The sequence below is a fragment of the Pseudomonas sp. NA-150 genome, assembly GCF_044336365.1.
Taxonomy (GTDB): Bacteria; Pseudomonadota; Gammaproteobacteria; order Pseudomonadales; family Pseudomonadaceae; genus Aquipseudomonas.
This window is the reverse complement of sequence record NZ_CP172305.1, coordinates 4,283,364-4,508,922: the sequence shown is the minus strand read 5'-3', so window position 1 is coordinate 4,508,922 and position 225,559 is coordinate 4,283,364. Positions and strand designations below refer to the sequence as shown.

At 58.6% G+C, this 225,559-nt stretch carries 210 protein-coding genes, 2 tRNA genes and 8 pseudogenes (1 of these 220 running past the window's edge); 133 read left to right on the top strand and 87 right to left on the bottom strand.

Translation table 11 applies throughout. The features are described from left to right. On the top strand, window positions 1-27 hold the 3' end of the coding sequence (locus tag ACF0H7_RS21355) for an HD domain-containing protein (RefSeq protein ID WP_397448850.1). Its footprint begins 615 nt before the window's first position; the window shows 27 of its 642 coding nt (coding positions 616-642); its start codon lies off the left edge, out of view; its stop codon occupies window positions 25-27. A 148-nt stretch (window positions 28-175) separates the two neighbouring features. Continuing rightward, on the top strand, window positions 176-1,327 hold the full coding sequence (locus tag ACF0H7_RS21350) for an MFS transporter (RefSeq protein WP_397448849.1): 1,152 nt from the start codon (window positions 176-178) through the stop codon (window positions 1,325-1,327). Window positions 1,328-1,417: 90 nt separating this feature from the next. Here ACF0H7_RS21350 and ACF0H7_RS21345 read toward each other — a convergent pair whose 3' ends face one another. After that, the gene (locus ACF0H7_RS21345; protein ID WP_397448848.1) at window positions 1,418-1,858 is read right to left on the bottom strand and encodes a carboxymuconolactone decarboxylase family protein; all 441 of its coding nucleotides are present in this window, start codon (window positions 1,856-1,858) and stop codon (window positions 1,418-1,420) included. A 204-nt stretch (window positions 1,859-2,062) separates the two neighbouring features. Between ACF0H7_RS21345 and ACF0H7_RS21340 the strand changes: the two genes are divergently transcribed. Further along, window positions 2,063-2,941 (top strand): alpha/beta fold hydrolase, encoded by an 879-nt coding sequence (locus tag ACF0H7_RS21340; RefSeq protein ID WP_397448847.1) that lies wholly within the window; start codon window positions 2,063-2,065, stop codon window positions 2,939-2,941. A gap of 986 nt (window positions 2,942-3,927) precedes the next feature. Here the strand turns inward: ACF0H7_RS21340 and ACF0H7_RS21335 are convergent. Beyond that, the gene (locus ACF0H7_RS21335; RefSeq protein ID WP_397453973.1) at window positions 3,928-4,668 is read right to left on the bottom strand and encodes a DUF899 domain-containing protein; all 741 of its coding nucleotides are present in this window, start codon (window positions 4,666-4,668) and stop codon (window positions 3,928-3,930) included. Between the two features lie 212 nt (window positions 4,669-4,880). On the opposite strand from ACF0H7_RS21335, the gene ACF0H7_RS21330 reads away from it, so the two are divergent. Further along, window positions 4,881-5,666, top strand: a complete 786-nt coding sequence (locus ACF0H7_RS21330) for a CatB-related O-acetyltransferase (RefSeq protein WP_397448846.1) — start codon at window positions 4,881-4,883, stop codon at window positions 5,664-5,666. On the opposite strand, the gene ACF0H7_RS21325 is transcribed toward ACF0H7_RS21330, so the two are convergent. From ACF0H7_RS21325 to msrB, 4 genes are all read right to left on the bottom strand, one after another. Further along, window positions 5,624-6,571: an alpha/beta hydrolase gene (locus ACF0H7_RS21325; protein WP_397448845.1), complete on the bottom strand. Its 948-nt coding sequence runs from the start codon at window positions 6,569-6,571 to the stop codon at window positions 5,624-5,626. The two genes, ACF0H7_RS21330 and ACF0H7_RS21325, sit on opposite strands and share 43 nt — an antisense overlap. Window positions 6,572-6,655: 84 nt before the next feature. Further along, window positions 6,656-7,309: a peptide-methionine (S)-S-oxide reductase MsrA gene (gene msrA, locus ACF0H7_RS21320; protein WP_397453971.1), complete on the bottom strand. Its 654-nt coding sequence runs from the start codon at window positions 7,307-7,309 to the stop codon at window positions 6,656-6,658. A gap of 98 nt (window positions 7,310-7,407) precedes the next feature. Next, the gene (locus tag ACF0H7_RS21315; RefSeq protein WP_397448844.1) at window positions 7,408-9,198 is read right to left on the bottom strand and encodes a cytochrome c biogenesis protein DipZ; all 1,791 of its coding nucleotides are present in this window, start codon (window positions 9,196-9,198) and stop codon (window positions 7,408-7,410) included. A gap of 40 nt (window positions 9,199-9,238) precedes the next feature. Then, complete coding sequence (msrB, locus tag ACF0H7_RS21310; protein ID WP_397448843.1) at window positions 9,239-9,784, bottom strand: peptide-methionine (R)-S-oxide reductase MsrB; 546 nt, start codon at window positions 9,782-9,784, stop codon at window positions 9,239-9,241. A gap of 183 nt (window positions 9,785-9,967) precedes the next feature. Between msrB and ACF0H7_RS21305 the strand changes: the two genes are divergently transcribed. Together ACF0H7_RS21305 and ACF0H7_RS21300 are read left to right on the top strand one after the other, a co-directional pair. Next, complete coding sequence (locus ACF0H7_RS21305; protein ID WP_397448842.1) at window positions 9,968-10,690, top strand: response regulator transcription factor; 723 nt, start codon at window positions 9,968-9,970, stop codon at window positions 10,688-10,690. Beyond that, window positions 10,687-12,141: an ATP-binding protein gene (locus ACF0H7_RS21300; protein ID WP_397448841.1), complete on the top strand. Its 1,455-nt coding sequence runs from the start codon at window positions 10,687-10,689 to the stop codon at window positions 12,139-12,141. Before ACF0H7_RS21305 ends, ACF0H7_RS21300 begins: the two co-directional genes overlap by 4 nt. On the opposite strand, the gene ACF0H7_RS21295 is transcribed toward ACF0H7_RS21300, so the two are convergent. Next, complete coding sequence (locus tag ACF0H7_RS21295) at window positions 12,134-13,063, bottom strand: LysR family transcriptional regulator (protein WP_397448840.1); 930 nt, start codon at window positions 13,061-13,063, stop codon at window positions 12,134-12,136. The genes ACF0H7_RS21300 and ACF0H7_RS21295 overlap by 8 nt on opposite strands. Window positions 13,064-13,233: 170 nt before the next feature. Here ACF0H7_RS21295 and ACF0H7_RS21290 point away from each other — a divergent pair, with 170 nt between their 5' ends. From ACF0H7_RS21290 to dctM, 8 genes are all read left to right on the top strand, one after another. Further along, a complete protein-coding gene (locus ACF0H7_RS21290) occupies window positions 13,234-14,061 on the top strand; it encodes a MaoC family dehydratase N-terminal domain-containing protein (protein WP_397448839.1) in 828 nt (275 codons plus the stop codon). 36 nt (window positions 14,062-14,097) lie between these two features. After that, window positions 14,098-15,261, top strand: a complete 1,164-nt coding sequence (locus ACF0H7_RS21285; RefSeq protein WP_397448838.1) for an acyl-CoA dehydrogenase family protein — start codon at window positions 14,098-14,100, stop codon at window positions 15,259-15,261. 10 nt (window positions 15,262-15,271) lie between these two features. Next, window positions 15,272-16,621, top strand: a complete 1,350-nt coding sequence (locus tag ACF0H7_RS21280; protein WP_397448837.1) for an MmgE/PrpD family protein — start codon at window positions 15,272-15,274, stop codon at window positions 16,619-16,621. Between the two features lie 141 nt (window positions 16,622-16,762). Continuing rightward, window positions 16,763-17,965, top strand: coding sequence for a CaiB/BaiF CoA transferase family protein (locus ACF0H7_RS21275; protein ID WP_397448836.1), 1,203 nt, complete (start codon window positions 16,763-16,765; stop codon window positions 17,963-17,965). 62 nt (window positions 17,966-18,027) lie between these two features. Next, complete coding sequence (locus ACF0H7_RS21270; RefSeq protein ID WP_397448835.1) at window positions 18,028-18,852, top strand: HpcH/HpaI aldolase/citrate lyase family protein; 825 nt, start codon at window positions 18,028-18,030, stop codon at window positions 18,850-18,852. A gap of 126 nt (window positions 18,853-18,978) precedes the next feature. After that, a complete protein-coding gene (locus tag ACF0H7_RS21265) occupies window positions 18,979-19,971 on the top strand; it encodes a TRAP transporter substrate-binding protein (protein ID WP_397448834.1) in 993 nt (330 codons plus the stop codon). 63 nt (window positions 19,972-20,034) lie between these two features. After that, complete coding sequence (locus ACF0H7_RS21260; RefSeq protein ID WP_397448833.1) at window positions 20,035-20,667, top strand: TRAP transporter small permease; 633 nt, start codon at window positions 20,035-20,037, stop codon at window positions 20,665-20,667. Then, window positions 20,667-21,950, top strand: coding sequence for a C4-dicarboxylate TRAP transporter large permease protein DctM (gene dctM / locus ACF0H7_RS21255; RefSeq protein ID WP_397448832.1), 1,284 nt, complete (start codon window positions 20,667-20,669; stop codon window positions 21,948-21,950). The genes ACF0H7_RS21260 and dctM overlap by 1 nt, the downstream gene beginning before the upstream one ends. Window positions 21,951-22,733: 783 nt before the next feature. On the opposite strand, the gene ACF0H7_RS21250 is transcribed toward dctM, so the two are convergent. Both ACF0H7_RS21250 and ACF0H7_RS21245 read right to left on the bottom strand, forming a co-directional pair. After that, on the bottom strand, window positions 22,734-23,498 hold the full coding sequence (locus ACF0H7_RS21250; protein WP_397448831.1) for an aldolase: 765 nt from the start codon (window positions 23,496-23,498) through the stop codon (window positions 22,734-22,736). Further along, the gene (locus ACF0H7_RS21245; protein WP_397448830.1) at window positions 23,488-24,213 is read right to left on the bottom strand and encodes a haloacid dehalogenase type II; all 726 of its coding nucleotides are present in this window, start codon (window positions 24,211-24,213) and stop codon (window positions 23,488-23,490) included. The genes ACF0H7_RS21250 and ACF0H7_RS21245 overlap by 11 nt, the downstream gene beginning before the upstream one ends. Before the next feature lie 100 nt (window positions 24,214-24,313). On the opposite strand from ACF0H7_RS21245, the gene ACF0H7_RS21240 reads away from it, so the two are divergent. Then, a complete protein-coding gene (locus tag ACF0H7_RS21240) occupies window positions 24,314-25,240 on the top strand; it encodes a LysR substrate-binding domain-containing protein (RefSeq protein ID WP_397448829.1) in 927 nt (308 codons plus the stop codon). Window positions 25,241-25,348: 108 nt separating this feature from the next. Here the strand turns inward: ACF0H7_RS21240 and ACF0H7_RS21235 are convergent, their stop codons facing one another. After that, window positions 25,349-26,284 (bottom strand): hypothetical protein, encoded by a 936-nt coding sequence (locus tag ACF0H7_RS21235; protein ID WP_397448828.1) that lies wholly within the window; start codon window positions 26,282-26,284, stop codon window positions 25,349-25,351. Window positions 26,285-26,629: 345 nt separating this feature from the next. Here ACF0H7_RS21235 and ACF0H7_RS21230 point away from each other — a divergent pair, with 345 nt between their 5' ends. Next, the gene (locus tag ACF0H7_RS21230) at window positions 26,630-27,121 is read left to right on the top strand and encodes a GNAT family N-acetyltransferase (RefSeq protein WP_397448827.1); all 492 of its coding nucleotides are present in this window, start codon (window positions 26,630-26,632) and stop codon (window positions 27,119-27,121) included. Window positions 27,122-27,448: 327 nt separating this feature from the next. Continuing rightward, window positions 27,449-27,715: a DUF1652 domain-containing protein gene (locus tag ACF0H7_RS21225; protein ID WP_397448826.1), complete on the top strand. Its 267-nt coding sequence runs from the start codon at window positions 27,449-27,451 to the stop codon at window positions 27,713-27,715. A gap of 131 nt (window positions 27,716-27,846) precedes the next feature. On the opposite strand, the gene ACF0H7_RS21220 is transcribed toward ACF0H7_RS21225, so the two are convergent. Then, window positions 27,847-28,749, bottom strand: a complete 903-nt coding sequence (locus ACF0H7_RS21220; RefSeq protein ID WP_397448825.1) for a LysR substrate-binding domain-containing protein — start codon at window positions 28,747-28,749, stop codon at window positions 27,847-27,849. Between the two features lie 154 nt (window positions 28,750-28,903). Between ACF0H7_RS21220 and hutH the strand changes: the two genes are divergently transcribed. From hutH to ACF0H7_RS21195, 5 genes are all read left to right on the top strand, one after another. Next, the gene (gene hutH / locus ACF0H7_RS21215) at window positions 28,904-30,421 is read left to right on the top strand and encodes a histidine ammonia-lyase (protein ID WP_397448824.1); all 1,518 of its coding nucleotides are present in this window, start codon (window positions 28,904-28,906) and stop codon (window positions 30,419-30,421) included. An 838-nt stretch (window positions 30,422-31,259) separates the two neighbouring features. Beyond that, window positions 31,260-32,687: a pyridine nucleotide-disulfide oxidoreductase gene (locus ACF0H7_RS21210; RefSeq protein ID WP_397448823.1), complete on the top strand. Its 1,428-nt coding sequence runs from the start codon at window positions 31,260-31,262 to the stop codon at window positions 32,685-32,687. 183 nt (window positions 32,688-32,870) lie between these two features. Next, complete coding sequence (locus ACF0H7_RS21205) at window positions 32,871-33,803, top strand: ketopantoate reductase family protein (protein ID WP_397448822.1); 933 nt, start codon at window positions 32,871-32,873, stop codon at window positions 33,801-33,803. Between the two features lie 113 nt (window positions 33,804-33,916). After that, window positions 33,917-34,501 carry a TetR/AcrR family transcriptional regulator gene (locus ACF0H7_RS21200; RefSeq protein ID WP_397448821.1) on the top strand — a complete coding sequence of 195 codons (585 nt, stop codon included), beginning with the start codon at window positions 33,917-33,919 and terminating at the stop codon, window positions 34,499-34,501. A 152-nt stretch (window positions 34,502-34,653) separates the two neighbouring features. Further along, window positions 34,654-34,896: a DUF465 domain-containing protein gene (locus tag ACF0H7_RS21195; protein WP_397448820.1), complete on the top strand. Its 243-nt coding sequence runs from the start codon at window positions 34,654-34,656 to the stop codon at window positions 34,894-34,896. A gap of 65 nt (window positions 34,897-34,961) precedes the next feature. On the opposite strand, the gene ACF0H7_RS21190 is transcribed toward ACF0H7_RS21195, so the two are convergent. Together ACF0H7_RS21190 and ACF0H7_RS21185 are read right to left on the bottom strand one after the other, a co-directional pair. After that, window positions 34,962-37,037: a pyridoxamine 5'-phosphate oxidase family protein gene (locus ACF0H7_RS21190; RefSeq protein WP_397448819.1), complete on the bottom strand. Its 2,076-nt coding sequence runs from the start codon at window positions 37,035-37,037 to the stop codon at window positions 34,962-34,964. A 32-nt stretch (window positions 37,038-37,069) separates the two neighbouring features. Continuing rightward, the gene (locus tag ACF0H7_RS21185; RefSeq protein ID WP_397448818.1) at window positions 37,070-37,690 is read right to left on the bottom strand and encodes a glutathione S-transferase family protein; all 621 of its coding nucleotides are present in this window, start codon (window positions 37,688-37,690) and stop codon (window positions 37,070-37,072) included. A 128-nt stretch (window positions 37,691-37,818) separates the two neighbouring features. Here ACF0H7_RS21185 and ACF0H7_RS21180 point away from each other — a divergent pair, with 128 nt between their 5' ends. Continuing rightward, a complete protein-coding gene (locus ACF0H7_RS21180) occupies window positions 37,819-38,739 on the top strand; it encodes a LysR substrate-binding domain-containing protein (protein ID WP_397448817.1) in 921 nt (306 codons plus the stop codon). Window positions 38,740-38,828: 89 nt separating this feature from the next. Here ACF0H7_RS21180 and csrA read toward each other — a convergent pair whose 3' ends face one another. The 3 genes from csrA to ACF0H7_RS21165 all read right to left on the bottom strand — a co-directional run bounded on the left by csrA (window position 38,829) and on the right by ACF0H7_RS21165 (window position 41,466). Continuing rightward, entirely contained in the window at window positions 38,829-39,017 is a 189-nt protein-coding gene (gene csrA / locus ACF0H7_RS21175) for a carbon storage regulator CsrA (RefSeq protein ID WP_274131873.1), read from the bottom strand. A 473-nt stretch (window positions 39,018-39,490) separates the two neighbouring features. Further along, window positions 39,491-40,843 (bottom strand): GntP family permease, encoded by a 1,353-nt coding sequence (locus tag ACF0H7_RS21170; RefSeq protein ID WP_397448816.1) that lies wholly within the window; start codon window positions 40,841-40,843, stop codon window positions 39,491-39,493. Between the two features lie 131 nt (window positions 40,844-40,974). After that, window positions 40,975-41,466, bottom strand: coding sequence for a gluconokinase (locus ACF0H7_RS21165; protein WP_397453970.1), 492 nt, complete (start codon window positions 41,464-41,466; stop codon window positions 40,975-40,977). A 269-nt stretch (window positions 41,467-41,735) separates the two neighbouring features. Between ACF0H7_RS21165 and ACF0H7_RS21160 the strand changes: the two genes are divergently transcribed. Beyond that, window positions 41,736-42,752, top strand: coding sequence for a LacI family DNA-binding transcriptional regulator (locus ACF0H7_RS21160; RefSeq protein ID WP_397448815.1), 1,017 nt, complete (start codon window positions 41,736-41,738; stop codon window positions 42,750-42,752). 108 nt (window positions 42,753-42,860) lie between these two features. Here the strand turns inward: ACF0H7_RS21160 and ACF0H7_RS21155 are convergent, their stop codons facing one another. The 5 genes from ACF0H7_RS21155 to glcD form a co-directional block, all read right to left on the bottom strand. Next, window positions 42,861-45,035, bottom strand: coding sequence for a malate synthase G (locus tag ACF0H7_RS21155; RefSeq protein WP_397448814.1), 2,175 nt, complete (start codon window positions 45,033-45,035; stop codon window positions 42,861-42,863). 144 nt (window positions 45,036-45,179) lie between these two features. After that, window positions 45,180-45,587, bottom strand: a complete 408-nt coding sequence (locus ACF0H7_RS21150; protein WP_397448813.1) for a heme-binding protein — start codon at window positions 45,585-45,587, stop codon at window positions 45,180-45,182. Between the two features lie 48 nt (window positions 45,588-45,635). After that, on the bottom strand, window positions 45,636-46,853 hold the full coding sequence (glcF, locus tag ACF0H7_RS21145; protein ID WP_397448812.1) for a glycolate oxidase subunit GlcF: 1,218 nt from the start codon (window positions 46,851-46,853) through the stop codon (window positions 45,636-45,638). Between the two features lie 3 nt (window positions 46,854-46,856). Further along, the gene (gene glcE, locus ACF0H7_RS21140; protein ID WP_397448811.1) at window positions 46,857-47,921 is read right to left on the bottom strand and encodes a glycolate oxidase subunit GlcE; all 1,065 of its coding nucleotides are present in this window, start codon (window positions 47,919-47,921) and stop codon (window positions 46,857-46,859) included. After that, window positions 47,921-49,420 (bottom strand): glycolate oxidase subunit GlcD, encoded by a 1,500-nt coding sequence (glcD, locus tag ACF0H7_RS21135; protein WP_397448810.1) that lies wholly within the window; start codon window positions 49,418-49,420, stop codon window positions 47,921-47,923. The genes glcE and glcD overlap by 1 nt, the downstream gene beginning before the upstream one ends. 234 nt (window positions 49,421-49,654) lie before the next feature. Here glcD and glcC point away from each other — a divergent pair, with 234 nt between their 5' ends. The 3 genes from glcC (at window position 49,655) to hppD (ending at window position 52,536) form a co-directional block, all read left to right on the top strand. Next, entirely contained in the window at window positions 49,655-50,422 is a 768-nt protein-coding gene (glcC, locus tag ACF0H7_RS21130) for a transcriptional regulator GlcC (RefSeq protein ID WP_397448809.1), read from the top strand. Between the two features lie 262 nt (window positions 50,423-50,684). Next, a complete protein-coding gene (gene maiA, locus ACF0H7_RS21125) occupies window positions 50,685-51,317 on the top strand; it encodes a maleylacetoacetate isomerase (RefSeq protein ID WP_397448808.1) in 633 nt (210 codons plus the stop codon). Window positions 51,318-51,459: 142 nt separating this feature from the next. After that, window positions 51,460-52,536 (top strand): 4-hydroxyphenylpyruvate dioxygenase, encoded by a 1,077-nt coding sequence (gene hppD, locus ACF0H7_RS21120; RefSeq protein ID WP_397448807.1) that lies wholly within the window; start codon window positions 51,460-51,462, stop codon window positions 52,534-52,536. A gap of 135 nt (window positions 52,537-52,671) precedes the next feature. Here hppD and ACF0H7_RS21115 read toward each other — a convergent pair whose 3' ends face one another. Continuing rightward, window positions 52,672-53,460 carry an IclR family transcriptional regulator gene (locus tag ACF0H7_RS21115; RefSeq protein WP_397448806.1) on the bottom strand — a complete coding sequence of 263 codons (789 nt, stop codon included), beginning with the start codon at window positions 53,458-53,460 and terminating at the stop codon, window positions 52,672-52,674. A gap of 122 nt (window positions 53,461-53,582) precedes the next feature. Between ACF0H7_RS21115 and hmgA the strand changes: the two are divergent. Continuing rightward, a pseudogene (gene hmgA / locus ACF0H7_RS21110) lies at window positions 53,583-54,891 on the top strand (homogentisate 1,2-dioxygenase). Beyond that, entirely contained in the window at window positions 54,888-56,189 is a 1,302-nt protein-coding gene (gene fahA, locus ACF0H7_RS21105) for a fumarylacetoacetase (RefSeq protein WP_397448805.1), read from the top strand. Before hmgA ends, fahA begins: the two are co-directional and overlap by 4 nt. 120 nt (window positions 56,190-56,309) lie before the next feature. Here the strand turns inward: fahA and ACF0H7_RS21100 are convergent, their stop codons facing one another. Beyond that, window positions 56,310-57,776, bottom strand: coding sequence for an amidohydrolase family protein (locus ACF0H7_RS21100; protein WP_397448804.1), 1,467 nt, complete (start codon window positions 57,774-57,776; stop codon window positions 56,310-56,312). A gap of 66 nt (window positions 57,777-57,842) precedes the next feature. Next, window positions 57,843-58,817, bottom strand: a complete 975-nt coding sequence (locus ACF0H7_RS21095) for a GlxA family transcriptional regulator (protein ID WP_397448803.1) — start codon at window positions 58,815-58,817, stop codon at window positions 57,843-57,845. Window positions 58,818-58,948: 131 nt separating this feature from the next. Between ACF0H7_RS21095 and ACF0H7_RS21090 the strand changes: the two genes are divergently transcribed. Beyond that, on the top strand, window positions 58,949-59,629 hold the full coding sequence (locus ACF0H7_RS21090) for a DJ-1/PfpI family protein (RefSeq protein ID WP_397448802.1): 681 nt from the start codon (window positions 58,949-58,951) through the stop codon (window positions 59,627-59,629). On the opposite strand, the gene ACF0H7_RS21085 is transcribed toward ACF0H7_RS21090, so the two are convergent. After that, window positions 59,620-60,378: an SDR family NAD(P)-dependent oxidoreductase gene (locus ACF0H7_RS21085; protein WP_397448801.1), complete on the bottom strand. Its 759-nt coding sequence runs from the start codon at window positions 60,376-60,378 to the stop codon at window positions 59,620-59,622. The two genes, ACF0H7_RS21090 and ACF0H7_RS21085, sit on opposite strands and share 10 nt — an antisense overlap. A gap of 120 nt (window positions 60,379-60,498) precedes the next feature. Between ACF0H7_RS21085 and ACF0H7_RS21080 the strand changes: the two genes are divergently transcribed. Next, window positions 60,499-61,404, top strand: coding sequence for a LysR family transcriptional regulator (locus ACF0H7_RS21080; protein ID WP_397448800.1), 906 nt, complete (start codon window positions 60,499-60,501; stop codon window positions 61,402-61,404). An 84-nt stretch (window positions 61,405-61,488) separates the two neighbouring features. Here ACF0H7_RS21080 and ACF0H7_RS21075 read toward each other — a convergent pair whose 3' ends face one another. After that, on the bottom strand, window positions 61,489-62,100 hold the full coding sequence (locus tag ACF0H7_RS21075; protein ID WP_397448799.1) for a TetR/AcrR family transcriptional regulator: 612 nt from the start codon (window positions 62,098-62,100) through the stop codon (window positions 61,489-61,491). A 177-nt stretch (window positions 62,101-62,277) separates the two neighbouring features. Between ACF0H7_RS21075 and ACF0H7_RS21070 the strand changes: the two genes are divergently transcribed. Then, the gene (locus tag ACF0H7_RS21070) at window positions 62,278-63,360 is read left to right on the top strand and encodes an MBL fold metallo-hydrolase (protein ID WP_397448798.1); all 1,083 of its coding nucleotides are present in this window, start codon (window positions 62,278-62,280) and stop codon (window positions 63,358-63,360) included. 129 nt (window positions 63,361-63,489) lie between these two features. On the opposite strand, the gene ACF0H7_RS21065 is transcribed toward ACF0H7_RS21070, so the two are convergent. Both ACF0H7_RS21065 and ACF0H7_RS21060 read right to left on the bottom strand, forming a co-directional pair. Next, window positions 63,490-65,025, bottom strand: coding sequence for an FAD-dependent oxidoreductase (locus ACF0H7_RS21065; protein ID WP_397448797.1), 1,536 nt, complete (start codon window positions 65,023-65,025; stop codon window positions 63,490-63,492). A gap of 64 nt (window positions 65,026-65,089) precedes the next feature. Further along, window positions 65,090-65,572, bottom strand: coding sequence for a GFA family protein (locus tag ACF0H7_RS21060; RefSeq protein WP_397448796.1), 483 nt, complete (start codon window positions 65,570-65,572; stop codon window positions 65,090-65,092). 81 nt (window positions 65,573-65,653) lie between these two features. Here ACF0H7_RS21060 and ACF0H7_RS21055 point away from each other — a divergent pair. The 3 genes and pseudogenes from ACF0H7_RS21055 to ACF0H7_RS21045 form a co-directional block, all read left to right on the top strand. Beyond that, window positions 65,654-66,562: pseudogene (locus tag ACF0H7_RS21055) on the top strand (MCP four helix bundle domain-containing protein); the annotation flags it as partial. Further along, window positions 66,554-67,417 carry a methyl-accepting chemotaxis protein gene (locus ACF0H7_RS21050; RefSeq protein WP_397453968.1) on the top strand — a complete coding sequence of 288 codons (864 nt, stop codon included), beginning with the start codon at window positions 66,554-66,556 and terminating at the stop codon, window positions 67,415-67,417. The pseudogene ACF0H7_RS21055 and the gene ACF0H7_RS21050, both read left to right, overlap by 9 nt. A gap of 210 nt (window positions 67,418-67,627) precedes the next feature. Further along, window positions 67,628-68,869 (top strand): AGE family epimerase/isomerase, encoded by a 1,242-nt coding sequence (locus ACF0H7_RS21045; protein WP_397448795.1) that lies wholly within the window; start codon window positions 67,628-67,630, stop codon window positions 68,867-68,869. A gap of 70 nt (window positions 68,870-68,939) precedes the next feature. Here the strand turns inward: ACF0H7_RS21045 and ACF0H7_RS21040 are convergent, their stop codons facing one another. Then, window positions 68,940-70,037, bottom strand: a complete 1,098-nt coding sequence (locus ACF0H7_RS21040; protein WP_397448794.1) for an AbrB family transcriptional regulator — start codon at window positions 70,035-70,037, stop codon at window positions 68,940-68,942. A 126-nt stretch (window positions 70,038-70,163) separates the two neighbouring features. On the opposite strand from ACF0H7_RS21040, the gene ACF0H7_RS21035 reads away from it, so the two are divergent. Then, entirely contained in the window at window positions 70,164-71,066 is a 903-nt protein-coding gene (locus tag ACF0H7_RS21035; protein WP_397448793.1) for a LysR family transcriptional regulator, read from the top strand. Between the two features lie 3 nt (window positions 71,067-71,069). Here ACF0H7_RS21035 and ACF0H7_RS21030 read toward each other — a convergent pair whose 3' ends face one another. The 3 genes from ACF0H7_RS21030 to ACF0H7_RS21020 all read right to left on the bottom strand — a co-directional run bounded on the left by ACF0H7_RS21030 (window position 71,070) and on the right by ACF0H7_RS21020 (window position 74,485). Further along, window positions 71,070-72,344, bottom strand: coding sequence for an MFS transporter (locus tag ACF0H7_RS21030; RefSeq protein WP_397448792.1), 1,275 nt, complete (start codon window positions 72,342-72,344; stop codon window positions 71,070-71,072). 49 nt (window positions 72,345-72,393) lie between these two features. Further along, complete coding sequence (locus ACF0H7_RS21025; RefSeq protein ID WP_397448791.1) at window positions 72,394-73,548, bottom strand: acyl-CoA dehydrogenase family protein; 1,155 nt, start codon at window positions 73,546-73,548, stop codon at window positions 72,394-72,396. A 70-nt stretch (window positions 73,549-73,618) separates the two neighbouring features. Continuing rightward, entirely contained in the window at window positions 73,619-74,485 is an 867-nt protein-coding gene (locus ACF0H7_RS21020; protein ID WP_397448790.1) for an IclR family transcriptional regulator, read from the bottom strand. 273 nt (window positions 74,486-74,758) lie between these two features. Here ACF0H7_RS21020 and ACF0H7_RS21015 point away from each other — a divergent pair, with 273 nt between their 5' ends. The 5 genes from ACF0H7_RS21015 to ACF0H7_RS20995 all read left to right on the top strand — a co-directional run bounded on the left by ACF0H7_RS21015 (window position 74,759) and on the right by ACF0H7_RS20995 (window position 80,517). Then, the gene (locus ACF0H7_RS21015) at window positions 74,759-75,547 is read left to right on the top strand and encodes an enoyl-CoA hydratase (protein ID WP_397453966.1); all 789 of its coding nucleotides are present in this window, start codon (window positions 74,759-74,761) and stop codon (window positions 75,545-75,547) included. A gap of 2 nt (window positions 75,548-75,549) precedes the next feature. Next, the gene (locus ACF0H7_RS21010; protein WP_397448789.1) at window positions 75,550-77,085 is read left to right on the top strand and encodes a 3-hydroxyacyl-CoA dehydrogenase; all 1,536 of its coding nucleotides are present in this window, start codon (window positions 75,550-75,552) and stop codon (window positions 77,083-77,085) included. A gap of 20 nt (window positions 77,086-77,105) precedes the next feature. Beyond that, entirely contained in the window at window positions 77,106-78,344 is a 1,239-nt protein-coding gene (locus ACF0H7_RS21005; protein WP_397448788.1) for a CaiB/BaiF CoA transferase family protein, read from the top strand. 137 nt (window positions 78,345-78,481) lie between these two features. Then, window positions 78,482-78,697 (top strand): hypothetical protein, encoded by a 216-nt coding sequence (locus ACF0H7_RS21000; RefSeq protein WP_397448787.1) that lies wholly within the window; start codon window positions 78,482-78,484, stop codon window positions 78,695-78,697. A gap of 155 nt (window positions 78,698-78,852) precedes the next feature. Further along, the gene (locus tag ACF0H7_RS20995) at window positions 78,853-80,517 is read left to right on the top strand and encodes a VRR-NUC domain-containing protein (protein WP_397448786.1); all 1,665 of its coding nucleotides are present in this window, start codon (window positions 78,853-78,855) and stop codon (window positions 80,515-80,517) included. Here the strand turns inward: ACF0H7_RS20995 and ACF0H7_RS20990 are convergent. Both ACF0H7_RS20990 and ACF0H7_RS20985 read right to left on the bottom strand, forming a co-directional pair. Continuing rightward, window positions 80,498-80,911: a cupin domain-containing protein gene (locus tag ACF0H7_RS20990; RefSeq protein WP_397448785.1), complete on the bottom strand. Its 414-nt coding sequence runs from the start codon at window positions 80,909-80,911 to the stop codon at window positions 80,498-80,500. The genes ACF0H7_RS20995 and ACF0H7_RS20990 overlap by 20 nt on opposite strands. A gap of 226 nt (window positions 80,912-81,137) precedes the next feature. After that, window positions 81,138-82,811: a sigma 54-interacting transcriptional regulator gene (locus tag ACF0H7_RS20985; protein ID WP_397448784.1), complete on the bottom strand. Its 1,674-nt coding sequence runs from the start codon at window positions 82,809-82,811 to the stop codon at window positions 81,138-81,140. A gap of 346 nt (window positions 82,812-83,157) precedes the next feature. Between ACF0H7_RS20985 and ACF0H7_RS20980 the strand changes: the two genes are divergently transcribed. From ACF0H7_RS20980 to ACF0H7_RS20950, 7 genes are all read left to right on the top strand, one after another. Further along, window positions 83,158-83,406 (top strand): phenol hydroxylase subunit, encoded by a 249-nt coding sequence (locus tag ACF0H7_RS20980; protein WP_397448783.1) that lies wholly within the window; start codon window positions 83,158-83,160, stop codon window positions 83,404-83,406. Window positions 83,407-83,502: 96 nt separating this feature from the next. Continuing rightward, complete coding sequence (locus ACF0H7_RS20975) at window positions 83,503-84,498, top strand: aromatic/alkene monooxygenase hydroxylase subunit beta (RefSeq protein ID WP_397448782.1); 996 nt, start codon at window positions 83,503-83,505, stop codon at window positions 84,496-84,498. Beyond that, on the top strand, window positions 84,495-84,767 hold the full coding sequence (locus ACF0H7_RS20970; RefSeq protein ID WP_397448781.1) for an MmoB/DmpM family protein: 273 nt from the start codon (window positions 84,495-84,497) through the stop codon (window positions 84,765-84,767). Before ACF0H7_RS20975 ends, ACF0H7_RS20970 begins: the two co-directional genes overlap by 4 nt. 35 nt (window positions 84,768-84,802) lie before the next feature. After that, complete coding sequence (locus ACF0H7_RS20965) at window positions 84,803-86,329, top strand: aromatic/alkene/methane monooxygenase hydroxylase/oxygenase subunit alpha (protein ID WP_397448780.1); 1,527 nt, start codon at window positions 84,803-84,805, stop codon at window positions 86,327-86,329. Between the two features lie 13 nt (window positions 86,330-86,342). Beyond that, window positions 86,343-86,702, top strand: a complete 360-nt coding sequence (locus ACF0H7_RS20960) for a phenol hydroxylase subunit P4 (RefSeq protein ID WP_397448779.1) — start codon at window positions 86,343-86,345, stop codon at window positions 86,700-86,702. Between the two features lie 10 nt (window positions 86,703-86,712). Then, complete coding sequence (locus ACF0H7_RS20955) at window positions 86,713-87,774, top strand: NADH:ubiquinone reductase (Na(+)-transporting) subunit F (RefSeq protein WP_397448778.1); 1,062 nt, start codon at window positions 86,713-86,715, stop codon at window positions 87,772-87,774. Window positions 87,775-87,878: 104 nt separating this feature from the next. Further along, complete coding sequence (locus ACF0H7_RS20950) at window positions 87,879-88,790, top strand: transporter (protein ID WP_397448777.1); 912 nt, start codon at window positions 87,879-87,881, stop codon at window positions 88,788-88,790. A gap of 174 nt (window positions 88,791-88,964) precedes the next feature. Here ACF0H7_RS20950 and ACF0H7_RS20945 read toward each other — a convergent pair whose 3' ends face one another. Continuing rightward, window positions 88,965-89,258, bottom strand: coding sequence for an antibiotic biosynthesis monooxygenase family protein (locus ACF0H7_RS20945; RefSeq protein WP_397448776.1), 294 nt, complete (start codon window positions 89,256-89,258; stop codon window positions 88,965-88,967). Window positions 89,259-89,402: 144 nt separating this feature from the next. Next, complete coding sequence (locus ACF0H7_RS20940) at window positions 89,403-90,836, bottom strand: PLP-dependent aminotransferase family protein (RefSeq protein WP_397448775.1); 1,434 nt, start codon at window positions 90,834-90,836, stop codon at window positions 89,403-89,405. Between the two features lie 203 nt (window positions 90,837-91,039). On the opposite strand from ACF0H7_RS20940, the gene ACF0H7_RS20935 reads away from it, so the two are divergent. Continuing rightward, window positions 91,040-91,480 (top strand): carboxymuconolactone decarboxylase family protein, encoded by a 441-nt coding sequence (locus ACF0H7_RS20935; RefSeq protein ID WP_397448774.1) that lies wholly within the window; start codon window positions 91,040-91,042, stop codon window positions 91,478-91,480. 90 nt (window positions 91,481-91,570) lie between these two features. Here ACF0H7_RS20935 and ACF0H7_RS20930 read toward each other — a convergent pair whose 3' ends face one another. Next, complete coding sequence (locus ACF0H7_RS20930) at window positions 91,571-92,470, bottom strand: LysR family transcriptional regulator (protein ID WP_397448773.1); 900 nt, start codon at window positions 92,468-92,470, stop codon at window positions 91,571-91,573. Window positions 92,471-92,646: 176 nt separating this feature from the next. Here ACF0H7_RS20930 and ACF0H7_RS20925 point away from each other — a divergent pair, with 176 nt between their 5' ends. Then, complete coding sequence (locus ACF0H7_RS20925) at window positions 92,647-93,081, top strand: DoxX family protein (RefSeq protein ID WP_397448772.1); 435 nt, start codon at window positions 92,647-92,649, stop codon at window positions 93,079-93,081. Window positions 93,082-93,197: 116 nt separating this feature from the next. Here ACF0H7_RS20925 and ACF0H7_RS20920 read toward each other — a convergent pair whose 3' ends face one another. Next, entirely contained in the window at window positions 93,198-93,521 is a 324-nt protein-coding gene (locus ACF0H7_RS20920) for a hypothetical protein (RefSeq protein ID WP_397448771.1), read from the bottom strand. A gap of 11 nt (window positions 93,522-93,532) precedes the next feature. Between ACF0H7_RS20920 and ACF0H7_RS20915 the strand changes: the two genes are divergently transcribed. The 5 genes from ACF0H7_RS20915 (at window position 93,533) to pstB (ending at window position 97,484) form a co-directional block, all read left to right on the top strand. Next, window positions 93,533-93,685: a hypothetical protein gene (locus ACF0H7_RS20915; protein ID WP_397448770.1), complete on the top strand. Its 153-nt coding sequence runs from the start codon at window positions 93,533-93,535 to the stop codon at window positions 93,683-93,685. A gap of 64 nt (window positions 93,686-93,749) precedes the next feature. Next, window positions 93,750-94,766, top strand: coding sequence for a phosphate ABC transporter substrate-binding protein PstS (gene pstS / locus ACF0H7_RS20910; RefSeq protein WP_397448769.1), 1,017 nt, complete (start codon window positions 93,750-93,752; stop codon window positions 94,764-94,766). Window positions 94,767-94,840: 74 nt separating this feature from the next. Beyond that, window positions 94,841-95,836, top strand: coding sequence for a phosphate ABC transporter permease subunit PstC (pstC, locus tag ACF0H7_RS20905; protein ID WP_397448768.1), 996 nt, complete (start codon window positions 94,841-94,843; stop codon window positions 95,834-95,836). Then, window positions 95,833-96,705, top strand: a complete 873-nt coding sequence (pstA, locus tag ACF0H7_RS20900) for a phosphate ABC transporter permease PstA (protein WP_397448767.1) — start codon at window positions 95,833-95,835, stop codon at window positions 96,703-96,705. The genes pstC and pstA overlap by 4 nt, the downstream gene beginning before the upstream one ends. After that, window positions 96,705-97,484 carry a phosphate ABC transporter ATP-binding protein PstB gene (gene pstB, locus ACF0H7_RS20895; protein WP_397448766.1) on the top strand — a complete coding sequence of 260 codons (780 nt, stop codon included), beginning with the start codon at window positions 96,705-96,707 and terminating at the stop codon, window positions 97,482-97,484. The genes pstA and pstB overlap by 1 nt, the downstream gene beginning before the upstream one ends. Here the strand turns inward: pstB and ACF0H7_RS20890 are convergent. From ACF0H7_RS20890 to ACF0H7_RS20880, 3 genes are all read right to left on the bottom strand, one after another. Beyond that, window positions 97,465-98,424 (bottom strand): LysR substrate-binding domain-containing protein, encoded by a 960-nt coding sequence (locus ACF0H7_RS20890; RefSeq protein ID WP_397448765.1) that lies wholly within the window; start codon window positions 98,422-98,424, stop codon window positions 97,465-97,467. The genes pstB and ACF0H7_RS20890 overlap by 20 nt on opposite strands. Before the next feature lie 273 nt (window positions 98,425-98,697). Next, on the bottom strand, window positions 98,698-99,888 hold the full coding sequence (locus ACF0H7_RS20885; protein ID WP_397448764.1) for an NnrS family protein: 1,191 nt from the start codon (window positions 99,886-99,888) through the stop codon (window positions 98,698-98,700). After that, entirely contained in the window at window positions 99,872-100,132 is a 261-nt protein-coding gene (locus ACF0H7_RS20880; RefSeq protein WP_397448763.1) for a transmembrane sensor/regulator PpyR, read from the bottom strand. The genes ACF0H7_RS20885 and ACF0H7_RS20880 overlap by 17 nt, the downstream gene beginning before the upstream one ends. Window positions 100,133-100,337: 205 nt before the next feature. Here ACF0H7_RS20880 and norR point away from each other — a divergent pair, with 205 nt between their 5' ends. Further along, complete coding sequence (gene norR, locus ACF0H7_RS20875) at window positions 100,338-101,888, top strand: nitric oxide reductase transcriptional regulator NorR (protein ID WP_397448762.1); 1,551 nt, start codon at window positions 100,338-100,340, stop codon at window positions 101,886-101,888. A 261-nt stretch (window positions 101,889-102,149) separates the two neighbouring features. Further along, a complete protein-coding gene (locus ACF0H7_RS20870; RefSeq protein ID WP_397448761.1) occupies window positions 102,150-102,374 on the top strand; it encodes a DUF6555 family protein in 225 nt (74 codons plus the stop codon). Here the strand turns inward: ACF0H7_RS20870 and ACF0H7_RS20865 are convergent. After that, window positions 102,371-103,810 carry an MFS transporter gene (locus tag ACF0H7_RS20865; RefSeq protein WP_397448760.1) on the bottom strand — a complete coding sequence of 480 codons (1,440 nt, stop codon included), beginning with the start codon at window positions 103,808-103,810 and terminating at the stop codon, window positions 102,371-102,373. The genes ACF0H7_RS20870 and ACF0H7_RS20865 overlap by 4 nt on opposite strands. A gap of 111 nt (window positions 103,811-103,921) precedes the next feature. Here ACF0H7_RS20865 and ACF0H7_RS20860 point away from each other — a divergent pair. The 6 genes and pseudogenes from ACF0H7_RS20860 to ACF0H7_RS20835 all read left to right on the top strand — a co-directional run bounded on the left by ACF0H7_RS20860 (window position 103,922) and on the right by ACF0H7_RS20835 (window position 109,691). After that, a pseudogene (locus ACF0H7_RS20860) lies at window positions 103,922-104,774 on the top strand (urea carboxylase-associated family protein). Between the two features lie 201 nt (window positions 104,775-104,975). Beyond that, complete coding sequence (locus ACF0H7_RS20855; protein ID WP_397448759.1) at window positions 104,976-105,587, top strand: paraquat-inducible protein A; 612 nt, start codon at window positions 104,976-104,978, stop codon at window positions 105,585-105,587. After that, a complete protein-coding gene (locus ACF0H7_RS20850) occupies window positions 105,584-106,198 on the top strand; it encodes a paraquat-inducible protein A (protein WP_397448758.1) in 615 nt (204 codons plus the stop codon). Before ACF0H7_RS20855 ends, ACF0H7_RS20850 begins: the two co-directional genes overlap by 4 nt. Next, complete coding sequence (locus ACF0H7_RS20845) at window positions 106,191-107,864, top strand: intermembrane transport protein PqiB (protein ID WP_397448757.1); 1,674 nt, start codon at window positions 106,191-106,193, stop codon at window positions 107,862-107,864. The genes ACF0H7_RS20850 and ACF0H7_RS20845 overlap by 8 nt, the downstream gene beginning before the upstream one ends. Before the next feature lie 5 nt (window positions 107,865-107,869). Further along, window positions 107,870-108,478 (top strand): membrane integrity-associated transporter subunit PqiC, encoded by a 609-nt coding sequence (locus ACF0H7_RS20840; RefSeq protein WP_397448756.1) that lies wholly within the window; start codon window positions 107,870-107,872, stop codon window positions 108,476-108,478. A gap of 340 nt (window positions 108,479-108,818) precedes the next feature. After that, window positions 108,819-109,691 carry a DNA/RNA non-specific endonuclease gene (locus tag ACF0H7_RS20835; protein WP_397448755.1) on the top strand — a complete coding sequence of 291 codons (873 nt, stop codon included), beginning with the start codon at window positions 108,819-108,821 and terminating at the stop codon, window positions 109,689-109,691. Between the two features lie 90 nt (window positions 109,692-109,781). Here the strand turns inward: ACF0H7_RS20835 and ACF0H7_RS20830 are convergent, their stop codons facing one another. Continuing rightward, window positions 109,782-110,981, bottom strand: a complete 1,200-nt coding sequence (locus ACF0H7_RS20830) for an MFS transporter (RefSeq protein WP_397453965.1) — start codon at window positions 110,979-110,981, stop codon at window positions 109,782-109,784. Between the two features lie 147 nt (window positions 110,982-111,128). Further along, window positions 111,129-112,751 carry a mechanosensitive ion channel family protein gene (locus ACF0H7_RS20825; protein ID WP_397448754.1) on the bottom strand — a complete coding sequence of 541 codons (1,623 nt, stop codon included), beginning with the start codon at window positions 112,749-112,751 and terminating at the stop codon, window positions 111,129-111,131. Window positions 112,752-112,983: 232 nt separating this feature from the next. Between ACF0H7_RS20825 and ACF0H7_RS20820 the strand changes: the two genes are divergently transcribed. Further along, window positions 112,984-113,640 (top strand): DsbA family oxidoreductase, encoded by a 657-nt coding sequence (locus ACF0H7_RS20820; protein ID WP_397448753.1) that lies wholly within the window; start codon window positions 112,984-112,986, stop codon window positions 113,638-113,640. A gap of 36 nt (window positions 113,641-113,676) precedes the next feature. Further along, window positions 113,677-114,744, top strand: a complete 1,068-nt coding sequence (locus tag ACF0H7_RS20815; RefSeq protein ID WP_397448752.1) for an NAD(P)H-dependent flavin oxidoreductase — start codon at window positions 113,677-113,679, stop codon at window positions 114,742-114,744. A 5-nt stretch (window positions 114,745-114,749) separates the two neighbouring features. Here the strand turns inward: ACF0H7_RS20815 and ACF0H7_RS20810 are convergent, their stop codons facing one another. Further along, window positions 114,750-116,069, bottom strand: a complete 1,320-nt coding sequence (locus ACF0H7_RS20810; protein ID WP_397448751.1) for an Nramp family divalent metal transporter — start codon at window positions 116,067-116,069, stop codon at window positions 114,750-114,752. 267 nt (window positions 116,070-116,336) lie between these two features. On the opposite strand from ACF0H7_RS20810, the gene ACF0H7_RS20805 reads away from it, so the two are divergent. Further along, window positions 116,337-117,035, top strand: coding sequence for a glutathione binding-like protein (locus tag ACF0H7_RS20805; protein WP_397448750.1), 699 nt, complete (start codon window positions 116,337-116,339; stop codon window positions 117,033-117,035). Here the strand turns inward: ACF0H7_RS20805 and ACF0H7_RS20800 are convergent, their stop codons facing one another. Then, window positions 117,036-117,989: a 2-hydroxyacid dehydrogenase gene (locus ACF0H7_RS20800; RefSeq protein WP_397448749.1), complete on the bottom strand. Its 954-nt coding sequence runs from the start codon at window positions 117,987-117,989 to the stop codon at window positions 117,036-117,038. A 53-nt stretch (window positions 117,990-118,042) separates the two neighbouring features. Then, the gene (locus tag ACF0H7_RS20795; protein WP_397448748.1) at window positions 118,043-119,443 is read right to left on the bottom strand and encodes a sodium:solute symporter family protein; all 1,401 of its coding nucleotides are present in this window, start codon (window positions 119,441-119,443) and stop codon (window positions 118,043-118,045) included. Between the two features lie 556 nt (window positions 119,444-119,999). On the opposite strand from ACF0H7_RS20795, the gene treS reads away from it, so the two are divergent. After that, window positions 120,000-122,078 (top strand): maltose alpha-D-glucosyltransferase, encoded by a 2,079-nt coding sequence (gene treS, locus ACF0H7_RS20790; protein WP_397448747.1) that lies wholly within the window; start codon window positions 120,000-120,002, stop codon window positions 122,076-122,078. A gap of 236 nt (window positions 122,079-122,314) precedes the next feature. Next, window positions 122,315-123,229 carry a LysR family transcriptional regulator gene (locus ACF0H7_RS20785; protein ID WP_397448746.1) on the top strand — a complete coding sequence of 305 codons (915 nt, stop codon included), beginning with the start codon at window positions 122,315-122,317 and terminating at the stop codon, window positions 123,227-123,229. Here ACF0H7_RS20785 and ACF0H7_RS20780 read toward each other — a convergent pair. Further along, window positions 123,215-123,991 (bottom strand): extracellular solute-binding protein, encoded by a 777-nt coding sequence (locus ACF0H7_RS20780; RefSeq protein ID WP_397448745.1) that lies wholly within the window; start codon window positions 123,989-123,991, stop codon window positions 123,215-123,217. The two genes, ACF0H7_RS20785 and ACF0H7_RS20780, sit on opposite strands and share 15 nt — an antisense overlap. A gap of 26 nt (window positions 123,992-124,017) precedes the next feature. Beyond that, a complete protein-coding gene (locus ACF0H7_RS20775; RefSeq protein ID WP_397448744.1) occupies window positions 124,018-125,316 on the bottom strand; it encodes an MFS transporter in 1,299 nt (432 codons plus the stop codon). A gap of 487 nt (window positions 125,317-125,803) precedes the next feature. Here ACF0H7_RS20775 and ACF0H7_RS20770 point away from each other — a divergent pair, with 487 nt between their 5' ends. Genes ACF0H7_RS20770 through ACF0H7_RS20745 form a run of 6 tightly spaced genes read left to right on the top strand, consistent with a single transcriptional unit; the run spans window position 125,804 to window position 131,231 of the window. Continuing rightward, complete coding sequence (locus ACF0H7_RS20770; RefSeq protein ID WP_397448743.1) at window positions 125,804-126,655, top strand: STAS domain-containing protein; 852 nt, start codon at window positions 125,804-125,806, stop codon at window positions 126,653-126,655. 4 nt (window positions 126,656-126,659) lie between these two features. Further along, window positions 126,660-127,022 (top strand): STAS domain-containing protein, encoded by a 363-nt coding sequence (locus tag ACF0H7_RS20765; protein WP_397448742.1) that lies wholly within the window; start codon window positions 126,660-126,662, stop codon window positions 127,020-127,022. Then, window positions 127,019-127,423 (top strand): anti-sigma regulatory factor, encoded by a 405-nt coding sequence (locus ACF0H7_RS20760; RefSeq protein ID WP_397448741.1) that lies wholly within the window; start codon window positions 127,019-127,021, stop codon window positions 127,421-127,423. The genes ACF0H7_RS20765 and ACF0H7_RS20760 overlap by 4 nt, the downstream gene beginning before the upstream one ends. Continuing rightward, on the top strand, window positions 127,414-128,430 hold the full coding sequence (locus ACF0H7_RS20755; RefSeq protein ID WP_397448740.1) for an ATP-binding protein: 1,017 nt from the start codon (window positions 127,414-127,416) through the stop codon (window positions 128,428-128,430). Before ACF0H7_RS20760 ends, ACF0H7_RS20755 begins: the two co-directional genes overlap by 10 nt. Beyond that, complete coding sequence (locus ACF0H7_RS20750; protein WP_397448739.1) at window positions 128,423-129,298, top strand: sensor histidine kinase; 876 nt, start codon at window positions 128,423-128,425, stop codon at window positions 129,296-129,298. Before ACF0H7_RS20755 ends, ACF0H7_RS20750 begins: the two co-directional genes overlap by 8 nt. Next, on the top strand, window positions 129,288-131,231 hold the full coding sequence (locus tag ACF0H7_RS20745; RefSeq protein ID WP_397448738.1) for a response regulator: 1,944 nt from the start codon (window positions 129,288-129,290) through the stop codon (window positions 131,229-131,231). Before ACF0H7_RS20750 ends, ACF0H7_RS20745 begins: the two co-directional genes overlap by 11 nt. 100 nt (window positions 131,232-131,331) lie before the next feature. Here the strand turns inward: ACF0H7_RS20745 and ACF0H7_RS20740 are convergent, their stop codons facing one another. Further along, the gene (locus tag ACF0H7_RS20740) at window positions 131,332-131,901 is read right to left on the bottom strand and encodes a GNAT family N-acetyltransferase (RefSeq protein WP_397448737.1); all 570 of its coding nucleotides are present in this window, start codon (window positions 131,899-131,901) and stop codon (window positions 131,332-131,334) included. Between the two features lie 754 nt (window positions 131,902-132,655). Here ACF0H7_RS20740 and ACF0H7_RS20735 point away from each other — a divergent pair. Together ACF0H7_RS20735 and ACF0H7_RS20730 are read left to right on the top strand one after the other, a co-directional pair. Continuing rightward, window positions 132,656-133,870, top strand: a complete 1,215-nt coding sequence (locus ACF0H7_RS20735) for an MFS transporter (protein WP_397448736.1) — start codon at window positions 132,656-132,658, stop codon at window positions 133,868-133,870. 28 nt (window positions 133,871-133,898) lie between these two features. Further along, window positions 133,899-134,294: a GFA family protein gene (locus tag ACF0H7_RS20730; RefSeq protein WP_397448735.1), complete on the top strand. Its 396-nt coding sequence runs from the start codon at window positions 133,899-133,901 to the stop codon at window positions 134,292-134,294. 2 nt (window positions 134,295-134,296) lie between these two features. Here the strand turns inward: ACF0H7_RS20730 and ACF0H7_RS20725 are convergent, their stop codons facing one another. After that, window positions 134,297-135,493 carry a DUF1501 domain-containing protein gene (locus ACF0H7_RS20725; RefSeq protein WP_397448734.1) on the bottom strand — a complete coding sequence of 399 codons (1,197 nt, stop codon included), beginning with the start codon at window positions 135,491-135,493 and terminating at the stop codon, window positions 134,297-134,299. Window positions 135,494-135,535: 42 nt separating this feature from the next. Continuing rightward, entirely contained in the window at window positions 135,536-137,074 is a 1,539-nt protein-coding gene (locus tag ACF0H7_RS20720; protein WP_397448733.1) for a DUF1800 domain-containing protein, read from the bottom strand. Window positions 137,075-137,321: 247 nt separating this feature from the next. Between ACF0H7_RS20720 and ACF0H7_RS20715 the strand changes: the two genes are divergently transcribed. Beyond that, window positions 137,322-137,669: a hypothetical protein gene (locus ACF0H7_RS20715; protein ID WP_397448732.1), complete on the top strand. Its 348-nt coding sequence runs from the start codon at window positions 137,322-137,324 to the stop codon at window positions 137,667-137,669. A gap of 39 nt (window positions 137,670-137,708) precedes the next feature. Here the strand turns inward: ACF0H7_RS20715 and ACF0H7_RS20710 are convergent, their stop codons facing one another. Then, entirely contained in the window at window positions 137,709-138,251 is a 543-nt protein-coding gene (locus ACF0H7_RS20710; RefSeq protein WP_397448731.1) for a GNAT family N-acetyltransferase, read from the bottom strand. Window positions 138,252-138,321: 70 nt separating this feature from the next. Here ACF0H7_RS20710 and ACF0H7_RS20705 point away from each other — a divergent pair, with 70 nt between their 5' ends. Continuing rightward, entirely contained in the window at window positions 138,322-139,242 is a 921-nt protein-coding gene (locus tag ACF0H7_RS20705) for a LysR family transcriptional regulator (RefSeq protein WP_397448730.1), read from the top strand. Window positions 139,243-139,521: 279 nt separating this feature from the next. Here the strand turns inward: ACF0H7_RS20705 and ACF0H7_RS20700 are convergent, their stop codons facing one another. Further along, the gene (locus ACF0H7_RS20700) at window positions 139,522-140,163 is read right to left on the bottom strand and encodes a DUF5666 domain-containing protein (protein ID WP_397448729.1); all 642 of its coding nucleotides are present in this window, start codon (window positions 140,161-140,163) and stop codon (window positions 139,522-139,524) included. A gap of 140 nt (window positions 140,164-140,303) precedes the next feature. Between ACF0H7_RS20700 and ACF0H7_RS20695 the strand changes: the two genes are divergently transcribed. Beyond that, on the top strand, window positions 140,304-141,764 hold the full coding sequence (locus ACF0H7_RS20695) for an MFS transporter (protein ID WP_397448728.1): 1,461 nt from the start codon (window positions 140,304-140,306) through the stop codon (window positions 141,762-141,764). Window positions 141,765-141,773: 9 nt separating this feature from the next. On the opposite strand, the gene ACF0H7_RS20690 is transcribed toward ACF0H7_RS20695, so the two are convergent. The 3 genes from ACF0H7_RS20690 to pbpG all read right to left on the bottom strand — a co-directional run bounded on the left by ACF0H7_RS20690 (window position 141,774) and on the right by pbpG (window position 143,953). Then, on the bottom strand, window positions 141,774-142,193 hold the full coding sequence (locus ACF0H7_RS20690; RefSeq protein ID WP_397448727.1) for a DUF3010 family protein: 420 nt from the start codon (window positions 142,191-142,193) through the stop codon (window positions 141,774-141,776). Between the two features lie 55 nt (window positions 142,194-142,248). Continuing rightward, window positions 142,249-142,707, bottom strand: coding sequence for a DUF2214 family protein (locus tag ACF0H7_RS20685; protein ID WP_397448726.1), 459 nt, complete (start codon window positions 142,705-142,707; stop codon window positions 142,249-142,251). Window positions 142,708-143,017: 310 nt separating this feature from the next. Continuing rightward, window positions 143,018-143,953, bottom strand: coding sequence for a D-alanyl-D-alanine endopeptidase (pbpG, locus tag ACF0H7_RS20680; RefSeq protein ID WP_397448725.1), 936 nt, complete (start codon window positions 143,951-143,953; stop codon window positions 143,018-143,020). A gap of 261 nt (window positions 143,954-144,214) precedes the next feature. Here pbpG and ACF0H7_RS20675 point away from each other — a divergent pair, with 261 nt between their 5' ends. Beyond that, complete coding sequence (locus ACF0H7_RS20675; protein WP_397448724.1) at window positions 144,215-144,775, top strand: hypothetical protein; 561 nt, start codon at window positions 144,215-144,217, stop codon at window positions 144,773-144,775. A 148-nt stretch (window positions 144,776-144,923) separates the two neighbouring features. On the opposite strand, the gene ACF0H7_RS20670 is transcribed toward ACF0H7_RS20675, so the two are convergent. From ACF0H7_RS20670 to ACF0H7_RS20655, 4 genes are all read right to left on the bottom strand, one after another. Next, on the bottom strand, window positions 144,924-145,106 hold the full coding sequence (locus ACF0H7_RS20670; protein ID WP_397448723.1) for a hypothetical protein: 183 nt from the start codon (window positions 145,104-145,106) through the stop codon (window positions 144,924-144,926). 121 nt (window positions 145,107-145,227) lie between these two features. Next, window positions 145,228-145,422: a hypothetical protein gene (locus ACF0H7_RS20665; RefSeq protein WP_397448722.1), complete on the bottom strand. Its 195-nt coding sequence runs from the start codon at window positions 145,420-145,422 to the stop codon at window positions 145,228-145,230. A 213-nt stretch (window positions 145,423-145,635) separates the two neighbouring features. After that, the gene (locus tag ACF0H7_RS20660; protein ID WP_397448721.1) at window positions 145,636-145,974 is read right to left on the bottom strand and encodes a hypothetical protein; all 339 of its coding nucleotides are present in this window, start codon (window positions 145,972-145,974) and stop codon (window positions 145,636-145,638) included. 206 nt (window positions 145,975-146,180) lie between these two features. Further along, window positions 146,181-146,840, bottom strand: a complete 660-nt coding sequence (locus ACF0H7_RS20655) for a YceH family protein (RefSeq protein WP_397448720.1) — start codon at window positions 146,838-146,840, stop codon at window positions 146,181-146,183. A 118-nt stretch (window positions 146,841-146,958) separates the two neighbouring features. Between ACF0H7_RS20655 and ACF0H7_RS20650 the strand changes: the two genes are divergently transcribed. Together ACF0H7_RS20650 and ACF0H7_RS20645 are read left to right on the top strand one after the other, a co-directional pair. After that, entirely contained in the window at window positions 146,959-147,468 is a 510-nt protein-coding gene (locus ACF0H7_RS20650) for a DUF1993 family protein (RefSeq protein ID WP_397448719.1), read from the top strand. 80 nt (window positions 147,469-147,548) lie between these two features. Further along, window positions 147,549-148,703 carry an MFS transporter gene (locus ACF0H7_RS20645; RefSeq protein WP_397448718.1) on the top strand — a complete coding sequence of 385 codons (1,155 nt, stop codon included), beginning with the start codon at window positions 147,549-147,551 and terminating at the stop codon, window positions 148,701-148,703. On the opposite strand, the gene nhaR is transcribed toward ACF0H7_RS20645, so the two are convergent. Next, entirely contained in the window at window positions 148,700-149,602 is a 903-nt protein-coding gene (nhaR, locus tag ACF0H7_RS20640) for a transcriptional activator NhaR (RefSeq protein ID WP_397448717.1), read from the bottom strand. The two genes, ACF0H7_RS20645 and nhaR, sit on opposite strands and share 4 nt — an antisense overlap. Before the next feature lie 132 nt (window positions 149,603-149,734). Between nhaR and ACF0H7_RS20635 the strand changes: the two genes are divergently transcribed. Both ACF0H7_RS20635 and ACF0H7_RS20630 read left to right on the top strand, forming a co-directional pair. After that, on the top strand, window positions 149,735-150,493 hold the full coding sequence (locus tag ACF0H7_RS20635; protein ID WP_397448716.1) for a TerC family protein: 759 nt from the start codon (window positions 149,735-149,737) through the stop codon (window positions 150,491-150,493). Between the two features lie 428 nt (window positions 150,494-150,921). Next, complete coding sequence (locus ACF0H7_RS20630) at window positions 150,922-151,611, top strand: peptidase C39 family protein (RefSeq protein ID WP_397448715.1); 690 nt, start codon at window positions 150,922-150,924, stop codon at window positions 151,609-151,611. A gap of 3 nt (window positions 151,612-151,614) precedes the next feature. Here ACF0H7_RS20630 and ACF0H7_RS20625 read toward each other — a convergent pair whose 3' ends face one another. After that, window positions 151,615-152,898, bottom strand: a complete 1,284-nt coding sequence (locus ACF0H7_RS20625) for an NAD(P)/FAD-dependent oxidoreductase (protein WP_397448714.1) — start codon at window positions 152,896-152,898, stop codon at window positions 151,615-151,617. 184 nt (window positions 152,899-153,082) lie between these two features. On the opposite strand from ACF0H7_RS20625, the gene ACF0H7_RS20620 reads away from it, so the two are divergent. Then, a tRNA-Val gene (locus ACF0H7_RS20620) sits at window positions 153,083-153,159 on the top strand. Between the two features lie 145 nt (window positions 153,160-153,304). Next, window positions 153,305-153,532, top strand: a complete 228-nt coding sequence (locus ACF0H7_RS20615) for a hypothetical protein (RefSeq protein ID WP_397448713.1) — start codon at window positions 153,305-153,307, stop codon at window positions 153,530-153,532. An 8-nt stretch (window positions 153,533-153,540) separates the two neighbouring features. Here the strand turns inward: ACF0H7_RS20615 and ACF0H7_RS20610 are convergent, their stop codons facing one another. After that, window positions 153,541-154,245, bottom strand: coding sequence for a YoaK family protein (locus ACF0H7_RS20610; RefSeq protein ID WP_397448712.1), 705 nt, complete (start codon window positions 154,243-154,245; stop codon window positions 153,541-153,543). A gap of 151 nt (window positions 154,246-154,396) precedes the next feature. On the opposite strand from ACF0H7_RS20610, the gene ACF0H7_RS20605 reads away from it, so the two are divergent. Beyond that, on the top strand, window positions 154,397-154,846 hold the full coding sequence (locus ACF0H7_RS20605; protein ID WP_397448711.1) for a hemerythrin domain-containing protein: 450 nt from the start codon (window positions 154,397-154,399) through the stop codon (window positions 154,844-154,846). 56 nt (window positions 154,847-154,902) lie between these two features. Here ACF0H7_RS20605 and ACF0H7_RS20600 read toward each other — a convergent pair whose 3' ends face one another. Next, entirely contained in the window at window positions 154,903-155,652 is a 750-nt protein-coding gene (locus tag ACF0H7_RS20600; RefSeq protein WP_397448710.1) for a carbonic anhydrase, read from the bottom strand. A gap of 296 nt (window positions 155,653-155,948) precedes the next feature. Between ACF0H7_RS20600 and ACF0H7_RS20595 the strand changes: the two genes are divergently transcribed. Continuing rightward, window positions 155,949-156,332, top strand: a complete 384-nt coding sequence (locus ACF0H7_RS20595) for a hypothetical protein (protein ID WP_397448709.1) — start codon at window positions 155,949-155,951, stop codon at window positions 156,330-156,332. Between the two features lie 79 nt (window positions 156,333-156,411). Here the strand turns inward: ACF0H7_RS20595 and ACF0H7_RS20590 are convergent, their stop codons facing one another. Continuing rightward, complete coding sequence (locus ACF0H7_RS20590) at window positions 156,412-156,750, bottom strand: zinc ribbon domain-containing protein YjdM (protein ID WP_397448708.1); 339 nt, start codon at window positions 156,748-156,750, stop codon at window positions 156,412-156,414. 167 nt (window positions 156,751-156,917) lie between these two features. After that, window positions 156,918-157,049 carry a hypothetical protein gene (locus ACF0H7_RS20585; RefSeq protein ID WP_397448707.1) on the bottom strand — a complete coding sequence of 44 codons (132 nt, stop codon included), beginning with the start codon at window positions 157,047-157,049 and terminating at the stop codon, window positions 156,918-156,920. Window positions 157,050-157,185: 136 nt separating this feature from the next. Here ACF0H7_RS20585 and ACF0H7_RS20580 point away from each other — a divergent pair, with 136 nt between their 5' ends. The 8 genes from ACF0H7_RS20580 (at window position 157,186) to map (ending at window position 162,746) form a co-directional block, all read left to right on the top strand. Continuing rightward, window positions 157,186-157,401, top strand: coding sequence for a hypothetical protein (locus tag ACF0H7_RS20580; RefSeq protein WP_397448706.1), 216 nt, complete (start codon window positions 157,186-157,188; stop codon window positions 157,399-157,401). 240 nt (window positions 157,402-157,641) lie between these two features. Beyond that, the gene (locus ACF0H7_RS20575) at window positions 157,642-157,770 is read left to right on the top strand and encodes a hypothetical protein (RefSeq protein ID WP_397448705.1); all 129 of its coding nucleotides are present in this window, start codon (window positions 157,642-157,644) and stop codon (window positions 157,768-157,770) included. Between the two features lie 359 nt (window positions 157,771-158,129). Continuing rightward, window positions 158,130-158,858 carry a metallophosphoesterase gene (locus ACF0H7_RS20570; protein WP_397448704.1) on the top strand — a complete coding sequence of 243 codons (729 nt, stop codon included), beginning with the start codon at window positions 158,130-158,132 and terminating at the stop codon, window positions 158,856-158,858. A gap of 65 nt (window positions 158,859-158,923) precedes the next feature. Then, complete coding sequence (locus ACF0H7_RS20565; RefSeq protein WP_397448703.1) at window positions 158,924-159,169, top strand: hypothetical protein; 246 nt, start codon at window positions 158,924-158,926, stop codon at window positions 159,167-159,169. Window positions 159,170-159,203: 34 nt separating this feature from the next. After that, window positions 159,204-159,800, top strand: a complete 597-nt coding sequence (locus tag ACF0H7_RS20560) for a hypothetical protein (RefSeq protein WP_397448702.1) — start codon at window positions 159,204-159,206, stop codon at window positions 159,798-159,800. A 245-nt stretch (window positions 159,801-160,045) separates the two neighbouring features. Further along, on the top strand, window positions 160,046-161,158 hold the full coding sequence (locus ACF0H7_RS20555) for an alkene reductase (RefSeq protein ID WP_397448701.1): 1,113 nt from the start codon (window positions 160,046-160,048) through the stop codon (window positions 161,156-161,158). A 369-nt stretch (window positions 161,159-161,527) separates the two neighbouring features. Next, window positions 161,528-161,857, top strand: coding sequence for a helix-turn-helix domain-containing protein (locus ACF0H7_RS20550; protein ID WP_397448700.1), 330 nt, complete (start codon window positions 161,528-161,530; stop codon window positions 161,855-161,857). A gap of 97 nt (window positions 161,858-161,954) precedes the next feature. Next, window positions 161,955-162,746, top strand: a complete 792-nt coding sequence (gene map / locus ACF0H7_RS20545) for a type I methionyl aminopeptidase (protein WP_397448699.1) — start codon at window positions 161,955-161,957, stop codon at window positions 162,744-162,746. Between the two features lie 170 nt (window positions 162,747-162,916). Here map and ACF0H7_RS20540 read toward each other — a convergent pair whose 3' ends face one another. Further along, window positions 162,917-163,144: a DUF6555 family protein gene (locus ACF0H7_RS20540; protein ID WP_397448698.1), complete on the bottom strand. Its 228-nt coding sequence runs from the start codon at window positions 163,142-163,144 to the stop codon at window positions 162,917-162,919. A gap of 336 nt (window positions 163,145-163,480) precedes the next feature. Here ACF0H7_RS20540 and ACF0H7_RS20535 point away from each other — a divergent pair, with 336 nt between their 5' ends. Further along, window positions 163,481-163,669 carry a hypothetical protein gene (locus tag ACF0H7_RS20535; RefSeq protein WP_397448697.1) on the top strand — a complete coding sequence of 63 codons (189 nt, stop codon included), beginning with the start codon at window positions 163,481-163,483 and terminating at the stop codon, window positions 163,667-163,669. A 69-nt stretch (window positions 163,670-163,738) separates the two neighbouring features. On the opposite strand, the gene ACF0H7_RS20530 is transcribed toward ACF0H7_RS20535, so the two are convergent. Together ACF0H7_RS20530 and ACF0H7_RS20525 are read right to left on the bottom strand one after the other, a co-directional pair. Beyond that, window positions 163,739-164,428, bottom strand: coding sequence for an endonuclease (locus tag ACF0H7_RS20530; protein ID WP_397448696.1), 690 nt, complete (start codon window positions 164,426-164,428; stop codon window positions 163,739-163,741). Window positions 164,429-164,432: 4 nt separating this feature from the next. After that, complete coding sequence (locus tag ACF0H7_RS20525; protein ID WP_397453964.1) at window positions 164,433-164,711, bottom strand: DUF1654 domain-containing protein; 279 nt, start codon at window positions 164,709-164,711, stop codon at window positions 164,433-164,435. Between the two features lie 250 nt (window positions 164,712-164,961). Here ACF0H7_RS20525 and ACF0H7_RS20520 point away from each other — a divergent pair, with 250 nt between their 5' ends. The 7 genes and pseudogenes from ACF0H7_RS20520 to ACF0H7_RS20490 form a co-directional block, all read left to right on the top strand. Further along, window positions 164,962-165,912: a sugar ABC transporter substrate-binding protein gene (locus tag ACF0H7_RS20520; protein ID WP_397448695.1), complete on the top strand. Its 951-nt coding sequence runs from the start codon at window positions 164,962-164,964 to the stop codon at window positions 165,910-165,912. Window positions 165,913-165,964: 52 nt separating this feature from the next. Continuing rightward, window positions 165,965-167,518 (top strand): sugar ABC transporter ATP-binding protein, encoded by a 1,554-nt coding sequence (locus ACF0H7_RS20515; RefSeq protein ID WP_397448694.1) that lies wholly within the window; start codon window positions 165,965-165,967, stop codon window positions 167,516-167,518. Beyond that, the gene (locus ACF0H7_RS20510; protein ID WP_397448693.1) at window positions 167,515-168,522 is read left to right on the top strand and encodes an ABC transporter permease; all 1,008 of its coding nucleotides are present in this window, start codon (window positions 167,515-167,517) and stop codon (window positions 168,520-168,522) included. Before ACF0H7_RS20515 ends, ACF0H7_RS20510 begins: the two co-directional genes overlap by 4 nt. 1 nt (window position 168,523) lies before the next feature. Then, window positions 168,524-169,543 carry a LacI family DNA-binding transcriptional regulator gene (locus ACF0H7_RS20505; protein WP_397448692.1) on the top strand — a complete coding sequence of 340 codons (1,020 nt, stop codon included), beginning with the start codon at window positions 168,524-168,526 and terminating at the stop codon, window positions 169,541-169,543. Window positions 169,544-169,566: 23 nt separating this feature from the next. Then, on the top strand, window positions 169,567-170,487 hold the full coding sequence (gene rbsK / locus ACF0H7_RS20500) for a ribokinase (RefSeq protein WP_397448691.1): 921 nt from the start codon (window positions 169,567-169,569) through the stop codon (window positions 170,485-170,487). Further along, entirely contained in the window at window positions 170,484-170,888 is a 405-nt protein-coding gene (rbsD, locus tag ACF0H7_RS20495; RefSeq protein WP_397448690.1) for a D-ribose pyranase, read from the top strand. The genes rbsK and rbsD overlap by 4 nt, the downstream gene beginning before the upstream one ends. A gap of 33 nt (window positions 170,889-170,921) precedes the next feature. Then, a pseudogene (locus tag ACF0H7_RS20490) lies at window positions 170,922-171,863 on the top strand (nucleoside hydrolase); the annotation flags it as partial. A gap of 50 nt (window positions 171,864-171,913) precedes the next feature. Here ACF0H7_RS20490 and ACF0H7_RS20485 read toward each other — a convergent pair. Continuing rightward, the gene (locus ACF0H7_RS20485; protein WP_397448689.1) at window positions 171,914-172,120 is read right to left on the bottom strand and encodes a hypothetical protein; all 207 of its coding nucleotides are present in this window, start codon (window positions 172,118-172,120) and stop codon (window positions 171,914-171,916) included. A gap of 316 nt (window positions 172,121-172,436) precedes the next feature. Here ACF0H7_RS20485 and ACF0H7_RS20480 point away from each other — a divergent pair. Then, window positions 172,437-172,753 (top strand): annotated as a pseudogene (locus tag ACF0H7_RS20480) (I78 family peptidase inhibitor). Window positions 172,754-172,824: 71 nt separating this feature from the next. On the opposite strand, the gene ACF0H7_RS20475 reads toward ACF0H7_RS20480, so the two are convergent. Both ACF0H7_RS20475 and ACF0H7_RS20470 read right to left on the bottom strand, forming a co-directional pair. Next, window positions 172,825-173,037 (bottom strand): cold-shock protein, encoded by a 213-nt coding sequence (locus tag ACF0H7_RS20475; protein ID WP_003179963.1) that lies wholly within the window; start codon window positions 173,035-173,037, stop codon window positions 172,825-172,827. Between the two features lie 283 nt (window positions 173,038-173,320). Next, a complete protein-coding gene (locus ACF0H7_RS20470) occupies window positions 173,321-173,641 on the bottom strand; it encodes a hypothetical protein (RefSeq protein ID WP_397448688.1) in 321 nt (106 codons plus the stop codon). 359 nt (window positions 173,642-174,000) lie between these two features. Here ACF0H7_RS20470 and thrS point away from each other — a divergent pair, with 359 nt between their 5' ends. From thrS to ACF0H7_RS20405, 13 genes are all read left to right on the top strand, one after another. Further along, window positions 174,001-175,923 (top strand): threonine--tRNA ligase, encoded by a 1,923-nt coding sequence (gene thrS / locus ACF0H7_RS20465; RefSeq protein ID WP_397448687.1) that lies wholly within the window; start codon window positions 174,001-174,003, stop codon window positions 175,921-175,923. Further along, window positions 175,923-176,474 (top strand): translation initiation factor IF-3, encoded by a 552-nt coding sequence (infC, locus tag ACF0H7_RS20460; protein WP_296251578.1) that lies wholly within the window; start codon window positions 175,923-175,925, stop codon window positions 176,472-176,474. Before thrS ends, infC begins: the two co-directional genes overlap by 1 nt. A gap of 60 nt (window positions 176,475-176,534) precedes the next feature. Beyond that, window positions 176,535-176,729 (top strand): 50S ribosomal protein L35, encoded by a 195-nt coding sequence (gene rpmI / locus ACF0H7_RS20455; RefSeq protein WP_003442181.1) that lies wholly within the window; start codon window positions 176,535-176,537, stop codon window positions 176,727-176,729. A gap of 28 nt (window positions 176,730-176,757) precedes the next feature. Beyond that, window positions 176,758-177,114, top strand: coding sequence for a 50S ribosomal protein L20 (gene rplT, locus ACF0H7_RS20450; protein ID WP_007905879.1), 357 nt, complete (start codon window positions 176,758-176,760; stop codon window positions 177,112-177,114). 105 nt (window positions 177,115-177,219) lie between these two features. Next, window positions 177,220-178,236 (top strand): phenylalanine--tRNA ligase subunit alpha, encoded by a 1,017-nt coding sequence (gene pheS / locus ACF0H7_RS20445; protein ID WP_397448686.1) that lies wholly within the window; start codon window positions 177,220-177,222, stop codon window positions 178,234-178,236. 28 nt (window positions 178,237-178,264) lie between these two features. Further along, complete coding sequence (gene pheT / locus ACF0H7_RS20440; protein WP_397448685.1) at window positions 178,265-180,643, top strand: phenylalanine--tRNA ligase subunit beta; 2,379 nt, start codon at window positions 178,265-178,267, stop codon at window positions 180,641-180,643. Window positions 180,644-180,646: 3 nt separating this feature from the next. After that, window positions 180,647-180,949: an integration host factor subunit alpha gene (gene ihfA, locus ACF0H7_RS20435; RefSeq protein WP_002553164.1), complete on the top strand. Its 303-nt coding sequence runs from the start codon at window positions 180,647-180,649 to the stop codon at window positions 180,947-180,949. Continuing rightward, entirely contained in the window at window positions 180,930-181,289 is a 360-nt protein-coding gene (locus ACF0H7_RS20430; protein WP_397448684.1) for a MerR family transcriptional regulator, read from the top strand. Before ihfA ends, ACF0H7_RS20430 begins: the two co-directional genes overlap by 20 nt. 86 nt (window positions 181,290-181,375) lie before the next feature. Then, window positions 181,376-181,452: transfer RNA gene (locus tag ACF0H7_RS20425), tRNA-Pro, on the top strand. A gap of 703 nt (window positions 181,453-182,155) precedes the next feature. Further along, window positions 182,156-182,461 (top strand): hypothetical protein, encoded by a 306-nt coding sequence (locus ACF0H7_RS20420; RefSeq protein ID WP_397448683.1) that lies wholly within the window; start codon window positions 182,156-182,158, stop codon window positions 182,459-182,461. 54 nt (window positions 182,462-182,515) lie between these two features. Next, on the top strand, window positions 182,516-183,586 hold the full coding sequence (locus tag ACF0H7_RS20415; RefSeq protein WP_397448682.1) for an ABC-three component system protein: 1,071 nt from the start codon (window positions 182,516-182,518) through the stop codon (window positions 183,584-183,586). After that, window positions 183,587-184,021, top strand: coding sequence for an ABC-three component system middle component 2 (locus ACF0H7_RS20410; RefSeq protein ID WP_397448681.1), 435 nt, complete (start codon window positions 183,587-183,589; stop codon window positions 184,019-184,021). After that, entirely contained in the window at window positions 184,021-185,838 is a 1,818-nt protein-coding gene (locus ACF0H7_RS20405; RefSeq protein ID WP_397448680.1) for an AAA family ATPase, read from the top strand. The genes ACF0H7_RS20410 and ACF0H7_RS20405 overlap by 1 nt, the downstream gene beginning before the upstream one ends. A gap of 303 nt (window positions 185,839-186,141) precedes the next feature. Here ACF0H7_RS20405 and ACF0H7_RS20400 read toward each other — a convergent pair whose 3' ends face one another. From ACF0H7_RS20400 to ACF0H7_RS20390, 3 genes are all read right to left on the bottom strand, one after another. Next, window positions 186,142-187,170 (bottom strand): hypothetical protein, encoded by a 1,029-nt coding sequence (locus ACF0H7_RS20400; protein ID WP_397448679.1) that lies wholly within the window; start codon window positions 187,168-187,170, stop codon window positions 186,142-186,144. 240 nt (window positions 187,171-187,410) lie between these two features. Next, window positions 187,411-188,787, bottom strand: coding sequence for a hypothetical protein (locus ACF0H7_RS20395; RefSeq protein ID WP_397448678.1), 1,377 nt, complete (start codon window positions 188,785-188,787; stop codon window positions 187,411-187,413). 37 nt (window positions 188,788-188,824) lie between these two features. After that, window positions 188,825-190,432, bottom strand: a complete 1,608-nt coding sequence (locus ACF0H7_RS20390; RefSeq protein ID WP_257102477.1) for a hypothetical protein — start codon at window positions 190,430-190,432, stop codon at window positions 188,825-188,827. Window positions 190,433-190,648: 216 nt separating this feature from the next. Here ACF0H7_RS20390 and ACF0H7_RS20385 point away from each other — a divergent pair. Further along, a pseudogene (locus ACF0H7_RS20385) lies at window positions 190,649-190,753 on the top strand (transcriptional regulator); the annotation flags it as partial. 220 nt (window positions 190,754-190,973) lie between these two features. On the opposite strand, the gene ACF0H7_RS20380 reads toward ACF0H7_RS20385, so the two are convergent. The 6 genes from ACF0H7_RS20380 to ACF0H7_RS20355 form a co-directional block, all read right to left on the bottom strand. Next, window positions 190,974-191,690: a hypothetical protein gene (locus tag ACF0H7_RS20380; RefSeq protein WP_397448677.1), complete on the bottom strand. Its 717-nt coding sequence runs from the start codon at window positions 191,688-191,690 to the stop codon at window positions 190,974-190,976. A 271-nt stretch (window positions 191,691-191,961) separates the two neighbouring features. After that, window positions 191,962-192,090, bottom strand: a complete 129-nt coding sequence (locus ACF0H7_RS20375) for a phage GP46 family protein (RefSeq protein ID WP_397453963.1) — start codon at window positions 192,088-192,090, stop codon at window positions 191,962-191,964. Between the two features lie 179 nt (window positions 192,091-192,269). Continuing rightward, window positions 192,270-193,007: a hypothetical protein gene (locus ACF0H7_RS20370; protein WP_397448676.1), complete on the bottom strand. Its 738-nt coding sequence runs from the start codon at window positions 193,005-193,007 to the stop codon at window positions 192,270-192,272. A 376-nt stretch (window positions 193,008-193,383) separates the two neighbouring features. Next, entirely contained in the window at window positions 193,384-194,139 is a 756-nt protein-coding gene (gene istB, locus ACF0H7_RS20365) for an IS21-like element ISPre4 family helper ATPase IstB (protein WP_397448675.1), read from the bottom strand. Between the two features lie 20 nt (window positions 194,140-194,159). Then, on the bottom strand, window positions 194,160-195,674 hold the full coding sequence (gene istA, locus ACF0H7_RS20360; protein ID WP_397448674.1) for an IS21 family transposase: 1,515 nt from the start codon (window positions 195,672-195,674) through the stop codon (window positions 194,160-194,162). A 307-nt stretch (window positions 195,675-195,981) separates the two neighbouring features. Next, entirely contained in the window at window positions 195,982-196,221 is a 240-nt protein-coding gene (locus ACF0H7_RS20355; RefSeq protein ID WP_397448673.1) for a hypothetical protein, read from the bottom strand. A gap of 66 nt (window positions 196,222-196,287) precedes the next feature. Between ACF0H7_RS20355 and ACF0H7_RS20350 the strand changes: the two genes are divergently transcribed. The 4 genes and pseudogenes from ACF0H7_RS20350 (at window position 196,288) to ACF0H7_RS20335 (ending at window position 200,338) form a co-directional block, all read left to right on the top strand. Next, window positions 196,288-196,449, top strand: a complete 162-nt coding sequence (locus tag ACF0H7_RS20350) for a DUF4011 domain-containing protein (protein WP_397448672.1) — start codon at window positions 196,288-196,290, stop codon at window positions 196,447-196,449. Further along, a pseudogene (locus ACF0H7_RS20345) lies at window positions 196,437-197,210 on the top strand (DEAD/DEAH box helicase); the annotation flags it as partial. The gene ACF0H7_RS20350 and the pseudogene ACF0H7_RS20345, both read left to right, overlap by 13 nt. Before the next feature lie 265 nt (window positions 197,211-197,475). Continuing rightward, window positions 197,476-199,305, top strand: coding sequence for a hypothetical protein (locus ACF0H7_RS20340; RefSeq protein WP_397448671.1), 1,830 nt, complete (start codon window positions 197,476-197,478; stop codon window positions 199,303-199,305). Window positions 199,306-199,321: 16 nt separating this feature from the next. Further along, complete coding sequence (locus ACF0H7_RS20335) at window positions 199,322-200,338, top strand: hypothetical protein (protein ID WP_397448670.1); 1,017 nt, start codon at window positions 199,322-199,324, stop codon at window positions 200,336-200,338. A gap of 916 nt (window positions 200,339-201,254) precedes the next feature. Here the strand turns inward: ACF0H7_RS20335 and ACF0H7_RS20330 are convergent. Then, complete coding sequence (locus tag ACF0H7_RS20330; RefSeq protein ID WP_397448669.1) at window positions 201,255-201,818, bottom strand: hypothetical protein; 564 nt, start codon at window positions 201,816-201,818, stop codon at window positions 201,255-201,257. Window positions 201,819-202,036: 218 nt separating this feature from the next. Here ACF0H7_RS20330 and ACF0H7_RS20325 point away from each other — a divergent pair, with 218 nt between their 5' ends. Further along, a complete protein-coding gene (locus ACF0H7_RS20325; protein ID WP_397448668.1) occupies window positions 202,037-202,702 on the top strand; it encodes a hypothetical protein in 666 nt (221 codons plus the stop codon). Between the two features lie 1,051 nt (window positions 202,703-203,753). Here ACF0H7_RS20325 and ACF0H7_RS20320 read toward each other — a convergent pair. Beyond that, complete coding sequence (locus ACF0H7_RS20320; protein ID WP_397448667.1) at window positions 203,754-205,208, bottom strand: tyrosine-type recombinase/integrase; 1,455 nt, start codon at window positions 205,206-205,208, stop codon at window positions 203,754-203,756. 369 nt (window positions 205,209-205,577) lie between these two features. After that, window positions 205,578-208,304, bottom strand: a complete 2,727-nt coding sequence (locus ACF0H7_RS20315) for an ankyrin repeat domain-containing protein (protein ID WP_397448666.1) — start codon at window positions 208,302-208,304, stop codon at window positions 205,578-205,580. A gap of 180 nt (window positions 208,305-208,484) precedes the next feature. Here ACF0H7_RS20315 and ACF0H7_RS20310 point away from each other — a divergent pair, with 180 nt between their 5' ends. Then, entirely contained in the window at window positions 208,485-208,634 is a 150-nt protein-coding gene (locus ACF0H7_RS20310) for a hypothetical protein (protein WP_397448665.1), read from the top strand. A gap of 215 nt (window positions 208,635-208,849) precedes the next feature. Here ACF0H7_RS20310 and ACF0H7_RS20305 read toward each other — a convergent pair whose 3' ends face one another. Then, the gene (locus ACF0H7_RS20305) at window positions 208,850-210,022 is read right to left on the bottom strand and encodes a hypothetical protein (protein WP_397448664.1); all 1,173 of its coding nucleotides are present in this window, start codon (window positions 210,020-210,022) and stop codon (window positions 208,850-208,852) included. A gap of 213 nt (window positions 210,023-210,235) precedes the next feature. Here ACF0H7_RS20305 and ACF0H7_RS20300 point away from each other — a divergent pair. The 8 genes and pseudogenes from ACF0H7_RS20300 to ACF0H7_RS20265 all read left to right on the top strand — a co-directional run. Beyond that, window positions 210,236-211,099, top strand: a pseudogene (locus ACF0H7_RS20300) (IS3 family transposase); the annotation flags it as partial. A 256-nt stretch (window positions 211,100-211,355) separates the two neighbouring features. Further along, entirely contained in the window at window positions 211,356-212,207 is an 852-nt protein-coding gene (locus ACF0H7_RS20295; protein ID WP_397448663.1) for a hypothetical protein, read from the top strand. Beyond that, complete coding sequence (locus ACF0H7_RS20290) at window positions 212,207-215,158, top strand: hypothetical protein (protein WP_397448662.1); 2,952 nt, start codon at window positions 212,207-212,209, stop codon at window positions 215,156-215,158. The genes ACF0H7_RS20295 and ACF0H7_RS20290 overlap by 1 nt, the downstream gene beginning before the upstream one ends. Then, entirely contained in the window at window positions 215,155-216,561 is a 1,407-nt protein-coding gene (locus ACF0H7_RS20285; protein WP_397448661.1) for a hypothetical protein, read from the top strand. Before ACF0H7_RS20290 ends, ACF0H7_RS20285 begins: the two co-directional genes overlap by 4 nt. Further along, window positions 216,545-217,108, top strand: coding sequence for a condensin complex protein MksE (locus tag ACF0H7_RS20280; RefSeq protein WP_024678242.1), 564 nt, complete (start codon window positions 216,545-216,547; stop codon window positions 217,106-217,108). Before ACF0H7_RS20285 ends, ACF0H7_RS20280 begins: the two co-directional genes overlap by 17 nt. 489 nt (window positions 217,109-217,597) lie before the next feature. Beyond that, window positions 217,598-218,806 carry a DUF6361 family protein gene (locus ACF0H7_RS20275; protein WP_397448660.1) on the top strand — a complete coding sequence of 403 codons (1,209 nt, stop codon included), beginning with the start codon at window positions 217,598-217,600 and terminating at the stop codon, window positions 218,804-218,806. Beyond that, window positions 218,800-220,578 (top strand): phospholipase D family protein, encoded by a 1,779-nt coding sequence (locus ACF0H7_RS20270; protein WP_397448659.1) that lies wholly within the window; start codon window positions 218,800-218,802, stop codon window positions 220,576-220,578. Before ACF0H7_RS20275 ends, ACF0H7_RS20270 begins: the two co-directional genes overlap by 7 nt. Then, the gene (locus ACF0H7_RS20265; RefSeq protein WP_397448658.1) at window positions 220,560-223,742 is read left to right on the top strand and encodes a helicase-related protein; all 3,183 of its coding nucleotides are present in this window, start codon (window positions 220,560-220,562) and stop codon (window positions 223,740-223,742) included. Before ACF0H7_RS20270 ends, ACF0H7_RS20265 begins: the two co-directional genes overlap by 19 nt. Window positions 223,743-224,026: 284 nt before the next feature. On the opposite strand, the gene ACF0H7_RS20260 is transcribed toward ACF0H7_RS20265, so the two are convergent. Beyond that, window positions 224,027-225,481, bottom strand: coding sequence for a tyrosine-type recombinase/integrase (locus ACF0H7_RS20260; RefSeq protein ID WP_397448657.1), 1,455 nt, complete (start codon window positions 225,479-225,481; stop codon window positions 224,027-224,029). Window positions 225,482-225,559: the final 78 nt, after the last annotated feature.

Sequence of the window (225,559 nt, the reverse complement as noted above, 5' to 3'; positions counted from 1 at the left end):
ATCCGCAAGTCGCCTTGGGTGGCGTGAGTTCATCTGGTCTGACATCTTCGGCGTCAGGGATGTCGCCTTCGCCAACTCGTTGGCGAAAGGTCCGTCATGGACGCGGAAGTTGTTCCATTGTTAGGCTACTTCGATCGTCAGGCCATCTGTGCCTGACATTGTCGAAGAGCATTGCATGACGTCCATCAACACCGATGCGCCGGTTATCCCGGGCCGACTGGAGCAGCTGTCCACGCGCATTGCCTTTTTCATCGCCGGATTCAGTGTCTCGGCCTGGGCGCCGCTGGTGCCTTATGCCAAGGCGCGTGTCGGCCTGAGCGACGGTACGCTCGGCTTGCTACTGCTGAGTCTGGGCATTGGCTCAATCATCACCATGCCACTGACCGGTGTGCTGTCGTCGCGCTTTGGCTGTCGTCGGGTGTTGGTGCTGTCGACGCTGGTGATCTGCCTGTGTTTGCCGTTGCTGGCGACGGTCTCCAGCCCGTGGTGGTTGATGGCGACGCTGTTGGTGTTTGGCGCCAGCATGGGCGCGCTGGATTGCACCATCAATATTCAGGCGGTGATCGTTGAGCGGGCCAGTGGCAAGACCATGATGTCCGGTTTTCACGGTTTGTTCAGTCTGGGCGGGATTGTCGGAGCGGCGGGGGTCAGCGGTTTGCTCAGCGTCGGTGCGTCGCCGGTGCTGGCGATGGCGGTCGTGGCGGCAATCATCATCGTCGTGCTGTTGCGTGCTGCGCCGCATTTTCTGGCGTATGGCAGTAAAAGTGATGGCCCGGCGTTCGTCGTGCCCCACGGTGTAGTGCTGTTCATCGGATTGCTGTGCGTCATCGTGTTTCTGGCCGAAGGCGCGATGCTGGACTGGAGCGCGGTGTTTCTCAGTTCCACGCGCCAGGTCGACGCCGCGTATGCGGGCATGGGCTATTCAGTGTTCGCGCTGACCATGACTTGCGGGCGGCTGTTGGGCGATGCCGTGGTGAGGAAGGTCGGCGCCAATCGGGTGATCATCCTCGGCGGTTTATGCGCGTCAGCCGGGTTTGCACTGGCGACGTGGATTCCCCTATGGCAGGCGGCGTTGCTCGGTTATGCACTGGTGGGCGTCGGCTGTTCGAACATCGTCCCGGTGCTGTACAGCGCCGCCGGGCGACAGACCGTGATGCCCGAGCAGATTGCCGTGCCGGCCATCAGCACGCTGGGCTATGCGGGGATTCTCGCGGGGCCGGCCTTGATCGGCTTTGTCGCGCAGATCAGCAGCTTGAACCTGGCCTTCATGATTATTGCCGTGTTGCTGCTGGGCGTGGCCGCGAGTGGCCGGGTGCTGAAAGTCTGACACCGCAAACACAAATTCCGGCAGCCTGGGGCAGGCTCGCCGGAATTCGGGTGTTAGCTCAAACGCACCAGGGCGCTCATGCCGCCATGATCAAGCCGGGAGCATCGCAAAGCCCACGCCGAAACGGTTCCAGGCGTTGATGGTGGCGATGGCCAGGGTGATGTTGGCCACGTCGGCTTCACTGAAGCCTTGTTCCAGCAGCGCTTCGTACTGGTGTTGCGGCGCGTGATGGATCGACAGCAGGGTCAGGCTTTCAACCCAGGCCAGCACGGCACGTTCACGCGGGGTGAAGAAGGTGGTTTCTTCCCAGACGACAACGGTCTGCAGGCGGGCTTCGGTTTCGCCAGCCTTGCGTGCGTCGTTGGTGTGCATATTGACGCAGTAAGCACAGCCGTTGATTTGCGAAGCGCGCAGACGAATCAATTCCAGCAACGAGTGATCCAGGCCGGATTCGCCCAGGGCTTTTTCCAGACCGCACATCGCCTGGAACGCTTTAGGTGAGGCTTTGGCCCATTCAATACGTTTGTTCATGGTGTTTTCTCCGAGAGTCATACCCCCTGCGGGCATGTCAGTACCTTACAGTCGCTGGTACGCAGATCGAATAGCCAATTCCAGGTGATTTATCGGGACCAATCGGCTCATGAACACAGTTCATGAACAAGGCCGCCACGCTTTGCGTCTTGCCGGAAATGCCTGAGCAACTAGCATGTGCGCACCACAATAAGGAGTGAAGACATGTTCGCCGGATTTGAAAAGCATCAGCGTCGGGTCAACGGCGTGGACATCGCCTACCGCATCGGCGGCTCTGGCCCGGGCCTGCTCTTGCTTCACGGCCACCCGCAAACCCACGTGATCTGGCACAAGGTCGCCGAAACCCTGGCCCGTAACTTTACTGTGGTCGCCGCTGACCTGCGCGGTTACGGCGACAGCAGCAAGCCGCCCGCCGATGACGAGCATCGCAACCACTCCAAACGTGAAATGGGCCGCGATAACGTCGAGTTGATGCGTGAACTGGGCTTCAGCAGCTTTTCAGTGCTGGCCCATGACCGCGGCGCCCGCGTGGCCCATCGGCTGGCGCTGGATCATCCGCACAGTGTCAAGCGCATGGTGCTGTTGGACATCGCGCCGACACTGGCGATGTACAGCCAGACCAACGAAGCCTTTGCCCGGGCCTACTGGCATTGGTTTTTCCTGATCCGTCCCGCACCGTTGCCGGAAACCCTGCTCGAGGCCGACCCGGAGCAGTTCCTGCGCAGTGTGATGGGCAGTCGCAGTGCCGGCATGGCACCCTTTACCGATGAAGCGTTCAGTGAATACCTGCGTTGCCTGAAACAGCCCGGTGCCGCGCGTGGCATCTGCGAAGATTACCGCGCCAGCGCCAGCATCGATCTGGAGCACGACCGTGCCGATGTGGCGGCGAGCAATCACCTGAGGTTGCCGTTGATGGTGCTGTGGGGCGCGGAAGGCATCGTCGGTCGTTGCTTCGATCCACTCAAGGAATGGCAGCACGTGGCCACGGATGTGCGCGGCAAAGCGCTGCCAGCCGGGCATTACATCGCCGAAGAGGCGCCTGAGTTATTGCTGAGTGAGGTGTTGCCCTTTCTGCTGGGGTAGTGGCTGAGGAGGAAGGCCTTGAGGCTATTCCTCCTTTTTCACGTGATGGGTGGTGCGCAGGAACTCGAAATAGAAGTTAACGGTCCCCAGCACGGCGATTGCGAACAAGGCCAACATGCAGATTTGAATGTGGCTCATGATGGGACTCCAGCTCAACTGAAAGCGATTGATAATAATTAATCCAAAATGGCTGGAAAGGGAACGAGCTTTACCCGAGCTTTACAGAAACCATCGCCAGGCGTTAAGCAGGTGAAACACTGTGCCGACGCCTGCGCAGCGGTGCGGCGATCCGACAAGCCTGCTTATCCCGATACCCCTGGGAGCAGGCTTGCCTGCGAATCAAGCAGCGCGGTCCCGCATTCACTCCGGTCTTTTCTCAAACGACCCCCGCCCTCACTTGTCCCGCTTGCCTTTTCCCGGCCGCAAAAAATCACGATAGAGGGTCACTGCGCCGAACAACACGATGCACGACACCGCCAACACGCCGATTTGCAGGTTAGTCATGGTCGACTCCAAGGCCTTGGTTATGAATGTAAGGGCACGATAGGACGCGGCATGCGTGGCGGGAATAGGGGTTTATGCAGTCTTTACGGGGATCTGGCGGTCTTGACGCAAAGCTTTCGAAAACCATGCGGGCGCAGTGCGCAGTTTAGTGTGACGACGGGGTGTTTGTCGGGCGCTGAGCGGCAGGGTTAAAGATTACAGGGTTGCTTTGATTTTTATGGGTATCTGGCAGGCCGCTTTCGCCAACACGTTGGCACACAGTGATTTGTGGTTGGACAAAAATCTACGGTTGGCCCCAATTGTGTAGGAGCTGCCGCAGGCTGCGATAAGGTCGGAACGACCTTCGCGATGGCTATTGTTCGCAGCCTGCGGCAGCTCCTACAGAGATTGTGTGTTGCCTGCGAACATAGAATCTCCCACAAGGTTTCGGGGGAACACAAATCCACTGTGGGAGCCCAGCGTGTTGGCGCCTCCACCTCTAGTTACTGATCGTCGCAGCAACTCGAGCCTTTGGCCGTTGCGTCATCGTAGCGGTCATGGTGGCGAATCCAGTCCATGGTGCCTTCCTCGTTGCGGCCCTTGGGGGTCATGTCGAGAAAGTTGTAGGTGCCGAGCAGGATGTCGAGTCCCCGGGCATAGGCTGAGTAGGTGTGAAAAATCTGACCCTGATCGTTCTTGTAGAACACACTCAGGCCAGGCATTTCCTCGCCAGCGTCGTTGCTGGGTTCGTAGTTGTACATCACCTTGCCAGCGTCGATGTCCTCACGGGTCGCCGAGACCCCGAAATCACGGTTGAAATCGGAACCGGCAGACGACACCCAGTTAAAGTGCCAGCCCATGCGTTGCTTGAACGCCTGGAACTCCTGCCACGGCGCATGGGAAACCGCGACCAGCGAAATGTCATGGTGGGTCAGGTGCAGGTTGGCGCCGTCGAAATGGTCTGCAAGGAACGAGCAGCCGTGGCAGCCTTCCTTCCAGCCCGCGCCGAACATGAAGTGGTAGATCACCAATTGGCTGTTGTCGCCGAACAGGTCGGCCAGGCTTGACCGGCCGTTCGCGCTTTCGAAGCGATAGTCTGTGTCGACCTTGACCCAGGGCAGGACGCGCCGCTCGGCGCTCAGCCGGTCACGCTCATAGGTAAAGTTTTTCTCCCGCAGCAGCAACTGCTTGCGCGCGGTCAGCCATTCTTCGCGTGAAACCACCTTTGGTGACACGGGGTTGATTTGCGTTGCAGAACTCACACTCATGACGTTCTCCTTCTGCCGGACAGGACATCTGTACCTTGTAGTCGTTTGACCGGAGAGCAGATCGACAGGTTGTCGTCACGAGCAAGAGCAGGCGACAAGTGGCTGTTGGTGCTTCAGCAAAATTAATAATGACTGTCGAACGAATATGACATTATCCCGCCACTCTCCATTCACTGAAAAATAATCAGATGAACTTCCTCAGTCGTGCGCTGTTGAACCAAACATTAAAAAAGGCGCTTTGGAAAAACCAATGCCGACTGGACAGCGGTATCCGGGGACTGCGCAGTGACACCGAACTGACACTGGAGGAAGGCGTCAGGTTGCATCAGGTCAAGGTGATGTCGCGCAAATTGACCATCGGCGCTCACACGGACATCGTCAGTGGTTCCGAACTGCATCACGTCTCCAGCATCGGCCGCTACTGTTCGGTCGCGCGCAACGTCACCATTGGCCAGAATCGCAAATCTCATCCGTTGAGCTGGCTCACCTCGCACACGGGGCTGGTCGGGCAGCGGCGGAAAGTCTCAGGCGTGTCGTCGCCTCACGCGGTCCCGGCGCAGGCCGTCATCGGTCACGACGTGTGGATCGGCATGGACGTGTTGATTCTGGAAGGTGTGACCATCGGCACCGGAGCGGTGATCGGCGCCCGGTCACTGGTGAGCAAAGACGTTCCACCCTATGCCATCGTCGCGGGTTCGCCCGCACAGGTGATTCGCTACCGCTTTGATCAGCCGACGATCGACGCCTTGCTGGCCAGTCAATGGTGGAATCTTTCGATTAGCGAACTCGCACAATTACCCATCGAAACACCCGAAGACGTGCTCCAGCACCTTCAAGGGCTCAGCGTGCCTGCCTCCAGGCCTGGTACTGTGTTGATTCGCAGCAAACCGTTCAGCGTGACGCTGACACCGGCCGGTTCAGACAATGACCGTCAGCCGGACGCCGCTGGTTTGCTGGTGGAAACGTCTGCGTGAATCATCGGTTTACCGGCATTGAACAGCGCTTTGATCGCCTGACGGTAGGCGTCATTTCCTAACGCCATGCTGTTGTTGTGTGTACCGCCAGGCACCAGCAGCAGGTGTTTCGGCTGTTGCGCCGCCTGGTACAACTCCTCGCTGAAACGCGGTGGTACGAACGGATCGGCGCTGCCGTGGACGATCAATACCGGCAGATGGATGTCGGCGATCTTGTCGATGGAGTCGAACTTCTGGGACAGCAGCCAGCGTATCGGCAGCCCGCGCACCGGCAGTCGGTTATCACTGACGGCGGCGGCGACGTCGGCCAGGGTGGTGAAGGTCGACTCAATGATCAGCCCGCGTGCCTGGGGCTTGCCGCTCACGGTGGCCAGATCCGCCGCCAGATCGATGGCCACCGCGCCGCCCAATGAATGGCCATAAATCAGGCGCCTGCTGGCGTCGGGTTGCAGGACTTTCAAGCGTTCCCAACCGACCCGGGCGTCTTCGTAAACGCTGGCTTCCGAGGGCAACGAGCCTTCGCTCTGGCCAAAGCCGCGGTAGTCGATGGCCAGCACCGAATAGCCCATCGCGTGCAATTGCTCGATACGAAAAAACTGCCCGGTGAGGTTCCAGCGCGTGCCATGCAGGTACAGCACCGCCGGCGCATCGGCCTGCGCGGCCGGCCACCACCAGGCATGAATGTTTTGCGTGTCGCCAAAGCTCGGCGCCTTGAGCACCAGGTCCTGCACCTCGGCGGGCACGCCACGGTACCAACTGGCCGTGCCGGGCTCGATCTGAAACAGCAACTCGCGCTCTTCATGCTTGAGTACGGCGCAGCTCGCTGGCAGACCGACGATGACCAAGGCCATGAGCCACAAGGTCAGGCGCCGGGTTTTGAAATAGGGGAAGAAGGGAATCGACATGGGGTTCTTTATACAAGCTCGCGGCGCAGAACGGAACAACGCGCCGGGAGCAAATGCCGATCAACGGGGAGGGAACACCGTGGTTCACTGCGGATTAGCCACCAACACCGGATCCGCCCGATACAACGTCGGCACCAGTTCCTTCAGGCTTTCAACCTTGGGCAAGTCATTGATCGCGATGTACGGCGCGGTCGGGTTGAGGGTCAGGTAGTTTTGGTGATAACCCTCGGCTGGATAGAAGTTTTTGTTGTCCTCGATGGTGGTGACGATCGGGGCGTGGAACACCTTGGCCTGGTCCAGTTGAGCAATGTAAGCCTTGGCGACTTTTTCCTGTGTTTCGTTTTGCGGGAAGATTGCCGAACGGTATTGCGTGCCATGGTCCGGGCCCTGGCGGTTCAGTTCGGTGGGGTTGTGGGCCACCGAGAAGAATACCTGCAGCAGTTTGCCGTAGCTGACCTGGGTTGGGTCATAGGTGACTTGCACCGACTCGGCATGCCCGGTATCGCCGTCGCTGACTTTTTCATACTCGGCGGTATTGGCCTGGCCACCGGCGTAACCGGAGAGGGCGTTTTCAACCCCGCGCACATGCTGGAACACCCCTTGCACGCCCCAGAAGCAGCCACCGGCAAACACCGCGACTTCTTTGTGCGAGGTGCCGGCAGGCTCATCCAGCGACGGCGGAGCGAGGGCCACTACCGGTTCGGCAGACACCGCCGATTGCAGCGACAGCCCCATCATCACGGCGACCACGCCCGCGCAGCTCAGGGCCAGGGTCATTTTACTTTTAGTCATGTCGTTCATCCTCGCGTTGCTCAAACAGGTCGTTAAGTGTTGGATCAACCGAAAGTGAAGGCATACGCCTGCACGCCAGGGTCCATGAATTCGATGGTGAAGGTGTGATCAGTCACCGGGCCGGCCTGACGCACCAGTTGGTAAAGGCGTTGTTCAGTGACCATGCCGCTGCCGTCCGCCGCGATGTCGCTGCCGTGGCTGTCGCCAGGGGCGGCGCCGTCGATGCTGACTTTGAAATGCACCGGTTTGCCTTCTGCGCCTGGGCCCAGTACCAGGTGCAGGTCGCGGGCATGGAAACGGTAGACGATGCGGCCGTTGGCCTGATCGAGGGTCACTTGCTCAGGTTTGGCGGTCCACTTGCCGTCCAGACCCCATTGGTTCAACTCGGGTTGTTTCGGCGGCTGATAGGCATGGCTCTTGTCGCTGATTTGATCGCCGGGCGAAGCGAAGTTCTCGGCACGGTCGTAACCCAGGTAGGTCTCAGGCGAGTTCATCTCGGCGTTGTCCGCGCTTTGCATCACGCCTTGGGCATTGGCCGTTACCACGTCTTTCGAAACGTTGGTGTTGCCCGCCTCAAGCAACAACTGCTGGATGACCTTTTCCGACTCGGCGTACTCGCCTTCGCCAAAGTGGTGGTGCCGGATCTGGCCCTTGGCGTCGATGAAGTAATGCGCTGGCCAGTACTGGTTGTTGAAGCCGCGCCAGATTGCGTAGTCGTTATCGAGCGCCACCGGGTAGTTGATACCCAGGTCATGCACGGCTTTCTGCACATTGTTGGCGTCGCGTTCGAAGGCAAATTCCGGGGCGTGAACCCCAATCACCACCAGACCCTGATCGTGGTATTTCTTCGACCAGGCGTTGACGTACGGCAGGGCACGCAGGCAGTTGATGCAGGAGTAGGTCCAGAAGTCGATGAGCACCACTTTACCTTTCAACTGTTCAGCGCTCAGCGGTGGCGAATTCAGCCATTTCACCGCGCCGGACAGGTCGGGCAACGTCCCCTCTACAGGCAACGACATCGGCTCGGCTGCCGAGCCTTTCAGCGCGGCCTTCATCATCGCACCGCCCGCTTCCGGAGCAGCCGCCACCACTGGAGTGTTCTGCGGTGCGGCTGGCGCCAGGGTATCCAGCAGCTTTTGTTCGATACCGGCGGTGGCGACGGTGGAGACTTTGGTCAGCAGCCCGGTATCCAGCCCCAGCGCAATGGCCGCGACACCGCAGAGCATCGCCGCGCCCAGACCGCGACGCACCCACTCACCGGCGCCCAGCGAACGCTTCATGGCGGTGAACAGTTTGCCGCCGACCAGCAGTGCCAAGGCCAGCGAAGTCGCGGCACCGGCGGCGTAGGCCAGCAATAACAACGTGGTGCCGACACTCGCGCCATGCAACGCCGCGCCCGTCAACACCAGGCCGAGGATCGGACCGGCGCAGGGTGCCCACAACAGGCCTGTGGCGATACCCAGCAGGAATGAAGATTTAACGCTGGAACTGCCCTCGGCCTCGCGGGCCGAGTTGGACAGGCGGTCACCCATCGACACCAGCGGCCGGGTCAAGCGATCGGCCAGGTGCGGGAACAACAAGGTCACACCAAAGAACGCCATCAACACAATCGCCACCCAGCGTCCGTATTGGTTGGCCTGGACCACCCAGCCACCGCCTACTGCGGCCAGTGTCGCAACACCGGCGAAGGTCAGTGCCATGCCCAACAACAGCGGCAAGCCACTGCGGCGGAACGGCTCGCTGGAGCGGGCGAAGACAAAGGGCAGTACCGGCAGGATGCACGGACTGAGAATCGTCAGCACGCCACCCAGGTAGGACAAGATGATCAATAACATGGTGGATAATCCTTTTTTAGTGGCCGTTCTTCAGTGGAGATCAGGCTTGTCCGGTGGCGAAGGTCATGGCGACCCCGTTCATGCAATAACGCAGGCCGGTAGGGTCCGGGCCGTCATCGAACACGTGGCCCAAATGCCCGCCACAGCGCCGGCAGTGCACTTCGGTGCGATCGACGCCAAACGAGGTGTCACGGTTTTCGGTGACTGCGTGCTCGAGGGGCGAGGTGAAGCTCGGCCAGCCAGTATGGCTTTCAAACTTGGTGCTGGACGAGAACAGCGGCAACTGGCATCCAGCGCAGGCGAAACGTCCAGCACGATGCTCACTGTTCAACGGGCTGCTGTAAGGACGCTCGGTCCCGGCGTTGCGCAGCACATCGAATTGGTCATCGGTCAACAGCTTGTGCCACTCGGCCGGGGTGTGCGTCACCTCAAAGGTTTCGCTGCCACGCGGCACGGTCGCCGGTAAAACTGCGGAGGTCGGGGCGTCGCCGGAAGATGCAGCAAGTGCGCGCCAGCTGAGCAGGCCGCTGGCAGCCAGGGCCACGCTGGCGCTGCCGTACACGAGAAACCAACGTCTGGATTGCATAGCGTTCACTTCGAATCAGTGGGTGTGCTGCTATTCTTGTGGTCAGCCGGTCGCCAAGTCCTCACGCAAAGTTAAATTAATTGTGAAGATTGAGTGTGTCGGAATCTTGCACAATGGTCGTGTATTCAACACCCAGTGCCGCATGTCCCGTGCGCCGAAGCAATTGACTCCCGAAGGTTGACCATGGATGTGCCCAAGCGCGTTTTGATCGTCGAAGATGACCTGCATATCGCCGGGCTGTTGCGTCTGCATTTGCAGGACGAAGGCTACGCCGTGACTCACTGTGCCGACGGCAATGCCGGGCTGGCGCAACTGGAACAGGGCGGCTGGGATGCATTGATTCTCGACCTGATGCTGCCCGGTGTCGATGGTCTGGAGATCTGCCGTCAGGCGCGTGCCATGGCCCGCTATACACCGATCATCATCACCAGCGCGCGTTCCAGCGAAATGCACCGCGTGCTCGGCCTTGAGCTGGGCGCCGACGATTACCTGGCCAAGCCGTTCTCGATGCTGGAACTGGGGGCGCGGGTCAAAGCCTTGCTGCGCAGGGTCGATGCGCTGGAAAAAAACCTCAGAACCGTCGCCGGCAAGATCGAGCTCAATGGCCTGTCCCTCGACCCGGTCACCCGTCAGGCGTTGGTCGACGGCAAGCCCATCGAGCTCACGCCACGCGAGTTCGACCTGCTGTATTTCTTCGTCAAAAACCCCGGCAAAGTCTTCTCGCGTATGGACCTGCTCAACCAGGTCTGGGGTTACAAACACGACGGTTACGAGCACACGGTCAACACGCACATCAATCGCTTGCGGGCCAAGGTGGAGGTCGATCCCACCGAGCCAACGCGCATTCTCACGGTGTGGGGCATGGGTTATCGCTTTTCGCCGGACCGCGTGAGGCCCGCTGAATGAACCTGACGCTGTTACAGCGCCTGTCCGTTGCGTTCGCGATCCTGCTGTTGGCCTGTTGTGGTGCGTCCGCCTGGTTGCAGATTCGCGCCAACGACCTGCATGAAAAAGAAGTGGTGCAGGGCCTGTCCCGTGGCCTGGCGGAAAGCATCGCCCGCGACAACAACATGATCGGCGCCAAGGCCGATGTGGTGCGCGGCTTGTTCAGCAAACTGATGAACGTCAATCCCAGCGTCGAAGTGTATTTGCTCGACGCCAGCGGTCACGTCACCGGCGACGACGCCCCCGCCGGCCATTTGAAACGCGACCACGTCGACCTCGGCCCCCTGCATCAAATGCTTGCCGGCCAGCCGCTGCCGATCCTCGGTGACGACCCGCGCAGCGTCGACGGCGAGAAAGTGTTCAGCGTTTCCGCGTTGCGTTCCGGCGATCAGGATCTGGGCTACATCTACGTGGTGCTATTGGGCGAGGCCCACGACCGGATCTCCGCGCAAGTGGCGGCCAGTTCGGTGCTGCGCACCACCTTGTGGTCGATGGCGTTGGTGTCGTTGCTCGGTCTGGCTGCGGGCTTGATGGCCTTCCGTTTGATCACCCGGCCCCTGCGCCGCCTGACCGACACCATGCGTGATTTCGATACCGAAGCCGAGCCGGTGGCGTTGCCAGTGGTGCCGCATTCGGTCAGTCGTCGTGATGAAATCGCTGTATTGGAGGCCAGCTTTGCGCAGATGGCCGCGCGCATCGCCGAGCAATGGCGGACCTTGACTCAGCTGGATCAGGAGCGCCGCGAAGTCGTCGCCAACATCTCCCATGACCTGCGCACGCCGCTGGCGTCGATGCACGGTTACCTGGAAATGCTCTCGTTCAAGGGCGAAAGCCTCAGCGAAGTCGAGCGTCAGCGTTACCTCGCGGTGGCCTTGGCGCAGAGCAATAAAGTCCGGCAATTGGCCCAGGCCTTGTTCGAACTGGCGCGACTGGAGCATGGCGGGGTGCAACTGCTGATCGAAGACTTCTCGCTCACCGACCTGATCCAGGACGTGTTCCAGAAATTCGCCCTGATGGCGGAAGAAAAACAATCGCGACTGGTGGCGGTATTGCCGCGTTCGTCGTCCATGGTCTCGGCCGACCTCGGCCTGATCGAGCGGGTGCTGACCAACCTGATCGACAACGCGATTCGCCATACGCCGTCGGGTGGGACCATTGAGGTTGAATTGCAGCATCAGGCCGAGCGGGTCAAGGTGATTGTCAGCGACACCGGCCCGGGGATTCCTGAAGAACTGCTGGAAAGCCTGTTCCGCCGTCCGTTCAGTCAGGCCGGGGACCGTCGTTCCGGTGGCTTGGGGCTGTTGATCGTGCGCCGGATTCTGCAACTGCATGACTGCGAGATTCATCTGGAAACGGTCCCCAGTCGGGGAGCGACCTTCTGTTTCTCGTTGCCGGCGACGCCGATCAAGTAGCGGGCGAGGGTGCCTCGGTGGCGTTGGTTTCTGCGGCGGTTTCCGGAATCAACGTTGCAATCAACGCGCGCACGGTGCCGGGCAGGGCGTCCAGTTCGCGGACCAGAATGCTGCGTTCGCGAATCGCCCAGGGTTCGTCCAGTTCGACCATCGCCAGCTGCATGGTGCGGCTGTGGCGCACGGCGGCGGACTCCGGGATGATGCCGATGCCGACTCCGGCTTCGACCATGCGGCAGATCGCTTCGAAACTCGACACCTGAATCCGCAGCGACAGGTGTTGCCCCAGGCGCTCGACGTGATCGCGCAGAAAGCTCAGCAGCGTGCTGCCGTCGTGCAGGCCGATGTGCTGGAAGGCCAGGGTCTGCTTCAAGGTCACCGGCTTTGGCCCGGCCAGCACATGGCCGACGGGCAATACCAGCAGCAGGCGGTCGGTGCTGAAGTGCATCACCTGCAACCCGGCGGCTTCTACCGGACCGGCGATGATGCCCATATCGGTGCTGCCGTCCAGCACACCGCGCACGATGTCCCGCGACAGACGCTCCTGCAGGTCGACGGTCACCCCCGGCCGTTTCGCCAAAAAGCCCGCCAGCACTTCCGGGAGAAACTCGGTCACCGCCGTGGTGTTGGCGAAGATGCGGATGTGCCCGGCGGAATCAGTGCCGTAACTGGTGAACTCGGACTTCAGGTAATCCACTTGACGCATGATCAACCGCGCGTGCTTGAGCAAGCGCTGGCCGGCGGGCGTCAGCTCCACGCCACGGCTGTCGCGATAAAGCAGGCGGGTGCCGAGCTGGCTTTCCAGGGCCTTGATCCGCGCGCTGGCGGCGGCCGGTGACAGAAACGCCCGGCGCGCGCCCTGGGTCAGGCTCGGCGACTCACCGATGTGAATGAACAGGCGCAGGTCGGCCAGATCGAAATGCATGGTTGCCTCTCATAGTATTCAAGTCAGGCACAAACCCCTGTAGGAGCCGTATTCACCGCTCGATGAGCGTTCGGCATTTATGAACGCTACCTTACGAAAATGCAAATTCTCAGAATGCCGGGTGCCTTGCATGATGGACCCCAGAACATAACCGGCAAGGGGTCACCTGCATGAGTGCTTCAGATTTCAGTGCCTGGCTTGGCCGTACCGAACAGGCCCAGGATCATCTGAGTCGCAACCTGATCAAACGCATCGCCGCCACGTTCGGTGAAGCGGTTCCTGCCGATGGCGATGCATTGCCGCCGCTGTGGCAATGGTGTTTTTTCCAGGAGCCAGTCGCCGAATCCTTGCTCGGCGGCGACGGTCATCCGGCACGCGGCGGCTTCCTGCCGCCGGCCGATGATCGCAATCGCATGTGGGCCGGCGGTCGTATCGAATTCATCGAGCCGCTGCGGGTCGGCGCCGAGGCTCAGCGCCTGTCGACCATCACCCACATCGAAGAAAAAGTCGGCCGCAGCGGTGCCCTGTTGTTCGTCACCGTGCGCCACGACTACTCGCAGAATGGCCGTCTGGCGATTCGCGAAGAGCAAGACATCGTCTACCGCGAGCCGACGCCACCCAAGCAAGGCAGCGGCGAGGCGCTGGAGGAGGGCGAATGGAGAGAAGCCATCGTGCCGACCCCGACCCTGCTGTTTCGCTACTCGGCCGTGACCTTCAACGGTCACCGCATCCACTACGACTACCCCTATGTCACTGGCACCGAGGGTTACGCCGGGCTGGTGGTGCACGGGCCGATGATCGCCACCTTCAGCCTGCGCGCGTTCTGCCGGGCCAACCCGCAAGCGCGGCTGCGGCATTTCGCCTATCGCGGCGTGCGGCCGTTGATCACCCCGCAACCGTTCAGCGTCGGCGGTCGGCTGCTGGAGCCAGGCAAGGCGCAGTTGTGGGCCGGTAACGAAGCGGGTGTCGCGCAAAGCGCTGAAGTGCTGTTCGACTGATTGTCGCGTGCGTTTTCAAGAATAGAGAGCAAATTGATGAACCCTAATAACAACGAAGAACTCAATGCTATCCGCGAAGGCGTGCGCGCCCTGTGCGCCGAATTCGATGCCGCTTACTGGCGCAAGATCGATGAAGAAAAAGGCTTCCCGGAAACCTTCGTCAAAGCCCTGACCGACGCCGGTTGGCTTTCGGCGATGATCCCTGAAGAATACGGCGGCTCCGGTCTGGGGCTGGCTGAAGCCTCGGTGATTCTCGAAGAAGTGAACCACTGCGGCGGCAACTCCGGCACCGTTCACGGCCAGATGTACAACATGTTCACCTTGCTGCGTCACGGCAGCGCAGCGCAGAAAAGCTACTACCTGCCCAAGCTCGCCAGCGGTGAACTGCGCCTGCAATCGATGGGCGTCACCGAGCCCAGCACCGGCACCGACACCACCAAAATCAAGACCACCGCCGTGCGGGTGGGCGACAAGTACGTGATCAACGGGCAGAAGGTCTGGATCTCGCGGATTCAGCATTCGGACCTGATGATCCTGCTGGCGCGCACCACACCGTTGGCCGAGGTGAAGAAGAAATCCGAAGGCATGTCGATCTTCCTGGTCGACCTGCGCGAGGCCATCGGCAACGGCATGACCGTGCAGCCGATTGCCAACATGGTCAACCACGAGACCAACGAACTGTTTTTTGACAACCTGGAATTGCCGGCCGACAGCCTGATCGGTGAAGAAGGCAAAGGCTTCAAGTACATCCTCGACGGCCTGAATGCCGAGCGCACGCTGATCGCGGCTGAATGCATCGGCGACGGTCGCTGGTTCATCGAGAAGGCCAGCGCCTACGCCCGTGATCGCGTGGTGTTCGGTCGGCCGATCGGGCAGAACCAGGGTGTGCAATTCCCCATCGCCGAAGCCCACATCGAAATCGAAGCGGCCGACCTGATGCGCTGGCGCGCCTGCGAGGAATACGACAGCGGGGTCAATGCCGGGGCCAGCGCCAACATGGCCAAGTACCTGGCGGCGAAGGCCTCGTGGGAAGCGGCCAACGCCTGCCTGCAAACCCACGGCGGCTTCGGTTTCGCCTGCGAATACGACGTCGAGCGCAAGTTCCGCGAAACCCGTCTGTACCAGGTGGCACCGATCTCCACCAACCTGATTCTTTCTTACGTCGCCGAGCACTTGCTCGAACTGCCACGCAGCTTCTAAGGAGCCGATCATGAGCCATACCCAAGCACTGGCCGGTTTTCTCGCCGAGCTGCACTACGAGCAGATTCCTGACGCGGTGCTCGACCGCACCGAAGACCTGTTCCTCGACTGGCTCGGCTCGGCATTGGCCAGTCAGGGCGCGCACCCGATCCCGTTGTTCGAGCGTTACGCGCAGCGCATGGGGCCCACCGAGGGGCCGGCGAAAATCCTGGTCAATGGTCGCGGCACCTCGCCGTACTTTGCCGCGCTGGTCAACGCCGCGTCCTCGCATTTGGTTGAGCAGGACGACCTGCACAACAGCTCGGTGTTGCACCCGGCGACCGTGGTATTTCCAGCCGTGTTGGCCGCCGCGCAGGACCTCGGAAAGTCCGGTCGTGAACTGCTGCTGGCCTCGGTGGCGGGTTACGAAGCGGGGATTCGCATCGGCGAATTCATGGGCCGTTCGCACTACAAAATCTTCCACACCACGGCCACGGTGGGCACCCTCGCGGCAGCGGTGGCGGTGGGTAAATTGATGGGCTTTGATCAGGAGCAATTCATCAATCTGTTCGGCAACGCCGGTACCCAGGCGGCCGGGTTGTGGGAGTTTCTGCGCGATGCCGCGGACTCGAAACAACTGCACACCGCCAAAGCCGCCGCCGATGGTTTGCTCGCCGCCTACATGACCCTCGATGGTCTGACCGGCGCGCGCAATATCCTCGAAGGCGATCAAGGCATGGCGGCGGGGATGTCCAGTGATTCGAACCCGAGCAAGCTGTCCGATCAGTTGGGCACGCGCTGGGCGCTGGCGGAAACCTCATTCAAATTCCATGCATCTTGCCGCCATACCCATCCGGCCGCCGATGCGTTGTTGCAGTTGATGCAGCGCGAGGGGCTGAGCCACGAGCAGATTGCCGAGGTGTCGACCCGCGTGCACCAGGCCGCCATTGATGTGCTGGGCCGGGTGGTGGTCCCGCAAACCGTGCACCAGGCGAAGTTCTCCATGGGCGCGGTGTTGGGCTTGATCGCGGTGCATGGCAGCGCGCAATTGATCGAGTTCGACAAACTGGCGCTGACCGACCCGGCGGTGGCGGCGTTCCGCGAGAAAGTCAGCATGCAGTTGGACCCGGAAGTCGACGGCGCCTACCCGGCGCGCTGGCTGGGGCGGGTCGAGGTCACCACCATCGACGGCCGTACCTTGAGTGCCGGCATCGATGAACCCAAGGGCGATCCGGGCAACACCCTGTCGCGGCCAGAGTTGGAAGACAAGTTCCAACGGCTGCTGGCGTTTTCCGGGGCACGTACCCCAGAGCAGGGCAGGGCGTTGATCGACAAGGTTTGGCAGTTGCGTGCTGCTGGGTCGTTGAACCAGTTGGTCTGAATACACACGTCCTGTAGGAGCTGCCGAAGGCTGCGATCGACGGGGAACCCGTCGTAAATTCAGCAACGCGAAGGTTCTTCGAACCTTATCGCAGCCTTCGGCAGCTCCTACAGGGACAGTTCGAATTTGAGGTACACAGGTATGACTCAACACTCTAATCCTCGTCCGTTGGACGGCATCACCGTCATCAGCCTCGAACACGCGATTGCCGCGCCGTTCTGCACCCGGCAACTGGCGGATCTTGGCGCCCGTGTGGTGAAGATCGAACGCCCTGGCAGCGGTGATTTTGCCCGTGCCTATGACGAGCGTGTACACGGCCTGGCGTCGCACTTCGTCTGGACCAATCGCTCCAAGGAAAGCCTGACCCTGGACCTCAAGCACGACGAGGCCGACGACATCCTGCACAGCCTGTTGGGCAAGGCCGACGTGCTGGTGCAGAACCTGGCACCGGGCGCGGCGGCGCGCATGGGCTTGTCGTTCGAGGCGCTGCAGGAGCGTTTCCCTCGGCTGATCGTCTGCGACATTTCCGGCTATGGCGAAGGCGGCCCGTACGAAAAGAAGAAAGCCTACGACCTGCTGATCCAGAGCGAGGGCGGGTTCCTGTCGGTGACCGGCGGGCCAGGTGAAGAGCAGATGGCCAAGGCCGGGTGTTCCATCGCCGACATCTCCGCCGGCATGTACGCCTACACCGGCATCCTCTCGGCGCTGTTGCTGCGGGACAAAACCGGTGTCGGCAGCCGCATCGACGTGAGCATGCTGGAAAGCCTGGTGGAGTGGATGGGGTACCCGATGTACTACGCCTTCGAAGGCGCACAACCGCCGGCGCGTGCTGGCGCGGCCCACGCCACCATCTACCCTTACGGCCCGTTCCCGACCCAGGGCGGCGGCACGGTAATGCTCGGTTTGCAGAATGAACGTGAATGGGCGCTGTTCTGCGAGAAGGTGCTGCTGGACGCTGCGCTGGCCACCGACGAGCGCTTCTCGGCGAACTTCAAACGATCGGAAAATCGCGAGGTGTTGCGGCAGATCATCGTCGACGGCTTTGCCCGATTGACGGTTGAAGAAGTGGTCGAGCGCCTGGAAGCAGCGCAGATCGCCAACGCGCGGGTCAATGACATGCAGGGCGTATGGGACCACCCGCAACTCAAGGCCCGTGACCGCTGGCGTGAAGTCGACAGCCCGGCCGGCAAGCTGCCGTCGTTGCTGCCACCGGGGCGTAATGCTGCGTTCACCCCACGTATGGACCCGGTACCGGGATTGGGTGAGCACACGGGTGGGATTCTTGGGGAGTTGGGGTATTCGGTGGAAGACCAGGCGAGGTTGCAGGCTGCGGGTGTGGTGTAGGTGTCCAGGCCGCCTTCGCAGGCACAAGGAATCTTCAACTGAACATGAAAGAGAAAACAGCCATGCCCCGATCCATCGTCCGCTCCGCCCTGTTCGTGCCCGGCAGCCGACCCGAACGCTTCGCCAAGGCGCTGGCCGCTGGCGCCGATGCCGTGATCGTCGACTTCGAAGACGCAGTGGAAGAGCCGCTCAAGCGCCAGGCTCGGGATAACCTCTCGGCCTTTTTGCACCGTACGCCCGACGCCTCAGTCTGGGTACGGGTCAATGCCCCAGAGCATACCGAACACCTCGCCGATCTGGCGTTCTGTCAAACCCACGCCGGGGTTGCCGGGGTGCTGCTGCCCAAAGTCGAAAACGCGACACAGGTCGCGGCAGTGGCGGCCACCGGCAAGCCGATCTGGCCAATTATCGAAAGCGCTGCCGGCTTGTTGGCGGTGGCGGAAATTGCCAAGGCGCCGGGTGTCGAGCGCCTGTCGTTTGGTGGCCTGGACATGGCCCTGGACCTGAACTTGAGCAGCGGTTCAACCGCCGCACAGTTCGTACTCGATCAGGCGCGCATGTCGCTGTTGCTGCATTCGCGAGCGGCCAACCTGCAACCACCGCTCGATGGTGTGCATCCGGCGATAAACGATCCCGAAGGCTTGCGCCGCTCGATTCGTCACGCCTACGAAATGGGTTTCGCTGGCGCCTTGTGCATCCACCCCAAGCAGGTCGCGGTGATCCATGAAGCGTTGGCGCCCAGCGCTGACGATCTGGCCTGGGCGCAACGCGTGGTGCACGCCAGCGCAGGTGCCAACGGGGCCGGGGCGTTCCAGCTGAACGGACAGATGATCGACGCGCCGGTGTTAATGCGGGCGCAACGATTACTCGGTTTAGCATTCGGCTGAGCCGAATGCTGGCTTATGAAAATGCAGATTCTCTAAACGCGTGGATGTGTGCATCGTGGGTGCCGTTTCAACAGCATCCAACAGCTCTGCTCAGAAGAATAATCACAACAATAAAAGGTGAAATCGATGTTGAAGCTGACCCAGGCGCTGCTCTGCGCCGCCGCATTGACCATGGCCAGCCTTGCGCAGGCCGCTGACCCCATCGTTATCAAATTTGCCCACGTGGTGGCTGAGAACACGCCGAAAGGCCAAGGTGCGCTGCTGTTCAAAAAGCTCGCCGAAGAACGTCTGCCGGGCCGGGTAAAAGTCGAGGTGTACGCCAACTCGTCGCTGTTCGGCGATGGCAAGGAAATGGAAGCGCTGCTGCTGGGTGACGTGCAATTGCTGGCGCCGTCGCTGGCCAAGTTCGAGCAGTACACCAAGCAAGTGCAGATCTTCGACCTGCCGTTCCTGTTCAACGACCTGGCCGCGGTCGACCGTTTCCAGCAAGGTCCTCAGGGCAAAGCGCTGCTGACCTCGATGGACGACAAGGGCATCCACGGTCTGGCGTATTGGCACAACGGTTTGAAGCAGCTCTCCGCCAACCAACCGATGCACGTGCCGAAAGACGCGCGCGGCCTGAAGTTCCGCGTGCAGGCCTCCAGTGTGCTCGAAGCACAGTTCACCGCGATCCACGCCAACCCGCGCAAGCTGAGCTTCGCCGAGGTCTATCAGGGGCTGCAGACCGGCACCGTCAACGGTACCGAGAACACCTGGTCGAACTACCAGAGCCAGAAGGTCAACGAAGTGCAGAAGTACTTCACCGAATCTGACCATGGCCTGATCGACTACATGGTGATCACCAACGTCAAATTCTGGAACGGCCTGCCACCGGACATCCGCACCGAGCTGGAAAAAATCATGGCCGAGGTCACCGTCGAGGTGAACAAGCAGGCCGAGGCGTTGAACCAGGAGGCCAAGCAAAAAATCGCCGACGCCAAGACCAGCGAAATCATCGAACTGACCCCCGAGCAACGTGCCGCCTGGCGCGAAGCCATGCGCCCGGTCTGGGACAAGTTCTCCGCCGAAATCGGGCCTGACCTGATCAAGGCCGCCGACGATTCGAACAAGAAGATTTAACTCGCGGCACGCGGTCGCTCTGTTCTGAGCGACCGTTTTTTCTACGCTGTTCGGAGACCCTTTATGCACGCGCTGACGCGACTCTGGGAGCACCTGGAGGAGGCTTTGATTGCCCTCCTGCTGGCCGCCATGACGTTGGTGACCTTCGCCTACGTGCTGTTCAACAACATCTACACCCTGTTCTACACCCTGAGTGACAAGTGGACGCTGACCAGCGCCCTGTTTTCAAACATCGGCGACCACCTGATGGGCGTTGCCCAGGGCATGACCTGGAGCGTGGCGCTGACCAAGGCGCTGTTCGGCTGGATGATCTTCTTCGGTATTTCCTTCGGCGTGCGCACGGCTGGCCACCTGGGCGTGGACTCGCTGGTCAAGCTCACGCGGCGCCCGATTCAGCGCCTGCTGGGGATGCTGGCGTGCACCTGTTGCCTGGCGTATGCCGGGCTGTTCGTGATCGCCAGTTACAAGTGGGTGGCGGCGCTGTTCGTGGCGAAAATCGGTGCCGAAGACCTCGATCAATTCGGCATTCAAGTGGGCTTCATCGCGGTGATCGTGCCTATCGGTTTCAGTCTGGTGTTCATTCGTTATCTGGAAATTTTCTGGCGCATCTTCACCCATCGCCAACTGGGCCTGGGGCTGGCCGACGAGGCGGCGGAAGCCAGCAAGCTGGCGGCGTCGAATGAGGAGCAACACTGATGACGGTTCTTTGTTTGTTCCTGTTGCTGTTCGTGTTCATGTTTTTGGGCGTGCCGATCGCGATTTCGTTGGGCTTGTCGGGCGCGGTTGCGATCTTGATATTCAGCCAGGATTCGTTGAGTTCGCTGGCGATCAAGTTGTTCGAAACCTCGGACAGCTACACCTTTCTGGCGATTCCGTTCTTCCTGTTGTCCGGCGCGTTCATGACCACCGGCGGCGTGGCCCAGCGCCTGATCGACTTCGCCAACGCCTGCGTCGGTCACATTCGTGGCGGGCTGGCGATTGCGGCGGTGTTGGCGTGCATGTTGTTCGCGGCGTTGTCTGGGTCCTCGCCGGCCACGGTGGCGGCCGTGGGTTCCATCGCGGTAGCGGGGATGGTGCGTTCGGGGTATCCGAAGGAGTTTGGCGCGGGGATTATTTGTAACGCCGGAACGCTGGGTATTCTGGTGCCGCCTTCGATCGTGATGGTGGTGTACGCGGCGGCGACTGAAACCTCGGTGGGCAAGTTATTTATCGCCGGCATCGTGCCTGGGATCCTGCTGGGCCTGGGGTTGATGGTGGCGATCTACATTGTCGCGCGGATCAAGAAATTGCCGGCCCAGCCTCGGGTCACTTTCCGTCAGTGGTTGCATACCGCACGCCGCGCGTTCTGGGGCCTGCTGTTGTTGGTGATCATCCTCGGCGGGATCTACAGCGGTATGTTCACCCCGACCGAAGCGGCGGCGGTGGCGGCGGTGTACTCGGCGTTCGTGGCGTTGTTTATCTACAAGGACATGCGCTTTCGCGATTGCCCGAAGGTGCTGATTGACTCGGCGCGGTTGTCGATCATGTTGATGTTCATCATTGCCAACGCGATGTTGTTCGCCCATGTGCTGACCACTGAGCAAATTCCGCAGCAGATCACCCAGTGGGTGGTGTCGGAAGGGCTGACGCCGATTGGCTTCTTGATCATGGTCAATATCGTGTTGCTGGTGGCGGGCAGTTTTATGGAGCCATCGGCGATTGTGTTGATCCTGGCACCGATCTTTTTCCCGATTGCGATGAAGCTGGGGATTGATCCGATTCACCTGGGGATTGTGATGGTGGTGAATATGGAGATTGGTCTGGTACACCCGCCGGTGGGGTTGAATCTGTTTGTGACGTCGGCGGTGACCGGGTTGACGTTGGCACAGACGATACGGGCGGCGTTGCCGTGGTTGTCGATTTTGTTGGCGTTTTTGATTTTGGTGACGTACGTGCCGTTTATTTCGATGGCGCTGCCGACCTGGTTGGGGATGCCATAGGGCTTACTGAGAGCTGTATTTTTGCCTCCTTTGTTGGGGGCATTTTTTTGGTGGGTCGTCGGTAGGTGTACATATCCGTTGTTTGCGTTTTGCTGTTAGTACGGTTCCGCTTTTACAGCGGGTCACTTTTTCAGACGCCAAAAAGTAACCAAAACGCTGTGCCCCGCCATCCGGGTCCTCGCTTAGGCTCGGACTGCCCTCACTCCGGTCCTGTTCCGGGGGGCACGCCGCGACCCGCCATCCCTGGCGGGGGTCGCGGCTTGCTCGACATCCATGTCGAGCATCCCCCGGAACAGGACCTGCGTTCGGCCTGCTGGGAACGGGGCGATAGTGGGTTTCGTCAGGGATATCGCCAAGATCAAAAGCAAACGCTCATCCCTGTAGGAGCTGCCGAAGGCTGCGATCGACCGGGCACCGGTCGCCGCGATTGAATGCCATTCGCAGCCTTCGGCAGCTCCTACAACGACCGTGTTCACAAGTAAACCTGAGTGCATTGAATCCCGAGGTCGGGAGAGGCCCCGTTGTCAGGAGGCTGAACGCAGGCGATGTTCCGGGGGACGCGAGGCATGGATGCCGAGCGAGCCACGACCCCCGCCAGGGATGGCGGGTCGTGGCGTGCCCCCGGAACAGCGCCGGAGTGAAGGTACCCCGAGCCTAAGCGAGGGGCCGTATGATGGGGCAAGCGTTTTGGTTCCTTTTTGGCGTTTGAAAAAGGGACCCGCTGTAAAAGCGGAACCGTAATTCCAGTTACACGCACAAACGGATATGTACTCGGTTTCCAAGTTAAAACCCCAACACCCGCCTCACACTCGCCAAATGCATCCGCGCACTCTGCGCATTCCCATCCCGCATCTGCCGGGCGGTCTTTTCCGCAATCGCTTTCGGCACCACCTTCAGCGGCCGGCCACTGCTCATCGCCTTGAGCTGCACCTCGGCTGCGCGCTCCAGGTAATAGAGGTCATCCCAGGCCTCGGCAATGCTGGGCGCGGTCACCATCACCCCATGGTTTTTCAAAAACACGATATCGGCATCGCCCATCGCCGCGGCGATCCGGTCGCCTTCAGAGTTATCCAGCGCCAGGCCGTTGAACTGTTCATCCACCGCCACCCGGCCGTAAAACTTCAGCGCCGTCTGCCCGGCCCAGGCCAATGGTTCGCCCTCGATCATCGCCAGTGCCGTGGCGTTTGGCATGTGCGTGTGAAACGCCGCCACCGCCGTAGGTTTGTGCAGGTGCAAGCGTGCATGGATGTAGAACGCCGTCGCTTCCGGCACACCCTCGCCGGCGATGACGTGCCCGTCGAAATCACATATCAGCAGGCTGGACGGGGTGATTTCCTCGAACGCCAGACCGTATGGATTGACCAGAAACAACCCTGGCTGGCCCGGCACCAGCGCCGAGAAGTGATTGCAGATGCCTTCGCTCAAGCCCAGCCGGGCCGCCATGCGCAGGCTGGCCGCGAGGTCGAGGCGGGCTTCGTTGATCTCGGGCGAGTCGAGCCCTGCGTAGTGGGTGGTGCAGCGAGTGGCTAAGCTCAGGTCATGCGCCATGGCCATTGTCCTCCTCATTGGCCCAACCCTGGGCTCGGATGAATGCCGGTACTTTTGCCAGGTCGGGCAAGACGGCGTCCGGGGTGTAGTCCGGCAAGGCCTTGCGCGCGCCACGGTCGATCCATACGCAGCGAAAGCCCATGTCACGCGCCACTGTAAGGTCCAGATGCGGGCTGGCGCAGATGTGCAGGACCTGGTCTTTGGTTACGCCCAACTGGCGATGCGCATGCTCGAACAGCCGGTGATCGGGCTTGTACGCCTGGGCCTGTTCGGCGGTGATCACTCGGTCGATCAGGCCGCCCAATTGCGCCACGTTGCCGGCGATGATCGCGTCGTCGGTGTTGGAGACGATGCACAGCTTGAAGCCTTGCCGCTTGAACCAGGTCAGCGTCGCCACGACTTCCGGGAACGGCGGCATCAGGCTGATGTGTCGGGTCAAGTCGTCGGCATCGCGTGCTTCAAACCCCAGCCCCAGTTGTTCCAGGGTCAATTGCATCGACTGCCGGGAAACGTCGGCGAAGGACCGGTGCGGCGGGGTTTGTTCGAGGCGGTGTTCGTGCACGTCGTAGACATGGATGAAGTGATCGGGGTCCAGGTCTGCGCTGCCTTTGCGAGCCAGCAGGGCGCGGACGTGGGCCAGTAAACCTTCGTCCCACTGGATCAAGGTGCCGTAGCAATCAAAAGTCAGCCACTGTGGGCGAGTGGGGGTGAACATGACGAGAACTCCTGCAAGGTGAAGCCTTACTGTAGGAGGGCTATGGATAATCGTAAAATTAAATTAATATGGAAAAATAATTCGATTAGTGAATGTTGCCATGTTCGATCTTGAGCTGTTGAGAACCTTCGTTTGTGTGGTCGATGCCGGCGGTTTCACCAAAGGTGGCGAGCGGGTCAATCGCACGCAGTCGACGGTCAGCCAGCAAATTCGCAAACTGGAAGAGCAACTGGGCCGGCCCTTGTTGCTACGGCAGCGAGCGGGTAAGCAAATCTATCTGACCGAGGACGGCGAGCGGTTGATCGGCTATGCGCGGCGTCTGGTGCAACTGGCGGCGGAAGCCCATAGCGTGGTGTGTGCCGGGGCGGAGGCGGGGCTGGTCAAGCTGGGTGTGCCTGAAGATTTCGACGTGCAGCAGTTGATGACCCTGCTGTCAGGATTTGCCCGGCAGCATGCCGAGGTGCGTCTGGACACGGTCAACGGATTAAGCGTTGACCTGCATGCGCGGTTGGAGGCCAAGGACATCGATCTGGCGTTGGTCAAGCGCGATGTCGGTCAGGAGCAAGGGGCACATCCGATATTGGCCCGTTGGCCGGAAGCGCTGTGTTGGGTGGCAGGTCGTGAGATGAAGACCATTGACGACCTGGTGCCATTGGCGGTGTTTGGGCAGGGCTGCATTTATCGCAACCGGATCATTCATGCCCTCGAGTCCGCAGGGCGCCCGTGGCGCATTGCGTTTTCCAGCCAAAGCCTGTCGGGAATTCAAGCAGCGGTGTCGGCCAACTTGGGAATCAGCCTTATTCCCGCATCGGCTGTATTACCCAGTCACCGATTACTGCAGGACGAAGAAGGATTTTTTCCGGTGCCTCCCAGCGAGTTGGCGTTAATAAGCGCCAGTCGTTTGATGCCCGAAGTTCAGCATAAAGTGGTGACGTATCTGGCCACTCATCTGGATCAATTGAAATCAATAAAAAAGGCCACCACCGCTATCAGCGACAGTGACCTTTCGTCTACGACACTGAACTAATCAATGCATAAACAACGCAATCAAAATAATCACTGGAATCGGTACACCGAGAAAAAATAACAGTAATGAGCGCATGGTGATTCTCCTGAGGAAGATTAAGCCAATTCGTTAACGAGCCGGTGGCAAGTTGCTGGCGGTGGTATAGGGCTCGCGTTCCAGGGTTGCGTCGTGCAAGTACACTGCGGCGTCCCGGCGGCGACCACCAAAGGTGGCGGCAAAGCTGGCGAAGAACGCACCACAGAGCAGGGCGACAAACATCCACAGGGTGGTCCAAGCGGCGGCTTTAGCGGCTTTGTCGGCGGCATTTTTTGCCGCGACCTTCGCGTCTTCTGCAGTTTTGCGGGCTTGAGCGTAGACCTGATCGATTCGGGCTTCGGCGTCGGCCTGGCTGATATTGGTGCGTGCCGCTATCAGCTGCGCCAAATAGGTACGGTCCTCTGCACTCAATTGGCCATCCTTGCTCAAGCTGCGGGCAAAGATCCTGAACACGGCGCTGCGTGCGGCTTCATCAGTGAGCGCCGCCGGGTGATCGTCGCGGAACAGGCTGTCGACGAAGTAGGCGTTGTCTTCATTGCTGGCGGCCTGGGTCACCGCGCTGGCGGCGCCCGAGGTCATGCTGGCGCCGGCCTGCAAACCACCACCGACGATGCTGCTCACCGAACCGACCACCAGCGTTGCGGTGACCAGTGTCGCTACTGCCCAGGCGAGGAAGCCATGGGCGGTGTCGCGAAAATACACCTCGTCGCCATGCAGGGTCGACCATTTCACGCGTAGCCGGCCGGCCAGGTAGCCGCCCAGCCCGGAGGCGACGATTTGGGTAAAAGCGAGCCAGACGATCGTGGAAATGCCCAGCCCTTTGGCGCTGACACCACTGTCTGACCAAGGGGATACCGCTGAAAAACCAAGGCCGAAGCCCAGCAGCACCAGGATTAACGACAGCGCGGCAGCGCCGGCAGCACCGGCAAAGATCGCGCCCCAGGAGACTCCGGCAATATTGGCTGTCTCTAGTAAGGCAGCCGGGTAGTTACGGTTGGATGAAGTCATTGTTGTTTTACTCCGCACTGAATTGAATGACGGCAGGTTGTGTTTCAACCTGTGCAGAGCTCGTGCCACCCGAAAGTCTTGATAATATCGTTATTTATCAATTGGTTATAATTTAAAGTCGATCAATGGATCGTGCATTTTGCAACGGTGGGGAGGATTTATACGGGTTTTATGCATGGGGTTTAGCCATTGTTTAATGGCTAGGCACGTTTTTTGAAGGCCGCTTGTTGAATTCATTCATACGCGATACGTCCGACTGAGTGCGAAGGGTTAACGCTGCTACCACCGTTCATCGCTATAGTGTCATCAGGCACTCAGTTCCTGTTTCTTAGAGGTTATTCATTTATGTTCCTGCACCGTCCCCTGGAAGAAAAAGACATCTCGGTCGTTTGCAGCTTTCCCCAGAGCGCGGAGGAACTGTTTTACATGTTTCCCAGGGCGACCTGGCCGCTGACGCCCGCGCAGTTGCATGACGCCATTGCCAGTCGCTCGGACTCCACGGTGATCGAGATGAATGGCGAAGTGGTGGGGTTCGCCAATTTTTCCCGTTGGGAGTTTCGCAGTCGCTGCTCGCTGGGGAACGTCATCATCGCGCCGGACGCGCGAGCACGCGGTGTTGGGCGTTACTTGATTGCCTTTATGATCGACATCGCCTTCGACAAGCACGAGGCCAGCGAGCTGACAGCCAGCTGTTTCAACCATAACGTCGCCGGCCTGCTGTTCTACCCGAAACTCGGCTTTCAGCCATACGCCGTCGAAGAGCGCCAGGACAAACACGGTGCCCGGGTGGCGCTGATTCATTTCCGGTTGCCAAAAGAGATCGCCGACCCCTCCTGAGCCGCGAGCCGACGGGCGGTCAGTAAGAATGTCTCAAGATTTTTCAGCTGACCGTTGGAAAATACCGTCGGATTGAAGGGTTCTCGTGCTTGCAATACGCGTTTTGACGCGGTTAAACGTTTCTTCGATCGTTTTTATACATTAACTAAGCCTGTTCGATTGATAAAGACCGCGTTCAGACTGCCGTTGTCACTTTGTGGTGCATGGTCTATAAAGTTGAAGTTCGTTCAACAAGCAGGGTTATTTGCTGGACGGGCTACGGAGCCGACCTTTGTTAATAAGGATAGTGCAAGCGTCCTCACGCGACTTGCCTCCAGGAGACTGCATATGATTGCGTACAGGCTTTCAACATTGGAACTTCGCGGCATTATTGAAAGTGCGTTTCTGCCTTCGCGCTGCACCTGTGTTGTTGCAGCGGATAATTCAATGACAGTGCAAATAGCCGACCCGCACACCGGTCGGGTCGATTTGTTGGTGACCGGTATTTCATTGGATAGACTCAATACCAGCAGGGATATATGTGATTTGGTCACTGAGTTGCGTTACGACCTGGCCAATAATGTTCCGCTGTATGGCCACGCCAAGGCCAGTTGAGCGGTAATATTTCATTCCTGAGCGCCACGGCAACTGCAGCTGACGCAGGTCCGACACGAGTATCGTGGTGGGCATCCTGTCACAGCGCAGGCCGCGGCTTTTTTATGGGTGCTCGCTTTATCGATATGGAGTCACTCGACGGCGGCCAGCAACCATTCCCGTAGCGTTCGTATCTTTGGCAATTGCGCCCGTGCTGGCGGGTAGATCAGGTAATAGCCGATGCCCTGATGCAGTTCTTGCTCGAACGGCGCCACCAACACACCATCGTTCAGGCTTTCGCGAACCAGGTTCAAGTCGCCCAAGGCGACGCCTTGACCACGGGTTGCCGCCGAGAGCGCCAGGTCCAATGTGTCGAAGGTTTGTCCTCGATGGGCCGCGACGTTACTGACGCCCGCTGCTTCCAGCCAACGACCCCAGCCGTGTACCGGGATGCAGTGCAGCAAGGGCAGGTTTTTCAGGTCCGAGGGTTGGCTCAGGCGTTTGGCCAGTTCCGGCGAGCACACGGGTGTCAATCGTTCGGCCATGAGCGCAATGGATTCCACCTCCTTCCAGTCGCCCCGACCATGAATGATCGCGGCATCGATGTCGCTGTCTTCAAAGCGCGGCTCCCAGGCGTCATAGGTGGTGACCCGAACGTCGACGTCCGGCATCACCAGACGCAGGCTGGGTAATAGCGGCAGAAACCAGCGTGTCGCCAAGGTCGGGGGCATGCGTAGGGTCAAGACCTGGCTGGCGCTGCGCAGGCTGTTGCACATGGTGGTCAGGCGCGAGAACGCATTATCGACGACGGGCAATAAGGCTTCGGCTTCCGGCGTCAGACGCAGCCCGGTTTTATGCCGGACAAACAACACCACACCCAAATGCTCTTCCAGCTGTTGGATCTGGCGGCTGACCGCGCTCTGGGTGATGAATAACTCCTTGGCTGCGCGACTGAAGGTGCCGTGGCGGGCCGCGGCGGCAAACACTTCCAGCGCCCGTAAAGGCGGCAAGCGCTGCTGAAAGCCAGGACTCTCCAATACATGATCTGGAAGCATGGATCGCATGAGAATTTACCGCGTTTACTCTTGAGTACAGGCAGCTTAACGTATTTTCAACGGTCAGGATCAGACGCTGTCACGCATGGATAACCAACGTCGTCATCGTGTGCCTTTGAGCTTGCTTATTTGAGTGTTACCCCGGAGAAACTGGATGAAGCGCATAACCCTGGATCAGCCACTGGTGTGGTCGCAAGTGGTGGAAGTGGCGGTGCAGGAGGTGTATTTCGATCTGTCGAGCGGCGCCAGGGCACGGGTCGAAGCGGCCAATGCCATCGTGCGTGCGGTGGTGCAGAAGAACATCCGTGCCTATGGGGTCAATACCGGGGTCGGTGCGCTGTCTGACACGGTGGTTCCGCCAGCGCTGCAAAGTGCCCTGTCACACAATATTTTGATGAGCCACGCGGTGGGGCTGGGGCGCCCGCTGTCGGTCACCGAAACCCGCGCCATCATGGTCTGCGCGGTGAATAACTTTGCCCACGGTTACTCCGGATTGCGCCTGCGGGTGGTGGAGCGTCTGGTCGAATTGCTTAACGCGCGCTGCACGCCAGAAGTGCCGCGCCAAGGGTCGGTGGGCTACCTCAGCCACATGGCGCACATCGGGCTGGTGGTGATTGGTCACGGCTACTGTCGCCTGGATGGCGAACGCTTGCCGGCCGCCGTGGCGTTGCAGCGATTGGGGCTGGAGCCCCTGGTGTTGGAAGCCAAAGAAGGTTTGTGCCTGGTCAACGGTTCACCTTGCGTCACGGGGCTTGCTTGCCTGTTGCTGGATCGCGGCCAACGGTTGATGGACTGGGCCGATGCCATCTCGGCAATGAGTTTTGAAACCCAGCGTTGTCAGATTCGCGCGGTGAATGGGTCAGCCATGGCCTTGCGTGCATCTCCGGGGTTGATGAAGGTTGCCCAACGGCTGACCGAGTTGCTGGCCGGTTCCGGCATTCTCGCGGCAGCCAATGGGCGTCAGACCCAGGATGCCTTGAGCCTGCGCAGCATTCCCCATGTGCACGGGGCCGTGCGTGATACCTGGGATCAGGTGGTGCAAGTGGTGGATCGCGAGTTGGCGAGTGTCACCGATAACCCGGTGGTGTGCGGCAGTCCCGAGGCCCCGGAGATCTATTCCCAGGCCCATGCGGTCGGCGCGGGGATTGGTCTGGCGATGGATCAGTTGGGGATTGCCATGGCGGAACTGGGGGCGATCTCCGAGCGGCGCATTGATCGCATGGTCAATCCGCTGGTGAATGGCTTGCCGGCGTTTCTGGCCGGGGCGAGCGGGGTGGAATCAGGCTTCATGATCGCGCAATACGCCGCAGTTTCCTTGGTGGCACACAATCGGCGCCTGGCCGCGCCGGCCAGTCTCGACGGCGGCATCACCTCAGGTTTGCAGGAGGACATTCTTTGCCATGCGACCCCAGGTGCACTTAAGGCGCAGGTGATTCTGGATAACCTGGAGAACATTTTCGCCATCGAATTATTGGCCGCGAGCCAGAGTTATGACCTGCTGGACCGCAGCCTGACGCCCGCGCCACGGACCGCCGCACTGCACCTTGCCGTGCGTGAGTTGATCACGCGCTACGCAGACGACCGTCCGCTGGGTGAAGACATTCTCGCAGCCGCGACGTTTATTCAACGCGCAACGCCTGATGGATTACTGGCACACGCTGATCTGAGTTGAACTACAGATCGTTCAATGGCCTGGCTGAAACTGATGAGCCCCTTGAGGTCTGTTCATCAGTTTCGTTAAAGCGTTTTTGCTCTGCCGCAAAGGGTTTAATCGCGAATAACGCAGGCAGACGTCTACTGAAGGCCATTATTTAAAATAAACTTTTGATGGTTGAGTGATGGCGCTTCGGCGTCAAAAAAATATCTTGATATTAATCAATGGATTGACAGATTTTTGTATTAAATTTCATTGTTTTACGAAAATTTGACACTGTGTAGTAATTTTGGAATTATCAATTTGAGTCTGTCGGTCAATAAGTCCAGCACTTAAACCGGGATACTTGCTGAACCCTGAGGCAGAGGCCTACACCAGGTCCGGCGGGAGAGGTCAGCAGACAGTTTGCTGATGCCGTCCTCAGGTCGCGAACCGCTGATATAGGGCAGCGGTTCGTTTTTTCGTAGTGCCCGCAACGGTTATTAGAAAGAGCCGCCCTGTTGGGTCATGCGGTAGCATTGTCTGCGTTCCTCGGCGCGGTGAATTGTTTTTTTCGCGATAGATCAAAGCTCAGACTATTGATGCGCTGGCTGTACGGTAGTTTTGCCTGAGTTCGGCAACTTACAATTCTGTTCCATCAGGCCAGTGAATCATTTCCCGCGCCGTTCTCGTGTCATCCATGAGTGTCTTATCTGTTTGCCTGGCGAATGGCTGGGCGCCGTCCGTTCCTGCCTGCGATTGCGTGTTCACCCTTCCTTAGAGGCCAACGGCTTCCCTGGCTCTCTGCGGCCTCCGTGGAGCAGCTTTATCACAAAAGATATAGAACAAGCCTCTATCCAATTGCGGAGTGGACATCATGTATGGAGATCAACTGCAAACCGCCTGCGGTTGCGTGGTGGGGGGGGCTGGGCCAGCGGGTATGGGGTTTATATTCAACGCCTTGAAGAACGGCGCCTTGCCTGAAATGGCCCGCGATGGGTTGATCATTGTCGATGCCAGCGCCAGTCCAGGCACGGGGCGGTTGGCCGAATACCAGATCACCGCGAACTCCGTGGGCGACGTGTTTCTCGATTGTCTGCGCAATCCGGCGCTCTACGAGGTGTTCGAGCCTTTACAGCACAGCGCCGCCTATTGGCGTATTCGCGACCAGGCATTTGTCGCGCCACCATTGGCCGAAGTAGGCGAGTTGTTGGCGGAGGCTTCGAAGCTGGTATTGGACCATATCGTCGAGCACTTTGCGGTGCAGGTCTGGAGCAGTACCACGATTACCGAAGTGGTCTGGGTCGACGATGAATATCAAGTGTGGGTCGAACACCAAGGCCGCTCGCAAGTGATTCGCTGCCGCTCGCTGGTGCTCAACCTTGGCGGCCAACAGGACCCTCGGCACTTGCTCAATGCGTTGGCGGATCAGGGGTTGGCGCTGTCACTGACGGCGCACATCGAAAGTGCCGACAGCCTGCTGCGCATGAGTGACGAACAACTGCGCGAGCATTTTGCCCCGACGCTGACGGCCGGCGGCAAGGTCACCGTGGTGGGCGGCTCGCACAGTGCTTTCTCCATGCTGGAGAACCTGGCCAAGGGTTTGCAAAGCGCGGGACTGGAAGAAATGACCCTGGTGCATCGTTCGCAGATTCGCCTGTTCTACGAGAGCGCCGAACTGGCAACCGCCAGCGGTTATGTGTTCGACCCGGTCAATGATGTGTGCCCGGTTTCTGGGCGGGTCAACCGCTCGGGGGGCTTGCGTTACAGCGCGCTGGAAGTCGGGCGAGACATCCTCGACCACGGGCGGATCGGCAAGTACGGCGTTCGGGTTCACTTGCTGCAAAGCGGCGAGGGAGCGGCGCAACAGTTTGAGCGGGCCAAGCAGGCGCTGGCTGAATCCAGCGTGGTGGTGCAATGCACGGGTTATCAGCCGCGTTTACCACCGCTGAAATACGTCGACGGCTCACCGGTTACCTTGCGTGAAGTCAAGGGCGGGCTGGATTCGGATCCTTCCGGCTGCCCCCTGGATTCGACCGGTCAGCGCCTGCACGGGTTGCACCTGTTTGGTCTCGGCTCGGGCCTGGGTATCGACCCACGTTTGGGCAGCGAGCCTTCGTTCGACGGGCGCATCTATGGCGTCTGGCAGTTTCACAACGATGCCAGTGGTGGCGCCATCGAGTCGGTGTCCGCCCGGGTAAAGTCCCCGCTTGCCGAGCGTGCCGTCCCCAGCCGACAGCACAGTGAGCGGGTCGACAACGAACAACCGTTTTTCTGGCCGGGGTTTCATGCCGCGAAAGTCTGAACGTCGATAATCCCTTATCCCGAGTGGCCGCGTGCTGCTCGGGTTTTTTTTGCCCTGGATTTGCCTGGAAGACGTCAGCGGCTTCTTTTAAATGATGCTGTTAATCTATTGATTGGGTAGAGTATTCATCCTCTACCCAAGCGGTTAGTGCAGCACTCAACGATTCAGCAAAGGACAACAACAATGCGCATTCTGATTGTGGGAGCCGGTGCCATCGGCGGTTACTTCGGGGGCCGGATGTTGCAGGCCGGGCGCGACGTGACATTTCTGGTCCGGGCTGGCCGAGCGCAGGAGCTCAACCGTGACGGCCTGATCGTGCGCAGCGCGCTGGGCAATATCGATTACCCGGCACCGCCGCACGTCGCCAGCCAGGCGCTGGGCGGCCGCTATGACCTGATCCTGCTCAGTTGCAAAGCCTACGATCTGGATGCGGCCATGGAGTCCTTCGCCGCAGCAGTTGGGCCTGACACCTTGATTTTGCCGTTGCTCAACGGCATGGCGCACCTGGATCGCCTGGAAGCACGCTTCAGCCGTGCCAACGTGTTGGGCGGACAATGCCTGATCTCGCTGGACCGTGATGCCTCCGGGGCCATCGTGCACCTGAACGACACCAATCTGTTGTCGTTCGGCGAGCTCGATGGCCAGTCCAGCGCCCGTATTCAGCGGGTGGCCGAGGCCTTGTCCGGTGCCGGTTTCGAGGCCAGCCTCAGTGCCGACATTCTTCAGGATATGTGGGAAAAGTGGTGCTTCATTGCCACCGGAGCGGGCATCACCGGTTCCATGCGGGCCAGTATTGGTGACGTGTTGGTCGCCGGTGGGGAAGGGCTGGTGGTGAAGTTGCTGGCAGAGTGTGCGGCAGTCGCGGCCAAGGCCAATCACCCGGTACGGCCACAGGTGTATGAGCGCTTCGTGAAGATGCTGACCACGCCAGGCTCGAAGATGACCGCTTCGATGCTGCGTGACGTCGAGCGTGGCGCGGCGATTGAAGTCGAGCAGGTACTGGGTGATCTGGTGAAGCGGCGCGATGCGGCCGGGCTGGCTCCGAATGATCTGTCGGTGTTGGACTTTGCCTATACCCAGCTCAAGGCCTATGAGGCGCGGCGCTTGCGTGGGTAAGCAATTGCATCCTGTAGGCGCTGCCGAACGGGAGCACCCTCTATTTATAATTGACATGCCTGACAAAAATGGAGTCCACTCTAAACCGTTGATACTCGGTAGAGGGTTTGTTTATGGCGGGTGTAAGGCAATTCGACGAAGAAAAAACCCTGGATCGGGCGTTGGAGGTGTTTTGGCGCAAGGGCCTGGGGGCAACGTCGATGCTGGATCTGGCGCAGGCCACCGGTGTTCAGCGCGGCTCGTTGTACAACGCCTACCAGAACAAGGAAGCGCTGTTCCTGCGGGTCTTCGATCGTTATAAATCGAAGATGTTGGCGGACATTCGCGCTTCTCTCGACCAGCCGTCAGTCGATACTGCGCTGCGCAATTTCTTCGATTTTACTATCGGCTCCATGACCTGGGGTGCGCCGACTCGGGGTTGCCTGACCACCAAGGCCGCCGTCGACGAAAACGCCGATCTGCAAGTGATACGCGGGGCGCTGCAAGGCATGCTCGATAACATGGAGCAGTTGCTGATCCAGCGTCTGCAAGCCGACGACGCCCATTCGCGCTTGACCCTGACGCCCGCGGAAGCGGCACGCCTGATCGTGACCTTTACCCGTGGCATCGTGGTGATCGAGCGCATCTACCCGGAGGTCGAGCGCTTGCGTGATACTGCCGGGCTGATCATCAAGGTATTGCTCGCTCCGCTGCCCTGAGATTGTTTGTGCCATCCCCTTCACAGGCGCCGCAAACTGCCGGAGTATGTAGTGTGTGAACTGGTTCCACGGTCGAGCGGATCGACCGAACCTTTTCCAGGATCCAGTCTCAGAACCTTACGACTAACCGCAGGTTAAAGAGAGGTGACGACATGCCGGTCAAACACGATTTGCTTCAGGATCTGAAAATATCCAAGGAAGAAATCACCCAGCGTAGAGGCACTGATGGCAGGCTCAGTCAGTTGCTCGATTCGTACAATTCGATCGACGCGGATGTAGTTCATGCAGAATCCGGATCTTCCGGCAACGTCACTGACGATCAGCTCAAGGTGCTCAAGGAAAAGCGCCTGTCGGTGAAGGACAAAATCGTCAAGCACCTCGCTTCCCCCACCTGACCGCAGCAATCTCTGACCCGGCGAGCGCGCTTGTGGCGGGGCGTTCTCGCTGGGCATCGAACCGTTCAAAGCGCCAGATGCAAGACCTGCTGGCCATCCTCGCTGGCGGCGGGCATCGCGCAGCAAATCAATGCTTCATTGTCATCGACGACGAAGTCCGGTGCTTGTGTATACGTCACCGCGCCTTTGAGAATGCGGGTACGACAGGTGCCGCAACTGCCGGTGCGACAACCATATTCCGGGGCCAGCCCGCGCTCCTCGGCGAGTTCCAGCAACGACCCGGCACCGGGCTCCCATCGCTCTTCTTTACCTGACTCGAGAAACATCACCGGCACCGAGGCACTGGCAATCGCGGGCAGCGCTTTGATCACCGCTCCTTGATCGGGCTGGCGTTGCAGCGACGCGGGACCGAAGCCTTCCGCGTGGATGCGCCGGTCGGCAACGTTCAGCCCGCGCAGCTCGTCATACAGCCCTTGCATGAAGGCGGACGGACCACACAGGTAGAAATCATAATCATCGAACGGCAGCGTGCTGCGCAGCAGGTCGATGCTGACGCGGCCTTGCGCCTCGTAATCTTCGCCAAGCACGGCGCCCTCGGTGTCGGTCAGGCTCCTGATGTATTTGACCGTGCCGAGGGACTGCTTGATCAGCGTCGACAGTTCGTGGTCGAAAGCCCGCTCCGCCAGTGAGCGGGCGCCATGGATCAACCAGGTCTTGCGCTTGTGCCGGGTTCGCGTGCCTTCGAAAACGATGTGCCGCAGCATGGCAATCATCGGCGTGATCCCGACCCCGGCGGCCAATAGCACGGCGGGGCGTTTCTCCGCGGCGTTGAGAGTGAAAGCGCCAGCCGGCGCGCGGGTGTCGATCAGGTCGCCGACCTGAAGATTCTCGTGCAGGTGCATCGACACCGGCCCCTGGCGCTTGACGCTGATTCGGTAAAAGCTGTCTGACGGCGCAGTGGACAGGGTATAGCTGCGGATCAGTGGCGTGCTGTGTCCGGGCAGGCTGACCCGGATCGGCAGGTGCTGCCCGGCAGCATGGGCGATCAGGCCGAGACCGTCTGCCGGCTCCAGTTCGAAGGAGCGAATCGAGCGGCTTTCGTCATGGATGCGGCGGACCCGCAGAGGGCGCCAGGTGTTGGCCAGCGCCGCCGCTTGCTGACGCTGCGCGACTTCCTCCCAACTGCCGGTCATCAACGAGTTGGGCGACGCGCCTTCGGCTTGCGGTGCCCAGCGCAGGGTCAGGGCATCGACTCGGCGCAAGATCCGCCTGGGCTTGAATTGCCACAGCCGCTCCGCACCCTGGAACGAGGCGATGTCCGGCGAATCGAGGATCACCTCGGCGTCGCCGGTCATTTGCAGCAGTTCGCCTGAAACGAAGTCGATGAACACCAGGCCGGCCTTGGGGTTGGCCAGCAAATTACCCAGCGTGTTGAAAAACAGGTTGCCGGAGAAGTCCGGGATCGTCATTGACCCGTCGTCGTTCAGCCGTACAAAGCCCGGTTTGCCGCCCCGGTGCGAGGCATCGACCTTGCGGCTGCCGTCGTCCAGGGCCACGTAAGATCCGACGAAGAACGTCGACGCACCTGCGATCAGCGCCCGCGCGGCGTCGTCGAGTTGATCCAGCCATTGCACCGGGTGTGAGGTCAGTGATTGCGCCGGGCGGCTGAAGCTGAACTGTTGCAGCTCAATGTAGCGCGGGCAATTGCCAAAGCTCTCACTGACCGCAATCTGCAAGGCGGACGCCTGGTCGCGCACGATGGTGCCGTTGAGCCGATTGCGCCGGCGGGTCATCAGGTCGATACCCAGCAAGCCGATGGCCTCGCCGTGTTGCAGGCCATCTTCAGCCGGATCGGCACTGTCGGGCGTGACCTGCAGCTGCAAATGCCCGGCGTCGATAGCGCTGGCAAAACCGGGTTCGCCGGTGCGCAGCGTGGCCCACACGTCGCCCGCCTGGTCCACTGTGGCCAGCGCCACGAACGGCAACAAGGGGTAGAACTGCTGATGCTGCTCGATCAAATGATCGCGCACATTGCGCAGACCCACCCCGTGCATCTGTTCGACCACGCCGACGCTCTGTTGAATCGCCAGTTCGCCGGCATGCCAAGGGGAGTCCGCAGTAGCATTCAGGTGGGTATTCATGGCGTTCTCCTTGGCAGGCAGCGATTGAAAACTCAGGCGTTGGCGAACAGGCCGACAGGGGTTCTCTGGAACGCCACGAAGCCTGGCAGTGCCTCGATGCGGGCCAGCCACGCCAGTACTTGCGGGTAGCCGGACAGGTCCACGTTACCTTCCGGAGCGCTGGAGATGTAGCTGTAGAGCGCTACGTCGGCCAGGGTCGGATGAGCACCCGCCACCAGCCAGTGCTGGCCTTGCAGCGTTTGCTCTACGAGTTTCAGGATGGTGTGGGCACGGGCGATCACGTCGGCGGCATCGAGCTTGGCGCCGAATACGGTAATCAAGCGCGCCGATGCCGGACCGCGCGCGATTTCACCCGCGGCCACTGACAGCCAGCGCTGTACTCGAGCCGCCGCTGCCGGTGCCTCAGGCAGCCAATCCGTTTTGCCGTACTTCTTGGCCAAGTACACCAGAATCGCCAGTGAGTCGCTGATCACCTCGCCCTCGTCGTCCAGCGCCGGCAATTGGCCGAACAGGTTCACTTTCAAAAACTCGGGCTCTTTCTGCGCTTTCACCGACAGATCGACATGAATCAGCGAATACTCGATACCCAGCAACGAGAGGAACAGGCGAACCCGATGAGAGTGGCCGGACAACGGGTACGAGTAGAGTTTCATGACGATTACCTTAGGCTGCAGGGTTTAAGGAAGTAGTGGTGATCACTCTAGTGAGGTTGGTGGCTTGAATAAATGCCGAAAAGGGAAGATCTTTACTCCGAAATATGGAGTAATCAGGGGGCGTGACGATGGATACGGTGCAGGCAATGCGAGTGGTGTTGGCCATCGTCGAGCAGGGCAGTCTGACCGCTGCTGCGGAGTTGCTCGGGGTTTCATTGCCGACTGTGGTCAGGGTCCTGGCATCGACCGAGCAGCATCTGGGCGTGCGGTTGTTCGAACGCACCACGCGGCAGGTGAGGATCACCGAAGAGGGGCGGTTGTACGCCGAAGTCTGTCGCACGGTGACCCGGGAAATCGGCGATATCGAAGATGTGTTTCGTGACAAGGAAAGCGAGCCCAGTGGCAATCTGACGATCACCGCGCCGATCTTGTTCGGCAGCCTGCACGTAGCGCCGGTGCTCAGCGGTTTCCTGGTGCGCTACCCGAACGTGTCGGTGACCCTGAATCTGATCGACCGGGTTGCTGACTTGCTGGAGGAGGGCATCGATATTGCGGTGCGCATCGGCCATGTCACGGCTCAGGACCTGGTGGTGTCGCGGGTGGGCCAGGTGCGGCGCTATTTGTGCGCCAGCCCGGCACTGCTGGCTCAACTGAAAACCATCAACACCCCGGAGGCCCTTGGCAGTGCGCCCTTCATTCGCTTGGGCGGCCTGGTGCTTGGCATGCAGTTGATGCTGCAGGACAAGGGTAAACCGCTGCCGGTGAAGATGAGTAATGTGCGCATGACCACCAATAACGGCGATGCGGCGATCACCGCGTGCCTCGCTGGCGTGGGCATCGGCTTTTTTCTGTCGTATCAGGTTCAGGACTTGATCGACGAAGGCAAGCTGCAACGGGTGTTGATCGATTACCAGCCCGAGCCGCTGCCGGTTTCACTGGTGTATCTGCCATCGCGGCGGGTGTCGAGCCGCTCACGGGCGTTCATTGCCTGGGCCAAAGAACAGCTTGGCGAGCGTTTGGTGCGGTTTGCCTCGGCGGAGCGTGAGTAAACCGGAGGCAAAAAAAACGGCGTCATGAGACGCCGGATAGCTGATCTGTAAAGGCAGACCGCTTTAGAAAGGGGGAAACAGTCACGAATTCATTGTGGGTCCTGATTGGGAGCAATCTCGGCCTGGATACGTTTGTAAATTTCTTCGCGATGCACAGAAACATTTTTCGGAGCGTTGATGCCCAAGCGGACCTGAAGGCCCTGGACGCCAAGAATCGTCACAGTGATCTCGTCACCGATGTTTATGCTTTCGCCTACTTTGCGGGTCAGTATTAACATAATCTTTTCCTTGATGGCCTCTTGAAGCGCCTCGACAAGAGGCTGGCATGCGTCTTGTGGCGTAATTGTTGCCGAGTACATCCAAATGCGTCCATCAATAAGACGTCATAAGTGCAAAATTAATTCCCCCGGAGCCCTTATCTGTCATCAAGACGACTATCTGGCAGGCCGGCGACGCATTTTTTGCTGCTCGCGGACCTGTTGATTACTTTAGAAGCGCTTGAGTGGATTGGCCATTCGGGAAAGAAAAATTACCGTGTCTGGCAACTGGGTTCGGTCATTCATTGAACCGCAAGGGCTATCGCTTTGCATTAAGACATTGGTATGTGGGCGCGCATACCAAGGTAGGAGCACCGGTCGGCGCTTGATGGCTCGAGGTAATGATTTCCGGCACCGCGCCGCTTCATTCGCAGGCTTGCCTGCGAAGCTTTTGCCCATCCCCACCGTGGCGGAGATGGACATTAGCAACAGCTTTAAACCACCATCGACAACAGCATGATAAAGATCAGGCCGACCACCGAGAGGATGGTTTCCATCGCGGTCCAGGTCTTGAAGGTTTCGGCGACGGTCATGTTGAAGTACTGCTTGACCAGCCAGAAGCCCGCATCGTTGACGTGGGACAGGATCAGCGAGCCAGCGCCTGTGGCCAGCACCAGCAGCTCACGGTTGACGCCCGGAATCAGGCCGACAACCGGCGCGACGATCCCGGCACCGGTGATGGTGGCCACGGTCGCGGAGCCGGTGGCGATCCGCACCACAGCCGCTACCAGCCACGCCAGCAAGATCGGCGAGATCTGTGCCTGCACCGCCATGTGGCCGATCACGTCACCCACGCCACTGGCGACCAGCATTTGTTTGAAGCCACCACCCGCACCCACGATCATCACGATCGCCGCAACTGGCGCCAGGCTTTGATCAAGCAGTTTCATGATTTTCTGACGGTCGAAACCACGGGCCGCGCCGAAGGTGTAGAACGCCAGCAGCAGGGCGGCGAGCAGCGCGGTGATCGGGTGACCGATGAAGTCCATCCACACACGAATGATGTTGCCATCCGGGACCACGATATCGGCCAGGGTCTTGAGCAGCATCAGGAACACCGGCAACAGAATCGTCACCAGGGTGATGCCGAAGCCCGGCAGGTTTTCAGTGCTGGATTCCTTGGCGATCTGATCCATCAGTTCTTGCGACGGAGTGCCGGGAATGTACTTGGAGATCCACTTGCCGTAGATCGGGCCGGCAATCATGGCGGTCGGCAGGGCGACGATCAGGCCATAGAAAATGGTCTTGCCGATGTCAGCATTGAAAATCCCGATTGCCAGCAGCGGCCCCGGATGCGGCGGGACCAGACCGTGGACCGCCGACAGGCCAGCCAGCAGTGGAATGCCGATCTTGACCACCGACAAACCGGTGCTGCGCGCAACGATGAACACCAGCGGAATCAGTAGCACGAAGCCGATTTCGAAGAACAGCGGGATGCCCACCAGGAATGCGGAAAACATCATCGCCCAGTGCACGCGGTCTTTGCCGAACACGCGAACCAGGGTGCGCGCGATCTGGTCGGCGCCGCCTGAATCGGCCATCAATTTACCGAGCATGGTGCCCAGCGCCAGCAAAATGCCGACGAATCCGAGCACGCCACCAAAGCCGTCCTGGAACGACTTCATGACCTTGTCCACCGGCATGCCGGACGTCAGGCCGAGGAAGCCGGAAGCGAGGGTCAACGCAACGAAAGGGTGGATCTTGAAGCGGGTGATCAACAGCACCAGGCCGATGATCGTCACAAGTGCATCGACCAGCAGGTACGTGTTTTGGGTCATACCAAACATGGGGTATCTCTCCAGTTTTATTTATTTTTTTGCAACCATGGAGCTTTTTGAACTACTGCTTAGGCAACATCAAGGTGAACCCAGGCCCGGGTTCACGTTACAAGACAGCGCTATCTTTGGCGTTCACGGCTTCAGGATTGCCGAGACGCAGCCCACCAGTCCGCTGCTTGCTCACCCAGGGTCTCGATCGGCTGTGTGGCGTCGACCGTCAGGGTCAGGGCTTCACCGGTCGGCGGCTCGAGGGTGGCGAACTGGCTGTCGATCAAGCTGGCTGGCATGAAGTGCCCAGGGCGGTGGCTGACACGTTCCTGCGCAACTTCGCGGCTCAATTCGAGGAACACGAAGCCCAGGTTTGGCACCGCATGACGCAGTTTTTCGCGATAAGACAACTTGAGAGCCGAACAGGCCAGCACTGGACGTTCGCCATTGGCGACGGCCTTGGCCAGTTCCTCGCCGAGGATGTCGAGCCAACCGGCACGGTCTTGATCATTGAGGGGGTGGCCAGCACTCATCTTTTCGATGTTGGCGGCGGGGTGAAAGGCATCGCCTTCGATCAGGTGACCTTCGCTGCGGTGGGCAATGGCTTTGCCGACTTCGCTTTTGCCGCAGCCGGAAACACCCATCACCACGAGGGCGGAAATAGCAGTATTCATAATCACCTCAGCTGGAGACAGCGCTGTCTTTGGCGGCTAGTACAAAGGGCCGGCCAGGCTGCTTCCAGTTATTGTCTTGTTTTTGGGTCAATCGTTCGAACGTCAATCGCTGCATACATTGCTCGTAACCATAAAGGTGCGAATAAGTAGCGAGGAAAGCATTGCGGGAATTTGCGAGACAGCGCTACCTTAGAGCCCATTCGCTATCTTTGGCAACCCCTCTGAGTTATTGGCAGCACATGACACGCATTGGTTCCCGCTCTACTGGCCGTCCTACCTTGAACGAAGTCGCACGTCTGGCGGCGGTTTCACCGATCACCGCGTCCCGTGCCTTGCGTGGAATTTCCACGGTTGCGCCGGAGCTGGTGGAGAAGGTGAGGGCGGCGGCTTTGAGTCTAGGCTATGTGGCCAATCCGGCGGCGCGGGCGCTGGCGTCGTCGCAAAGCCAGACCGTGGTGGTACTGGTGCCGTCGCTGTCCAACCAACTGTTCATCGAAACCCTGGAGGCGATTCAGGGCGTGTTGCGCACTCGGGGCCTGGAAGTGGTGATCGGTAACTATCACTACTCGCCGGAGGAAGAAGAGAGCCTGCTGCGCAACTATTTGGCCAACCGCCCGCGAGGCCTGCTGCTGACCGGGTTCGATCACACGCCGGCGGTGCGTCAGTTGCTGGCGGCCAGCGGCGTGCCCTGCGTGCACATGATGGAGCTGCACTCCGGGCGCGATGATTACTGCGTGGGGTTTTCCCAGGAACAGGCCGGAGCCGAGGCGGCGCGGCACCTGTTGGGGCGCGGTCGCAAGCGCCTGGCCTACATCGCCGCGCAGCTTGATCCACGGGTGTTGCAGCGTGGCGATGGGTTTCGCCGGGTGCTACGGGAAGCCGGTGCGTTTGACCCAGCGTTGGAAGTCATGTCACCGCTGCCATCTTCCATTGGCTTGGGCGGCGAGTTGTTCGCGCAATTGATGGAGCGTCATCCTGACGTTGATGCGGTGTTCTTCTGCAACGACGACCTGGCCCAGGGCGCGACCCTGGAAGCACTGCGCCGAGGCATCGCGATTCCCCAACGGGTGGCGATGATCGGCTTCAACGACCTGCCGGGATCGGCGCACATGGTGCCGCGTCTGACCTCGATTCGTACGCCACGGGAGGAAGTCGGGCAGCGTGCGGCGCAGTTGTTGTTGGGGTTGCTGGACGGGGTGGTGCAGGAGCCGCAGGTGGACCTGGGTTTTGAAGTGGTGGTGCGCGAGAGCACCTGAGCCTATAGGCGCCCAGATCCACCTGCAGGAGTTGCCGTAGGCTGCGATGCGATTTCACTGACAGATCGCCATCGCAGCCTGCGGCAGCTCATACAGGTTTCCACGTAGTTACTGCTGCTTGAATACCAAGCGGAAATCATGCAGCAACGGCTCGGTATAACCGCTCGGTTGCGCACAGCCCTTGAACACCAAATCACAGGCGGCCTTGAACGCTACCGAGGTGTCGAAGTGCCCGGCCATCGGCTTATACAACGGATCCCCTGCATTTTGCTGATCGACCACCGCAGCCATGCGCTTCAGGGTGTCCAGGACCTCGGCTTCACTGATCACCCTATGGCGCAGCCAATTGGCCATGTGTTGGCTGGAAATCCGCAGCGTCGCGCGGTCTTCCATCAAGCCGACGTTGTGAATGTCCGGCACCTTGGAACAGCCCACACCTTGTTCGACCCAACGCACCACATAACCCAACAAACCCTGGGCATTGTTTTCCACTTCTTCGCGGATCTGCTCCGGCGTCCAGCGCGCGTCGGGTGAGACCGGAATGGTCAGCAGGTCGTCGAGGATCTGCTCGCTGACGCTGGCCAAATCAACCTTTTCCAGCCCTTCCTGAATCGCCTTCACATCGACCTTGTGATAGTGCAGCGCGTGCAACGTTGCAGCCGTCGGCGAGGGCACCCAGGCGGTGTTGGCGCCGGCTTTCGGATGCGCGATTTTCTGTTCCAGCATGTCGGCCATCAGGTCGGGCATCGCCCACATACCCTTGCCGATCTGCGCCCGACCGCGCAGCCCGCAGGCCAGGCCGACCAGCACGTTGCTGCGTTCATAGGCCTTGATCCACGGCGTGTTCTTCATCTCGCCCTTGCGCAGCATCGCGCCGGCTTCCATCGAGCTGTGCATCTCGTCGCCGGTGCGATCGAGGAAGCCGGTGTTGATAAACGCTACCCGTGCCGACGCCGCCGCGATGCAGGCCTTGAGGTTGACGCTGGTGCGCCGCTCTTCGTCCATGATCCCCATTTTCAAGGTGTTGCGCGGCAGCTTGAGCAGGTCTTCGACGCGGCTGAACAGTTGCTCGGCGAACGCGACTTCGGCCGGACCGTGCATTTTCGGTTTGACGATGTACACGCTGCCGGTGCGCGAATTGCCCTTGCGCTGGAGGTCATGCAAGGCGATCAGGCTGGTGACCACGCCGTCGAGTATGCCTTCGGGAATCTGCTTGCCTTCGCCGTCGACAATCGCCGGGTTGGTCATCAGATGGCCGACGTTGCGGATGAACAGCAGCGAGCGGCCATGCAGCTTGAGCGGGCTGCCATTGGCGCCGGTGTACTCGCGGTCGGCATTGAGGCGGCGGGTGATAGTCTTGCCGCCCTTGAACAGGTCTTCAGTGAGGTCGCCCTTCATCAGGCCGAGCCAATTGCGATAGACCGAAACCTTGTCGTCGGCATCCACCGCCGCCACCGAGTCTTCGCAGTCGATGATGGTCGACACCGCTGCTTCCAACAGCAGGTCCTTGACCCCGGCAGCATCGGTTTGACCGATAGGGCTGCTGGCATCGATCTGGATCTCGATGTGCAGGCCGTGGTTCTTCAGCAGGATCGCATGCGGTTGCGAGGCATCGCCTTGATGACCGACGAACCTGTCTGCTTCCTGGAGTGAAGTGTTTTTGCCGTCGTTCAGCGTCACAACCAACAGACCGTTGTCGACCGAATAGCGCTGGGCATCGGCGTGGGAGCCGCTGGCCAACGGTGCTGCTTCATCGAGGAAGGCGCGGGCGAAGGCGACGACTTTGGCGCCACGCAACGGGTTATAGCCGCTGCCTTTTTCCGCGCCGTCGGTTTCCGGGATCACATCGGTGCCGTACAGCGCGTCATACAGCGAACCCCAGCGCGCGTTGGCGGCGTTCAGGGCATAGCGGGCGTTGACCGCCGGGACCACCAGTTGCGGGCCGGCCTGGCTGCTGACTTCGACGTCGATATTGGCCGTGGAGGCTTGGACATGCGCCGGCTGCGGTTGCAGGTAACCGATGGAGGTCAGGAAGGCGCGATAGGCGGGCATGTCCTGGATCGGACCGGAGTGCGCACGATGCCAGGTGTCCAGTTCGGTTTGCAGGCGATCACGTTCGGCCAGCAGTTTGCGGTTCAGCGGCGCCAGTTCATGCACCAGGGCATCGAAGCCTTTCCAGAACGCCTCGCGCTCCAGGCCAGTGCCCGGCAGCACGTCGTCATCGATGAAACGTTGCAGGTTACCCGCGACCTTCAGGCGCTGGCAGGTGACGAAATCGGTCATTTCAGGATCTCCGTACAATCATTAATCGGTGTTGCGCCATTCGCCTGTAGGAGCGAACTTGTTCGCGAGGCGCCCTATTTGGCACACCGCATCAAGCTGCTCGCCAACAAGTTGGCTCCTACAGAGGATTGCAGTGAAGGCGATTTACTTGGCGCCGAAGATGTCAGCCCCGGCCTTGGCCACCTGTGCATCCTGATCGGCTTTTACCCCGGACACGCCCACCGCACCAATCACCTGGCCATCGACAATCACCGGCACGCCGCCTTCCAGCGAGGTCAGCAGGGGCGCGGTGACAAACGCAGTGCGCCCGCCGTTGACCATGTCTTCATAACTCTTGGTCTCACGGCGACCCAGCGCCGAGGTGCGGGCTTTTTCGGTGGCGATGTAGGCACTGGCCGGCGCGCATCCGTCGAGACGCTCCAGGGCCAATAGATGACCGCCGTCGTCGGCGATGGCGATGGTCACCGCCCAGTTGTTTTTCTGCGCTTCAGCGCGGGCGGCGGCGAGGATCTGGCTGACTTCGGTCTGGCTCAATACGCTTTTGGTTTTCATGAAACTCTCCGACAAAAAAAGGGGGGGCAATCAAGGTGTTGGAACCGATTAATGCAAGGCGTCTTCGACCATTTCGATCCAGTGCCTGACCGGGGTACGGCCGGCGCTGTCGAGGTGAGTCTGGCAGCCGATGTTAGCGGTGACGATCACCTGCGGTTGACCGCTTTCCAACGCGTTCAGTTTGTTATCGCGCAACTGCTGCGACAGTTCCGGTTGGGTCATTGAATAGGTGCCTGCCGAACCACAACACAGGTGTGCATCGGGCACGGCGGTGAGGTTGAAGCCGAGGCGGATGAGCACGCTTTCCACCGCGCCGCCGAGTTTCTGCGCATGTTGCAAGGTGCACGGGCAGTGGAAGGCCAAGCGTAGATCACTGTGCACGCCAAGGGTTTCCAGCGGTTCGTCGCGCAACACTTCCACCAGGTCCTTGGTCAAGGCACTGACCCGCTGCGCCTTGGCCGCGTAGGCCGGGTCGTCCTTGAGCAAATGCCCGTAGTCCTTGACGAAGGCGCCGCAGCCGCTGGCCGTCTGCACGATGGCTTCGGCGCCGCTTTCCAGGCTCGGCCACCAGGCGTCGATGTTGCGTCGGGCGCGATTCAAGCCCGCTTCCTGGGCATTCAAGTGATAGTCCACCGCGCCGCAGCAACCGGCCTGGCTGATGGGCGTGACGCTGATCCCCAGCCGATCCAGTACCCGTGCCGTGGCGGCGTTGGTGTTGGGTGACAGCGCCGGTTGCACACAGCCTTCCAGCATCAATACGCGCCGCGTGTGACGTTGCGTCGGTCGCGCCTTGGCCGGGTGAATCTGCCGAGGCAGTTTGCATTTGATCGCGTCGGGCAGCAGCGGGCGGAAGCTTTGGCCCAGGGACAGCAGGGTCTTGAACAGTCCGGCGTTGGGCACCACAGCACGCAAACCCATGCGCAGCAGACGTTGGTCCAGCGGCCGTGGCACCGCGCGGTCAACCACTTCGCGGCCGATGTCCAGCAAGTTGTGGTAGTCGACCCCGGACGGGCAGGTGGTTTCGCAATTGCGGCAGCTCAGGCAGCGGTCCAGGTGTAACTGGGTTTTTTCCGTGACGTGGTTGCCTTCCAGCACTTGCTTGATCAGGTAGATGCGCCCGCGCGGGCCGTCCAGCTCATCACCTTGCAACTGATACGTCGGGCAGGTGGCGTTGCAGAAGCCGCAATGCACGCAGCTACGCAAGATACTCTCGGCTTCTTCCGCGCGGGGCAGACGTTTGGCCTGTTCGCTTAATGTGGTCTGCATGGTTCAGATCCCTGCGTACATTCGGCCCGGGTTGAAAATCCCCTGCGGGTCGAGTTGTGCCTTCAGTTGGCGGTGGTAGCGCAACAATGGATTGGCCAGCGGTTGGAACGGGCTGTCGCTGACGCCGTGGCTGTAACAGAGGGCGTGGCCACCGACTTCGCTGGCAATAGTCTGGATTGCTTCCGCGCCGGCATCTGATTTCAGCCAGCGTTGTGCGCCACCCCAGTCGATCAACTGTTCGCCGGGCAAGGCCAGATGGCCGATATTGTTGGGTAGCGACAGCCGCCACAACGGTAAGCCTTCGTTGAAAAAAGCCAGGCGTTGTTGGTTCAGATCGTCCCAGTACGAAGGCGCCAGCACCTCGCCGCCGAGGCGATCATGGGCTGCCGCCACCGAACCTTCGCCGCCTTCCAGGCGCAAGCGCAACACCTTTCCATCATGGCTGGCGGCGCTGATGGGCATCGGTTGCTGCCCCCACTCCGCGAGTTTCAGCAGCGCCCGGTCAATGTTCATTTCCAGGGCAATGCTGCTGCACTGGCGAGGTTTCGGCAGCACTTTGAGCGAGACTTCGGTGAGCAGGCCGAGGCAGCCGAAACTGCCCGCCAATAGACGCGAGAGGTCGTAACCGGCAACGTTTTTCATCACCTCGCCGCCGAAGCGCAGGTGCTTGCCGTGGCCAGTGATGACCCGAGTGCCTAGCACAAAATCGCGCACCGAGCCGGACCATGGTCGGCGCGGGCCGGACAGCCCGGCAGCGACCATGCCGCCGACCGTGGCGTCGTCGCCGAAGGACGGCGGTTCGCAGGGCAGCATTTGTCCCTGCGCATCCAGCGCCGCGCACAGTTCGCTGAGTGGCGTGCCGGCCCGCGCGGTGATCACCAGTTCCGTCGGGTCATAGGTGACGATGCCGCGATGGGGGCGGGTGTCGATGATCTCGCCCGCCACCTCGCGCCCGAGAAAAGCTTTGCTGTTGCCGCCCTGAATGCGCAGCGGTGTACTGTTTTGCAGCGCTTGATTGACCTGTTCGAGCAGCGCGGCGCTGGCGTCGAGATTGACTGGGTTCAGCATCAAAAACGCTCCAGTTCAGGGAAGGGCAGTTTCCCCATGTGCACATGCATGGCACCGAATTCGGCGCAGCGGTGCAGGGTCGGAATGTTTTTGCCCGGATTGAGCAGGCCGCTGGGATCGAAGGCAGCTTTTACGGCATGGAACAGGGTCAGTTCATCGCTGTTGAACTGGGCGCACATCTGGTTGATTTTCTCGCGGCCAACGCCGTGCTCGCCGGTGATGCTGCCACCGACCTTGACGCACAACTCAAGAATCTTGCCGCCCAGGGCTTCGGCGCGATCCAGTTCGCCGGGTTGGTTGGCATCGAACAGAATCAACGGGTGCATGTTGCCGTCGCCGGCATGGAACACGTTGGCCACGCGCAATCCGTACTCTTCGGACAACGCGGTGATGCCCTGCAACACGCCCGGCAGCTCACGGCGCGGGATGGTGCCGTCCATGCAGTAATAGTCCGGTGACAAGCGTCCGACAGCAGGGAATGCATTTTTGCGCCCGGCCCAAAACCGTACGCGCTCGGCTTCGTCGCGGGCCAGACGCACTTCGGTGGCGCCGGCTTTTTCCAGCACTTCGCGGACCCGGTTACAGTCGTCGTGGACGTCGGCTTCGACGCCATCCAACTCGCACAGCAGAATGGCTTCTGCGTCCACCGGATAACCGGCGTGGATGAAATCTTCGGCGGCGCGAATCGCCAGGTTATCCATCATCTCCAGACCACCGGGAATGATGCCGGCGGCAATGATGTCGGCCACCGCATGCCCGGCTTTTTCCACCGAGTCGAAGGCGGCCAGTAGCACTCTCGCCACCTGTGGTTTAGGCAACAGTTTGACCGTGACTTCGGTGATGATGCCGAGCATGCCCTCCGAGCCGGTGAACAGCGCCAGCAGGTCGAAGCCCGGCGAGTCCAGCGCGTCGGAGCCGAGGGTCATGCGTTCGCCCTCGACCGTTAGAATCTCCACTTTCAGCAGGTTGTGCACGGTCAGGCCGTATTTCAGGCAGTGCACGCCGCCTGCGTTTTCCGCGACGTTGCCGCCGATCGAGCAGGCAATCTGCGACGACGGGTCAGGGGCGTAATACAGGTCGTAAGGCGCGGCGGCCTGGGAGATCGCCAGGTTGCGTACGCCCGGCTGCACGCGGGCCGAGCGCGCGGCGGGATCGATGTGGAGGATTTGATTGAAGCGCGCCATCACCAGCAACAGACCTTTTTCCAGCGGCAGCGCGCCGCCGGACAGACCAGTCCCGGCGCCTCGGGCGACCACCGGCACTTCCATTTCGTGACACAGCTTGAGCAGGGTTTCGACCTGCTCAATGGTGCGCGGCAGCACCACCATCATCGGTGTGGTGCGGTAAGCCGACAGTCCGTCGCACTCATAAGGCTTGAGTTCTTCCTCGCGATGGAGGATTTCCAGATCCGGCAGGTGTTCGCGCAGGGCCAGGTACAGGTGCGCTTTGTCGGTGTCAGGCAGGGCACCGTCGACGCGTTCGTCGTACAAAATGTTCATGGTGAGCTGATAACCCTGAATTTGTTGTTATGAGGGACCGCTTTACCGAATAGGCACACTTGCATCATTGGCCGCGTGGGCCTTACTGTCCACGTATTAGCGGTGTGGTCGAACCAGTTTTTTTCTGGTTAAGACCTGATTTGTTTAATAAATTCATTATTTATCAATTGGTTATGATTGTTCATTTGAGTGCTGGTTTTATTTTTTGTGACTGGTCATACCAGTGGAGTGCGCATGAACAGTCCTACTTCGCCCCGTGCACCGCAGGTCGCTGACGTGGTGTGTGAGCGTATCGAGCGCTTGATCGTCGATGGCGTGTTGAAAACCGGGCAAATCCTGCCCTCCGAGCGGCGTCTGACGGAAAAGCTCGGGGTGTCGCGCACTGCCTTGCGCGAGGGCCTGAAACTGCTGCGCGCCCGAGGCATTATCGAGACCTCACAGGGCAAGGGCTCGTTCGTTGCCCAGCTGTCGAACCACGGCACCGACTCGCCGTTGATGCACCTGTTCGGCTCGCAGCCGCGTACCCTGTACGATTTGTTTGAAGTGCGCAGCCTGCTGGAAGGGGAGTCGGCGCGGCTGGCGGCCCTGCGCGGCACCGACGCCGATTTTGTGATGATCACTCGCAGCTACGAAGCGCTGATCGCCGCCCATGAACAGCCGCTGGAAGCCTCAAGCCATGCGCGGCTCGACCATGCCTTTCACCTGGCGATTTGCGAGGCGTCGCACAACCCGGTGCTGGTGCAGACTTTGCGCTCACTGACCGATCTGCTGCTCAACACCGTGTTTGCCTCGGTCAACAATCTGTACCACCGCGAACCGCAAAAACGCCAGATCGACCGCCAGCACGCGCGGCTGTACAACGCGGTGACCGGGCGCTTGCCTGAACAGGCGCGCAAGGCGGCCATTGCGCATATCCAGAGCATCAGCGAAAACCTTAAGGATATCGAGAACGAGGAACAGCGGTTGGTGAGGTCAACGTTACGGCTGGAAGGCTGGACCTGATGTGATGAGAGAGCATCTGTAGGCGCTGCCGAAGGCTGCGAACTCGCCGACCGGAAGGCCGTTCCGGCCTTATCGCAGCCTGCGGTGAACTCCTGCAGGTCTTGTGTTGATCACAACTACGCCCGCTTGACATCGACACCTATCTCCCGCAATTTACGCATTGCGTAACTGAATTACGATTAATCTCGAAACCATAACAAACAGACACGTCTCCCGAAGCTATCCTCTATAGGTAGAGAACGTGCACAGCAGGCAGCCCACCGTGGATCTATTTACCTACTACCGTTCGACCTCCAGCTACCGGGTGCGCATCGCGCTGGCCTTGAAAGGGCTGACGTTCGAGGCGATCCCGGTGAACCTGATTCGTGACGGTGGCGAACAGCTCAAACCCGAGTATCGCGCCATCGATCCCCAGGGCAGGGTGCCTGCGCTGCGTCTGGAGAGTGGCGAGGTGATCATCCAGTCGTCGGCGATCATCGAGTACCTCGAGGAGCGTTATCCGCAGCCCGCGTTGTTGCCCAAGGACCTGGTCCAGCGCGCACAGCAGCGGGCGGTCGCCGCGTTGATCGGTTGCGATATCCATCCGCTGCACAACGTCTCGGTGCTGAATCGCTTGCGCGGTCTGCCGCTCAAGGAGCCCGAGGTGGTGGCCTGGATCGATCACTGGATCACCCAGGGTTTCACCGCCGTGGAGGCGCTGATCGGCGATGAGGGCTTTTGTTTCGGCGAGGTGGGGTTGGCGGACGTGTTCCTGTTGCCGCAACTCTATGCAGCCCGTCGTTTTAACGTGGACCTGAGCGATTACCCAAGGATTTGCCGGGTCGAAGCGTTAGCACTGCACCATACAGCGTTCCAGACCGCGCACCCCGATGCGCAATCCGACAAGCCAGAGTGATTGAGGCAACATGAAAATCCTGGGCTTACAGTTGATCTTCGGCGACTTCCTCGCCCGTAGCGTGCGGGGCATTTCCTGCGCTCCGCCCGTTTGAGAGTGACTGCGCGCGTTTTCCTCTCTCTCAATTGCAAGGAGCCAGACCATGGCTGATTTATACGAAAACCCGATGGGCCTGATGGGCTTCGAATTCATTGAGTTCGCTTCGCCGACGCCGAACACCCTGGAGCCGGTGTTTGAAATCATGGGCTTCACCAAAGTCGCCAATCACCGCTCGAAGAACGTCTCGCTGTATCGGCAAGGCGGGATCAACCTCATCCTCAACAACGAACCGCACAGCGTCGCCTCGTACTTCGCTGCCGAGCACGGCCCCTCAGTGTGCGGCATGGCGTTCCGGGTCAAGGACGCGCAGCAAGCCTACAACCGTGCGCTGGAACTGGGCGCGCAGCCGGTGGAAATCGCCACCGGCCCAATGGAGCTGCGTCTGCCGGCGATCAAAGGCATTGGCGGTGCGCCGCTGTACCTGATCGACCGTTTTGGCGAAGGCACCTCGATTTATGACATCGACTTCAACTTTATCGAAGGTGTGGAACGCCATCCGGTGGGCGCGGGCCTGAAATTCATCGACCACCTGACCCACAACGTCTATCGCGGGCGCATGGCGTATTGGGCCAACTTCTACGAAAAACTGTTCAATTTTCGTGAAATTCGCTATTTCGACATCAAAGGCGAGTACACCGGTCTGACCTCCAAAGCGATGACCGCGCCGGACGGCATGATTCGCATCCCGTTGAATGAAGAGTCGTCGAGGGGGGCGGGGCAGATCGAAGAGTTTTTGATGCAGTTCAATGGCGAAGGCATCCAGCACGTAGCGTTCTTCACCGACGACCTGATCAAGACCTGGGACGCGCTGAAAGCGATCGGCATGCGCTTCATGACCGCGCCGCCGGACACCTATTACGAGATGCTGGAAGGGCGGCTGCCCAACCATGGCGAGCCGCAGGACCAATTGCAGGCACGCGGTATCTTGTTGGACGGCTCCTCGGATGGCGGCGAGCGTCGCCTGTTGCTGCAAATTTTCTCGGAAACCCTGATGGGGCCGGTGTTCTTCGAATTCATCCAGCGCAAGGGTGACGACGGCTTTGGCGAGGGCAACTTCAAGGCGTTGTTTGAATCGATTGAGCGCGATCAGGTGCGGCGTGGGGTGTTGACGGCGGATTGATGGGGTGGGGTGCGTTCCAATTGTAGGAGCTGCCGACGGCTGCGATTGACCGGGAACCGGTCACAAAAAGAATGAAGATCCTTTGGATCTTATCGCAGCCTGCGGCAGCTCCTACCGTTCAGATGTGCATCCCGTTCAGGTCGGTAAGGTCCCACCCATCCGCGCACTGATCGCCTGGGTGGTCTTCAACAGTTGCTTCGCCGCCACATCCTGCACGTCGCTGGTAAACACCGACGCCGAGCCGACCACCGTCAGCACGCCCGCCAGTTTGTTACCCATGGTAAACACCGGCGACGACACCGCGTTGACTCCGGCCATCAACATCCCATGGATCTGATGCACTCCGGTGCTGCGGATTTCCTTGATGTGTTTGTCGACTTCCTTGAGCTGTTTTGCGCTCAGCGACGCCGATTCCAGTTCGCGCAACGCTGCGGTTTCATTGGCCGCGAGGAAGGTGTTGAACACCAGTCCGGTGGACGAGCTGAGCAGCGGCAGTACCGAGCCGATCTGCGTCACCAGAGTCACCGCGCCGATCGATTGTTCGACGTAGACCACGGTCGGCCCTTTGTTGCCCCACACCGCGAGAAAGCAGGTTTCGTTCAGCTCATCGCGCAGCGCCACCAGGTGCGGCGCGGCGATTTTCAGTACGTCCAGTTGCCCCAGCGCCGCCAGCCCGACCTGCAGCGCTTCGCGTCCCAGGCCATAGTGATTGGTGGCGACGTCCTGCTCGGCAAAGCCGCTGTCCACCAGCGCCTGCAAGTAGCGATGGACCTTGCTCGCCGGCATGCCGACGTGCTCCGCGAGTTTCGACAGGGAAGTGGCCGGGGCCAGTTCGGCCAAGGCTTTGAGGATGCCCACACCGACTTCAGCCGACTGAACTTTTTGCTGCCGTCCGCCTGCTGGGCTTTCGATTTCCGCTGTCATGGGGAGGTATACGCCGGTCTGAGAAGGCTGCTTTATAGCTTGACCTCATGACAAACTCAAATTACGTTATGCGTAATTGAATTACGACAATAAAACCTGAAGTCTCACGACAAGAGGTCGAGATGTTTACCAGCCAATCTCCCGAAGGCCTGACCTACCAAAGCGGCTTCGGCAACCAGTTCAGCAGCGAAGCGTTGCCCGGCGCCTTGCCGGTCGGGCAGAACTCACCGCAAAAGCACAGCCACGGCCTGTACACCGAATTGCTGTCGGGCACGGCTTTCACCGTACCGCGCGCAGAGGCTCGGCGCACCTGGTTGTACCGGATCAAGCCTTCGGCGTCGCACCCACGCTACGAGCGGCTGGCGCGGCAGATTGTCGGTCAGGAATCCGGCCCGATCAGCCCGAATCGCCTGCGTTGGAACGCTGTTGATATTCCCGGCGAAAAAACCGATTTCATCGACGGTTTGATCGGAATGGCGCGAACCTCGGCAGCGGATCAGGCGGAGGGCGTGAGCATTTACCTATACGCCGCCAATGCTTCCATGGACCGCGCGTTTTTCAATGCCGACGGTGAGTGGCTGATCGTCCCGCAAAGCGGCCGTCTGCGGCTGATCACCGAGCTGGGCGTGCTGGATATCGAACCGCAGGAAATCGCAGTGATCCCCCGTGGCATGAAGTTCAGCGTGCAACTGCTGGACGCGAGCGCCCGGGGTTATATCTGCGAAAACCACGGCTGCGCCCTGCGCCTGCCGGACACTGGGGCCGATTGGCAGCAATGGGCTGGCCAATCCGCGGGACTTTCTCGCGCCGGTCGCCCGTTTCGAGGAACGTGATGAGCCGCGGGTGCTGGTGCAGAAATTTCTCGGTGAACTGTGGTCCACTCAGCTCGATCATTCGCCGTTCGACGTGGTGGCGTGGCACGGCAACAACGTGCCGTACAAATACGACCTGCGCCGTTTCAACACCCTCGGCAGCATCAGTTTCGACCACCCGGACCCGTCGATCTTCACGGTATTGACCGCGCCGGGGCCGGTCCACGGTCAGGCCAATATCGATTTCGTGATCTTCCCGCCGCGTTGGCTGGTGGCGGAAAACACCTTCCGTCCGCCGTGGTTCCATCGCAACTTGATGAATGAGTTCATGGGCCTGATCGATGGCGCCTACGATGCCAAGGCCGAGGGCTTTACCCCCGGCGGTGCGTCGCTGCATAACTGCATGAGCGCCCACGGCCCGGACAACGCTACCGTGGAGAAGGCGATTGCCGCCGAGCTCCAGCCGCACAAGATCGACAACACCATGGCGTTCATGTTCGAGACCGGCAAAGTGCTGCGCGCCAGCCGCCATGCCCTCGACTGCCCGCAACTGCAGACTGATTACGATGCCTGCTGGTCAGGCATGGCCAAGACTTTCGACTCAGGGAATCACGCATGAGCACTTCTTCGAACCACCGTAGCTGGGTTGCCTCGGCCAACGGCCACCCCGATTTTCCACTGCAAAACCTGCCGCTGGGCGTGTTCAGTCGCCCGGGCTTGAGCAAGCGCGGTGGCGTGGCCATCGGCGACATGATTCTCGACCTGCGTGCCGCGCTGGAGGTGGGCTTTTTCAACGGCGCCGCGCGCGATGCTGCCGAAGCCGCCAGCCGCGATCAGCTCAACGATTTTTTCGCGTTGGGCGCGTCGGCCAGGCAAGCCTTGCGCAGTGAGTTGCTGCACCTGCTGGACGAATCCAGCCCGCAGTTGGCGCGTTTGCGGCCACTGGCGGACAGCGTGTTGCATCCCATGGCCGAGTGCGAGATGCACGTTCCGGCGCGCATTGGCGACTACACCGATTTCTACGTCGGCATTCATCATGCAATGAACGTCGGCAAGTTGTTCCGACCCGACAACCCGCTGTTGCCCAACTACAAGTACGTACCGATTGGTTACCACGGTCGGGCGTCGACCATCTGCATCTCTGAAACGGCAGTCAAGCGCCCCAACGGCCAGACCCTGGCGCCAGGTGCGACAGTGCCGGAGTTCGGTCCGAGCAAGCGGCTGGATTACGAGCTGGAAATGGGCGTGTGGATCGGACCGGGCAATGCCATGGGCGAAGCCATTGCGATTGGCGATGCTGCGCAACACATCGCCGGTTTCTGCCTGCTCAACGACTGGTCGGCGCGCGACCTGCAAGCCTGGGAATACCAGCCGCTGGGGCCGTTTCTGTCGAAGAGCTTTGCCACCAGCATCTCGGCCTGGGTGGTGACCGCCGAAGCGCTGGCGCCGTTCCGCCGTGCGCAGCCGGCTCGGCCTGAAGGTGATCCGCAGCCGCTGCCCTATTTGTTGGACGCGGCCGATCAGCAGGGCGGGGCGCTGGACATCGAGCTGGAAGTGTTGCTGTTCACCCCGCAGATGAAAGAACAGGGCCTGGCGCCGCATCGGCTGGCACTGAGCAATACCCAGAACATGTACTGGACCGTGGCGCAGATGGTCGCGCACCACAGCGTCAACGGCTGCAAGCTGCAACCGGGTGATTTGCTGGGCACCGGCACGCTGTCCGGGCCACATGCGGGGCAGTTCGGCAGCCTGCTGGAAATGAGCGACGGCGGAAAAAATGCCATTGCCTTGCCAAGCGGCGAAAGCCGGCGCTTCCTCGAGAACGGCGACGAAGTGATCTTCCGCGCCCGTTGCCAGCGAGAGGGCTTTGCGTCGATTGGTTTTGGTGAGTGTCGCGGGATTTTGCTCGGAGCTTGAGGGGTATCAACCTGTAGGAGCTGCCGCAGGCTGCGATAAGGCCGGAGCGACCTTCACGCAAACACGGCTGGTTCCCAGCCGATCGCAGCCTGCGGCATCTCCTACAGGGTATGTGTTCAGTCAGGAGTATCGGTTGAATCCCTCACTCAATCCGGCACCGCGCGGCAAGAATCTCCCTTGCCGTGCTCCCTGCGACTGCCCCTCGGCATAGCTCAACACTCCGTTGACCCACACCCCGTCAATCCCCTCGGCAGCCTGCTGCGGGTTTTTGAAGTCGGCGACATCCCGCACCCGCTGCGGGTCAAACAACACCAAATCTGCCCAGTAACCCTCGCGAATTTCCCCGCGCTCATGCAAGGCGAATCGGGCAGCGGTCAGGCCGGTCATCTTGTGCACGGCGGTGTGCAGGGGGAACAAGCCCAGGTCGCGGCTGAAGTGGCCGAGTACGCGTGGGAAGGCACCCCACAAACGCGGATGTGGAAACGGGTCTTCCGGCAAGCCATCGGAGCCGATCATTGACAGCGGGTGCGCCAGAATGCGCTGCACGTCCTGCTCGTCCATGCCGTAATACACCGCGCCTGCGGGTTGCAGTGTGCGTGCCGTGTCCAGCAGCGAGAGATTCCACTCGGCGGCGATGTCGAGCAAGTCGCGCCCGCTCTGTTCGGGGTGTGGCGTCGACCAGGTGATGGTGATTCGATGCGCGTCGGTGACTTGCTTGAGGTCCAGCGTCGACGAACTGGCGGCATACGGATAGCAGTCACAGGCCACCGGATGCTGCCGCGCGGCCTGTTCCAGTGCACTGAGCAACTGCGGACTGCGCCCCCAGTTACCGGCCCCGGCGCATTTCAAATGCGAGATCACCACCGGGGAGCGGGCATGCAGGCCAATGCGAAAGGCTTCGTCCATCGCCTCCAATACTGGCTCGAACTCACTGCGCAGATGGGTGGTGTACAGCGCACCGAAGGCGTTCAGTTCTTCGGCCAGTTGCAACACTTCATCGGTCTCGGCAGAGAACGCCGAGGCATAGGCCAGGCCGGTGGAAAGGCCCAGTGCGCCGGCCTCGAGGCTGTCGCGCAGTTGTTCGCGCATGGCGGCGATTTCCGCAGGCCGGGCAGTGCGGTACAAATCGTCCAGATGGTTGCTGCGCAACGCCGTGTGGCCGACCAACGCCGCGACGTTAACCGCCGGCCGCGCCGCATCCACCGCCGCGCGGTAATCGCTGAAACGCGGATAGACGAAGGCCGCGGCAGTGCCCAGCAGGTTCATTGGGTCCGGCGGGTCACCGGCCAGGCTGACCGGTGAAGCGCTGATGCCACAGTTGCCGACAATCACGGTGGTCACGCCCTGGCTTATTTTCGGCAGCATCTCAGGCTTGCGGATCACCACCGTGTCGTCATGGGTATGCACATCGATGAAGCCCGGCGCCAGCACGCGGCCGTTGGCGTCGACCTCATCGGTGGCCGTTGCACCGCTGAGGTCACCGATGCGCTGGATGCGGCCTTGGTGAATGGCAACATAGGCCGGGTAACCGGGTGTGTTGCAGCCGTCGATGATCAGGGCGTTGCGAATCAACAGGTCGTAATGCATGGCAGTCGCTCAACAGCAGCAATTCAAGGAATGGGGTGATTCTATGTCGAATGCGGGTTCGGTGTTTCACTCGGCGGCAAAGCGCTCGCGATAGGCCTGAGGCGTCACCGCAATCGCCCGCAAAAAACTGCGGCGCAGGGTTTCTTCGGTGCCGAAACCGCAACGACTGGCCACTCGCTTGATCGGCAACACTGTATCGCCCAACAGCCGCCGCGCGGCCTCAACCCGCAGTTGTTCGATGGCCCGCGCCGGCGTACTGCCGGTTTGCGCGCGGTAGTGGCGCACGAAGCTGCGTTCGCTCATGCCCACCCGTTCAGCGAGGACCGCCACCGATAAGTCCGCGCTGAGGTTTTCCGCGATCCAGGCATGCAACTCGCTAAAGCGTCCGGCGTTGTTTTGCAGGGCCAGGGTCGCGCTGAACTGCGACTGGCCGCCAGGGCGTTTGAGAAACACCACCAGGTGTCGGGCCACGGCCAGCGCCAGGTCATGGCCGAGGTCCTCTTCGACCAAGGCCAGCGCCAGGTCGATGCCGGCGGTGATCCCGGCCGAAGTCCAGAGCTTGCCGTCGTTGATGAAGATCGGATCGGCCTCGACGTGCAGGGCGGGGTAGCGTCGGGCCAGCTCCGCGCAGCGACTCCAGTGCGTGACCACTCGTTTCCCGTCGAGCAACCCACCTGCCGCCAATAGAAACGCGCCGCTGCACACCGACGCCACGCGTCGTGCGTTGAGCGCTTGGATTTGTAGCCAGTTCAGCAACTGTGGGTTATCCGCCGCCGCATCGATCCCGCGACCACCGGCAATCAGCAGGGTGTCGCACGGCTGGTCGGCCGTTGGCAGGGGCAAGGTGATCAAGCCGAGTCCAGCGGAAGACATCACCGAAGACCCTTCGGCGGCAATCACCTTGAGCGAGTAGGGCGCTGCACGGCCCTGTTTGGCCATCAGTTCGTTGGCCGAGGCGAACACCTGCACGGGGCCAGACACGTCGAGCAATTGCACGTCGGGAAAGGTCAGTACATACAGGGTTTTGAGGGTGTCGGGCATGATTGCCTCGGGTGTAAAGCGGTTTTGGCGGAAAGTGTGGGTTATCTGGCGTATCTGCCAAAGGCTAGCGGACTACAGTCAGTACGTCCACCGCCAATCCACTGGCCAACCATGAACCAGGAGACACCGCAATGACCCTGCACATCGGCTTACTTGTGTTCCCCAACGTGCAACAACTCGACCTGACAGGTCCTTATGATGTGTTCGCCTCATTGCCCGATGTCACCGTGCACCTGATCTGGAAGAACCTTGAGCCGATCCGTTCCAGCACCGGGCTGATGCTGAGCCCGAGCGTGGATTTCGCCAACTGCCCGGCGCTGGAGGTGATCTGCATCCCAGGCGGTACCGGGGTCAATCCGTTGATGGAAGACGAGGAGACGTTGGGATTTATCCGCCATCAAGCCGCCAATGCGCGTTTCATCACGTCGGTATGCACCGGGGCTTTGGTATTGGGCGCAGCAGGCTTATTGCGCGGACGCCGGGCCACCACCCATTGGGCGTCCCACGGCTTGCTCGAAGCCTTTGGCGCGATTGCGGTGCAGGAACGGGTGGTGCGCGATGGCAACTTGATGAGCGGCGGCGGGGTCACGGCGGGCATCGATTTCGCCTTGACCTTGACCGCCGAACTGTTCGGCGATCAGGAAGCGCAGGCGACGCAGTTGCAAATGGAATACGCGCCAGCGCCACCCTTCAACTCAGGTCGTCCAGAGAACGCCCCGGCGGAGGTGCTGGCGCTGGCACGTCAACGCGGGGCGGCGCTATTGGCCCAGCGCGAACAGATCGTTGCGCGGGTCGTGGCCGGTCAGAGGTAAACGCCGCCTGCGGCTTCGATGCGTTGGCCATTGATCCAGCCACTGCCTTCACCCAACAGCATCGAGATGGCGCCGCCGATGTCATCCGCCTGGCCCACGCGGCCCAAAGCGGTAGCGTTGGCAATGTTCTGATTGACCTGCGGGTTGTCGCGGACCATGCCGCCGCTGAAATCGGTGGCGATCGCGCCGGGGGCCAAGGTGTTGACGCGGATCCGGCGCGGGCCAAGCTCCAGCGCCAGGTAGCGGGTCATTACTTCCATACCGCCCTTCATCATGGCGTAGGCGCTTAAGCCTGGCATGGAGAAGCGCGCCAGACCCGAGGAAATATTGACGATCCGGCCTTCGTCGGCGATCAATGGCAGCAAGCCCTGGGTCAGGAAGTACGGGCCTTTCAGGTGAATATTCACCATTTGGTCGAACTGCGCTTCCTGAACCTCAACGAAGGGCACATGCAAACCGACGCCGGCATTGTTGATCAGGAAATCGAAGGTTGTACGGGAGAACGTGGTGTTCAAGGTGTTAGCGACCTCGGCGACAAACCCGGCGAAGGTGCTGCTCTGGCTGACGTCCAACTGCAACATCACCGCACGAGCGCCGAGTTTCTCGACCTCGCTGATCACTGCTTGGGATTCGGCGAGGTTGCTGTGGTAAGTGCCGATGATGTCGACGCCCTGTGCGGCGAGGTGCAGCGCCGCGCTTCGGCCGAGTCCACGGCTGGCGCCGGTAATGAGTGCGATGTTACGAGTCATGGCGTGTTCCTCAGGGGGATGTAAAGCAGTCGAGGAAGTGTATTTATCCGCTGGTTGGTGATAAACAGGACAAAATCGGAATCACTGGTCGGATAAGCCGAACAATACAAGGCATTACCCATGAACAAACTGGAATTGCTCAAGACCTTCATTCGGGTCACCGAACTGTCGAGTTTTACCCAGGCGGGCGAGAGTCTGGGGTTGCCGCGCTCGACGGTTTCGGAACAGGTTCAGGCACTGGAAGCCCTGCTGGGCGCGCGCTTGCTGCACCGCACCACACGCAAGGTGCAGGTGACGCAGGACGGCTTGGTGCTCTACGAACGGAGCAAGAACCTGCTGTCGCACATGGATGAACTGGAAGGCTTGTTTCGTCAAACCGGCGCGGTGTTGGCCGGACGCCTGCGGGTCGACATGCCCAGCATCCTGGCGCGCAAAGTGTTCATGCCGCAGTTGCCGGAATTCATTGCGCGGCATCCACAGATCGAATTGGAAATCAGCAGCACCGACCGCCGGGTCGACTTGGTGCGAGAAGGGTTCGATTGTGTGTTGCGGGTCGGCGCGCAACCGGATCAATCCATCGTCGCGCGGCCCATCGGTCAGGTGCGGATGATCAACTGCGTCAGCGCGGGGTATGTGCGTGAATACGGGATTCCGCAGACCCTTGAGGATCTGGCCACGCATCGGCTGGTGCATTATGTGAGTGTGTTGGGCTCGCGCTCGGAAGGTTTTGAATACCAGCTCAACGGCAAGCATCGGCAAGTCGCGATGGTTGGCGGGATCACGGTCAATAACGTCGAGTGCTACTCCGCGGCCTGCGCTGCGGGACTGGGGATTGTGCAAGTGCCGCACATGGGCGCGCGCGACTTGCTGGCCAGCGGTGAATGGATCTCGGTGTTGCCGGATCACGTGCCGGCGCCGATGGAGGTGTCGTTACTCTATGCACAGCAACAGCACATGCCGGAGCGGTTGAGGGTGTTCATGCAATGGCTGGAGGCGTTGTTTCAGGCGTATGCGCAGGAGGCTTGAATCACGCCAGGCCATTCGTAGGCAAGCCTCCCACAGCCCCTGTGCCAGGCCCAAAAATTACCGTAGATACCGTTTTGACCCTCACTAAGCAATTTCATACCAACCCAAAAACATATCCAGCGTCGACTCGATCACCACCGTCTGCATCTCCGGCGTCAGTGGCGGTTCGTTGCGCAGGATTTGTGGCCAGAAGGCGAACGCCTTGAGCAGTGCATGAATCTGGTTGGCGGCGAAGCTCGGGTCGATCGGCTTGAAACGACCATCGGCCTGTGCCGCGCTGATCCAGCCGTTGAAACCTTGTTCGCGTTCGCTGACCCGCCGTAACATGCTTTCTGCGCGCTCCGGCGAGTGAATGGTTGCCGCCGTGGCCACCCGCGCCAGGTCAAGGAAATTGCTGTCCGCCAGGGTCGCCATCTTTGCCGCCAGCAACTCATGCAACTGATCGCGTAACGGGCGATCATGGTGGTAGCTCACGTCCAGCAGCTCTTTACTGCTGGCCCACAACTTCTGAAGAATTTCGGCGAACAGTTCCTCTTTACTGGGGAAGTGGTTGTACACCGTGCGCTTGGACACCTCGGCCGCAGCAGCGATCTTGTCCATGCTGGTGACGTCAAAACCGTTGGCGCGAAACTCGGCAATGGCCGCCTGGACAATGGCTTCGCGTTTTCGGTCGGTCAGGCGTAAAGGGGCTTTCATAGGTTCGCTTCGGACAGGCGGATCGGAAAAAATACACTCGGCAGTTTACTTGTGATCCGAGTTGTTGCAAGCTTAAAACTACACTGTGTAGTGTAGTTGCTTTCGCGGTACGTTCTACCTGTCTTCCCAAATCGTCAAGAGGCGGGAATCCGACCTGCTCCCAGGAGCCAGCTGTTCATGACCAAGACCACTCGAAATCCAGACGCCGCCCACCAGATGCCATCCGTGCAGCATGAAGGGCGCTATCGCAATAACGCACCGATCAACCGGATGAGCTTCAAGAAAACCCTAGGGGTTTTCTGGACCGCGATGTTCAATAAACCGTCGCATACCCGACCGGCAGGGGCGATCCCGGTGCAGCCGTTGTCGCGTCAGCAACTGCTGGCGGCACCCAACAACAGCGTGTTTCGGTTAGGCCACTCGACGGTGTTGCTCAAGCTGCGCAACCAGTTCTGGCTGACCGATCCGGTGTTTGCCGAACGCGCCTCGCCGGTGCAGTGGGCCGGTCCGCAACGGTTCCACCAGCCCCCGATCAGCCTTGAAGACTTGCCGCCGATCAAGGCGGTGATCCTCTCGCACAACCATTACGACCACCTCGATCATATGGCGATCAAGGCGCTGGCGCCCAAGGTCGAGCATTTCCTGGCGCCGATTGGTGTGGGCGATACCTTGATCGAGTGGGGCGTGCCGGCAGCCAAAGTGCGGCAACTGGATTGGTGGCAAGACACCGAGATCGATGGCATGCGCTTCGTCGCTACGCCGTCGCAGCATTTTTCGGGGCGTACGCTACGTGACGGCAATCAGACGCTGTGGGCGTCGTGGGTGATCATCGATGACGCGCGGCGGATTTTCTTCAGCGGCGACAGTGGTTACTTCGACGGCTTCAAGCAGATTGGCGAGCAGTACGGGCCGTTCGACGTGACGCTGATGGAAACCGGCGCCTATAACGTCGACTGGCCGGACGTGCACATGCAACCCGAGCAGACCCTGCAAGCCCACATCGACCTGCGCGGGCGCTGGCTGCTGCCGATCCACAACGGTACGTTCGACCTGGCGATGCACGCGTGGCACGAACCGTTTGACCGGATCCTCGCGCTGGCCTGGGAAAAGAACATCAGCATCACCACGCCGCAGATGGGCCAGGCGTTTTACCTGGATTACCCATCGCGCGGCAATGCCTGGTGGCTGGCGGTGGAAGGGGTGGTTGAGAGTGGCATGGCGGAGCGCACCGAGCCGCAGGGGCAGCGTCGGCATAGCTGACTACCGCCTTCGCCAACACGTTGGCGAAGGGGACGACGCGGAGTGCCAGACGGCGCGCCATCGCCGACAAGCCGGACTGCTATGGGCGTTTGCTGCACGGCAGCGCGGCATCCGGACGATGGGGGTCTCCTATTGCTCGCTGTGGATGCGTATCAACTTCAACGCCTCACCCATGGCCAGCGGGCGTTTCATGCGATCGGCGAGCATCGACGTCACGCGCTGGTATTCGCAGGCGACCACTGCCGCGACGATGCCGTTCTGGCACAGCAGGGCGATGAATGCGTACTGCTCCGGCGTGCCTTCAAAGACGATGTCGTCCCACTGTTCGGCATGGCCGAGGTAATCGAAGTTTTTGCCGAAATGGTAGGTCCAGAAGAACGGCACATCGCTGTAGCGCTCCTCGCTGCCGAGCATGTTGTGCGCGGCGATGCGTGCCTGTTGTTGGGCCAGGCGCCAGTGTTCAATGCGTCGCGGCTGGTCATGCAGGGCAAAGGTGGCGATATCGCCCGCCACCCACAGCCCTTCGGCGGCACGCAGGGTGTCATCCACGCGCAACGAGCCGTCGTCTTCGCACTTGATGCCTTCGACCCATTCGGTCGCCGGGTTGACCCCGATACCGATCAACACCAGATCTGCGGGTAACTGCTCGCCATTGTTCAGCGCCACGGCCTGCAGTCGATCCGTGCCTTCGAAGTGAGTCGCTTCGACCTGGGTGCGAAACACGACGCCGTTCTGTTCATGCAACGTACGAATCGCGCGGCCGATGCGCTCACCAAATTGTGCGGCGAAAGGAACCTCATGGCGCGCCAGCACGGTTACGGTCAACCCGCGCTGGCGCAGGGACGACGCTGCTTCCAGTCCGATAAAGCTGTCTCCAATGATCACCGCGTGGCGGGCGGCGGGTGCGGCGTCGATTATCCGTTGCGTATCCTGACGCGAGCGCAGCAGCAACACTTGCGGCAACCCGGCTCCCGGCAGATCCAGGGCCCGAGGTTGGCCGCCAGTGGCGAGCAGCGCGGCGTGATAATTGAAATCGCGCCCGTCCCTCAGGGTCAGGCGCTTGTTGACCACGTCCAGTCGAGTGACTTCGCCGTGAATCCGCTCGATGCGTTGTTCGCGATAAAAGGCGGCATCGAGCAAGGGCGGTGTTTCCTCCACCGTCATCTCTCCGGCGAGGACAAATTTGCTCAGCACCGTGCGGTCATAGCCGGGCTCGGCTTCGCGATCAATCAACAGCAGGCGACCGCCGAAACCGCTGTCGCGCAATGCCGAGGCCGCCGCTGTTCCCGCAGCGCCCGCGCCAATGAGGGCGAAACAACGATCATCCTTATTTGCGGCAGGTTTGACCGGGGGCATGGCCTGGTCATCGACCTGAACCTGATCGCCGACCACCTGCGCCGGATAGCGGGTCAGATTCAGCAGCGCGGGTGGCTCACACAGTTGGCCATTCTCGATGGCAAACGCTGCCTTGTGCCAGGGGCAAATCAGTCGGCCGTTGCAGATGGCGCCCTCGGCCAACGGGGCGCCGGCGTGTGGGCATTCGGCTTGATAGGCGCGCACCTGGTCGCCGCTGCGCAGCAGGAGGATTTTGTTTTTGCCGATCTCGACCTCGATGCCCCGGTCTTCGGCAAGCTCGGCAAAGCGGGCGACGATATGCAGTGGCATGGAGATTCTCCAGACAGTCCGTTCCCTGTTATGAGTCGGGCGGTACGGTGAGGTTCAGCGCATTTCAGCGGGTCAAGCCCAGCCGCGTGTGCCATTCCTCGATCGATTCCTCGGGGTAACCCTCGAACTGTTGGTCGTTGGGTTGCACATCAACTTCTACCCAGGAGGCCTTGGAATCGAGCAGGCAGTGAGTGTGTTCCGGGGCTTTGGGCAGCGGGGTGTCGATGGCCGACGCGAAGGGGTGGATCAGCTCCGGCCATTCCGGGCTGTACAGCCACAAACCACTGCCGCACTTCTTGCAAAAATGCCGTTCGGCGTTGCTCAAGTGCACGTCATGACCTTCGCGCAGGCGTGCGTGGTAAATGGCGATGTGCTTGCGGTCGTTGACCTTGAGGCTGCGCGCATCGCCGCTCAGATTGATCGAATAGCCGCCACCGCCCTGAGTCTTGCGGCAGATCGAGCAGTAGCAGCGTTGATAAGGGTAGGGGTGAGTGCTGTCGAGACTGAACTCGACCACCCCGCAATGGCACGAACCTTCGAGATGCATGGCAGCGTCCTTTTCAGGTCATCAACGTCTAGACAGATAAAGTGTAGATTTTGACCATACGTTCGTCGGCAAAATATCTAAATGACAGGGCGAATGTGCAATTGCCGCTACGCACTGAATATTTGTTTAAAGAAGCCCTGCGCCCAGTCGATAGACTCTTTAGTCATACGACGACCTATCTCCTGTTCGTCCTGCCCTTATAAAAATGAGCCTACGGTCATGAACCTACGCAATTTGACCATCGCCCGTCGTGCGGGCCTCGGTTTTGCTTTGATTTCCCTGCTGGTTGCACTGCTGGGCTGGTTTGCCTTGATTCAGATGTCGACGATTCGCCAAAGCGAAGTCGCGGTCGAGAGCAAATGGATGCCGAGCATGCGTGTGGTCAACGACATCCGTGAGTTGATGCTGCGTATTCGCACCATTTCCCTGCGCATGGCCCTGGACCCGGATCCGGCGCACATCCCGGAATACCGCAGCCAGATGGACGTGCGTAATCAGGACCTGGCGAAAAAACTCGAAACCTTTGCCACCTTCGTCACTTCGCCGGAAGAGCGTCAGATGAACGACGGCTTCAAGCAGTCGCTGGCCGAGTATCAACGGGGTGTGGAGCAGTCCTTCGTGTTGGCGGCGAAGAACGACCAGCCGGCGCTGATCAAATTGTTGCTGGTGGACATGAAGCGCATCGTCGACGGTTCCGGCAAGCAGCTCAGCGACATGAGCGATTTCTATGCGAAAAACGTCGACCAGGAAGGGGTCAACGCCGAAGCGCAATATGGCCACTCACGTAACGTGGTGCTGCTATTTGTGATCGTCGCGGCACTGGGCACCATCGGCCTGGCGCTGTTGTTGACCAAAAGTATTGTCGGCCCTCTGCAAGAAGCGGTGGCGGTCGCTGAATACGTGGCCAAGGGCGACTTGACCCACAGCGTGCGCATCAGCGGCAAGGACGAAGTCACGCGCCTGTTGAATGCCTTGGGCCAGATGCAGGACAACTTGCGCACCACCCTTCGCCAGATCGGCAGCTCGGCCACGCAACTGGCTGCGGCGGCGACGGAACTGAACGCAGTCACTGAAAACAGCAACCGTGGCTTGCAACAGCAGAACGCCGAGATCGAACAGGCGGCCACAGCGGTCAATGAAATGACCTCTGCGGTGGAAGAAGTGGCGCACAACGCGGTATCGACTTCCGAGGCATCGACCCAATCCAATAACTCGGCGATTGCCGGTCAGGCGCGGGTGGTGGAAACCGTGCAGGCCATCGAGTCACTGGCCAGCAACGTGCAGACCACGTCCGAGTTGGTGCAGAACCTGGCGGATCAGTCCCAGGACATCGGCAAGGTACTGGACGTGATTCGTTCGGTGGCCGAGCAGACCAACTTGCTGGCGTTGAACGCCGCCATCGAAGCGGCACGTGCCGGTGAGTCGGGCCGTGGCTTCGCCGTGGTGGCTGACGAGGTACGGGCGCTGGCCCATCGCACCCAGCAGTCGACCCTGGAAATCGACAAGATGGTTTCCGCCATGCGCAGTGGTTCGGTGCAGGCGCTGGAGTCGATGCGGATCAGCAGCGAGCGCGCCAGTTCGACGCTGGTGCTGGCCCAGGGTGCCGGTGCATCGCTGACCGACATTACCGAGTCGATCAATCAGATTTCCCAGCGCAACATGGTCATTGCCAGCGCCGCGGAAGAGCAGGCGGCGGTCGCTCGCGAAGTGGACCGCAACATCGTCAACATTCGTGACCTGTCGATGCAGTCGTCGACGGGCGCGCAGCAGATCAGCGCCTCGAGCAACGAACTGTCGCGCCTGGCGGGGGAGTTGAGTCAAGTGGTGACCCGCTTCCGTGTGTAACGGTTAGCCCAATCCTGTAGGAGTCGGGCTTGCCCGCGATCTGCTTGACGCGGCGTGTCAGACACGCCGCCATCGCGGGCAAGCCCGCTCCTACAGGATTTGTGCCTGACTCAAGGTCGGTGACGTTTGCGTGACATTGCGCCCCTTGCACCTGCCCAACCTCGCACGCATGATCTGGCTTTTGCTCATCGACGGAGGCAAGGGTAACCCATGGACGAGGTGAAACGCGGTTTCAGCAGTTGGTTGCAGGCACCGGGCCATGCAGCCTGGTTGTCGCAGGAAGGTAACCGTCTGCTGGCCTTCGCCAAGGCTTCAAAACACCCGCAAGGTTTTGGCAACCTGGATGATCAAGGTCGCCTTCCCGCCGGTGCCGGTGCCGAAACCATGAACACGGCACGCATGACCCACAGCTTCGCCCTGGCGCATATTCGCGGCATTCCTGGCTGCGCGGCGTTGGTTGATCATGGTGTCGCGGCACTGTTGGGGCCTCTGCGGGATGCCGAGCACGGTGGCTGGTTCGCGGCGCCTTTGACGGCGGGTGCCAATGATGGCAAGGCGGCGTACCTGCATGCCTTCGTCGCGCTGGCGGCCAGTTCGGCAGTGGTGGCCGGGCGGCCGGGTTCCAATGAACTGCTGGCTCAGGCGATTGAGGTCATCGAGTCTCATTTCTGGAGCGCCGCAGAAGGCACCTTGCGTGAGTCGTTCACCCGGGACTGGAGCCAGGAAGAAGCCTATCGCGGCGCCAACAGCAATATGCACGGCACCGAAGCTTTTCTCGCGTTGGCGGATGTGACCGGGGACAGTAAATGGCTGGACCGTGCACTGAGCATCGTCGAGCGAGTCATCCACACCCATGCCGCAGCCAACAATTTTCAGGTGGTCGAGCACTTCAGCCTGCAATGGCAGCCGCTGCCCGAGTACAACCAGGACAACCCTGCCGACGGCTTCCGTCCGTATGGCACCACGCCGGGCCACGCTTTCGAATGGGCGCGGCTGGTGTTGCATCTGGAAGCCGCGCGACAAAAAGCCAAGTTGCCAACGCCGGCATGGTTGCTGGAAGACGCCAAGCGGCTGTTCGACGGCGGCTGCCGTTATGGCTGGAACGTGGATGGCAAGCCGGGGATCGTTTACACCCTGGACTGGGAAAACCGTCCGGTGGTGCGCCATCGTCTGCACTGGACCCATGCCGAAGCCTGCGCGGCGGCGGCATCGTTGCTGCAGCGCACCGGTGACAAGCAGTACGAGGATTGGTATCGCCTGTTCTGGGAGTTCAACGAGACCTACTTCATCGACCGGCTGTATGGCAGTTGGCGTCATGAGATGAATCCGCAGAACGAACCCAGCGCGGATATCTGGCCGGGCAAGCCGGACCTTTACCACGCCTATCAGGCGACGTTGCTGCCGATGTTGGCGCTGGCGCCGAGTTTGGCGACGGGATTGGCGCGGTTGTAGGAGCGGGCTTGCCCGAGAACTGGTTGATGCGGCCTGTCAGACATACCGCCATCGCGGGCAAGCCCGACTCCTATAAGGGATTAATCACCGCCTCAGGTTTTTTCTCGGTCAGGCGAATCACCTGGCGGGCGAGGAAGCCGCCGCTGATGATCACCGCGAACAGGCGCAGGGTCTGCATCGCCAGGACGAAGCCAACGTCGGCATGGGTGTCCATCGCGATGATCGCCATGGAGTCCAGGCCGCCGGGGCTGGTGGCCAGGTAGACCGAAAGAAAATCCTTGCCCATCCACTCCGACAGCAACCAGGCCGACACCGAGCACAGGGCGATCAGCAGTACCGCGCTGCAGATCATCGCCGGCAGACGCCGCCACACGTAGAGCACCGCCGCGCGGTCGAAGCGCAGGCCGATGTAGCAACCCACCATCCCGTAGGCCACCGCCAGCAATGAGCGCGGCAGGTTGATGTGCAGCAGGCCGGTCAATTGCAGGGCGCCGCCGATCAACAGCGGGACCAACAACGCGCCCGCCGGAACTCGCGCACTCACCGCCACGCCGACCACAATCGCGATCACGCTGAACACAATGTCCAGCGGGTTACCGCTTTCGGGCGTTACCGTACTGATCGGCACCAACGCAGCGCTGTCGCCGGCGAACAGGTGACTGACCAGTGCCCCGATCATTACCACGCACACCACCCGCACGTATTGCATGGTCGCGACCACGCGCGGGTCGGCGCCAGACTCTTCCGACATCGCCACCATTGCCGACGCCGCGCCAGGCGAGGTGCCCCAGGCGGCGGTGCTGCCGTCGATGTCGGTGCAGCGCACCAGTACCAGACCCACCACGGCGCTGAGCAGCACCGTGAGCACGGTGGCGACCAGCATCACGTGCCAGCTCTGCGCGACGGTGGTCAACACCGACAGGGTCATGGCGTGGGCCACCAGCATGCCGACGAAGCCCTGGCCAATGCGGAACGCTAATTTGTGGATGCGGATCGAGACACCGGCCACGCCGAAGGCAATCGCCACCAGCATCGGCCCGAGGAACAGGGCAGCGGGAATGCTCCAGTATTTGAGCAGTTGACCGGCGCTGCCGGCGAGGACAGCCAGTAGCAACCATTGAACCAAACGCGGTTGAGTGTGCAGCGAAAAGTCGGAAACGCGCGACAAAACAGTTCTCCAGAGCATCAGCATTCCGCGCAGGCATTGGCCTGCGCAGCCAGTGCAGTATCGACAGCGCAATCGATCAAGTCTATTTTCTAATAGTCATGAATCTATAACTTTGGTTGATCAATCATGGATCTGCGCGATCTCACTTATTTCGACACCATTGCCGAACTCGGGCACCTGGGGCGCGCTGCGGAAAAGCTCAATCGCAGCCAGCCGGCGTTGACCAAAAGCATCCAGCGTCTGGAGGAATCCTTCGGCACCAAACTGTTCCAGCGCGACGGGCGGCGGATCAAACTGACCCCGGTGGGTGAGTTGCTGCAGGCACGGGGCCGGCAGTTGCAACAGAGCATCGCCGAGACGCAGCGCGAGGTGCGGGATTTTGCCAGTGGGGTGGTGGGCAATATTCGTTTGGGCTGTGCCGCGACCATGGCCGAATACCTGTTGCCGGAGCTGACCTCGGCGTTGTTGCAGCGCGCGCCGGAGATCACCCTGAAACTGGTGATCGGCCAGGACGACCTGCTGCGCGAGTCGCTGCGTTCGGGGAAGCTGGACATGATCATTTGCCCGCTGATGACCGGCGACGAGCAACTGATCAGCTACCCGGTGCTGGAAGACGAAGCGGTGGTGGTCGCCAGCCATCATCACCCGATTTTCCAGGCGCCGTTTCAGATGAGCGACTTGTGCAACTACCGCTGGATTCTGCCGGCGATCGGTGTGTCGTCACGGCGCTGGGTGGATGAAGCCTTTCGCGCCAATGAGCTGCCGCTGCCGTCAGTGCAGGTGGAAACCAACTCGATCTCGCTACTGCCGCGACTGATTGCGCAGACCAATCTGCTGAGTTTCCTCGCCCGCGAAACCCTGGAGTTCGGCACCGGCATGAAGCACCTGCGCGAGGTGCCGCTGAAGAAAACCACCATGAAGCGTACCATCGGCGTGACCTTGCGCTGCGGCGGTTATCTTTCGCCGGCGGCGCAGGCCATGGTGCAGATGCTCAGAGACAGTGAAGGTCGTTTTTTTACCGCCAAGTGAGCCTTACTGCTTCTGCGGATCGAACTGCTTGTCCTTGATGAACAACGCCGGAATCACACCGCAGATGAAGTACGCCGCACCCATCACCATGAACCCCAGGCCGATCGAGCCATTGGACGCCAGGTAACCGATGGCGGCCGGGGCGATGGCGGCGCCGATCCGGCCGATATTGTAGGCGCCACCCACCGCAGATCCACGGAACCGGGTTTCAAAGCTCTCGGTCATGTACGTCGCGTTGACGCCGTAGGGAATGCCGTACAGGAAGCCAAAGGTCACCAGCATCCACAGGATATTATCCGGACTCTGGAACAGCACGATCACCGGCAGGAAGATCGCCGTGCCCAGTGCGCCAAAGGCAAACACCATGCGCCGTCCCAAACGGTCGGCGGCAAAACCGGCCAACACTTTGCCGAGAATCATCGCCGCGTAGGTGCCAACCATGTACGAAGTCATCGACTTGAAGTTCATGTGCAGTTCGCCTTCCAGGTACGACGGCATCCAGTTGTTGACGCCGTAATAACCGAATTGCAGGAAGCCGGCGGTCAATGCCCACATGACGAACATGCGGCTGGCCTTGGGGTCGCTGAAGATCAGCTTGAACATGCTTTCGCTTTTGACCGGCACCGCTGTTTTGATGCCACGGGCTTTGGCCTCGGCACGCTCAGCCTTGGCTTTGACCCAGGCCGGCGGTTCCGGTACCAGACGCTGCATCAGCAATGCCATGATCACCGGGACGATGGCAACATAGAACAACCAGCGCCAACCGTAACTCGGCAGAATCCAGCCGGCCAGCAGGGTGGCGACGATGTAGCCCACCGACCAACCGGCCTGCAGCGTACCCAATGCGGTGGTGCGATAGCGGGTCGGCACGTACTCGGCCATCAGGGTATTGCACGCCACGTACAGCGCACCCAACCCCAGCGAGGCGCAGAATCGGGCGCTGGCGAACTCCCAATAGTTATGCGTCAGGCCGAGAATCGCGGTGCCGACGGAGAACACCAGAATGCTCCAGACCACGGTCTTGACCCGACCGAAACGGTCACAGGCCCAGCCGCCGTAAATACCGCCGACTGCCATGCCGGCCAGGGTGAAGCTGCCGAGGCTGCCGGCCTCGACACTGGTCAGGCCGAACTCGGCCTTCAGGCTGCTGAGGCTGTAGGAGAGCAGCATCAAATCGGCGCCGTCGATCAACAGCCCGAGAAAACAAAACGCAAAAACAATGACCCATATATGGGTTTTGGTCGACGCCACTGCGCCGGCCTGAGCAGCCGCTTCCATAGGATTACCTTGTTGTATTTATTGGTATGCAGACAGAGAACAGATCGGACTAGCGTTGCGCCTCGCGAATCATATTGCGGGCGATTACCAGTTGTTGGATCTGTGTGGTGCCTTCGTAGATACGGAACAGGCGCACATCACGGTAGAAACGCTCGATGGCGTATTCACTGACGTAACCGGCGCCGCCGTGGATCTGCACGCAGCGGTCGGCGACCCGGCCGCACATTTCGGTGGCGAACAGCTTGGCGCACGAGGCTTCGGTGCTGACGTTCTGGCCTTCGTCGCGTTTGCGCGCGGCGTCCAGCACCATGCAGCGGGCGGCGTAGATTTCCGCTTTGCTGTCGGCGAGCATGGCCTGGATCAACTGGAATTCGGCAATCGGCTGGCCAAACTGTTTACGCTCGATGGCGTAGTTCAGTGCGTCGGACAACATGCGTTCGGCAGCGCCGACACTGACGGCAGAGATGTGCAGCCGGCCTTTGTCCAGCACCTTCATAGCGGTCTTGAAACCAACGCCTTCGACGCCGCCGATCAACTGGCTGGCGGGCACGCGCACGTTGTCGAAAATCACGTCACTGGTGTGTGCGCCTTGCTGGCCCATCTTGTGATCGCGCTTGCCCAGCGACAGGCCCGGCGTGCCGCGCTCGACGATGAAGGCACTGATACCGCCGGCGCCTTTGATTTCCGGGTTGGTGCGGGCCATTACCGTGTAGATCCCGGCATGCGGTGCGTTGGTGATGAAGCGCTTGGTGCCGTTGATGATGTAGTGATCGCCATCGCGCACGGCGCTGGTTTTCAGCGAGGCCGCATCGGACCCCGAGTCCGGTTCGGTCAGGCAGAAAGCGCTGAGCAGCTCGCCGCTGGCCAGTTTCGGCAGGTAATGGGCTTTCTGTTCCTCGGTGCCGTCGAGCAGGATGCCAATCGAACCGATGCCGTTGTTGGTGCCGATGTAGGAGCGGAAGGCCGGCGAGGTGCGGCCCAGTTCGAAGGCAATATTCACCTCTTCTTCCATGGTCACGCCCAGGCCACCGAACTCTTCGGGGATGGTCAGGCCAAACAGGCCCATTTCCTGAAACTGCTCGACGATGTCGGACGGCACGGCGTCGGTTTCAGCCAATTCGTTTTCGCGCGGGATCAGCGCTTCGGTGACAAACTGGTGGATGGAGTCCAGCAAAATGTTCAGCGTTTCAGCGTCTCGGATCATGTGCGTTCCTCAGAGGCCCGTGTCTCGGGCCGGTCTTGTTTATGTCTGGGAGGCACCGTCACCGGTTTTATCAGCGCGCGGCGGCCTCGATGTTGTTCACCATGTGTTTCAGCCGTGGCCCGATGTCGTCTTCGAGTTTCTCCCGGGAGAGGTGAAAGCTCGGTCCGCCGCAGTTGAACGTCAGTAACCCATGTTGTGCGTGCAGCAGCGGCACGGCGATGGCGTTGACATCGCGGTGCCATTCACCGATCGACATGCAATAGCCGTAATCGGTGTAATCCCTGAACGCGCGCTCCAGCCCCTTACGAATCGCCGGCCAGTCCTGCAAATGGCGTTGGCGAATGTGCTCGAGGATGAACTCGCGCTCGTTTTCCGGCATCGCTGCCAGGCAAGCCCGGCCCACTGAACTCAAGTGCAGCGGCAGATGGGTGCCCACCTGACGCCGCATAGTCATGTTCGCTTCGCCGTGCACCACGTCCAGGTAGACCATGTCCAGGCGATCCCGGGCCGCCATCGCCACCGCTGCCTGAGCGTGCTTGGCCATGGCCTCCATCAACGGATGCGCCACCGCCCGCACCGACAAATTGGAAACCATCGCGTAGCCGAGGGCCATGACCCCGACATTCAGCTGGTACCGCCCTGACTGCGGCTCGTGCTTGAGGTAGCCGAGACGGGTCAAGGTGTGGGTCAGCCGCGTGACCGTGGGTTTTGGCAGCCCGGTTTTACGCGCCAGATCCTGATTGCCCAGCACGCTTTCACCCGGGGTGAAGCAGCGCAGCAATTCCAGACCGCGTGCCAACGCGGTGACGAACTGGCGATCTTTGTCCTCCTCCTGAACGGCCCCCATCGGGTCGAGCAAACTGTTTTCGAAAGCCGCCGAGACGGTACTGTCGGTCGGGGTATTGGCTGCATCCCCGTCGGTGATTCGATGGCGCATGTTAGTGCCTCTTTTTTCTAAAAATCAATAAAACAAAATTGTATTCCGCACAGCGAAACTAAGCAAACTCAAAAATATAATATTTAGGTGGTAGAAAATTTAATTAAAACAGCGGTATATCGACGAATAGCGCAGGCTGAGAGGCAAAGGCGTTTACAGCAAAGGGTAGCCTGCTTATGATTATCGTTAATTACGGAATTAAATTTCGCACAGCGAAACTAACAAGAATCCACGAATCATCGTGCGCAAGGAGTTGATGTGAGCAGCCAACCCATCCCTACTGACAGCCCTGCCACCGTCGTTGAATTGGACGTGCAGGACAATGGCGTCGCGGTGGTCCGCATTCGCCGGCCGGAAGTTAAAAACGCGCTGAATACCCAGGTCCGCGAGCAACTGGCCGAGCACTTTCGCGGGTTGTCCCGCCGCAGCGATGTGCGTGCCATCGTGCTGACCGGCGGCGAGCAGTTCTTCGTCGCCGGTGCCGACATCAAGGAATTCGCCAGCGCCAGTCCCATTGACATGTACCGCCGTCACACCGAGTACCTGTGGGAGGCCATCAGCCGCTGCCCGAAACCGGTGATCGCAGCGGTTAACGGTTTTGCCTTGGGTGGCGGCTGCGAGTTGGCGATGCATTGCGACATGATCGTCGCCGGCGAGTCGGCGCGCTTTGGCCAGCCGGAGGTCAAGCTCGGGCTGATGCCCGGCGCTGGAGGTACACAGCGACTGATCCGTGCGGTGGGCAAGTTCCAGGCGATGCGCATCGCGCTGACTGGCTGCATGGTCAAGGCTTCCGAAGCGCTGGCGATTGGCATGATCAGTGAAATGGTGCCTGACGATCAGACCATCCCTCGCGCCCTTGAGCTGGCGGCACACATTGCCGCGCTGCCACCGCTGGCAGTGGAGCAGATCAAGGAAGTGATGCTGGCCGGTGCCGACTTGCCGCTGGAAAGCGCGCTGGTGCTGGAACGCAAAGCCTTTCAACTGCTGTTTGATTCTGCAGATCAGAAGGAGGGCGCAGCGGCGTTCTTCGAAAAACGCGCACCGCAGTATCGGGGGGAATAAGCATGGCTGACTCGATCAACATCATGGGCCTGGTCGGTACCGGGGTGATGGGCGCCGGCATTGCGCAGATCGCCGCGCAGGCCGGGGTTCAGGTGCGGCTATTCGATGCCCGCGACGGCGCGGCGCAGGTGGCACGGGACAACCTTGGCCGAACCTTCGCCACCCTCGTCGGCAAGGGCAAGATCAGCCAGCAGGCGATGGATGACGCATTGCACAACCTGCAAGTGATCAGCGCCGTCGAAGAACTGGCGGGCTGCGATCTGGTGGTGGAGGCGATCGTCGAGAACCTTGAGGTCAAGCGCAGCCTGATCGCACAACTGGAAGCCGTGGTTTCAACGGCGTGCATTCTGGCGAGCAACACCTCATCGCTGTCGGTGACCGCAATTGCGGCTGGCAGCCAACGGCCACAGCGGATCGCCGGTTTTCACTTCTTCAATCCGGTGCCGCTGATGCGCATCGTCGAAGTGATCGAAGGTTTGGCCACTGAGGCTTCGGTCGGCGATCGCTTGCTGGCCTTTGCCCAACGCATCGGCCATCGCGGCGTGCGAGCCAAGGATACACCGGGCTTTATCGTCAACCATGCCGGCCGCGCCTATGGCACCGAAGCGCTGAAGATGCTCGACGAGGGCGTGTCGAGCAAAGGCGAGATCGACCGCATCCTGCGCGACGGCGCCGGTTTCCGCATGGGGCCGCTGGAATTGATGGATCTGACCGGATTGGACGTTTCCCATCCAGTGATGGAGTCGATTTTTACTCAGTATTACAACGAACCGCGCTACAAACCGTCGCCGCTGACCCGGCGGATGCTGGTGGGCGGGCATTTGGGGCGCAAGGTCAATCAGGGTTTCTATCGTTACGAGAATGGCCAGCGGGTGGATACGCCCGAGCCGCAAGCTGTGCCGTCAGGGGTGCAATTGCCGCCGGTGTGGATCGCGGCGGAAAATGCCGACGATCATCAGCGTCTGAGCGAGCTGCTGATCGCACTCGGCGCGGATCTTGAACACGGCGAGCAACCGTCCGCCGCAGCCCTGTGTTTACTGGCGCCTTATGGCCGAGACGCGACCTCGGCGGCGCTGCACTTTGGCACCGATCCGCAGCGCACCGTCTGTATTGATCTGCTGACCGACCTCGCGCGCCAGCGCACATTAATGCTGACCCCGGCCACCGACACCACCCTGCGCGATGCGGCCCACGCCTTGTTCGCGCGGGATGGCGTGGGCGTCTCGGTGATTAACGACAGCGTCGGTTTTGTCGCGCAACGGACCCTGGCGATGGTGGTCAACCTGGGCTGCGACATTGCTCAGCAACGAATCGCCAGCGTCGACGATATCGACCAGGCCGTGCACTTGGGCCTAGGCTACCCCCATGGGCCGCTGACCTGGGGTGACCAACTGGGCGCGCAGCGGATTCTGTTGATTCTGCAACGTATGTCCGAACTGACCGCCGACCCGCGTTATCGTCCCAGCCCGTGGTTGCGTCGGCGTGCGGCGCTGGGCTTGTCGTTGTGTCATCAAGAGCCGGCTGTCACGGCTGTCTGAACCGAAAAGGTATAAGAACAATGGGTGCATTGAGTGGACTTCGCGTACTGGACCTGAGCCGGGTATTGGCCGGGCCATGGTGCGGCCAGACCCTGGCCGATCTGGGCGCCGAGGTGGTGAAGATCGAACGACCGATCAGTGGCGACGACACCCGTGGCTGGGGTCCGCCGTGGATGAAAACCGGGGAGGGTGATGCCTCGGCCGAAGCGGCGTATTACCAATCGACCAATCGCGGAAAGCTGTCGGTGTCCATTGACCTGGCCAGCGTCGAAGGGCAGCAATTAGTGCAAGCGCTGGCCACCAGCTCCGATGTGTTGATCGAAAACTACAAGGCCGGATCGCTGGCCAAGTACGGGCTGGACTACGCAACCCTGGCCGAGCTCAATCCGCGCTTGATCTATTGCTCGATCACCGGTTTCGGCCAGACCGGCCCGCGCGCCGAAGAACCGGGCTATGACTTCATCATCCAAGGGATGGGCGGACTGATGAGCATCACCGGCGAGCGCGACGACTTGCCGGGCGGCGGTCCACAAAAAGCCGGCGTGGCGTTTTCCGACCTGATGACCGGGTTGTATTCCACGGTGGCGATTCAGGCGGCGTTGATCAGTCGCGAACGTACGGGCTTGGGTCAGCACATCGACATGGCCTTGCTCGATGTGCAGGTGGCGACGCTGGCCAATCAAAGCATGAACTTCCTCGCGTCGGGCAAAGTGCCGCCGCGCTATGGCAACGCCCACGCCAACATCGTGCCGTATCAGGTGTTCCACGCCAGCGACCGCGACTTCATCATTGCCTGTGGCAACGACAGCCAGTTCGTCGCCTTGTGCCAAAGCATTGGTTTGCCGGAGCTGCCCAACGATCCACGTTTCCGTCGTAACGCCGACCGCGTGGCCCATCGGGCGGAAATCGTCGCACTGCTGTCGGAGCATTTCCTCGGTGGTACGGTCGACGAGTGGGTGTCGAAGATTCATGCGTACAAGGTGCCGGTAGGGGCGATCAACAACATTGCCCAGTCGCTGGAGGAGCCGCAAGTCAAGGCGCGCAACATGCTGGTGAAGATCCCGCACCCGCAGAACAAGGACTTCGCCATGGTTGGCAGCCCGATCAAGATGTCCGGCACCCCGGTGGAGTACGAACGACCGGCGCCGATGCTCGGACAACACACCGACCAGGTGTTGGGTGAGCGACTGGGCCTTTCGTTGGCACAGCTGGATCAGCTCAAGGCGGTGGGCGTCATCGAACAGCTCAAAGGTGCCTGATTCGGGGTGATTTCCCGGCGCTGCCTGGGTTAACCTGTCCAGAGTGTCCTGTCTCGAAAATAATTGTTTCCGAGACAGGACACTTGAACGTGTGCAAGTAGCGCATCGACTTAAGTTAGTAGAAGGGAGACACCCCAATGGATGTGTACTCGCAAGCGTTGACCCAGGAACGACTGCTGTTCGCCACTATCTTCGGTGGCGACCAATCGCCGCTGAACGATTCGGACGCCGATGACGACGATGGCTACGGTGGCGAACTCGACCTGGACGTGCTGGGCCTGGATGACTTCATTGACTCGGACAAACTCGATTCAACCATCAGCGGGGATGTAGGGTCGTCGTCGTTGAGTTGAGTGCACCGCAGCCCCCCCTGTAGGCGCTGCCGAAGGCTGCGATGGACCGCATAGCGGTCCCTTCATGACGGTCGTGCCGAGCGCATAGCAGCCTGCGGCAGCGCCTACAGTTAGTTGTGCTCTGCCAGATAACCCACATAACTAAAAGTTCTCCCGTGATCAGCAATCCGCTCGAAAACCCCCTGTATTACCTCGACAACTTCCGCCACGTGCTGGAGTGGATCAGCGCCCGTTACGACGACCTGCTCGACCTGTCGGAACGGCAATTCATCGACGACTTTCTCGGTCTGCCGCAACCGGCGCAGGGCTTGCTGGTGCGCATGGTAATGCGCAAGGGCACGCTGTTTCGCGCGAGCAAGCTGAGCTATGACGAGATTGGCGAGGTGGTCGCGGCAGTCGTGCCGCTGGTGGTAAAAGGTTGGGTCGATGCGCGTCCGGCGTTGAATCTGGATGAGCTGTTCGCCCTGCTGCGCAAGGACGAATTGCTCGCCTGTTTCAAGGCGCACGGGCTGAAAAGCGCCGCGAAAAAAACCGAGCTGCAGGATCGCCTGCGCGAGCATTACCCGGAGGCTCAAGCGCTGGATCAATGGCATGCCGCGCTGGATGAGGTGATTTACGGCCTGACCGTGATGCCGCTGTGCGAGCGTTTGCGGCTGTTGTATTTCGGCAACCTGTATCAGGAGTGGTCGGAAATCGTGCTCGCAGATCTGGGGGTGTATCGGTATGAAACGGTCGATTTCTCGCGAGACTCCAGAGCCATTAATCAGCGCGCCGATATTGATGTGTGCCTTGAGCTGCATGCCTGTGCGCAAGCGCTGGAAGACGGGGCGGACTTGTCGGAACTGGCGCAGCAGGCGATTGCGATCGGCTGCGCCAACCCGTGGCTGCAGAGTCGTCGTGCCCGATTGCTGTTCAACATCGGCCAGCAGGCAGAACGGGTTCAAGACTGGCCACTGGCGTTGGCGGTGTATGGCGATTGCAGCTATCCCGGCGTCCGAGTGCGGCGGATTCGGGTAATGGAACGCAGCGAAGCCTTTGCCGACGCCATGGACATGCTGCAAATCGCGCAATTGGCCCCGGAAAATGCCGCCGAATCACAACACCTGCTGCGCATACTGCCGCGCCTGCAACGCAAATTGGGTCTGCCCACTGAGCGTCGTCGTGCGGCGGCGGTCTTGACCCGTCTGGACCTGACAGTGGATCAGGCGCTGGACCTGAGCGTCGAGCAGATGGTCCAACTGCACCTGGCGGACGAGGCAGGGCCGGTGCATTACGTCGAGAACGCACTGATCAATTCGTTGTTCGGTTTACTCTGCTGGCCGGCGATTTTCGCGCCGTTGCCGGGGGCGTTCTTTCACCCGTTTCATACCGGGCCGAGCGATCTGCACAGCCCGGATTTCCATGCGCGGCGAGCTCAGTTGTTCGATGACTGTTTGCAGCAACTGGATTCAGAGCGGTATCAAACGACCATTCGCCAGCACTTCTACAGCAAGCAAGGGCTGCAATCGCCGTTCGTGTTCTGGGGCGCGTTGACCGAGGAATTACTGGAACAGGCACTGCATTGCTTGCCCGCCGAGCACTTGCGGCACTGGTTTCGCCGCCTGTTGCTGGACATCAAGGCCAACCGCAGCGGCATGCCTGACCTGATCCAGTTTTACCCGGAGCAGCGGCGCTACCGCATGATCGAAGTCAAAGGGCCCGGCGACCGCCTGCAAGACAACCAACTGCGCTGGCTGGATTTCTGCGCCGAGCACGAGATGCCCGTCGTAGTCTGCTACGTGCAGTGGACGCCCCAGGGGCTTACTTCGGCATTGGGCTGAGCGGCGCGTCTTTCTCGTCGAGCACCATGTACACCAGCAGTTTTGCCGGTTTGGTGGCGCTGGCGTTCTTCGACACGTAGTGCTTGGCGCCTGCGGGTTCGTAGAAGGTCTGACCCGGTTTATAAGTAGTTTCCGGACCGTCGTTGACCTTGGATATGACCTCGCCTTCCAGCACGTAAGCCACGGTGGTGCCGGCATGGGTGTGCGCCATCGACGCCTGGCCCGGCAGGTAGTCGACGGTCAGGACCAACACTTTTTTACCCGGGATGTTCAGGGTAGGGTGCTCTTCCAGAATGGTGATCTTTTCGTGCTCAGGGTCATGGGCAAAAGCACCGAGGGAAACAGACAGAGCCAGTCCAGCAAGGGTCGCAGCGATGACGTTGAGTTTTTTCATGACGGTGTTCCTGGTGAGTGTCGGTGTGATCAAACTAAGCCAGGCATAGAGGGCGGGACACTCCCAATTCCGGGAAAGATCGGGTGACCAATTCCCTGACGACACAAACACCCCTGTAGGAGCTGCCGCAGGCTGCGATAAGGTCCGCAGGACCTTCAAGCCTTCAACAACGACGCCTGGTGCCCAGGCGATCGCAGCCTTCGGCAGCTCCTACAGAGAGTGGGCCTTACTTCTTCAACCGATACGCCAACGCCGGCCGGGTCATGCCCAGCAGGCGCGCGGCTTCTGAAACGTTCTGCTGAGTCCGTTTCAGCGCCCCTTGCATCAACGCCTGCTCGACGGTCTCCAGACTCAAGCCCAGGTCAATCAACTGCTCGACCCAGTCGCTGCCAATGTCGACTTCCTGAGTGACCAGATTGCCTTCGCTGGTCAGACCAATGCTCTGCGCCTCATCGGACAGGTGCGGAAACAGCGCTTCCACCGAGATGCTCTGGTTGTTGTCGGTGATGATCACCCCGCGCTCGATCAGGTTCTCCAGTTCGCGAATGTTGCCCGGCCAGTCATAGCGTAGACAGGCTTCCAGCGCGCGGTCCGAGAGGCCGAGGTTTTTCTTCTGGTAGGTGGCGTGCAGCTTGTCGAGGAAGTGCTCGATCAGCAGCGGAATGTCCTCGCGCCGTTCACGCAAGGCCGGAATCTTCACCGGATACACGTTGAGCCGATAATACAGATCCGCGCGGAAACGCCCGGCCTTGACCGCTTGTGCCAGGTCCTCGTGGGTCGCGGCAATGACCCGCACGTCGACGCGGCGGGTCTGGCTGTCGCCGACGCGCTCCAGTTCGCCTTCCTGCAACACCCGCAGCAGGCTGGCCTGGGCGCGGGGCGTGAGTTCGATGATCTCGTCAAGAAACAGCGTGCCGCCATTGGCCCGTTCGAAGCGGCCCATCCGCGATTGCTGGGCACCGGTGTAAGCGCCTTTTTCGACGCCGAACAGCTCGGCCTCGATCAGGTCCGGTGAGATCGCCGCGCAGTTGAGTGCAATGAAAGGACCGCCCGCGCGTTCGCTGCGCAGGTGCACGCTGCGGGCGATGATCTCTTTGCCGACCCCGGTTTCACCCAGCAGCAACACCGACGCTTTGCCCGGCGCGGCCTTGTCGATCAGGTTGCAGGTTTTGCGATACACCGCCGATTGACCGATGCCGTAAAACTGCCCGGCGCGCAGTTCCAGGCGTTGGCTCAGGCTCTCGACCTGAATCTGCAAGGTGCGCAGTTCATCGATGATCGGGTCACTCTGGAAATAGCGCATGAAGGCTTCGGCGTCGTCCCATTCCTCGGCGGGTTTGCCGATGATCCGACATTGCGAATCACCACAACCGCGACAGCTGACTTCCTTGTAGATGATTTGCCGACCGACGAAAAACGAGGTGTAGCTGATGGCATAGCCCAACAGCATCCAACACACCGGTTGCCGCGATTCCAGGTGCTCGCTCTGGTGGTTTTCCACCTCGAAGGAATCGAGCCATTCGATGTCGGCGTAGAACTGGCCGCTCTCCAGGTCGATGTTCATTTCAATCGGCCGCACATTGACCATGCCCTTCAAAGAGTGCAGTTGCGGGCCGGTGAGGAACATCTCGATATCGCTGCCATTTGGCCGAAGTTTACGCGCAAGTTCTGCATCTTTGAGCCCGGACTGATAGCCCAGACGCAGGAAGAATCCCTTGGCGCGCTCCTCGCCAATCATCTCGATCAGCTCCCGACGACACGAGGCCATGGCTGACACTTGCATCAGCAACATACGTTGTTCGTCGAGCCAGATCTTGCCTTCGCTGCCCAGAAACCGGATGCGGTCGGTCAAGTCCTTGAGCAACGGAGAATGCTCCGAAGCCCTGTATTTCATCGTCATGCACGCTGACCCCTGTTGTTTTTTTATAGGGACGTTTTGCAGATCCGGATCGCGTCTCAGGTAAACGGCAATCTCTGAATCCTTTTATTACACGGCCTGAATTCGCCGAGAAAGTCAATTGTGGGGATCGTTGGTCCATTTGCTCAAAAGCCGTTTTTCGATTGATCAAATGGTTAATTCCGGTCCTGCCGCCGGGTTGTGGTTCGGCGCTGGGAGGCGCACCCCGGGTGTGCGAGACGGTTATTTAATCCTTATAAATCAAGTTTTTAAGTTAATAAAAAATACCTTCCTCGCAGTCTGGCATAGCCGTTGCTCTGTCCTGATCAGCCCGAGCGAGGAGCTGAGCATGAAGCAGACACCCACCCCCTTTGATCGTATACCGCGCTACGTGCGGGTCCGCAGTCCGGAGCAGGCCACGTTCGTCGAGTTCGACTTCGCCATTGGCACGCCTGACCTGTACGTCGAACTGGTGTTGCCGCGCCAGGCGTTTCAGCAGTTCTGCGACGTCAACAACGTCCAGCACATGGACGCCCAGATGTGCGCGGCGGTCGATGCGGACATGCGCAAGTGGCGGTACGGCGAGTTGAGCGACTGAAGCGGGATGCCTGACAGGCACCAGACATTTTGCAGGCAACACCCAACATCGCCATACCGGCTGACCCCCACAAAAACAATGACAGGACCCTGAGCCATGAGTGTTGAAATCAAGACGACGACGGTAGCGACGATTCGCAATACCTTCAGTCATACCCGTCGCCGCTTCGGTGACAAAGTCGCCAGTCGCTATCAGGAAGCCAGTTTCGACCTGGAGTCGGCGACCAACTTCCATTACCGCCCGTTGTGGCAGCCGGACAAATTGCTCAACGACCAGACCCGCACCGCGGTGGTCATGGCTGATTGGGGTTCGGTGAGCGACCCACGCCAGTACTACTACGGCGCCTACGTCGGGGCGCGGGCCAAGATGCAGGAAAACGCCGAGCACGATTACGCCTTCTGCGAGAAGCGCAACATGCTCGCCAGCCTCGATCCGCAGAGCCGCCAACAGATCTGCACCTTGCTCCTGCCGCTGCGTCACGCTGAGCTGGGCGCCAACATGAACAACAGCAACATCGCCGCCGACGGCTTCGGCACCAGCCTGACCCAGATGCACATGTTCCAGGCCATGGACCGGCTGGGCATCGCCCAATACCTGACACGCATCGGCCTGATGCTCGACGACGGCGACGTGACCATTCTCGCCGAGGCCAAGCAATTGTGGATGGCCGATCCGGCCTGGCAGGGCCTGCGTCGCTACGTCGAAGACAGCCTGGTGGTGCGCGACTGGTTCGAGCTGACCCTGGCGCAAAACCTGGTCAGCGACGGTTTGGTCTACCCGCTGCTGTTCCATAAATTCGACGATCAACTGAGCGCCAACGGCGCCGGACAGGTCGGCATGCTCACCGAATTCATGCGCCTGTGGTTCGCCGAGAGCCAACGCTGGGTTGATGCGCTGGTGAAAACCGTGATCAACGAAAGCCCGGAGAACAAGGCCAGGGTCGAAACCTGGATCGATGTCTGGAGCCAGCGCGCGGTGCAGGCCTTGCGTCCACTCACCGCCAAAGGTCTCGACGCGTCGGCGCTGGACAGTGTCTGCAGCGAGTTCGCCACGCGCCTGAAGAAAATCGGCCTGACCGGAGTATCGGCATGAAATCCCGTGTGTACATCAACCTGCAGGACACCGATTACTCGCGCGCCATCGTCGACGCCATCGTCCAGGACAACCCCGGCGCCGAGGTGCAGTACCAGCCGTCGATGATCCGCATCGAAGCCGAAGGCCGCCTCGACATCCGCCGCGACACCGTGGAAGGCATCACCGGCAGCACCTGGGACATTCAGGAAATGCTGATGTACGTGATCACCCTCGGCGGCAACGTCGAGGAGGAAGACGACAGCTTTTCCCTGCACTGGAACAACTAATCGCCCCTACAACTACAAGAGCCGGGAGAAACCTCATGGCCGCTAAAAAACGCCTGAATGCGAAAGAGAAATACCGCTGCATGACCCGTGATCTGGACTGGGAGCCTAGCTACCAACGCCACGAAGATATCTTCCCCCACGAGCGCTTCGAGGGCATCAAGATTACCGATTGGGACAAGTGGGAAGACCCGTTCCGCCTGACCATGGACACCTACTGGAAATACCAGGCCGAGAAAGAGAAAAAACTCTACGCGATCTTCGATGCCTTCTCGCAAAACAACGGCCACACCACGCTGTCCGACGCCCGTTACGTCAACGCCCTGAAGCTGTTCCTGTCGGGCGTCACGCCGCTGGAATACCAGGCGTATCAAGGCTTCGCGCGGGTTGGTCGGCAGTTCAGTGGCGCCGGTGCGCGGGTCGCGTGCCAGATGCAGGCCATCGATGAGTTGCGGCATGTGCAGACGCAGATTCACGCCATGAGTCACTACAACAAACACTTCAACGGCCTGCATGACTTTGCTCACATGCACGACCGGGTGTGGTTCCTCTCGGTGCCGAAATCATTCTTCGAAGACGCCCGTACCGCTGGCCCGTTCGAGTTCCTGACGGCGATATCCTTCTCCTTCGAATACGTGCTGACCAACCTGTTATTCGTGCCGTTCATGTCCGGTGCGGCGTTCAACGGCGACATGGCCACCGTGACCTTCGGCTTCTCCGCGCAGTCCGACGAAGCCCGGCACATGACCCTCGGCCTGGAAGTGATCAAGTTCCTGCTGGAACAACACGAAGACAACGTGCCGATCATCCAGCGCTGGATCGACAAGTGGTTCTGGCGCGGTTACCGCCTGCTGACCCTGGTCGGGATGATGATGGACTACATGCTGCCGAACAAAGTCATGTCCTGGTCGGAAGCCTGGGGCGTGTATTTCGAAGAGGCGGGCGGGGCGCTGTTCAAGGACCTGGAACGCTACGGCATTCGTCCGCCGAAATACGTCGAAGAGGCCAACATCGGCAAGGAACACATCAGCCATCAGGCCTGGTCGATCTTTTACCAGTACAGCCAGGCCACCAACTTCCACACTTGGATGCCGACTGACGAAGAACTGGACTGGCTCTCGGCCAAATACCCGGACACCTTCGACAAGATCTACCGTCCTCGCTACGAGCACTGGCGCGCACTGCAAGAGAAGGGCGAGCGTTTCTACAACCCGACGTTGCCGATGCTGTGCCAGATCTGCCAGATCCCGCTGAGTTTCAGCGAGCCGGATGATCCGACCACGCTGAGCCATCGCAGCGTCGAGCACGACGGTGGGCGCTATCACTTCTGCTCTGACGGCTGCTGCGACATCTTCACCTACGAGCCGGAGAAGTACGTGCAGGCCTGGTTGCCGGTGCACCAGATTCTGCAAGGCAACTGCGGTGGCGCGGACGTCGAATCGGTGGTGCGCGATTACTACAACATCAACGCCGGCGAAGACAACTTCGAGTACCTCGGCTCACAGGAACACCGACGCTGGCAGGACTGGCACCCCAACGACAAGCAAGCATCCCAACAACAATAATGAGGACACGATCATGCCCGTGACTGCCATCGGCCCGTACCAAGGCCAAACCCTGGACCGCCAGGAGAACTTCAACGGTCTGCAACTGGTGTACCTGTGCTGGGAAAAACACCTGCTGTTTTGCGCGCCCTTTACCTTTCCGCTGCCGCCGGACATGCGCTTTGCCGACTTCATCGACAACGTGGTCAAGCCGTCGATTTCACAGCACCCGGATGCGCCTTCGGTGGATTTCTCTGCCGCCAGCTGGCGCCTGAACGGTCAGGCCTTCACGCCGAACAACACGGCAAGCCTGATCGCCAACGGTATCGACCACAAAAGCATGCTGCATCTGGCGACCCCAGGCTTGAACGGCATTGCTGGCACGTTCAACTGAGGAGACGGTCATGAGTTATCAAGTCACCATCGAACCGACCGGCGAACAGATTGAGGTGGAGGAGGGCCAGACCATCCTTCAGGCGGCCTTGCGCCAAGGCGTGTGGTTGCCGTTTGCCTGCGGTCACGGCACCTGCGCCACCTGCAAGGTGCAAGTCCTCGAAGGTGAGGCCGACCTGGGCGCGGCGTCGTCCTTTGCGCTGATGGACATGGAGCGCGACGAAGGCAAGATCCTCGCCTGCTGCGCCATCCCGCAAAGCGACATGGTCATCGAGGCAGACATTGACGTCGACCCTGATTTCGCCGGGCATCCGGTGGAAGACTACAGCGCGGTCGTCACCGCGCTGGTGGACCTGTCGCCGACGATCAAGGGCGTGCACCTGAAGCTGGATCGGCCGATGGCGTTCCAGTCGGGGCAGTACATCAACCTGCAATTGCCGGGCATCGAAGGCACGCGGGCGTTCTCCCTGGCCAACCCGCCGAGCCGCGCCGATGAAGTCGAATTGCACGTGCGTTTGGTCGAGGGCGGCAAGGCCACCGAGAACATTCATCATGAGTTGCAAGTGGGCGACTGCGTCGAGGTGTCGGGGCCATACGGGCAGTTCTTCGTTCGTACTTCCCAGGCCGGTGACTTGATTTTCATCGCTGGCGGCTCGGGCTTGTCCAGTCCGCAGTCAATGATTCTCGACCTGCTGCAAGCCGGCGACACACGGCGCATCGTGCTGTTCCAGGGCGCGCGCAATCGCGCCGAACTGTACAACCGCGAACTGTTCGAAGGGCTGGCCGAACGGCACCCGAACTTCATCTACGTCCCGGCCCTCAGCCAGGCCGAAGGTGATAGCGAATGGAGCGGCTTCAACGGCTACGTGCATGAAGCGGCGAAGGCGCATTTCGACGGCCGTTTCAGCGCCAACAAAGCCTACCTGTGCGGCCCGCCGCCGATGATCGATGCAGCGATCACCTGCCTGATGCAAGGGCGGTTGTTCGAGCGCGACATCTTCATGGAACGCTTCTACAGCGCCGCCGACGGCGCCACGGAGACGACGCGCTCGGCACTGTTCAAACGTATCTGACACCTTTCGCCAAGGCTTGGTTGCTGCCCACTGCTTTTTTGGGGGCCGGGCAGCGCTTTGCCTGGCGATCACCCACCACAACAAAAACAATAAAGGTCTACATGATGAAGAGAGCGTCAGGCGTCAACACTCAGCGTGGTTTGTGCTGTGCAGGATTGAGTCTGCTGGCGGGGCTCAGCGCTGCGGTTCAGGCCACCGAAGGCGGGGGATCGACTTACCCGATGGGCGTGGAAAACTACATGTCTGGGGCCATGCCGCCGCCGGGGCTGTATGCGCAGTTTTACGTTGGGCATTACGAGGCCGATTCGCTGCGGGACAACGGCGGGCACAAGGTTCCGGTGGATTTTCGCGTGCAGGCCAACTCGATTGCGCCGCGCTTGATCTGGGTCACCCATTCGCAGGTGTTGGGCGGCAGTCTGGCGTTCCACACCATCGTGCCGCTGGTGGACCTAAAAGTGAATCTCAACGGGCAGTCGCAACGCAAGCAAGGCCTGGGCGATATCATCTTCGGCCCGGCGCTGGGCTACCACTTGAGCGACAAACTGCACATCATCGCCGCCGTGGACTTCCTGGCCCCGACCGGAGACTACGACAAGCACGACTTGACCAACATCGGCCGCAACTACTGGGCGGTCCAGCCGGTGTTGGCGCTGTCGTACGTCGATCCGACAGGGCTGAATATCGATGCCAAAACCATGTATGACATTAACTTCAAAAACAACGACACCGATTATCGCTCGGGGCAAGAGTTACATGTCGACTATGCCGTGGGTTGGGGTTTTGGTCAGGGCTGGGTGGTGGGCGTGGGCGGTTATGCGTATCAACAGACCACCAATGACAAACAGTTTGGTGACACGATTGAAGATAATAAAGGGCGTGCGTTTGCTATCGGCCCTTCGGTTAAATACACCAGTAACAAGGGCTGGTTTTTAACGGCGAAGTGGGAGCAGGAAACCGACGTGCGTAACAGGGCGCAGGGTGATGCTTATTGGATGAAATTAACCGTTCCGTTTTAATCCCATTCGCCAACAACTTGGCTCCCGCAATAAAACGCATTGCATCGATGTTGAGGTAATACACTTGCCCTGTAGGAGCTGCCGAAGGCTGCGATTGCAATGCGTCAGGAGAATTGCTTCGCAGCCTTCGGCAGCTCCTACAGAGGACCGCATTCTTCGGTGGGAGCCAATTTGTTAGCGAACAACAAAACTATCGAGCTGTATCCCGCGCACTACATTGCACTGTAATAACCCCATCAACTCTGTCAACGCCGGGTGCTGGAAATGCGCCTTCATCGCCGCCTGGCTCTGCCAATGCCCGGTAATAACCCACGTCAGCGGGTCGGCATCGCTGCGAGTGATGCGATAAGCGAGACACTCCGATGTTTCTCTCAACGTCTCTACAATCCCGGCAAGTTGACCGATGAGTGCATCGGAATGATAAGTAATGGCCTGCACCTGAATAGTATTGATCGCTGCGATAAACATGCGGGGGTCTCCAGAGTTAATACCAGGCGTGAGGGTGCGCCTGTCTGGTGAAGTAAAAAATCAGGTTGTTATTACAGGGTTAGAATAACGTGCAGTGCGTACCAGACCTATATCCAATTTTACGGTAAGTGACGAGGCCAATGTTTAACTGAGTTGGTTGAGCAAGGACTTGAGCCGATCCAGCGCCGGGTCGATGTCCAGAGTCTCGATGGCGCCGAAACCGAGCAGCAGACCCGGTTTACTTTCTGCATCATGGAAGAACGGTGCCAGGGAATACAGGCCCAGTTCGACCTTTTTCCCCAGTTCGATCAGCAGCGCAATATTCACCGGCACCTTGCACAACACGGCCATGTGGAAGCCGGCCGTGGAGGGCACCACATCGAACCAAGGCGCGAGGTCGCTGTTGAGTCGCGCGAGGATTCGCTCCCGGCGCCCGGCATAGATTCCCAGGCAGCGGCGAATGTGTTTTTGCAGGTAACCGTCGGCGATGAACTTGGCCAGCGCCCATTGCGGCAGGGTCGAGGTATGGCAGTCGGTCAACTGCTTGGCGATGATCACCGCCTCGAGAATCGCTGGCGGCAGCACCGCATAACCAAGGCGCAGTTCCGGCAGCAGGGTTTTCGAGAAGGTGCCGACGTAGGCCACGTTGCCGCGATCATCCATGCTTTGCAGGGAGTCCGTCGGTCGACCTTCGTAGCGGAATTCGCTGTCGTAGTCGTCCTCGATAATGATCGCCCCCAACTGCTGGGCGCGGTTTAACAGCGCGACCCGGCGTGCGTTGCTCATGGGCATGCCCATCGGGAACTGGTGCGATGGCGTGACGTAGATCAGACGCGTGCCGTCGGGAATCAGGTCGACGCGGATGCCTTCATCGTCCAGCGGCACGCCGACCACGTTTGCGCCTTGCGCGGAAAACAACAGGCGGGCCGGGCTGTAGCCGGGGTCTTCCATGGCCACGGTGTCGCCCTGGCGAATCAATACGCGGGCGATCACATCCAGCGCTTGTTGCGCGCCATTGCACACCACCACGTCGTCATCGACGCAAACCACGCCGCGCGCGAACGAGATATGCCGGGCGATGGCTTCGCGCAGCGCGGGCAGGCCTTCGGGCTGGCTGTAGTAGCCGCGCGAATTGGAAATCTGGCGCAGAGCGTGTTGCGTGCAACGGCGCCATTCCTCGTCGGGAAACTGGTTTTTCACCGTGGCCCCGCCGATGAAATCGTAGCGCGCCATGCCCTCCAGCGTCGGGTGCCGTAGCGGGGATTTGAGGTTGTGCCAATAGTCGATCAACTCGGCACTGGCAAAGTCGGTATGGCTTTGTTTGCGGCGGCTGATGGGAATTCGCGCGTTGACGAACGTGCCGCTGCCGATCTTGCCCACCAGAAAGTTTTCGTAAGTGAGCACGGCGTAGGTATCGGATATGGTCTTGCGCGAGATCCCCAGTTGCTCGGCCAGCAGGCGGCTGGGTGGCAGTTGGGTGCCCGGTGCCAGACGGCCGGACTCGATAGCGTCGCGCAATTGCTGGTAGAGCTGACTCGCCAGATCCTTGCGGCCGTTGATGACAACATGAAGTTCCATATGGGTGTCCTGTCGGCTGCTCGTGCGACGCGCAGAGTACCTGCAAGCTTAGTGCGCTGAGAAGTTGCCCCCTGAAATTGTCGAAAATTGGTCTGCTGCTCTTGAGCCCTTTGGTGTGCTGAAAATAGCCGCGATTGGTTATAGGGGAACAACAGCCTGCAGCTTAGTGTGGAGGTGATGAATTTTCAGCCTCAGGAGCTGTTATGGAACCCCGTCTGGATTACTACGCAGCCTCGCCAGAAGCCGTCACGGCGATCCTCAAGCTGGAGGCGGCGAATTTTGATTTCGCGATTGAGAAACCCCTGCTGGAACTGATCAAACTTCGCGTCTCGCAGATTAACGGTTGCTCGTTCTGCACCGACCTGCACGCGACTGAGGCGCGCAAGAGCGGCGAAACCGAGCGCCGTTTACACGCCTTGCCGGTGTGGCGCGATGCACCGTTCTTCAGCGCGCGGGAGCGGGCAGGGCTGGCCTGGGCCGAGTCCGTAACCCTGGTAGCGCAGACCCACATCCCGGACGATATTTACGCGCTGTTGTGCAGTGAGTTCAGTGAACGGGAGCGGGTGGACTTGACCGTGGCCATCGCCACGATCAACAGCTGGAACCGCCTGGCCGTGAGCTTTCGGGCGCAGCCGACGTTGTAACCTGTAGGAGCTGGCTTGCCAGCGATCAGCTTGACGTGGTGCATCAGACAAAACGCCATCGCGGGCAAGCCCGCTCCTACAGAAGCAATATCAACTTGCCTGCTGTACAAACCGTTCAATCAACCATCTAGCCGCCGGCCCCGGCGGGGTGTCGGTGCGGTAGATCACGTCGAAGGTGTAGGGCTGGCTGCGAATCTCCGGCAGGTCCAGTTGCACCAGTCGGCCGCTGGCCAGGTCATCCTCGACCCGGTCGACCGGCATGTTGCCCCAGCCAATGCCTTCACGCAGCAACATGTGTTTGGCACCCAGATCCGCCAGGCGCCAGGTGCGCGGGCTGACCACGGCGTAGTCCCGGTCGCGGGTCAGTTGTGAGCGATCCGACAGCACCAGTTGCACATGCTCGCGGGCCGCCCCCGGAGGGTTTGGATTACCCAAGGCCAATGGATGATCCGGCGATGCCACCGGAATCAGCGCAATGCTGCCAATCCCGATACGTTCGATACCACTGACTTCGGTGTGGTATGGGCTGCTCACGCCCAGCGTCGATTCGCCGTCCAGCACCGACTGGGCAATCGCCCCCAGCGCTTCGATCTGCAGTCGCAAGGTGACCGTGGGAAAGGCCAGGCTGAACGCCTTCAGTGCATCGGCCACCCGCGAGGCTGGCAGCATCACGTCCAGCGTCAGGCGTATTTCGGCTTCCAGGCCCTGCATCAGACCTTTGACCTTGGCCCGCAAGCCATCCACGCCATTGAACACGGTGCGTGCTTCCACCAATACCGTGCGTCCGGCCTGGGTGAGTTGCGGTTTGCGGGTGGTCTTGCGGTCGAACAACTGCACGCCCAATTGCGACTCCAGGTTGGCAATGGCATAGCTGACCACCGATGTCGCCCGGTACAGCTTGCGCGCGGCACCGGCAAAGCTGCCGGTTTCCACCACTGTGAGAAACGCCCGAAGCTGATCAAGCGTCGGCGTACCTGGATCTGCACTCATGACGGTTTCCTCGAACGTATCGCTGCAATTTACCAGTGATCATTCGAGCACGTTCGAAAAAATAGAACATAAACCGAGAAATTAGACGGCTATTGCGTTATGCGGCGCGCAGGCAGACTTCACTCCATCGCAGCAAGCCATGCCGGTTTCGCTGACTAAATCAGGTGATAACTTCCATGTCGCAATCCGCCGCTTCTACCTCGACCCAAAACGTTTCCGACGCATCTTCCGTCAACGCCAGCGTGGCATTGGGCGGGCGAATCCTGCTCAGCCTGATCTTCCTGCTCTCGGGTTTCTCGAAAATCACCGCCCCGGCGATGATGATCGGCTACATCCAGTCGGTGGGCTTGCCGCTGCCTGCGGTAGCGCTGGGGTTGGCGATTCTGGTTGAGGTTGGCGGCGGCATCGCGTTGATCCTCGGCTACCGCACCCGTTTGGTTGCCACTGTCATGGCGCTGTTCACTGTGGTCACGGCCCTTGCCTTCCACCACAACCTGGCTGACCAGAACCAGTTCATTCACTTCTTCAAGAACATCGCCATGGCCGGCGGCCTGCTGCAAGTGATCGCCTTCGGTGCCGGTCGCTTCAGCCTGGATGCCCGCCGCGCTTAAGCAACACAGAACATAAAAAAGCCGAAGTGGCGACACTTCGGCTTTGTTGTTTCTGCAGGCGGGGAGGATTGATGACTTCCTGTAGCCGGACTGCCAGGGGCTGCGAATTTACCCAATCACTTGGTCCCGCCGGCGCCAGCCCCTGCGCCACCGCCGCCACTGCCGCCCATGCCCGAGCCGTTGCTCATGCCGCCGCCATTGGTGGTGCCTGCACCGGTGCCGCCGCCGTTGCCTTTCATGACGTTGGTGTCGTTGTCCTGGGATTGTTTGCCCATGTTGCCGACCCCATCGGTTTTCGTGCCGTTTTCCATGCTGGCCGGGGTTCGCGGGGCGTTGTCGACCGGATCGGTCGGGCCGGTGGAGGAGGAACTGGTCGCCGCCAGGGCGGCCGTCGACAGCAGACTGGTGAGGGCCAATGTGATGATCTTCGTCTTGAGCATGATGAATCTCCATGATTAAGGTCGATACACACATTGGTGTCTGGCGCAACGCCGTAGGTGCCGTGCCGGCCGACGAGCGGCAGCGCTCTAGCAAGGGCTTTGCTGTAGGACTTTTCGCACCAACTCGACAGACTGTCATCAAGCAGAAATATTTCGCGCATTAAATAGTCACGGCTACTTCCTTGTGGACGAATTCCACAAACCCCCCATTTTTGAGGTGTTGCCGAGATGTTGCTGACTAAAAATCGCCTGACGCTTTTGCTGGCTTCGCTCTGCCTGAGCGGCATGGCACACGCGACTGATGTAACCGGTGCAGGCTCTAGCTTCGTATTCCCGGTATTGTCCAAGTGGTCCCAAGACTACGGCACCAGTACTCAAAACCGCATCAACTACCAGTCGATCGGTTCGGGCGGCGGTATTGCTCAGATCAAGGCAGCCACCGTTGACTTCGGCGCTTCCGATGCTCCTCTGTCGGCTGACGACCTGAAAGCTGCAGGCCTGGGTCAGTTCCCAAGCGTAATCGGCGGTATCGTTCCAGTGATCAACGTCGAAGGCGTCAAGCCTGGCGAGTTGAAGCTCGACGGCGAAACCCTGGCGAAGATTTTCCTCGGCAAAATCACCAAGTGGAACGATCCAGCGATCGTTGCGTTGAACTCGGGCGTGAAACTGCCTGACGCCAACATCACTGTGGTTCACCGTTCGGACGGTTCGGGCACTACCTTCAACTTCACCAACTACCTCGACAAGGTCAGCCCTGAATGGCACGCCGGTCCTGGTTTCGGTACTGCTCCACAGTGGCCGGTCGGTGTAGGTGGCAAGGGTAACGAAGGTGTGGCTGCTTACGTCAAGCAGATCAAGAACTCCGTCGGTTATGTCGAGTACGCCTACGCTAAAACCAACGGCATGAGCCACGCTCAACTGAAAAACGCCGCTGGCAAGTTCATCGAGCCTAACGCCAAAGCCTTCCAGGCTGCCGCTGACACTGCCGATTGGGCAAGCGCCAAAGACTTCAACCTGATCATGACCAACGCACCGGGCGACACCGCGTGGCCGATCACTGCTACCACCTGGATCATCATGTACAAGTCGCCGAAAAACGCCGAGCAGAGCAAGGCCGCTTTCGACTTCTTCAAATGGTCCCTGGAAAACGGCCAGCAACAGGCTGCAGCACTGGACTACGTAGCGCTGCCTGGCTCGTTGGTTCAGCGTATTGAAGGTTACTGGAAGTCCGACTTCAACCGTTGATCTGAAGCCTTTGGCTCCCCCTCGTCGAACTGCAAGGTTCGGTGTCGGGGAGCATTCTTGCGAGTGGACCATTGATGACTGATAACGCCCAAACCATGTCCACGATTCTCTCTTCCACAGACAGCCTCAGCGATAAACGCGCTGCCCGCGACCACCGCCACGACGTCTGGTTCAGACGCTCGATGCAGGGTGCCGCGATGCTGGTTCTGTTGCTGCTGGCCGCCATTGCCGGTTCCACATTGTGGGGTGGCAGCCTGGCGTTCAGGACATTTGGCCTGGATTTTTTGACCAGCACTGAGTGGGACGCGGTCAATAATCATTTTGGTGCTGTGGTGCCGATTTACGGCACGCTGGTGACATCCTTTCTGGCTTTGCTGATCGCCGTACCGGTGAGTTTCGGCATTGCGATTTTCCTGACTGAAGTCGCGCCACCGTGGTTGCGCATGCCGATTGCCTCGGCTGTTGAACTGTTGGCGGGGATTCCGTCGATTATTTATGGCATGTGGGGCTTGTTTGTATTCGGGCCGTTCATGGCGCAATACCTGTCACCGTGGATCAATGACTACCTGGGCGCATTGCCACTGGTGGGCAAGCTGTTCCAGGGTCCGCCATTGGGTATCGGCATGCTGACTGCCGGTATCGTGCTGGCGATCATGATCTTGCCGTTCATTACCTCGGTGATGCACGAGGTGTTCCGCAGCGTGCCGACGACCTTGAAAGAGTCGGCTTACGCGTTGGGCAGCACGACCTGGGAAGTGGTCTGGGACATCGTCTTGCCTTACACCCGTTCGGCGGTGATGGGCGGGGTGTTCCTCGGCCTCGGTCGCGCCTTGGGTGAGACCATGGCGGTGACCTTTGTGCTGGGTAACGCGCCGCAATTTTCGGCGTCTCTGTTAATGCCAAGCAGTTCGATTGCCTCGGTGATCGCCAACGAATTCAGTGAGGCTTACACCGACCTGCATCGCTCGGCTCTGATTGCCCTGGGCTTCCTGCTGTTTGTCGTTACCTTCATCGTGCTGGCGCTGGCGCGATTGATGTTGAGCCGCCTGTCGCGCAAGGAGGGTCTATGACCGATAACGAAAGTCTGTATCGCAAGCGCAACCTGAAGAACAAGGTGGCGATGGTCCTGAGCTGCGGCGCGACGCTGTTTGGTCTGTTGTGGCTGGTGTGGATTCTGCTGACCACCGTGATCAACGGCTTCAAGGCGTTGAACTTGCGTTTGTTCGCCGAGATGACGCCACCACCGGGCAGTTCCGGCGGTCTGGCAAACGCCTTTTACGGCAGTGCAATGATGTCGGGCATCGCCTTGTTGATCGGTACGCCGATTGGCCTGATGGCGGGGATCTGGCTGGCAGAGTTCGCGCGTCACTCGAAGCTGGGCGCGGCCGTGCGTTTCATCAACGACATTCTGTTGTCGGCACCGTCGATTGTGCTCGGTCTGTTTGTCTACACCGTGGTGATTCTGCCGCTCAACTCAATCACCAATCACCAGGTCGGCTTTTCTGCTATTGCCGGCGCCATCGCCCTGGCCTTGTTGGTGATTCCGGTTGTGGTGCGCACCACTGACGAGATGCTGCAACTGCAACCGTCGACCATGCGCGAAGCCGCGCTGGCACTGGGTGTGCCGCAGTGGAAGCTGACCCTGCAAATCGTGCTGCGCGCAGCCAAGGCCGGCGTCGTGACCGGTATCTTGCTGGCACTGGCACGGATCACCGGGGAAACCGCACCGCTGCTGTTCACCGCGTTCGGCAACCAGTTCTGGAGCAGCAACCTGCTCAAGCCGATTGCCAGTGTCCCGGTGGTGATTTTCCAGTACGCCATGAGCCCGTTCGATGACTGGCACTCGCTGGCCTGGGCCGGCGCGCTGATCCTCACTCTGTTCGTGTTGTGCCTGAGCCTGCTTTCCCGATTTATCCTTTTGCGTAATAGGTCCGTCTGATGAATAGCCAAGCCCTTGTCAACGAAAAAACCAAAATCCGTGTACGTGGCCTTGAGTTCTTCTACAACGACCACCGTTCGCTGAAGTCCATCGACATGGACATCCCCGAGAAGCGCATCACCGCGATCATCGGGCCGTCGGGTTGCGGCAAGTCGACCTTGTTGCGCGTGTTCAACCGCATCTACTCGATGTACCCGAAGCAGGAAGCGCGCGGCGAAGTGCTGCTCAACGGCGAGAACATCCTGGCTCCAAGCTATTCGATGAACCGCCTGCGCAGCCACGTCGGCATGGTGTTCCAGAAGCCGGTGCCGTTCCCGATGTCGATCTACGACAACATTTCCTACGCCGTGCGCCATCACGAGTCGCTGTCGCGCCGTGAAATGGATGATCGTGTCGAACAAGCGCTGCACGGCGCGGCGCTGTGGGATGAGGTGAAGGACAAGCTGAAGCAGAGCGCACAAAGCCTGTCCGGTGGTCAGCAACAGCGTCTGTGCATCGCCCGGACCATCGCCTTGCGTCCTCAGGTGTTGTTGCTGGATGAACCGACCTCAGCCCTCGACCCGATTTCCACCGGGCGTATCGAGCAGTTGATCACCGAGCTCAAAGAGCAGTTCACCGTGATCATCGTGACCCACAACATGCAACAAGCGGCGCGGGTGTCGGACTACACCGCGTTCATGTTCATGGGTGAACTGATCGAACACGGCGACACCGACACTATCTTCACCAAGCCGGGCAAGACCCAGACCGAAGACTACATCACTGGTCGTTTTGGCTGAGTGAAGGTTTGGCAGCGGCAGGCGCCATCAGCCTGTCGCTCATAAACGTCTCAAGCCTGCCGCGCATCCAGCGCTCAGCCGGGTCGTTATCGGTCAGGCTGAGCCAGGCCATCGACAAGTCGAGGGTCGGGGTGACGAAGGGCAGCGGTTCGTAGGTCAACAGACCACCACTGGCTGCCGCCATGGCGCTGGCGGTGTAGTTCGGCAGGTTAGCCAGAAAGTCAGTACCGGCCATCAACGCCGGCAGGGTGCTGTACTGCGGCACCGACAGCACCACATGGCGCTTGCGCCCAATCGCCCTCAGCCACTCATCCGAGAAGCTGCTGATATCGGCGGTATGCGACACCACCACATGCGGACGCGAACAGTATTCATCGAGGGTCAGCGGCGTGCCCGACTTGTCGGCGCGCAGTACGCGCGGCATGACGGTACGCAACTCCTTGCGCTTGGCATTCGCCGGCAAATCACCCGTGCGACTGACACCGACAGTGATGTCGCCACTCATCAGCAGTTCCGACATGTTCCAGTGATCGACGTGTTTGACCACGATCACGATGTTCGGCGCTTCGACGCGCACCGAACGCAGCAGCGCCGGCAACAGGCCGTACTCGACGTCATCGGACAGGCCGATGCGAAAGGTCATGGTGCTGTGCGCAGGATCGAAATCGCGGGTCAGGCTCAGGGCGGTGGACATCGCATCCAGCGCCGGTGACAGGTACTGGATGATCTCCAGCGCCCGGGCGGTGGGCTCCATGCGATGCCCGACGCGAATGAACAGCGGGTCGTTGAGCAGCGCGCGCAAGCGGTTCAGGGCAGCGCTGATCGTGGGTTGACCGAGGAACAGCTTCTCGGCGGCGCGGGTCACGTTGCGTTCCTGCATCAGCGTTTCGAACACCACCATCAAGTTGATGTCGGCCTTGCGCAACTCATTGCGATTCATCGGTTACTGCCCCCTGGATCCTGCATTGCGCAAAAAATATCTCATGGCCCGGCGACAGTTTAGGAAGCGACGGGGAGTAACGTCTACAACGGTTTGGATCAACACTACTTATGTCTGATAGCCGTCTTTATACCCAGACCTGAATTTTGAGACCGGCGCAAATCCACTGTGGAGCTGGCTTGCCTGCGATGAGCCTGATGCAGTCTTTCAGACAGACCGCCATCGCGGGCAAGCCCGCTCCTACAATCGGTGTGCAGGCGATTGTATTTGTGGCTAACCCGGTCCACCATCCGGCCTTGGAGTGAAGAACATCATCGCGTAATAACGCGCGAACAGCATAAAGGCCAACGCCCAAAGCACCCCGGAGAGCCACAGCCCGGCACTGCAAAATGGCACCAGCACTACCCGGGAAAAAGCTGCTGCATTGATCAGCATGAACGCCACGTTGATCGCTTTCGCCGGCTGTAAGGGCCGGCCGGTGTGGCCGAGGCTGACCCGTGCGAGCATCGCCAGAATCAAACCGCCGACACTGCCCACCGCCAAAGAATGCGTGGCCAGGCTTTGCTGATCCAGCACCCCGAGGTGCCACAGCATCATCCCCAGCGCAGCTATCACCAACCACGCATAGGCCATGTGCAGCGACCACAGCAGCGGCACGCCCCAGATACCGGTGTGGTGCCAACGCCACAGCCGGCTACCGTGCAGCACGCTGACGACGGCGAACAGCGCCGCCATCCACAGGTGAGGCGTTTGGCTGAAGCCGGCGGCGGTCAGTATCGCCACGCCTGCTGTCGCCAGCAGCCCCAGCCTATCCAGGCGCGGATGGGCCTTGAACGGCGCGGGCAGATTCAAGCCGCGCTGGGTGAAAAACGGAATCACTCGGCCACCGATGACCCCCATCAATGCCGCAATCATCCACAGCGCAGACAGTTCGCCGCGCCGTTGCAGGCCGTCGTCGCTGTACAGAATACCGGCGAGAGCCAAGACCTGACAGCCGGCCAACACCATCAGCACCACCAGAATCGGGTAGTTATTGCGTTGCCGAACGGCAATCAATTCGCGGCCGACCAGCAGGGCCAGTGCCGGTAGAAACAACAGTTGCAGTGCCAGCAATACCGGCGTCGGCAGGCCGAGAAACCAGGCCAGGCGCGCGACCAGCCACAGCGTAAACACGATCGCCAGCGGGATGCCCTTGATGCCGGGACGACCGGTCCAGGTTTGCAGTGCGGTCAACAGAAACCCGGCAATGATCGCGCTGGTGAAGCCGAAAGGCATTTCATGCCGGTGCCAGGCCAGTGCGCCACCGGGCGGGTTCCAGGTCGGTAACCATCCCAACAGGAAACTGATCCACAGGCTGATGGCCGCCACCGCGAACACAGCGCCAGAAACGAAAAACGGTCGGAAGGCCAGGCGCCAGATCGGCGGTAGCGCCGACGCGTTGTTCACCTCAGGCTGCGTGGGCACGGACATACCTCGCGTGTGGGTCGCTCAACTGGTGTTGCGCCAGCAGGCGCATGACGTAACCAATCTTGATCGTAGTCGGGCCGAGGATCACCATCGCGTGCAACATTACCAGGGGTGCCAGGCTGAAGTGAGTGTCAAAACCGTAAGCACCCACCGCACCGATCACCAACATGGCCAAGCCAATCCACAACAGCTTGCTCGAGATGCGCAGGACGTTCAGCGGGGCATTGAAGTAGGCGTTCATGGTAGATACTCCTGAGAGTGAGTGAGATACGCTTTAGCTGTATCAGTATCCGTGCCAACTTTTTATTTATTTAAAATCAGTTACTTAAGATATAGGTGGTCTTTATGACCATTTTCTTGAATTGTCCTAATGACCTTGTGAGAGTCATATTGACTGCAAGTCCTGCTATGCTTCCGGGCATTCGATTGCTGACGGTGGAATCACCATGACTCATCCTTTGTTGCTGGCCTTGGTGCCGCTGGTGGCCGACCTGTCCCGCGAGTTGCCCGATGACGAACGTTATCGGCGCCTGTTGCGCTCGCTGCGTCAGCTGTTGCCGTGCGATGCGGTGGCGTTGCTCAAGCTTGAGGGCGACGTGCTGGTGCCGATGTCGGTCGAAGGCCTGAGCCCCGATACGCTGGGCCGACGGTTCAAGGTCGATGAGCATCCGCGACTGAAGATCCTGCTGGAGAACCGCGGTCCGACGCGTTTTTCCACCGATTGCGACCTGCCTGACCCTTATGACGGTCTGGTAGAAGGGCACCTCGGGCATCTGGAGGTTCACGACTGCCTCGGCTGCCCGTTGTACCTGCAAGACAAACCCTGGGGCCTGATCACCCTGGATGCGCTGGACCCGTCGAGCTTCGGCAAGGTCGACCTGGACAACCTCGAGGCCTTCGCCAGTCTCGCTGCGGCGACGGTGATGGCCAGTGAGCGGATCAACCAACTGGCGCGCAATTTCGAAGATCAACGGCAGTTGGCCGAGGTCTACAAGCGCGCGGCAGGCGGGCGCGGACCGCGCGAGCTGATCGGGCAAAGTGCGGTGCACAAGCGCTTGCAGCAGGAAATCCAGTTGGTGGGCAACAGCGCGCTGTCGGTGTTGATTACCGGCGAGACCGGGGTCGGCAAGGAATTGGTGGCCGAAGCGATTCACCTGCAATCGCCACGGGCACAGAAGCCGTTGATCAGCCTCAACTGCGCGGCCTTGCCGGAAATGTTGGTCGAGAGTGAGCTGTTCGGTCACGTCAAAGGCGCGTTTTCCGGCGCGGTCAATGGCCGTAGCGGCAAGTTCGAACTGGCGGACGGCGGCACCATCTTTCTCGATGAGGTGGGCGAGCTGCCGTTGCCGGTGCAGGCCAAGTTGCTGCGGGTGTTGCAGAGCGGGCAATTGCAGCGGGTCGGTTCCGATCAGGAACACCATGTCGACGTGCGGATCATTGCCGCCACCAACCGGGATCTTGCCGAAGAAGTGCGTGCCGGGCGCTTCCGCGCTGACCTCTATCACCGCCTCAGCGTCTATCCGCTGCGGGTACCGCCGTTGCGTGAGCGCGGGCGTGATGTGCTGTTGCTGGCCGGGTTTTTCCTCGAAGAAAATCGGGCGCGCATGGGGCTGCGCAGCCTGCGGTTGAATCCCGAAGCGCAGAAAATGTTGGTCGGATATTCATGGCCGGGCAACGTTCGGGAGCTCGAGCATTTGATCAGTCGCGCCACGCTCAAGGCGCTGTCGACCCATGCCGATCGTCCACGGATCCTGACCATCGAGGCGCCAGCGCTTGGGATGGAAGAGGAGATGCCTGAGGTGGTGCACGTGGTTAGAGGTGAGGTGCCACGGGTCAAGGAGGGCGAGGGTCTGAAGGAGTCGGTGGATGCTTATCAGAAGGTGCTGATCAGTGAGGCGTTGAGTCGGCATCAGGGTAAATGGGCGGATGTCGCGCGGGAACTAAGCCTGGACCGCGCCAACCTCAGTCGTCTGGCCAAGCGCCTCGGCATCCGCTGAGCTGTTCCGCTTGCCTACAGATGACCGCGAATCCCTGCCTGTAGGAGCGGGCTTGCCCGCGATGGCGGCGTGTCTGGCACACCGCGCTCGCGAACAATCGAGCGTCGACCGGTTGCACCTAAAGTGAATTCCTACAAATATAGAATCTCATCACGCTTGATCGCGCAAAGACGCCTACCACTCAGAACTCCAACGGAATTTTTTCCGGCATGGGGGAGTCATCTGTGGCTCTAGGGATAAGAGTACCGAGGCCCCCCACAGATGAATCAGTACAAGCATTACAGAATCGATTATTTGCTCAATGGCGCGTTCAAGTCGTTTTACATTCGCGCCGAGTTTATGGACAACACCGAGGCCTGGCACCACGCCAGTGTGGATGCCGGGATCGGTCGAATTCCAAAATATCGCCTGGAGAAGGTGCCGCGGGTGACGCAGTCGTATGCCGAACACTTCGGTATCACTGACGTCGAGTGGGCACAAAGTTAGCGATGGGCAATGTCCTCCAGCGCCAGGTTGCGCGTGCGCGGACCGAAGCGGCCGATGGTGATCATCACGATCAGCATGCTGATCACGATGAACGCCAGCACCCCTGGCGTGCCGAAGTGGTCGAGGAAGAAGCCGATCAACAGGCTGCTGAAAACCGTCGATAAGCGGCTGAACGAATAACAGAATCCCACTGCACGTGCGCGAATGTTGGTGGGGAACAGTTCGCTTTGGTACGAGTGGTAGGCAAAGCTCAGCCACGCATTACAGAAGGTGATCATCACCCCGCAGGTAATCAGGCCCAGCCCGGACGTCTGCATCGCGAACAGGCTGCCGAAGATCATGCTGCCCAACGCCGAACCGACGATTTGCCATTTGTTCTCGAAACGGTTGGCGAAGCGCACGAACAGCAACGGGCCCAGCGGGTAGGCGAGGGTGATGATGAATGCGTACATCAGGCTGTGGGTCACGCTCACGCCCTGACCCGAGAGCAGCGCCGGCAGCCAGTTGCCGAAGCCAAAGAAGCCGATCGCCTGGAACACGTGGAACACAATCAGCATCAATGCCCGGCGCCGGTACGGTGGTTGCCAGATGTCGGCAAAGCGTCCGCGACCTTCGATGTCCACCGCTTGCGGTTCCGGCTCGTCCAGCGCTTGGCCGTGGTCGCGCAGGCAGCGCGCTTCCAGTTCGTCCATGATTCGTTCGGCCTCGGCAAAACGGCCTTGCTGCGCCAGCCAGCGCGGCGATTCCGGCAGGCGTTTGCGCAGCCACCAAATGAACAACGCAAACACTGCACTGGCGATCACGACCCAGCGCCAGCCGGAGTAGCCCAACGGCGCTTGCGGCACCAGCCACCAGGACATCAAGGCCACGGCTGGCACTGACAGAAACTGCACGAAGAACGCAAAGGCGAAGGCCGAGCTACGCATTCGTTTCGGCACCAGTTCCGACAGGTAGGCGTCGATGGTCACCAGTTCGATGCCCAGTCCGATGCCCACCAGAAAGCGCATGCCGATGATCCCCAGCGCTGTGCTTTGCAGGCCCATCAGCACCGTGGCAACGGTGTACCAGATCAGTGCAAAGGTGAAGATCGCGCGGCGGCCGAAGCGGTCGGCCATCGGGCTCAGCAGACTGGCGCCGAGGAACAGACCAAGAAAGGTCGCCGAGGCAAACGCCGCCTGATCGGAGAAGCCAAACACCCCAAGGTTACCGCTGGCGAAGATCCCGTCGCGGATCAGGCCGGGGCTGATGTAGGCGGTCTGGAACAGGTCGTACAGCTCAAAAAATCCGCCGATGGACAGCAGCGCTACCAACCGCCACAAGGTCGCGACACTGGGCAGGCGATCGATACGTGCGGAAACAATGGCAGCCCGGATTGGATCGAGGCCATCGGTGGCGGCGGCGGTATTCGTCGAGGCGGCAGGGGATAGCGTGGACATTCGGCGGCGTTCCAGATCCATGGGCGGAAGATGGCGTTTTTCTTGCGTTAAATTGTTACATTCAATCGCACGAACCTGTCAGCCCTTTTTCCCGTTGGAGACATTTGACCCATGTACAAGGATTACCCTGCGGCTTATCAAGTCAGTAAAGGCTCGGCGCTCAACGTGGATAAGGCGTTTTACGACCGCATCCGTACGCAGGCCGATGCGCGGACTCTGGTCGAGCAGTTCGAAGTGCCGATTCGCACCGGGCGCGCCTGGAAAGTCGCGGCGGGGCAGGTATTCCGAGTCACCACTCCAGTTGGCCCACAGGTCGGTGATTTCAATATCTGGAACGCCCATGACCCTCGCGAACGTATGTGGGCCGCGCGCACCCGGCAACTGCAAGGTGCACACGTCAGCACCTATGACCGGCTTTGGTCGAACCTGCCGTTTCTGCGGCCGATGGTCACCATCACCGACGACAGCCTCGCCGACTACGGTATCGACGAACACGGTGGGCGTTTGCACGACTTGCTCGGCACCCGCTGGCGATCCCTACGTGAACAAGATGCTGACCGGTGAAGACTTCCACCATCATTGCCATTCCAACCTGACCCGCGCGGTACTGCCCCATGGCCTGACCGAGTTTGACGTGCACGATGTGTTGAACATCTTCCAGTGCACCGGCCTCAACCACGACGATATGTACTTCATGAAAGCCTGTCCGGCGAAGCAGGGCGATTACCTGGAGTTTTTCGCCGAGATCGACGTGCTGTGCGCGCTGTCCACCTGCCCGGGCGGCGATCTGTCGCTGGCGATGTGGGGCCCGGATGCGCAAGACCCGCTGACCGTGTGCCGACCGCTGGGCGTGGAGATCTATCAGCTCGACGACAGCCTGTTGACCGGCTGGAAGCAACCGGAGCGCGCGGCCTACAAGGGTATGCACGGGCTGCACATCGCCAAGGCGGATTGGGAAAAGTAAGTCTGTTGCCGGGGGCTGCCTGAAGCGGCAGCCTTCGAACTATTCCCTACGTGCTTTTTTATTGTTTTTCGGTTTTTGCTATTAACGTCCGCACGCGATCGTAACAATCGATTTCCACAGAGCCGTCTATGATAAGGGGGCTGATGTACGAACTGCGCCCCGCTCAAAGGAACGGAACTTCACCAGAGCCACGTCGAGCCTATGACTTCATCGCCCAACTGGATCATCTGCGAGCATTGTGACTCGGTCTACGCCTCGGTCCCGCTGGCCAAGGGGCAGGTGGCGCGTTGCGTGCGCTGTTTGGCCGTGCTCGAGCGTGGTGGGCAGATGAGCCTTCAGCAGTTATTGGCCCTGTCGATCAGCGCGGCGGTGTTGTTCGTCTTCGCCAATGCCTTTCCCGTGATTTCCATCAGCCTGCAAGGCCTGAGTAACGAAGCGACGCTGTGGATGTCGGTCCAGGCGCTGGCGCAGGGGCAAATCAGCGTGATAGCGGCGGTGGCCGGGCTGGCGATCATTTTCGCACCGATGTTGCAGATCATCCTGTTGATTTGGGTACTCGGCTTTGCCTTGAACAAGCGCGCGGCGCCGGGCTTCAAAATCTGCATGCGCACCCTGGAGCACCTGCGGCCGTGGAGCATGCTGGAGGTCTGCCTGCTGGGGATTCTGGTGTCGATCATCAAGCTGGCCGGCATGCTGGATGTACACCCGGGCCTGGGGTTGTGGGCGTTGGGGATGCTCACGGTATTGCTGATCCTGATCTCCGGCAAAGGCATTCGCCGCCTGTGGGACGACCTGGAGGCGGTGATCCGATGAGCCAGCCACCCTATGCCGGAGCGTTGAATCTGGCCCTGTGTCACACCTGCGGCCATGCCTGTTCGCTGAACGACGCGCATTGCCCACGCTGCAATGCCCATGTGCATCGGCGTAAACCCCACAGCCTGTCGCGCACCTGGGCGTTTCTGATCGCCAGTCTGATCCTCTATATCCCGGCGAACGTGATGCCGGTGATGTACACCAATATCTTTGGCAATGGCAGTGAAAACACTATCTTCAGTGGGGTCATGGAGTTCTTGCACGCGGGGGAGTGGGACCTGGCGCTGCTTATCTTTGTCGCCAGCGTGGTCGTACCGTGCATGAAGTTTCTGGTGCTGGGGACGTTGCTGATTACCTGTCAGCGTCGCAGTCGCTGGGCGCAACGCGAGCGCTCGAAGCTGTATCGCTTGATCGAGATTGTCGGCTACTGGTCGATGCTTGATGTGCTGGTGGTGGCGATGATCGCGGCGCTGGTGCAATTCCGCTCACTCAGCTCCATCGATCCGCGCGTCGGAATCCTGTTTTTTGGTTTGGTGGTGGTGATGACGATGTTCGCTGCCATGAGTTTCGATCCGCGACTTATCTGGGACACAGAGGTTGAAGATGCCTGATCACTCAAATACCCCCGTGACACCGACGCCCGGCGCACCAGAGGTCAAGCGTCGCCGTTTCAACGTTTCCCTGGTGTGGCTGGTGCCGATCATCGCGGCGCTGGTCGGGGTATCGATGGTGATCCATAACGCCAGGATGGCCGGGCCGACAATCACCATTAGCTTTCTCACGGCTGAAGGGCTGGAGGCGAACAAAACCCAGGTCAAATACAAGAACGTGGTGATCGGCAAAGTCACGGTGATCACCTTGAGCGACGACCGCAGCCATATCGATGCCACGGTTGACCTGAATGCCACCGCCAAGTCGTTCGCGGTTGAAGATTCACGCTTCTGGGTGGTGCGTCCGCGCATCGGTGCCGGGGGGGTCTCGGGGGTCGATACCTTGCTGTCGGGTGCCTTTATCGGCGCCGACGCCGGGGTCTCGAACAATAACCTCGACCACTTCACCGGCCTGGAAACGCCGCCGCCCATCACCTACGGTGAGAAGGGCACGCATTACACCTTGCACACCGAAGACCTGGGCTCGCTGGACGTCGGCTCCAACGTCTACTATCGGCGAATCCCCGTCGGTGAGGTGGTGTCTTTCAAGCTGTCGGATGACGGTAAAGGCCTCGATGTACAGGTCTTCGTCAATGCGCCATACGACAAGTTCGTCACCACGAACTCGCGTTTCTGGAACGCCAGTGGTATCGACGTCAGCCTGACTGCCGGGGGCCTCAAAGTGAACACGCAGTCGTTGTCATCGATCATCGCGGGCGGCATCGCCTTCGTCGAGCCCAAATACAGCCCCAACCCGGAACTGGCCAAGGAGCACACCGACTTCACCCTGTTTGCCGATCAGGACACCGCCCTCGCTCCCCCCGATGGCGTGCCTCGTTATATTCAAATGCGCTTCGATCAACCCTTGCGTGGTCTGGTGGTCGGTGCGGCGGTGGAATTCCAAGGTGTGGACATCGGGCGTGTGGTCTCGGTGGACCTGGACTTTGACCCGGTGAAGAAGGACTTCCCGACGATCATCGGTGCAGTCATCTATCCGAAAAGATTGGGCAGGGCTCATGAAAAACTGTTGAAAGAGCCGGGTGCCACCGATGAGGAAAAAGGCGGAAAACTCATCAGCGAACTGGTCAGGCGCGGTTTGAGGGCTCAGGCACGCAATGGCAACCTGTTGACCGGTCAACTGTACATCGCGCTGGATTTCGTCCCGGACGCGAAACCTGTGGTCTACGACGCGGACGCTCGTCCGGCGCAGGTGCCGACCGTGGCGGGCAGTCTGGATAAACTCCAGGAGGAGTTGCAAGGCATCGTCGACAAGATCAGCAAATTACCGATTGAACAGATTGCCGCCAACCTCAATGGCAGCCTGGCCGAGCTGCAGAAAACCCTTAAACAGGTTAACGGCGACGTGCTGCCAGAGATGCGCAACACCCTGGTGCAGACCAAAAATACCTTGGCCGAAGCTCGCCAAAGCCTGTCCGAAGACTCACCGCAACGTCAGCAGTTAAGCGACACCCTGGAAGAGACGCAGCGCACCGCGCGTTCGGTCCGGGTGCTGACTGACTTCCTCGGGCGCCATCCGGAAGCGCTGATCCGCGGACGAATCAAGGACAAAGAGCCCGACAGCTTTAAATCGTCGCCTTCATCTTCACGTGACATTAACCAGGAATGACTGCCATGACGATTCGTTACCTGGCTTTGTTTGCCACGTTGAGCCTGGCGGCCTGCACCTCGGCGCCGACGCGCTATTACACCCTGGTGCCGGGTGAAAATGCCAGCCAGGCAAGCACCCGCACCGCCGCCGCCGGCTTTCAGTTCGAAATGCAACCGGTGAGGATACCGGTGCAAGTTGACCAGCCGCAGGTGGTGGTGCGCGAGAGCAATGGCGCGTTGGCGATTCTCGAAACCGAGCGCTGGAGCGCACCGCTGGCCGATGAGTTCCACGATTCGCTGAGCGCCGAGATGGAGCGCAAACTGGGTATCCGCGACCTGGCCGGCCTGCCCAAGGCACCGGGGGTGGCCATTCTCTCGCTGCAAACCGATGTCCGCCGCTTCGATACGGTGCCGGGTCAATACGCATTGATCGATGTGGTGTGGAGCATCAGCCGACGCAACGAGGGCGACGCACGTCGCAGTCTGACCTGCAGCAGCGTCATCCGCCAGTCGGCAGGCGCCGGGGTGCAGAGTGTGGTGTTGGCCCATCAACAGGCGATTGCGACGTTGGCGACCACCATCGCCGGGACCGCGCAGCGGTTTGCGCAGGGCACTGGGGTGGGGTGTCCGTAGGCTGAGATTCTGCCTCCCCTTCGAAGGCAAGCCTGCCCCCACAGATGACCGCATATCCCTGTAGGAGCTGGGTTGTCAGATCCTGTGTGCAGGCTTGTCGGATCGCCGCACCGCTGCGAAGGCGTCGTCCGCAATGTCCCGAAGTTGCAGGTATTAAGCCCGACGCGGCACTAATGTCACGTGTAAGGGTCCATAGATCCGACCGGCTCCGACTCGGTATATGATTAAGGACCGTGAAAACATGCTCGCCTCACTATAATCAGCAACCGCCTCACTTCACTCTATGAACCGGCACACGCCATACGTTTACCTCCCTCAATCCAATTCGAAGATTTAACGCATGTACCTACGCAAAGTTGCAGTTGGGCTGACAGCCCTTGTTTTGCTTTCAAGCGGGGCAGAAGCCCGCAGCCTGCTGGATTTCATCAAACCGACTACCCCACATCAGGAAAACGCGTCCCACTCGGGCTCGATCAGCCAGACGGCGGCACTTGACCTCTATTCAAATCAACAGAAACAGGCATCGTTTGACGGCTGCGCAGATTTGTTCCCTGGAGCTAAACCAATCAACATGGCCACTGTGCCGGTCAGCATGAAACCCCTGGCACTGTGTTCTGACAACTTCGCGGTGCTCTACTCGCAAACCAGTAAGACACCGCTGGTAGTTGTCGAACGTCTTAATGCAGCCCAGTTGCAGGATGCCAAAGGCGAGGAGCGCACCAACCAATTCTACCCGGACCCACGCGTGCCCAAGAGTGGGCGGGCCGAGTTAAGCGACTACCGTGGCCAAAGCCCTGCCGTGGACCGTGGCCATCAATCCCCGGCGGCCGATGCACCCACCCCCAATGCGATGGCGCAATCCTTTTCGCTGTCGAACATGGTGCCGCAAGACCCAACCAACAACCGAAAGATCTGGAGTAAGGTCGAGTCTGACGTCAGAAAGTTTGCCAAGCGCGCCGATGGCAATGTTTTTGTCTTTACCGGCCCGCTCTTTGACTCAGGCTACACCACCATTGGTGATAACAAAGTGTGGGTTCCTACCCGCCTGTTCAAGTTGGTTTATGACGCATCGTCCAAGCGTGCCTGGGCCTACGTTCTACCCAACGCTGAAACCCGTATTGAAAAACCGATGGACTATGACGCCTTCGTGAAGAGTACCGGGCTCAACTTGTTGGGGAACCTACCGGTCACAGGTTCCGTGGGGCGTATTTGATAACTGGATGAGCTGCACCCCAACGTTTGGATTTAAGCGTTGGGGTGTTTCATACACAGATAATGATCGAACATGATGTCCTGACCGTTGTTACGCGGATTGTTGCTGGCGGCGGGAGAGCGATGCCCCCATGAGATAAAAACAGCCGCCAGCGATGATGAACCCGGCCAGCATGTAAAACATGAAGTGCGCGGATTGGGTCGCCAGGGCGAAGCCGCAGAGCACCGGACCCAATGCGCCGCCGAGATTGGAGAGGTTTTGCGCGCCGTAATACATGCCGCGCAGGTGCTCGGGGGCAATGCGGTCGATGAACATGTACTCCACCGGGAACACAATGATTTCACCCAGGGTGAAGATCGCCATGGCCAGCGACCAGTGCCACACGCTGCTGGACAGGGCAAAGCCGACCACACCCAGCAAGAACAGACTCAGACCCGCCGTTAGCCACAGGTTCAGGTGTTCATTGCGGATGCGCTTGCCGACAAAAAACTGCAAGCCGACCACCACCACGGCGTTGACTGCCACCACTGCGCTAATGACTTGATAGGTGTATTCCGGGGTGCTGGTGACCACCAGGTATTGCGACAGATAGGCGGTGAACTGGCCGAACACCACCGCGCTCAACACGCCGCCGAGGGTGAAGCACACCAGACGGTAATCCTTGAGCAGGATCTTGCCCACGCTGATGAATGACACCGCGCTCTCGCTGGATTCGGCGGCGACCAGGGTCCTGTCGCCCCACATGGCGTAGATAATGAAAAAGCCGATGCCGAGCCCGGCGGACATCAGGAACGGCAGGTTCATGTCCAGGTGCGCCAGTGCCGCGCCAATGAACGGGCCGACCGCGTAACCGATGTTGAGCAAGGTGTAGCGCAAGGAGAACACCCGGGTGCGCTCCTGCTCTGGCAACAGCCTGCCAAAGCCGGCCTTGATCACCACGGCGGTGGTGGAATAGGCAAAATTGAATGCCACCAGAAAGCCGATGAACAGCGGCAGCCGGTTGGTCAGGCACATGCCGAGAAAGCCCAGTACATAAAGACCGGTCAGCCCGAGCAACAAGCGATGCAGCGGCCAGCGATCCGCCAGGTAACCGCCATACACGCTCAGCAACGAAGCGACGATCAACGAGCTGCCGACCACCATGCCAATGTCGCCGGTGCCCAAGGCATAGTGCGAGGACAGGAAAATCACCAGGTAGGGCAAGGTGATCGCTCGCCCAAGGGTCAGAATCAACGACCCGCCCAACAACAGATTGACCGTCAGCGGGTAGTGCCTGAATGTGCTGAGCATCCATGCTTTCATGTTTCGATTTCCGGGGAAATGTGGCGAAATCGAGATTCTACATGGCCTTGTGGGCGCTGGCTTGCCTGCGATTCGCTTAACGCGGTGTGTCAGACATGCCGCTATCGCGGTCAAGCCCCCGCCTACATAGGGGCACTACTCCTCATCCGGTTCTTTCGCCGGCGCGGCAAACCATTTCTCCCTCGGCACCCACTTCTCATGCTTGGGATCGAACTGGTAATGAGGCGACATGATCTGCACCCCATATTCGTTGAACACGTCCTGGATATTGGCGTGCAGCATGCTCAGTAATTCCGCGCGCGGGCGGGGTTGGCTGGGGACGGCCTGGGCGACGAGGCGGTACTCCGGGTAAAAGTCCGACAAGGCGGTCTGGAACACCTGCGGCGTCGGTTGGGACAAAATGCCCTGGGTTCGCTGAGCTGCCTCCAGCAGCATGGCCTCGACCTGGCGCCAAGGCGTGTCATAGCCGATGGTCACCGTGGTGTCGACCACATAGCCGGGGCCCTGCACGGTGCGCGAGTAGTTCTTGGTCACGGTACCGGTGATCATCGAGTTGGGTATCGTCAGCACTTCGCCCAGCCCGGTGCGGATCGTGGTGGTAAACATCCCCAGTTCGGTGACCGTGCCTTCGTGGTCGCCGACCCGCACGTATTCTCCCGGACGCAAGGTGCGGGTGTAGGTCAGGATCAGCCCGGCGGCGGCCTGGCCGATGACGCTGGACGCGCCGAGGGAAATCATCAGGCCGATCAGCACCGACAAGCCTTTGAAGGCATCGGTCCCGGCGCCGGGCAGGTACGGGTAGGCCATGGCCAGAGCGAATAGCCAGATCGCTATCGCCATCAGGCGGGTGGTCGGACTGAGGGTTTCCTGATTCAGCCAGCTGACATTTCCTGGCGCCGCCATGCGTCGCAGTATTCGCCGACTGAGGCCGACAGCACCCCGCGCGATGAAGAAAATCGCCAGGGCAATGCCTAATCCGGGCAATGCATCGAGGATGCTTTCCAATAGGTAGCCGACGGCATTCAGCAAATACGCGTTGAGGCTTTCACCCCAGGGGCGGGTATAGGGAAACCGTGACAGCACGAAGCTCAGCCACGTATAGGTGACCAGCGCCGTCAGCGCCCAGCCGAGCAGGTCGATAGTGCGACTGACCAGCGAGTACAGGTAGTGCGCGTCGACCAATTGGGTCTGGGCAACCTTGAGCGCCTTGACGTGCTGCGGCATCAACCGGCGCATTTCACCGAGCAGCTTGCGCCGGACAAAAAAGCCGCCGCGAAGGAAGGCGGCAAACAGCAGCGTCGCCAGCAGGCAAATCCCGGCATCCTGAAGAAACAGGCGCAGGCTGCGCGCCTCCTGACTTTCCGCCACCACTTGGCGCAGTTTGCTGGCGGCGCCTTCGGCAGCGGCCTTGACCGAGTCGTACTCCAGGGAGTCGACATCTTTGGGAAAGACGAAAAACGCGCGCCGAGAACCGATGAGCACCATGAAACTGCCCTGGATGGGTTCGAGGGTCACCAGGTGCTCGCCCATTTCGTCCAGCTCTTCACTGATCACGGTCTTGGCGCGTCGGGCCCTGAATTCGGGGGTTTCCCCCAGCAGGGTGGCGCGAAACACCATGACACTGCGATTGAGCAACTTGAGGTCGGCGGGAGGCGCGACAGTGGCGGTGTCGTCTTCACCGGACGGGCTGGACCAGCTCACTGTCGAGCATAAAACGCCAAAGCAGAACACCATCCACATCAGCGCTTTGGTCTGCATACCCATGCTCCTTGACGATCGTTTGCCTAGCGTAGTTCAGCTTCATGGCAACGTCAGTTTCAGCGCCCACGACTTCCATCGACGCACAGGCAGCGCGGCCGCAGGGCATGACTCATTACACCGCTGCACAAATGAAGTTCCAGCGCTGGTCTTTATCCGCGAGTGGCTGACTCATACAGTGAATCCATCAGCCGACCCATCCTCCCTTGGGCGGTCACAGTGGAGAATTTTCATGAGTCAGCCGGTCACTATCGATTTTGTCTCGGACGTCGTCTGCCCTTGGTGTGCGCTGGGCGCCACCGCGCTGGAGCAGGCCATTGCCAACCTCGCCGGCGAAGTGTCCGTGGCGTTGACCTACAAACCGTTCGAACTGAACCCGGACATGGGGCCCGAAGGTGAGCACGCGATCAAGCACATGATCCGCAAATACGGCAGAACCCCCGATGAAGTGGCTTCGCGCAACCAGATGGTGATCTCGCTGGGCGCTGCACTGGGTTTCAAATTCGACCTGGAAAAACGCAGCCACTTCTACAACACGTTCGACGCTCACCGTCTGTTGTTCTGGGCCGCTCAGGAAGGCCATCAAGTCGCGCTGAAGAAGCGTCTGCTGGACGCCTACTTCACCAACGGCCAGAACCCAAGCGACCACGACACCCTGGTGCGTCTGGCTGGCGAAGTGGGTCTGGACAGCGCCCGTGCCCGGGAAGTACTGACCAGCGATGAGTTTGGCAAAGACGTGCGCGAGAGCCAAGAGTTCTACCGCCAGCGCGGGATCAATTCGGTGCCGGCCATGGTGCTCAACGGGCGTCATCTGGTGTCGGGTTCGCAATCCATCGAGTACTACGAACAGATGCTGCGGCAAATGGCCGAGGCCGCCGTCGAGGCGTGATTGTCGAGCTCATCTTCCAGCACAAGGATTCACAGCATGAGCAGCGCTTCGTCCCAGGCATTTCTTGAGCGTATCGGTATCCGCTTGCCGATCATCCAGGCACCCATGGCCGGTATCTCCCCACCGGCCATGGCCGCGGCGGTCAGCAATGCCGGTGGGCTCGGCTCGATTGGCGTCGGGGCGACCAACGCTGCCGGTGCACGAGCGATGATCAAGGCCGTGCGTGAGCTGTCCAGCGGGCCGCTCAACGTCAATCTGTTTTGCCACCGACCGGCTCAGGCTGATGCGGCGCTGGAAGCGGCGTGGATCGACAGGCTACAGCCATTGTTCAAGCAGTATGGCGCTGCGGCAACGGCCGGCTTGAGCGAGATCTACCGCAGTTTTGTCGAAGACGACGACATGCTGGCCATGCTGCTGGAAGAAAAACCCAAGGTCGTCAGTTTCCACTTCGGCATACCCGCGCCAGAGCGCGTACGGGCGTTGCGCGAGGCCGGCATTGTGTTGCTGGGTTCGGCGACCAGCCTGGCCGAAGCACGAATGTTGGCCGACGGCGGCGTAGATGCCATCGTCGCGCAAGGTTATGAAGCGGGTGGGCATCGTGGCACTTTCGATGTCGACGGCCACGATGACCGATTAGGCACCCTGGCTTTGACCCGCTTGATTGCCCGGCACATCGATCTGCCGGTGATTGCCGCTGGCGGGATCATGGACGGTGCAGGCATTAACGCAGCGTTGCAGCTGGGCGCGGTTGCCGCACAACTGGGCACGGCGTTTGTCGGCTGCGATGAGTCGTTGGCGGACGCCGGTTATCGCGCGGCGCTGTTCAGTGACGCCGCGCACCATACAACCATGACCTGCGCCATTTCCGGGCGCATGGCCCGGGCGCTGAGCAATGACTTCACGCGCTGGGGCGCGGACGTCAGCGTGCAGGACATTCCGGATTACCCGATTGCCTACGATGCCGGCAAAGCGCTGCATGCCGCCGCCAAGGCTGCCGGTCAATTCGGTTACGGCGCGCAATGGGCCGGGCAGGGCGCTCCGTTGGCGCGCGCTCTGCCGGTCGCCGAGCTGATGAAAGCGCTGGTCGAGGAAATGAACGGCTAACGCGATCAGGTGAACAATTGCGCGATCAGCCAGACGTTGGCCGCGCTGATCAGCCCGAACAGCCCCCAGGCCAGCAGGCGGGTCGGCAGGCTGTTGACGAACGAGCCCATCAAGCGTTCGTCACTGGTCATGCGAATCAGTGGGTACAAGGCGAACGGCAATTGCAGGCTGAGCACCACCTGACTGAGGATCAGCAGCTTGCCAATCGCGTCGTCGCCCATCAGCCAGACCCCGGTGAACGCCGGAATCAGTGCCAGGCCACGGGTGATCAATCGCCGCTGCCAGCAGGGAATCCGCAGGTTCAAATAGCCTTCCATGATCACTTGGCCGGCGATGGTCCCGGTAAAGGTCGAACTCTGCCCCGAGGCCAGCAACGCCACCCCGAACAACACACTGGCAAAGGTCCCGCCCACCAGCGGATCGAGCAAGTGATAGGCGTCCTGGATTTCCACCACGTCGGCATGCCCGGTTTGATGAAAGGCAGCTGCGGCGAGGATCAGGATCGCCGCGTTGACCAACAAGGCCAGGGCCAGCGAGCCAATGGTATCGATCCGCGCCAGGCGCACGCCGTCCTGACGGCTGGCCAGGTCCTTGCCAATCAGTCGGGTTTGCACGATCGAAGTGTGCAGGTACAGGTTGTGCGGCATCACCGTGGCGCCGAGGATGCCGATCGCCAGATACAGCGGTGCGGCATCGCGGAGCACGGACGCGGACGGTTTGACCCCCTGGAACACGTCCGGCCAGTAGGGTTTGATCAGCAGCAGTTCGATGAAAAAACACACGCCGATGGTCAGCACCAACACCAGCATGATCGCTTCCAGACGGCGGAAACCACGGTTCTGTAACGCCAGCACCAACAGCGTATCGAATGCGGTCAGGGCGATGCCGAAGGTCAGGGAAATGCCCAATAACAGGTGAAAGGCCAAGGCGCAGCCGAGGACTTCCGCCAGGTCGGTGGCGATGATCGAGATCTCCGCCAGCACCCATTGCCCCCGTGCCGAACGCTGGCTGTAGCGCTCACGGCAGAGCTGCGCCAGATCGCGCCCGGTGGCGATCCCCAAACGCGAACACAGGCATTGCAAGATCATGCCGGCCAGGCTGGCGAGCAGCACCACGAACAGCAGGTTATAGCCGTAGCGCGAGCCGGCCTCGATGGCCGTGGCCCAGTTGCCGGGGTCCATGTAGCCAATGGAGACCAGCAGGCCGGGACCGGCAAACTTCAAGGCGCGCTTCCAGAACGGCGCACCGGCATCGACCTTCACCGAGCCGGCCACTTCGGGCGGGCAAAACGGGGCGGTGGCTATCTTGGGCAAACTGAAATTCACGCGGCATTCCGGACTGAAGAAACAAGGGTGCAGCTTAAGCGTTCCGGGTGATGGCCCCAAGGGGTAAATCCGGACAAGGTGGTGATTAGAGCGGCCGCTTCACAGCCCTGAGGTCGGAACGACCTTCGCGAGGGCAATTGATCGTCCGCGTGCGGCCCAAACCTACGGCAGTTCCTATCGGGCATGCGCTGCCTTAGGAATAAATCCCTGCCACTGCGCCACTCAGAACAGCTACCTTTAGCCACACCGAAAAAACTGGAAGTCATCATGACCGATATCAATGCGTTGCCCATCTCGCAAAAGTGGCCTGCACAGGACGCTGAAGTGCTGCAGTTGTATTCGCTGCCGACCCCCAATGGGGTGAAAGTCTCGATCATGCTGGAAGAGACCGGTCTGGCCTACGAGCCGCATCGGGTCGGTTTCGACACCAACGATCAAATGTCCCCCGAGTTCCTGTCGCTGAACCCGAACAACAAAATCCCGGCGATCATTGACCCCAAGGGTCCTGGCGGCAAGCCGCTGCCGTTGTTCGAGTCGGGGGCGATCCTGATTTACCTGGCCGAAAAAACCGGCAAGTTCATGTCCCAGGACCCGGCCCTGCGTTACCAGACGATCCAGTGGGTGATGTTCCAGATGGGTGGCATCGGCCCGATGTTCGGCCAGCTGGGTTTCTTCAACAAATTCGCGGGTAAAGAGTACGAAGACAAGCGACCGCTGCAGCGTTACGTCGATGAATCGAAACGTCTGCTGGGCGTGTTGGAAAATCAGCTGACCGGGCAGCAGTGGATCATGGGCGACGACTACAGCATCGCCGACATCGCGACCTTCCCGTGGGTGCGTAACCTGGTCGGGTTTTACGAAGCGGGTGAGTTGGTGGGGTTTTCGGACTTCCCCAATGTGCAGCGCGTGCTGAACGCGTTTTTGGCGCGTCCAGCGGTAGAGAAGGGCTTGAAGATCCCGAGCTGATTACAAAGCAACCCCAGTCACCAACGTCCCCTCGCTCATGTAGCTGCTCAAGTTGGCAAACACCAGATCCGCCATCGCCTGGCGGGTCTCGTGGGTGCCGCTGCCGATGTGCGGGGTGAGCACCACGTTGTCCATCTCCAGCAAGGCGGCCGGGACGTTGGGTTCGTCTTCAAACACGTCCAGCGCCGCGCCCGCGATGCCCGAGGCTTGCAGCGTTGCCACCAGGGCTTTTTCATCGACCACCGAACCGCGTGCGACGTTGATCAGGAACGACTTCGGCCCCAAGGCATCCAGCACCTGTTGATTGATCAACTGCTTGGTTTCAGCGCCACCAGGCACGATCACGATCAGGTAGTCCGACGCCTTGGCCAGTTCCAGCAGGTCGCCGTAGTGGGTGTAGGCCACGTCCGGATAAGCAGCGTTTCTGCGGTAGTAGGCAATGTTCATCTCGAACGCAGCAGCGCGTTTGGCGATGGTTTTGCCGATTTTGCCGAGGCCGACGATGCCGCAGGTTTTGCCAGTCAGGTCGTTGCCCAGCGGGAATTTGGCGGTCAACCATTTGCCAGCACGCACGAAGCGCTCGGCTTCGCTGATGCGGCGGGTGAGGCCGAGCATCAAGGCCATCGCGGTTTCCGCCACGCTGTTATTGAGCACGTCCGGGGTGTTGCTGAGCTTGATTCCGCGGCTGGCGAGATACGCCGTGTCGACGCCATCGTAGCCGACACCGAAACTGCTGATCACTTCAAGGTTGGGCAGACGTTCCAGCAGTGCAGTCTGCGCGCCGTACACACCACTGGTGACCACGGCCTTGATCGAGGCGCCGTGTTCATTGGCCCAGGCGTCGAGGTCGGCGATTTCCCAGCGTTTGTGCAGGGTGTAGTTGCTTTCCAACTGCTGCATCAAGGAGGCGTGCATCGGTCCCCAGACCAGAACGTCACTTGCTTTATTACCCATACTTTCACTCCGGGGGAAGCGGCTCTGCGGTCATCGCAAAGCCGGTGCTTATATCAGTTTGACGGCGTGACCGAGGCCACCTGAGGCTGGGCCGACTTGAACAGTTGGCTGAGGCTCATGGTCACCAGCGGGCTGAGCAGCGCGAAGTACGAACTGTCGATGCCATACGGGTTACCGGCGAGGAACCAGGAAATGGTCGAGATAACTGACACGATCACGCCGAACAGCGCGCCGCGCCCGGTACCGAACTTCGGTGCGTAGAACGCCATCAGCACAATCACCGCCAGCGTCGCACGCAGGGCTTTGCCAAGGAAAGCGATCAGCAGGATTTTGTCGGCATACAGCGCCAGCACCAGCGGCAGGAAGCCGATGACCACGATGGCCAGTTTGACGAAAATCACGGATTTGCGGTCGTTCTTTTCTTTGTTGAAGAACGGGTCGTAGAAGTCTTTCAGAGCCAGGGTCGCCGAGGCCAGGGTGTTGGCCGAGATGCCGCCGAACAGGGCGCCGGCCAGACCGATCACCACCAGCGCGGCGGAGTAGGTCGGCATGTGCGCGATCAGGCTCGGGAAGGCGTCGATGGACTTGATGCCGGGGTACAGCATCGCGCTGCACATGCCGATCAGGGCGGCCATGAGGCCGAACGGGATCATCATCGATGACACGTAGAAGCACGAACGCTTGGCGGTCTTGTTGTCTTTGGTGCTGACGATGGCCTGAATCACGTACTGGGTGGCGAAAATCGAACCGACGCCGCCGATCATCCAGGCGAAGATCTGACCCCAACCGACACCGGTCCAGTCAAACATCTGCGCTGGCAGTTTCGCCTGCAGGCCACTGATGCCGCCGCTTGCGCTCAAGGCAAACGCCAGGGCGAGGACGACGCCGATGTATTTGACCGTGGCGTGAACGAAGTTGGTGTAGACCACGGAGCGCATGCCGCCGAGGCTGACGTAGAACACAGTTACCACGCCCACCAGCAGAATCGCCAGGGTCCGGTCGATGTTCAATACAGCGGCCAAAACCGCACCACCGCTGGCATACAGGGCGACGGAGACAATGCTCAGAGCACAAATGGAGAGGATCGACGCGGCGTAACGCACGCCTTCACCGTAGTTCTTCGCGAGGATGCCGGAGATGGTGTTAAGCCCGGTTTCCCGGTACTTCTTCACCAGAATCAGGGCCAGCAACAGGAAGCCCATCGACAACGCGACCAGGTTCCAGGCGGCGGAAATGCCGGCCTCAAAACCCTTTTGCGCGGTACCGATACTCACGGAACTGCCGATGAATTCGGACAGCAAGAGTGCGGCAATCAGAAAGGGCGGGAAACTTCTGCCGCCGCCGGTAAATCCTTCACTACTCGTCGCGTGTTTGCGCACGCTGTAACCGATGTAAGACATGACGACAAAGTACGCAATCGTGATGCCAAGAATAATTATTATTCTAGTGTCCACTGATATTCTCCGGATCTAACCCATTGTAGTTATTAGTGTGTGGAGCATTTCTTGAAAGCACCGTTGAGGTGTTTTCAGAACAGCAAGCGGGTCCGTCTGCCGGGCAGGCAATGCCAGGCTGCTGTCGCGGTGCGTGGAAGGACGACGTGATTCCTGGTCGAGGTACGTTGTCGTACAACTGTGACGATCATCATAGCCGGATGGCAAGATCATTCAAGAGGCATTTCCCGAGATTGCGACGATCGTAGGGGGCAAGTGACCCGCGGCTAAATCGTCCCGTGATGCAACGATTGGCGCTGACTACGCTCATAGCAATAGACAGCCGCTCTGGCACATACCAATCAGTCAAGATTTCGGATCGAAGACCGATCCCTGTAGCAGCTGCCGAAGGCTGCGATGGGCACTGAATCGCGGCGAAACTTCTGATTTTATCGCAGCCTTCGGCAGCTCCTATAGAGACCGCATGCTTGGCAGGCGGGGTTGGCCGCTCTGGCACCAGCGATTCGAGGGCGACATCTGTGCCCATCCAGACGTTTAAACGGAGTGAAACGACAGCATGACGACCCCGGACCAGCAGTACGTGGATTGGCTGGTTGAGCACTCGATGCTCAACGCGGCAAAACAGCGGGCAAAGCTGTATTCAGGGCAGGGCCGCCTGTGGCAACGGCCTTATGCGCAGGCCCGCCCGCGCGACGCCTCGGCCATTGCCTCGGTGTGGTTCACCGCGTACCCGGCGTCGATCATCACCCGAGAGGGCGGCTCGGTACTCGAAGCGCTTGGCGATGAAAGTCTGTGGCATGCCTTGTCGGACATTGGGGTGCAGGGCATTCACAATGGCCCGCTCAAAGCCTCCGGCGGCCTGCGTGGTCGTGAGCGCACACCGAGCATTGACGGCAACTTCGACCGCATCAGTTTCGACATCGACCCCGCACTGGGCACCGACGCACAGCTGTCGAGCCTGAGTCGCATCGCCGCCGCGCACAACGCGGTGGTGATTGATGATGTGATTCCGTCGCACACCGGCAAAGGCGCGGATTTTCGCTTGGCTGAAATGGCCTACGAAGACTACCCCGGCCTGTACCACATGGTGGAAATTCGCGAGGAAGACTGGCCGTTGCTGCCCGAGGTGCCGCCCGAGCGTGATGCGGTCAACCTGCTGCCCGAGGTGGTCGACGCGCTACGCGACAAGCACTACATCGTCGGTCAATTGCAGCGGGTGATCTTCTTCGAACCAGGAATCAAAGACACCGACTGGAGCGCTACCGGCGCAGTCTGCGGTGTCGACGGCAAGCTACGGCGCTGGGTGTACCTGCACTATTTCAAGGAAGGGCAGCCGTCGCTCAATTGGCTGGACCCCAGTTTCGCCGCGCAACAGATGATCATCGGCGATGCGCTGCACGCCCTCGACGTGATGGGCGCGCGGGTATTGCGCCTGGACGCCAACGGCTTTCTCGGGGTCGAGCGCAAGCTGGAAGGCAATGCCTGGTCGGAGAGTCATCCGCTGTCGATTACGGGTAATCAACTGCTCGCCGGGGCGATTCGCAAGGCCGGAGGATTCAGTTTTCAAGAGCTGAACCTGACCCTGGACGACATCGCGTCCATGACCCACGGCGGGGCTGACTTGTCGTACGACTTCATCACCCGACCCGCGTATCAGCACGCTTTGCTCACGGGCACCACTGAATTTTTGCGCTTGATGCTGCGTCAGGTTCACGTATTCGGCATCGATCCGGCGTCGCTGATTCATGCCTTGCAGAATCACGATGAACTAACGCTTGAACTAGTGCATTTCTGGACCCTGCACGCCAACGACAGTTATCACTATCAAGGCCAGACACTTCCCGGCAATATTTTGCGAGAACATATTCGCGAAGAAATGTATGAACGGCTGGCCGGTGAACATGCGCCTTATAACCTTAAGTTCGTCACTAACGGGGTGTCGTGCACTACCGCCAGTATCATTACTGCCGCCTTGGGGATTCGCGATCTGCAGGCGATCACCGCTGCGGATATCCAGAAAATCCAGCACATTCATCTGTTGCTGGTGATGTTCAACGCGATGCAGCCCGGCGTGTTTGCGTTGTCCGGCTGGGATCTGGTGGGTGCGCTGACCCTGCCGGCGGAACAGGTGGCGCATTTGATGGCAGATGGCGACACACGCTGGATTCATCGTGGCGCCTACGACCTGGTGGACCTCGATCCCGATGCCGAGCACTCCGCCGGCGGCATGCCGAGGCCAAAAACCTTGTACGGAAGCCTTACCAGTCAGTTGCAACGCAGCGATTCGTTTGCCTCGCAATTGAAGAAAATCCTCGCCGTTCGGCGCGCCTATGACATCGCCGCCAGTCGGCAAATTCTGATTCCCGATGTGCAGCATCCGGGGCTGCTGATCATGGTCCACGAGCTGCCGGCGGGGAAGGGCACGCAAATTACTGCGTTGAACTTCAGCAACGAGGCGATCGTCGAGACCCTGCACTTGCCGGACATCGCCCCGGGCCCGGTGGTCGACATCATTAACGAGCGGGTCGAAGGTGACCTGACCGCTCAGGGCGAGTTCACCATCACCCTGGACGCCTATGAGGGCCTGGCGTTGCGCGTGGTGAGTGCATCGCCCTTTGTGCAAAACGCAATATAACGTTGCGGCTTAGGCTGCGATAAGGTCCAAAGGACCTTCAGCAAATCTGCGAACACGACTGCTGCGCAGATGATCGCAGCCTGCGGCAGCTCCTACAGGGGTTACGCGTATTGCCTGAGAACATGGCGTCTCCCACCGTGGATCTGTGTCTGCGTCAATGTTGCGAATGAAACGACGCGAAATACCTGACACGCTGTGTTGTATTCTTGCGGTTTTTCACTGGCCCCCGGTGCCCGATGTCCATCAACTTCGATCTCAACGATCTCCAAGCCTTTCGCGCGGTGGTGGAAAAGGGCAGTTTCGGCAAGGCCGCCGAGGCGATCCACATTTCCCAGCCGGCCTTGAGTCGTCGTATCGAAAAGCTTGAGGATGCGCTGGGGGTCAAGTTGTTCGAGCGCACCACGCGCAGGGTCAGTCTGACCATGGTCGGGCGTGCCTTTGCGCCGCGTGCGCAACGTTTGCTCGACGACCTGGATGACGCGCTGCTGGGTATCAGTGATGTGGCGTCGACGCGCATGGGCAATGTGACCATCGCCTGCGTGCCGTCAGCCGCCTACTACTTCATGCCGCGGGTGGTGGCGCGTTATCACCAGCTATACCCGAAGATCCGCGTACGGGTGCTGGATGCCAGCGCCCACGACGTGCATAACGCGGTGGTCAGTGGCGAGGCTGATCTGGGCCTGAGCTTCATGGGCAACCTGGACGCGGCGCTGGAGTTCGAATTACTGGTGCAGGAAGCCTACGTGTTGGCCTGCCGCCGCGATCATCCGTTGGCCCATCGCGACAGCGTGACCTGGAGCGAGTTTTTCGAGCAGGACTATATTGCCGTGGACAAAACCTCCGGCAATCGCTTCCTGCTGGATCAGGCACTGATCCACATTACCCCGGCGCGGCCGAGCATCTGTGAAACCCGGCATGTAGTGACCATGCTGGGGTTGGTCGAAGCAGGCTTGGGGGTGACGGCAGTGCCGGCGATGGCGATGCCGGTGGCCGGGCATCCGATCCTGATCAGTGTGCCGCTGACCGAACCGCAGGTGATTCGCAGCGTTGGCCTGATCAAGCGCCGGGGGCGGTCGTTGACCCCCGCGGCGCTGGAATTGGAGCGACTGATCGTCGAGATGAAAACCGCGCAGCCGTCAGTGAGCGATTGAGTCCAGCCCGGAGGCGTTTACCACGGGTTGAGCGGCGGGTGAAGCCAGGTAGGCAAGCAGCGCCCTGGCTTCGGCAGGGTGTTCGGCATTCACTGGAATCCCCGCCGCATAACGCGTTACCGATTGCACCGATGTCGGAATCTTGCCAACAAAGGTCACGCCGGGAACCGGCAGCAGTTCGGCGACCTGTTGGAAGCCCAGTTCGTACTCGCCGTTGGCAACCACGGTGGCCACCGGGATCTTCGGCACCATTTTCGCCTTGGGTGCCAATTGGCTTTCGATGCCGAGCTTTTTGAACATCTCTTGCTCGATATACACGCCGCTGGCGCTGTCGGAGTACGCCACTGATTTAGCCTTGAGCAGGGTGGCCTTGAACGCGTCCAGCGAGGTGATGTCCGGTTTGTCGGCGCCGGCGCGAACCACCATGCCGATCGGAGAGTCCGCCAGCTCCACCCGTGAGCCCGGGATCACTTTGCCTTGTTTGATCAGGTCGTCCAATGCGTAGCCGACCATGATTACCACGTCAGCCTTTTCACCTTTGGCCAGCCGGTTGGGAATCGCCTCGGGGGCCTTGCCCATCGACGGGCCGAGAATGGTGTCCAGGGTGTTGCCGGTGTCTTTGGCGAAGCCCGGGCCGAGTGCCTTGTAGGCGGCGGTAAAACCACCCGAGGTCATGACCGTGAGTTCGGCGGCCTGCGCCGCGCTGCTCAGCAGGCTGCCGATCAGGGCGAAGGCGGCCAGGTTAATGGACAATGCTTTCATTCAACGCTACTCCTGTGGTGGGAATGTCAGAGCGCCAGGCGCAGTTTCACTGCCTTGCTGCGGTACAGGAACAGCGTCGCGCCCAGCGCACAGACGGCAGCGAAACTCATCCAGTAACCCGGCGCAGCCTTGTCACCGGTGAAGTGAATCAAGCCCGTCGCAATCGCCGGAGTGAAACCGCCGAACACCGCAGTGGCCAGGCTGTAGGCCAGGGAGAAGCCCGCGACGCGCACTTCCACCGGCATGATTTCGGTCAGCGCGGCGACCATCGCGCCGTTGTACAGGCCATACATGAACGACAGCCACAGCAGCACTTCCAGCATGTGCGCGAAGCTTGGCGCCTGGGCCAGCAATGACAGGGCAGGGTAGCTGGTAAGAATCGCCAGAGTGGTCATGCTCAGCAGCACCGGCTTGCGCCCGATGCGGTCGGACAGCGCGCCGCCGATCGGCAGCCAGATGAAATTGGAAATGGCCACCAGCAGGGTCACCATCAGCGCATCGGCGGTGCTCAGATTGAGCACGGTCTTGCCGAAGGTCGGCGCGTAGACGGTGATCAGGTAGAACGCGGTGGTGGTCATCGCGACCATCAACATGCCGGCGACCACGGTCTGCCAGTTGTTCAGCAGGGTCTGGAACACCTCGCGCATGTTCGGGCGGTGCTTGCGGGCGGTGAATTCCTCGGTCTCTTCCAGCTTGCGACGCAGCAGGAAAATGAACGGCACGATCAGGCAGCCGACCATGAACGGCACGCGCCATCCCCAGTCGGCAATCATCGCCGCAGACATCCATTGGTTCAGCGCGTAACCCAGTGCCGCGGCCACCACGATAGCCACTTGCTGACTGGCCGACTGCCAACTGGTGAAGAAGCCTTTCTTGCCCGGCGTGGCCATCTCGGCCAAGTACACCGAAACCCCGCCCAGCTCCGCGCCGGCAGAGAAGCCTTGCAGTAGGCGACCAAGCAATACCAGCGCTGGAGCGAACAGGCCGATGCTGGCATAACCCGGCACCAGCACGATCAGCAGGGTGCCGCTGGCCATGATCGACAGGGTGACGATCAAGCCTTTGCGGCGGCCGACGTCATCGATGTAGGCACCGAGAATCACCGCGCCCAATGGCCGCATGAGGAAGCCCGCACCGAACACGGCGAAGGTCATCATCAGCGAGGCAAAGTCGCTGCTCGCCGGGAAGAACGCCGCGGCGATGTAGGTGGCGTAAAAACCGAAAAGGAAGAAGTCGAACTGTTCCAGGAAGTTGCCCGAGGTCACCCGGAACACTGCACTGGCCTTGCCACGGGCGGACATCGCCCCTTGTTGAGCTGAACCCATCTGCTGATCTCCGAATGATTTTGTCCCACGCACTGGCGGTGCATGATTTTTATAGGAGCGGGATAGTGGGGCAGGCGCGGGTTGGTGAGAAATGCATATTGCTGATGGTTTGATGCGTGGCGGTTATCAATGGAATGACCCTGCGGTTGCAGGAGCGTACGTGTTTGCGAGGCGGTGTACCTGAACAGCTCTTCCGGCCTCTCGCCAACAAGTTGGCTCCAACCAATCGGGCCGGTTGAGGTTTTATTTCGTTGAATACGCAATGGCCACTGAATCACTGGCCATTTTATGGGTCATTGAAATAGCCTTCATCCAAGCCCGAGAAGGGTTTAACTCAGATAGATAGCTGGCGCATGCTCTCTCCATGCAAATGGAGCGGTGGGGTATTTCTTTCACATGGGGTGCCCGTGCAAGCTGTGCCAAGGCGTTCTAGGCTGTGACGGGTAGTACATTCTGTATTTACGGCAAGCTACAGGAGTTTAAGCACATGGCAGCACTGCAACAGCGCACCGTCAACGCGTTCAAAGAAGCGCAATCGAGCCTGTCGTCAACCTGGCTGGCCAGCCTTGAGGCTAGTGGCGCCACCCGTAACCTGAAAGAAGACGAGCTCAAGCAACAAAGTACTGAATTCTTGCGTCTGCTCACTGAGGTGTGGGCTAAAGGCACCACTCAAAGCCTGGCCGGCAGCGACTGGGAGGAAACCCGTCAGTTTCTGGAAAAACTGTCCCACAGCCGCGCCTTGCTGGGCCAGGACTCACAACAAACCGCCAGCTTCATTTTCTCGCTTAAGGGCGCGTTGTTTGCCGTGCTGCAAGGCGAGTACCGCGATGATTCGGCAATGCTGGCCGAGCAGCTGTGGCAGATTTCCGAGCAGCTCGACGGGTTGGGGATGCACACCATCCGTACCTTCCAGAAGTCCCGCGAAGCGGTGATCAAGCGCCAACAGGAAGAGTTGCTGGAGCTGTCCACGCCGGTGGTCAAACTGTGGGACGGCGTGCTGGCGCTGCCGATGATCGGCACGCTCGATTCGCAGCGCACTCAGGTGGTGATGGAGTCGCTGCTGCAACGGATCGTCGATACCGGTTCGGAAATCGCCATCATCGACATCACCGGCGTGCCCACCGTCGACACCCTGGTGGCGCAACACCTGCTGAAAACCGTGACCGCGATTCGCTTGATGGGCGCCGACTGCATCATCAGTGGCGTTCGCCCGCAAATCGCCCAGACCATCGTCCACTTGGGGCTCGACCTGCAAGGCGTGGTCACCAAGGCCAACCTGGCGGATGCTCTGGCGCTGGCGCTGCGTCGTTTGGGTGTAACCGTCACCAAGGCGGTATGAGGGTATGGAGCGCATACCGATCCTTCAAATGGGTGACTTTCTGCTGGTGACGATCCAGGTCGACATGCATGACCAACTGGCGCTGACGCTGCAAGACGACCTGTCCGAACGCATCAGTAAAACCTCGGCTCGGGGCGTGTTGATCGACATTTCAGCGTTGGACATGGTGGATTCGTTCATCGGCCGGATGATCGGCACCATCTCCGGCCTGTCGCGGATCATGGATGCCGAGACGGTGCTGGTGGGCATGCAGCCGGCGGTGGCGATCACCCTGGTCGAGTTGGGGCTGACATTGCCGGGCGTCAGCACGGCGTTGAATGTCGAGCGCGGCATGAAATTGCTGCATCAACGAGTGCTTGAGCAATGACGGTACGCAGTCAGGGTACGCACGCGGTGAATATCGAACAGGACGTGGTCATCGCGCGTCAGCTGGCACGCAAACTGGCGCAGGAGTGTGGCATGCGCTTGATTGATCTGACCAAAATGGTCACGGCGGTCAGCGAGTTGGCGCGTAACACCATGGTCTACGGCGGGGGCGGTGATATGGATTGGCAGATCCTCGACGAAGGCGCACGTGTGGGATTGCGCATCACCTTTCGCGATGAAGGGCCGGGCATACCCGATATCAAGCTGGCAATGACCGATGGCTGGACCTCGGGCGGTGGCCTGGGCCTGGGCCTGACCGGTGCCAAACGGCTGGTCGACGAATTTGAGCTGGACACCACGCCAGGCGCTGGAACCCGTATAACGATCACCCGATGGACCTGACCCTGCGCGGTACCTTGACCCAGGTGTTGCCGATCGAGGACACCAGCCAGGTCGGGCATGCCCGACGCACCGCGCAAAGGCTTGCCGAACAGTTGGGCTTCGACGCCACCGATTCGGGACGGGTGGCGCTGGTGGTCACCGAACTGACGAGCAATATCCTCAAGCACGCGGGCCGTGGCGAACTGCATCTGCGCGCGTTACCAAGGGGCGCTTTTCAGGGCCTTGAAGTGATCGCAGTGGACCGTGGCGCGGGTTTCGATATCCATCATTGTCTGTCTGACGGCTTCTCTACGCGCGGCACACAAGGCATCGGCCTGGGCGCGGTGCTGCGCCAGGCCGATGTGTTCGACGTCCACGCCGATGCCCGTGGTTCAGTGCTATTGGCGCGCTTTTTTCAGCGCGCGGACAAGGCGGCGGACTATCGTTTTGGCGTCAGCCAGCACTCACTGCAGAACGACCCGGCGTGTGGCGATGTCTGGGCGTTGGCCTACAGCGATCAAGGCATCAGTGCGCTGATCATTGATGGCCTGGGCCATGGCGAAGAGGCCGAGCGCGCGGCCCTGGCCGGTGCCGCGGCCTTTGCACCGATACCCTTTGCAACGCCAACCTTGCTGCTGGATGACATGCACCATGCGATGCGAGGTACGCGCGGTGGGGCACTGGCGTTCGCGCAATTCGACCCACACGCCAACCACTTGCAGTTCATGGGCATCGGCAACATTGGCGGCAGCCTGATCGACAGCGAAAAAAACCGTGGCCTGGCGTCGCATCCGGGCATCGTCGGCCTGCAATTTCGGAAGGCACAGGCTTTCGACTATCCTCAAGTCAATGGACAACTTCTGATCATGTACAGCGATGGCCTGCAGTCGCGCTGGAATATCAGGGACTACCCCGGACTCGGGCTCCGTCATCCAGCGGTTATTGCGGCCTTGTTGCACCGCGATTATTGCCGGGGACGTGATGACGTGACGGTACTGGTGATTGCTCTGGAGACTCCCAATGCCTGATTTGACGGACCACGACGCCAGCACCGCGTCGCTGGAACTTCAGCAATTGCGCGATGAAACGGCCGCCTTGCGCGCTGAACTCGAAGAAACCAATCAGGGGGTTCTGGCCTTGTATGCCGAGCTGGATACTCAGGCGGAACAACTGCGTCAGGCATCGGACCTCAAGAGCCGTTTCCTGTCCTACATGAGCCACGAGTTTCGTACCCCGCTGGGCTCGATTTTGAGCATCGCCAGCCTGTTGACCGATGAACTCGATGGCCCGCTCAGCCCCGAGCAACACAAGCAGGTCGCGTTTGTCAGCGGCGCGGCGCGGGAGCTGAGTGACATGGTCGATGACTTGCTGGACCTGGCGAAAATCGAAGCCGGGCGTATCACCATTTCTCCGGCCTGGTTCGACATGCTCGACCTGTTTGCTGCTTTGCGCGGCATGTTCCGGCCGATTGTCGACATGTCCTCGGTCGACCTGATTTTCGAAGAGCCGGCGGGATTGCCACGGCTGTATACCGATGACAAGAAGCTTGCGCAGATCTTGCGTAACTTCATTTCCAACTCGCTGAAATTTACCCAGCGCGGCGAGGTGAGGGTGTCGGCGCAGATGGAAAACGAAAAAGAGATTCGCTTCGCCGTTCACGACACCGGCATCGGAATTCCCGCTGAGCTGCTCGGCACCTTGTTCGAAGATTTTTCCCAAGTGAACTCGCCCCTGCAAAAACGCTTTCGCGGTACCGGGCTGGGTTTGTCGCTGTGCAAGCGCTTCGCCTCGCTGCTCGGCGGGCGTGTCGGGGTCGAGAGCCAGCCTGGCGTGGGTTCGACGTTCTTTGTGATTATTCCATTGGCGATTGCCGTGGAGCCTGGCAATGACCCGTGAACTCAAGCTGCTGATCGTCGATGACAACGCAGCGACGCGCTATGCCTTGCGCCGGCGCATGGAGCGTCACGGGTTTTGCGTGCTGGAGGCCGGCACTGGCACGGAGGGGCTGGCGCTGATTGCCGAACAAATCCCGGATGCGCTGATTCTCGATGTCAATCTGCCGGACATGAGCGGTTTCGACATTGTCCGCCAGTTACGCTCGGAGCCCCGTACGGCGCTGTTGCCGGTGGTGCACGTGTCGGCGGCGTCGATCCAGACCGGCGACATCATTACCGGCCTTGAAGCGGGTGCTGATGCCTACCTGATTCATCCGATCGACCCCGATGTGTTGTTGGCCACCGTGCGCACCTTGTTGCGGGTGCGTGATACCGAGTACGCACTGCGCGAAAGCGAGGCGCGTTTTCGCGAGATTTTCGTCAATGTCTCCGCGCCAATCGCCGTGCTCGATGCCGAGCTGAAGGTGCAGGAATGCAACCACGCGTTCGCCCAGCTGATTTTGCTCAGCCTGTCGAAACACACCATGGTGGAGTGCTTCGCGCCCAATCAAGCGGCGATGATTCAGGAGTTGCGCGACGGTCTGGCCGCTGGCGAGCGTTGGAAAGGCACCTTGCGTATGCGGGTCAACGGTGGGACTCGTGAGACCGAATGGCAGATTTCGCCGTACCGCACGCCGGGCTTGAGCCTGGTGTTCGTCGAAGACGTCACCGAGCATCGTCAACGTGAACAAACCCATCTGCAACAGCTGGACTCGGTCAGCACGCAACTGGCCCATGAAATGGCGGAGCACGCGCGCACCGAAGCGCAGTTGCTGCAAGTACAGAAAATGGACGCCATCGGCAAATTGACCGGCGGCATCGCCCATGACTTCAACAACTTGCTCACCGGCATCATCACCGGCATTGAATTAATCAAAAAGCGCACCGACGAAGGCACGCCGGACAAGGTGATGCGTTACGCCGAAGCGGCGCTGGCTTCGGCCATGAGTGCGGCGGCGTTGACCCACCGCTTGCTGGCGTTTGCCCGGCAGCAGCCGCTGGATACCCGGCCAATCGACGTCAATGAACACATTCGCTCCCTCGAAGACCTGCTGCGGCGGACCATCGGCAAACGCATTGTCCTGAGCCTGGACCTCACCTCGAAAGACGCCGTAGCCCTGGCCGACGCCAGCCAGCTGGAAAGCGCGGTGCTCAACCTGGTGATCAACGCGCGCGACGCGTTGCCCAATGGCGGCTCTATCCGCATCTCGACCTTTACCGCGCATTTTCAGGGCGATCTGCGGCTGGCGGACGGCGCCTACGTGGTGCTGACGGTCAAGGACGATGGCGTCGGTATCGACCACAGCCTGATCGACAAAGTGTTCGATCCATTCTTTACCACCAAGCCCATCGGCGAAGGCACGGGCCTGGGGTTATCGACCATCTATGGTTTTGCCCGTCAGTCGGGCGGTGACGCGCATATTCGCAGCATTGTCGGCCGTGGCACCGAAGTGACCTTGATGATTCCGGCAGGCACCCATATGAGCGTGGTGCCCATCGACGCCAGTAGCGTGCCGACCAGGGGCAAGGGCGAGCATGTGTTGATCGTCGAAGATACGGCGTCGGTGCGCATGTTCGTCAATGAGCTGTTGGTCGATACCGGCTACCGCTGCACCCAGGCGGCGAGTGTCGAGAGCGCGCTGGCGATACTGGAGAACGACCGGACTATCGACCTGCTGCTGACCGACGTCGGCCTGCCGCACATGAATGGCCGCCAACTGGCCGACCTCGCCCGCGGCTGGCACGCCGATCTGCCGGTGCTGTTCATGACCGGCTATGCCGAAAACGCGCTGAACCGGCAGAGTTTTCTGGGTGAAAAGATGGACATGATCATCAAGCCCTTTCAGTTGAACGAACTGCTTAGCAAGGTTCGCAAGATGCTGGATGGCGCTTGAGGAGATCGCATTTCGGTGTAGGCACCGCTTCGCCTGTGAGCCAACGTGTTGGCGAGCGGCTGGATGCGGTGTGCTAGCGCCTACAGACCGACGTATTCCGTTAGGGCAGCCACTGCATCAAATACGCTTCACCGGTCACGCGGAACATCGGGTGCGGGTAGATCTGGCAGCTGTCGACGATGCGGAAGCCGTGCCGTTGATAGAACCGGCAGGCGCCTGTGTTGGCGGCGTAGTCGATCAGGCTGATGCCGTTCAGTCCGAGGTCGCTGGCGCGTTGGCGGGCGAATTCGAGGAAGCGGGCGCCGAGCCCCATGCTGCGCCAGCCCTCGTGCAGTGCCAGGCTGGAGATGTACAGCGTGTCAGGAATTTCCAGCGTGGCGTAGGGCGCCAGTACCGGATCGGATTCGGGGGCGGCGTCCGGGTCATGGCGCATCGGATAGCTGTGCATCATCCCGATGACCTGGTTAGCGCTTTCAGCGATCAGGCAGTTCTGGTAGGAAAAGTTGACGTCGTCCCGGGCGTAGCGTCTGGTTCCTACGTCTACCAAGTCCTCGCCAGGTTCGGCGAGGGTGCTCCAGATGTAGTCGGCACCGCCTTCCGAGGAAATTTGAAACAACCGTGCGACATCACGCGCATCGGAACGTACAGCGGGGCGAAATACAACGGTCATTACGCAGTCCTTGATCATGATTATTGTTAGGGCAGGGCGGCAATAGTGAACAGTTGTCCTTGGCCGGTGCAAGGCCGGGATTGAAAGAAATCAGCTGGGCTATAGCGAAAGGCTTACACGACGAAGGGAGAGTTGGCTCTATCGTCGAAGTGCGCTAGGCCGTAATCTTGGATCCATCAACTCAGTGCAGGACGCGCTGATGGATCAAGGACGATCGACCATGGCCTGGGAGGCTACCGACAGGATGTTGGAATGGTCTTGGGAAAACCCGCTTCGGCGGGTTTTTTATTGCCTGTGATTTGTGGTGGTGGTCTTGCATTTTCTGTAGGAGATCCCCCGTCGTCCAGACGCCGCGCTATCGCGCAGCAAACGCGGTCCCTGTAGGAGCCAGCTTGCTCGCGATCGGCTGCGCAGCAGTCGTAAAGTCAGGTTGTGGGGTTTAACTGACACTCCGCGCGCTCAGGTTTACTGCCGCTTCGTCCGAGTGCGGCCCAGCCCGATCGCGAGCAAGCTGGCTCCTACGCCTTCGGCAGAAGCAGATTGCGGAGCCTTTGAAATCAAGCGGTTATCTTTTGTTTGATGAGAGCTGCCGAAGGCTGCAATAAGGCCGGGACGGCCTTCGCGATTTAGAGTGATCGCAGCCTTCGGTAGCTCCTACACGTTCAAACCAACCGATCCTGACTCCAGCAATCAGCTAACCAAACGTCCGTGTATCCATGTTAAAAGGCAGCCTGGTTTCCCATGGATGTCACACATGACCTCAGTTAACCGGCACATCGAATACCCCAAGACTGCCCGGTTTGGTTTGTTTTGCCTGGGCAGCTACCTGCTCTCGCTGTCTTACGGCTCAACCTTTCTCCTGTCGCTGCTGATCGCCTCGCGCGGCGGCAATGAACAGGATGCCGGACGGGTTATTTCGGTGGCGATGTTGAGCACCCTGGTGGCGGTGATCGGCTCGGGTCACCTCACGGACAAATGGGGCGCCGGCCGCTCGGTGGCCTTGAGCGCGTGCTGCCTGGTGTTGGCCAGTTTCGGTTTTGCCTTGCTGCCGGGTATCGGCTACCCGCTATTGGCCTGTGGATTGTTGTTGGGGCTGGGCTGGGGTGTGTTTTATACCTTGGGGCCGATCATGGTCGCGGCGATGGTCGAACCCGCTCGACGCACCCATTGTTTTGCCTTGCTCTCGGGCAGCATGTTGATGGGCATTGGCAGCGGCCCTCTGGCAGGCAAGTTGGCCACGACCGTCGGTTTGCCGGTGCAGACAGCCTTTATCTGCGCGGGGATTGCTGCGGCGTTGGGTGGCGTATTTTTCTGGCGGCTGGGGACACGACAAGCCGCAACGCTGTCTTCAAGCACCGGCGCAGTGCGCATCAGCTTCGGCTCGGCGTTACGGGTCCTGAGTTCGCGCTCGGCGTTTTCGATTCTGCTGGTCGGCCTCGGTGGCGCGATCTTCGGCGGGCTTGGCAGTTTTCAGACCAGCTATGCCGCCAGCCTGGGCCTGGAATACTCATTATTCTTCGTCGGCTTCATGGGTGCAGCGATCAGTTGCCGCTTGCTGATCGCGGGCTGGGTGGTCAAGCGCAACCCATTCGTGACCTCCTCGGTGCTGACCGGGTTGATGTTGCTGGCGGTGCTGGGTTTTGCCGGTTGGGTGCATGACGGCCTGAGCTATGTGCTGACGGCGGCCTTGCTGGGCGTCGGCTATGGCTTGAACTATTCGGTGATTAACGGCCTGGCGGCCAACGAGGCGCCGACGGGTTACACCTCGCAGGCACTGTTGCTGTTCAGCCTGGCGTACTTTCTTGGCGTGTTCGGCTTTCCGCTGATTGCCGGGCACCTCATCGTGGGCGGTGGTATGCAGGGCATGTTGTTCTGCGTAGGCTTGATCGCATGCCTGATCTGGGTGATCAGTATCGGACGCTTGATGGCTAATCTGTTGGCGCGGCGGCGGGCGTTAATTCACGGCTGAACGCGCCATATTGGAAGGAGAGAAACCCATGCTCAAGAAAGTAGGTGACACTGAGATTCAGCCCAAACACCGCGCATCCTGCCATTGCGGCGCCGTGGTGCTGGAGCTGGATTTGCCGAATGGCATTGTCGATCCACGGCGCTGCGATTGTTCAATGTGTCGGCGCCGGGGTGCGATTGTCGCGACCGTCGGGTTTGCCGGCATTCGCATTGTTCAGGGCGAGGACGCACTCAAGCTGTATCAATTCAATACCCACATCGCCCGGCATTATTTTTGTGGACACTGTGGGATTTACACCCACCATCAGCGCCGCTCCAACCCCGATCAGTATGGTTATAACGTCGGCTGCCTGGAGGGGGTAAATCCCTATCTGATCGGCCCCGTTCCAACCAATGACGGGGTTAATCACCCGGCCGATCGCTGACCTCACACCAACTGCAAACCGTTAGGCCTCGCGCCCGGAAACACGCTTTGCAGTTGTGCCGAAGACAAGCCCCAGGTAGTGCCCAGCAACCCGCCCAGTAAATCGCGGTAGTTGTTGAGCACCGGGTAGTCGCGGTTTTGCAGCAGGGTTTGTGGGTTCACTGCAACTTGTTCACCGACGATGCGCCCGCCCTTGACGTTGCCACCCAGCACCCAATACACCGTGCCGTGACCATGGTCGGTGCCTTTGTCGCCGTTTTCACGGAAGGTGCGGCCAAATTCCGAGACCACCACCACCGTGGTGTTATTCCATTCATCGCCCAACGCCTCAGCGTAAGCGGCGAGGCCTTGCCCGAGGTTGGCCAGGTTGTTGGCCAGTTGGCCGGTGGTGCTGCCCTGATTGACGTGGGTGTCCCAGCCGCCGACGTCGACGAAGCCGAGTCGATATTCGCCGCGCATCAATGTGGCAATGCGCTGGGTTTCGGCGGCGAAGTTCTTCGCGGTCGGTGCCCCGCGATTGGCGCGGATCATTTCTTCTTGCAAGTCTTTCGACACTTTCTGCCGCAACTCAAGACCGTCGGTGGCTGAGGCGGCGTAGGCCGTGCCTTTGTACATCGAGGCCAGGATCGACGATTGCCGATCATCGAAGGCCGGTTTGCCGACGCCACGCAGGGACAAGTTGGGAATGCCTTTGCCGCCTTGAAAACTCAGGGGCAGGGCATCGGTGAAGGCAATCGGCTGGCTGCCCGGGGCCGCTTGCGACAAGCGCGCGAGAAAGCCCGAACCGTAATGATTGCGGTGCCGGGTCGGCTCGCCGGATTCGATGTTGTCCTGAGTTTCGAAGTGGCTGCGTGACAGGTCGTCGGTGCCGGCGAACGGGACGAAGGCGATCTGTTTGCGTTGCCACAGCGGGTAGATCGAGTCGCGCAGCACCGGGTTCAAACCCCAGTGACTGTCGAGGGCGATGGCGCTGTTGGGGTTGCCGGCATCGGGGCGGGCGATGGCCAGGGTCGGCCGCGAGTCGTAATAGAAGTCGCTGGCGTAAGGCACCAACAGGTTATTGCAGTCGTAACCACCGCGCAGAAACACCAGCAGAAAACGCGGGGTGGAGGCGGGTGCGGCGAACAGCTTGCCGGAGAACGACAGGCTCGGCAGCAGGCTGGCGGCCGCGCTGGCGATCAAAAACTCTCGACGATTCATAACAACACCTCGTACATCTCAGGGGCGCGGATGGCGGCCGGTTCAGCGGCTGTTGAAGTCAGGCGAGGACAGCAGGAAAAGGTTCCATTCCTGCTGTGAACCCGCCTGATCCAGCGCGGCTTTGGTCGCTACGGACAGGTGCGGGGCGAACGCATCGTAGAACAGCCGCGTGGTAATCATGGGAAAACCTACCCCTTGCTTGGGACTGCCCTCGGGGGTGAACAATCGGTTGTCGCCACGCCCGATGATCCGGGCGATTTCGAACCGCTTGGACATCTGCCCGGAACTCGACCAGCCGGAGGCGTCCAGCGGCCAGCCATCCGGAGTGATGCGGCCGAACACCGGCTCGCCCAGTTGGTTGAGCCAATTGATCATCGGCTGGGCGTTGGCCAGCGGTTTGCCGTCGTAGGCCAGGCGCACTGACGAGACCACGAACTGGGTTGGGTCCTTGAACTTGGTGCCGGCGGTTTGCAGCAGTTCCCTGGACTCGAACATCGTGCGCATCACTTGGGCGATATCGCCATCGCTGCGCTGAAAGGTATTGGTCATGCGCTCGACCAAGGCTTGAGGTGGGTTGTCGGCAACGAAGTACTGCGCCAGTTTGCGCGAGATAAATTGCGCGCAGGCTTTCTGCCGGGTGATCAGCTCGACGGCCTCGGTGATTTCGTCGAAGCCCCTGCCGTGAATCGGCTGGCCAAGCAGCCTCTTGTCGCTGAAGTCGTGGCGCTTGGGGTTGAACTGGAACAGGCCGTCGCGCACCACCAGCGACTCGATACGCGGCGGGAAGCGCTGGTCGCGGCCGTCCAGCGGAATCAGGCCGGCACCGGTGAGGATCAGCGCCAATTGCTGTACGTCCTGCTGGGTGTAACCGGAATCGACGCCCAGAGTGTGCAGCTCCATCAGTTCGCGGGCGTAGTTTTCGTTGACCTTGCCCTGCGCGTTCTGCGCGTTGTCCAGGTACTCGAGCATCGCCGGACTTTTCAGCGTCGCCATCACCAGGTCCTTGAACTTGCCCAGGGCGTGCGGACGGATCACGTTTTCTTCGTAGTCCGCCGCCACCCAGCGCACCCGGCCTTTGCCCAGATTGATACTGAAGTGATTGAGCCAGAACCAGACCATTTGCTCCTTGAGTTGGTTCGGCCCGTAGACCGCCCGCAGCATGACGATTTCCCGGGCTTGGTCCCCCAAGGCGTTGGCTTGTTGCTGCAAGGCCTTCTTCGCGTCGACTTTGGCGTCGCCGTCGGGCATGGCATTGACCTGTTGCTGTTGTTGCTTGAGAGCGAACAGCGACGATTCGGTGGACGTCGCCAGTACGGGGTAGCTTCGGATCAGGGCGTCGATGCTCGGCGGCAGCGGTTCGTTGATCCGGTCCGCCAATTGCGCGTCTAACAGACCGGCGCGGCCCATGGCCCGGTAACGCGCGACGCTGGCGGCGTCCAGATCGAAACCGTCGCGGCGTAACCACGCCATGTCACTGGCACTCAAGGGCACGGGTGTGCTGGCCATGACGGGAGAAGACGCAAGGGTCAGTAAACAGATCGACAGCCCCACAGGATGCAGAATGCTACGGGAGACGGGCATGTAGGAAGCTTCCGAATGTGAGAGAGACTTCAAGCACAGCAGATGTCATCTCTATGACCTCAAAGCGAACCTTGAGTGCGGTTCGAGGTCCATGGTGAACGCCTTTATTTATCGCTGCAAGCCAGGTATATCGAGGGTTGTAGCGCTTTTGTCAGGCCAATGTAAGGGGCTGGTAAAGGTTCTGTCAGGGTGTCGCCAGGTACTGTAGCTTTCCCCCAGTTTTTTTGAGTGTGATCGAGGGTATCTTATGTTTTTGCGCTACGTCGCAGTGGTCGCTGTGGTTGCCGTTACCACGGGGTGTGTTGAAGAACGAGTAGTGCACGAGCGGCGGGTGGTGCATGAGCCGCCGATGGTGCAAACGCAGTACGTCGAAGTGGTCGCGCCGCAGCCTCCACCGGAGCGGGTGATCGAAGTCGAGCCGGCGTATCGCCCTGGATTCGTCTGGGCCCGCGGTTACTGGCGTTGGGACGGCGCGCGGTATGTCGCGATGGGTGGCCACTGGGAACCTGAGCGTCGCGGTTACCATTACGTGCATGCGCAGTGGGAACGTCGCGGTGATGGCTGGCACTGGCGTGAGGGTGGCTGGGCTCGCTGACGGAAGCGTGTGCCCCGTTTCGACGGGGCACTTGCCGGTCTATCCGTTGTTCGATAGGGGCGAACTGAGTGAGCCGTCGCCCAACGTGCGTTGCATCAGTACCGTATCGACCCAGCGGCCATGCTTGAAACCCACCGACTCGAACACCCCGACGCGACGGAACCCCAGGCGTTCATGCAGGCGCTGCGAGGCAACGTTCTGACTGTCGCCGATGATCGCGATTATCTGCCGCCAGCCCCCTTGAGTGCAGCGCTCGATGACGTCACTGAGCAGTGCCTGACCGATACCCTGCCCACTCATGCCGTCGCGGACATACACCGAGTCTTCACAGGTAAAGCGATAGGCCGGGCGCGGCCGGTACAGGGTCGCGTAGCCATAACCGACCACTTCACCGGCCAGTTCGGCGACCACGTACGGCAGCCCTTTGCCCAAGATATCGGCGCGCCGACGTAACATTTCCTCGACGCTGGGCGCTTCCAGTTCGAAGCTGGCGCTGCCTTCGAGGACGTGCTGCGCGTAGATCGCTTGCACCTCAGGCATGTCGGTTTCGCGGGCGTCGCGCAGGAGGGGCAGGTGCTTCATATCGATGTCTCGTCTGATTCAATGGGCGGGATGGCGTCATCATGCAATTCACGTTAACCAAAATAAAGCTATGATCGTTGATCGTCAGCATAAGAAAAACTTTCAGATGAAGCGCCTTAACCTCAATCACCTGCAAACCTTTGCTCACGTCATTGCCTGCGGCAGTTTTTCTGCGGCTGCCGAACGTTTGAACCTGACTCAGCCCGCCATCAGCCTCCAGGTTCGGCAATTGGAGCAGCGTCTCAACCTGCGCCTGATCGAGCGGGTGGGCAAGCGCCTCAAGCCGACCTCCGCCGGGACGGTGTTGCTGGAGCACGTCACACGCATCGATGCGGCGGTTGAGGCCGCGCTGCTTGATCTGTCCAGCCATGCTCAGGGCATTGCCGGAAAGATCACCATTGGCACCGGCGCGACAGCCTGCATTCACCTGTTGCCGCCCATTTTACAGCGCCTTAAACAGGCGTTTCCGGCGTTGGATGTGCGGGTCAGCACTGGCAATACCGACGGCGTGCTCAAGGCGGTGGAGGAAAACAGACTGGATCTGGCCCTGGTGACGCTACCAGCAGCGGGTCGCAGTCTAGTGATTACGCCTTTGCTGGAGGACGAATTCGTGGCGATTTTTTGCGCCGCGCAGCCGCAGATTCCTGAAACCATCACGCCAACTGCCTTGGCGGATTATCCGCTGGTGGTGTTCGAGGCTGGCAGCAGCACGCGGTTATTGATTGATGAATGGTTTTTAAAGGCCGGGATCCGGGTCAAGCCGGTGATGGAGCTGGGCAGTATCGAGGCGATCAAGGAAATGGTGGCAGCAGGGCTGGGCTACAGCATCGTGCCCGGAATGGCGGTGGCCGCGGAGCACCATCGGCGCGGGCTGCACGTGCGCAGCTTGACCCCGGCGTTGAGCCGCACGTTGGGGCTGGTATTGCGGCAGGACAAACCGCTGAGTCATGCCTTGCGCCAGGTGATTGATGCGCTACACAGTCTGGCGTAAGGGGGGGATTCCCGCCATCTGATGCAGCGTCTGTCTGGTCGCCTTCGCCAACAAGTTGGCTTGTACGCAGTGATGTGTGTCTGGCCAATGCTTTCCAGATGCAAAGGTAGAACACCACCAAAGCCAGTGAAAATAGGATGACTCGCCGCGTGGCGCTGACGCGCTTGAGCATGAAGACGCCGTGGTCGACAAAAAGAACGCCGGAATCTCGCAGTTCTTTTGCTGTTGTTCACGGTGCTTTTTATGCCCAAGGCGTCATTCATAGCGGGACGACAGCGGTTACATCGGTGGGGTGATGCCATTTTCGCCCGCGGAAACGCCCTGCGCGGTCAAGTTGCCCTGCGCATCCTTCTGCGCGAACAACACGACCTTGACCCCAGGTTTGAGCAAGCTGCGATCACCCGGCACCAGGTTGACGATAGGTACGTCGTCCGGCACCACGACTTTTTGCTCGCCGCCCTTGTACTTCACGGTCATGGTGCGGCCATTGCTGGTGACCAGATCGCCGACGCTGCCATTGGTCATGGAGCTGTCTTTGGTCAAGTCAAAGGCGCGATGGCCGTCGCCGGTACCGGCCATGGACGGCGGGAAGACGTGGACTTCCAGGGCTTTCAAGGTGCCATCCGGTCCGGGCACGGCGGCCGTACCGATGTAGCTGCCGGGCTTGATATCGGAGATCTGCGCCAGGGTCACGCCACGGACCTGCGTGTCTTTGGTCAGGTTCACGGTGACGTCTTCGCCACGGGTGGTGTGGATTTTCAGGGTGTCACCGTCGAGGGCGGTGATAGCCCCGCGCACGCCGATACGTTGGGCGGGCGGAGCATCGGCGGCCTGAACGAGACCGATGTTCAACAGAGTTGCCGCGACGACTGCCGAAGCCAGGATTCCCTTGCGCAACGGCTTGCCGAAAATAAACGCCATGTTGGTTATTTCCTGTGTTGAGTGCGTGGAGTGGAGCTGGGGCGTGAGCTTATACCGAATCCCTTGTAGAACCTTCATTCGCGCTGAACTCCTGTTCTTGACTGCGACTCTCAACTTTTACAGGGCAGAGGGCGGAAGTCATGGAGAGTATCGAGCACTTGATGGGGCACACGTATGAAACCGACCTGCCGGCACGCCTCGATCGTTTGCCATGGGGGCGTTTTCATACCTTGCTGGTGGTGGCATTGGGCATCACCTGGCTGCTCGACGGCCTGGAAGTGACGCTGGCTGGCTCGGTCTCCGGCGCGTTGAAAAACAGTCCCGTGCTGCACCTGTCCAACAGCGACATCGGTCTGGCGGGTGGGGCGTATTTGACCGGAGCGGTGATCGGCGCCTTGTTTTTTGGCTGGCTGACTGACCGCCTGGGGCGACGCAAGTTATTCTTCATCACCCTGTTTCTGTATGTCAGTGCCACGGCCGCCACCGCATTTTCGTTCAATCTCTGGAGCTTTATTCTGTTTCGCTTCCTGACCGGCACCGGGATTGGCGGCGAATACACGGCCATCAACTCAACCATCCAGGAGTTCACCCCGGCGCGCTTCCGTGGCTGGGTTGACCTGACCATCAATGGCACCTTCTGGTTGGGCGCGGCGTTGGGAGCGGGTGGTTCCATCCTGTTGCTGGACCCGCAGACCGTGGGCGGCGACCTTGGCTGGCGCCTGTGTTTTGGAATTGGCGCGGTGCTGGGCCTGGTGATTCTGTTGATGCGCCTGTGGGTGCCGGAAAGCCCGCGCTGGCTGTTGATCCATAATCAGCCGGAACAGGCGCAACGGATTGTCGAGGGCATCGAAGCGCGTTTTCGCCAACAAGGGCATGCGTTATCGCCACCGACGGTGGGGTCTTTGTGCCTGCACGCTCGCGACCATACGCCGTTACGCGAGGTGTTCGAGACGTTGTTCGTGAGCTACCGCCAGCGGGCGTTGGTGGGGCTGACGCTGCTCAGTGCCCAGGCGTTCTTTTATAACGCGATTTTCTTCACCTACGCGCTGGTCCTCACGGACTTCTACAACGTACCGTTCGAGCGCATCGGCTGGTACGTGCTGCCGCTGGCGCTGGGTAATTTCTGCGGGCCGTTGCTGTTGGGCCGGTTGTTCGATGTGGTCGGGCGTCGGGTGATGATCAGCCTGACCTACGCGATTTCCGGCGTGCTGTTGGCGGTCAGCGGTTATCTGTTCCAGCAGGGCGTGCTCAGCGTCACCCAACAAGCCAGCGCCTGGATGGTGATTTTCTTTTTTGCTTCGGCCGCCGCCAGTTCGGCCTACCTGACCGTGGCGGAAACCTTTCCTCTGGAGATTCGCGCGCTGGCGATTGCCGTGTTCTACGCCTTTGGCACCGCGCTGGGCGGGATTGTCGGACCGACCTTGTTCGGGCACCTGATCGAGACCCACGACCGTGGCAATGTGTTTATCGGTTATTTGATCGGCGCCGGGTTGATGCTGGCGGCGGCGGTGGTTCAGGCGCTGTGGGGTGTAGCGGCCGAACGGCAATCCCTGGAAGCCGTGGCCCGACCGCTGTCGCAAGCGCAGGAGGTCGGACCCTGAACGCGGCTTTCAGGGCTTTTTCATCAGCACCGAGCAGGCAGTCTTGTAGGCTTCGTGCTGGTATTTGGTCAGCGAGGCGCCAAGGGCGAAGTCGTGTTTTTTATGCTGGGCGCTGACGGTTTGCGGCGACACCAGTGAGACGTGGCAGTCGCTCAGCAACTGCAACACGCCTTCGATTTTGAAGGTGGTTGGGCCGCCGGCGAATTCGCCTTTCTTGCTGCGCTTCTTGATGGCCAGATGCTCGATGCCGTTGTCGCGGACAAAGCGTTCGACCTGGGCGGCAAAAGCTTTGACGTTGGCGGCTTCATCGTCGTCTTCGAGGGCGATTTTGCGGGTGCTCAACGGCAGGTGTTCAGGCAGATGGGTGTTGAGCGTGGCGATCGCGAAAATGGCTTCGCTGCCTTTGATTTCGATACCGCAGATTTTCATGGGATGGCCGCTTAAAAAGAAAGTCGGCCATTTTCCGCTGTTTTGCGCGCTATGGCTAACTGATAAAAATCCCTCGTGCCATGCCGGACGCCGCTACCAGTATCACCACGATCAGGGCAACCTGGAAGTGGCTGATTTTTGAATACAGCAAGGCTTTGCGGGTATCGATGGGCAGGCCGGCCTTGAATGAGTTGCGCCATTTGATCAACGCTACCATCGGTGCGATTTCCAGCACAATGATCAGAATGAACGAGGCCATCTTCAGATGAAACAACGGTTGGTGCAGATAATAGAAGGTGCCTTTTTCAAACCCGCCAAATGCCCGCATTACCCCCGTGACCAACAATACGGCGGCGGCAATTCCCCAGAAGTTATCCGCGACAAACACATCGCGAAGTTTGGACGGGTTGGTTCTGTTCAACCGCCGTAGCGAACGCCCACGACTCAATACCGCCCCCAGTGCAACGCCGTATGCCAAGAGATGCAATGTGGCCAGGAACCATTTGAAGAACATGGTTTTTTATCTCCAGTCATTTCCAGGAAAAACATTACCCAGCGAAGCGCGGGTAAAAGAGTATTAGCTCACTGCGCAGGTTTTTGCCCGCGGGCTTTTGAATAACGCGGTTAAATAATGAAGGGCGCAGTGAGATGACTGATTGAAGGGGCGGAAGTTCAGCGGGGAGGTGAGTCTTGCGTGGGTGCGGGCAAATCTCTGTAAGAGCGAACGTGTTCGCGAGGCGATATGCCTGACACACATCGTCAAGCCGCTCGCCAACACGTTGGCCCCCACACAGTCTCTTCAGTCCATCAGTACAGGGCTCAGATCACTCTTTGGCCTGAACGCCGATCTGGCGCATGGTCTGGTTTTTCTGGTTGCGATAGGACACGGCGGCCGGGGCAACGGTGCCGGGCTTGCCGGTTTCCATCCAGTTGCGCATGCGTCCGGCGTCGGCGAAGTGGGTGAGTTTGCCGAACGCGTCGAGAATCACCACCGCCACCTGACGATTCGCCATGGTGGTCAGCAACACCAGACAATGGCCCGCCTGGTTGGTGAAGCCGGTTTTGGTCAGCTTGATGTCCCAGCTCGAGTTCTTGATCAGGTGATCGGTGTTGTTGAACACCAGGCTGTACCGCGGATTGCGGAAGGTCACGGTGGTTTCCGACGTCGTGCTCAGTTCGCTCAGCATTGGATAGGCGCGGGCGGCCAGGACCAGTTTGGACAGGTCGCGGGCGGTCGATACGTTGAACACCGACAGGCCGGTGGGTTCGACGTACACCGTGTGCTTCATGCCCAGCGACTTGGCTTTGGCGTTCATCGCCTGAATGAACGCGTTGTAGCCACCTGGATAACTGTGCGCAAGGCTCGCGGCGGCACGGTTTTCCGAGGACATCAGTGCGATCAGCAGCATGTTGCGACGATCCAGCTCACTGCCGAGCTTGACCCGGGAGAACACGCCTTTCATTTCTTTGGTCTGGGCGATGGTCACCGGGATCATTTCGTTCATCGGCAGCCTGGCGTCCAGCACCACCATGGCCGTCATCAGTTTGGTGACCGACGCGATGGGCACCACGATATCCGGGTTGCTGGCATACAAGACTTTGTCGGTCTTCACGTCGACGATCATCGAGCTGCCGGAAGCCAGATGAAGTTTGGCCGGGTCACGATTGAAAGCATCGGGTTCGGCAGCGGGGACGGTGTTCGCGAAGGCGGCGCCTGTACATGCAAATAATAGGCTCAGGATGGAAATACGAATTTTCACGAGCAAGGCTCACTAATAATGGAATATGCCGTTTAGCACGGGGTTTCTATGAAAAAAGCGCTGCATTTTATGAGTAGCTCCGTGCGCTGTCGATGGCTGATATCCCTTCTATATAGATTAGGCGCAGGTCAGCACTTTCGTTTGGCAAAAAAACACATTTCCCGGTTAAAAACAACGATAGACGTGGTGTCTGGCGTGTACACGGATTAGCATTCCACGCCATTGAGGCCAAGTGCCCACAAACGACTCAGGAGTCGCGTAATGCCCAAGGGTTTTATCAGCAAGGATTACGTCGCTCTGGTGATCGCGGCGGCCGTGGTTGTCGTGCTTTTGCTGGGGGTTGGCCTGTTTCTGAAATCCGCGGACTGGGCGGGCTGGATCCAGGCGGTTGGTTTGGTCGTCGGCTTGATGCTGGCGGTGGCCATCCCGGCTATTCAAAGGAAGCAGGATGCAGCCAACCAGCACAAACACGTCCGCGAGCGGGAAATCTCTTACGCGCGACGCATGCAATACCTGTGTGGTGAGTTAAATGAGTTGCTGGCGAAAATCAACGTCAACCTGATCCACCTGCGCGCCACCGATCGTCATCGGTTGCAGCACACTCTGCAAGATTTCCTGCATCGGCTGTTTGAATCGCACAAACGCGACCTGAACGATGACCGCGTGGTGATCGCGCACGAAATGCGCCAGGTGGTGAACGAACTGGTCGATGAACTGGAAAGCGGTCGTTCGGATAGGGTGGTGTTGATGAGCCTGGAGAAGCGCCTGCAGAAACTGACCCACCGCACCCAGGTCAATGCGGCAATGGCCGAGCGTCTCTGACGGCATAAGTTTTTTGCGGGCAAAAAAAAGCCCGCATTAAACAATGCGGGCAAGGGGATGTGCGGAGCAACGCACGATATCAAGGTAAAACGTCAACACAGAAAACCGCGGACCAACAAATTCAGTTAAAAATCTTTAGCTGTACGCCTCAAGCGCTCAGCTGATGTGTCTCGAATGTCTCGGACAGGGCCTGGGCCGCTGGCAGCGAGGAGAAGGGGCCGCTGACGGCTTCACCGTTACGTACCAGGTACCAACAGGCCAACAGACCGAGCTCTCTCAGCTGGGCTGGAACTGCGCTACCGACTACCGACATGATTTGAACCTGGTTCATAAGTGCCTCCATCTGTCTATGGGGCTACTCTACGGCGCTATCGAAACGAGGGACAATCACGGCTCTCGATAGTCGACATTGACGGCAACGAGGTCTGAAATGTGACAGCGACAGGCTCCGTTCAGTCGACGACCTGATCCAGCATGCCCACCACTTCGTGTTCATTCAGCAAGCCCTTGTCGACCAGATTCTGTGTCAGTAGCGACAGGAACTTTGCGCAGCGATGGCCTTCCAGGCTCTTGAGTTCGGTCAGGGCGCAATACACCTTGCTCGATGTACACAGGCCAGTTACGCGATAGGGATGCTGAGTGGGCATAGGGGTATTCCTTGTTTTTTTATCGATCTGTTAATTATCTTTGTGAAGAAACCGCAAATAGAGTCCATCACGAATAGGCTGCGGATTGATGACGCCCTTGCTCATCATGCCGTACTCAAACAAAACGACTGTCTTGCGAGCGACCTCCAGCGCACTGATGTGGACGCAAAAAAATAGCCCCGCCTGTTGAGGGCGGGGCTACTGATGAACCTGTTACCAGCGGCCGGGGCCGTAACCATAATAATGTGGGTGGCCGTAATAGCCTTGACGGTAATAAACAGGGGCCGGGGCAACGACAACCGGTTGTTGGTAATAAACCGGAGGAGGTGGCGGAGCGTAGTAAACCGGTTGTGGAGCAACGTAAACCGGTTGCTGCTCTACATAAACCGGGCGCGGCGCGCTGTTGGCAACCACTGCACCACCCACGAGAGCACCTACTACCGCGCCTGTCACCAGACCAGGACCCCAGCCGTTACCACCATGGGCGGACGCTTGGCCTGCAAAGGCTAGGACACCTAATAACACGGCAACCTTGGGGATTTGACGAATCATGACTATTCCTCGGCTTTCAATCCCGTTGTCGCGAGCCTGCATTACTCTCAAGCATTGCCACGGGATACTTCTAAGACAGTGGTTTTGAAGAAATCTTCGAAACACGTAAGTAAAGATTGTGTAAGGTTTTCTGACACTTATTATCGCTTATCTGTTGACTTAAGCATAGAGCGCCCGATGACGTGTCTATTTCGCGGGACAGATACCTACTCAAGTTTCGCCAAACGCTCTTCCAGTGCGGCGACCCGCGCCTCAAGTTCTTCCCAGCGTTCTACGGAGATTGAGACCGTCCCGCCCGCCGCGCGTTCTGGCTGGTTTTGTCGTGCCGCCAAAATCGCTTCTATATCGTCGGCGTCGCCCAACGAATGGGTGTAGCGGTCTTCGCGTTGCCCGGCCTGACGCGGAATCAGCAAGGCCAGCCCGCGTGCGATCAGGCGTTCCAGTTGATGGACGACCTGTTCGGGGTCTTCAAAGTCGTGCATGCGGTTGCTGCGGGTGAGCAACTCGTTGACGGTTTGCGGGCCGCGCAGAAACAGCAGGCCACTCAAGATCACTTGGGCCGGCACCAGCTCCAGCGCTTTATCCAGGCGATGTTCCCAGCGATCGGCGCGGCTGCCCATGACCAATTTGGTCAGGCCGCGACCTTCGAGGGCGCGCAGGCTTTGCCCGACCAGCCCTTGGGTCAGGTTCATCACCGGTTCACGGCTGGTTTTCTGGTTGCAGGCGGTAACGAGGGCATTGAGCGTCAGCGGATAGGTTTCGGGGCTGACGGCCTTTTTTTCGATCAGGCAGCCGAGGATGCGAATTTCTGCGCTGGTCAGGTGCAGCTTCTCGGCGGAGTCAGTTGAGGCGGGCTCGGTAGTCATGGCGCTATCCCTATGCGTTAGGAGGCCAATAGCCTAGATGCGCGATCATATAAAAGACAAGCCGCTTTCGATGGCCGCCGAGGCTATAATCCCCGTCACCTTAAACTCAGGACCTGTCATGACCATTTCCCTGTACGCCACCTCTGTTCCGGTTTTCAAGCAAATGCTGTCTGCCTTGAGCGACGTGTTGACCAAGGCTGAAGCTCACGCCGCCGCTAAATCCATCGAGCCGGATGCGCTGTTGCAAGCCCGTCTGTTCCCGGACATGTTCCAACTGGTTCGTCAGGTGCAGATCGCGGTCGATTTCGCCAAAGGTGTTTCTTCCCGTCTGGCCGGCGTTGTTCCGCCAAGCTACGACGACTCGGAAAAGACCTTCGCCGACCTGCAAGCCCTGATCGCCAAGACCCTGGCCTACCTCGCGACCCTTCAGCCTGAGCAAATCGACGGCCAGGAAGCTCGCGAAATCATCACCCGTCCAGGCACGCCGAAAGAGAAGATTTTCAACGCTCAGACCTACCTGCTGGGTTATGGCCTGCCGCAGTTCTTCTTCCACATCACCACCACCTACGCAATCCTGCGTCACAACGGTGTTGAAGTCGGCAAGCGCGATTACATGGGTGCTTACTGATCGGTCTGACGACCTGATCGGTTGATATCCGGCCGCTGCATGGGCGTTCTCATGCAGCGGCTTTTTCATCTGGAGTGTTCATGCTGTTCCCTATTTTGCTGTTGTCGGCGGCCGGTTTCACGGTGCTGACCACAGAGTTCATTATCGTCGGGCTGCTGCCGGCGATCGCCCGTGATCTGGCAATCACCATCCCGCAAGCCGGGCTGCTGGTGACCTTGTTTGCCTTCACGGTGGCGGCGTTCGGTCCGTTCCTGACCGCGTACTTCTCGCGCTTCGAGCGTAAACGGCTGTTTGTCACCATCCTGATCATGTTTGGCGCCGCCAATGTGTTGGCCGCGCTGGCGCCGAATATTGCCGTGATGAGCATCGCCCGGTTGATTCCGGCCTTGGGGCTGCCGGTGTTTTGGGCCTTGGCCAGTGAGACGGCGGTGGACATCGTCGGGCCGGAATATGCCGGGCGCGCCATTTCCAAAATCGGTTTCGGCATCGTCTGCGCGACGGTGTTTGGCATTCCGGTGGGCACGCTGATTTCCGATGCGTTCGGCTGGCGCAGTGCGTTCGCCATTCTGGCCGTTGTGGCGTTTGCCAAGGCATTGCTGCTGTTTATCTACCTGCCGGCCACGCACAAGCATAAAGAACCGGTGTCGCTGCTGGCGCAATTGAAGATCTTGCGCAGCCCGCTGATGCTCGGCCACGTGCTGCTGTCGGTGCTGGTGTTCAGCGGTATGTTCACCGCCTATACCTACCTGGCGGACATGCTGGAGCGCCTGGCCGGGTTCAACGGCACCGTGGTCGGTTGGTGCCTGATGGGCTTTGGCGCGGTGGGCTTGCTCGGCAATTCGCTGGGCGGGCGCATGGTGGATCGTCATCCGCTGATTGCCAGCCTGTCGTTCTGCGTGTTCATGATCGTCGGCATGGTGGCCGTGGTGCCGAGCATGCACTCCACCGTCGGCCTGATCGTAGCCCTGGCGGTGTGGGGCGTCACCCAGGCGGCGCTGTTCCTGGTCAGCCACGTGCGGCTGATCAAGGCCGCGCCCCAGGCGCCGGCGTTTGCCGCGTCGTTGAATATTGCCGGAGCCAACCTGGGCATTGGCATTGGCGCGATCATTGGTGGTCGCGTTATCGATCATCTGGGCCTGAGCAACCTGGGTTTTGCCGCGGCCGGGATCATTCTGCTGTCGATCCTGCTGGCGCTGTGGTTGATGTCAGCCAAGCCGCAAGCGGTCTGTGCTTAATCGGCGCGGGTGAACAGCTCGCGTCGAGCGCTCTCGGTGATGGCGACAATGCCGGGGTGCTTGACCTTGCGTTCAACCGAAATTGCATAGAACGATTCACTCACGGCGTCGGTCTGGCCGATCAGCTGCACGCCGTATTGCGCCTGCACTTCCTCGGCAATCACGCTGGGGGCGATGAAAATGCCGCTACCGGATTGGCCGAAGGCCTTCATCAAGGCGCTGTCATCGAATTCGCCGACAATCCTTGGCTGAATTTTCAATTCGCTGAACCAGCGCGTCAGTCGGCTGCGAACCACGGTTTCCTGGCCGGGCACCAGCAGCGGCGCACCATTCATGCTGTAGGGGAAATCGTTGCCATAGCGCTGCGCCAATGCCTGGGTAGCAAAAAAACTGATGCCGCATTCCCCGAGTTTTTGACTGAAGCCTTTGATGTCCAGATGTGACGGCATCGGGCTGTCGGAAATCACCAGGTCCAGGCGCTGGATCGCCAGATCGGCCAGCAGCCGCTCCAGTTTGTCTTCACGGCAAGAGATGCGCACCGGTTCCGCCAGTTCCATAGTGGGTGCGATCAAGCGGTAAACAATCGATTTGGGCACTACGTCGGCGACACCGATGCGCAACAGCATCTGTTGCTCGTTGGGTTGCGCGCGCAGCAGGGCTTCCAGTTCGTCGCCGAGCTGAAACATTTGCTCGGCGTAGGGCAGCGCCAGGCGACCGGCCTCGGTCAATTCCAGTTGCCGGCCCACACGGCGAAACAAATCCATGCCATAGGTGTGTTCCAGCAGGGTAATCTGCCCGCTGATGGTCTGCGCCGTCAGGTTCAGTTGTTCGGACGCCCGCACGATGCTGCCGGTTTTCGCTACGACCCAGAAGTAATGCAGCTGTCTATAATTGAGCATGGCGTAGCCGATTCGTAAAAATCGAAGTATATACCGGGAAAATACGAATTTTTCTGAGGTATTGTTTTCCTTAGACTGCTGCTCAATTGCCGGGCACATGATGTGCGCCGGGCCGACTCAGGGTTTTCATTCATGGAATATCTTTTACAACTGGCTGCCAGCCCCGGCGCCTGGATTGCCTTGGCCACCTTGGTGGTGATGGAAATCGTGCTGGGCATCGATAACCTGATCTTCATTTCGATCCTGACCAACAAGCTGCCGGTGCAATACCAGACCAAGGCGCGGCGCATCGGCATTGGCATGGCGCTGATTCTGCGATTGGGCCTGCTCAGCCTGGCGGCGTATATCGTGCGCTTGACCGCGCCGGTGTTCGAGTTGTTCGGCCAGGTGTTTTCCTGGAAAGACATGATCCTGATCGCCGGTGGCCTGTTTCTGTTGTGGAAGGCGACGACCGAGATTCATCACAGCCTGGAAGCGAAAACGGAAGGCGAGAGCGCTTCCACGCCGGGTGTCAGCCTCGGTTTCGCGGCGGCCATCGGGCAGATTTTGCTGCTGGACATGGTGTTTTCCATCGACAGCATCATCACCGCCGTCGGCATGACCGAACACTTACCGATCATGGTCATTGCCGTGGTGGCTGCAGTGGTGGTGATGCTGGTGGCTGCGGACCCCCTGGCCAAGTTCATCAATGACAACCCGACCATCGTGATGCTGGCGCTGGGTTTCTTGATCATGATCGGCATGACACTGATCGCCGAAGGTTTTGGCGCCCATGTACCGAAGGGTTATGTGTACACGGCGATGGCGTTCTCGGCGACGATTGAAGGCTTGAACATGATGTCGCGCAAGGCCAAGCGCAGAAAGCTGGCCGTGCAGAGCCAGCTTGATTGATCAGTTTGTAGGTTCGTTCCTACAGAGTTCTGACTTACAAGCGAAGGCCATGGGGGGGTGAAGGATGAGTGTGTCGAGTCCCGACGTGTACCGGTTTTTCCACGGGTAGATGATGGCGCCGGGAAACTCGCAACACCCCCCACAACATGGCCCCGGCAACGGCCAGCCAGCCCACTATCAGCATTGCGATTGTCATACCCGGGCTCATACATCCCCCTGATGATCGGCTTTTACACCTGTGTCCATGGGACAGTCTAGATCAGCGAATGTGTCCGTCCGTTGACCAAAGGTCGTAGGTGCATGACTGATTTGATCTATGCAGGATTTGTCACTGTGCTAAATGACGCTATACCGCAGACTTGCGCCGTCCTATGATCGGGGTCCGAGCCGGGTCGCGGGTTGCCTGGTGTTAGTTGAAGTGAGTGAAGATGCTGCTGGAATTATCTCGATTGCGCGCCGCCCCCACCCGGCGTCTGGCCTTGGCTGTAGCGCTGCTGTTGACCCTTGGCGGCTGCGCCAACAATGTGACGCCGGCCATGCAGCGTTTACCGGACCGGGTCGAACTGAATTCGGTACCGTTCTTTCGCGGCAATATCTATCAAAGCGGGCCGGGCACCTTGGCCAGCATGTTGTCGCAGCAGGGCGTGATCATCACCCCCGGGCTGTTGGAAAAGCCGCTGAAGTTACCTGGTGGCGAAGGCGGGCTTGAGCAGAACATACAAACCCTGGCGCGTGAGTACGGCTTCGTGGTGTACCCGCTTGACGGGCAGTTGGATGCGCTGTTGACCCAAGTGGCGGCAGGTTATCCGGTGATGGTGCGCTTCACCGATGGCCATGCCTGGTGGGGAGAGCCGCGTTATGGCGTGTTGACGGGGTACAACCGGACCAAGCAGACCGTGGTGTTGCATGCCGGCATGAATGGCCATCTGGTTACAAGCTTCAGTAACTTTGCCTCGGCCTGGAAAGACGCCGGCAGCTGGGCGGTGCTGGTGCAAGGGCCGCGTCAGTTGCCAGCGCAAGTTGACCCGCAGCGCTGGTTGAACGCCGCTAATGCCTTGGGTCAAGCAGGGCAGGAGCAAGCGGCGGGCGAAGCGACCAAAGCGTTGAAGGCCCGCTAACGATCAAATGCCGAACTTGTCGCGCAGGGTGTAGTACCAGGCGCCCAAGGCTGTCAGTGGCGTGCGCAACAGTTGGCCGCCGGGGAACGGATAGTGCGGCAGGTCGGCAAAGGCATCAAAACGCTCCGCTTGCCCGCGCAGTGCCTCGGCCAGCACCTTGCCCGCCAGATGGGTATAGGTCACGCCATGACCGCTGCAGCCCTGAGAGTAATAGATGTTGTCACCCAGTCGCCCAACCTGTGGCAAACGCGACAGCGTCAGCAGGAAGTTGCCGGTCCAGGCGTAATCGATCTTCACGTCCTTGAGTTGCGGGAAAGCCTTGAGCATTTTCGGTCGGATGATGGCTTCGATGTTGGCCGGATCACGGGCGCCATAAACCACGCCGCCGCCGAAGATCAAACGTTTGTCGGCCGAGAGGCGGTAGTAGTCCAGCAGGTAGTTGCAGTCTTCGACGCAATAATCCTGTGGCAACAGGCTGTGAGCCAACTCGTCGCTCAACGGCTCGGTGGTGATCACCTGCGTGCCGCACGGCATCGACTTCGACGCCAGTTCCGGCACCAGATTGCCCAGGTAAGCGTTGCCGGCAACGATCACAAAGCGCGCTCGCACTTTGCCATGCTCGGTATGCACCACAGGGTTGGCGCCGCGCTCGATGCGCACCGCAGCCGATTGTTCGTAAATCACACCACCCAGTGATTCCGCCGCCGCCGCTTCGCCCAGCGCCAGGTTCAGCGGATGAATGTGGCCGCCGCTCATGTCGAGCATGCCGCCGATGTATTCGTCGGTGCCGACCACCTCACGGATTCGGCGCTTGTCCATTAACTCCAGTTGCGTGTGGCCATAACGCTCCCAGAGCTTTTGCTGCGCTTCCAGATGGCCCATCTGCTTGTTGGTGATCGCGGCAAACACACCGCCGTCCTTCAGGTCGCATTGAATCTGATACTTGGCCACGCGCTCACGGATGATCGCGCCGCCTTCGAACGCCATCTGCCCGAGCAACTGCGCCTGCTTCGGTCCGACGGTGCGCTCGATGACGTCGATGTCGCGGCTGTAGCTGTTGACGATCTGCCCACCGTTGCGCCCGGACGCGCCGAAACCGACCTTGGCTGCTTCCAGCACCGTCACCCGGAACCCGTGTTCCAGCAGAAATAAGGCACTGGAAAGCCCGGTATAGCCGGCGCCAATCACGCAGACATCAGTTTCCACCTCACCCTCCAGACGAGGGCGCTCAGGGACGGCGTTCGCGGACGCAGCGTAATAAGACTGTGGGTAAGGTGTGTTCGCCATCCTGCAACCTCTGTTTAATATTCTTTACGGATGCCCAGATGCTACCTGAGAAAAAATGCCACTACCAGCGAGGTGTAAAAACAGTTGCTGGCCGTCATTTTAAAATAATTTGCATATTCAGGGAGTTAGCTCAAAAAAATGAGTTGACACCCCTTCGAAAATCCGTAGAATGCCGACCCACAGCAGGCACGTAGCTCAGTTGGTTAGAGCACCACCTTGACATGGTGGGGGTCGTTGGTTCGAGTCCAATCGCGCCTACCAAACAAAATCCGCTCTGCTGGGCGGTGAAAAAAAGGGTCAACCGAGAGGTTGACCCTTTTTTGTGCTTTCAATTAATTGCCGTCACTATCAGTGCTGTCCGCGGGCGGATGTGTCATTGGCAGGATGGGAATCAGGAGAGGTTTATATGGGCCAGAAAAAATCATCGCTGGAGCTCAAGCGCGACCTGACCGGCGTTGCGTCCAATCTTGAACGCACGGCAGGCGAGATCAGTCGCCTGGCGGAGCGCATCAAGGACGTCAATGTCGTCGAGATCCTGCACCTGATGAACCAGCTGTATAAGGACGCGGATAAGTTGAAGGCGTACGTGGACGAGGTGAAGACGGGGCGTATTGTTCGGGGCAAGGCTGAATAGCCTAAACACTACTTCGGCATAAAATCCAGCTGCCAGCGCCGCGGGATGCCCAACGAAATCATCCCCAGCAGCAACGCCAGCAGTCCACTGACCATTAGCGCTTTCAGTCCCCATTGATGTTCAGCGGTGGCGCCGATGATCGCGCCGACCAGCATGCCGGACCACGGCACCAACTGGACTTTCCAGCCATCGCGTCGTTCGCCGAGCAATCGTCGGCCCAGTCCGCGGCCAAAACGCGACAGGGCGCCGGTGACGTAGGTCAGGCCAATGGGCAAGCCGTTGACCTGTTCGACGGCCGCGTTGAGCATGCCCATGGCGATGATCGCCAGCATCAATGCCGGAGCGGTTGAATCGAACGGCAAGATTGCCGCCAGGCAGAGCAGGCCGGCAATACACAGCATCAGGGGCAGGGCGCGGTGTTTGCCTAGCCGTCCAACGATGACACCCAGGGCGTTGCCGATAATGAATGTGCCTACGGCCAGTAATAGTCGCAGTACCAGTCCGGTGTCATGATCACTGATTGCGACGGCCAGTCGCGTGGTGTTGCCGCTCATGAACGAGACGAAGTCGCCGGTCGCCATGAATCCGATGGCGTCGGTCATTCCCGCCAATACCGACAGACTGGCGACCAGCGTGAGGCCGACTCTACCGCGCAAACGGTGAATGTGCTCGCGTCGCGGGTTGCCCCGGTTTTTCTCGAGGTAGGGCAGCATTAGGTGAGTCCGCGGCTTCAAGAGGTGTTCATTAAACAGTGTTTGGCCCGTGACGGCCTATATTCCGAGTTGGACGAGGTGAACCACCGCTCTCCGGCGCAGGTCTAGTCTGAAGCACGCCCTCCGAGGGCATTACTCTGGAGACCCTCTGATGAATATTTTTGAAGCGCTGCGCGAAAGCCACGAACGGCAGCGGAGCTACGCCAAGGCTCTGGTGCAAACCAGCGGCGATAGCCCTGAGCGAGTCGAAACCTATCAGCAACTCAAGTCTGAACTCCACGCCCATGCCATAGCGGAGGAACGCTTCTTCTATATGCCGTTGATGGAACACGATGAGGGCATTGATCTGAGTCGGCATGCGATTGCCGAGCATCATGAAATGGATGAAATGATGGAGGAACTGGACGACACCGAGCTGTCCAGTCCGGGTTGGCTGGCGACCGCGAAAAGGCTGTCTGAAAAAGTGCACCACCATCTGAAAGAGGAGGAACAGAAATTCTTTCAGATGGCAGGCAAGATTCTCAGCGAAAAGCAGAAAGCGGCGTTGGCCCGAGGCTATATCAAAGAGTTCGACGAGCAGCTCATGTCAAACAAGAAATAAACCATCGACTTTGAAAACGCTGTCTCTGTGGGGTGTTTGCAGCGCGACCGCCGGGCTCAGGCGATCATGTCGACTTTGCCGGTTGCCAGACGGTAGACGCCGCCGACTATTTTCAGTTTTCCCTTGCTCATGGCGTCTGTCAGCAGGGGCGAGGCGTGGTTGAGTTTGTCGACCGTGTCCTTGACGTTTTGCGCCGTGGCATTAGCCAGCAGGTTGCCCGGTTGCCCCATGACCTTGTCGACCGCAGGTTGCAAGGCAATGGCCAGTTTTTGAATCTGGCCCGGAAATACCGTCTTATCCTTTACCGCTTTAATGCTGGCCGACATGGCACCGCAGTCTTCGTGGCCTAGCACCAGGATCAACGGCGCGCCGAGCACGACGACGGCGTATTCAAGGCTGGCCAGGCCTTCGTCGGTGACGAAGTTTCCGGCAACACGAACGGCGAAAAGATCACCCCTGGCGGTGTCGAACGCGTACTCGGGGCCGATCCTCGAGTCGGAGCAACTGAGTATCGCGACAAAGGGGTTCTGGCCCGTGACCAACGCTTCGCGCTCGGCTTTGAAGTCGTGAGTCTTTGAGGTGCCCTTCACGTAGCGGTGGTTTCCTTCCATCAGCCGGTGCAACGCGCTGTCAGGGCCGATCGCGTTCTGTGGTTTGGGCGGCGTTGCTGTTTCTGCTGCCCGGGCAATGTTGCCCGGCAGAGCACCGGCAAGCAGTAGGGCGCCGGCGCCCAGTCCGGCAAGGTGAAGAAAATGACGACGACCATTGGTGATAGAAGGATGGCTTGAATCAGATGATTCGCTCATAGCCTTGTGTTCTCAGGTCATAGCGGTGGATACGGCTCGCTAGGGTGGGGAGGGGCAGTACGCTCGTGATGGCGATACTGGTGGTTGCAGTCTAGGTGCTTTGTAAGGACATGTTTCTTCAATGGGGGGAGCACTCAGGGAAAATCGAGTGAACATTCTGTTTTGTCTCGGGATTTTCATTTCTTCTGGTCATTGAGCGCTGAATCCTTACCGCCAACGGTTCGTCGCCGATCGGTTGACGCGCCGTTAATGAGGGCGTGAACTGTTCCCGGTGATCAACACAGGGAGGACTGCACATGGCTAAGATCAATGTTTTGGCGGGTGATTTTCTTCAAGGTGAAGGGCATTACGAATCAGGTGTCATTACCATCGAAACAGCGTTGTACCCGTGGCCGGGGCTGACGATTCCAGTGTCCGAGATTCGAACGATGCAGGTCGCGTCCGAAACGGCGCGTAAACATCCGGAAAGTGCGTTGGGTCTCAGCCTCGCCGGGGCCATGTTCCTGGGGCCGGTGGGCGCGGTGGCGGGATTGGTACTGGCGAAGGACACCGTCGAGGTGACGTTCTGGGCCGAGCTGAAGGACGGTAGAAAGCTGCTCGGTGCCACCGACCCGATGACGTACCACACGATGGAAAGTTGCACGCGAAGGCCCGGCTTTCTCAGTGCGCACGGTGAATAGCTCGCTCGCGGGCAGTGGCGTAACTGTTGTGGTCTGGCCGTTTCTCTCTGTCAGAAACAGCCAGGCCCGATCACGCCGATCAGACTTTCTTGACGAATTCCGACTTCAGCTTCATTGCGCCGATGCCATCGATTTTGCAATCAATGTCATGGTCGCCGTCGACCAGGCGAATGCCTTTGACCTTGGTTCCGACCTTCACCACCAGTGATGAGCCTTTAACTTTCAGGTCCTTGATCACGCTGACGGTGTCGCCGTCCTGCAAGACATTGCCCACCGCGTCCTTGATCACTTTGGTGTCGCTGGCGCTTGCATCCGGACCGCTGGCAGACCATTCGTGGGCGCACTCCGGGCAGACCAGTTGGGTGCCATCTTCGTAGGTGAATTCGGAATTGCATTTAGGACAGGACGGCAGGCTCACGGCGATTCTCGCATCGGACGATAAAAGCCGCAGATTATAAAGGGTTTTTACGCCAAGGGTGTTCTCTGGGCCGATCATTGCACTAAATGTGTTCCGCCAGTGCAATCGCCCCACGCGCAAGCGGGAGGCACCCGGGAACTAGTGCGGTGAGTCGTGCAGGTCAGTCCTCACGCACTAGGATCTTTGCTCAGTGGGTTCTCCGCCTTTTCCTTTTTATAGTTTTTCAGGTCGCGATGTGCGCCCCAGGCAATAACGGCGGCGCCAAAAATAAATAGTAGGACAATTTGCGTAGTGGTCATTGTGTTACCCCAAGTAAAAAAACCATAAGTCTCATGACTAAGGAAAGCTGACAAGTTCAACTTATTGCAGTATGTTTCTGCCGCTTGGAAACTTAGCTTCGAGATGTTTCATTTCCCATGGAAAAGGATTTTCCACATGACCCCCGCCGAAAAACTGATTGACTGGACTGCTCGCTGGACGCTATTGGGTAATCACCTTCTGTGCACCGAGTGCATGGCCGCGCAACCGGCGCGCGATGCCGATCAGCCATTTGCCCATGGCCAGTGCCGTCTCGCGCCCGCAGGCATTCAATATCCCTGGTCCGATCTATGGAAAACGCTCAACGAGCTGCCTGTTCCCTTGAATGACTAAGGGGAAATAGTTATCGGCTTTGACAACTAAGTCCGACGGGGTGGCCTGGGCACGTCTCTTTTTTAACCTTGGCTCGGGGATCAGCTACAGTTGAATATTCATTCACATGGAGGTTTGATAATGACCTGCTTAATCTGCAAGTCTGAGACTAAGGCTGTTCAGGCGCATGGAGACTGTTCAGAGGTTAACTGTTTGGCGGGGTGCGGGCACTTCAGAGTTTCCGCGAAGCTGATGGCAAAAATGACCGTCAAAAAAGAGTCCTTCGACGTCGAGCGCACACGGCAGTGGCTTGAAATGTCTCGCAGAACCGATCCGGTCCCGCGTATCTCCAGTTACGACTACAACGTCGCCTTGTTGCATCGCGATTGATCAAAACCTACGCCCGATCCGCCGACGGTGGGTCGGGCACAGGGCTGATGTGGCGATCGCCTCAACTGCACGTGTCCGAGTGAAAAATGAGTGTCTCAGACAGCAAAAAGCCCACACGCGGCGGGCTTTTTGTTGATGGGGTACCAATCCTTTGGTTGAGCTCAATCTGCGCCTTATTTCGTGAAGGGCTTGTGAAAACAATGTCGCAGGATCGGAAAGGAACGATGTGGCGATAAGTGGTCTGATAGCAGGGATGATGTCACTCATTTAGATGAATGGCAGCGACCAGACCAACGATGGCAGCACCTGTGACCTCGTCTGTGCCACGATGGAGTCGATGGGCGAATGAGGGCAAGCACGTGAGCAAGTTCCAGCATTTCGAGCGAAACACGACAGGTCGTGATTTTGCCGTTGGTGACATTCACGGCCATTTCACCCGACTGCGCGCCACACTGGAAGAGGTTGACTTCGATCGAAAGGTCGATCGCCTGTTCAGTGTCGGCGATCTGGTCGATCGCGGCCCGGAAAGCCGGCGCTCGCTGGATTGGTTGTCTCGTCCGTGGTTTTTTGCGGTGCAGGGCAATCACGAGGCGTTGGCGATCCAGCATGTGCAACACCAGAACCTCGACTATCAGATGTACAAGGCCAGCGGCGGCAGCTGGTTCCTGAAATTGGGGCCTAACGAACAGCAGCGCTTTGCCGCGCGGTTTGCCCGGATGCCCATCGCCATGGAAGTCGATACCGCTGGCGGGCTGGTCGGCCTGGTGCACGCGGACTGCCCGGCCCCCGGCTGGGAACACCTGCGCGAAACCCTGCGCGGGCACTTGCCGGGCCTGGAAGCACTGGAGGAAACCTGCCAATGGTCGCGTGAGCGGCTACAGACGAAAGACAGCAGCGGGATTGCGGACTTGCGCGCCCTGATTGTCGGCCACAGCCCATTGCGCAGCCCGGCGCAGCTGGGTAATGTTTTCCACATCGATACCGGTGGCTGGCGTTCGGACGGCACCGGGCATTTCACTCTGGTGAACCTGAGCACACTGGAGGTGCTCGCACCTGGAGTGCCGGCGCCGGGCGAGGTAGAACGGTGAATTTCCGTCCTCCCCTCAAGTAATTGCAGACTACAGTTTAGAAGTCACCAACGAAGGGCTGGGGTATGAACTGCTTGATTTGTAACGCCGAAGCGCAGCGCATTAAAACCATGGGTGATTGGGTCGAGTTGCAGTGTCCGGATTGTGGCCATTACCGGGTCAGTGGTGGCCTGTTCGCGGATATGAAACCCAAGGGGCAGTCATTTGATATCGCCAAGGCCCGGGCCTGGCTGGCGATGCAGCGACAGAAGGCCGGCTTTGAAGAGGCACCGCTGATTGGCTGCCCTGACAGTGGCCTGATCGGCTCCTGAAATCCCCTGTTTCAGGTAGGCAGGAGTTCTGCGCATGCCTGATGTCATGAACACGATGACGTCGCTGTTTCCGCTAACGGCGACCATCGCGATTTGCATTTTCATCGCCAAAGAGCTGATCGAATTCGGCAAGCGCCGCAATGAAAAGCTGCGCAAGATCGCCGCCTATAAAGTGTTGGTGGCCGAAGAACTGCTGAAGAACGCCTGGTCGATCCGTTCAATGCGCGAAGTGCTGGCCGCGCTGCAGGACCGGTTCGACAAGGTGTTGCTGGAAAAGACCTTCAGTGGTTCAAGTTACATCGTGGTGGAGCGCATGAACGGCAAGCAAAGTGCGCCGTTGTGGCCTTTTCATTTCTCGATTTTCGATCGCGCGGTGATTGATCTGGCCGTGCTCGATAAAGACTTCTTCGAGTCGGTGAAAGCCACCTACCTGGCCTTGGCCACCGTCAAACATGCTCGCACGGTGCTGATGGACATGTGCAACGACGACCACTCGCTGTCCGATCACCTGCACAGCTTTGTCGACTATGCGGTGAGCCAGATGGATGTGGCCGAGGCACGCATCAAGGTGACCTATAAGGATTGTACCGGCATGGAGCTGGATCGGCAGAAGCTGGTTTCATTCATGTAAGGCCGCGTGTTCCCCTCCCTGACTTCCTATGCTCCAAGGCTCAGCCTTGTCAGAAGCATCTGCCTTGCGCGTCGGCGGATTAACGAAAAATTGTCCGAAGTGTCCGGCGTCCTGCCCCGTTTTTCTTTCATTTCGAATCGATTCTACTAGCCACCTAGGCCGTTGAGACGCAGCTCGCAACCCGCCGACCCCTTTTGAATCCTTTACGCATTACCACTTTGAATATTACTTACGAGGCTTTAATCATGTCCAAGCTCATGTCCGCAGTAAACGTTGGTCCTTACCAGTTTTCGCACCGCGTTGTGCTCGCACCGTTGACCCGGATGCGTGCTGAAGAAGGCGCAATCCCAGGTCAACTGATGGCTGAATATTACAGCCAGCGTACGTCCGAAGGCGGCTTCCTGATCGGCGAAGCCACCATCGCTGCCCCCAACGGTAACGGCTATCTGGGTGCCCCTGGACTGTACGATGACAACCAGATCGCCGGCTGGAAAAAAGTGACCGATGCCGTTCACGCAAAGGGCGGTCGCATCTTCTTGCAGCTGTACCACGCCGGTCGCCAATCCCACTCCGATGTACAACCCAATGGCGCACAGCCGGTCGGTCCATCGGCCGTCCCGCACGGTGGCGTCGCTTACACCACCACCGGTTGGGTTGAAAACACGCCGAACCGTGCACTGGAAATCAGTGAAATCGCCGACCTGGTCGAAAGTTTCCGTAGCGCTGCCCAGCGTGGCATAGCAGCGGGCTTCGACGGTGTGGAAATCCATGCGGCCAACGGCTACCTGTTTGACCAGTTTCTGCAGGACAACAGCAACAAGCGCAGCGACATCTACGGCGGTTCTTTCGAAAACCGCACCCGTTTCCTGCTGGAAGTGACCCGCGCAGTGATTAGCGTCTGGGGCAGCGAGCGTGTGGCCGTCCGCGTCGGTCCGAGCGGCACCTGGGGTGATATGGGTGACAGCAACCCGGAAGCGCTGTTCACCTACGTCGCGCAACAACTGGCGCCGTTGAACCTGGCCTACTTGCACCTGATCGAACCTCGCGTGCTGGGTAACGTCGACGACGACACCAAGGACCAGAACCCGGTGGCGGCGCAACTGATCCGCAAACACTACAAGGGCGTCATCATCGCTGCTGGCGGCTTCAAGGGGGACTCGGCGGAAGCGATCATCAAGGCCGGTGACGCCGACCTCGTGGCCTTCGGTCGCGACTTCATTGCCAACCCGGACCTGCCAGAGCGTCTGCGCAGCCAGCAACCGTTGAATGACTACGACCGTCCCAGCTTCTTTGGCGGCACCGACGTCGGCTACACCGACTACCCGTTCCTGCGTGCAGAACAACCGGCAATGGCGTAACCCGTCATTGAGGTGAAAAAGCCGAGGCCTTGTGCCTCGGCTTTTTTCATAAATAAATCACTCCGTAGCAGTCCGGCTTGCCGGCGTCGGCGTCTGTAAGATCGCCATCGCCGATAAGCCGGACTGCTACGGGCGGTGTGTCGAGATCTTGATCTTTACTATTCAACTGACGAAACACACTATCGCCCCGTTCCCAGTAGGCCGAACCACAGCGAGGACCCGTATAGCGGGGCAGAAGATTTTTTGCAGTCACTTCTCGGCGGGCCTCACGTACGCACGCCAAACAGTCTAGCGGCGGTCGTTGATTATCCAACGAGCGCCGGAAATCAAGCGTATGTTGTAAGTAATGTCCCTTGCAGGTAAGCCCACATGGATCATCTTGGCGCACGGTTGAAGGAGGAGCGGAAAACCTTAGGGCTTTCTCAGCATGATTTCGCCGCCATTGGTGGCGTGGAGGCGAACGCGCAGGGCAAATACGAAAGCGGCGAGCGCACCCCGCGTTCGGATTACCTGGCGGCGCTGAGCGGTAAAGGGGTTGATGTGCTGTACCTGCTTTCCGGACAGCGGACCCCCTTGCGCCTGGAAAGTCTCAGCGATGCCGAAAGATCGGTCATTGTGCATTACCGTAGCCTGACGGTGATGGACCAGGATGCGCTCAGCCAATTGGCGTTGTCGTTGTCGGAATGCATTGCCGTTTAACCCTTCGGTCACACAATCCGTGTTGCTGTCCCTCCCTTGAAGTGTGTAACGTCGACTCATCGTTCGCCCCTGCCGGGCGAAGCGCAGGAGACGCTGGATGAGTGCGGGTATCAGTATCAAGACAGAAGCGGATTTGGTTCACCTGCGGATTGCCGGCCGCCTGGCTGCGGGTGTGCTGGCCATGATTACCCCGTATGTCAAGGCTGGCATCAGCACCGAAGCGCTGGATGACCTGTGTAACGACTATATCGTCAACACGCTAAAGGTCATTCCGGCAAACGTCGGTTACCACGGCTTCACCAAAACCACCTGCACCTCACCGAACAACGTGGTGTGTCACGGGATCCCGTCAGCGACCGACGTGCTCAAGGACGGCGACATCGTCAATATCGACGTCGCGGTGATCAAGGATGGCTGGTTCGGCGATACCAGCCGGATGTACCTGGTTGGCGATGTCAGCCCGGTGGCCAAGCGTCTGGTTGACGCCACTTACGAAGCGACCGTTGCCGGCATTCATGCGGTTCGACCCGGTGCGACGCTGGGTGACATTGGCCACGCCATTCAGACGGTCGCCCATCGCGAGGGCTTCAGCGTCGTGCGCGACTACTGCGGGCATGGTATCGGCCGCAATTACCATGAAGAACCGCAGGTGTTGCACTACGGCACTAAAGGTCAGGGCATGAAGCTCAAGGAAGGCATGGTGTTCACCATTGAGCCGATGATTAATGTCGGCAAACCAGGGACCAAGGTGTTGGCCGATGGCTGGACAGTGCTGACCCGCGATCAATCGCTTTCCGCACAGTGGGAGCACATGGTGGCGGTGACGGCCACGGGTTTTGAATTGCTGACGCCATGGCCAGAGGGCACCGGGGAATACCCGCCGATCTGATCGGTTGCCGTACCCAGGCTTGCCAGCGCCCAGCCTGAAAAATTCGGTCATCATTGCTGGCGTGCGAAAATTCGGCAGGCTCGGTAGTCTGCCATCCGTTCGCCCTGAAGCGATGCCATCCTGACCGGCTCAAGGATGATCAGGATCGCATCGCCCAGGGTGAACACTGGCTAATGCGCTTTTTTCCAGCGAACGTCGGTGATGCCAAAACCTTCAGCGTTTTGCATCGCCAGCCGAACCGGAACAGTCGCTATGTTTTCGCTGATGCTGCCTACGCCAGCGTGCAGCGTGGCGATGTGCATGGCTTCGCTGTCGCACAGGTGCAGCGCTTGATGGAAAAAGTGCCGAATCTCTCCGTTGAAGCGGTAGTAAATCTCAAACCCTTTCAGCTCATTCATCAGTGCGCCTCCGCTCCCAGGACGTTGCTACGTCCTTATAGAAATTGCGACTGTTTGCTTGCAACGACCCGATTGGGTGTCGATGCAGACACACAACTCACTTCAAGCGGCGACGGCGCAGCTGCCCTTGCGTGATGGACGTCTTTTCCCGACGTCCTGACTACGACTTGCGACCGGCAAAAGAATTGCATCGATTTAAGCCCGTTAGAACTGCTCTCCGATGAGTGGCATTTTGCCTTCGACGAACCAAGCGGGTGGAACCTGCCAAGCGGTTCCACGGTCAACCATGACGTACGGGTGCTACAGTGCCATTTCAATTCATACGAGGAAGTACGCATGTCATTGCTTGATGATGAACAAGACATTTGGGATATGTTTGCCGCTTCCGCGCTGACCGGCCTGATCACTCGCGGGCCTGTCGAGCCGGCTGAGGCCGCCAGGCTGGCGGCTGATTACGCCGCTGAACTGATGGTTCAGCGGGCACGGCGCATTCAGGCCGAAGAAGCGGCGTCTGACATCCAATAAGGCGTTGTCCGACGCCCACTAAAAAGCCCGCGACTGGCGACAGTGGCGGGCTTTTTTGCGCGTACGCGGTCAGGAACAGGCTTTCAGGTTCACCGCACCGACAAAGTCGTTGCCCCGGCCCATGACGCAGGCTACTCGCTGATTGCGTTGGCGCTCCCAGGACTCCACCGGGTAGGTCTTGTTCCAGGCTTCATAGAGCTGCCGATCCTGTTTCGACAAGGGCAGGCCGTATTGCTTGCTCATGTAGAAATAGGTGCGGGCAATCATTCCGCGAATCGACGGGCGTGGCATGACCTTCCTGGCCTTGAAGTCGACCTGGGTCTGGCAGGCACCGTATTGCCCGTGTTGCACCGGCAGCCAGCCGAAGCTGAAGTTATTACGGTCGCCGTTGACCTCACCAATGCTCGGCACCAGGTTGTGCAGGTCGGCTTCGGCTCGCTGGTAGGTCGGGTCGTTCTTCGTGCAGTTCTTGCGCCCACCGTTCTGCCAGCATTGACGCGAATGGCCAATCTGCCAGGCCGGAACAATGTGTTCCCACTCGATCCGCTGGGCGCGGTTGGCGTTTTTACGCGGCACATAGCCACAGCCCGCGAGGTCGACACGGTTGCCGTTGTATTTGCAGCCGCAATAAAACTCGGTGGATTGCGGTGCGTACAGGCCCCAGGCGACTTTCTTGGCTTCGCTGAAGGTGCGTGGCGCATCGGCATACGCGTTCAGCGCCACGCTCAACAGTAACAGGGTCATTATTCGGACAAGCATGCCGTCAATCTTCCTTCGGCACGGTCCAGAAAATCTGCACGCCACCGTCGTCGCGGTAGGCGAGGGTGACGTTATCGTTTTCGGCGATTTCTTCGAGCAGTTGCGCCCAGTCATCGTCCAGTTCGTCGACCTGGCGTAACAGCAGTGCGGTTCTGGCTTTTTGCGCCGTGGGGGAATTGATGATTTTCTGAACCCGTACGCCGAGTCGTTCGTAGGAGCCAGGAACTGAAGAAGCTGCTGATGGATTTGCCACGATGAAGTCCTTGATTAGCTGTACGTGCATACAGTATTTCACCGTAAGATTTTTCGCAACTGTCTGTTTGAAGGCTCTAAATCCGATGGCACTGTTGCGCTGATCCGAACCTTCGCCAAACTTATTGCTTTGCGACAGCTGCTCGTCGCGCGATTTCCCTCGTATGATGGGCGCACGTGCCAGTTGACAAATGTCGCTGGCATTCGCATAGTTCACTCACGCAAACGTTTGCGCCTCCCGCACGCGTTGCCGAAAATAATCATAAGATCGGAGTGAACTCATGAAGCTGCCATTCGCTGCTCGTCTTCTCGCTGTCGCCATGCTTTCTGCCGCTTCCGCGGTCCTCCCGCTGTCTGCTGCCCACGCTGCTGATAAACCCAAAGTCGCCTTGGTCATGAAATCCCTGGCCAACGAATTCTTCCTGACCATGGAAGACGGCGCCAAGGATTATCAGAAAGCGCATTCCGCTGATTTCGACCTGATCTCCAATGGCATCAAGGATGAGACGGATACTGCCGCCCAGATTGCCATCGTCAACCAGATGATCGTGCAAAAGGTTGACGCATTGGTCATCGCACCGGCTGACTCCAAAGCCATGGTGGCGGTGATCGATAAAGCCATGAAAGCCGGGATCAAGGTGGTCAACATCGATAACCAGCTCGACGCTGGCGTGCTGAAAACCAAAGGCATCGAAGTACCCTTCGTGGGCCCGGACAACCGCAAAGGCGCGAAGCTGGTAGGCGACTACCTGGCCAAGCAACTGAAAGCGGGTGACGAGGTGGGTGTGATTGAAGGTGTTTCCACCACGACCAACGCCCAGCAACGCAGCGCCGGCTTCAAGGATGCAATGGATGCGGCGGGCATGAAAATCGTTTCCACACAGTCCGGTGATTGGGAAATCGACAAAGGCAACAAGGTTGCCGCTGCGATGCTGACTCAATACCCGAACATCAAGGCGCTGCTGGCCGGTAACGACAGCATGGCCGTGGGCGCAGTGTCGGCCGTTCGTGCCGCAGGCAAGGCCGGTAAAGTCCAGGTGGTGGGCTACGACAACATCAACGCGATCAAGCCAATGCTCAAGGATGGCCGTGTGTTGGCTACCGCTGACCAGTACGCCGCCAAACAAGCGGTATTTGGCATCGAAGCCGCGTTGAAGATGGTCAAAGGTGAAGACACCGGCGCAGTCAATGGTGTGATCCAGACGCCGGTCGAATTGGTCACCAAGCAGTAAGTATTCCCGCTTAACAGCGCCCGTCCTCAGCGGCGGGCGCCTGGAGATTTCTATGTCAGCGTCTGCTCAGGCGGCTGTTCTATCTGTCAGCGGCATCGGCAAAACCTACGCTCAACCGGTTCTCGGCAACATCGACCTGACGCTGATGCGCGGCGAAGTCTTGGCCCTGACGGGGGAGAACGGTGCCGGTAAAAGCACGCTGTCAAAAATTATTGGCGGCCTGGTGACTCCCACCACCGGGCACATGCAGTACCAGGGCCAGGCCTACGCACCCGCCAGCAGAGCCCAGGCCGAGCAGCTTGGTGTGCGCATGGTGATGCAGGAGCTCAACCTGCTGCCGACACTGTCGGTGGCGGAAAACCTGTTCCTCGACAACCTGCCCAGTCGTGCCGGTTTCATCAATCGCAAACAACTGCGCAGCGACGCGATCAAGGCCATGGCCCAGGTTGGTCTGGATGCCATCGACCCAGACACCCTGGTCAGTGAACTGGGGATTGGCCACCAGCAGATGGTGGAGATTGCGCGTAACCTGATTGGCGACTGCCATGTGCTGATCCTCGATGAACCCACGGCGATGTTGACCTCCCGTGAAGTCGAGATGCTGTTTGAGCAAATCACCCGCCTGCAGTCCCGGGGCGTGTCGATTATCTATATCTCCCATCGCCTGGAAGAACTGGCACGGGTCGCCCAGCGCATTGCCGTGCTGCGTGACGGGCAGTTGGTCTGTGTCGAGCCGATGGCAAACTACAACAGTGAGCAGTTGGTCACCTTGATGGTTGGCCGTGAGCTGGGCGAGAAAATCGACCTCGGCCCGCGTCAGATCGGCGAGGTTGCCTTGTCAGTCAAAGGCCTGGGGCGCTCGGACAAAGTCCGCGATGTGTCGTTTGAAGTACGGGCGGGCGAGATCTTCGGTATTTCCGGATTGATCGGCGCGGGTCGTACCGAATTGCTGCGCCTGATCTACGGCGCCGACCTCGCCGACAGCGGCAGCGTCGAGGTAGGCAAGCCGCTGCGTGCAGCGAGCATTCGTTCACCCGTCGATGCGGTCAAGCACGGCATTGCGCTGATTACCGAAGACCGCAAGGGCGAAGGCCTGCTGTTGACCCAATCGATCAGCGCCAATATTGCGCTGGGCAACATGTCAGCCATTTCCAGTGGCGGTGTGGTCAATGGTCGCGATGAAACACAGCTGGCTCAGCGCCAGGTCGAAGCCATGCGCATTCGCAGTTCGAGCACCACGCAGTTGGTCTCCGAACTGTCGGGCGGTAACCAGCAGAAAGTCGTGATCGGCCGTTGGCTGGAGCGCGATTGCAGCGTGATGCTGTTCGATGAGCCGACCCGAGGCATCGACGTCGGGGCCAAATTCGATATCTACGCGTTGCTCGGCGAGTTGACGCGTCAGGGCAGGGCGCTGGTGGTGGTCTCCAGCGATCTGCGTGAACTGATGTTGATCTGCGACCGGATCGGTGTGTTGTCCGCCGGGCGCTTGATCGACACTTTCGAGCGCGACACCTGGACCCAGGATGAATTGCTTGCCGCCGCTTTCGCCGGCTACCAAAAACGTGATGCGCTGCTGAATGAAGCAGCGCCCAGGAACGACTCATGAAAACCTCCACTACCACGAGCAACAGCGAAAAATCCGTGGCTTCGCCGGGCAAGCGCAGCGCTAATTACTATGGCCTGGGCACTTACCTGGGGCTGGCGGGGGCGTTGCTGGCAATGATTGTGCTGTTTTCCTTGCTCAACGATCACTTCCTGTCATACGAAACCTTCAGCACCTTGGCCAACCAGATTCCGGACTTGATGGTGCTGGCGGTCGGCATGACCTTCGTCCTGATCATTGGCGGTATCGACCTGTCGGTGGGTTCAGTGCTGGCTTTGGCGGCATCGACCGTCAGTGTCGCGACCCTTAGTTGGGGCTGGGACATCATCCCGGCGGCGCTGCTCGGCATGTTCTGTGCGGCCATTGCGGGCACGGTGACCGGCTCGATTACCGTGGCCTGGCGCATTCCATCGTTCATCGTCTCCCTCGGTGTGCTGGAGATGGCGCGCGGCCTGGCGTATCAAATGACCGGTTCGCGCACCGCCTACATCGGTGACGCTTATGCATGGTTGTCGAACCCGGTGGCGTTCGGCATCTCGCCCTCGTTCATCATTGCCCTGCTGATCATCGTCGTCGCCCAGGCAGTGCTGACCCGCACGGTGTTTGGCCGCTACCTGATCGGCATTGGTACCAACGAAGAAGCCGTGCGTCTGGCCGGTATCAATCCAAAGCCCTACAAGATCCTGGTGTTTTCGTTGATGGGCCTGCTGGCGGGCGTCGCTTCGCTGTTCCAGATTTCCCGTCTGGAAGCGGCTGATCCGAACGCTGGCTCGGGCCTGGAACTGCAAGTGATTGCCGCGGTGGTCATCGGCGGTACCAGCCTGATGGGTGGCCGCGGCTCGGTGGTCAGCACCTTCTTCGGTGTGCTGATCATCTCGGTGCTGGCTGCTGGCCTGGCGCAGATCGGCGCCAACGAACCCACCAAGCGCATCATCACCGGCGCCGTCATCGTCGTCGCCGTGGTGCTTGATACTTACCGCAGCAACCGCGCACGTCGGCAGGCCTGATATGTCTACGATCAAGGATGTAGCCGCAATGGCGGGGATTTCCTACACAACGGTATCCCATGTCTTGAACAAAACCCGTCCGGTCAGTGATGAGGTGCGGTTGAAGGTCGAGGCGGCCATCGTCGCTCTCGACTACGTGCCCAGCGCCGTGGCCCGCTCATTGAAAGCCAAGTCGACGCTGACCATAGGCCTGTTGATCCCCAACGGGATCAACCCGTATTTCGCCGAGCTGGCGCGGGGCATCGAGGACTACTGCGAGCGCAATGGCTTTTGCGTAATCCTGTGCAACTCCGACGACAACCCCGACAAGCAGCGCAGCTACTTGCGGGTGTTGTTGGAGAAACGCGTCGACGGGCTGATCGTCTCCTCCGTGGGCGGTGATGCCGAGGCCGGCGGGCTGGCCAATGTGCGCACGCCGATGGTGGTAGTCGACCGTGATCTGGACGGCGTTACCGCAGATCTGGTGCGTATCGATCACGAAGAAGGTGCGTACCTGGCCACGTGTCATTTGATTGGTCAGGGGCATCAACACATCGCTTGCATCTGCGGGCCGGCGTCGACCAGTGTCACGCAAATGCGCCTGGCCGGTTATCGCCGGGCCATGCAAGAAGCGCAGTTGGCCATGCCGGAGCACTGGGTGGTCGAAAGCGATTTCACCAGCCCGGGCGGTTATCAGGCGGCGGTCGGCTTGCTGGACCACAACCCGCCGACGGCGATCTTCGCTGGCAACGACATGATCGGCATCGGCGTGTTGCGCGCCGCCGCCGAACGCAATATTCGCGTGCCCGCCGACCTGTCGGTGATCGGTTTCGATGACATCCAGATGAGCCGTTACGTGTACCCGGCGCTGACCACCGTTGGCCAGTCGATCCTGCAGCTGGGCGAGATGGCCGCCGAGGTGTTACTGCGGCGCATTGCGGCACCGACTACCACTGCGGTCGAGCAACGGATCGTCGCGCCGAAGATTGTCCTGCGCGAATCCACCGCGCCACCGACCACCGTCTTCAACGAGTTTCGCTGAACCGAATTAAAGAGTGCTGAAGTATGCAAGCGAAAGTAGTGGTAATTGGCAGTTTGAATATGGACCTGGTGACCCGTGCCGAGCGCCTGCCGCGCGCCGGGGAAACCCTGGCCGGTGAGTCATTCATCACAGTGCCGGGCGGTAAGGGCGCCAATCAGGCGGTGGCCGCCGCTCGCCTGGGCGCCCAAGTGTCGATGGTGGGGTGTGTGGGCGACGACGCGTATGGCGAGCAACTGCGTGCCGCGTTATTGGTTGAGCAAATCGATTGTGATGCGGTAACGGCGGTGCCCGGGATTTCCAGTGGCGTGGCCCTGATCGTGGTCGATGCCAGCAGCCAGAACGCGATCGTCATCGTTGCCGGTGGTAATGGTCGTCTGACCCCCGAGGTGGTTGCACGCTTCGACAGCAAGCTGGCCGAGGCCGATGTGATCATCTGCCAGCTGGAAGTGCCGATGGATACCGTCGAGCACGCCCTGCAACGCGCACGCGAGCTGGGCAAGATCGTCATCCTCAACCCGGCACCGGCCAGCGGCCCGTTGCCGGCGAGCTGGTTCTCGATGCTCGATTACCTGATTCCCAACGAAAGCGAAGCGGCGGCCCTGACCGGGATCACCGTGGATTCGCTGGCCTCCGCCGAAGCAGCGGCAAGCCAACTGCTGAAGGCGGGTGCGGCCAAAGTCATCATCACCCTGGGCGCATTGGGCTCGCTGTTTGCCGACGGCCAGCGCATCACCCACTTCCCGGCGCCGAAGGTTCAGCCGGTTGATACCACGGCTGCGGGCGACACCTTCGTCGGTGGTTTCGCCGCCGCATTGGCACAGGGCAAGAGCGAAGCTGAGGCGATTGCCTTTGGCCAGATTGCCGCCGCGCTGTCGGTTACCCGCGCCGGTGCCCAGCCATCCATTCCACGTCTTAGCGATGTCCAAGGTTTTCGTCCGTCATGAAAAAAACACCTCTGCTCAATATCGCCTTGTCGCGGGTCATTGCCTCGCTAGGCCACGGCGACATCCTGATGATCGTCGACGCCGGCATGCCGGTTCCCCCGGGTGTCGAGCTGATCGATCTGGCGCTGACCCAGGGCACGCCGGATTTCGTCAGCGTGTTGCGCGCGGTCCTGACTGAAATGCAGGTCGAGAGTCATGTGCTGGCCGAGGAGATGCTGGTGAAACAACCGCCAGCGCTGCGCATTGTCGAGGGCCTGCATCTGGAAGGGGCGATGGGGGCGCAGCGTCAGGTCAGTCATGAGGAGCTGAAAAACCTCAGCCGCAAGGCGCGTGCCATCGTGCGCACCGGTGAGTGCCAGCCGTACACCAATATCGCGTTGGTTGCCGGTGTGACGTTTTAAGCGGTCAAGCAGTGGCTACGGAGGGGATGCATGGAACGTCGTGATCTGATCATCGACACCGACCCGGGTGCCGACGACGTCGTCGCCCTGTTGTTGGCCCTGGCGTCGCCTGAAGAGCTGAATGTGCTCGCCATCACCACCGTGGCGGGCAACGTGCGTCTGGACAAGACCTCGCGCAATGCCCGGTTGGCGCTGGAGTGGGCAGGGCGCGAGGAGGTGCCGGTTTACGCCGGGGCGGCGAAACCCTTGGTGCGCTCGCCCATCTATGCCGAAGATATTCATGGCGAAGAAGGCCTGCCAGGCGTCACCGTGCATGAACCCAGACAAGCTCTGGCCCACGGCAATGCGGTGGATTACCTGATCGCGACCCTGCGCAACGCCGCCCCGCACAGCATCACCCTGGCCTTGCTCGGGCCACAGACCAACCTGGCGCTGGCACTGACTCAGGCACCGGACATCAGCCGTGGCATCAACGAAGTGGTGATCATGGGCGGTGCGCATTTCAATGGCGGCAATATCACCCCGGTGGCCGAGTTCAATCTGTTCGCCGACCCGCATGCAGCGCAGGTGGTGCTCGCCAGTGGCGTCCCGCTGACCTACCTGCCGCTGGACGTGACCCACAAACTGCTCACCAGCGAGTCGCGACTCAGGCAAATCGGAGCCTTGAATAATCGAGCGGGCCAGTTGGTGGGGGACATTCTCAACGCCTACATCAAGGCGGACATGGTCCAATACGGATTGCCGGGCGGCCCGGTGCATGACGCCAGCGTAGTCGCCTACCTGCTGCAACCCGAATTGTTCAGCGGCCGGCGGGTCAACGTCGCCATCGACAGCCGCGAAGGCCTGACCTTTGGCCAGTCCGTGGTGGATTGGTACGACGCGCTCAAGGAGGAGAAAAATGCCCTGTGGATCGGCGACGGCGATGCCCAGGGCTTTTTCGATCTGTTGACCGAGCGGCTGGGCCGACTGAAGTAGGTTCTATTCATATGACTGGTTAATGCGGTTTTACGCCGGTCAAATGAGTGTCACTTGCCGAAATGAACGCCCTGATAATCTGACGGGTATTTCTCGAGCACCTGTTGGATGAATGCTGTTGCGCCTGCTGTGCCGAGCTCTTTGAGCAGCAGGTCTATCCCTATGATCGCCAGCTCTTCCGGGCTACCCGGGCTGTAAGAGCATTGTCCCTGAGACCACTTGGCCTTGATGTCAGCATCGATGGATACGGTTGCCATTTATGTCTCGTCTTTTCCGAATAAAAGCTGATGCGCCGACGTGACCGTCATCGAGCGGGGTCGTCAGCGCTGGCAAGTAAACCATTTTGGCCATCATTTGGCACTCATACTTATAGCGATGCGCTCTAGCTGTGAAGCGGTTCGCAGCGCCACGGTCCGTGCGTACCGGGCTACGCTGAGATGAAGGGTTCTACTGAAAACGTTTTGACACGATTTGCCAGCGCACAGTTTGCCGTGCTGGGGCAGACTCCCGCCGTTGGGGCCGATCACTGCCGAGGTGGCTGGCTAACGTCTTATTTCTTGAAGGAGGTTGTATATGCGTTGGAATTTCGCGGCATCAGGTCTGCTGGTTGCGGTCACGCTGGTGGCGGGTTGCAGTACCGACAAACCTTCCGCCAGTTCGGCGACGCCAACCGCCGAGGCGGGGGGAGTGGTTGCAATGCGGCGGCGGCAGGATTCGCCATGGGCCAGAAGGCCTCGCCAGAGTTGGTGGAGCAAGCCCGAATCAAGGCTGGCGCGCGAAATGTGCGTTTGCTCAAGCCCAATGACATGGTCACCCTCGAATACCGCTCGGACCGGCTGAACCTGAACGCGGATGACAACAGCGTCATCACCCGGATCAACTGCGGTTAAGCCGTCGCCGGTTTTTTCTCGCCCATAAAAAACCCCGTCACGTGGACGGGGTTTTTTAAGTTCGGGGAGATTTACTCCGGACGAACCTGAGCAGCTTGCATGCCCTTCTGGCCTTTCTCAGCCACGAACGAAACAGTTTGGCCTTCTTTCAGGCTTTTGAAACCGTCGCTTTCGATAGCTTTGAAGTGTACGAACAGGTCGTCACCGCCACCCTGTGGGGTGATAAAGCCGAAGCCTTTTTCATCGTTGAACCATTTTACGGTGCCGGTTTGGCGATTAGACATGGTGTATCTCCAAGAACATAATTTTTTCAGTAGTACTGTGCTGCTCAGGCCAACTGGGCACACCGGGCTATCATAGTCGAAATGTTTGGATGTAGAGCGCTTTCGCAGCACAGTTTACAAAAGCAATACACCATCCATCGCTTTCCATTCGTCTGAGAGCCCCGATCTACAAGGCTTTCAGGTGGTTTTCGCTGCCGTTAAAAAAATCCACTTTTGCTCATAATTTTGTGGGAAAAAACCAGAAAACCACGTGGTAATTCGAATTTTCCACCTGTTTTCGGGGTCATTTCCTCGGGCAGGCTCGGTCGATGGCTGGCAACAGCTTGGCTCGGGCCGCACGGCCCGCATCGCTGTCGGCATCGATTACTTTCAATTCGGCACTGGTCAGCGTTTTCTCGACGGTGTCGGCTCCGCAGGTGCAGTGACTCTGCGCCTCGGGTCGGGTGAGTTTGTTCGAATTGCTCGGATTAGAGGCTGCGTTGACGCAATCATTGACGAACTGAGCCCTGCCGGCTCCTGGCCAGGCGACCGACTCGGCCTGTGCACCCAACGGCAACAGCAGTGCCAGAGAGGCTGCGAGCGTGAGTAAGCGATTAAAACGCATGCTTGAGTACTCCTTGTGATGAGTGCGGGGTCACAACGTTCACTCTTCATCTGAGCGGCGCTGGATCGTGCAAGTTCACTGTAGAAGCTGATTTCGCCTGCCGCCGTCGATTTGACACAAGTCTGGGCTTTGTTCTCGAACATCTGTGATAGGATGCGCGGCTGAATAAGTGGGTGACCGAGCGATTCTCCGTCATTCGTGCTTGTAGAGTTTGTTTTACTCCAGTCACTTAGGTTCGGTTTAAAGGGTTAGCTTTCGAGCATCTGCCACTGTGAGGCAGGAACACCCCCGGATCTTGTACTGGCTCATCCCAACCCACGTGACCTTTGGTAGGGGTCACCACTAGGAGAGGAGGCGCCATGCCCACCATTACTCTTCCCGACGGCAGTCAACGTTCATTCGATCAGGCAGTTTCCGTAGCCGATGTCGCGCTATCCATTGGCGCAGGTCTGGCCAAGGCCACCGTGGCCGGCAAGGTCAATGGCCAGCTGGTCGACGCCAGCGATCTGATCGAAGGCGATGCAACGCTGCAGATCATTACGTCCAAGGATCAAGAGGGGCTGGAGATCATCCGTCACTCCTGCGCTCACCTGGTCGGCCACGCGGTCAAGCAACTGTACCCGACCGCAAAAATGGTCATCGGGCCGGTGATTGACGATGGCTTCTATTACGATATCGCCTACGAGCGTCCGTTCACGCCGGATGATTTGCTGGCGATCGAGCAGCGCATGCAGCAGCTGATCGAAAAAGATTACGACGTCATCAAGAAAGTCACCCCGCGTGCCGAAGTGATCGAAGTGTTCACTGCGCGCCAGGAAGACTACAAGCTGCGTCTGGTCGAAGACATGCCCGAGCAACAGACCATGGGCCTGTACTACCACGAAGAATACGTCGACATGTGCCGCGGTCCGCACGTGCCGAACACTCGTTTCCTCAAGTCGTTCAAGCTGACCAAGCTGTCAGGCGCCTACTGGCGTGGCGATGCGAAAAACGAACAGTTGCAGCGTGTCTACGGCACGGCCTGGGCTGACAAGAAGCAGCTGGCTGGCTACATCCAGCGCATCGAAGAAGCTGAAAAGCGCGATCACCGCAAGCTGGGCAAGCGTCTGGGGCTGTTCCATACCCAGGAAGAAGCTCCGGGCATGGTGTTCTGGCACCCGAACGGCTGGACGTTGTACCAGGCGCTCGAGCAATACATGCGCAAAATTCAGCGCGAGAACGGTTATCTGGAGATCAAAACTCCACAAGTGGTCGATCGTTCCCTGTGGGAAAAGTCTGGTCACTGGGCTAACTACGCCGAGAACATGTTCACCACTCAGTCTGAAAGCCGCGACTATGCGATCAAGCCGATGAACTGCCCGTGCCACGTGCAGGTGTTCAACCAAGGCCTGAAGAGCTACCGCGAGTTGCCGATGCGTCTGGCCGAATTCGGTGCCTGCCACCGTAACGAGCCGTCCGGTGCGCTGCACGGGATCATGCGCGTACGTGCCTTCACCCAGGACGATGCCCACATCTTCTGTACCGAAGAGCAGATGCAGGCCGAGTCGGCAGCGTTCATTAAATTGACCCTGGATGTGTACGCTGACTTCGGCTTCAAGGACATCGAGCTGAAACTGTCGACTCGTCCGGAAAAGCGCGTTGGCTCCGACGATCTGTGGGATCGCGCCGAAAGCGCGTTGGCCGCCGCCCTCGACAGCGCCGGTTTGCCGTATGATCTGCAGCCGGGCGAAGGGGCATTCTACGGTCCGAAAATCGAATTTTCGCTGAAAGATTGCCTCGGTCGTGTCTGGCAGTGCGGTACACTGCAGCTCGATTTCAACCTGCCGATCCGTTTGGGCGCCGAGTACGTCTCGGAAGATAACAGCCGCAAGCACCCGGTCATGTTGCACCGTGCAATTCTCGGATCCTTCGAGCGTTTCATCGGAATTTTGATCGAGCACTACGAAGGTGCATTCCCGGCCTGGCTGGCGCCAACGCAGGCAGTGATCCTCAATATCACTGATAAACAGGCAGATTTTGCCCTTGAAGTCGAAAAAACTCTGGCTGAAAGCGGATTTCGTGCCAAGTCTGACTTGAGAAATGAAAAGATCGGCTTTAAAATCCGCGAGCATACTTTGCTCAAGGTTCCCTATCTCTTGGTTATCGGAGATCGGGAAGTCGAAATGCAAACTGTCGCTGTGCGGACACGTGAAGGTGAAGACCTCGGCTCGATGCCGGTCGCACAATTCGCTGAATTCCTCGCACAAGCGGTTTCCCGGCGTGGTCGCCATGATTCGGAGTAATTATTATTAAGCGTGAAATGAGACAAGATAAACGAGCTGCACCGAAGGCCCCGATCAACGAGAATATCTCGGCCCGCGAGGTTCGGTTAATTGGCGCTGACGGCGAGCAGATTGGCATCGTCTCGATTGATGAAGCGCTTCGTATTGCTGAAGAAGCCAAGCTCGATCTGGTAGAAATTTCTGCCGACGCAGTACCTCCGGTCTGCCGTGTCATGGACTACGGCAAGTCGATCTTCGAGAAGAAGAAGCAGGTCGCTGCGGCGAAGAAGAACCAGAAACAGGTTCAGGTTAAAGAAATCAAGTTTCGTCCAGGGACGGAGGAAGGGGATTACCAGGTAAAACTGCGCAACCTGGTACGTTTCCTGAGTGATGGGGACAGGGCCAAGGTATCGTTAAGATTCCGCGGTCGTGAGATGGCCCACCAGGAGCTGGGGATGGAACTGTTGAAGCGGGTTGAAGGTGACCTGCTCGAATACGGTTCGGTCGAACAGCATCCTAAGATGGAAGGACGCCAACTTATTATGGTCATCGCCCCGAAAAAGAAGAAGTAACCTCCAGGGCACGGCAGGCCTAGTGGTTATGTTTATCAACTGAATGCGGAGTATCCGAACATGCCAAAGATGAAGACTAAAAGTGGTGCTGCTAAGCGGTTTTTGAAAACCGCTAACGGTATCAAGCACAAGCACGCTTTCAAGAGCCACATTCTGACCAAAATGTCGACCAAGCGTAAGCGTCAACTACGCGGTAGCAGCTTGCTGCATCCGTCTGACGTGGCAAAAGTGAAGCGCATGCTGCGCCTTTGCTAATTTCGGTCAAGAATAGAGGAAGTAACTCATGGCTCGTGTAAAGCGTGGCGTCATTGCCCGTAAGCGTCACAAAAAAATTCTGAAACTTGCTAAAGGCTACTACGGCGCGCGTTCACGCGTATTCCGTGTTGCCAAACAAGCGGTAATCAAGGCAGGCCAATACGCCTACCGTGACCGTCGTCAGAAAAAACGTCAGTTCCGCGCTCTGTGGATCGCTCGTATCAACGCTGGTGCTCGTATCAACGGTCTGTCCTACAGCCGTTTCATCGCCGGCCTGAAGAAAGCGTCCATCGAGATCGACCGTAAGGTTCTGGCTGATCTGGCAGTGAACGAAAAAGCGGCGTTTGCTGCGATTGTCGAGAAAGCTAAAGCCACTTTGGCCTAAGTCCCCCGACAATCACCGGGCCCGGTTTCCGGGTCTGGTGTTAAACGTCATAAATAGGGGAAGAGCCTTCAAGCTCTTCCCCTATTTCGTATCTGGAGTCTGTAAATGGAAAACCTGGATGCGCTGGTCTCTCAAGCGCTTGAGGCTGTGCAACACGCTGAAGACATCAATGCCCTGGAGCAAATCCGGGTTCACTTCCTTGGCAAGAAGGGCGAATTGACTCAGGTGATGAAGACCCTGGGGAATTTGCCGGCTGAAGAGCGTCCGCACGTCGGTGCTCTGATCAACGTCGCCAAGGAGCGTGTCACAGAGGTTCTCAATGCGCGTAAAGCGTCGTTGGAGCAAGCGGAACTGACCGCCAAGCTCGCGGCCGAGTCCATTGATGTCACCTTGCCGGGCCGTGGCCAGACCTCGGGTGGTCTGCACCCGATTACCCGGACTCTGGAACGGATCGAGCAATTCTTCACCCACATTGGCTACGGCATCGCCGAAGGCCCTGAGGTCGAAGACGATCATCACAATTTCGAGGCGCTTAACATCCCAGGCCACCACCCGGCCCGCGCGATGCATGACACCTTCTATTTCAATGCGAACATGCTGTTGCGCACCCACACCTCGCCGGTGCAAGTGCGGACCATGGAAACGCAGCAACCGCCGATCCGCATCGTCTGCCCGGGTCGGGTATACCGTTGCGATTCGGATATCACCCACTCGCCGATGTTCCACCAGATCGAAGGCCTGCTGGTCGACCGCGACATCAACTTCGCGGATCTGAAGGGCACCATCGAAGAGTTCCTGCGCGTGTTCTTCGAAAAAGAGCTGGCGGTGCGATTCCGTCCATCGTTCTTCCCGTTCACCGAGCCATCGGCTGAAGTCGACATCCAGTGCGTGATGTGCAGCGGCAAAGGCTGCCGTGTGTGCAAGCAGACCGGCTGGCTGGAAGTGCTGGGCTGCGGCATGGTCCACCCGAACGTGCTGCGCATGTCCGGCATCGACCCGGAAGAGTTCCAGGGCTTTGCCTTCGGCATGGGCGTTGAGCGTCTGGCCATGCTGCGTTACGGCGTGAATGACTTGCGTCTGTTCTTCGACAACGACTTGCGGTTCCTTGCGCAATTTCGCTAGGTCGTAACGTATTAATTAGGAGAGCAGGATGAAATTCAGTGAAAAGTGGCTGCGTGGCTGGGTAAGCCCGCAAGTCTCCCGCGACGAGCTGGTTGCTCGTCTGTCGATGGCCGGTCTTGAGGTCGATAGCGTGACCCCCGCCGCTGGCGAGTTCTCCGGCGTCGTTGTAGGCGAGGTGCTGAGCACCGAACAACACCCGGACGCCGACAAGCTGCGGGTATGCCAGGTCAGCAATGGCGTGGAAACCTTTCAGGTCGTCTGCGGCGCACCCAATGTGCGCCCTGGCCTGAAAATTCCGTTCGCCATGATTGGGGCTGAACTGCCCGGCGACTTCAAAATCAAGAAAGCCAAGCTGCGTGGCGTTGAATCCAACGGCATGCTCTGCTCCCAGGCCGAGCTGCAAGTAGGCGAGGGCAACGACGGTCTGATGGAACTGGCGGCTGATGCGCCAGTGGGTCAGGATATCCGCGTTTACCTGGAATTGGACGACGCGAGCATTGAGGTCGATCTGACCCCGAACCGTGGCGACTGCCTGTCGGTGGCCGGTCTGGCTCGTGAAGTCGGCGCGCTGTACGACGCGCCCGTCACGCGTCCTGCGGTCGTTGCAGTACCTGCGGTACACGACGAAGTGCGTCCGGTTGAAGTGCTGGCGCCGGCGGCCTGCCCGCGTTACCTGGGTCGGGTCATTCGTAACGTCGATCTGTCGCGTCCTACGCCACTGTGGATGGTCGAGCGCCTGCGTCGTTCCGACGTGCGCAGCATCGACGCCGCAGTCGACATCACCAACTACGTGATGCTTGAGCTGGGTCAACCGCTGCACGCCTTCGACCTCGCCGAAATCAATGGCGGCATTCGTGTGCGCATGGCGGAAGAGGGCGAGAAGCTGGTATTGCTCGACGGTCAGGAAGTCAGCCTGCGCGCCGACACCCTGGTCATCGCCGACCACCAACGCGCGCTGGCGATTGCCGGCGTCATGGGTGGCGAACACAGCGGTGTCAGCGACACCACCCGCGACCTGTTCCTCGAAAGCGCTTTCTTCGACAACATTGCTGTCGCCGGCAAGGCCCGTTCCTACGGCCTGCACACCGACGCCTCGCACCGCTATGAGCGTGGCGTGGACTGGCGCCTGGCCCGTGAAGCCATGGAGCGCGCGACCCGCCTGCTGCTGGAGATCACCGGTGGCGAAGCCGGACCGATTATCGAAACCGTCAGCGAAGCGCATCTGCCTTCGGTTGCGCCGGTCATTCTTCGTGCTGAGCGTATCTCCCAGATGCTCGGCATGGAAATGGACCCGGTCGAAGTCGAGCGCCTGCTGACCGGCCTGGACCTGAAGATTTCTTCGGAAGTCGCCGGCCAATGGCGCGTTGAAGTGCCAAGTCACCGTTTCGACATCAGCATCGAAGTCGACCTGATCGAAGAGTTGGCTCGTCTGTACGGCTACAACCGCCTGCCGGTTCGTTACCCGCAAGCGCGTCTGGCGCCGCAAGCCAAGACCGAAGCGCAAGGCGACCTGCCTGCACTGCGTCGCCTGCTGGTGGCCCGTGGTTATCAGGAAGCGATCACCTACAGCTTCATCGATCCGAAGTGGTTCGAGCTGTTCAACCCTGGCGTCGAACCGCTGCTGTTGGCCAACCCGATCTCGGTCGACATGGCCGCCATGCGTTCGTCGCTGTGGCCAGGGCTGGTCAAGGCGCTGCAACACAACCTCAATCGCCAGCAAGACCGCGTGCGCATGTTCGAAAGCGGCCTGCGCTTCGTGGGTCAGTTGGAAGGTTTGAAACAAGAGCCGATGCTCGCCGGCGTAATCTGCGGCAGCCGCCTGCCGGAAGGCTGGGCGCAGGGTCGTGACGCGGTCGACTTCTTCGACATCAAGGCTGATGTTGAAGCGGTACTGGGCTTCTCCGGCGCACTGGCTGAGTTCACCTTCGAGTCGGGCCAACACCCGGCGCTGCACCCAGGCCAGACCGCGCGGATCATGCGCGACGGTCGTGAAGTCGGTTTCGTCGGTGCCCTGCACCCGGAACTGGTGAAAACCCTGGGCCTGGATCGTCCGGTGTTCGTTTTCGAGCTGGTATTGGGTGAAGTGTCCAAGGGCCGTCTGCCGAAATTCCACGAGCTTTCCCGCTTCCCGGAAGTGCGTCGCGACCTCGCCTTGATCGCTGATGAAGGCGTCGCAGCCACCGCAGTACTGGACGTTATTCGTGAAAATGCAGGCGAATGGCTCACAGACCTCAGGCTATTTGACGTATATCAGGGTAAAGGTATTGATCCGCATAGAAAAAGCCTTGCAGTTGGCTTGACCTGGCAGCATCCATCGCGCACTCTTAATGACGATGAGATCAATGCGACGACGCATGTGATCCTCACCTCGCTCGAGGAAAGGTTAAACGCCACGTTAAGGAAGTAGCGTATGGGGGCTCTGACGAAAGCTGAGATGGCCGAACGTCTGTATGAAGAGCTGGGCCTGAATAAACGAGAAGCCAAGGAACTGGTAGAGCTTTTCTTTGAGGAAATCAGGCACGCTCTGGAAGATAACGAGCAGGTCAAATTGTCCGGTTTCGGCAATTTTGACCTGCGAGATAAACGCCAGCGACCTGGTCGTAATCCAAAGACGGGAGAAGAAATCCCGATTACAGCTCGCCGTGTGGTCACCTTTCGTCCAGGGCAGAAGTTGAAGGCCCGAGTTGAGGCTTATGCTGGAACCAAGTCATAACGACGAGCTGCCGCCCATTCCAGGCAAACGCTACTTCACCATCGGTGAAGTCAGCGAGCTCTGCGCGGTAAAACCGCACGTTTTGCGCTATTGGGAACAAGAGTTTCCTCAGCTCAATCCGGTCAAACGACGCGGAAATCGCCGGTATTATCAGCGCCAGGACGTGCTGATGATCCGGCAGATTCGCGCCTTGCTGTACGACCAGGGCTTCACCATCGGCGGCGCGCGACTGCGCATGTCCAGTGACGAAGCCAAGGACGACACAACCCAGTACAAACAAATGATCCGCCAGATGATTTCCGAGCTGGAGGATGTATTGGTGGTACTGCGCAAGGCGTAGGCCAATCCGGATACTTCCAAAATTCAAAGGCTTAGGGTATATTCCTAATTGTTTGTCGCAGGTGCGAGATCAGTTTCACGCCTAGTCGGGGCGTAGCGCAGTCCGGTAGCGCACTAGCATGGGGTGCTAGGGGTCGAGTGTTCGAATCACTCCGTCCCGACCATATAAATCAAAGGGTTGCGAGATTTTATTTCGCGACCCTTTTTATTTGTGAACGATTTTACCCCCACAAAATCGCTGGCTCTGGGTGGAATTCTCACGGCTTTCACGTGGGTAGACGCAGGCGTTAGCGCTCACGCGTGGTCTCTTTATTGAATCGGCTGAAATCTTGTTCTCGACGATTAGGAAAAAGTCGTGGCCGCGTCCGATAAGTTCTGTACGTGTGAGCTAAATCCATAAATGGACATGTCAAATCTATACAAATCAGTAGCTTATTTTTTTGTCCATTGTCCATTTTTCTCAAATCGATGAACATGTCGGCTACCCCCACCCCCCACACAAAGCCCGCAATTCCATAACCCTCAGTCCCCAAGTGCCCCGCACGACTCCTCCAGTTAGCACTCCAGGCGCCCCGTCGGGTTCCCCAGCACGGCGCATTAAAGATAGTATTGTGCCATTACCTATGGACACTTAGATGCCCAGCCACCCCCGCCTAAGGGGAGAGTAGGGCGGTAGGAATTCGGCATGGATCAGCTACGCCACAGAAACGCAGACAGACGACCATCATATCCCGAGGCGGCTACTTGGGAGTCTTAGTCGTGCATGCGATTAGAAGAGCACCCGCTTGAAAGCCTGAAAGCCCAATAACTCAAGAACCCAGACGAATCCCCAGACGAACAATATGCCGACAACTAAGGAACTCATGCATGAGTGAGCAGGAGCAGGAAAAGGGCCAGGAACAGAAGCAGGAATATGCTTTTCATCCTGCCGATCTAGTCGAATACGCGATGGACAAACCCATCGGCGCAGCCCGCGCGGCGCTGGCAATTGGACTGGAAGAAGCTGACGTTGACCCTGAAATCATTATTGCCGAACTGATGGGGGATATGGAGTTGAATCAGCGTTTCCTGAAGAAGCTCACGGGCGCCTTGCGGAAGAATCCAAATAAAATCCTTGGTGAGATGCCAGATCGTATCCAGACCCTACAGGTGGAGCGCGACCTCGGATTATGATATGGGCTAATTACAACTCAGCAAGCAAAGCACGTTGTCGCAGAGGAGTAGCTAATGTCTTTTGGTGAAAATGCCATTAAGCTCCCTCCACCCCCGGAATTCGAGCTCACAGCACTGGATGTAGAAAAAGGTGAAACAGTTCATCCCCTGGATCGCCTGCAGATCATGTCTCCGGATACTTGGGAAATTTTTACGCTGGAGTTCGTCTCTTACTTAGGTAAAGACTACGAATCGGTCACTCGCTGTGCTGGTGCGGGAGACAAGGGGCGCGATGTCATCGCGCGGCATGCGACGGGGTGGGACAATTACCAATGCAAGCACTACAAAGATAAACTGAGCGTAGCAAACGTAGTTGGGGAGCTGGGTAAGCTGGTTTACTACACGTGGAGGGAGGATTACACCCTGCCGCGTGAGTACCGCTTTGTTTCCCCGAAAGGCTGCAGCTCTGATTGCATCGATATGCTGTCCAAGAAGTCTCGCATCAAGGCTGAGATCATTAAGCGTTGGGATAAGGTATGTAAGGATAAGATTACGAAGACGGAGTCCATTCCTCTTGAGGGTGGTCTGTTGGATTATATAAATACCCTTGATTTTTCATTTGTTGATGAAATGTCTTCACAGGAGTTAATTGATAGGCACGCCCTGACGCCATATCACACGACGCGGTTTGGAAGCTATCATCTTAAGCGACCGCAGGTTCGGAAGCCTGAGCCCAGCGCTGTTGGTGATAATGAGAAAATTTATATTGATGCGCTTTTAGATGCGTTCTCTGATGCCGATGGTGCAGAGTATTCATTCAGTAGCGTCATGGACTCTGAGTATAAGGAAGATCTTGAGCGAGCGCGGATTAACTTTTTCAGCGCTGAGTCACTGGAGATATTTTCGCGCGATGCTTTTCCTACAGGATGCTATGAAAGCCTCAAAGGTGAGTGCCACGAAGGCTTGCACAGCGTGGTGCGTAAGAAATTCGATGATGGGTATCAACGTTTTCTCGAAGTAAGCACGCAGTCCGTTAATATTCCATATGACTCTCATCCACTTCGGCATTTCTTGCAGACCTCCGATCGAAAGGGGCTATGTCATCAACTGGTGAATGACCTAAAGTTTAAATGGATTAAGAAATAGATGACGAGCTCAAAGGATTTGTACAACAGCCCTGTGGAAGTTGGTGCACGCATTGTTCTGTTGCTTGCAGGCTTAGCCCGGCAGCTTGATCTCGATGAACTTATCTTCTTTGACTATGCCTCTATTTATAGTAGTGACTTTCAAGGGGATGCAAGCCTGCATCCAGTCCTTTTGAATCGACTTGCCGAACTGGTGCGTAGGCGAGAAATTTTCCCAGGCGCAATAAAACTATTTACCGCTAAAGGTTTGATTACTTCCAAAGTTGATGAGAAAGGTGTTCGATACTCTATTACCAGTGCGGGTAGTGTGTTTGCCGCCAAGTTGAGTACTGAATACCATGTGGATTTCAGAAGACGTGTTTCTTGGGTCGAGGCTAATGTTGATTTTCTCGCTGCTCAACGCCGCACTATTTATAAAATTGACAGGGTGGTCTGATGTATATTGAAAGCGTTGTCGTGAGTGGCCCTGACCGTGCAGACGCCGCTGTTTATTTTGAGAAGGGTGCGAACGTTGTTCAAGGCGGCTCCAACACTGGTAAGTCCTACATTGTTCAGTGCCTGAAGTTTGCCCTTGGTGCAAATACGCCTCCAAAGCCTATCAACGAGTCGCAGGGCTACACCACTCTCAAGGTTAAGTTTGTGCACGATGATGGCCGCTCCTTCACCATTGAGAGGCACCTTTCAGAAAGCTCTAAGCCTACTTTTTACGATGAAGAGGGGAAGGTTCAAACCCTGGGGGTGAAACATAACCCTACAAAGATGAATTCGATCTCCAATCAATTCCTGGATAGGTTGGGGTTGAATGGAAAGCTGTTGTTGAAAGGTACAGCCTCTCTCAATAACGCTTCGTTCTCTCTTCGTGATTTCGAAAAAGCATTTTTGATGGATGAAACGCGAATCGTGGCTGAGTACTCTCCACTGGGTACGGGTCAGAAAGACGAGCGCACTATGGAGACATCCATTCTGAAGCTGTTGCTGACGGGGAAAGACGACACCGGGGTTAAACAGGCTAAAAAGGAGTTGGCGTCAAAAGGGGCATTGAGGCACAGGGCAGCTGCTGTCGAAGACATTATCAAGCAATTCTATCCAGGTGACGACGCGGTTGAGGCGCTTGAACTCCAGAAGCTCAGTTCTTTTACGACCCAAGTTAAGCTTCGGCTCAAGGTGGCTGAAACTGAGCTGGAAGGCGCTTTTCATTCGAGTGAAGGGCTATTCACCCAAAAGGCCAGCCATATCTCCGAACTGGAAGTGGTCGAAGGAAAAATTGCTGAAGATAGGGCCCTACTGGGGCGATTTGGCATGCTTGGCCAGAAATATGAATCAGACCGCCAGCGTCTACAGGGAATTGAGCAAGCGGCAGTCTTACTCGACGAGTCAGACGCGGTGCTTTGTCCAACCTGTGGCAATCATTTCGACTCCGAATCATGCACAACCGATGTCGATGACATCAAGAAGGGGGTTTCCTTCGAGCTGGAGCGAATTTCGAAAAACCTCCATGAGCTTGGGGAGGCACAGGGATCCCTGGCAGCAGCGATTGAACGGAATACTTCCACCGCTGAGACTACCAAAACGTCCATCGCAGCACTGGAGAAGTTGATCTCCACAGAGATTCAGAGCTCAGTGCAGCTGGTAAGCGATCTGAAGGAGCTAGCCTCATGCCTCAACCAGGATCACTCGGCGCTGGATAAGTACGTTACGAATAAGGCCAAGCTAAGAGGGGAGCTGAAAAAGCTGGGTGTATTGCTGCTTGAGGAGCAAAACAAATACACCCCTGAAAGCTTTGAGGAGTCTGCCAAGCCTTTGGTTAAAGAGATTCAGGATATCTTGCAGCGCTGGAGTTTCCCGAATCACGCCCCGGTGGAATTCAACTTCAAAGCCCGGGACATCACCATTGGTGGGAGTGCGAGAGGCAATTTTGGCAAGGGGTATCGAGCCATCGCGTCTTCTGCATTTGCTCTAGGGCTGATGAATCTACTAAAACTCTCTGGGCGCCACCCTGGCTTTGTGGTGCTTGATTCGCCACTGACGACATACAAAGAAGGGGATCCGGAGCCTGAGGAAGATGATGAGGAAGTGGCAGCGGACGTGATTTATGCGTTCTATCAGGATATTGCCGACAACTTCAAAGATTCTCAAGTGATTGTATTTGAGAACAAGGAGCCTGATATGGCGCTCATCCCTCATTTGAATTATCAGCACTTCACGAAAAGCAGAAAGAGTGGGAGATACGGCTTCTTCCCACTACGAGGCTGATCCGACTGTATAGTTTGTCGGTCACCCTTACATGGCGCGGTGATCGACTTACTAGCTTTCGGCTCTCTGTAAACACGAATGATTGGTTTGGGTGAAGGTACAGGCCAAAGCTTAAACCTTCCCGATCAGCGTCATGGGAGCCCTGAGTCTTGAGTCCCGAGTCATGGAGTCGTGGAGAGCTAATAACGCCCAAATATTAACTCGTGGGCTTAACTTGGGCTATCCCCGTGCAGGTCAGCTAAAAAGTCTGTTTGCATGGCGGGCTGTTGAGGTCTTCTCCACAGCCCTGAGCGCATGAAATGATCAGTCGAGAAATTCTACGGTTGCATGCACGAATTGCTGGCCGTCCTCATTCCTCCAGAAGGTATGACTGCATTGCTTACACTGATGCTGAGTCATCGGTGGGTCAATTCTTTGCTGCTTGGTTTCGAGGTCATGACCATGGCATATGCTACAGAACAATTCCCAATCTAACCTGGCTGTTGCCCACTGAGATAAATTGATTTTGACGAGAGGGAGGGAGGCCTCGATGAGTGAGGCAAAGACCTGCGCCCATGCCTCGAACCGCGCCTGTTGGAATGTATGACCTTCCCACTCGCCTCGATCCAGGCCGGTGTTGTTCAGTTTCTCTTCGCTACCATGGATATACCCATTGAGCAGGCTGTAGGCATCGGAGATGGTAGTTTCCAGCTCTGTCGAAATGATCCCATCTTTTTTCAGGCGCGATAGAACTCCGTCCTTGCCACGTATCGAAGGCGCTTGGTACTCGTTAGATTTCCATTTCTTGAACAGCTCGGGCCGTCTGCAAAAATGGATTGGTAAAATGACGCTTTCGATGAATCCGCGCAGCACTTGCATGGACTGACGGTAGTACAGCGCGCCCGCCAGCTGTACAGAGCACATCAGATCAGACCGGGTTTCAAGCATGTGTGAAAGAGAAAAATATCCTGCTTCGGACAAGACGTTGCCGATGGTCTCTTGCCAAGCTATCAATGTCTTGGCTAACCGTCCGAACACAGGGTCATGCTCAAAGTCGACCATCACGGGTGCTTGGGTTCGTGCACCAGGCGCCGGCATTGAATGACTTGCGGTCTCTGCAAAGTGGTCTGCCAAAGCCAGGGCTTGGTTGATCGCTCCCTCCAGCCTTTCATCTGCCTGATCTTCATAACCCGTACCTTCAAGTAGTTTGTGAATGAAGGTATGCAGGTCGTTTCCTGACGCCCAGGCTGATATGGCCTCCGGAACGAATGGCAATATTGAGAGCGCGTTTTGCGGGAAGATTTTCTCTGGGCTCGCGTCAGTAGGGAAGGTACCTTCAAAAACACTGTCCATGAATTTCGATTTCCTTGGTAGATTTTGAAAATGTGAGCCTTCGGGGGGCGAGGGTGAGCATCCCAGCGTCTCGCTGAAATTCTATCGTGATGATTAGGTCTTCCACATGGTGCCATCTGTGGATTTGGAGGAGCAATGTGAATCCAGGAAGAGGCCGCAAGCATCGGCGTTGATCAATTACTTCGCGGAAAGTTTTTCAGCGCTCAGGCTAAGCGATCTTCGGCTTATGGGATCAGTGAATCACGGTGCCGGCAGCAATGAGTAACGTTCAAACAGCGAGCGATAGAATATTGTCAGCACCTCCTCGGCATTAGGCTGCTGAAGCTCGTGAACACCGAAGCGATAGACCTCATACCCCACCAGCCTTAGAGCCCTGTCAGCTGCCATCATCTCGGCGTAGAGGCGGGGACTTGAGCGTCCGGTTGCATCGCAATAGTGGTGTTTGCCATCAATCTCGATGACAACCCGCACCCCGCCCGGCAATAGTAGAAGGAAGTCCATGCGCGACCTGAGCAATGCCTCCTTGCCGCGCCGTGAGACCGTCAGGGGATCCCAGTGAAACCAGACCTCGGGCAGTAAGACTGGAAGTTCAGGAATGTGTGTCGTGAAGGCCTTGAAAAAGCTGCTGAAGGCTAGCGCTTGAGGGGGCGATGATTTAGGCAGGCAGGCCTCCAGGCGCCGATATAGGCGATTTTTGGCCTGGCCTTCCTCGATGTCATAGGTTTGGGCATACCAAGCCTGTAGGTCGCGCCACAAGAGGCCGGTGCTTCCGATAGGTCGGTCATAGATCAGGATATCCGTTGGGTCGGACATCACCTCGATATCGTTGTCCAGGGCGTTGCCGAGTCGCAGATCTGGCTTCGTGGTGGAGGCGAAGATCAGGTTCTTGGGGGAGGACTGCTTGGCTGATCCTACGTAAGCCAAGGAGGCCGTCAGGAAGGCATCGTCCCCCACCCCGACGACAATGTGGACTCCACACGTTTTGAGGGTATCGTTGACGATCTCAATGAATTTTCGCTGAGCGGGTTCGCTGGGCAATACCCGCGAGGAAGCCAAGGCTTCGACGAATCGGCCAAATCGGGCATGCGAGGACTGAAACGCTCCGAGCTTGTCGGAGATCGTCACCGCATCCCAATCGGGATTTTCGATGTAGTGGCGGACAATTTCTTGGCGAAGTGTCGGGGTCGGTCGCAGCAAATTCACAAACGACATCGTGTCGATTTGCCAGAACTCACCGAGCACGTGTTCAAAAGCAGCCCTGTCTATGAATAGCTCGATGGGGTTGAGCCTTTCTGCCAGCTCTCTTCGGTAACGACCGGGGATGACAGGCGCTGTTCCATCGTCCCACACCAGCTCTTGAAGCTGGTCTCGCTCATGAGCCGCAAAGCCAATCAGTTCCAAGGCCGTCTGAGCGGCAGCCAACATTTGAGCATCACTCGAAGCTTCTACTGCTTTCTCAAGGTGTTGCCTTTTGGAGCTGTACTCAGTGCAATCATCCAGCCCTAGCCTGAAAAGCAATTCAGGGATCCGTGTATCCGTGTAGTGGTCTTTCTGGTTGCCCAAGATCTGACTGAAGGTATCTCGCAGGCTGGTGAGGTTTTGCTGGGTTCGAGGCATGCGCAGAGGGGCTCCGATGTCGTTGAACGGATCGTGGTCACCCTAGTTCGATATTCGGCCCGTAGGTCAGAATATCTACCAGGCGCAGCGCTTTTCGAGCATCCGTCTTTAGGTTGGCGAATTCAGGGTCTCGCAGGGCAGTGATGAGCATTGAGCGGTCGCTGGCATCGGTCGCTGCTATGAGCAACTGGCGAGTCCAGTATTTCTTAGAATCTGGATTCTCGGACGCATACACCGCAGGAAAAGCCTGGCCGGCAGTGAATTCGCCGGCATATAACGCGGCTAGTGGCGGCATTGCTTCCAAAGAGGCTTCACGAACAGTGCCTTCGTTGCGCTCCATCGAGTCGGGGATGCTTTCTCGTGCGGTTTCAGCCGCAGCAGATTGTGTGACGGTAAAGGTCGCAATTTCAGTAGCTGGCGGAAGTGTGCGCTCCTGTCTTTTGGCCTCAAGGGCTCTGATGGCTGCGGTACAGCGTTCTTTGAACTGTCCCTGAGCCGATACCGCCGAAGCCCTGCGAAGCTGGCCGATTAGCTGACCGATGTCGTCGACCATCGATACCAAGAACCAGTATGGGCGCTCTGTTCCTTGCTGGCTCAATGCAGTAGCCACGAAAGGCCACACCTCTTGACCGGTGAGCGTTTGCCGATCCAGAGTCTCGCGTAGCTGCTCAGGGCCTTGGAGGCACAAATCGAGCAAGAAGGACTCTGGGGGCAGATCCAGAATACCTTGATCGAGCCGTCCATTTGCATTTCCCACGTCTGCGCCAAACTGCTCACGCGCGTGGCCAAAGGCTTGGCGCATGTCCTGCAAGGCGATAGGTAACGCATTTGGGTCGTTTGGCCGGACAACTACTGGTAGTGCTTGGCCCCCTGCATTCATGCGACGGAACCTCATTGGTGCCGCGCGCTCAAGTGTTTCCAAAAGCAAAGTGATGTCAGCAGGGCGTGGCGAGACTACGGAGCGGTCAAACGCTTCAAGCCACTCCGGTGCTTCTGGGGGGACTTCGGGGAGGATCAGGAACAAAGATCGTAAGGCGTTGACCCGCTCGGTAATTGCATCGGTGCTTTGGAATTTTTGAATGAGGTCATCAATCAATACAGTCTGGTCGATGACTTCATCTGGTGGTATCGGCAACCGATCCATATAGGCGCGGATACGAGTTGACCTGGCTAGGAGCTCAAGGAAACTGTGAACCTTCACGGCTTGTTTCAGTGTCACTGTGCGAGACAAACCAAGGCCAGCATGGAGCCCGGTCGCCCGGTAGGTGAAAAGCACAGAAAATCCTTCTGACGCCTGCAGGATCGACTCGCGGTGTTGAGCGGGGTCGGCTACGCCTGCGGTCAGGAAAGAGCTGGCAGGAATGGGCGCGCGGAGTAAATCCCTCATGTCCGACAAAATCTGTCGCGCGCTTTTGTACTGGGTGGGGGACGCAGCCAGAGCCTCATCGCCCCGAACCTGAACGATAATTGCAGCCAAAGCCTGCTCAGCGGCGGCTCCGATCAATCCAATCGCGGGGGAGTATCGAGCTACCTCAACTCTCAGGCTTCCCCGATTTGGAGTGCCCAGGCAATGCAGCGCCAAGGCCAAAGATTCTTGGCTCGCTTCCAAAAGACGTATTGCGCTGTTACTGAGGTATCTGGGCATCGCGAATCCTTGCACTGCTCAATTGGTGGCTCAGCGGAGGATGGTCTGGAGAGGTCACCGTCTCTGGCTAGATCAACGCGATCGTCACTGCTTACGACGAATCAGCTCCGATGGCATGCATGACGTCCACTGTACAGTGTGGACGCCATCGCTCAGACCGAAAAATTGCCGTGGTGCACTGTCGAATCGATGTTGCCGGGGCACTATCAGGTAACCCCCCACACGGGTGAATTTATAGAGACCAAAGGGGGAAATCACAAAGGTCTGAAGGCCTGGAAAGTACAGTATGGTGCGGAAACTGTTGAGTCGTGGCTCAATTGATCCATCAGCCGCGCTAGGAGTTTTCAGCCTAACGAGACCAGGCAGCTCATGCTGCCTGTCCCAACGGACGCCACCGTCTGGCTCGCAGATCCGTAGCCCAGCAAGATTAGTGAGCCGTTGATTGGGCCCATCGAATTTGCCACTTCATTGCCTGAACTACTGCTTGGTCTCTCTGTATTCGACATGCCATGGCCGGCAAGCCGACTTTCAGCGGGTCATTCTAGTGATTAGCTTGCTTGGCCAGCACAAGCATCCCGAGCAATTCGGACTTATTGCCAGCGTGCTGCTTCAGCGCATCGTCCAGCAGAGTCTCCATATCCGTTTTCGCCAGCCGAAGCGAGCCTACGGCGATGGCAGCAGCGAACTCAAGGGCTGCGTCGCCGAAGTCCTTGTCCGAACGTGCAAACACCTTCACTAACAGCTCTTTCATCACCTTGCTGAGCTCAGGGCTGGATGAGTAGTCCAACTCCGCTGGGTGGCATGCCCTCAGCATGCACGCTTGCAGGATGGCCTCGTTGAATCTGAGGAAGCACTCTGGGGCCAATACGACCGACTCGTAGCCGTTGGGGCAGAGACGCCTTTCGTGATCTTTGTGTTCCCGGGCGTTTTGGAGCACGGCTGCAATGGTGAGGTGCACCATGCTGGGCTCAACGTCAGCGTAGCGCCTGGCAATCTCGGTTTTGTTTCCGAAAAAGAGAAAACCTTCTGAGAGCCGCAGCGGGTTGCCTCGTGGCGAAAGCAAAAATCCTCGAAACGCACTTAAGGCTGCCTTTCCAGCTAGATCGAGGGACGGCAGGATGTTGGAGGTGTTGGGCAGGTGCTCAAGGCCTAGGTCATGGATGTTTTGTTCCGAATGAGCCTTGTGAGTTTCGATCAAGCGATGCCAAGAGTTGTCATTGGAGTCTTCAGACTCGGGCAAGGACTGGAGCGAAGTCAAAGAGTACCTCATGAGTAATGCGTTCAAAGCTGTTGCCCATCCATCAAGGGATAACAAAGCGATGTGTATCGGGGATCGCCCCATCTAGGTGATCCCAACCCCTCACCCTGTCAGGCCTCTCTCCGGCGTAGCACGAGCTTGGAAGAGGCAGCAGATTGTGACTTGCTCAACCGTCCTGGCGCCTCGCCAGTTTCGCCAAGCTCTCGTTGGCGTGCTTCTGTCGTGTCTGCTCGCCTGCGTAGGGATGGTATTGAGTAACCGTCTGGCGAAGTCACCTACAGATAACGGTGATGGTCTTGGTACGCTGCTGGTCCAGCAGGGGTTGAAGCGCCTGCTCTGCATATTGCCGGGCGAGTTTGGCGACGCGAGGGCAGTCTTTCTCACGACTTAATTCGTTCAGGCGTGAACCCAGAGCAGGGGCCGCCCACCAACTTGAAAGAGGGTTGCGAGTCGGATGAAGACGGCATTTGCCAGTGTTGTAATGCGCTGGCCCGCCAAGTCGCCGATCGTGGGGTTTATGCCTGAGTCCATGCCAAGCAGGATGCCCCGCGTGAGAACGGGGCTCTATTACAGGGAGGTTTAAGCTGGGCGAGCTATGTACATTACGTGGTTCGCTCGGTCTAGCCTAATTGAGGCTCGTAGCTCATGTTTACCTAGGCGGAGTGCAATATCAGAAAGGTCGCCAATGTTTATGATTCGGCTTTCGCTCCCTGTAGATCCATCAGAAGCATAGACACGATATTCACGCTGATGGTTGTAGCATAAGTGTTTGCTAAGAATGCTTTTATCCCCCTCAAACACAACGCTAGCTGTGTCCGGGTCGTAGTATTCCACCAGATTGTGGCCGCTTTTTGTGCCAGCCTTCGAGAGATCCGCGAGTGCTTTGTCCATCCGCATAACAAAAGATTTTGAGGGTACCACTGCGCAGTATTCTCCTAGATCTCCTTTGTCAACAAACGGCAGAAGCTTTTGGTACAGCGCCTCTTCACTGTCAAAATTGTCCTTGTCATTGAGGTACAAAGCGCTCATGCAGTACACATGATAGTGAAAATAGCTTTGCTTGAAGATAGCCATTCCTAACATATCGGTGATGTGGTGCTCTTCCCCTGGTGCATCGCCAGCCACAGTAATGGACGCTCCTTCTCCCTGGAACCATGCGTATGGTGCCTCGTACATGTCTGCGATATTTGCACCTGTACTCTCCTCATATTCCCTAAAGTACTGCAGGCGATTCATATAGAGATCGCCGCGGATGAAGCTTTCCCTGTGTGCCTCTTCCTTGAAGAATCGTACAAAAGCATAGATGTTATTTGACATTAACTACTCAGATATTGGTGGTCGAGAGAGTGGGGTATTAGGCTATCATCGGAAGTTGGCAAATTAATATCAAGGCTTTACTGATGAGTGCTAGGCAGCGCGCTAGGTGCGTGAATACTCGTTGTATAGATCCCTATCCCCTTGCATGCTCCGGGTATGGTCTTCGATTTCTCCACCTGCCTGGATGTTCGAATAGACCTTAAAATCGCCGCTCACATCAACAATCGGCATTTCGAATAGCGCCTTGCTTGCGGATTCCACGACACTTGGACACCCAGTCCACCATCATTTGGACACTCGTTCCACGCTCACTTGGACACCTAATCCGTGTCCACTTGGACAGGCAGTCGGAGCGCAGCGACGCAGGTTCGCATTGTTAGTCTGAAGTCCCTGTTGCCGTCAATTTCGTCGCGCGCCTGCGCAGCGATTCGCCCTTGAGTTCGATGCGGTAAGCGTTGTGCACCAGACGGTCGAGGATCGCATCGCCCAAGGTCGGATCGCCGATCAGCGCATGCCATTTATCCACCGGCATCTGGCTGGTTACCAGCGTTGAGCGGTACCCGTAACGGTCGTCCAGCAGTTCCAACATGTCTCGCCGTTGCGGCGCAGTAAACGGCGCCAGGCCCCAGTCGTCGAGGATCAGCAGATCGGTCTTCGCGTAACCGGCCATCAGTTTGGCGAAGCGCCCGTCGCCGTGGGCCAGCCCCAATTCCTCCATCAAGCGCGGCAGGCGCAGGTACCGCACGCTGTAGCCGTCCCGGCAGGCCTTGTGCGCCAAGGCGCAGGCCAGCCAGGTTTTGCCCACGCCGGTGGGGCCGCCGATGATCAGGTTGAGACCATCGCGCAGCCATTGTCCGCTGCCCAGTTGCAGGATCAGGGACTTGTCCAGACCGCGCGGGCTGCGGTAGTCGATGTCTTCCAGGCAGGCGTTGTGGCGCAGTCGGGCTGCTTTCAAGCGAGTCGTCAGGCGTGCGTCTTCGCGCTCGGTCAGCTCGCGGTCGACCATCAGCCCCAGGCGTTCCTCGAAGCTGAGGCTGTTGATGTCCGGTGTTGCGTGCTGCTCGCTCAAGGCTTTGATCATGCCGTGCAGGCGCAGGGTTTGCAGCTTGTCCAGAGTCGGATTGGGTAGCATTTGGGTGCTCCTTTTTTAGGTCAGTGGTAGTAGCCGGGGCCACGCAGGTTGATGTGTTCGTCAGGCAGCAGCGGCAGGCTTTGTTGGCCCAGCGGTAGGCGTTCCAGGCCTTGGCGAAGGATCGATTCGAGGCTCTTGTAGCTGCATGCGCCCAGCGCCAAGGCGCGCTGGCAAGCGGCTTCCAGCCGCTCTTCGCCGTGGTGCTTGCCCAGCCGCAGGATGCCCAGGCAGGCGCGAAAGCCGTGCTGCGGATGGATTCGGCGTTCGAGGATGTAGGCGATGACGCCGGCAGTGTTCGGCCCGGTCTGCTCTGCCCAGCGGATCAGCCGTTGCGGCGTCCACTCAGCGTGTTCGCGGTGGCTTTTGGGCATGTGCTCGGTCTGGGTAGTGTGACGGCCTTTGTGTGGCGAGCGCAGGTGGCTGGCCACACGCTGGTTGGCGTGGAAGCACTCCACCGTCTGCGCGGTGAGGCGCACTTCCAGTTGGTGCTTCACCAGTTGGTACGGCACCGAGTAGTAGTGGCCGTCGACTTCGACGTGGTAGTCGATATGCACCCGTACTTTTTTCCATTCGGCGTAGACGTAAGGATGTTCCGGCAGCGCTTGCAGCGCGGGTTGGTCGATGGCCTCGAAGGCCGAGCGACGCGAGCCAGGCAGCTTTTTGAAGGGTCGCTGATTGAGGCGTTCGAGCAGCACGCCGATAGCCGCATTGAGTTCGCCCAACGAGAAAAACTGGCGGTTGCGCAGCGCCGCGAGGATCCAGCGCTCGACCACCTGCGCGCCGACTTCGACCTTGGCTTTATCCTTGGGTTTTCGGGCGCGAGCTGGCAACACGGCGACCCCGTAATGCTCAGCCAGATCACGGTAGCTGGGGTTGATGTCCGGTTCATAGCGATGCGCCTTGGTGACGCCGCTGCGCAGGTTGTCCGGCACCAGGATCTCCGGTGTCCCACCGAGAAAAGCGAAGCACCGAGCATGCGAGCCGAGCCAGTCAGGCAGTTGCTGCGACCAGGTCGCCTCGGCAAAGGTGTAGCTGGACGCGCCCAGCACGGCAACGAAGATCTGGGCCTGACAGATTTCACCGGTCTGCCGGTCGATGATCGGCGCGGTCTGGCCTGCGTAGTCGACAAACAGCTTTTCGCCGGCTCGGTGCTCCTGACGCATGACCACATCGATCTTGGCAGCCCAGAGGCGGTAGTGCTCGCAGAACCAGCTGTATTGGAAACCTTGCGGTTGGCTGAGCCGGTATTCCTGCCAAAGCAGGGCCAGAGTTACGCCGGGGCGGCGTAGTTCAGCGTGGGCCCATGCCCAGTCAGGCATCGGACGTTGATCACTGGGGACTGTCGGTGCTGGTGGAAACAGGCATCGCTCCAGTTCAGCGTCCGACAACGTCGTCGGCCACGTCAGCCCGCAAGCGTTGAAGCGGTGCAGGTAATTGCCGGCACTACCGCTGCTGATGCGAAGGCTAATGGCAATCTTACGCACGGACAGGCCGGCGTCGAACTTTAGGCGTAGTACCTCTCGGATTTTACGCATGGATAAACGCTCCACGACGACCTCTTCGCTTCGAAAAAAGAGGTCGATGGTAGTGAATAATCCTGCGTCGCTGCCTGCCTGAGCATGGGGTGGATCAGTGGGAAGTCACTGTCCAAGTGCTCGTGGAATGAGTGTCCAAGTGCGCGTGGAATCCGCACCTTGCTATTGGCCTTGACTATGAGGGTGTCGGTCATTATCTCAATCACTCGTCCGCGCGTCATATGGACGTAATCGCCTTCGTCGGTGTAGAGCGATACTTCCTCGTCCTGCAGGGTGACGCGATAGCGGCCGTCCTCGCTGGCAACGACTACGGTGTGTTTGCTGTTGCCTCCGACCGGGATGGCGTATTCAGCACCGGGCAAGGGGCGGAGGTGAAGCCGTAGTGCTGGAAGAGCTCGCCCGCGACCGAGTCTCCGGCCAGGCCTTGCATGTCGACGCCGATGAGCGTGCCGTGGGTATTGCGTGCCGCTGTGGCGCGGAAGGCCTGGCAGACGTTGATCATGGCTGTGCTGATTTGCTCGCACATCAGGGGCGCCATGTTGTTCATTAAAAGCCCTTGATCATTTCGATAAACGCCGCTTCGTCGTCGCCTTTTTTTGCTGGGGTGGCGTCGATGATCCACATTTTGTTTTCGCGCAGTCGCAGTTCGGTGATGGGGCCTTCACCGCTGATCCTGTTGCCGGTCAAGCTTGAGCGTAAAAGTGCGTTGTCAGGGGTTACCCTTAGCATGCTCGACGAAGAGCCTCGTTTCAACCTGACGCTTCTCGATTTGTAGCGGCCGAGCACATGAGTGATATCGTGGCTTTCAGTAAGCTCGATGATGAACTTGCGAGGCTCACGGTCCGCTACATTCGAGCAAAATTGTGCAGTCTGATTCCCTCGAAGAACGAAGTTTCCAAAAGCAGTGGTTTCGCGATCCTCAAACACGAACTGCAGAAATCCCGGCGGCACAAACCGGTCCGTCAGCTCACGATTGAATTGGGTTATGCACTGAATTGATTGGCGCCGTGCATGCTCATGAGCCCACTGTCGATCGCACAATTTCTGCCAGCGGATCAGTTGCCATTTGATCTGGTGATTTTCGACGAAGCCTCACAAATTGCACCGTGGGACGCCATTGGCTCCATCGCACGGGGTAAGCAGGTTGTGATAGCTGGTGATCCGCGGCAGATGCCTCCTACCAATTTCTTCAACCGCGGAGCGAATGTCTCTGACGATGACACTGCTGAAGACATGGAAAGTATTCTTGACGAATGCTTGGGTGCCGGCGTTCCAAACTACAGTCTCGGATGGCACTATCGCAGCCGCCATGAAAGACTGATTGCGTTTTCCAACCATCGTTACTACGACAGTAACCTGATCACCTTCCCTGCGGCTGAAACCCGTGCAGTGCGGTTGAATGGCATCGCGTCCAAGGTGACTACGCGAAGGACAAGGGACGTTACAATCAGGCTGAAGCCGAAGCCATCGCCAAAGAGACGATCAAACGGCTTTACCGATCCAGCCATCATTGCTGCCGGCCACACGATCGGCATTGGCGCGCGCACCGAAACGCTGGCTTCATCAGCGGGTTTGGTCCAATGGGGCGGATCAGCCCTGCTCACTATCACTTTGCGCTTTTCGTGCCTCAGACTCGGTAAGGCGGAAAAAGACCCTTCACGCTCATTCAACCGCCTAAACACCTCCCATTTGATACATGCACGAGCGCCAGCTATCGTCTACTCAGCTCTCTGACGGTGCTATACGTAGTCCTGCACCAGCCTTTCGCTCTTGAGTCGAAATCCGGGTGTAGGTGCAATTCATGAAGGCGTGCTCGCTGCTCGCAATGATCAAGTACCAGATTGAGAAAGCGGTCCGACCAGCGCGCCTGGGCATTGGCTTTGTCATGCTGCTCGGCCTGTTCGCTGCCGGCCACAGCGCCGGGGCTGCGCCTTTGATTAAGCACGGCGAAATTCAGGATGAAGTCACCAAGGCTGTTAGCTCGGCCGCGGCCCCCCTGAAACTTGGCATCGACCCCCGAATCACTGCCGAGATTGCTTCTGATGCTTCGCTCTTTGTCGATAACTTCTGCCTTGAAGAGCAAGCTCCCTGCGAGCAAACAATTTTCGACCCGGACACTCTGCAATCAATTGTGGGCGAATACCTCAAGGCAGCTTTGAACCGCCCAAGCTCGATCGAAACCGTCGCCTCGCGATTAGCCACCCGGGTCGGGAAGAGCATGTCGGACGCGGGCTGGCCAAGCTCAAGAGACAACTCAATAGGCCTCGTTGAAGTTCCTGAGGCAGCCCGCGATGTCAATATCTTCATTCAAACTGCTACCGAGCAATTGTCGGTGGGCGCGTCTATCGACTCGATCCTGCTTTCTCCCGGGAAGCAGGTCCTTGTGGCCAAGCTTGAAGGTGGCGAGTCGCTGACTGGAACTGTTGATGTGGCTCCCCGGGGATGGGTCACCTGGAAAATATCTAGGCAGGCTCTGCAGCCATCTATAGGCCGCATTGAAGCTGACCTCAAGCAGTACTGTGAGCATGGTGAGCCTACAAAGCGCGCACCTGTAAAAAACGCCCCTCCGGGCCAGGAGTGGCCGCTGGATGCATTCAACTGGGGGCGGGTAAGTTTCGGTGAAAGTGCCGAAATTTCGAAGCAGCATACTGTTGCGGCTGCCCGACAGGCCGCCCTGGACATCACCGTAAACGATGAGACCAACACCTGTGCCGACAACTGCCGAGAAGGATTGGGGCTGGCGTTCGCCAAAGCAGTCGCGATTTGGCGATCAGGTTGCTTACGCTGCACTGAGAGCGCCCTGGCCGTGATACGCCTAGGGAGCAATGTTTGGCTGGACATGCGGGCAGTTGACCGGTTGCGAACCTTGGAGCTGAAGCCGGAGGCAACACGGGAGTTGGATCTCGCAAAACCTGCGATTGGTGAAGTGGGCCGGTACTTCACCGCACCCGGCTTACTCGTGGATAAGCGCAGCATCGTTGGATACGAACAGATTGACCAGGATAAAGCTCTCATCGACACACTCTGCGCCATCCCTAGAGCGGAAAGCCCAGATTGGGCAGTCAGCGCTCAGGGCTTCCTATGTGCAGGAGCCACTGCGCCAACGATGGACCTCCGACCAGTACTTACCGTCAAGGGGGGGTGGACTGATTGCGGTGTGGGCGCTATCGCTTGTGGCCTTCCGGGAGGGGAGGTACAGATCACTGTATTTAAGTACGTGTTTTCAATTCCTACGCCGACAGGGACCATCAACTTGGGCGACAAATCGGTTGAAACAGTGAGCCCCATTGACCGGGTGGTCCTACATGAGGTGGGACATTGGTTTGGGATTCCTCATCCCAATCAGATTGGTCTGCCTACCGAGGACATCATGCTTTCAGTTTTTAACCCCCAGCATGTGTGCGTGACGGCTGAAAGCCTGACCCTGTTGAACAATGCAACTGACGATCGCTGGTACTATCGCGCTAAGGAAAAGGAAGGCCTGATGATGCCTGCCAACTACAGCGAAAGCGAAATGCCCCCACCGCAGCCTCCGCCGCCACCACCACCAAGTGATGACGACTACATAGCAATACCTCCACCTCCTCCAAGCATCTTCGACGACATCCCAGTACCGCCACCAAGCCGCTAGCCACCAGAGGTGAATCATGCGACATCAATCAGCCCCAGTACTTCTCCTGACTATCGGTCTCTTGTCGACTCCTGTTTTCGCTGAACAGGACCTTAACAAGGAGATCCTGGAAACCGTCAGCTGGCTTGCAAAAAACAAGTCGGGCCTGGGCTACGACCTGGGGGCTCGATACAGCGAGAACTTGATATACGGCGATCACGTTTTTCGCGCGACCAAAGGTTCAAAAACTATGTGTGTAGCAGCCGTTTTCGAAACGATCATCAGAACACTGCAAACAGCTAAGGATGTTGAGGGCAACCCCGTTAGCTCGAAATTGCTGCCTGGCAGTGCCATTGATGGTAAGGGCGCGCTGAACATCCTCCCTTACGTGTTTCAGTACGGATCGACAGCCAACTTCCCCGAGTACGGTAGAAAATTTTCCGCCGGCGTGGGTGATGCCTTTGTACTTTTTGGGATCGGTCGTTACGTGACCTTTGACACGGCCAAGCCTGGCGACTTCATCTACTTGAACCGGGTTAGTGGTTCTGGTCATGCAGTGGTGTTCTACAATTACCTGGGCTCTTCAGGGAAGGCAGTGCCTGATAGTAAGGACGCGAGCGGGTTTCGGTATTTCTCAGCACAGGGCGTCGGGACAAACGGTTTCGGATTCAGGGACGCATTTTTTGGAAACTGCCCGGCCGTCAAGCATGAGTTCAAAGAAGATTGCGGCGTAATCAAAAGCAGCAAGCGGGGAACGTTCTCTGTGAGCAGGCTGTATGCGCCGAGTGAGTGGTTTACTTCCTACAGCGCGATTCGTGTCGAGCGCTTCTTCAAAGGCGCCACGATTGACACCATATTTGCGGACGAGCCGAATTTTAGAAAACGTGCGAAATCGGAATTAGCCGAAGCTGATGCAAAGGCTCGGGACTATGCCAAAAAGGGTCTATTCCCACTCATAGTGCCGGCGATTGGCGCTGAGGCCGAAATGGCCATGCAAAACCTGCAAACCGTCGGCTTCAAGGAAGGGGAGTTCGGGCCAAACTTTGCCGAGTGATTCAACCCCGGGGGCCGGCGGTGACCCCTTGAGTTGGTGGAACCTAAGGGTTCGCAACCTTCAAACCCAGTCGGCCCGCCAAATCTTTCGCTTCGGCCATAGTGGCGCAGCACCCGATCCAGTAGTCCTAGCGCTCCTGAACAGCAATCGCGAATGGGAGTGCTTCGGGGACCTCGTCCTGGACATGAATAAGCATCGGCACTCCACGGCTTAATAGCGTCGACATGGAAAGCCTAAGGCCACGGGGGACCTTGCGCAGGTGCCGTTGCTGATCGGGTGTCAGGTCTGCCAGGAGCTCGATGAGCACTGCATGATCTTCTTGAGGCGCACCCACGGGCCGAGACCCATACTTGTCTTCCCATTGCACCCATGCCTCGCGCTGCGTCTTCATCGGATGGGAATTGATCTTCTCAACCACATGCTGAGTCGCACAGGTTGCTCGCCAGGCAGGAGACGCCATTCTGTCTCCCTGTATGGGGTGTACTGTGGCTACAGGTTTTGTATCGGGAGGAGGGCGATGGAATGATCACCAGCGTGCCGTGGGTTGGTTCAAGATCTAGGCTCAAGTGTTTTAAATGTTTAGCGTCCTGAGGTTGGTCGCTTTTATCACTATTTGGAACAGCGCAAGTGAGTAGGCTTCGGGGCCAAGGGTGCATGGATTAACTGCATTTAATTTTTAAGCGGAAAGAACTCCAGGGCTATAGATCAATACCCGTAGACAAGATTTAATTTTGAGCGCTCAGGAAGTGTCGGGTATTACGAGGAGAAAGAGTAGAATAATTAGATAGCCAAACGTGTGCAAAGCAGAATTCATAACCACGCCCAAGGGAGATTGATGAGGCAACGATTAGTGATCGCCACTGCAAATTCCGTCACATATCTATGGTCTCCTAGCAGGTGAGCCCAACCACATCCATTATTGATCTTGGAGACAAACTTCAAATTCGGCGACTGCATCTCTACGGAGCCACGGATGGATATCTGCATCCCTTATAGGGCCGTGGTGGTTTACTGTGAATCTGAGCAATCTGGCGCAATATTCGATGGCGAATGCGTGATTGGATTTAGATTCTGTTCTGAACGTTTCGCAGTCGGTCTTGCCGGCCGTCTGCAGGAGCAATTTCTTCAACGAGGGATCGAATTGCATCGAGTCCCCTGAACATTGAAAAATTCCTGCTTCTTCCGTGCAAGGAGTGTTGGATTTCGAATTGGTAGTATCCCGCCCCTCGTCCCATTTCCAAGAGCTTTCAAACCCGCCTAAAACACGAAGAACTTCAAGCATTACTGCTTTGCGATGCAGGAGCCCATCCCAAGGTCCAAGCTCGGCAAGGACGCTGGAGTAAATATCGGTCCGCTGGTTTGGCAAAAAGATTTCATCTGGGGCCCCCTTCGCCCAAGCAACGATTTCCAACAAAAATGGCTCCGGGGCCGGCCCTCGATTGAGTACGGCTTCTTTACACGCCACGAAATAAGTTGGCATCGCTTTACTCCCACGGCTCTTGAGATTTGAACGACAACTTCAGACGACTCCACTCCATTTAAGCACAACTTTTCCCAATCGTTGGTGGGTAGGATGGAGTAGGTAAAAATTTCGAACTCAATTTAAAGCTCGCTGGGAAGCTGTCAACCAGCAGGGTTGAAAAGTGCTCTCTATACTCCTTTCGACGTACGTATAACTAGCCGCTAGGGGAAACGCGGATGATCAGAAATCTTACATTGATGGCGGCTATTTTTTCATTGTCTGGGTGTTCGACTCCCGACACGCTGTATGTTGGAACGTACACGCGCGTCGGCATCGACGCATCGCACAGCAGTATGGGTGGTGGCATTGGATTCAGAAACGTCGCGCTGACAGTTGCACCGACAAATGCGAAAGGCGATGCGTATGACGTGTTAGGCACTACAGATGTCGATCTCGCGCTCCGCAACCTTGTTCTGGTAGAAACAGTCGCCACCGGCGAAGCGGCGGTGTGCGCTAGCGGAAATAGCAAGGTTAGCGATCTCGTTGCCGATATCAAGAACGCCCCCCAGAAGGAACCAGGGCCCCTAATATTTGTGGCTGACACTTCTTGGTCTCTTCTTGAAGTCAGTGTGGGGGATGCCGTCGGCCCCGGCATTTCGTTTGGGTATCGCCGAATTGTGGGCATTCGAATGCCTGTTAAGAATGAGCACATTGGCAGTGCTTATGGCTCCGTATCGATCAGCACCTTAGAGACAGCTCACACCAATAAGGCAGAGCCGACTGAAATTGGTGGAACGCGGAGTGTGTACACCTTCGCGACCGGGAAAGCATCCGTGAATATGGCTCAGAAGTACGCGAACAAGGTCGTTGGCAACATCCAGCAGCAAGGATGCCAGGATTGAAGCTTTTGCCATTACTTTTCTGTATTGCGCTGTTCATGAGTGGGTGCGCTATCACCTATATAGATGCCGACGGTGACACTCGGAGGATTGGGCTTCTGTCGATCACCGAAAAGGCTGGCCGTTGTTCGTTAGTGAGGACGGTCACTACGGCGGGTGTTAGCCTGGATACTTCAGCCTCTACTGCAGGGTTCATCCTAGGCTACAGGACAGTTACGACTGTTTTGCCCCCGGACCAGGGTGCCGTATCGTTCGAGATAGAAAAGGATGGCCAACTTACGTCCTACGAACGAATAGGCCCCGGCACGCCTAGTGAACACATTGTCTGCAGGTAAGTCGAGTCTGGATCGTCTAGCCAATGCAGGAAGCGGCGAATTGAAATGAGTACCGAGCTTTCAGGGTTGCTCCCTCAGTGACAAGGCAGGATTGCAAGGGCGGCAGTTTGTTCTGTGTTCGTTTGGCAAACTGTGGATCCTAGGCTTTTTTGCTCATTTCCAAGATGGAGCGACAACCAGTGTCGCGACATTCAAGCGTCACCTGTTGATGATGAGAAACTCATCGAGGCGGGTTCTGAGAGTTTCATGACGGCTCTCCTCTCGGCGCTCAAGCGAATGGGCGCGGCACTCGGGGCAACTGATGCATGTGTCTCGGCTGAGCGCTGCCAAATGGCTATGAGGCAGGATAGTTTTCCTTCCAAGAGCAGCAAGCACAGACGAGGGTGAACGGACGCGGAGAGACTGGCATAGCGTTATCTTGCAGTGAGCAATAGCGCTAGGTTGCCGAGTGGGTGAGTCAAAGAGTGTCGCTTGGATTGACCTTCGGTGGGTAGATTGTGGGGGCCGACGCCAATTTGGTTTGGTTGCCGAGATTCACTGACCCAACCTAATTCCTCGCACCTTTGCCTGTTCTAGATTAGTGCTGATTTTGAGGTGGGTTCGTCTTACATCGGCACGTGGGTCGATTCGGCATCGGCGTCAACAGGCCGGGATCGATCTGAAGAAAGCGCTCGGTAATGTCCACGAAACTATGAGGGCTCAGCACTAAAGACGCCGACTTATGAAGGCGGTAGGGAACCAGTCGCGGTATACGCTGGAAAAGACATCATCGACTCGGTTGATGGATGTTCGTAGGTTGAGGACAAAACGGCACTGAGTTGTTCGCCCAACAGATTCCAGGCGCGTTTCTTCTCTTCGGCATAATCGTGATGCAGGTAGTGGCGTCTCACCCGAGAGCCGGCCAGTACATGATTTTGGCAGCGATCGATGACATCCAGGCTGACACCCAAGGCCTGCATCATGGTTGCGCCCGTGCGGCGTAGGTCATGCGGCGTCCAATCGCCGTTCTGGCCGTCGGCAAGGACCAGGGTATCGTCGTGACACCGTCTCGAGAGTGCCTTGCGGTTTTTGAATCGGGCCTGGCGGTCACCCACCTGCTTGCTCACCACTTTCAGGTCAACATGCTGATCATCCTGTTTGTTCGGAAAGCACCACTGAGAGTCTCCCGTCAGGGACTTGAGTTCCTGAAAGAAATGCAGGGTGAAGGGGGAGAGGAAGACATGGTGGTCCTGTTTCTTGCCCCGAGTGCCTTTGACGTTTTCACTGGGGAGGAGCCAGGTTTGCTGGACCAGATCGACATTTTTCCATTCGGCCTGCAGCAACTCGCCAATCCGGCACAAGGTTCCTAGGCTGATCCAGAGCGCGAGCTGGGTTTCCTTCTTTAACGGTCGAATGCCCTCGTACCTTTGACCCGCGGGGAGGGCGCTGTAATCGACGGTCATTTGCTGGAAGCGGTTATGCAGTTCCAACAGTTCTGCCGGTGAAAGGATCCGACTTCTTTCTGCCTCGTAGTCGGCAGGGATCAGGGGGGTGATGTCGACCAGCTCCGTCGGATCCCCTTCGACCAATAAGGCCCGCCAGGGTTGACGCTTTTTTGCCCAGCCGAACATCTGGGAGAGATCGGCGAAGAAACTGATGGCTTGTCGGTGAGCACCGCGACTAACAACCACCCGGATCAGCGCCCGAATATCGTGCTCAGACACACTGCTCACCGACGTCTTACCGAGTGCCGGGTAAAGGTCCTTGTTAAAACGGCGCTGCAATTCCGCATTGCCGTCTTTTCGTGCAACGCCATCCAACAGCCAGGCCTTGGCCAGATCTTGGACGGTCAGCATTTGGACCTTCGTCGTCTTTTCCTGCTCCGCCTCTACATTTGCTGCGGCGTGCGCCTGGGCCTTGGCGGTCTTTTTTGGCTCGTTGGGATTGATCTGCTCATCGATAAGTGCACGGGCCTGGTTGCGTGCCTTGCGGATGTCCGTCAGGGATTTGCGCGGCCAGGAGCCGCAGGAGTACTCTTTGTTTTGGTCGCCCCACCGATACCGATAGAAAAAGCTGACCGACACACCGTCCTTTCGGGCAGAGATTCGACCGGCCAGATTGCCATCCTCCCTGAGGATTCGGCCGGCATCGTTGGCGGTCAGCGACTCGAGTTCTTTGATGGTGATTTTGGCCATGAAACGGACTCCCCCTACTTTTACCCCTACAAAAACGTCGGCTCTTGATGGACGTTACTGGACTCTCGTAGAGCAGAACACCGCTGGAGCTCAAGTAAATACTAGCTTAGAGAAATCCAGAGTAAAATTTTGGGATCTTTCAAGAAGTATGAAAAAGGAGATAGGGTGCTAGGGGTCGAGTGTTCGAATCACTCCGTCCCGACCATATAATTCAAAGGGTTGCGAGATTTTATCTCGCGACCCTTTTTTATTTTTAAGTGTTTTTACCCCTACAAAACGACTGGCTCTGGGTGGAATTTTCAACTGATACCAAGGCCTTAGTTCGTACCGGAAGGCACAAGCAGCACGTCAATGCGTCCGGCCAGACCTTCAGGCTGTGGGGGCAGGCGTTGCTTGTTCAAGCATATGAGCGATGTTCATCAGTTCTTGCTTTGAAGCGCAGCGTCTGCCGTTCTGAGCGAGTTTCTCGGCCAGCTCCTGCAAGGCTTTCGGTTTTTCGATCAAGTATTCAACCCGCTCTAAAGGAGTCATCCTTTGTGAGTTACGCTGCCAGGCAAGCTGGGGAGCCAACTGCAGCAGGCGCTTGACGGCGTGTGAATTGGCAGTCCAGCTCGCCGTGTGTAGTGGGGACTGCCCGTCGTTGGTAAGGTTGTCTAGGCTGCATGGATGGTCGAGCAATGCGTCCACGCAGCTATCCATGCGTGATTTGATTGCTGAGTGCAGGGCGGTCATTCCTTGCCAGTCACGCATTTCCGAATCGGCGCCGGCCTGCAGCATGATTCTGATCAACTCGGTATCCCCGGCCTCGGCCATCAGCATAAGCGGTGTTTGGCTCTTGAAGTCGGCGATGTTCAGCTGTTTCGGCGCCTTCTGCGCCAGCAGGCCGATCGCCTGGTGCCAATGCCCCAGCATGATTTCTAAGCGGTGCATCTCGCCCTGCAGTTCGGTCGGTGCCATCTGCCGCATCAGGAGAAGTTGTTGCAGAAAATGGTTGTGCCCCTTGATCCAGTGCATCAGCAGTGAGTCGCCTGTTACTATAGGCAACTGGGAGTTGAGTTTGTTGCGATTGCGCTCCATCCAGCAAAGTAGCCCTTCGTGGTCGCTGGCCATCAGAAACTTCAGTGAATCCTCGACCTTCTCACGCGCCAACGGTGCTACACGCTCTGTTCCCGGATAAGGCTTGTACAGAGTCTTCCAGAAGTAATCGGCTGCCCAGCGTGCCGTATCTTCGATGCCAGGAATATCGCTGCCCTCGGCCATCCCGCCGGCCAACATCTCCCGGTAGTACTTTTCGTGGTTGTTTTCGATCAGTTTCTGGTTGGCCACCTCCACAGCGAGACAATCCCGTGCGATTTCTCCGCGCAGTGGCCCGCAGTTGCGCTCAAGTCCAGCCTCCAGAGCGTCTCTGAAGTATTTTCCCGCGCCCTTGAAGTCGTTGCAGGCCAGCAGATGCTTCGCCTTATATTGTAGGATGGCGGCCTTCCACAGTCCGTATCCCTCGCTGGCCTCGGCCTCGTCGAGTAATCCCTGGACCCGAGCACGTGTGTCTTTCGGCTGTTGCTTGCGCTCACCGTTCAGATAACCATCGAGTTCGAAAAGAATTGTCTGGACAGTTTGAGTCGACGTTGCTGCCAGCTCGCGCAAGCGTTGGATACTGGCTTCCTTGGTGCGAGGGCTGAGGTCAGCATGTTGAGCTACTTGGCTGATCACCCAGTAACGGTTTTCACTTTGCAGGACTCGCCAGGAGGAAGAGCTCTTCATGCGCGCGACCAGATGCAATTCAGCGTTCAACTCTTCGGCAATGGTTGATGCCCACTCTGCATTCCGCTTTATGATTGGCATCGCTGATTGCGCATCGAACCTCACGTGATCCTCAAGCCCGGCACCTGTCGGCACATCGCAGAAGTAGCGGGTCAGCAAGTGTGCCAGCTCGTGAGTTGCGCTTTCCCTGCGTGAAGGCAGGACGGAGAGAAACAATCTATATTTATCAGCAGAAGGTAGGCGCTCCTCGAACCAGGCGTTCTCCGCTAGCTCGCCCTGATCCCGGCAGTTGCGCCAAGCACCGATGGTCAGGTTGTAGGTGAGTTTATAGATTGCGAACAGTTGCAGCAGCTTGTTTTGCTGGGTATCTGCACACAGTCGATCCACTCCAGGACAGAGGAAGTCGAGCAATCGGCCATAGCCATCCTGCACCATGCGCGCGAACAGTAGGCGCTGGCGGATGGTGTGCGGGGAAGGGGCAGCGTAACGCTCGGTCAGGCATGCGATGAAGGTGGCGTGTTCATCCTCATCTGCGCTGCCATTCAGAATCGCCTCCAGACGTCCTGCTTGGGTCATCGGGATTTCCAGGCGCAGTCTGTCGGCAGTCAGCTTCTTGCGCGCCACGAAGTCCAGGGCGTCTGCATACTGCTCAGCAGTCGAGTGGCTGCTGTCCAGTGAGAAAGCGCCCTTGAACTCCACCTGCAGTTTGTTGGGGAAGTATTTTTTGAAGGAGCCTGGATCGGGCGTGGTTTCATTGCGCCAGTTGTACAATGAGCGCATCAGGGCTTCCGAGGATGTGTCATCCAAGTCTCCAACAGATTGACTTCGCTGATCGACAAACTCCTCAAGCGGCATCCCCAACAGGTCCAGTAGCCAGTTCACCACCTGCGCTATCGGCAGATGCAGGCTAGGTTTTCCATCCACCTCGCGAGGCTCGGGCAGATACCAGAAACGCCCACCCGGCATGCCCTTGTCCAGAGGGCTGGCGACGCTCCAGAAGGCCGCCCGACGTGCCAATGCAGGCATGTAGAAGTAACCCAACAGCATCCAGAGTATCTGACGCTGGTCGGCGGCGAAGGTCCAAGTGCTTAATTCGAGTGATTTGTAGGCATTCCCGAACTCTATGAGGTTGTTGATGGCATCCGCACGCGCCTGCGGATCCATGTCTAGGGCATCGAAGATGGCATGTAGGATTTCCTCGCCCATGGCCTTGTGCGCTGCAAGACTGTCCTGCCCAGTCGCGAATTTGTTCTTCTTGGTGGTCGGATACCCCTGGCAGCCGAGACTCTGGTGAATCTCCAACAGGATGGCTTCGGTCAGTGGTAGGGTGCTCATTGCGGCTGTCCTTGGTGTTGTTGAAGTTGCGGTAATCCTTGCAAGCCCTGGCGACCGTATCACTGAAAAGTCCCGTATCCCCCTCGCCGCCTGGTGAGAGGGAGGGTCGCGCGGTGCTTCAGATCATGCACGTTGGCTCACTAATACCTCGCGCGGCCCCTTATCCATGGAGCCCACGTCATGCGCAACCCCATTCCGCTGATTCTCAACGAGCACCTCTACCGTTGCCAGTGCTGCTACGTCACCTGGAGCGGGCCCGTCTGCGCGCGTGAGCTGATCCACGACCCTGATTCTGGTGATGCCGAAGGCGATGCTCTGCAAGACATCTAGCCATGGTGTGTAGCTAAAAAGTGGGGACCTCTACCAAGACACCGACACCCTTGAGAGCGTAGGCGAATGGGGTAGATAGATCGGGTACGATGAGGAAATCGTCAGTGAAATCCTAAAATCATTGCGCCCATGGACGAGTTCTACATCAAACAGAGCGGTGATCGCTGCCTGCATCAGCAGCACTAACCACGGCGTTGCCGTCCTGACGATCAAACTTAAGTGCTAGGTTTTTGCGCCTCGGCATCGATCGATTTTTTAGCCTGCGCCGTCTCTTCAGACTTTCGTGGCATGTGGGTCGCCTTGCTGTTTTTAGCGACAACGCAGTAGGCCGATTCTGCTGGCCAATTCTTGAGCTCGGTTTTGATCAGCTTAACCGGGCAAAGCAGCAGCACATCCCCAAAAGAAAAGAGCGGAAACGCTGAAATCAATGGCTGACTGCGTGCAGTTTCTACCGAACCCCATACCTCTGCATCGAAGTCTTCCTTTGCGTAACCTTCAGTTAGCAGAAATTTGGCTTCGGTTTGGTCGCGGACTTTCATGATGGACGCTGCGGAGTACACGATGGTCAAAGAGCCTCCAGGTGAAACGCCGATGATGATCACCAAGGCTACGAAAGCCGCTGCTGCGCACTGCGCTATCCGTTTAAAGATATCGGCTTTGCTGACGTAGAAAACCACCACAGGGATCAGTGTCATACCTGCGGAAAAAATCGATATGACCATGAGCTTGGTTAACGCTTCTGGCGTGTCTTCACCAGAGTAGGCTTTCAGGATAAGGCTGACGGGAAGCACGGCTGATACGACAGTGCCTATAAGGAGGAATGCCAGCATTACCAAAAGCCAGATTCGGGCTGCTTTGCCCTGTGCATTTCTAGGTGCTGCCGCAGTTGCGCAAATATCGACGGCCAGTCTGAATTTCGGGCTCTTGTGCAGCGCTAGAGTTGTTACAACGGCAAACAGCGCTATGCATGCAAGTTTTTTATTGTCGCTCAGCGCTGGTGTTTGAAAAATCACGGCCATTAGTGCGGCTATTCCGAGCAGTACTGGCCAGACAAGCACCTTCACAATCTCGGGTTGGAGAGTAGGGCTGTCGTTGAAGATCGACACGGAAAGCCCAAACAAAATGCTCGTCGTCATGAGGATCAAGAAATAGGCGGCCACCACTAGAGCGATGATTGCCAGCCAAAGCACCAGCGCCGATTTCGCGTTAACGGCGGCGGCCATCAAGTCAGGACGGCCAATGGCAGTCGTGTAAGTCGAGATCGTATAAAACCCCAAAAGCGTACCAAGTCCACCCAAGATCACAGTGAGTTGGGCCCAATAGGTCAAGATGCGTTTGATGTTTTTTTTCAATGCCTGTTTAAACGTGGGGTGGTTCAGTTCGGTCACGTACTGCTTCCTGAAAAAGGGTTGAAAAGCGATAGGGTCAGCCTGATGTTTCCATTCGTGAGACATGGAGCGGCGAGGCCGCGAGCTCAACCAGCGCTATATCGCCCTGCGTCTCCTTTGCTTGAAGAAAAATTCATTTTTCAGCCTTTGAAAAATTCGTTGTGCGACGGATTGACCGATCGAGCGGCTTGAGAGCCGTGGCGATGTGACCTATTTATCAAGCAGCGCGCGGGCGACTATTCCATTCAACAGTTTTGCCTGACGCTGAAAGTCCATCCCAGTGGTTATTACGCTTGGTTGTCTGAGCCGCAATCTGCACGTGCTAAAGACGACCAGCGATTGCTGGGTTTGATCAAGCATTCGTGGCTGGCGAGCGGCGGAGTTTATGGCTATCGCAAAATTTATGACGATCTGCGTGAGGTCGGTGAAGATTGTGGTCGGCATCGTGTGGCGAGTCTGATGCGTCTTGAAGGTCTGCGCTCTCAGACAGGGTATCGACGACGCCCTGGAAAGTACGAAGGTAAGCCAACAGTCGCCTCACCCAATTTACTGAGGCGCCAGTTTGATGTCGCAGAACCCAACAAAGTTTGGGTCACCGACATCACCTACATTCGCACGTATGAAGGCTGGCTGTATTTGGCGGTGGTGCTAGATCTGTTTTCTCGTCAGGTCGTTGGCTGGTCAATGAAGTCACAGATGACCAGTGATTTGGCCATTGATGTATTATTGATGGCGGTTTGGAGGCGAAAACCGAAACAGGAGGTGATGGTTCACTCCGACCAAGGCAGCCAGTACAGCAGCACCGACTGGCGCAGCTTTTTGAAGGAGGACAGTTTAGTTGCCAGCATGAGTCGCCGAGGCAACTGTCATGACAACGCCGTAGCCGAGAGCTTTTTCCAGCTTCTAAAGCGGGAACGGATCAAGCGGAAAATCTACACCACGCGGGAAGATGCTCGTAGTGATGTGTTCGATTACATCGAGATATTCTACAACGCAAAACGCCGGCATGGTTTCAACAATCAGCTGTCACCGGTAGAGTTTGAAAAGCGTTACGCAATGAGCTTGCAAGGTGTCTAGAGAATCCGGGGCGATTCAAACGTCGGCTCTTGATGGACGTTCCTGGACTCTCGTAGAGCAGAACACCTTGGCGAGTGCGCTGCATGGTGGCCAACCGCTTTCTATGAGTCATCAAGTCGGATCTTCCTGGAGCCCATCTTCTCTGCATCGTGGGCGAAGAAATCGCCAGTCAGGCCCCACAAAGCAAAGAGGCTGCACTGGATACGTTGAAACGCTTAGCCGCGACGAGCGATATATGCTATAGCCAAGAAACCTTATGATTTCACTTGTTTCGCAGAGCGCAAGGGATGCAATGTCGAGGATCTACACCTATCTGAACTCAATCAGCTCTGGTCAGCCGATCAATTTTGAGGCTTTTGCTAAGGAGTTGAAGAAGCATGGCAAGGGTGCTGGCTATCTGTTCGATACGTTTTCAACGTCGAAAATTGGAAAGAGCAGCTATCAGGTGGCTGTCTTACGTGAGGATCGCTTTGCGGAGCTGATTCGTGAACACGTTCCATCAGAAATTACGGGCCGTATTGGTGCTGCTTTCGACGGAAGTAGCCACGCAGCAGCAGTAAGCGGCTCGCTTTTGATAACACGAAGCGTGGTCCATCCTCATCCAAGCGTGGTTCTTCTGAGCAAGCATGGATGGGAAGCACCTAACACTCTCCGACCAGCGGCGTTGCTGGTGGAAAATCTCGAGAACTTCCTAGCTCTCAAACAGACCGTCGACATCCTGGCCGACTGTGGCGTAGCTGAGCAAAGTGAAAGTTTCGACGTCATTTTCAGCGCCGGTAATCAGATCACCAACAGACTGAACATGCCATTTCTCAGCCAATACCAGAGGCTGTACTGCCTTTTTGATGTCGACTTAGGTGGGCTGACAATGTATCGAACTCTTCTCAGAGGGTTGCCAGACGGGCACCGGGTAGTGTTTGTGTACCCTGATGATATCGCCGACCGGTTAAGCGCTTCCAAATACTCACTAAATGAGCAAACGAGACAGGATCTCCTTGAGTTTGTTGGTCTATCCAAGGAAACCAATGAACTGATCGGACTTATGCGAGACAGCCAAAAAGCGCTAGAGCAGGAAACCTATTTGATGTCGACAACGACAAGGGACTGATGATGTTGAGCGACTCCTACGCGTTCCAGGACGTATACAAATTCCACAGGCTGATTTTTGTTAACAGTGCTGCCTATGCCTACACCGTAATCCGCGTGGACAAGCACACCGCTTTGTGTGGCCAGAACAACCTCGGAAAGACCTCGATGCTGAATGCATTGAAGCTTTTTTTGCTGCCACACGAGAACTTCAAGAGCTGCGCTAAGAAATTCGCCTTCAAGGGACCGGCCGGGACCTACTACTCGACTGAGGCTAGCTTTAGCTACTACTTCCCGGAAAACCACTCCTTTATCATCCTCGAAGCGGAGAACATGCACGGCCCGTTCTGCCTGGTCCTGCACCGCGGGAATCGACCATTCTCATACGGCCGAATGGCAGTACCTTGCATATATGCCGATATCCAGCACATGTTTTGGGACCTTGAGTCGCCCATCAATGGAGGCATGGGGGCTCCGATAGACGGCATCTCACTTTCTGGTGTGCTTTCGGATCTCCGAGCTCGTAGAGGAGAGGCAATGAACGACGGTACTGTCATTCGCCAGCGGCTCTTCGGTCAACAGGCTCTTAATCGTGAGGAGGGCCGATTCTGCTTGCTGCCTCTCAGAAATGGCGGTACGGCACGAGAGATCGACGCGTGGAAGATGCTAATCCACCTGGCCTTCGACATTGGGGCGAAGGACAACCGCACTCTGCCGGATACTATCGCCACGATCATCGAAGGGGATAAGGACCGGAAGAATGCAGAGCTGAGTGTCAGCCTGAGCGAGATCCTCGATGACTATGAGAACCTGAAAAAAGAAGGCGATCGCCTGGCGGACATAGAAAGCGCACGGAGGTCTTGGGAGAGCTTTGATAGCCAGTTCCATCTGTTTGAGACGAAATCCGAACTGATCGTTCAGAGTATCGTCGATGTTGAGCATGCCTTGGCTGAAAGGCAGTCCAGCATTCTTGATGATGTTAAGGCAGCATCTGAGAGATATCAGGCTCTTGATGTGGCTCACTCAGCTAAGAGACAGCACCACGGTCTGGTCAAGGCTGAGTATCTGAAGCTGGCTGGAGCACTGAGTCTCCGGCATAAGGATTTGGAAGGTGTCCAAAAGCAGCTATTCAAGGTCAGCGAGATTCTTCGGCGTTACCCTGGCACAACAGAGCGTGAGGTCCGCGAGCTCTTATCCGATCTCTCCGCAGAGTTGACCGCAGAGATCGAGACTCTGACAAACAAGGTTCAGAGCGCTGAGCAACTAGCCCAGGCGATCAGGAATAAGAACAGTCTTTCCCATCAGCGCGACCAACTCCGAAAAATTCTTGATGAACATGTGGAAACTGTTCTCGAGCAGGTCGATCGTCACAGTGCGTCGGTGCTGAGTAGCTTGAACTCGACGCTGTTCACCAAGCTGGCTCCTCGACTCAACTCTGACCAGAAGCAAGCCATCAAAGAGTTTGGCTGCCTATTCCAGGAGCGAGGTTCTTTCATCAGCTTCCTGAGCCAGGAGACCTCATTTGGTTTCATGTCTTTCGACCCGACCAGAGCAAGGAAGCAGCACGAGCAAGACCTGATCAAACTGGATGACGATATCAAGGACTGTGATGACCTCATTCAGCGCCTAAACGATGACAGCAAGTTGACTGCTGAGCAGGCCAAGGATAAAGCCAAGAAGCTGACCCGCGAGCGGATTGAAACTGATGAAGAGGTTCAACTACTCAGTCGGCATGGCTACATGCGCGAGCAGCAGAAAGCATTGGAACTTGAGGTGGGGGAACAGACGGTAGAGTTGGCCAAGCTACATGAGAGTGTGGCGGATGCCGCCGGCGAGCTGGAGGACCTAGCGGTACAGGTTGAGCGCGCAAAAGAAGTGCTCGCCAGGGTCAGGAAGGAAAACGAAGATCTGCGCAATTACCTTGAGCATATCCGGAACGTAGCTGAGATCACTTTAGGATTCCTTTCGATCCGCGAAATGAAGCTGAAAGCTCGCGATACTTTCTTTCACCCTAGCCAGATCAAGGAGATTTCCCAGTTCGCTTCTGAGGTAGCCAAGAGCAGAGAAGCTCTGCAAGTGGCCTTGGATGAACTGCTGAAACGTAACTTGCTGGGCGAAGAGGGCAGAGACTTTGGCTACCATGCTTTCCATGACTTGAGTCGGATGCGTAGCTGTCGGAGAGCTTTCGCGGCGATGTTTGGCACCTTGGAAGGTGAGCAGCAGACCTACCAGGCCAAGGTCACCGCGCATAACTCGAATACCTCTATTCAAATCGACGAAATCAAACACGCCAGAAGGATGATCAAGGAGTTCGAGAAAGAGGTAGATGACCAGCTCTCGGAGTTCAGTGTGTCTGACCTCGAGGCGATCGAGATTTACTGCGTATTGAATCCCCATTTCGAAGAGCTGTTGGTCGATATTGACGCCATAAACCTCATGACAACCGGGCTCCACGAGAAGCGCTTGTATGAACGGTTACGAGCTTTCTGTACCGAGTTCTTTGTTAACGGTGGCCGTCGGGGGACCACCCTGGATATGAGCCTACTGATTGATCGTGTTGGATATCGGTACCGCAAGCGTGGGCATGACAAGTACACCGAAGAGGATCAATCCAACGGTACTACGGCAATGATTAACTGCCGCCTGCTATCGATTCTTCTGCGTAGGCTGCTGGTTGCGAATACACAGATCTGTTTGCCATTGGTAATGGATGAGCTGTCGAATCTGAGCCACTTGAATCTGAAGGCTGCGCGTGGCATCGCTGAGTCAGAAGGGTTCGTGCTGTTCGGGGCAACGCCGGAGCCGACGTCTACTATCGCGAAAGTAATCGAAAACTACATCGACCTTTCGCATTTTCTCGCCACCGACAGGGCATACAGCCACTTACGTCGAGTGATCTACACAGGTGAAAGCGAGTCGCTGAGAACAAAGAAAGATCCCGCCGATGCTGTTGCGGAGATCACTGCCGGATGATCGTTGCAGCAGACAAAACGGTCATGCTCATGATCGAGCATAAGCACATTTTTCTTGATCTTATCGACATCATGGATGAAGGCTCGGCTGGCGAAGAAGTGTCAACTCGCCTGTACGAGTCCAAAGTGATGAAGCTACTTGATTCGCTGGGAGACAGTAAGTCCGATCGGCAAAAAATTGAAGCGGCCTTCGACGTGCGTAACCTCGTCCGAGCAAGCCTGATATTGCACCATGACACCAAGCGAGGAGTCATTGCCTTCGCCCCGTTTTTGATCGAGTTATTTCGCCACTTTGATAGATCGCGTCTTCGGCAGCTGAGTAGCGCCGATCTTGAGGCGCTGTGCGACAGCTTCAATGATAGTCTTGAAAAGCTTCGCGATTTGACAGTGATTGAGCAGGGGAACGACACGTTCGAGGATGAGCTTAAGCTACTTCGGGAACGCATCCGCTACGCTCAAGGGAAGATCAAGGAGAACGTGGACAGTCTTCAGGGGCAGACTCTTCGCCTGGCGGAGATCGTCGAAGTGATGAGCCTTGAGAACCTCGACGAGGTGAAGCAGGCTCGCGGTGCTTTGCAGGCGATCACCCGAATCTACGGTAGGCATGTTCTCCCCACATTGCAGTTCCTCAACGAGAGGGAACCTCTGAAGAAAGGCCTGCCGGCACTCACTGCCTTGCTGCGGATATCCGAGATGTTCCGCGATGCCAAGTTGCCAAAATTGGGTCAGCAGGTTCTCTATGCAGTGGCATCCATTCGCTCCTATCGCTACGACGTGGAAGTCATCAGCAAGTCTCTGCAGCGCTACGTGCATCAGAATGAACGTCAGCGTCGTGAGTACGACCAGGTTGAGAGTGTTTTCAACGATCTACTAGTTGCCTGTCGGGAGCTCCATGACGGGAAACTAAGGGGCAACCTCATCCCTAAAGATCATGAGGTACTGGAGCGTTTCTCTACCTTCAAAGGCATGAAGAGGCAGAGAGCCGATAGCAAGATTGAATGGCACAACGTAGATCATTGGCTTCACCTTCAGGAGCATCTGCGAAGTAGCCTGGATTCACTCAAAAATACCCGAGTAACAACAACGTCTGTTGAGCCGGTTGGAGAGGACGTGCTCAAAGCCAGGCGTGCTTCAGACGTGCGCCGAAAACTAATTGGAAGGCTGATAGATGAGTGGCCTGTTCAGGTCGGGCCTGACGCCCATGCGTCGCTTCACGCACATCTGGCCCAGCAGATCAGCGACTACGAAATTGCTGACCTAGTGGAAGGCGTGTCTTGGCTAAAGCACCGAGAGGACATTGTGCTAACCCCTCGATTCCAGTTAGGGGTGATTGAGGACGACAGGCAGAAGTTGACCTATTACAAATTGAGGATCGAGGAGCAGGGCAGTGAGACAACAGCTTAGCCAAGCCATCTACAAAGAGTTGATGTCGGGGAAGGTGATCAACAAAGACACCTACGAGAATGGTGAAATAAAACCCAACCCGCTCTTCGAAGAGATGCTCAATAACTACGATCAGAGCTACAAGCCCTTGTACTTGAACATCGGGTTTGAGTTGGTGATGCGGAATGGCTTTATCTACATTCGTTCAGTCGAGCGCGATGAGGAGTACAGCGAGGTGGTCAGGAAAATACAGGTTCTGCTGCTGATCCTTGCTCGCGGACTGCATGAACAGGGGTACCAGCTTGATATTCTGCGCGACGGGGAAGCTGGTGTGTCTGATGGGATCATGGAGGAGATCGGGAAGGGAGAAGACAAACAAGATGTCATGTCTGCCAGCAACATGAAAGGGGAGGCTCTTGCATCTGCAGTTAGGAAAAATCTCGAGCAGCGTGGGATCGCCTACAGGAATGCAAAAGGCAATCTGGTACTGACTCATGCTGGATTAGCGTTCTTTGACGACGTATTTAAGTACAGTAATGCTGAACCAGGTGCAGTTATGGTGGCTTGAGTTTCCGGCTTTATCAATTGGTAGATGGTTTCTTTACCCTCCATCACATCCTCGACATAGATTGTTGGCGCCTACGCCGAATTGCCCCAGTTGCTGAGATTTCACTGACCCAGTCTGACTCCTCGCGAATCCTTGTCTGTGCTGGATTTTTGAAGGTTTGGAGATGGGGCAGTCTTGCCTCGGCACGTGGGTCAATTCAGCGTCGGCGTGAACAATCAGAGCGTGAATCCAGCCGCTTGATCGTACGTAAATGCCGGATGTAGCTGACAAGGACAGTTCGCGCGTCCGTCTGCCGGTTTCGCAGGTAACGCCCGTAACTTTCAGTTTTCGACGTATTGAGCGCGTTTCACACAGCCTGGACTCATTGCGGAGGTTATGAGTTCCAAGCTCATCTGCGCATCGATGGCAATTGGCCCTATCATGCATTCATTGTGTGACTGCCCGATTGAATGTGGCTAAGTGGTTTGGATAGGACAAGGAGAGCGGAAGGTGTCTGGCAAGAGTCAATTGGGATGGGTGGACTTTTCGAGCGAAGACCGGGACCGCGTCAAACACGCTCTCAAGCAGCTGTCGGAGCCGGGGACGCTGGATGAGCTGGGCATAGGAGGGTTGCGCGATGGGTTTGCGGATCTGATGTTTCCAGGCTTTTCCACGCTGCAGACTCGAGCCAAGTATTTCGTCACTGTGCCGCGGATCATCCGCGATTATCTGCACTTGAGCCCGTCGCAGCAGCGTAAGCAGCCGGCTGCAGATTACTTGGAGGAACAGGAAGCACGGTTGTCAGAGGTGCTCAGAGAAAAGCATCAGGACGGAACCCAGACCGGCATTTCTGGATCTTCTTTGAGCAAAGGTGAGCGTGTCGCTCGACAGCCTTCGTCGATCTATTGGGTAGGCCTGAGGACCTGGAAGCTTGTCGATACTGGGGGCTCGCTCCGGCAATTTCTGCAGGCAATCGGATCGTCAGAAGCGTTTCATGGAAGCATCTATGGCGATGAAGGGGACGACAGTGATGCACACAACGTTGTCCGCAGTGTGTACCTAGATCGCTTTGTGCCTGATTGGCTGGACAAGGTCAAAATCGCGCTGACAGCTTCCGAGGCACGTTTTTTAAGTGAAAAGTTCAAAGCCGGCCCCGAACTGAGCCTGCCTTGCCTGCTGGAAATACAGGGGTTGCGCGAGCAGGCCCTCACCAAGACTGAGTTCCCAGCGCTGGCGGCTTGGGCCGCCGATCAGCCGTCGCTGCCTGGCCGGACCCGCGAATACGTGGCGATGGCGCAAGCGTTCAGTGAGCTGATCTACGGTGCTCACTTGCGATTCAACATAATCCTTGTCCGTAACGACTATCGCGAACATGACGCTCTGCTGGAGGACTTTGCCGAGCTTTGGGATGCATGGCGCACGCAGACTCACGCGACGCCCGCCGACATCTTCCGCTGGCTTGAACAGACTCAAGTTACGCTGGCCAGTCACACGACTCTGTTTCTAACCCGATGGGCTGAAGGTTTAATCCAGGGGGCATCGGATGTCGAACTGGATAAGCTGGTGGAACATCAGGCGCGGGCAAACAAGAAGGAGCGGAGTGTGCTGAATAAACAGCTGCCCGAAGGGTTCGCTTGGCTAGGGATGGCGCGGCTGGATTATCGCTGGAGGCAGGTTCGAACCGTGCTGAAAGATATTCAGGAGGGCGTGGCATGCTGAATCCGCACGCTGATCGCCTGGACTATGGCGACAAACTCAAAGCCCCGGAAGGGTTCACGTTAAGCCATGCCATCGCGACGACCTACACCCTAGATCTTGAGACGCTCTTGTGTCTGCCGTTGGCGCTGTCGTTCAACTGCCCGCCGGAGGGCGATTTACAGACCGATAAGCTGGCGCTGCTGGAAGCGATCAGCCAGTTGAAGGGCAAGGTGAAGGTTTTCTTTCAGCAGGGCTGCATCAAACTTCCGCGCCACTTCAACCTGCTGTTTTCGTTGCTCGAACCGTTATTGGCGCCCCAGGTTCCCGGCGATGCGTTCAGCTCGTTCCACCCCAAGTTCTGGCTGTTGCGATTCACCAGTCCGACGAAGGCGGTGCGGTACCGGTTGTTGGTGCTGTCGCGGAATCTGACGTTCGACCGCAGTTGGGACCTTGCAGTCGCTCTGGAAGGGGAACCCACGAGCGCACGCAGTGAAGACAACGATGGACTTGTGGCACTGCTGAAGGCGCTGGCCGCCGGTGCGGAGGACCTGCGTGCCGGACTGGAGCTTTTTGTCAAGGAGCTGCCTCGGGTGGCCTGGGACAAGCCTGCCGGATTCAACGCGCTGAAGACCTTGCCTGAAAAGCCAGGGAAGTTGCCGCTGTCATTGGGTACCGCTGCCAGCACGGTAATGGTGATGTCACCGTTTCTCCATCACGAAGCGCTCGACCTGGTCAAGCAGGCTGGTGCGCGGCACTGGCTGTTCAGCCGCGCAGAAGAGCTCGACCGTATGGGTGAATGCCAGCTGCAGGATTGGGAGTGCTTCGCGCTCAATCCTTGCCTGATCGAGGGCGAGGATGAGCTCACCGCAGCCCGTCCCCAGAATCTGCATGCCAAGCTGGTGCTGCTGCAGGAGGGCGCCGTCAGTCATTGGCATATCGGTTCGGCGAATGTCACCAAGGCAGCCCTTGGCGCTTTGGGGGCGGCGCCGCGCAATACCGAGTTCATGCTGCGACTGTCGAGCAAAAGTGGCCAGCAGTCCGTCGACCAGCTCCGCGCAGAACTGGTAGGACGTGAGCAAGAGCCGACAGGTATTTTCATCCCTCATCGTTTCAGCCCAGCGTCGATCACGGATGATCATCAGACGGAAGCGTGGATGCGCAGACTCCAGCACAACCTGATCCAGGCAGACTGGTGTCTGCAGGCCCGTGCCGAGGCCAACGGGACTTACACCTGTGTCATTGAATGCCCGCCGCCACTCCTGGAGCAACATTGCGATTGGGTGATCGAGGTGCAGCCGCTGGTCAGAGGCAAGCCGCTGAGTCTGGCTTCTCGTATGGTTTGGGAAGACCTGAATCTGACCCAGGTCAGTGCATTCGTTATTCTCAGAGTGATACCGGTGTCATCACCTCCCGTCGAACTGATGATCAAGGTCCGTCTTGAAATCGATGGTGGCGATACGCGAGAGCAGAAAATCACGACGACGCTGATTGATAGCCCGCACAAGCTGCTGGCTTATATTCAGATGCTGTTGCATCCAGGCCACGCGTATACGGCGGATACCGGCATGACGAGGGAGGGCGGTCCCGGGGCGGACGCTGATACCGACTTCAGCCAGATGTTCGGCGGGCCGCTGCACGAGGCTCTCTTGCGTTGTGCTGCCCGACAGCCTGAAAAGCTGCAGCGCATCGACGCCATTCTGGCCCGGCTCAGCGAGACTGAACATCTGGTCCCTTCTGAGCTGTCTGTCTTATGGGCGCAGTACCAGCAGCTTGCATGGAAGAAGAAAGCATGACTCGATTTGTATCGGATCGCGACAACGTCGATCTAGCCCTGCAGATGACTTGGAGCAGGCTCAAGGATTTCCAGCGTGCGACAGTCGAGCGTATTGCCGAACAGTTCAAAGACCCGCAGCACAGCCGTCGGGTGCTGGTTGCCGACGAAGTCGGGTTAGGAAAGACCGTCGTAGCGAAAGGACTGATCGTGTCGATGCTGCGCGACTGGCATCGACGCGAACCGCTGCGTGTCACCTATATCTGTTCCAACTTGAGTCTGGCCGCTGAGAACCTGGCCAAGCTTGCCGTGTTTCCAGCAGGCAGCGGCTGGATTCGACAGCCGTCTTACGCACGCCTCGCACAAGTCGCGGTGTGCCAGCCCGAGCAGCACGGTGCATTGCTGGAAATTTGCACCCTGACGCCAGCCACATCGTTTTCGCTGACCCAGGGAACAGGAAACCAGCAGGAGAGGGGCATTATCCTTGCGGCGTTGCTTCAGCACCCGCAGCTTCGAGGTTTTCGCCACAGTTTGACGGCGCTGTTCCAGGACCGAGTGCAATGTGCTGACAGCTGGCAGGCGGAGCGGGATCAGATAGAACAGCAAGGACTGGTGAAGGAGATCGTTGCCAGCTTTCACGCAGCGATCACTTTCGTGTCGAACGACGCGACGCCCTCATTGCTGGAACGACTGCGCAGCACTGCCTGTCTGCGTGCGGAACGTCACCGTGGCGTCAAACGCGAGCTGATGCGCGATTTGCGCGTGACGTTCGCCCGATGCTGCGCTACGCATCTCCGGGCGGATCTGTTCATTCTCGACGAGTTTCAGCGCTTCGAAAGCCTGCTCGATCTGCAGGAAAACGAACAGTCCCTGATCGCGCGGGAGATATTCAGTCGCGAGCGCGAGAGCAATGTCTTGATGCTCTCGGCCACTCCGTTCAAAGCCATGAGCACCGTGGATGACGATGAGAACGATGACGGCCATCTGGAGAAACTCAAGCAGATCCTCGCGTTTTTGAATCTGTCGCCACTCGATGCTTACGAACCTGCACGCAAGAAACTGCAGGCTGCGCTGCTGTGTCTGCGACGCGACTGCATCGATGGCGAAGCGCTGGACGATGCGCCTCGCCGAGAAGTGGAGCGATTGCTTCGCCCACTGATTTGCCGCACGGAGCGAAGCCAGATCGCTCGGGATGTGGACAGCCTGGTCGACGGGATACCCCCGCAAGACTTGCCACAATTGCGCGCCGATGATATCCGCACTTATATCGAGCTGGACCGGCTGGCGCTCGTTCTGGAAGCTGACAGCTCACTGCGCGTCTCCAGTCAGATCATGAGTTTTTTCAAGTCGGCAGCCTGGCCGCTGTCGTTCAGTACCGGTTACAAAGTGCAAGAAGTGCTGCAACGCCGCTTCGAGCGATCTCCGGCGCTGTTCAAGCAGTTGACCGCCAACAAAAACCTCTGGTTATCGCGCGAGCGGATCCGCAAGTTCACGCTGGATGTCGCCCGCGAGGCACCCAATCCGCAGGTTCGCTGGTTAGCCAGTCACTTGTTTGGAGACGGGCGTAAAGCCGGTCCGGAAATGCTGCTTTGGCTACCGCCTAGTTGGCCGCACTATAGACTCAGAGGCTTTTTTGCCGGTCACGAGCAACTCAGCAAGACGTTACTGTTTTCCTCCTGGACGATGGTGCCGAGGATGGTGGGCGGGCTGATGAGCTACGAGGCGGAACGGCGAGTCCAGCAGCATCTCACGGACAAATCGGAGTACTTCAACAAGCGCCGTGCCGGTGTCAGCGAAGACGACCAGAACCGTCATCTGCAACAACGTCGCGCGGTGATCAAACTCGACAGCGGGGACGTTGCCAACTGGTCGCTGATTTATCCTGCCCGCTGCCTGACTGACATTCCGATAGCGCGTACTTCAGTCCCACTGGAGAGCCGCCTTGACGAACTCATCCGGCACTTCACAAGGAGTCTAGCGTCATTGCGCGTCCGCAATCAGGGCGCTCAGAACAGCCACTACTGGTATCTGTTTGCCCCGATGCTGCTGGATCAGGCGCACGAGGGATGGACCGCCACATGGTTCGAAGCCATGTCGGACGTCGGCAATCTCTCCGACGGAGCGCGGTTGCGCGTTCGCGAAATATCCCGTCGTTTCAACCAACTGGATGAACTGGGCGCAATGCCTGAAGACCTTCCTCAGTACCTTGCCAGGCTGGCTGTGGGATCGCCGGCGGTGAGCGCCTACCGCGTGCTGCGGCAGCTGTATCCCGGTCCTTGCCTGATAGGAGCCGCCAGTCGGGTCGCTCTGGGATTTGTCAGTCTATTCAACAGCGTCACGGGCAGTGCGATCGCCCGGCGGCTCGACCCGCTGCATCCTTGGCGAGGCATCGTGAGGTACTGCGCCGATGGCGGCATTCAGGCGATGCTTGAGGAGTACTGTTACCTACTTGCACCCGACAAGTTGCTGGATGATGTGGTGACTACGCTCGAAAGCGTTCTTCGCACGACACCGTCGAATGTGAAAGTCTGGAAGGTTGACAGGGAAAAAGACGACACTCACCTGAGATGTCATTATGCCGTGCAACTGGGCGCTCAGAAAACCACGGATGAAGCGGGCCAGACACGAATCATCAATATACGTGAAAGCTTTAATTCGCCGTTTCGGCCGTTCGTTCTCGCATCAACTTCCATTGGTCAGGAAGGCCTGGATTTTCATTGGTACTGCAGCGAAGTCGTGCATTGGAATTTGCCGAATAACCCGATAGATCTGGAACAGCGGGAAGGGCGGGTCAATCGCTACCAGTCGCTGGTGGTCCGGCGTCGAGTGGTGCAAGCGGTGGCGGAGTACGACAGCGCGCCCGAAAACTGGAAGGCGTTGTTTACATCTGTCGAAAGCCCCACCTGGGGAACTGATCTGGTGCCCTATTGGCATTATCCCGAAGGTGACGCGAAGATCCGCCGCTTGATTCCGAGACTTGCCTTCAGCGAAGAAGCACGCCGCTATCCGAACATGCAAAAAGTCCTATCGCTTTACCGTCTAGCATTCGGTCAACCAGGGCAAAGCGAGCTGCTAGAGCACTTGAAGAACTTGAATCTGGATGACGAAGCGCTTGAGCACATAAAAAGTCAGTTGTTGATCCGGTTAGCGCCCGTTCTGTACCGGAGGGAGCGGTCACGTACTTGATGCCTGGGCTGTGGCAGGAGGGACTGGGCGTGCCGCGAAACACTGATACAAACACTAGTTCCCTGCGCAGTACATCGACAAAAACAGCCCGACCGGAGGATTGTTGCTTCACGTAACGGCGGCGAAGTTCGCCGACCTTTTGGCGCTGTACCGGCTAGAGAATATTTTCGGTGGAGCCGGGCTGCCGATGGCACGCCCTACACTGGCACAGTGAGTTGGACAACGGTTCCACTTCTCACGGGGTCGTCAATCGCTGATGACGACGCAACACTAAAGACGCCAACTTAAGACGGCGGTAAATAACTATTCACGGTATATGCAGGAAACGACAACATCGACTCGGTCGGTGTGTGCTCGTAGGTTGCGGACAAGACTTCACTGAGACGATCGCCCAACAGATTCCAGGCACGTTTCTTCTCTTCGGCATAGTCGTGATGCAGGTAGTGTCGTCTCACCCGCGAACCGGCCAGTACATGGTTTTGGCAGCGGTCGATGACGTCCAGGCTGACCCCCAAGGCCTGCATCATGGTCGCGCCCGTGCGGCGCAGGTCATGCGGCGTCCAGTCGCCGTTTTGGCCGTCGGCCAGGACCAGGGTATCGTCGTGACGCCGTCGTGAGAGGGCCTTGCGGTTTTTGAACCGGGCCTGGCGATCGCCGACCTGTTTACTCGCCACCTTTACGTCCACATGCCCATCATCGTGCTTGTTCGGAAAGCACCACTGTGAATCTCCCGTTAGGGTTTTGAGTTCCTGAAAGAAATGCAGGGCGAAGGGGGAGAGGAAGACATGGTGGTCTTGTCTCTTGCCGCGGGTGCCTTTGACGTTTTCACTGGGAAGGAACCAGGTCTGCCGGTCCAGATCGACATTTTTCCACTCGGCCTGGAGCAACTCGCCAATCCGGCATAGCGTGCCCAGGCTGATCCAGAGCGCGAGTTGGGTTTCCTTCTTTAGCGGTCGAATGCCGTCGTATTTTTGGCCCGCGGGGAGGGCGTCGTAATCGGCAGTCATTTGCTGGAAGCGATTGTGCAGTTCCAACAGCTCAGTCGGGGAAAGGATTCGGCTTCTTTCCGCTTCGTAGTCGGCAGGGATCAGGGGGGAGATGTCGACCAGCTCAGTCGGATCACCCTCAACCAGTAACGCCCGCCAAGGTTGGCGCTTTCTAGCCCAGCTGAACATCTGGGTGAGGTCGGCGAAGAAGCTGATGGCTTGACGGTGAGCGCCGCGGTTGACCACGGTGCGGATCAGCGCCCGAATATCGTGTTCGGAAACATTGTTCACCGCGGTCTTGCCGAGTGCTGGGTAAAGGTCCTTACTAAAGCGCCGTTGCAACTCGGCATTGCCATCTTTGCGCGCCACGCCGTCCAACAGCCAGGCTTTGGCCAGATCCTGGACGGTCAGCGTTTGCACCTTCGCCGTTTTTACCTGCTCGGCCTCTGCGTTCGTTGCGGCATGCGCCTGTGCCTTGGCGGTTTTCTTGTGTTCGTTGGGATTGATCTGCTCATCGATGAGCGCACGTGCCTGGTTGCGGGCCTTGCGGATGTCCGTCAGGGATTTGCGCGGCCAGGTTCCGCAGGCGTACTCTTTGTTCTGGTCGCCCCAGCGATACCGATAGAAAAAGCTGACCGACACACCGTCCTTACGCACGGAAATTCGACCGGCGAGATTGCCATCCTCCCTGAGGATGCGGCCGGCATCATTGGCGGTCAGCGACTCGAGTTCTTTGATGGTAATTTTGGCCATGAAACGGACTCCCCCTACTTTTACCCCCACAAAAACGTCGGCTCTTGATGGACGTTACTGGACTCTCGTAGAGCAGAA

Excerpts from the sequence above, each read along its gene's own strand:
- ACF0H7_RS21195 (WP_397448820.1), top strand. The coding sequence starts at position 34,654 with ATGCCGGTCAAACACGATTTGCTTCAGGATCTGAAAATATCCAAGGAA.
- ACF0H7_RS21090 (WP_397448802.1), top strand. The coding sequence starts at position 58,949 with ATGACCCTGCACATCGGCTTACTTGTGTTCCCCAACGTGCAACAACTC.
- ACF0H7_RS21185 (WP_397448818.1), bottom strand. The coding sequence starts at position 37,690 with ATGAAACTCTACTCGTACCCGTTGTCCGGCCACTCTCATCGGGTTCGC.
- ACF0H7_RS20565 (WP_397448703.1), top strand. The coding sequence starts at position 158,924 with ATGAACTGCTTGATTTGTAACGCCGAAGCGCAGCGCATTAAAACCATG.
- ACF0H7_RS21100 (WP_397448804.1), bottom strand. The coding sequence starts at position 57,776 with ATGCATTACGACCTGTTGATTCGCAACGCCCTGATCATCGACGGCTGC.
- ACF0H7_RS20290 (WP_397448662.1), top strand. The coding sequence starts at position 212,207 with ATGATGTTGAGCGACTCCTACGCGTTCCAGGACGTATACAAATTCCAC.
- ACF0H7_RS20585 (WP_397448707.1), bottom strand. The coding sequence starts at position 157,049 with ATGACCACTACGCAAATTGTCCTACTATTTATTTTTGGCGCCGCCGTT.
- ACF0H7_RS20825 (WP_397448754.1), bottom strand. The coding sequence starts at position 112,751 with ATGCAGACCAAAGCGCTGATGTGGATGGTGTTCTGCTTTGGCGTTTTA.
- ACF0H7_RS20830 (WP_397453965.1), bottom strand. The coding sequence starts at position 110,981 with ATGCTCAGCACATTCAGGCACTACCCGCTGACGGTCAATCTGTTGTTG.
- ACF0H7_RS21080 (WP_397448800.1), top strand. The coding sequence starts at position 60,499 with ATGAACAAACTGGAATTGCTCAAGACCTTCATTCGGGTCACCGAACTG.
- ACF0H7_RS20515 (WP_397448694.1), top strand. The coding sequence starts at position 165,965 with ATGTCAGCGTCTGCTCAGGCGGCTGTTCTATCTGTCAGCGGCATCGGC.
- pstC (WP_397448768.1), top strand. The coding sequence starts at position 94,841 with ATGACTGATAACGCCCAAACCATGTCCACGATTCTCTCTTCCACAGAC.
- ACF0H7_RS20635 (WP_397448716.1), top strand. The coding sequence starts at position 149,735 with ATGGAATATCTTTTACAACTGGCTGCCAGCCCCGGCGCCTGGATTGCC.
- ACF0H7_RS20535 (WP_397448697.1), top strand. The coding sequence starts at position 163,481 with ATGTCATTGCTTGATGATGAACAAGACATTTGGGATATGTTTGCCGCT.
- fahA (WP_397448805.1), top strand. The coding sequence starts at position 54,888 with ATGAGCACTTCTTCGAACCACCGTAGCTGGGTTGCCTCGGCCAACGGC.
- ACF0H7_RS20780 (WP_397448745.1), bottom strand. The coding sequence starts at position 123,991 with ATGAAAGCATTGTCCATTAACCTGGCCGCCTTCGCCCTGATCGGCAGC.
- ACF0H7_RS20785 (WP_397448746.1), top strand. The coding sequence starts at position 122,315 with ATGTCCATCAACTTCGATCTCAACGATCTCCAAGCCTTTCGCGCGGTG.
- ACF0H7_RS21340 (WP_397448847.1), top strand. The coding sequence starts at position 2,063 with ATGTTCGCCGGATTTGAAAAGCATCAGCGTCGGGTCAACGGCGTGGAC.
- treS (WP_397448747.1), top strand. The coding sequence starts at position 120,000 with ATGACGACCCCGGACCAGCAGTACGTGGATTGGCTGGTTGAGCACTCG.
- thrS (WP_397448687.1), top strand. The coding sequence starts at position 174,001 with ATGCCCACCATTACTCTTCCCGACGGCAGTCAACGTTCATTCGATCAG.
- ACF0H7_RS21250 (WP_397448831.1), bottom strand. The coding sequence starts at position 23,498 with ATGGCGCATGACCTGAGCTTAGCCACTCGCTGCACCACCCACTACGCA.
- istB (WP_397448675.1), bottom strand. The coding sequence starts at position 194,139 with ATGCTACCCAATCCGACTCTGGACAAGCTGCAAACCCTGCGCCTGCAC.
- ACF0H7_RS20355 (WP_397448673.1), bottom strand. The coding sequence starts at position 196,221 with ATGAACAACATGGCGCCCCTGATGTGCGAGCAAATCAGCACAGCCATG.
- ACF0H7_RS20670 (WP_397448723.1), bottom strand. The coding sequence starts at position 145,106 with ATGAACCAGGTTCAAATCATGTCGGTAGTCGGTAGCGCAGTTCCAGCC.
- ACF0H7_RS20925 (WP_397448772.1), top strand. The coding sequence starts at position 92,647 with ATGTCGCAATCCGCCGCTTCTACCTCGACCCAAAACGTTTCCGACGCA.
- ACF0H7_RS20320 (WP_397448667.1), bottom strand. The coding sequence starts at position 205,208 with ATGGCCAAAATCACCATCAAAGAACTCGAGTCGCTGACCGCCAACGAT.
- ACF0H7_RS20475 (WP_003179963.1), bottom strand. The coding sequence starts at position 173,037 with ATGTCTAATCGCCAAACCGGCACCGTAAAATGGTTCAACGATGAAAAA.
- ACF0H7_RS20805 (WP_397448750.1), top strand. The coding sequence starts at position 116,337 with ATGACCGATATCAATGCGTTGCCCATCTCGCAAAAGTGGCCTGCACAG.
- ACF0H7_RS20405 (WP_397448680.1), top strand. The coding sequence starts at position 184,021 with ATGTATATTGAAAGCGTTGTCGTGAGTGGCCCTGACCGTGCAGACGCC.
- ACF0H7_RS20890 (WP_397448765.1), bottom strand. The coding sequence starts at position 98,424 with ATGAATCGCAATGAGTTGCGCAAGGCCGACATCAACTTGATGGTGGTG.
- ACF0H7_RS21020 (WP_397448790.1), bottom strand. The coding sequence starts at position 74,485 with ATGCGCCATCGAATCACCGACGGGGATGCAGCCAATACCCCGACCGAC.
- ACF0H7_RS21235 (WP_397448828.1), bottom strand. The coding sequence starts at position 26,284 with ATGACTTCATCCAACCGTAACTACCCGGCTGCCTTACTAGAGACAGCC.
- ACF0H7_RS21115 (WP_397448806.1), bottom strand. The coding sequence starts at position 53,460 with ATGACAGCGGAAATCGAAAGCCCAGCAGGCGGACGGCAGCAAAAAGTT.
- ACF0H7_RS20835 (WP_397448755.1), top strand. The coding sequence starts at position 108,819 with ATGTACCTACGCAAAGTTGCAGTTGGGCTGACAGCCCTTGTTTTGCTT.
- ACF0H7_RS20610 (WP_397448712.1), bottom strand. The coding sequence starts at position 154,245 with ATGCTGCCCTACCTCGAGAAAAACCGGGGCAACCCGCGACGCGAGCAC.
- ACF0H7_RS20920 (WP_397448771.1), bottom strand. The coding sequence starts at position 93,521 with ATGCTCAAGACGAAGATCATCACATTGGCCCTCACCAGTCTGCTGTCG.
- ACF0H7_RS20525 (WP_397453964.1), bottom strand. The coding sequence starts at position 164,711 with ATGCACGTACAGCTAATCAAGGACTTCATCGTGGCAAATCCATCAGCA.
- ACF0H7_RS21190 (WP_397448819.1), bottom strand. The coding sequence starts at position 37,037 with ATGAATACCCACCTGAATGCTACTGCGGACTCCCCTTGGCATGCCGGC.
- pstS (WP_397448769.1), top strand. The coding sequence starts at position 93,750 with ATGTTGCTGACTAAAAATCGCCTGACGCTTTTGCTGGCTTCGCTCTGC.
- ACF0H7_RS20690 (WP_397448727.1), bottom strand. The coding sequence starts at position 142,193 with ATGAAAATCTGCGGTATCGAAATCAAAGGCAGCGAAGCCATTTTCGCG.
- ACF0H7_RS20865 (WP_397448760.1), bottom strand. The coding sequence starts at position 103,810 with ATGTCCACGCTATCCCCTGCCGCCTCGACGAATACCGCCGCCGCCACC.
- ACF0H7_RS20655 (WP_397448720.1), bottom strand. The coding sequence starts at position 146,840 with ATGACTACCGAGCCCGCCTCAACTGACTCCGCCGAGAAGCTGCACCTG.
- ACF0H7_RS20725 (WP_397448734.1), bottom strand. The coding sequence starts at position 135,493 with ATGAATCGTCGAGAGTTTTTGATCGCCAGCGCGGCCGCCAGCCTGCTG.
- ACF0H7_RS20800 (WP_397448749.1), bottom strand. The coding sequence starts at position 117,989 with ATGGGTAATAAAGCAAGTGACGTTCTGGTCTGGGGACCGATGCACGCC.
- ACF0H7_RS21345 (WP_397448848.1), bottom strand. The coding sequence starts at position 1,858 with ATGAACAAACGTATTGAATGGGCCAAAGCCTCACCTAAAGCGTTCCAG.
- ACF0H7_RS21325 (WP_397448845.1), bottom strand. The coding sequence starts at position 6,571 with ATGTCGATTCCCTTCTTCCCCTATTTCAAAACCCGGCGCCTGACCTTG.
- ACF0H7_RS21205 (WP_397448822.1), top strand. The coding sequence starts at position 32,871 with ATGCGCATTCTGATTGTGGGAGCCGGTGCCATCGGCGGTTACTTCGGG.
- ACF0H7_RS21155 (WP_397448814.1), bottom strand. The coding sequence starts at position 45,035 with ATGACCGATTTCGTCACCTGCCAGCGCCTGAAGGTCGCGGGTAACCTG.
- ACF0H7_RS20735 (WP_397448736.1), top strand. The coding sequence starts at position 132,656 with ATGACCTCAGTTAACCGGCACATCGAATACCCCAAGACTGCCCGGTTT.
- ACF0H7_RS20695 (WP_397448728.1), top strand. The coding sequence starts at position 140,304 with ATGGAGAGTATCGAGCACTTGATGGGGCACACGTATGAAACCGACCTG.
- hppD (WP_397448807.1), top strand. The coding sequence starts at position 51,460 with ATGGCTGATTTATACGAAAACCCGATGGGCCTGATGGGCTTCGAATTC.
- ACF0H7_RS20270 (WP_397448659.1), top strand. The coding sequence starts at position 218,800 with ATGCTGAATCCGCACGCTGATCGCCTGGACTATGGCGACAAACTCAAA.
- ACF0H7_RS20615 (WP_397448713.1), top strand. The coding sequence starts at position 153,305 with ATGGGCCAGAAAAAATCATCGCTGGAGCTCAAGCGCGACCTGACCGGC.
- ACF0H7_RS21200 (WP_397448821.1), top strand. The coding sequence starts at position 33,917 with ATGGCGGGTGTAAGGCAATTCGACGAAGAAAAAACCCTGGATCGGGCG.
- ACF0H7_RS20265 (WP_397448658.1), top strand. The coding sequence starts at position 220,560 with ATGGAAGAAGAAAGCATGACTCGATTTGTATCGGATCGCGACAACGTC.
- ACF0H7_RS21030 (WP_397448792.1), bottom strand. The coding sequence starts at position 72,344 with ATGGAAGCGGCTGCTCAGGCCGGCGCAGTGGCGTCGACCAAAACCCAT.
- ACF0H7_RS21260 (WP_397448833.1), top strand. The coding sequence starts at position 20,035 with ATGCACGCGCTGACGCGACTCTGGGAGCACCTGGAGGAGGCTTTGATT.
- ACF0H7_RS20815 (WP_397448752.1), top strand. The coding sequence starts at position 113,677 with ATGAGCAGCGCTTCGTCCCAGGCATTTCTTGAGCGTATCGGTATCCGC.
- ACF0H7_RS20850 (WP_397448758.1), top strand. The coding sequence starts at position 105,584 with ATGAGCCAGCCACCCTATGCCGGAGCGTTGAATCTGGCCCTGTGTCAC.
- ACF0H7_RS20530 (WP_397448696.1), bottom strand. The coding sequence starts at position 164,428 with ATGCTTGTCCGAATAATGACCCTGTTACTGTTGAGCGTGGCGCTGAAC.
- ACF0H7_RS20330 (WP_397448669.1), bottom strand. The coding sequence starts at position 201,818 with ATGCCAACTTATTTCGTGGCGTGTAAAGAAGCCGTACTCAATCGAGGG.
- ACF0H7_RS20630 (WP_397448715.1), top strand. The coding sequence starts at position 150,922 with ATGCTGCTGGAATTATCTCGATTGCGCGCCGCCCCCACCCGGCGTCTG.
- ACF0H7_RS20820 (WP_397448753.1), top strand. The coding sequence starts at position 112,984 with ATGAGTCAGCCGGTCACTATCGATTTTGTCTCGGACGTCGTCTGCCCT.
- ACF0H7_RS20285 (WP_397448661.1), top strand. The coding sequence starts at position 215,155 with ATGATCGTTGCAGCAGACAAAACGGTCATGCTCATGATCGAGCATAAG.
- ACF0H7_RS21045 (WP_397448795.1), top strand. The coding sequence starts at position 67,628 with ATGGACGAGGTGAAACGCGGTTTCAGCAGTTGGTTGCAGGCACCGGGC.
- ACF0H7_RS20395 (WP_397448678.1), bottom strand. The coding sequence starts at position 188,787 with ATGCCTCGAACCCAGCAAAACCTCACCAGCCTGCGAGATACCTTCAGT.
- ihfA (WP_002553164.1), top strand. The coding sequence starts at position 180,647 with ATGGGGGCTCTGACGAAAGCTGAGATGGCCGAACGTCTGTATGAAGAG.
- ACF0H7_RS20260 (WP_397448657.1), bottom strand. The coding sequence starts at position 225,481 with ATGGCCAAAATTACCATCAAAGAACTCGAGTCGCTGACCGCCAATGAT.
- ACF0H7_RS21305 (WP_397448842.1), top strand. The coding sequence starts at position 9,968 with ATGGATGTGCCCAAGCGCGTTTTGATCGTCGAAGATGACCTGCATATC.
- ACF0H7_RS20560 (WP_397448702.1), top strand. The coding sequence starts at position 159,204 with ATGCCTGATGTCATGAACACGATGACGTCGCTGTTTCCGCTAACGGCG.
- ACF0H7_RS20595 (WP_397448709.1), top strand. The coding sequence starts at position 155,949 with ATGGCTAAGATCAATGTTTTGGCGGGTGATTTTCTTCAAGGTGAAGGG.
- ACF0H7_RS21150 (WP_397448813.1), bottom strand. The coding sequence starts at position 45,587 with ATGAAAACCAAAAGCGTATTGAGCCAGACCGAAGTCAGCCAGATCCTC.
- ACF0H7_RS20740 (WP_397448737.1), bottom strand. The coding sequence starts at position 131,901 with ATGACCGTTGTATTTCGCCCCGCTGTACGTTCCGATGCGCGTGATGTC.
- ACF0H7_RS20915 (WP_397448770.1), top strand. The coding sequence starts at position 93,533 with ATGATTAAGGTCGATACACACATTGGTGTCTGGCGCAACGCCGTAGGT.
- ACF0H7_RS21085 (WP_397448801.1), bottom strand. The coding sequence starts at position 60,378 with ATGACTCGTAACATCGCACTCATTACCGGCGCCAGCCGTGGACTCGGC.
- ACF0H7_RS20965 (WP_397448780.1), top strand. The coding sequence starts at position 84,803 with ATGGCCGCTAAAAAACGCCTGAATGCGAAAGAGAAATACCGCTGCATG.
- hutH (WP_397448824.1), top strand. The coding sequence starts at position 28,904 with ATGAAGCGCATAACCCTGGATCAGCCACTGGTGTGGTCGCAAGTGGTG.
- ACF0H7_RS21290 (WP_397448839.1), top strand. The coding sequence starts at position 13,234 with ATGAGTGCTTCAGATTTCAGTGCCTGGCTTGGCCGTACCGAACAGGCC.
- ACF0H7_RS20950 (WP_397448777.1), top strand. The coding sequence starts at position 87,879 with ATGAAGAGAGCGTCAGGCGTCAACACTCAGCGTGGTTTGTGCTGTGCA.
- ACF0H7_RS20685 (WP_397448726.1), bottom strand. The coding sequence starts at position 142,707 with ATGTTCTTCAAATGGTTCCTGGCCACATTGCATCTCTTGGCATACGGC.
- ACF0H7_RS21210 (WP_397448823.1), top strand. The coding sequence starts at position 31,260 with ATGTATGGAGATCAACTGCAAACCGCCTGCGGTTGCGTGGTGGGGGGG.
- ACF0H7_RS20665 (WP_397448722.1), bottom strand. The coding sequence starts at position 145,422 with ATGCCCACTCAGCATCCCTATCGCGTAACTGGCCTGTGTACATCGAGC.
- msrA (WP_397453971.1), bottom strand. The coding sequence starts at position 7,309 with ATGATGGGGCTGTCGCTGCAATCGGCGGTGTCTGCCGAACCGGTAGTG.
- ACF0H7_RS20600 (WP_397448710.1), bottom strand. The coding sequence starts at position 155,652 with ATGAGCGAATCATCTGATTCAAGCCATCCTTCTATCACCAATGGTCGT.
- pheT (WP_397448685.1), top strand. The coding sequence starts at position 178,265 with ATGAAATTCAGTGAAAAGTGGCTGCGTGGCTGGGTAAGCCCGCAAGTC.
- ACF0H7_RS21300 (WP_397448841.1), top strand. The coding sequence starts at position 10,687 with ATGAACCTGACGCTGTTACAGCGCCTGTCCGTTGCGTTCGCGATCCTG.
- rpmI (WP_003442181.1), top strand. The coding sequence starts at position 176,535 with ATGCCAAAGATGAAGACTAAAAGTGGTGCTGCTAAGCGGTTTTTGAAA.
- norR (WP_397448762.1), top strand. The coding sequence starts at position 100,338 with ATGACTCATCCTTTGTTGCTGGCCTTGGTGCCGCTGGTGGCCGACCTG.
- ACF0H7_RS20520 (WP_397448695.1), top strand. The coding sequence starts at position 164,962 with ATGAAGCTGCCATTCGCTGCTCGTCTTCTCGCTGTCGCCATGCTTTCT.
- ACF0H7_RS20970 (WP_397448781.1), top strand. The coding sequence starts at position 84,495 with ATGAAATCCCGTGTGTACATCAACCTGCAGGACACCGATTACTCGCGC.
- glcD (WP_397448810.1), bottom strand. The coding sequence starts at position 49,420 with ATGAACATTTTGTACGACGAACGCGTCGACGGTGCCCTGCCTGACACC.
- ACF0H7_RS20625 (WP_397448714.1), bottom strand. The coding sequence starts at position 152,898 with ATGGCGAACACACCTTACCCACAGTCTTATTACGCTGCGTCCGCGAAC.
- ACF0H7_RS21270 (WP_397448835.1), top strand. The coding sequence starts at position 18,028 with ATGCCCCGATCCATCGTCCGCTCCGCCCTGTTCGTGCCCGGCAGCCGA.
- ACF0H7_RS21245 (WP_397448830.1), bottom strand. The coding sequence starts at position 24,213 with ATGTTCACCCCCACTCGCCCACAGTGGCTGACTTTTGATTGCTACGGC.
- ACF0H7_RS21225 (WP_397448826.1), top strand. The coding sequence starts at position 27,449 with ATGATTGCGTACAGGCTTTCAACATTGGAACTTCGCGGCATTATTGAA.
- glcC (WP_397448809.1), top strand. The coding sequence starts at position 49,655 with ATGAACAGTCCTACTTCGCCCCGTGCACCGCAGGTCGCTGACGTGGTG.
- ACF0H7_RS20855 (WP_397448759.1), top strand. The coding sequence starts at position 104,976 with ATGACTTCATCGCCCAACTGGATCATCTGCGAGCATTGTGACTCGGTC.
- rbsK (WP_397448691.1), top strand. The coding sequence starts at position 169,567 with ATGCAAGCGAAAGTAGTGGTAATTGGCAGTTTGAATATGGACCTGGTG.
- ACF0H7_RS20930 (WP_397448773.1), bottom strand. The coding sequence starts at position 92,470 with ATGAGTGCAGATCCAGGTACGCCGACGCTTGATCAGCTTCGGGCGTTT.
- ACF0H7_RS21000 (WP_397448787.1), top strand. The coding sequence starts at position 78,482 with ATGGATGTGTACTCGCAAGCGTTGACCCAGGAACGACTGCTGTTCGCC.
- ACF0H7_RS20645 (WP_397448718.1), top strand. The coding sequence starts at position 147,549 with ATGCTGTTCCCTATTTTGCTGTTGTCGGCGGCCGGTTTCACGGTGCTG.
- ACF0H7_RS21170 (WP_397448816.1), bottom strand. The coding sequence starts at position 40,843 with ATGTTTGGTATGACCCAAAACACGTACCTGCTGGTCGATGCACTTGTG.
- map (WP_397448699.1), top strand. The coding sequence starts at position 161,955 with ATGAGTGCGGGTATCAGTATCAAGACAGAAGCGGATTTGGTTCACCTG.
- ACF0H7_RS20310 (WP_397448665.1), top strand. The coding sequence starts at position 208,485 with ATGCGCAACCCCATTCCGCTGATTCTCAACGAGCACCTCTACCGTTGC.
- pstA (WP_397448767.1), top strand. The coding sequence starts at position 95,833 with ATGACCGATAACGAAAGTCTGTATCGCAAGCGCAACCTGAAGAACAAG.
- msrB (WP_397448843.1), bottom strand. The coding sequence starts at position 9,784 with ATGCAATCCAGACGTTGGTTTCTCGTGTACGGCAGCGCCAGCGTGGCC.
- glcF (WP_397448812.1), bottom strand. The coding sequence starts at position 46,853 with ATGCAGACCACATTAAGCGAACAGGCCAAACGTCTGCCCCGCGCGGAA.
- ACF0H7_RS20730 (WP_397448735.1), top strand. The coding sequence starts at position 133,899 with ATGCTCAAGAAAGTAGGTGACACTGAGATTCAGCCCAAACACCGCGCA.
- ACF0H7_RS20580 (WP_397448706.1), top strand. The coding sequence starts at position 157,186 with ATGACCCCCGCCGAAAAACTGATTGACTGGACTGCTCGCTGGACGCTA.
- ACF0H7_RS20840 (WP_397448756.1), top strand. The coding sequence starts at position 107,870 with ATGACGATTCGTTACCTGGCTTTGTTTGCCACGTTGAGCCTGGCGGCC.
- ACF0H7_RS20540 (WP_397448698.1), bottom strand. The coding sequence starts at position 163,144 with ATGAATGAGCTGAAAGGGTTTGAGATTTACTACCGCTTCAACGGAGAG.
- ACF0H7_RS21010 (WP_397448789.1), top strand. The coding sequence starts at position 75,550 with ATGGCTGACTCGATCAACATCATGGGCCTGGTCGGTACCGGGGTGATG.
- ACF0H7_RS20420 (WP_397448683.1), top strand. The coding sequence starts at position 182,156 with ATGAGTGAGCAGGAGCAGGAAAAGGGCCAGGAACAGAAGCAGGAATAT.
- ACF0H7_RS21070 (WP_397448798.1), top strand. The coding sequence starts at position 62,278 with ATGACCAAGACCACTCGAAATCCAGACGCCGCCCACCAGATGCCATCC.
- ACF0H7_RS20720 (WP_397448733.1), bottom strand. The coding sequence starts at position 137,074 with ATGCCCGTCTCCCGTAGCATTCTGCATCCTGTGGGGCTGTCGATCTGT.
- ACF0H7_RS21005 (WP_397448788.1), top strand. The coding sequence starts at position 77,106 with ATGGGTGCATTGAGTGGACTTCGCGTACTGGACCTGAGCCGGGTATTG.
- ACF0H7_RS20845 (WP_397448757.1), top strand. The coding sequence starts at position 106,191 with ATGCCTGATCACTCAAATACCCCCGTGACACCGACGCCCGGCGCACCA.
- ACF0H7_RS20400 (WP_397448679.1), bottom strand. The coding sequence starts at position 187,170 with ATGGACAGTGTTTTTGAAGGTACCTTCCCTACTGACGCGAGCCCAGAG.
- ACF0H7_RS21180 (WP_397448817.1), top strand. The coding sequence starts at position 37,819 with ATGGATACGGTGCAGGCAATGCGAGTGGTGTTGGCCATCGTCGAGCAG.
- ACF0H7_RS20510 (WP_397448693.1), top strand. The coding sequence starts at position 167,515 with ATGAAAACCTCCACTACCACGAGCAACAGCGAAAAATCCGTGGCTTCG.
- ACF0H7_RS20660 (WP_397448721.1), bottom strand. The coding sequence starts at position 145,974 with ATGATTCGTCAAATCCCCAAGGTTGCCGTGTTATTAGGTGTCCTAGCC.
- ACF0H7_RS20415 (WP_397448682.1), top strand. The coding sequence starts at position 182,516 with ATGTCTTTTGGTGAAAATGCCATTAAGCTCCCTCCACCCCCGGAATTC.
- ACF0H7_RS20960 (WP_397448779.1), top strand. The coding sequence starts at position 86,343 with ATGCCCGTGACTGCCATCGGCCCGTACCAAGGCCAAACCCTGGACCGC.
- ACF0H7_RS21315 (WP_397448844.1), bottom strand. The coding sequence starts at position 9,198 with ATGTTATTGATCATCTTGTCCTACCTGGGTGGCGTGCTGACGATTCTC.
- ACF0H7_RS20700 (WP_397448729.1), bottom strand. The coding sequence starts at position 140,163 with ATGGCGTTTATTTTCGGCAAGCCGTTGCGCAAGGGAATCCTGGCTTCG.
- ACF0H7_RS21230 (WP_397448827.1), top strand. The coding sequence starts at position 26,630 with ATGTTCCTGCACCGTCCCCTGGAAGAAAAAGACATCTCGGTCGTTTGC.
- ACF0H7_RS20935 (WP_397448774.1), top strand. The coding sequence starts at position 91,040 with ATGGAACCCCGTCTGGATTACTACGCAGCCTCGCCAGAAGCCGTCACG.
- ACF0H7_RS21265 (WP_397448834.1), top strand. The coding sequence starts at position 18,979 with ATGTTGAAGCTGACCCAGGCGCTGCTCTGCGCCGCCGCATTGACCATG.
- ACF0H7_RS21240 (WP_397448829.1), top strand. The coding sequence starts at position 24,314 with ATGTTCGATCTTGAGCTGTTGAGAACCTTCGTTTGTGTGGTCGATGCC.
- ACF0H7_RS21060 (WP_397448796.1), bottom strand. The coding sequence starts at position 65,572 with ATGCATCTCGAAGGTTCGTGCCATTGCGGGGTGGTCGAGTTCAGTCTC.
- ACF0H7_RS20340 (WP_397448671.1), top strand. The coding sequence starts at position 197,476 with ATGAAGGCGTGCTCGCTGCTCGCAATGATCAAGTACCAGATTGAGAAA.
- ACF0H7_RS20760 (WP_397448741.1), top strand. The coding sequence starts at position 127,019 with ATGACGGTACGCAGTCAGGGTACGCACGCGGTGAATATCGAACAGGAC.
- ACF0H7_RS20470 (WP_397448688.1), bottom strand. The coding sequence starts at position 173,641 with ATGCGTTTTAATCGCTTACTCACGCTCGCAGCCTCTCTGGCACTGCTG.
- ACF0H7_RS21220 (WP_397448825.1), bottom strand. The coding sequence starts at position 28,749 with ATGCTTCCAGATCATGTATTGGAGAGTCCTGGCTTTCAGCAGCGCTTG.
- ACF0H7_RS21330 (WP_397448846.1), top strand. The coding sequence starts at position 4,881 with ATGAACTTCCTCAGTCGTGCGCTGTTGAACCAAACATTAAAAAAGGCG.
- ACF0H7_RS20410 (WP_397448681.1), top strand. The coding sequence starts at position 183,587 with ATGACGAGCTCAAAGGATTTGTACAACAGCCCTGTGGAAGTTGGTGCA.
- ACF0H7_RS20770 (WP_397448743.1), top strand. The coding sequence starts at position 125,804 with ATGGCAGCACTGCAACAGCGCACCGTCAACGCGTTCAAAGAAGCGCAA.
- ACF0H7_RS21285 (WP_397448838.1), top strand. The coding sequence starts at position 14,098 with ATGAACCCTAATAACAACGAAGAACTCAATGCTATCCGCGAAGGCGTG.
- ACF0H7_RS20650 (WP_397448719.1), top strand. The coding sequence starts at position 146,959 with ATGACCATTTCCCTGTACGCCACCTCTGTTCCGGTTTTCAAGCAAATG.
- ACF0H7_RS21280 (WP_397448837.1), top strand. The coding sequence starts at position 15,272 with ATGAGCCATACCCAAGCACTGGCCGGTTTTCTCGCCGAGCTGCACTAC.
- rbsD (WP_397448690.1), top strand. The coding sequence starts at position 170,484 with ATGAAAAAAACACCTCTGCTCAATATCGCCTTGTCGCGGGTCATTGCC.
- ACF0H7_RS20715 (WP_397448732.1), top strand. The coding sequence starts at position 137,322 with ATGTTTTTGCGCTACGTCGCAGTGGTCGCTGTGGTTGCCGTTACCACG.
- ACF0H7_RS20505 (WP_397448692.1), top strand. The coding sequence starts at position 168,524 with ATGTCTACGATCAAGGATGTAGCCGCAATGGCGGGGATTTCCTACACA.
- ACF0H7_RS20775 (WP_397448744.1), bottom strand. The coding sequence starts at position 125,316 with ATGGGTTCAGCTCAACAAGGGGCGATGTCCGCCCGTGGCAAGGCCAGT.
- ACF0H7_RS20755 (WP_397448740.1), top strand. The coding sequence starts at position 127,414 with ATGGACCTGACCCTGCGCGGTACCTTGACCCAGGTGTTGCCGATCGAG.
- ACF0H7_RS20980 (WP_397448783.1), top strand. The coding sequence starts at position 83,158 with ATGAAGCAGACACCCACCCCCTTTGATCGTATACCGCGCTACGTGCGG.
- ACF0H7_RS20880 (WP_397448763.1), bottom strand. The coding sequence starts at position 100,132 with ATGAACGCCTACTTCAATGCCCCGCTGAACGTCCTGCGCATCTCGAGC.
- ACF0H7_RS20575 (WP_397448705.1), top strand. The coding sequence starts at position 157,642 with ATGACCGTCAAAAAAGAGTCCTTCGACGTCGAGCGCACACGGCAGTGG.
- ACF0H7_RS21095 (WP_397448803.1), bottom strand. The coding sequence starts at position 58,817 with ATGCCCGACACCCTCAAAACCCTGTATGTACTGACCTTTCCCGACGTG.
- pstB (WP_397448766.1), top strand. The coding sequence starts at position 96,705 with ATGAATAGCCAAGCCCTTGTCAACGAAAAAACCAAAATCCGTGTACGT.
- ACF0H7_RS20945 (WP_397448776.1), bottom strand. The coding sequence starts at position 89,258 with ATGTTTATCGCAGCGATCAATACTATTCAGGTGCAGGCCATTACTTAT.
- rplT (WP_007905879.1), top strand. The coding sequence starts at position 176,758 with ATGGCTCGTGTAAAGCGTGGCGTCATTGCCCGTAAGCGTCACAAAAAA.
- ACF0H7_RS21165 (WP_397453970.1), bottom strand. The coding sequence starts at position 41,466 with ATGGGTGTTTCCGGCTGCGGCAAAAGCGAAGTCGGCAAAGCCATTGCC.
- ACF0H7_RS20940 (WP_397448775.1), bottom strand. The coding sequence starts at position 90,836 with ATGGAACTTCATGTTGTCATCAACGGCCGCAAGGATCTGGCGAGTCAG.
- glcE (WP_397448811.1), bottom strand. The coding sequence starts at position 47,921 with ATGCTGAACCCAGTCAATCTCGACGCCAGCGCCGCGCTGCTCGAACAG.
- ACF0H7_RS20370 (WP_397448676.1), bottom strand. The coding sequence starts at position 193,007 with ATGTCAAATAACATCTATGCTTTTGTACGATTCTTCAAGGAAGAGGCA.
- nhaR (WP_397448717.1), bottom strand. The coding sequence starts at position 149,602 with ATGCTCAATTATAGACAGCTGCATTACTTCTGGGTCGTAGCGAAAACC.
- ACF0H7_RS20485 (WP_397448689.1), bottom strand. The coding sequence starts at position 172,120 with ATGGCAACCGTATCCATCGATGCTGACATCAAGGCCAAGTGGTCTCAG.
- ACF0H7_RS20315 (WP_397448666.1), bottom strand. The coding sequence starts at position 208,304 with ATGAGCACCCTACCACTGACCGAAGCCATCCTGTTGGAGATTCACCAG.
- ACF0H7_RS20750 (WP_397448739.1), top strand. The coding sequence starts at position 128,423 with ATGCCTGATTTGACGGACCACGACGCCAGCACCGCGTCGCTGGAACTT.
- ACF0H7_RS21050 (WP_397453968.1), top strand. The coding sequence starts at position 66,554 with ATGCAGGACAACTTGCGCACCACCCTTCGCCAGATCGGCAGCTCGGCC.
- ACF0H7_RS21025 (WP_397448791.1), bottom strand. The coding sequence starts at position 73,548 with ATGATCCGAGACGCTGAAACGCTGAACATTTTGCTGGACTCCATCCAC.
- ACF0H7_RS20975 (WP_397448782.1), top strand. The coding sequence starts at position 83,503 with ATGAGTGTTGAAATCAAGACGACGACGGTAGCGACGATTCGCAATACC.
- ACF0H7_RS20745 (WP_397448738.1), top strand. The coding sequence starts at position 129,288 with ATGACCCGTGAACTCAAGCTGCTGATCGTCGATGACAACGCAGCGACG.
- istA (WP_397448674.1), bottom strand. The coding sequence starts at position 195,674 with ATGCGTAAAATCCGAGAGGTACTACGCCTAAAGTTCGACGCCGGCCTG.
- pheS (WP_397448686.1), top strand. The coding sequence starts at position 177,220 with ATGGAAAACCTGGATGCGCTGGTCTCTCAAGCGCTTGAGGCTGTGCAA.
- ACF0H7_RS20430 (WP_397448684.1), top strand. The coding sequence starts at position 180,930 with ATGCTGGAACCAAGTCATAACGACGAGCTGCCGCCCATTCCAGGCAAA.
- ACF0H7_RS20955 (WP_397448778.1), top strand. The coding sequence starts at position 86,713 with ATGAGTTATCAAGTCACCATCGAACCGACCGGCGAACAGATTGAGGTG.
- ACF0H7_RS21035 (WP_397448793.1), top strand. The coding sequence starts at position 70,164 with ATGGATCTGCGCGATCTCACTTATTTCGACACCATTGCCGAACTCGGG.
- ACF0H7_RS20870 (WP_397448761.1), top strand. The coding sequence starts at position 102,150 with ATGAATCAGTACAAGCATTACAGAATCGATTATTTGCTCAATGGCGCG.
- csrA (WP_274131873.1), bottom strand. The coding sequence starts at position 39,017 with ATGTTAATACTGACCCGCAAAGTAGGCGAAAGCATAAACATCGGTGAC.
- ACF0H7_RS21275 (WP_397448836.1), top strand. The coding sequence starts at position 16,763 with ATGACTCAACACTCTAATCCTCGTCCGTTGGACGGCATCACCGTCATC.
- ACF0H7_RS20390 (WP_257102477.1), bottom strand. The coding sequence starts at position 190,432 with ATGCCCAGATACCTCAGTAACAGCGCAATACGTCTTTTGGAAGCGAGC.
- ACF0H7_RS20990 (WP_397448785.1), bottom strand. The coding sequence starts at position 80,911 with ATGAAAAAACTCAACGTCATCGCTGCGACCCTTGCTGGACTGGCTCTG.
- ACF0H7_RS20985 (WP_397448784.1), bottom strand. The coding sequence starts at position 82,811 with ATGACGATGAAATACAGGGCTTCGGAGCATTCTCCGTTGCTCAAGGAC.
- dctM (WP_397448832.1), top strand. The coding sequence starts at position 20,667 with ATGACGGTTCTTTGTTTGTTCCTGTTGCTGTTCGTGTTCATGTTTTTG.
- ACF0H7_RS20605 (WP_397448711.1), top strand. The coding sequence starts at position 154,397 with ATGAATATTTTTGAAGCGCTGCGCGAAAGCCACGAACGGCAGCGGAGC.
- ACF0H7_RS21160 (WP_397448815.1), top strand. The coding sequence starts at position 41,736 with ATGACACGCATTGGTTCCCGCTCTACTGGCCGTCCTACCTTGAACGAA.
- ACF0H7_RS20705 (WP_397448730.1), top strand. The coding sequence starts at position 138,322 with ATGATCGTTGATCGTCAGCATAAGAAAAACTTTCAGATGAAGCGCCTT.
- ACF0H7_RS21350 (WP_397448849.1), top strand. The coding sequence starts at position 176 with ATGACGTCCATCAACACCGATGCGCCGGTTATCCCGGGCCGACTGGAG.
- ACF0H7_RS20325 (WP_397448668.1), top strand. The coding sequence starts at position 202,037 with ATGATCAGAAATCTTACATTGATGGCGGCTATTTTTTCATTGTCTGGG.
- ACF0H7_RS20675 (WP_397448724.1), top strand. The coding sequence starts at position 144,215 with ATGCCCAAGGGTTTTATCAGCAAGGATTACGTCGCTCTGGTGATCGCG.
- ACF0H7_RS21065 (WP_397448797.1), bottom strand. The coding sequence starts at position 65,025 with ATGCCACTGCATATCGTCGCCCGCTTTGCCGAGCTTGCCGAAGACCGG.
- ACF0H7_RS21075 (WP_397448799.1), bottom strand. The coding sequence starts at position 62,100 with ATGAAAGCCCCTTTACGCCTGACCGACCGAAAACGCGAAGCCATTGTC.
- ACF0H7_RS20335 (WP_397448670.1), top strand. The coding sequence starts at position 199,322 with ATGCGACATCAATCAGCCCCAGTACTTCTCCTGACTATCGGTCTCTTG.
- ACF0H7_RS21295 (WP_397448840.1), bottom strand. The coding sequence starts at position 13,063 with ATGCATTTCGATCTGGCCGACCTGCGCCTGTTCATTCACATCGGTGAG.
- ACF0H7_RS20295 (WP_397448663.1), top strand. The coding sequence starts at position 211,356 with ATGATTTCACTTGTTTCGCAGAGCGCAAGGGATGCAATGTCGAGGATC.
- ACF0H7_RS20710 (WP_397448731.1), bottom strand. The coding sequence starts at position 138,251 with ATGAAGCACCTGCCCCTCCTGCGCGACGCCCGCGAAACCGACATGCCT.
- ACF0H7_RS20550 (WP_397448700.1), top strand. The coding sequence starts at position 161,528 with ATGGATCATCTTGGCGCACGGTTGAAGGAGGAGCGGAAAACCTTAGGG.
- ACF0H7_RS20555 (WP_397448701.1), top strand. The coding sequence starts at position 160,046 with ATGTCCAAGCTCATGTCCGCAGTAAACGTTGGTCCTTACCAGTTTTCG.
- ACF0H7_RS20350 (WP_397448672.1), top strand. The coding sequence starts at position 196,288 with ATGATCCACATTTTGTTTTCGCGCAGTCGCAGTTCGGTGATGGGGCCT.
- ACF0H7_RS20765 (WP_397448742.1), top strand. The coding sequence starts at position 126,660 with ATGGAGCGCATACCGATCCTTCAAATGGGTGACTTTCTGCTGGTGACG.